Annotated in this window: 163 protein-coding genes, 1 tRNA gene, 1 other RNA gene and 3 pseudogenes; 92 read left to right on the top strand and 76 right to left on the bottom strand. The window is 41.0% G+C overall.

Going from position 1 to position 230,686, the window contains the following annotated elements; translation table 11 throughout:
• Positions 1-94: pseudogene (locus V7K98_RS20245) on the top strand (photosystem II protein D1); the annotation flags it as partial.
• 56 nt (positions 95-150) lie between these two features.
• On the opposite strand, the gene V7K98_RS20250 reads toward V7K98_RS20245, so the two are convergent.
• Positions 151-831, bottom strand: a complete 681-nt coding sequence (locus V7K98_RS20250) for a RibD family protein (RefSeq protein WP_335025007.1) — start codon at positions 829-831, stop codon at positions 151-153.
• Positions 832-1,012: 181 nt separating this feature from the next.
• Here V7K98_RS20250 and V7K98_RS20255 point away from each other — a divergent pair, with 181 nt between their 5' ends.
• The gene (locus V7K98_RS20255; protein WP_335025009.1) at positions 1,013-2,386 is read left to right on the top strand and encodes a DUF2252 domain-containing protein; all 1,374 of its coding nucleotides are present in this window, start codon (positions 1,013-1,015) and stop codon (positions 2,384-2,386) included.
• A gap of 245 nt (positions 2,387-2,631) precedes the next feature.
• Entirely contained in the window at positions 2,632-3,879 is a 1,248-nt protein-coding gene (locus V7K98_RS20260; RefSeq protein WP_335025011.1) for a phosphotransferase, read from the top strand.
• Here V7K98_RS20260 and V7K98_RS20265 read toward each other — a convergent pair whose 3' ends face one another.
• Both V7K98_RS20265 and V7K98_RS20270 read right to left on the bottom strand, forming a co-directional pair.
• Positions 3,880-4,761 carry a succinate--CoA ligase subunit alpha gene (locus V7K98_RS20265; protein ID WP_335025013.1) on the bottom strand — a complete coding sequence of 294 codons (882 nt, stop codon included), beginning with the start codon at positions 4,759-4,761 and terminating at the stop codon, positions 3,880-3,882.
• Between the two features lie 167 nt (positions 4,762-4,928).
• Complete coding sequence (locus V7K98_RS20270; protein ID WP_335025015.1) at positions 4,929-6,158, bottom strand: succinate--CoA ligase subunit beta; 1,230 nt, start codon at positions 6,156-6,158, stop codon at positions 4,929-4,931.
• A gap of 648 nt (positions 6,159-6,806) precedes the next feature.
• Between V7K98_RS20270 and V7K98_RS20275 the strand changes: the two genes are divergently transcribed.
• The 3 genes from V7K98_RS20275 to V7K98_RS20285 all read left to right on the top strand — a co-directional run bounded on the left by V7K98_RS20275 (position 6,807) and on the right by V7K98_RS20285 (position 12,181).
• Complete coding sequence (locus tag V7K98_RS20275) at positions 6,807-8,555, top strand: hypothetical protein (protein WP_335025017.1); 1,749 nt, start codon at positions 6,807-6,809, stop codon at positions 8,553-8,555.
• Positions 8,556-8,660: 105 nt separating this feature from the next.
• Complete coding sequence (locus V7K98_RS20280; RefSeq protein ID WP_335025019.1) at positions 8,661-8,879, top strand: hypothetical protein; 219 nt, start codon at positions 8,661-8,663, stop codon at positions 8,877-8,879.
• Positions 8,880-9,271: 392 nt separating this feature from the next.
• Positions 9,272-12,181: a two-partner secretion domain-containing protein gene (locus tag V7K98_RS20285; RefSeq protein WP_335025021.1), complete on the top strand. Its 2,910-nt coding sequence runs from the start codon at positions 9,272-9,274 to the stop codon at positions 12,179-12,181.
• A 366-nt stretch (positions 12,182-12,547) separates the two neighbouring features.
• Here the strand turns inward: V7K98_RS20285 and V7K98_RS20290 are convergent, their stop codons facing one another.
• Positions 12,548-13,321: an ABC transporter permease gene (locus V7K98_RS20290; protein ID WP_335025023.1), complete on the bottom strand. Its 774-nt coding sequence runs from the start codon at positions 13,319-13,321 to the stop codon at positions 12,548-12,550.
• A 414-nt stretch (positions 13,322-13,735) separates the two neighbouring features.
• Between V7K98_RS20290 and V7K98_RS20295 the strand changes: the two genes are divergently transcribed.
• A complete protein-coding gene (locus tag V7K98_RS20295) occupies positions 13,736-14,884 on the top strand; it encodes a DegT/DnrJ/EryC1/StrS family aminotransferase (protein ID WP_335025025.1) in 1,149 nt (382 codons plus the stop codon).
• Positions 14,885-14,968: 84 nt separating this feature from the next.
• On the opposite strand, the gene V7K98_RS20300 is transcribed toward V7K98_RS20295, so the two are convergent.
• Positions 14,969-15,712, bottom strand: coding sequence for a DUF561 domain-containing protein (locus tag V7K98_RS20300; RefSeq protein ID WP_335025027.1), 744 nt, complete (start codon positions 15,710-15,712; stop codon positions 14,969-14,971).
• Positions 15,713-16,118: 406 nt separating this feature from the next.
• Here V7K98_RS20300 and V7K98_RS20305 point away from each other — a divergent pair, with 406 nt between their 5' ends.
• Positions 16,119-16,913, top strand: coding sequence for a class I SAM-dependent methyltransferase (locus V7K98_RS20305; protein ID WP_335025030.1), 795 nt, complete (start codon positions 16,119-16,121; stop codon positions 16,911-16,913).
• A gap of 139 nt (positions 16,914-17,052) precedes the next feature.
• On the opposite strand, the gene V7K98_RS20310 is transcribed toward V7K98_RS20305, so the two are convergent.
• A complete protein-coding gene (locus V7K98_RS20310) occupies positions 17,053-17,595 on the bottom strand; it encodes a Uma2 family endonuclease (protein WP_335025032.1) in 543 nt (180 codons plus the stop codon).
• Between the two features lie 317 nt (positions 17,596-17,912).
• Complete coding sequence (locus V7K98_RS20315; protein WP_335025034.1) at positions 17,913-18,809, bottom strand: hypothetical protein; 897 nt, start codon at positions 18,807-18,809, stop codon at positions 17,913-17,915.
• A gap of 294 nt (positions 18,810-19,103) precedes the next feature.
• Between V7K98_RS20315 and mnmA the strand changes: the two genes are divergently transcribed.
• A complete protein-coding gene (gene mnmA / locus V7K98_RS20320) occupies positions 19,104-20,159 on the top strand; it encodes a tRNA 2-thiouridine(34) synthase MnmA (RefSeq protein WP_335025036.1) in 1,056 nt (351 codons plus the stop codon).
• Between the two features lie 194 nt (positions 20,160-20,353).
• On the opposite strand, the gene V7K98_RS20325 is transcribed toward mnmA, so the two are convergent.
• Positions 20,354-20,623 (bottom strand): type II toxin-antitoxin system ParD family antitoxin, encoded by a 270-nt coding sequence (locus tag V7K98_RS20325; protein WP_335025038.1) that lies wholly within the window; start codon positions 20,621-20,623, stop codon positions 20,354-20,356.
• 582 nt (positions 20,624-21,205) lie between these two features.
• Here V7K98_RS20325 and sat point away from each other — a divergent pair.
• Positions 21,206-22,384, top strand: a complete 1,179-nt coding sequence (gene sat, locus V7K98_RS20330; RefSeq protein WP_335025040.1) for a sulfate adenylyltransferase — start codon at positions 21,206-21,208, stop codon at positions 22,382-22,384.
• Between the two features lie 146 nt (positions 22,385-22,530).
• Positions 22,531-24,753, top strand: a complete 2,223-nt coding sequence (locus V7K98_RS20335; RefSeq protein WP_335025042.1) for a caspase family protein — start codon at positions 22,531-22,533, stop codon at positions 24,751-24,753.
• Between the two features lie 231 nt (positions 24,754-24,984).
• Here the strand turns inward: V7K98_RS20335 and V7K98_RS20340 are convergent, their stop codons facing one another.
• Complete coding sequence (locus V7K98_RS20340; protein WP_335025045.1) at positions 24,985-29,808, bottom strand: non-ribosomal peptide synthetase; 4,824 nt, start codon at positions 29,806-29,808, stop codon at positions 24,985-24,987.
• 477 nt (positions 29,809-30,285) lie between these two features.
• On the opposite strand from V7K98_RS20340, the gene V7K98_RS20345 reads away from it, so the two are divergent.
• Positions 30,286-31,095, top strand: a complete 810-nt coding sequence (locus V7K98_RS20345) for a DUF2382 domain-containing protein (protein ID WP_335025047.1) — start codon at positions 30,286-30,288, stop codon at positions 31,093-31,095.
• A 50-nt stretch (positions 31,096-31,145) separates the two neighbouring features.
• Here V7K98_RS20345 and V7K98_RS20350 read toward each other — a convergent pair whose 3' ends face one another.
• A complete protein-coding gene (locus tag V7K98_RS20350; protein WP_335025049.1) occupies positions 31,146-31,400 on the bottom strand; it encodes a hypothetical protein in 255 nt (84 codons plus the stop codon).
• A gap of 267 nt (positions 31,401-31,667) precedes the next feature.
• Here V7K98_RS20350 and V7K98_RS20355 point away from each other — a divergent pair, with 267 nt between their 5' ends.
• The 3 genes from V7K98_RS20355 to V7K98_RS20365 all read left to right on the top strand — a co-directional run bounded on the left by V7K98_RS20355 (position 31,668) and on the right by V7K98_RS20365 (position 34,904).
• Positions 31,668-32,552, top strand: coding sequence for a DUF2382 domain-containing protein (locus V7K98_RS20355; protein ID WP_335025051.1), 885 nt, complete (start codon positions 31,668-31,670; stop codon positions 32,550-32,552).
• 240 nt (positions 32,553-32,792) lie between these two features.
• Positions 32,793-33,728, top strand: coding sequence for a YsnF/AvaK domain-containing protein (locus tag V7K98_RS20360; protein ID WP_335025053.1), 936 nt, complete (start codon positions 32,793-32,795; stop codon positions 33,726-33,728).
• Between the two features lie 246 nt (positions 33,729-33,974).
• Positions 33,975-34,904: an ion channel gene (locus V7K98_RS20365; protein WP_335025055.1), complete on the top strand. Its 930-nt coding sequence runs from the start codon at positions 33,975-33,977 to the stop codon at positions 34,902-34,904.
• A 13-nt stretch (positions 34,905-34,917) separates the two neighbouring features.
• Here V7K98_RS20365 and V7K98_RS20370 read toward each other — a convergent pair whose 3' ends face one another.
• Complete coding sequence (locus tag V7K98_RS20370) at positions 34,918-35,112, bottom strand: hypothetical protein (protein WP_335025057.1); 195 nt, start codon at positions 35,110-35,112, stop codon at positions 34,918-34,920.
• 204 nt (positions 35,113-35,316) lie between these two features.
• Between V7K98_RS20370 and V7K98_RS20375 the strand changes: the two genes are divergently transcribed.
• Together V7K98_RS20375 and V7K98_RS20380 are read left to right on the top strand one after the other, a co-directional pair.
• A complete protein-coding gene (locus tag V7K98_RS20375) occupies positions 35,317-37,041 on the top strand; it encodes an alpha/beta hydrolase (protein WP_335025059.1) in 1,725 nt (574 codons plus the stop codon).
• Between the two features lie 1,068 nt (positions 37,042-38,109).
• Positions 38,110-38,982, top strand: a complete 873-nt coding sequence (locus V7K98_RS20380; protein WP_335025061.1) for an SDR family NAD(P)-dependent oxidoreductase — start codon at positions 38,110-38,112, stop codon at positions 38,980-38,982.
• Positions 38,983-39,132: 150 nt separating this feature from the next.
• Here V7K98_RS20380 and V7K98_RS20385 read toward each other — a convergent pair.
• Together V7K98_RS20385 and V7K98_RS20390 are read right to left on the bottom strand one after the other, a co-directional pair.
• Positions 39,133-39,258 (bottom strand): annotated as a pseudogene (locus V7K98_RS20385) (PepSY-associated TM helix domain-containing protein); the annotation flags it as partial.
• A complete protein-coding gene (locus V7K98_RS20390; RefSeq protein ID WP_335025063.1) occupies positions 39,222-39,404 on the bottom strand; it encodes a hypothetical protein in 183 nt (60 codons plus the stop codon). The pseudogene V7K98_RS20385 and the gene V7K98_RS20390, both read right to left, overlap by 37 nt.
• Positions 39,405-39,406: 2 nt before the next feature.
• On the opposite strand from V7K98_RS20390, the gene V7K98_RS20395 reads away from it, so the two are divergent.
• The 3 genes from V7K98_RS20395 (at position 39,407) to V7K98_RS20405 (ending at position 43,646) form a co-directional block, all read left to right on the top strand.
• On the top strand, positions 39,407-40,891 hold the full coding sequence (locus V7K98_RS20395) for a glycosyl hydrolase family 57 (RefSeq protein ID WP_335025065.1): 1,485 nt from the start codon (positions 39,407-39,409) through the stop codon (positions 40,889-40,891).
• A gap of 373 nt (positions 40,892-41,264) precedes the next feature.
• Entirely contained in the window at positions 41,265-42,422 is a 1,158-nt protein-coding gene (locus V7K98_RS20400; protein ID WP_335025067.1) for an FIST signal transduction protein, read from the top strand.
• A 144-nt stretch (positions 42,423-42,566) separates the two neighbouring features.
• On the top strand, positions 42,567-43,646 hold the full coding sequence (locus tag V7K98_RS20405) for a sensor histidine kinase (protein WP_335025069.1): 1,080 nt from the start codon (positions 42,567-42,569) through the stop codon (positions 43,644-43,646).
• A gap of 39 nt (positions 43,647-43,685) precedes the next feature.
• On the opposite strand, the gene V7K98_RS20410 is transcribed toward V7K98_RS20405, so the two are convergent.
• Positions 43,686-45,044: a sensor histidine kinase gene (locus V7K98_RS20410; RefSeq protein WP_335025071.1), complete on the bottom strand. Its 1,359-nt coding sequence runs from the start codon at positions 45,042-45,044 to the stop codon at positions 43,686-43,688.
• 264 nt (positions 45,045-45,308) lie between these two features.
• Between V7K98_RS20410 and V7K98_RS20415 the strand changes: the two genes are divergently transcribed.
• Complete coding sequence (locus tag V7K98_RS20415) at positions 45,309-46,073, top strand: Uma2 family endonuclease (RefSeq protein WP_335025073.1); 765 nt, start codon at positions 45,309-45,311, stop codon at positions 46,071-46,073.
• A gap of 81 nt (positions 46,074-46,154) precedes the next feature.
• Positions 46,155-47,300: an S-layer homology domain-containing protein gene (locus V7K98_RS20420; protein ID WP_335025075.1), complete on the top strand. Its 1,146-nt coding sequence runs from the start codon at positions 46,155-46,157 to the stop codon at positions 47,298-47,300.
• Positions 47,301-47,504: 204 nt separating this feature from the next.
• Here the strand turns inward: V7K98_RS20420 and V7K98_RS20425 are convergent, their stop codons facing one another.
• Positions 47,505-47,942, bottom strand: a complete 438-nt coding sequence (locus V7K98_RS20425) for a CAAD domain-containing protein (protein WP_335025077.1) — start codon at positions 47,940-47,942, stop codon at positions 47,505-47,507.
• 954 nt (positions 47,943-48,896) lie between these two features.
• Here V7K98_RS20425 and V7K98_RS20430 point away from each other — a divergent pair.
• Positions 48,897-50,621 (top strand): sensor histidine kinase, encoded by a 1,725-nt coding sequence (locus V7K98_RS20430; RefSeq protein WP_335025079.1) that lies wholly within the window; start codon positions 48,897-48,899, stop codon positions 50,619-50,621.
• Positions 50,622-50,748: 127 nt separating this feature from the next.
• On the opposite strand, the gene V7K98_RS20435 is transcribed toward V7K98_RS20430, so the two are convergent.
• The 3 genes from V7K98_RS20435 to V7K98_RS20445 are packed head-to-tail and all read right to left on the bottom strand — an operon-like array spanning position 50,749 to position 52,763.
• A complete protein-coding gene (locus V7K98_RS20435; RefSeq protein WP_335025081.1) occupies positions 50,749-51,462 on the bottom strand; it encodes a carbonic anhydrase in 714 nt (237 codons plus the stop codon).
• 16 nt (positions 51,463-51,478) lie between these two features.
• The gene (locus V7K98_RS20440; RefSeq protein ID WP_335025083.1) at positions 51,479-51,790 is read right to left on the bottom strand and encodes a P-II family nitrogen regulator; all 312 of its coding nucleotides are present in this window, start codon (positions 51,788-51,790) and stop codon (positions 51,479-51,481) included.
• Positions 51,791-51,794: 4 nt separating this feature from the next.
• The gene (locus V7K98_RS20445; RefSeq protein WP_335025085.1) at positions 51,795-52,763 is read right to left on the bottom strand and encodes a sodium-dependent bicarbonate transport family permease; all 969 of its coding nucleotides are present in this window, start codon (positions 52,761-52,763) and stop codon (positions 51,795-51,797) included.
• Positions 52,764-53,590: 827 nt separating this feature from the next.
• Between V7K98_RS20445 and pcrA the strand changes: the two genes are divergently transcribed.
• Positions 53,591-55,912, top strand: coding sequence for a DNA helicase PcrA (gene pcrA, locus V7K98_RS20450; RefSeq protein WP_335025087.1), 2,322 nt, complete (start codon positions 53,591-53,593; stop codon positions 55,910-55,912).
• Between the two features lie 52 nt (positions 55,913-55,964).
• On the opposite strand, the gene V7K98_RS20455 is transcribed toward pcrA, so the two are convergent.
• Both V7K98_RS20455 and arsB read right to left on the bottom strand, forming a co-directional pair.
• Positions 55,965-56,258 (bottom strand): antibiotic biosynthesis monooxygenase family protein, encoded by a 294-nt coding sequence (locus V7K98_RS20455; protein WP_335025089.1) that lies wholly within the window; start codon positions 56,256-56,258, stop codon positions 55,965-55,967.
• 87 nt (positions 56,259-56,345) lie between these two features.
• On the bottom strand, positions 56,346-57,407 hold the full coding sequence (gene arsB, locus V7K98_RS20460; RefSeq protein WP_335025091.1) for an ACR3 family arsenite efflux transporter: 1,062 nt from the start codon (positions 57,405-57,407) through the stop codon (positions 56,346-56,348).
• A gap of 316 nt (positions 57,408-57,723) precedes the next feature.
• Here arsB and V7K98_RS20465 point away from each other — a divergent pair, with 316 nt between their 5' ends.
• The gene (locus tag V7K98_RS20465; RefSeq protein WP_335025093.1) at positions 57,724-59,208 is read left to right on the top strand and encodes a CIA30 family protein; all 1,485 of its coding nucleotides are present in this window, start codon (positions 57,724-57,726) and stop codon (positions 59,206-59,208) included.
• Between the two features lie 128 nt (positions 59,209-59,336).
• On the opposite strand, the gene V7K98_RS20470 is transcribed toward V7K98_RS20465, so the two are convergent.
• From V7K98_RS20470 to lipA, 3 genes are all read right to left on the bottom strand, one after another.
• Positions 59,337-60,149 (bottom strand): alpha/beta fold hydrolase, encoded by an 813-nt coding sequence (locus V7K98_RS20470; RefSeq protein ID WP_335025095.1) that lies wholly within the window; start codon positions 60,147-60,149, stop codon positions 59,337-59,339.
• A 470-nt stretch (positions 60,150-60,619) separates the two neighbouring features.
• Complete coding sequence (locus V7K98_RS20475) at positions 60,620-61,546, bottom strand: NAD(P)H-dependent glycerol-3-phosphate dehydrogenase (protein WP_335025097.1); 927 nt, start codon at positions 61,544-61,546, stop codon at positions 60,620-60,622.
• Positions 61,547-61,600: 54 nt separating this feature from the next.
• Positions 61,601-62,479: a lipoyl synthase gene (lipA, locus tag V7K98_RS20480; protein ID WP_335025099.1), complete on the bottom strand. Its 879-nt coding sequence runs from the start codon at positions 62,477-62,479 to the stop codon at positions 61,601-61,603.
• A gap of 136 nt (positions 62,480-62,615) precedes the next feature.
• On the opposite strand from lipA, the gene V7K98_RS20485 reads away from it, so the two are divergent.
• Positions 62,616-62,689 (top strand) — tRNA-Pro (locus V7K98_RS20485).
• A 273-nt stretch (positions 62,690-62,962) separates the two neighbouring features.
• Here the strand turns inward: V7K98_RS20485 and V7K98_RS20490 are convergent.
• Together V7K98_RS20490 and V7K98_RS20495 are read right to left on the bottom strand one after the other, a co-directional pair.
• On the bottom strand, positions 62,963-63,796 hold the full coding sequence (locus V7K98_RS20490; protein ID WP_335025101.1) for an ATP-grasp domain-containing protein: 834 nt from the start codon (positions 63,794-63,796) through the stop codon (positions 62,963-62,965).
• Between the two features lie 102 nt (positions 63,797-63,898).
• Positions 63,899-64,768, bottom strand: coding sequence for a hypothetical protein (locus V7K98_RS20495; RefSeq protein WP_335025103.1), 870 nt, complete (start codon positions 64,766-64,768; stop codon positions 63,899-63,901).
• Positions 64,769-64,903: 135 nt separating this feature from the next.
• Here V7K98_RS20495 and V7K98_RS20500 point away from each other — a divergent pair, with 135 nt between their 5' ends.
• From V7K98_RS20500 to V7K98_RS20565, 14 genes are all read left to right on the top strand, one after another.
• Positions 64,904-65,827, top strand: a complete 924-nt coding sequence (locus V7K98_RS20500) for a metallophosphoesterase family protein (RefSeq protein ID WP_335025105.1) — start codon at positions 64,904-64,906, stop codon at positions 65,825-65,827.
• A 757-nt stretch (positions 65,828-66,584) separates the two neighbouring features.
• On the top strand, positions 66,585-68,807 hold the full coding sequence (locus V7K98_RS20505; protein ID WP_335025107.1) for a patatin-like phospholipase family protein: 2,223 nt from the start codon (positions 66,585-66,587) through the stop codon (positions 68,805-68,807).
• 24 nt (positions 68,808-68,831) lie between these two features.
• Entirely contained in the window at positions 68,832-70,010 is a 1,179-nt protein-coding gene (locus tag V7K98_RS20510) for a 2-isopropylmalate synthase (protein ID WP_335025110.1), read from the top strand.
• Positions 69,994-71,076, top strand: a complete 1,083-nt coding sequence (gene leuB, locus V7K98_RS20515) for a 3-isopropylmalate dehydrogenase (protein ID WP_335025112.1) — start codon at positions 69,994-69,996, stop codon at positions 71,074-71,076. Before V7K98_RS20510 ends, leuB begins: the two co-directional genes overlap by 17 nt.
• Entirely contained in the window at positions 71,073-72,782 is a 1,710-nt protein-coding gene (locus V7K98_RS20520) for an aconitase/3-isopropylmalate dehydratase large subunit family protein (RefSeq protein ID WP_335025114.1), read from the top strand. The genes leuB and V7K98_RS20520 overlap by 4 nt, the downstream gene beginning before the upstream one ends.
• 173 nt (positions 72,783-72,955) lie before the next feature.
• Positions 72,956-73,348, top strand: a complete 393-nt coding sequence (locus tag V7K98_RS20525) for a hypothetical protein (RefSeq protein ID WP_335025116.1) — start codon at positions 72,956-72,958, stop codon at positions 73,346-73,348.
• A 370-nt stretch (positions 73,349-73,718) separates the two neighbouring features.
• Entirely contained in the window at positions 73,719-80,513 is a 6,795-nt protein-coding gene (locus V7K98_RS20530; protein ID WP_335025118.1) for an amino acid adenylation domain-containing protein, read from the top strand.
• 157 nt (positions 80,514-80,670) lie between these two features.
• Entirely contained in the window at positions 80,671-84,063 is a 3,393-nt protein-coding gene (locus V7K98_RS20535; protein WP_335025349.1) for a non-ribosomal peptide synthetase, read from the top strand.
• Between the two features lie 203 nt (positions 84,064-84,266).
• Positions 84,267-91,988: an amino acid adenylation domain-containing protein gene (locus V7K98_RS20540; protein ID WP_335025121.1), complete on the top strand. Its 7,722-nt coding sequence runs from the start codon at positions 84,267-84,269 to the stop codon at positions 91,986-91,988.
• Positions 91,989-92,041: 53 nt separating this feature from the next.
• Entirely contained in the window at positions 92,042-92,638 is a 597-nt protein-coding gene (locus V7K98_RS20545) for a Uma2 family endonuclease (protein ID WP_335025123.1), read from the top strand.
• Positions 92,639-92,919: 281 nt separating this feature from the next.
• Positions 92,920-97,272 (top strand): non-ribosomal peptide synthetase, encoded by a 4,353-nt coding sequence (locus V7K98_RS20550; protein WP_335025125.1) that lies wholly within the window; start codon positions 92,920-92,922, stop codon positions 97,270-97,272.
• A gap of 174 nt (positions 97,273-97,446) precedes the next feature.
• On the top strand, positions 97,447-99,480 hold the full coding sequence (locus V7K98_RS20555; protein WP_335025127.1) for an ABC transporter ATP-binding protein/permease: 2,034 nt from the start codon (positions 97,447-97,449) through the stop codon (positions 99,478-99,480).
• A gap of 30 nt (positions 99,481-99,510) precedes the next feature.
• A complete protein-coding gene (locus V7K98_RS20560) occupies positions 99,511-101,196 on the top strand; it encodes a GUN4 domain-containing protein (protein WP_335025129.1) in 1,686 nt (561 codons plus the stop codon).
• On the top strand, positions 101,169-101,606 hold the full coding sequence (locus tag V7K98_RS20565; RefSeq protein WP_335025131.1) for a hypothetical protein: 438 nt from the start codon (positions 101,169-101,171) through the stop codon (positions 101,604-101,606). Before V7K98_RS20560 ends, V7K98_RS20565 begins: the two co-directional genes overlap by 28 nt.
• Positions 101,607-101,648: 42 nt before the next feature.
• Here V7K98_RS20565 and V7K98_RS20570 read toward each other — a convergent pair whose 3' ends face one another.
• Together V7K98_RS20570 and psbQ are read right to left on the bottom strand one after the other, a co-directional pair.
• Positions 101,649-102,764 (bottom strand): NAD(P)/FAD-dependent oxidoreductase, encoded by a 1,116-nt coding sequence (locus V7K98_RS20570; protein ID WP_335025133.1) that lies wholly within the window; start codon positions 102,762-102,764, stop codon positions 101,649-101,651.
• A 109-nt stretch (positions 102,765-102,873) separates the two neighbouring features.
• Positions 102,874-103,335, bottom strand: a complete 462-nt coding sequence (gene psbQ / locus V7K98_RS20575) for a photosystem II protein PsbQ (RefSeq protein ID WP_335025136.1) — start codon at positions 103,333-103,335, stop codon at positions 102,874-102,876.
• Positions 103,336-103,687: 352 nt separating this feature from the next.
• On the opposite strand from psbQ, the gene V7K98_RS20580 reads away from it, so the two are divergent.
• Complete coding sequence (locus V7K98_RS20580) at positions 103,688-104,116, top strand: hypothetical protein (RefSeq protein WP_335025137.1); 429 nt, start codon at positions 103,688-103,690, stop codon at positions 104,114-104,116.
• Between the two features lie 259 nt (positions 104,117-104,375).
• Here V7K98_RS20580 and V7K98_RS20585 read toward each other — a convergent pair whose 3' ends face one another.
• The 9 genes from V7K98_RS20585 to V7K98_RS20625 all read right to left on the bottom strand — a co-directional run bounded on the left by V7K98_RS20585 (position 104,376) and on the right by V7K98_RS20625 (position 114,107).
• Complete coding sequence (locus V7K98_RS20585; protein ID WP_335025139.1) at positions 104,376-104,789, bottom strand: type II toxin-antitoxin system VapC family toxin; 414 nt, start codon at positions 104,787-104,789, stop codon at positions 104,376-104,378.
• Positions 104,786-104,995 carry a hypothetical protein gene (locus V7K98_RS20590; protein ID WP_335025141.1) on the bottom strand — a complete coding sequence of 70 codons (210 nt, stop codon included), beginning with the start codon at positions 104,993-104,995 and terminating at the stop codon, positions 104,786-104,788. The genes V7K98_RS20585 and V7K98_RS20590 overlap by 4 nt, the downstream gene beginning before the upstream one ends.
• A gap of 88 nt (positions 104,996-105,083) precedes the next feature.
• The gene (locus V7K98_RS20595) at positions 105,084-106,577 is read right to left on the bottom strand and encodes a catalase (RefSeq protein WP_335025143.1); all 1,494 of its coding nucleotides are present in this window, start codon (positions 106,575-106,577) and stop codon (positions 105,084-105,086) included.
• Between the two features lie 656 nt (positions 106,578-107,233).
• Complete coding sequence (locus V7K98_RS20600; protein ID WP_335025145.1) at positions 107,234-108,610, bottom strand: alkaline phosphatase family protein; 1,377 nt, start codon at positions 108,608-108,610, stop codon at positions 107,234-107,236.
• Positions 108,611-108,626: 16 nt separating this feature from the next.
• Positions 108,627-109,853 carry a metabolite traffic protein EboE gene (gene eboE / locus V7K98_RS20605; RefSeq protein ID WP_335025147.1) on the bottom strand — a complete coding sequence of 409 codons (1,227 nt, stop codon included), beginning with the start codon at positions 109,851-109,853 and terminating at the stop codon, positions 108,627-108,629.
• 124 nt (positions 109,854-109,977) lie between these two features.
• Positions 109,978-110,910 (bottom strand): UbiA-like protein EboC, encoded by a 933-nt coding sequence (gene eboC / locus V7K98_RS20610; protein ID WP_442940429.1) that lies wholly within the window; start codon positions 110,908-110,910, stop codon positions 109,978-109,980.
• A 68-nt stretch (positions 110,911-110,978) separates the two neighbouring features.
• A complete protein-coding gene (locus V7K98_RS20615; RefSeq protein ID WP_335025149.1) occupies positions 110,979-111,980 on the bottom strand; it encodes a TatD family hydrolase in 1,002 nt (333 codons plus the stop codon).
• 40 nt (positions 111,981-112,020) lie between these two features.
• Positions 112,021-112,884 carry an EboA family metabolite traffic protein gene (locus V7K98_RS20620; protein ID WP_335025151.1) on the bottom strand — a complete coding sequence of 288 codons (864 nt, stop codon included), beginning with the start codon at positions 112,882-112,884 and terminating at the stop codon, positions 112,021-112,023.
• A gap of 524 nt (positions 112,885-113,408) precedes the next feature.
• Complete coding sequence (locus V7K98_RS20625) at positions 113,409-114,107, bottom strand: YdcF family protein (protein ID WP_335025153.1); 699 nt, start codon at positions 114,105-114,107, stop codon at positions 113,409-113,411.
• Positions 114,108-114,417: 310 nt separating this feature from the next.
• Between V7K98_RS20625 and ctpB the strand changes: the two genes are divergently transcribed.
• The gene (gene ctpB / locus V7K98_RS20630) at positions 114,418-115,758 is read left to right on the top strand and encodes a carboxyl-terminal processing protease CtpB (protein WP_335025155.1); all 1,341 of its coding nucleotides are present in this window, start codon (positions 114,418-114,420) and stop codon (positions 115,756-115,758) included.
• 114 nt (positions 115,759-115,872) lie between these two features.
• Entirely contained in the window at positions 115,873-116,841 is a 969-nt protein-coding gene (locus tag V7K98_RS20635; protein WP_335025157.1) for a glycosyltransferase, read from the top strand.
• Between the two features lie 111 nt (positions 116,842-116,952).
• Here the strand turns inward: V7K98_RS20635 and V7K98_RS20640 are convergent, their stop codons facing one another.
• Complete coding sequence (locus V7K98_RS20640; protein ID WP_335025159.1) at positions 116,953-119,148, bottom strand: lytic transglycosylase domain-containing protein; 2,196 nt, start codon at positions 119,146-119,148, stop codon at positions 116,953-116,955.
• A 121-nt stretch (positions 119,149-119,269) separates the two neighbouring features.
• Between V7K98_RS20640 and V7K98_RS20645 the strand changes: the two genes are divergently transcribed.
• Both V7K98_RS20645 and V7K98_RS20650 read left to right on the top strand, forming a co-directional pair.
• Complete coding sequence (locus V7K98_RS20645; RefSeq protein ID WP_335025161.1) at positions 119,270-119,473, top strand: hypothetical protein; 204 nt, start codon at positions 119,270-119,272, stop codon at positions 119,471-119,473.
• Between the two features lie 79 nt (positions 119,474-119,552).
• Complete coding sequence (locus V7K98_RS20650) at positions 119,553-120,167, top strand: Uma2 family endonuclease (RefSeq protein WP_335025163.1); 615 nt, start codon at positions 119,553-119,555, stop codon at positions 120,165-120,167.
• 122 nt (positions 120,168-120,289) lie between these two features.
• Here the strand turns inward: V7K98_RS20650 and V7K98_RS20655 are convergent, their stop codons facing one another.
• Positions 120,290-121,543: an FAD-dependent hydroxylase gene (locus V7K98_RS20655; RefSeq protein WP_335025165.1), complete on the bottom strand. Its 1,254-nt coding sequence runs from the start codon at positions 121,541-121,543 to the stop codon at positions 120,290-120,292.
• Between the two features lie 332 nt (positions 121,544-121,875).
• Between V7K98_RS20655 and V7K98_RS20660 the strand changes: the two genes are divergently transcribed.
• A complete protein-coding gene (locus V7K98_RS20660) occupies positions 121,876-122,568 on the top strand; it encodes a PEP-CTERM sorting domain-containing protein (RefSeq protein ID WP_335025167.1) in 693 nt (230 codons plus the stop codon).
• Positions 122,569-122,891: 323 nt separating this feature from the next.
• Here V7K98_RS20660 and V7K98_RS20665 read toward each other — a convergent pair whose 3' ends face one another.
• From V7K98_RS20665 to V7K98_RS20675, 3 genes are all read right to left on the bottom strand, one after another.
• The gene (locus tag V7K98_RS20665) at positions 122,892-123,074 is read right to left on the bottom strand and encodes a hypothetical protein (RefSeq protein ID WP_335025170.1); all 183 of its coding nucleotides are present in this window, start codon (positions 123,072-123,074) and stop codon (positions 122,892-122,894) included.
• A 241-nt stretch (positions 123,075-123,315) separates the two neighbouring features.
• Positions 123,316-124,071 (bottom strand): YebC/PmpR family DNA-binding transcriptional regulator, encoded by a 756-nt coding sequence (locus V7K98_RS20670; RefSeq protein ID WP_335025172.1) that lies wholly within the window; start codon positions 124,069-124,071, stop codon positions 123,316-123,318.
• A gap of 232 nt (positions 124,072-124,303) precedes the next feature.
• A complete protein-coding gene (locus V7K98_RS20675; RefSeq protein WP_335025353.1) occupies positions 124,304-125,875 on the bottom strand; it encodes a metallophosphoesterase family protein in 1,572 nt (523 codons plus the stop codon).
• A 68-nt stretch (positions 125,876-125,943) separates the two neighbouring features.
• Between V7K98_RS20675 and V7K98_RS20680 the strand changes: the two genes are divergently transcribed.
• Complete coding sequence (locus tag V7K98_RS20680) at positions 125,944-126,117, top strand: hypothetical protein (protein ID WP_335025174.1); 174 nt, start codon at positions 125,944-125,946, stop codon at positions 126,115-126,117.
• Here V7K98_RS20680 and V7K98_RS20685 read toward each other — a convergent pair.
• A complete protein-coding gene (locus tag V7K98_RS20685) occupies positions 126,114-126,539 on the bottom strand; it encodes a type II toxin-antitoxin system VapC family toxin (protein ID WP_229462944.1) in 426 nt (141 codons plus the stop codon). The genes V7K98_RS20680 and V7K98_RS20685 overlap by 4 nt on opposite strands.
• 7 nt (positions 126,540-126,546) lie before the next feature.
• Positions 126,547-126,762 (bottom strand): hypothetical protein, encoded by a 216-nt coding sequence (locus V7K98_RS20690; protein WP_334861487.1) that lies wholly within the window; start codon positions 126,760-126,762, stop codon positions 126,547-126,549.
• Between the two features lie 647 nt (positions 126,763-127,409).
• Here V7K98_RS20690 and V7K98_RS20695 point away from each other — a divergent pair.
• The 9 genes from V7K98_RS20695 to recJ all read left to right on the top strand — a co-directional run bounded on the left by V7K98_RS20695 (position 127,410) and on the right by recJ (position 135,911).
• On the top strand, positions 127,410-128,567 hold the full coding sequence (locus V7K98_RS20695; protein WP_335025176.1) for a sulfate ABC transporter substrate-binding protein: 1,158 nt from the start codon (positions 127,410-127,412) through the stop codon (positions 128,565-128,567).
• Between the two features lie 70 nt (positions 128,568-128,637).
• Positions 128,638-129,639 carry a PstS family phosphate ABC transporter substrate-binding protein gene (locus V7K98_RS20700; protein ID WP_335025178.1) on the top strand — a complete coding sequence of 334 codons (1,002 nt, stop codon included), beginning with the start codon at positions 128,638-128,640 and terminating at the stop codon, positions 129,637-129,639.
• A 49-nt stretch (positions 129,640-129,688) separates the two neighbouring features.
• Positions 129,689-130,630, top strand: a complete 942-nt coding sequence (pstC, locus tag V7K98_RS20705) for a phosphate ABC transporter permease subunit PstC (RefSeq protein WP_335025180.1) — start codon at positions 129,689-129,691, stop codon at positions 130,628-130,630.
• Between the two features lie 7 nt (positions 130,631-130,637).
• Entirely contained in the window at positions 130,638-131,537 is a 900-nt protein-coding gene (gene pstA / locus V7K98_RS20710; RefSeq protein WP_335025182.1) for a phosphate ABC transporter permease PstA, read from the top strand.
• A gap of 51 nt (positions 131,538-131,588) precedes the next feature.
• On the top strand, positions 131,589-132,416 hold the full coding sequence (gene pstB, locus V7K98_RS20715; protein WP_104899097.1) for a phosphate ABC transporter ATP-binding protein PstB: 828 nt from the start codon (positions 131,589-131,591) through the stop codon (positions 132,414-132,416).
• 304 nt (positions 132,417-132,720) lie between these two features.
• Positions 132,721-132,861, top strand: coding sequence for a hypothetical protein (locus tag V7K98_RS20720; RefSeq protein ID WP_335025184.1), 141 nt, complete (start codon positions 132,721-132,723; stop codon positions 132,859-132,861).
• Between the two features lie 11 nt (positions 132,862-132,872).
• Entirely contained in the window at positions 132,873-133,061 is a 189-nt protein-coding gene (locus V7K98_RS20725; protein WP_335025186.1) for a hypothetical protein, read from the top strand.
• 263 nt (positions 133,062-133,324) lie between these two features.
• Positions 133,325-133,750: a hypothetical protein gene (locus V7K98_RS20730; RefSeq protein WP_335025188.1), complete on the top strand. Its 426-nt coding sequence runs from the start codon at positions 133,325-133,327 to the stop codon at positions 133,748-133,750.
• A gap of 73 nt (positions 133,751-133,823) precedes the next feature.
• Positions 133,824-135,911, top strand: a complete 2,088-nt coding sequence (recJ, locus tag V7K98_RS20735; protein WP_335025190.1) for a single-stranded-DNA-specific exonuclease RecJ — start codon at positions 133,824-133,826, stop codon at positions 135,909-135,911.
• Positions 135,912-136,000: 89 nt separating this feature from the next.
• Here recJ and psb30 read toward each other — a convergent pair whose 3' ends face one another.
• Positions 136,001-136,144: a photosystem II reaction center protein Ycf12/Psb30 gene (gene psb30 / locus V7K98_RS20740; RefSeq protein WP_335025192.1), complete on the bottom strand. Its 144-nt coding sequence runs from the start codon at positions 136,142-136,144 to the stop codon at positions 136,001-136,003.
• A gap of 232 nt (positions 136,145-136,376) precedes the next feature.
• Between psb30 and V7K98_RS20745 the strand changes: the two genes are divergently transcribed.
• The 3 genes from V7K98_RS20745 to V7K98_RS20755 all read left to right on the top strand — a co-directional run bounded on the left by V7K98_RS20745 (position 136,377) and on the right by V7K98_RS20755 (position 137,640).
• Complete coding sequence (locus V7K98_RS20745; protein ID WP_335025355.1) at positions 136,377-136,727, top strand: YkgJ family cysteine cluster protein; 351 nt, start codon at positions 136,377-136,379, stop codon at positions 136,725-136,727.
• A 110-nt stretch (positions 136,728-136,837) separates the two neighbouring features.
• Positions 136,838-137,266, top strand: coding sequence for a TMEM165/GDT1 family protein (locus tag V7K98_RS20750; protein WP_335025194.1), 429 nt, complete (start codon positions 136,838-136,840; stop codon positions 137,264-137,266).
• A 71-nt stretch (positions 137,267-137,337) separates the two neighbouring features.
• The gene (locus V7K98_RS20755; RefSeq protein WP_335025196.1) at positions 137,338-137,640 is read left to right on the top strand and encodes a TMEM165/GDT1 family protein; all 303 of its coding nucleotides are present in this window, start codon (positions 137,338-137,340) and stop codon (positions 137,638-137,640) included.
• Positions 137,641-137,835: 195 nt separating this feature from the next.
• Here V7K98_RS20755 and V7K98_RS20760 read toward each other — a convergent pair whose 3' ends face one another.
• On the bottom strand, positions 137,836-138,762 hold the full coding sequence (locus V7K98_RS20760; protein WP_335025199.1) for a cobalamin-binding protein: 927 nt from the start codon (positions 138,760-138,762) through the stop codon (positions 137,836-137,838).
• Between the two features lie 526 nt (positions 138,763-139,288).
• On the opposite strand from V7K98_RS20760, the gene V7K98_RS20765 reads away from it, so the two are divergent.
• Positions 139,289-141,073 carry a GAF domain-containing sensor histidine kinase gene (locus tag V7K98_RS20765; protein WP_335025201.1) on the top strand — a complete coding sequence of 595 codons (1,785 nt, stop codon included), beginning with the start codon at positions 139,289-139,291 and terminating at the stop codon, positions 141,071-141,073.
• Between the two features lie 132 nt (positions 141,074-141,205).
• On the opposite strand, the gene pruA is transcribed toward V7K98_RS20765, so the two are convergent.
• Complete coding sequence (pruA, locus tag V7K98_RS20770; protein ID WP_335025203.1) at positions 141,206-144,178, bottom strand: L-glutamate gamma-semialdehyde dehydrogenase; 2,973 nt, start codon at positions 144,176-144,178, stop codon at positions 141,206-141,208.
• 290 nt (positions 144,179-144,468) lie between these two features.
• On the opposite strand from pruA, the gene V7K98_RS20775 reads away from it, so the two are divergent.
• The 5 genes from V7K98_RS20775 to V7K98_RS20800 all read left to right on the top strand — a co-directional run bounded on the left by V7K98_RS20775 (position 144,469) and on the right by V7K98_RS20800 (position 152,108).
• Positions 144,469-146,193, top strand: a complete 1,725-nt coding sequence (locus tag V7K98_RS20775; RefSeq protein WP_335025205.1) for an ABC transporter ATP-binding protein — start codon at positions 144,469-144,471, stop codon at positions 146,191-146,193.
• A gap of 938 nt (positions 146,194-147,131) precedes the next feature.
• On the top strand, positions 147,132-147,257 hold the full coding sequence (locus V7K98_RS20785) for a hypothetical protein (protein WP_335025207.1): 126 nt from the start codon (positions 147,132-147,134) through the stop codon (positions 147,255-147,257).
• A 35-nt stretch (positions 147,258-147,292) separates the two neighbouring features.
• The gene (locus tag V7K98_RS20790) at positions 147,293-149,206 is read left to right on the top strand and encodes an alkaline phosphatase family protein (RefSeq protein ID WP_335025209.1); all 1,914 of its coding nucleotides are present in this window, start codon (positions 147,293-147,295) and stop codon (positions 149,204-149,206) included.
• 276 nt (positions 149,207-149,482) lie between these two features.
• Positions 149,483-150,802: an acetyl ornithine aminotransferase family protein gene (locus V7K98_RS20795; protein ID WP_335025210.1), complete on the top strand. Its 1,320-nt coding sequence runs from the start codon at positions 149,483-149,485 to the stop codon at positions 150,800-150,802.
• Between the two features lie 391 nt (positions 150,803-151,193).
• Complete coding sequence (locus V7K98_RS20800) at positions 151,194-152,108, top strand: DUF1338 domain-containing protein (protein WP_335025357.1); 915 nt, start codon at positions 151,194-151,196, stop codon at positions 152,106-152,108.
• Between the two features lie 175 nt (positions 152,109-152,283).
• Here V7K98_RS20800 and V7K98_RS20805 read toward each other — a convergent pair whose 3' ends face one another.
• The 7 genes from V7K98_RS20805 to V7K98_RS20835 form a co-directional block, all read right to left on the bottom strand.
• Complete coding sequence (locus V7K98_RS20805; RefSeq protein ID WP_335025212.1) at positions 152,284-152,934, bottom strand: hypothetical protein; 651 nt, start codon at positions 152,932-152,934, stop codon at positions 152,284-152,286.
• 201 nt (positions 152,935-153,135) lie between these two features.
• Positions 153,136-154,236 (bottom strand): D-alanine--D-alanine ligase family protein, encoded by a 1,101-nt coding sequence (locus tag V7K98_RS20810; protein WP_335025214.1) that lies wholly within the window; start codon positions 154,234-154,236, stop codon positions 153,136-153,138.
• A 177-nt stretch (positions 154,237-154,413) separates the two neighbouring features.
• Positions 154,414-154,827 (bottom strand): preQ(1) synthase, encoded by a 414-nt coding sequence (queF, locus tag V7K98_RS20815; RefSeq protein WP_335025216.1) that lies wholly within the window; start codon positions 154,825-154,827, stop codon positions 154,414-154,416.
• 76 nt (positions 154,828-154,903) lie between these two features.
• Positions 154,904-155,302 carry a hypothetical protein gene (locus V7K98_RS20820; RefSeq protein WP_335025218.1) on the bottom strand — a complete coding sequence of 133 codons (399 nt, stop codon included), beginning with the start codon at positions 155,300-155,302 and terminating at the stop codon, positions 154,904-154,906.
• A 156-nt stretch (positions 155,303-155,458) separates the two neighbouring features.
• Positions 155,459-155,845 carry a phasin family protein gene (locus V7K98_RS20825; RefSeq protein ID WP_335025220.1) on the bottom strand — a complete coding sequence of 129 codons (387 nt, stop codon included), beginning with the start codon at positions 155,843-155,845 and terminating at the stop codon, positions 155,459-155,461.
• A 25-nt stretch (positions 155,846-155,870) separates the two neighbouring features.
• Positions 155,871-155,967: signal recognition particle sRNA small type (gene ffs, locus V7K98_RS20830), an RNA gene on the bottom strand.
• Between the two features lie 37 nt (positions 155,968-156,004).
• Positions 156,005-156,271 (bottom strand): YciI family protein, encoded by a 267-nt coding sequence (locus V7K98_RS20835; protein ID WP_335025222.1) that lies wholly within the window; start codon positions 156,269-156,271, stop codon positions 156,005-156,007.
• 257 nt (positions 156,272-156,528) lie between these two features.
• On the opposite strand from V7K98_RS20835, the gene V7K98_RS20840 reads away from it, so the two are divergent.
• Positions 156,529-156,936: a hypothetical protein gene (locus tag V7K98_RS20840; protein ID WP_335025359.1), complete on the top strand. Its 408-nt coding sequence runs from the start codon at positions 156,529-156,531 to the stop codon at positions 156,934-156,936.
• A 97-nt stretch (positions 156,937-157,033) separates the two neighbouring features.
• Positions 157,034-157,807, top strand: a complete 774-nt coding sequence (locus tag V7K98_RS20845) for a hypothetical protein (protein WP_335025224.1) — start codon at positions 157,034-157,036, stop codon at positions 157,805-157,807.
• Between the two features lie 86 nt (positions 157,808-157,893).
• Here the strand turns inward: V7K98_RS20845 and V7K98_RS20850 are convergent, their stop codons facing one another.
• Together V7K98_RS20850 and V7K98_RS20855 are read right to left on the bottom strand one after the other, a co-directional pair.
• Complete coding sequence (locus V7K98_RS20850; protein ID WP_335025226.1) at positions 157,894-161,022, bottom strand: efflux RND transporter permease subunit; 3,129 nt, start codon at positions 161,020-161,022, stop codon at positions 157,894-157,896.
• A gap of 95 nt (positions 161,023-161,117) precedes the next feature.
• On the bottom strand, positions 161,118-162,575 hold the full coding sequence (locus tag V7K98_RS20855) for an efflux RND transporter periplasmic adaptor subunit (protein WP_335025228.1): 1,458 nt from the start codon (positions 162,573-162,575) through the stop codon (positions 161,118-161,120).
• A gap of 660 nt (positions 162,576-163,235) precedes the next feature.
• Here V7K98_RS20855 and V7K98_RS20860 point away from each other — a divergent pair.
• Both V7K98_RS20860 and V7K98_RS20865 read left to right on the top strand, forming a co-directional pair.
• Complete coding sequence (locus V7K98_RS20860) at positions 163,236-164,117, top strand: Npun_R2479 family HD domain-containing metalloprotein (protein ID WP_335025230.1); 882 nt, start codon at positions 163,236-163,238, stop codon at positions 164,115-164,117.
• A 150-nt stretch (positions 164,118-164,267) separates the two neighbouring features.
• The gene (locus V7K98_RS20865) at positions 164,268-165,383 is read left to right on the top strand and encodes an ABC transporter permease (RefSeq protein WP_335025232.1); all 1,116 of its coding nucleotides are present in this window, start codon (positions 164,268-164,270) and stop codon (positions 165,381-165,383) included.
• A 469-nt stretch (positions 165,384-165,852) separates the two neighbouring features.
• Here the strand turns inward: V7K98_RS20865 and V7K98_RS20870 are convergent, their stop codons facing one another.
• Positions 165,853-166,830, bottom strand: a complete 978-nt coding sequence (locus V7K98_RS20870) for an aldo/keto reductase (protein ID WP_335025234.1) — start codon at positions 166,828-166,830, stop codon at positions 165,853-165,855.
• Positions 166,831-166,909: 79 nt separating this feature from the next.
• Here V7K98_RS20870 and V7K98_RS20875 point away from each other — a divergent pair, with 79 nt between their 5' ends.
• The gene (locus V7K98_RS20875) at positions 166,910-167,536 is read left to right on the top strand and encodes a DUF1802 family protein (RefSeq protein ID WP_335025236.1); all 627 of its coding nucleotides are present in this window, start codon (positions 166,910-166,912) and stop codon (positions 167,534-167,536) included.
• 313 nt (positions 167,537-167,849) lie between these two features.
• The gene (locus V7K98_RS20880) at positions 167,850-169,295 is read left to right on the top strand and encodes a RecQ family ATP-dependent DNA helicase (protein ID WP_335025238.1); all 1,446 of its coding nucleotides are present in this window, start codon (positions 167,850-167,852) and stop codon (positions 169,293-169,295) included.
• Between the two features lie 156 nt (positions 169,296-169,451).
• Here the strand turns inward: V7K98_RS20880 and V7K98_RS20885 are convergent, their stop codons facing one another.
• Positions 169,452-173,411, bottom strand: coding sequence for a DUF2157 domain-containing protein (locus V7K98_RS20885; RefSeq protein WP_335025240.1), 3,960 nt, complete (start codon positions 173,409-173,411; stop codon positions 169,452-169,454).
• A 256-nt stretch (positions 173,412-173,667) separates the two neighbouring features.
• On the bottom strand, positions 173,668-175,296 hold the full coding sequence (locus V7K98_RS20890; RefSeq protein WP_335025242.1) for a glycosyltransferase family 39 protein: 1,629 nt from the start codon (positions 175,294-175,296) through the stop codon (positions 173,668-173,670).
• Between the two features lie 1,105 nt (positions 175,297-176,401).
• Between V7K98_RS20890 and argZ the strand changes: the two genes are divergently transcribed.
• Positions 176,402-178,513 (top strand): bifunctional arginine dihydrolase/ornithine cyclodeaminase, encoded by a 2,112-nt coding sequence (gene argZ / locus V7K98_RS20895; protein WP_335025243.1) that lies wholly within the window; start codon positions 176,402-176,404, stop codon positions 178,511-178,513.
• A gap of 42 nt (positions 178,514-178,555) precedes the next feature.
• On the top strand, positions 178,556-179,092 hold the full coding sequence (locus V7K98_RS20900) for a DUF2085 domain-containing protein (protein WP_335025245.1): 537 nt from the start codon (positions 178,556-178,558) through the stop codon (positions 179,090-179,092).
• Here V7K98_RS20900 and V7K98_RS20905 read toward each other — a convergent pair.
• The 9 genes from V7K98_RS20905 to V7K98_RS20945 all read right to left on the bottom strand — a co-directional run bounded on the left by V7K98_RS20905 (position 179,079) and on the right by V7K98_RS20945 (position 188,230).
• Complete coding sequence (locus tag V7K98_RS20905; protein WP_335025247.1) at positions 179,079-179,456, bottom strand: type II toxin-antitoxin system VapC family toxin; 378 nt, start codon at positions 179,454-179,456, stop codon at positions 179,079-179,081. The genes V7K98_RS20900 and V7K98_RS20905 overlap by 14 nt on opposite strands.
• Complete coding sequence (locus tag V7K98_RS20910; RefSeq protein WP_335025249.1) at positions 179,446-179,670, bottom strand: hypothetical protein; 225 nt, start codon at positions 179,668-179,670, stop codon at positions 179,446-179,448. Before V7K98_RS20910 ends, V7K98_RS20905 begins: the two co-directional genes overlap by 11 nt.
• A gap of 204 nt (positions 179,671-179,874) precedes the next feature.
• Positions 179,875-181,149 carry a glycosyltransferase gene (locus V7K98_RS20915; RefSeq protein WP_335025251.1) on the bottom strand — a complete coding sequence of 425 codons (1,275 nt, stop codon included), beginning with the start codon at positions 181,147-181,149 and terminating at the stop codon, positions 179,875-179,877.
• Between the two features lie 406 nt (positions 181,150-181,555).
• Positions 181,556-182,815, bottom strand: coding sequence for a glycosyltransferase (locus V7K98_RS20920; protein ID WP_335025361.1), 1,260 nt, complete (start codon positions 182,813-182,815; stop codon positions 181,556-181,558).
• A 147-nt stretch (positions 182,816-182,962) separates the two neighbouring features.
• Entirely contained in the window at positions 182,963-183,430 is a 468-nt protein-coding gene (locus V7K98_RS20925) for a DUF2141 domain-containing protein (protein ID WP_335025253.1), read from the bottom strand.
• Positions 183,431-183,509: 79 nt separating this feature from the next.
• Positions 183,510-184,493 (bottom strand): glycosyltransferase family 2 protein, encoded by a 984-nt coding sequence (locus V7K98_RS20930; RefSeq protein WP_335025255.1) that lies wholly within the window; start codon positions 184,491-184,493, stop codon positions 183,510-183,512.
• A gap of 100 nt (positions 184,494-184,593) precedes the next feature.
• A complete protein-coding gene (locus V7K98_RS20935; RefSeq protein WP_335025257.1) occupies positions 184,594-185,598 on the bottom strand; it encodes an NAD-dependent epimerase/dehydratase family protein in 1,005 nt (334 codons plus the stop codon).
• A gap of 170 nt (positions 185,599-185,768) precedes the next feature.
• Positions 185,769-186,947: an ABC transporter permease DevC gene (gene devC / locus V7K98_RS20940; RefSeq protein ID WP_335025363.1), complete on the bottom strand. Its 1,179-nt coding sequence runs from the start codon at positions 186,945-186,947 to the stop codon at positions 185,769-185,771.
• 74 nt (positions 186,948-187,021) lie between these two features.
• Positions 187,022-188,230, bottom strand: coding sequence for an ABC exporter membrane fusion protein (locus V7K98_RS20945; RefSeq protein ID WP_335025259.1), 1,209 nt, complete (start codon positions 188,228-188,230; stop codon positions 187,022-187,024).
• Positions 188,231-189,703: 1,473 nt separating this feature from the next.
• Here V7K98_RS20945 and V7K98_RS20950 point away from each other — a divergent pair.
• The 7 genes and pseudogenes from V7K98_RS20950 (at position 189,704) to V7K98_RS20980 (ending at position 207,254) form a co-directional block, all read left to right on the top strand.
• A pseudogene (locus V7K98_RS20950) lies at positions 189,704-189,966 on the top strand (hypothetical protein).
• A gap of 183 nt (positions 189,967-190,149) precedes the next feature.
• Entirely contained in the window at positions 190,150-195,477 is a 5,328-nt protein-coding gene (locus V7K98_RS20955; protein WP_335025261.1) for a beta-ketoacyl synthase N-terminal-like domain-containing protein, read from the top strand.
• A 207-nt stretch (positions 195,478-195,684) separates the two neighbouring features.
• Positions 195,685-197,403: an SDR family NAD(P)-dependent oxidoreductase gene (locus tag V7K98_RS20960; protein ID WP_335025263.1), complete on the top strand. Its 1,719-nt coding sequence runs from the start codon at positions 195,685-195,687 to the stop codon at positions 197,401-197,403.
• A gap of 276 nt (positions 197,404-197,679) precedes the next feature.
• Positions 197,680-202,431, top strand: a complete 4,752-nt coding sequence (locus tag V7K98_RS20965; protein WP_335025265.1) for a PfaB family protein — start codon at positions 197,680-197,682, stop codon at positions 202,429-202,431.
• Positions 202,432-202,699: 268 nt separating this feature from the next.
• Complete coding sequence (locus V7K98_RS20970) at positions 202,700-204,376, top strand: PfaD family polyunsaturated fatty acid/polyketide biosynthesis protein (protein WP_335025267.1); 1,677 nt, start codon at positions 202,700-202,702, stop codon at positions 204,374-204,376.
• A 2-nt stretch (positions 204,377-204,378) separates the two neighbouring features.
• Entirely contained in the window at positions 204,379-205,893 is a 1,515-nt protein-coding gene (locus tag V7K98_RS20975) for a thioester reductase domain-containing protein (RefSeq protein ID WP_335025269.1), read from the top strand.
• 557 nt (positions 205,894-206,450) lie between these two features.
• Positions 206,451-207,254 (top strand): SDR family NAD(P)-dependent oxidoreductase, encoded by an 804-nt coding sequence (locus V7K98_RS20980; RefSeq protein ID WP_335025271.1) that lies wholly within the window; start codon positions 206,451-206,453, stop codon positions 207,252-207,254.
• 60 nt (positions 207,255-207,314) lie between these two features.
• Here the strand turns inward: V7K98_RS20980 and hetI are convergent, their stop codons facing one another.
• Positions 207,315-208,022, bottom strand: coding sequence for a 4'-phosphopantetheinyl transferase HetI (gene hetI, locus V7K98_RS20985; RefSeq protein WP_335025273.1), 708 nt, complete (start codon positions 208,020-208,022; stop codon positions 207,315-207,317).
• Between the two features lie 91 nt (positions 208,023-208,113).
• Here hetI and V7K98_RS20990 point away from each other — a divergent pair, with 91 nt between their 5' ends.
• Positions 208,114-208,311, top strand: a complete 198-nt coding sequence (locus V7K98_RS20990) for a DUF433 domain-containing protein (protein ID WP_335025275.1) — start codon at positions 208,114-208,116, stop codon at positions 208,309-208,311.
• Positions 208,312-208,353: 42 nt separating this feature from the next.
• Here the strand turns inward: V7K98_RS20990 and V7K98_RS20995 are convergent, their stop codons facing one another.
• Complete coding sequence (locus tag V7K98_RS20995) at positions 208,354-209,418, bottom strand: YheT family hydrolase (RefSeq protein ID WP_335025277.1); 1,065 nt, start codon at positions 209,416-209,418, stop codon at positions 208,354-208,356.
• Positions 209,419-209,575: 157 nt separating this feature from the next.
• Here V7K98_RS20995 and V7K98_RS21000 point away from each other — a divergent pair, with 157 nt between their 5' ends.
• Positions 209,576-210,319, top strand: a complete 744-nt coding sequence (locus tag V7K98_RS21000; protein ID WP_335025279.1) for a response regulator transcription factor — start codon at positions 209,576-209,578, stop codon at positions 210,317-210,319.
• 166 nt (positions 210,320-210,485) lie between these two features.
• On the opposite strand, the gene V7K98_RS21005 is transcribed toward V7K98_RS21000, so the two are convergent.
• On the bottom strand, positions 210,486-211,580 hold the full coding sequence (locus V7K98_RS21005; RefSeq protein ID WP_335025281.1) for a hybrid sensor histidine kinase/response regulator: 1,095 nt from the start codon (positions 211,578-211,580) through the stop codon (positions 210,486-210,488).
• 535 nt (positions 211,581-212,115) lie between these two features.
• Between V7K98_RS21005 and V7K98_RS21010 the strand changes: the two genes are divergently transcribed.
• The 5 genes from V7K98_RS21010 (at position 212,116) to V7K98_RS21030 (ending at position 218,163) form a co-directional block, all read left to right on the top strand.
• The gene (locus V7K98_RS21010; protein WP_335025283.1) at positions 212,116-212,835 is read left to right on the top strand and encodes a response regulator transcription factor; all 720 of its coding nucleotides are present in this window, start codon (positions 212,116-212,118) and stop codon (positions 212,833-212,835) included.
• A 126-nt stretch (positions 212,836-212,961) separates the two neighbouring features.
• A complete protein-coding gene (locus V7K98_RS21015; protein WP_335025285.1) occupies positions 212,962-214,650 on the top strand; it encodes an NAD(P)H-quinone oxidoreductase subunit 4 in 1,689 nt (562 codons plus the stop codon).
• A gap of 162 nt (positions 214,651-214,812) precedes the next feature.
• The gene (gene thrB, locus V7K98_RS21020) at positions 214,813-215,724 is read left to right on the top strand and encodes a homoserine kinase (protein WP_335025287.1); all 912 of its coding nucleotides are present in this window, start codon (positions 214,813-214,815) and stop codon (positions 215,722-215,724) included.
• Between the two features lie 11 nt (positions 215,725-215,735).
• Positions 215,736-216,245: a hypothetical protein gene (locus V7K98_RS21025; protein WP_335025289.1), complete on the top strand. Its 510-nt coding sequence runs from the start codon at positions 215,736-215,738 to the stop codon at positions 216,243-216,245.
• A 304-nt stretch (positions 216,246-216,549) separates the two neighbouring features.
• Positions 216,550-218,163, top strand: coding sequence for an NAD(P)H-quinone oxidoreductase subunit 4 (locus V7K98_RS21030; protein ID WP_335025291.1), 1,614 nt, complete (start codon positions 216,550-216,552; stop codon positions 218,161-218,163).
• 237 nt (positions 218,164-218,400) lie between these two features.
• On the opposite strand, the gene V7K98_RS21035 is transcribed toward V7K98_RS21030, so the two are convergent.
• A complete protein-coding gene (locus tag V7K98_RS21035) occupies positions 218,401-218,949 on the bottom strand; it encodes an antibiotic biosynthesis monooxygenase (protein WP_335025293.1) in 549 nt (182 codons plus the stop codon).
• A 195-nt stretch (positions 218,950-219,144) separates the two neighbouring features.
• Positions 219,145-220,083 carry an SMP-30/gluconolactonase/LRE family protein gene (locus V7K98_RS21040; RefSeq protein ID WP_335025295.1) on the bottom strand — a complete coding sequence of 313 codons (939 nt, stop codon included), beginning with the start codon at positions 220,081-220,083 and terminating at the stop codon, positions 219,145-219,147.
• Positions 220,084-220,688: 605 nt separating this feature from the next.
• On the opposite strand from V7K98_RS21040, the gene V7K98_RS21050 reads away from it, so the two are divergent.
• The 4 genes from V7K98_RS21050 (at position 220,689) to V7K98_RS21065 (ending at position 224,495) form a co-directional block, all read left to right on the top strand.
• The gene (locus V7K98_RS21050) at positions 220,689-221,321 is read left to right on the top strand and encodes a retropepsin-like domain-containing protein (protein ID WP_335025297.1); all 633 of its coding nucleotides are present in this window, start codon (positions 220,689-220,691) and stop codon (positions 221,319-221,321) included.
• Complete coding sequence (locus V7K98_RS21055; protein ID WP_335025299.1) at positions 221,318-221,509, top strand: hypothetical protein; 192 nt, start codon at positions 221,318-221,320, stop codon at positions 221,507-221,509. The genes V7K98_RS21050 and V7K98_RS21055 overlap by 4 nt, the downstream gene beginning before the upstream one ends.
• A gap of 700 nt (positions 221,510-222,209) precedes the next feature.
• The gene (locus V7K98_RS21060; protein WP_335025302.1) at positions 222,210-223,349 is read left to right on the top strand and encodes a mechanosensitive ion channel family protein; all 1,140 of its coding nucleotides are present in this window, start codon (positions 222,210-222,212) and stop codon (positions 223,347-223,349) included.
• 9 nt (positions 223,350-223,358) lie between these two features.
• A complete protein-coding gene (locus tag V7K98_RS21065; protein WP_335025304.1) occupies positions 223,359-224,495 on the top strand; it encodes a mechanosensitive ion channel family protein in 1,137 nt (378 codons plus the stop codon).
• Positions 224,496-224,762: 267 nt separating this feature from the next.
• On the opposite strand, the gene V7K98_RS21070 is transcribed toward V7K98_RS21065, so the two are convergent.
• Positions 224,763-225,104, bottom strand: a complete 342-nt coding sequence (locus tag V7K98_RS21070) for a hypothetical protein (protein WP_335025306.1) — start codon at positions 225,102-225,104, stop codon at positions 224,763-224,765.
• A 306-nt stretch (positions 225,105-225,410) separates the two neighbouring features.
• Here V7K98_RS21070 and V7K98_RS21075 point away from each other — a divergent pair, with 306 nt between their 5' ends.
• Positions 225,411-227,957: a DEAD/DEAH box helicase family protein gene (locus V7K98_RS21075; RefSeq protein ID WP_335025308.1), complete on the top strand. Its 2,547-nt coding sequence runs from the start codon at positions 225,411-225,413 to the stop codon at positions 227,955-227,957.
• A gap of 145 nt (positions 227,958-228,102) precedes the next feature.
• On the opposite strand, the gene V7K98_RS21080 is transcribed toward V7K98_RS21075, so the two are convergent.
• From V7K98_RS21080 to V7K98_RS21090, 3 genes are all read right to left on the bottom strand, one after another.
• A complete protein-coding gene (locus V7K98_RS21080; protein WP_012407317.1) occupies positions 228,103-228,453 on the bottom strand; it encodes a DUF1257 domain-containing protein in 351 nt (116 codons plus the stop codon).
• A 142-nt stretch (positions 228,454-228,595) separates the two neighbouring features.
• Positions 228,596-230,107, bottom strand: coding sequence for a stress-responsive protein Ycf46 (gene ycf46 / locus V7K98_RS21085; protein ID WP_196526233.1), 1,512 nt, complete (start codon positions 230,105-230,107; stop codon positions 228,596-228,598).
• A gap of 96 nt (positions 230,108-230,203) precedes the next feature.
• Positions 230,204-230,557: a hypothetical protein gene (locus tag V7K98_RS21090; protein ID WP_335025310.1), complete on the bottom strand. Its 354-nt coding sequence runs from the start codon at positions 230,555-230,557 to the stop codon at positions 230,204-230,206.
• Positions 230,558-230,686 lie beyond the last annotated feature (129 nt).

A 230,686-nucleotide genomic window follows, 5' to 3' on the forward strand; every position in this document is an offset into this window, starting at 1 on the left:
AATGCACGAGCGCAATGCTCACAACTTCCCTCTAGATTTGGCTGCTGGTGATTTTGCTCCTGTAGCTCTAACCGCTCCTGCTATCAACGGTTAATTCTGAAGTTTAGCTAAATAAAAAGCGCTCTCCCACATTGGGAGGGCGCTTTTTTGTTATTTGAGTGTGCGGTAGTGTAAAAACAACTCACTTCCAACCTGACGAGTTTCGATGAGTTGCAGATGGGGAGCAACATTGGGAAGAAAACCCTCTCCCTCAACTGGGCTAGGGGCATTCTTTCCTCCATAAATGACAGGCCAAATTGTCAACCACCAATCGTCAATTTTCCCAGCCTTTGCTAGAGCAGCTGTTAAAGAACCGCCTCCCAAAGCTACGATCTTGTGAATACCCCGCTCTGCCATCAAGCTGTAAGCCCGATCCCAGTCTAGGTTTGTATCTCCCAAATCAATTAATTCAGCCAGTTTTTGCAAGGTTGTTGCATCAGAATTGCGCTCTAAACCAGTTTGTGTTGTAAATATCCACCGCTCAATATCTTGACTTAAAAAAGGTAAGTCCGGCGAGAGGTCAAGGGAACCAGAGACAATGCAGGTAATCGGCTGGGGAGACTGACCGCGAACCTTACGTGCTGCTAACAGTTCGGGATTGCGAATTGTAAAGCTTACTCCTTCAGCCCGAATCGTCCCTGCTCCTACCAGAATTAGATCGGCAAGTGAGACTTGATACTCCACGTGTTCTTGATCGGCTGCATCTGAATCACGGGGTGCTTTAGGATCTACGGCGCTGATCTTTCCATCGGCCGTCATTGCAAGAACCACAGTTGTTTGGATAGCTGACATGATTACGTTCTGACGGTTCTTTATAATTTTACCTTTTTGAATCCTTTTCCATGAACAGTTATTGCATTGTGCTTTAAGTCACTTTTCAAGCTATTGCTTAAGGTGGTAAAAGAATTGTTGTTGGATGATTGCCTCTACACAAGAGTCTAGCAAGAGTCATTTTCACCTTTAAGAGACTGTCATGCCCAAACACATATCTGCAATTGTAGTTATCTTAATTTTAATTTTGGGGTTTATATCTCAAGTTAAAGCTGCAACTCCCCGTTCAAGTTGGGTGGAGAATGAAATTTACCAATACAACCATCCCTTTGCTTCTCAATTGCCTCAAGAACTGGCAACAAAAATGCAAAAGATGACAGTTAGCGCCTTCGCCTTTTATCGGGGAACAGATCACATTTTTTATCGTGATATGCAGACCTTGCCAAGCTCAGGTTTTGTAAATTCTTCAACCTCAGCCATTTGGTTAGAAGGAGATATGCATCTGCAAAATCTTGGGGGGATGAGAGATAGCAATGACAACAACATTTTTGACACCACTGATTTTGATGAAGGCTATCTTGGCCCTTACGTTTGGGACTTGCGACGGATGGCAGTCTCCATTCTCTTGGCTGCTAAAGAGAATGGTCTTAGCTCAAGTGATGCTCAAGATATTGTGCGGAATTTCTTGGATGCTTATCTGAATAAGATGAGCGACTTTAAGGGAACCAATGATGAACTATCATATCGTTTGGAATCCAGCAATACCAACGGTGTAGTCAAAGATTTGATTCAAAGTGCATCAGGTAAGAGCCGTTCTAGCTTACTAACTAAATACACTCAGCTAAATAACAGTAACAATCGAGTCTTTCAGACAACCTCGGAACTCCAGCCTGTATCCAGCAGCACCTATTCAGATATTGCTGGAGCTATGAGCAGTTATATCGCCTCAATTCCTAGCAGTAAGCGCTACAACAATAGTTACTACACCCTCAAAGATATTCGCCTCAAATTAGGTTCAGGTACTGGTAGTCTTGGTAAGTATCGATATTACTTGCTGATTGAAGGCCCAAGTTCAGCAACCGACGACGATCGCATTTTGGAGATGAAGCAGGAAGGTAGTAGCGCAGTTGCGATCGCAGTTCCAGGTCTGCTGCCAACTTCAGTTTACGGAAACCAAGAAGGGGCGAGGGTGACAATCGCTATGAAAGCAATGCTCTCCAATACCGATCCCTTAGTTGGCTACACTACGGTCAATAGCATCCCCTTTATGCTGCACGAAAAATCACCCTACCAAGTGGATTTTGACTATACATTGCTAACCACTAAGTCAAAGTTCATGGATGCAATGGGATATGCAGGGAAGGTAGTTGCCAAAAATCATGCCATCTCTGATAAAGACTACGATGCTGCGATCGTTTCTGTAAGTGCGGACAAAGAAGTGACTGATGTTGTGGGCAGTAACAAGTCTGTATTCAAAGACGAAATTGTTAACTTTGCGGTAGACTATGCAACTCAAGTCGAGTATGACTATACAAGTTTTGTCAATGCTTATAACCAAGGAGTGACACTTTACTAGTAGCCTGTCAAACCCATTTTGACGGTTGTAGAGACGGCGATTTATCGCCGTCTCTACAGAAGATTTACTCGCCAATTACAGCGTATTGCAAGTAAATGAATTACACGGGTAGGGGCACAACATGTTGTGCCCCTACGATGATCTGTACCTCACGCCTGTTGCAATCTGCTGTATTTCTTGACAGACTACTAGAACATCGATTCAGTATTGAAAAATTATTTTCATGGGTAAGACAAGGGAAAAATTTGTTCAATAATTCTCCTTTGTCCTATCCCCAGTCAGACGTTGAAATTTTAGAAAGTATCGATCCAATGAATTCACCTGCCGCACATCCGCTAATTGATGAGGTGACATTAACAAACGTTGTCCGTCGTATACTCGACAGTAAAACTGCCATTTTGGGGCAATGGCACGCTGAAGCGATCGCTCACCACATTATTAATAACGTCACAGCCGGTTTGCAGCGTATCACTGGTATTGCTAGCGATCGCAGCAAACAATTCTCTTGGTCAGTTATTCTGAAGATTTTGCACCTGCAACCAGAGAATGCTGGCTCTATTTTCAATTCCTCGCAAGACCCCACACACTGGAATTACTGGCAGCGCGAGGCATTGATATATACATCAGGAATCCTAGATAATTTGACTGGCAACTTAGTAGCCCCCCGTTGTTTCGCTATTACAGAACCATCTGCTAATATTCTCTGGCTGTGGCTGGAGGATATTCAGGGCAGCCCCGGCAGCACTTGGTCTCTGGAACGTTTCGGGGTAGCAGCCCATCACCTTGGCTATTTGCAAGGAAGCTATGTAATGGCACGATCGTTGCCTTCTCAGGCTTGGCTAAGTCGTGACTGGCATCGAGCATGGGTATCCAATATCGATAGTACGGCTTTAGAAGCGTGGCGAGAACCGACTGTATGGCAGCACCCACTACTAAAAGAGATATTTTCCCCAGATGTAGGCGATCGCGTGATGGACTTGTGGAGCGATCGCCACATCCTCCTCGACGCTGTAGACAAAGCACCCTCTACACTCTGCCACTTTGATATTACGCCTAACAACTTGTTTTCTCGGCCTAACGCTTATGGCGATGACCAAACTGTTCTGATCGATTGGTCTTTTGTTGGCTATGGTGTTCTGGGAGAAGACATCATAAATTTGGTGCTGGATAGCATTTTTTTACTGTTCGTCGATGGTTCATCACTGATCCCCTTAGAAAAACTTGTGCTTGAGGGTTATTTAGCAGGGTTGCGTTCTGCTGGCTGGAATGGCGATGAGCGTGTGGTGCGCTTTAATTATGCTGCTGTTGCGGCACTTCATTTTGGTCTAATAGCAGGGAGATTATTATATCTAGTACGCAACGAATCTCGTTACAACTGGCTAGAGCAGCGCTTTGGACGAACTTTTGACGAAATTATCAGATCGAGAGCGATCGCCATTAGTCATGCATTAGAACTAGCAGACGAAGCCCGATTATTGCTTCGCTATTTGTAATTATTTAATCTCCTTTCTCAATAATTCTGGAATCTGAGAAGGGCGTTCAGCTACTGGAACTTGCGCTTCTTTTAAAGCAGCTAATTTACTCTGGGCTGTGCCAAAATTAGGATCGCGTCCGATAACAGTTGCTAAAGTTCCAGTTTGCTGCCAACTCTTTCCAGGTGGCGCAAGTCTTCCTGCAATGTAGGCAATTACCGGTTTATCAATTGCCTCAGCAATGTATCGGGCTGCTGCTTCTTCACTACCACCACCAGGTTGACCGACTAAAACGATCGCCTCTGTAGTTTCATCCTCATCCAGAATTTGCAACCATTGGAGAAATGAGGAACCGACGATCGCATCACTACCAATACTGACACTAATTGACTGACCCAAATCGGCTTTTGTTAATTCAGAAGCAACTTCATAAGTGAGTGTGCTGCTACGACTAACGATCCCCACTGGCCCAGGAGTATAAAACTCGCTAGGTTGAGTACCCAAAAGAATTTTTCCCGGCACAATGATCCCCGGACTGTTGGGCCCGATTATCAAAGTTTCACAGGCTTCAGCTTTGCGGAGTAATTGCACCATATCTAAAGGTGGTACGCCAGCAGTGATAATAATAATCTGGCTAATATGAGATGCGATCGCTTCTAATGCCGCATCTAGCACGTCGTAAGGATCTACACAGATAATTGTTGTGTCAATTACCCCAAATTTTTCTATTACTTCCTCTACTAAGTCAAATACAGGCAATCCATGCAGTTCCTGTCCGCCACATCCCGGATTGACACCAGCTACCAAATTCGTGCCATAAGCTTGCATTTGAGCAACATGAGTGCCTGATATAAATTCACAAAAGCCTTGAATTAATACTTTACTTTCTGGCGTTAGCTTCATAAAAAATTACCGTAAGTTTGACAACCACTAGAGACGCGATTAATCACGTCTGTACAAGATAGACAAGAGAGACGCGATGAATCGCGTCTGTACAAGAGTTTGGAGTTATAAGAATTTTTCTGCCATGCCCCATGCCCCATGCCCCATGCCCCATGCCCAATTAACAATCACAACTTTTTATTAGCAGTTGGTTTAGCAAGACGAACTGCTGCCGCCACTGCCTCATCTAAATTTTCTACCACCAGTAACGCATCGCTATGAGTTTTGAGTGTTGCTAAATGTTTTCTAGGAGTATTAAATTCAGAACCAGCAAGACGGACAACTAAGGGTTTAAAATTCCGCACTTGCCGACTTTTGCTGCCATTAGAACGTACAACCGGTGATTCAATTTCACTATTTTCTTGCTGTACAACTTTGGCTATAACTTCAATTACTTCCTCAGTTTGAGGAATGCTACCCAGAAAGTTAATTAGGATTACTTGAATACTTTTGTCAGCCTCCAGGATTTTCAGACCTGTTTCTAGGCGATCGCGGAAGGTAGTTGGTGTAGTATCGGTGAGGAAAGCATGACGTAGATTTAAACAAACACCCGGATTGCCACCAGCATTGGCAACTAAATCCAAAGTTGCCATTACTGAACCAGTACCATTACCTAAAATACCAATTTTACCATGCATTTTTACACCATCCCAGTCACCTAAAATACCGTTGATTTCAGTACTGGTATGACGGCTAATAATTTTTGCTGCGATCTCCGCTAGATCGGGATGACGCTTGATTGCCCGTTCGTTGATCCTGACTTTACCATTAAGCGCCATAACTTGACCATTAGCACTGACTGCTAAGGGATTTATTTCGACTAAATCCAGGTCTTTTTGCAGAAATAAATGATACATCTTTTCCAAAACGCTGCTTACCGACTGCATCAGCGTCCCCTGTAAACCCATTTTTAAAGCCAATCTTCGCGCATAAAATGGCGAAAATTCCTGTTCCACCACAACATGGTGCATTTTTTCCCCAGCCGATTCCCAATCGATATCTGCTTCTTTGCAACCTAAAAGTACTGGTCGGCAAACAGCAGTATCTAAAACCACTGCGAGATAAAATTCCTGGTTCGCGTCGTATTGAGATTCTGCCAGCACAACTTCTGGCAATTCGCCCCATATTGGTAGACTAAAGATATTTTGCGCTGCTGCGATCGCATCAATTGTCGTTTCGGCAAACCTGACTCCACCAGCTTTTGCCCGTTCTGCTCCATGTACTTGAGATTTCAGTACAATTGGAAAGCGAATTTTTAAACGTTTCAAATCTGTAGGATGGTCAATCCGTTGGGAGGGCAATACCGGAATGCCTATCTTCCCAAACCATTCTTTAACTTGATACTCTAATAAATCCATTGATACACCTTATATTGACACTTTCCAAGCTTTTGGTGAGTGCTGTCTTAATATTTTGCAGCACTTTTATTTCAAAGTTAAGCTTTCGGCAGCTATAAAAATTTATTTTTCATTGATAGATTTTATCGAATTCAGCAAATAAGACACATTAATTTTGATAGCTAACCTGTTTAGGACAGAGCCACAACACTTAATTAATCTCCTCAGTAAGTTTCCTAGCATAGAAGATAACTACCGTTTCTGTCAAAACCCTCTAACCTAGTATCATTTCCTTAACCTTTGGATAATTTTTTCACAACTGTTTTGCAAAATCATAGTTGCAGAGCAGTCGTTACTGTGAATCTAATTGTTGCAAAATAATGCCGTGAAAATACCCAAAAGGTTTATTATTCCCATTTCTATTTGTAATTTATATCTGAAGACAGATTATTTAATTTTGTATCTAGCGCTGTGAAAATGTAGCAGTGCGAACAATAACTGCTTTTTAAATTTTTGGTGAAAAGTCAGAATTTGTGTTAGAAAGTTGGTCGTTCAGATTTTCAGGCTGTGGTTGGTTAAACTGTGCATTCGCATTCAACAAAACTAAAAAGTTCATTTCATCCTCTTAAAAATAATCAAAACAATATAGAAGTTGAGCGGGAAAGCTCTATGAAAGTAGTAGTCCAGCAGGAAGATTTACAGCTTTTAGCCAAAACTTTGCAGGAACAATTGCTTGTAGAAGTTTCATCAGCTGAAGTCTTCGAGGTTAAGTGCGCCGTCACTAAAGACGGATTAATGATTTTAACGCAACATGAATCAGATGTAAGAGTTGACACTCAAATAATCTTTACAGTAATTGAGGAAGCACTTCAGTCTCTAACACCCCACAGAGAGCAGCAAGTACAATGTTTCCTCAGAATTTTTGGTGAACAACTCCCTTATGCCAAATGTTTCTTGACTCTGAAGCAAACGGAGGTATTTGGGGGTGGGGAAGTAGAGGAACCAGAGGAGGAATACTTTTCTCCCATTTCATCCTCGCTTCTAACTTATTCTCCATCACTTGATGAGACTGGGGAAGAGGAACCGTTTGACCCGTTTGCAGATGCGCCGAATTTACCAACTGCAAAGCGAACATTTCAAATCAAACCCATATTTCTGGGTGCAGCTTTGATGGGGATTATGGTTTTAGGTGGTGGTGCTTACTTATTGACTCGCCCTTGTGTGATGTCTGAGTGTAAAGAAATACAAAATGCCCAGCAATTAAAAACAAAATCTCCGCAATTGATGCGTCGCGCCAAGTCTGAAAAAGAATTAGTTGATGTACAACAGCAACTTGCTACAGCTAGTGCAGCCCTGAATGTAATTCCTAGTTGGTCGCCCCGTCACCAGCAGTCGGAAGAACTAAAAACAAGTTTCTCTGGAAGGTCAGAAAAAATCAACCAGGTGGTCAAGGCTTTGCAGACGGCATCTTTGGCGACACAAAAAGTTCAAACTCCTGCATCTAGCCTAGAGGAATTACAAGCTAGGCAACACATCTGGCGACAGGCTATAGCGCCACTAGAAACTATAAGTCCCGATAGTGAACTTTATGGGCTAGTGCAAGGTAAATTGCTTAATTATCGTGTCCGTTTGCACGCCGTAAATCAGCAAATATTTATTGAGGAAAAATGGCTAAAAAAACTCACAGCAGCAAAAGCTGTGGCTAGTTCAGCCGTGAAGCGAGAAGCTACTGCTAAATCTTTGAATGACTGGCAAAAGGTTCAGTCTAATTGGTTGGTGGCGATTAATGCTTTGAATAGCATTCCCCTAACTAGTGCTGGATACCAAGAAGCCCAAAAGTTACTGGTAGATTATAAACCTAAGTTTGTAGTAGCACGCGATCGCGCTACTAAAGAACAATTAGCTCTTAAAACCTACCAACAAGCCAGTATCACCGCCAACCAAGCCAAACTATATCAGCAACAAAACCAATGGCAAGCAGCAGCAACATACTGGGATCAGGCTTTGCAAACTGCTAAAAAAGTTCCCCAAGATAGCTTGTACTACACTCAGGCTCAGTCTCTCATCGAACCCTATTCAGCAGCCCTAAAACAAGCACAAGAAAAAGTACAAGTTGTTAGTAGTTTCGAGCAAACCCGCTCTGACTTGGATAAAACCTGTATTAATGGAATTCGGATTTGCACGTTTAGCATAGACAATACAGGAATTATTGTCCGGCTAACCCCTGAGTATGACCAAGTACGGCAAAATAACTTAGCTAATCCTTATTCTGAAAATTCTAGTACTAGTATTGACGTTACCAATCACTTGCAAATCTTAAGGGAAGCCTTAGCTGTAATTGCTGAAAATGCCAACCTGTCCCTTTCCCTCTACGATTCTAAAAACCAGGTAATTTATACCCGGACTTTGGGCGGGTAAGTATACAAGTAGAACAATATAAAGTTTTGTTAAACAATGCGTAATTCTCACAAATCAACCTGAAACACTCATTGACAGTAACTTTTTTAACTGAAGGGAAAAGTCATGAATGGAAATATCGATATTGATCTTACTAAGGTAAAACAATCTTCTCTACAAGAAGAGATAACAGAACCTAATGATAGTGAAACAGATGAAACTACCCTGATTGAGTCAGAAAATGACCTCATGCAGAAAGACAGGACAGTACGACTTGCTGGCGCAACGATAAAACCACCCCCAATTAAACAAGAGATATTTACTGAACCTAAGATAATTGTCTAGTTTTAGATATTGCTTTTGCTAATCAGCAAGACGAGAGTATTAGGGTGTCCGCCAAGATATGTGCAAAAGTCTGATTCGTTGTAAATCATTGTAGTCTTAATGATTAAAACTTTTGCTATATCTTGGTTTAAGTCTTCAGTTTTAGTCTTTCGTCCAGATAAAGATATTACTAAAAAAGCTCATTTATTTATGGGCAACTGCAAAGGATTATTGGGGCGAAAGCTTGGTTTTTCAGTGCTAAATTTTGATTAGCTCTCTATCATTTTTGGGCAAGCTAGTAATCAAGAAAGTATTGCAATTTACAGGTATCTCGGCGGACACCCTATTACTTTCTTTGCACTTCCTCAATATTTCATATTCCAGCTAACTCGAAATTTTTTTGTAATTTGTTTATGAAACAGCGCTTTTATATGTTGTGGAGTGCTTGCGGTATCTCCCTGTATTTAGCAACTGCGACCACAACTATTGTCCAGGCTCAATCTATTCAAATAGATGGAACTACCCCAACCACACCAGACACATGTACTGGAACTTGCAATATTGGAGGTGGGCTTCAACGTGGGAGCAATCTTTTTCACAGTTTTTCTCAATTTAATGTGGATGCAGGAGCAACAGTTCTATTCCTCGATCCGGGAGTAAGGAACATTTTGACTAGAGTAACAGGGAATGCCCCCTCCAACATTCTCGGAACATTAGGTGTATCAGGGGGTAATGCCAACCTATTTTTGATAAATCCCAATGGGATTATCTTTGGAGAGAACGCCAAGCTGCAAGTTGGGGGGTCATTTGTCGGAACTACAGCTAATGCTATTCAATTTGGCAATCAGGGCTTTTTTAGAGCTTCTGCTTCCGAGGTTCCATTATTGACAGTCAATCCTTCAGCCTTGTTTTATCAGAGTGCTAACGGAGCAATCCAAAACAAATCAAGTGTATTAGTAGGAAAAGATTCAACAGGCTTAGATGTATATGGACTGAGGGTTCCTGATGGACGGAGTTTGTTACTAGTTGGTGGAGAGGTGAACTTAAACGGAGGAAGATTAAACGCTTTTGGCGGTCGAATAGAATTAGGAGGATTAGCTGAAGCAGGAGTAATAGGGTTAGATGTTGATAATAACAATTTGCGCTTAAGTTTTCCTGAAAATACTGCATTAGCAGATGTATCATTTAGCAATGGAGCTAAAGCTGATGTAACTGTTAATGATGGCGGTAGTATCACCGTCAATGCAGGAAATATAAATATTTCAGGAGATACAACTAGGCTTTTTAGCGGCATAAGGGTAGGAAGAGTTGGCGCTCAAGCTGGAGATATTACACTCAATGCCACGGGAGCAGTGACCGTTACAGACGGGAGTAGAATTCTTAACAGAGTGCTATCTGGAGCGCAAGGCAATAGTGGCAACATCAATATTAATGCTGGCTCGCTCTCTTTAAGCAACGGTGGTCAAGTGCAATCCGCAACTTTTGGTGAAGGAAACGCTGGAAATGTGAACATTGATGTCGGTAATGGTGCTGTTACAGTTGTTGGTAATGGGGCTGCTACCATTCCTGGTAATGAGTCTCGTATCGATAGCAGTGTGCAAGAAGCAGGAATAGGTAACAGTGGCAACATCAAAATCACGGCGAGGGATCTTTCTATAAGGGATGGGGGTTTTGTGAATACCGGAACCTATGGACAGGGAAATGCTGGAAACATATTAGTGCAGGTTTGGGATCTTGTCTCTCTTGAATCATTTATAGAGAGTGGAATTTTTAGTATTGTGTCGGACGGAGCAATAGGTAATGGTGGTGAAATTAACATCACGACTCGAACACTTTCTTTAAATGGCGGATCTCAAATAGGTGCTTCTGTTCTCAGTGAAAGGGAAGGAAGCCTTGGAGGGAAAGGCAATGGGGGAAATATCATAGTCAATGCATCAGATTCTGTGACTATTTCAGGCAGTAGTGCTGAAACAGATTTTTCTAGTGGCTTACTTACAGCTACCGAGACAGGTGCTGAAGGTTTAGCAGGCAATATTACCGTTAATACAAGGCATTTTCGGATAACAGATGGTGGCATTGTAAATAGTCAAACTTTCAATCAAAGTAATGCAGGTAACATTACTATTAATGCGACTACCTTTGAAGCCATTAATGGTGGACAAGTTATCACTGCTACTAGCAGTTCTGGGCAAGCAGGGAATATTACCGTTAATGCTACTGACAGCATTACACTTTCTGGAAGTGACCCCACCTTCGCTCAAAGAAAGACTAACGCCGACATTAATTTTCCGGGAGAGAATAGAGTTGGAAATGAAGGAGCTACCAGTGGGCTGTTTGCTAGTACCCGAACTAACTCTACAGGTTCAGGAGGCGACATAGCGATCGCAACTCAAAAATTGGTTGTCCAAGATGAAGCTCAAGTAAGCGTTAGTAGCAAGGGAACAGGAGATGCAGGCAATCTTGATATAAATGCACATAGCATCAGTTTGGACAACCAAGTAAAACTCACTTCTGAAACCTCATCAGGTAAAGGTGGAGATATTTCTCTACAAGTGCGGGACTTATTACTCATGCGTCGCAACAGCCAAATATCCACTGATGCCGCGAATGATGGAGATGGCGGAAATATCACCATCAATGCACCTAATGGCTTCATTGTCGCCCCTCCCTTCGGAAATAGCGATATTACCGCCAATGCCTACTTTGGCTCTGGTGGAAAAATTAAAATTACTACTAAAAACATCTTTGGATTTGTGCGGCGCACAGGTGCAGATATAGCAAAGCTCGATCCAACAGGCGAAAATAAACCGAGTAATCTACAAACAAATGATATTACGGCGTTTTCTCAACAGAACCCTTCATTAGATGGCACTGTCCAAATAAACTCACCAGATGCTAATCCCAGTAAAGGATTAGTGGAATTGCCCCTAAATCTGGTTGATACTTCCCAGCAAATTGTTGCTGATTGCAGTTCTGGTGGAAAAACAGGAAGGAGTTCCTTGATTGCTACTGGGCGTGGAGGACTCGTAGACGATCCTACGCAGCCATTGATAGCTGATGATGCGGTGCTGGTAGATTGGATTGCACTCTCTCCAGAAATCAAGAATCGTGCTAACGGTATTCAGAAAAGAGCGGTTGTTCACAAGCAGCAAAACACAGAAGAAAAATTACAGAAGGTTAATTCTGTCAACGAACCTACTCAAATTGTGGAAGCTCAAGGTTGGGTAATCGATGCCGATGGTAACGTGGTTTTGGTTGCTCAAGTACCCACTGCAATGCCTCATAACTTTTCACTCACCTCTAAATCTTGCCCTGCTAATTAGATGATACTAAAAATCACGTCTGTCGTAGGGGCACTAAAATGCGGATCTATTTACCATTAAAAAATAATTATTGAAGAAGAATTCAGAAATCAGAATTCAGGAGTTTAGTAATCTGTCAGGCTAGTAATGAAAAGTTTGTAGTATAGCAGTTCCCATTCAGATGCGGTACAAGATTAACCGCGAAGTGTAAGGGCACGGCACTGCCGTGCCCCTACGGGTGTACCTCACTCGACCGAGAACCGCTATAAGCACTTTAGTGCTTAGAAAATAAGGACTGAAGTCCTTACTACGAACTTTCTTACCCGACTATTAGCACAGATCAACGATAATTCGGTCAATTAGTGTACCTTATAACTTCGGGAAGTGCTATATTAACTGCGCGGCAGAATTAAAAAACTGACGACACAACCCCCTAGTAAGCAAAATTGTTGTCAGTAGGTTAGCGAAAGCAACCATGAAAATAATTAAAATTTCGTAAGATACAGCATCCAAGGGTTTTACACCAGCTAACAATTGTCCGGTGGTAATGCCTGGTATTGCCACCATCCCAATGAGGATCATTTGATTGAGAGTCGGAATCAATCCGGCTCTGATAGCGTCTTTGCGATATAGGCTAACTGCTTGTTGGGGCGTTGCACCTAAGCTCAAGTGGGTTTCTATTTCGAGATGGCTGGAATTAATTGTGCTGACAAGACGTTCGCCTGCGATCGCAGCTGCATTGGTAGCATTACCCAAAACTATCCCTACTAAGGGGATTATATACTGTGCTTGGTACCATCTTTCTGGTTGAATAATCAAGAAGTTGGTGTAAAACACTGTCAGGGCAGTACTAATAAAAATTGCACCCCACACCAAAGGCAACAAATGAGGAATTTTTTGGCTGATGCGATTTCGTGCGACAATCGCCGTAATTGTCAGCATTATTGCTAATAGCGCTAAAACTGCCCAAGCATTGTCTAAAGCCAAGATGAAATCTAAAATGTATCCCAATACAAGAAGTTGTAAGATGGTTCTCCCAGTCGCAAGGGCTAGGTTTAACTCTAATCCTAATTTTTCCCAGGCAGATAAACCAATGGCGATCGCCATCAATCCCACAGCAATAGCTAAATCGACGAAATCCAGCTTGATCATATCCTGCATGGGTTCTCTATCTCCTAGTATTTTCTTCTCAAAGCAGCCCACACACCTGGAACTTTGATCCGATGTGTTGGATCTTGGTTGATATATATCACCTTCATCAATTCAAAATTCCAATTCTTAAAAAAGCAATCTCTGAAGCTTTTGCCCAAGGGATAGAGGGGATTGTAGTTTCCCCAGTGAAGGTTAAACTTCCAAACTAGTAATCTGGACATTTGTCTATATTATTAGCAACTATGTGTACTATCTGTAAATTAAATGTGCGGTAATCTACCGCCCGACAATTTAAGTAAAAACCCTAACAGATGCGTATCTTGGGCGATAGTCTTTTAGTAGCTCCTTTTTGATTAACAATTCAATCAGCAAAAATTGACTCTCGAAGTGCATCCTTTGTATCTTCCGATAAAATTAGAACTCATGATCCAAAGTGTAAATCCCATCCCTGCTTTTGATATCAAGCAGCAATACACCACCATCGAAGCAGAAGTAAGTGCAGCCGTCTTAGAAGTTCTGGCTTCTGGGCGCTATATTGGCGGCCCCTTAGTCGAAGGCTTTGAGCAACAATTTGCTGCTTACAATACTGTTACTCAATGTGTAGCTTGTAATTCTGGTACTGATGCGCTCTACTTAGCGTTACGAGTCTTAGAAATTGGTGCAGGCGATGAAGTGATTACAACGCCTTTCACCTTTATTGCGACATCTGAAGTAATTAGCGCCGTGGGTGCAAAGCCTGTTTTCGTTGACATTGATGCTACTACGTTTAATTTGGATGTGGAGCAAGTAGCGGCAGCGATTACACCCAAAACTAAAGCGATTATCCCGGTTCACCTATTTGGACAACCTGTGGATATGACATCATTAATGGCGATCGCTCAGTCTCACAATTTGTCAATAATTGAAGATTGCGCTCAGTCTACAGGTGCAAAGTGGGCTGATGAAAGAGTCGGAAGTATTGGACATATTGGTTGCTTTAGTTTCTACCCTACCAAAAATCTTGGCGGTTGCGGCGATGGCGGAGCAATCACGACTAACGATCCTGCGATCGCTACTAAACTGCGAATACTACGGGATCATGGTAGTAAAGTTCGATATTTACACGAGGAAATCGGTGTAAATAGCCGCTTAGATGCTCTCCAAGCAGCCATCTTGCAGATTAAGCTGCGTTATTTAGATACTTGGAACAATCGCCGTCGAGATATCGCCAATTATTACTATCACTTCCTGAGCCAAATTCCGGGAATCGTCCCACCTCAAGAATTACCCGGAGGTATTGGAGTATGGAATCAATACACTATTCGCATTTCAGGCGAAGGGCGAAATGGTTCTAGCGCCAAATATCGAGATTGGGTACGTAGTCAATTACAAGAACAGGGCGTAAGTTCAATGATTTACTACCCATACCCTTTACATTTGCAGCCAGTTTATCAAAATCTGGGTTATCAAATTGGGGACTTACCAATAGCAGAGCAAGCTTGCCATGAAGTCATATCTTTGCCCATGTTCCCAGAATTGACACAACAGCAGCAAGATCAGGTTATTTATGGGTTGAAAGAAGTTATGAGTTAGATGTTAGAGGTTAGAAGTTTGGAATGAATAAGTTTCTTCAAATCATCACTCCTAACTCCTAACTCCTAACTCCTAACTCCTAACTTATTTCATTACTGCATTTGCAGTCGCCAAGGCTTCTACCAAGCCACGTACAGCCGCAATCATGGCTATTTCGCTATTGAGTTGGTTGATGGCGGAACCAACACCCACACCGGCTGCACCAGATGCGATCGCTAATGGTGCTGTAACGTTAGAAATACCAGAAGCACACAATACTGGTACTGACACCACACGGGATATTTCAAAAGCTGCTGCCAAGGTGGGAGCAGCTTTTTCAATTAATCCTAAAGTTCCAGGGTGAACTGGGTTACTGCTAGTACCGCCTTCGGTTTGGATAATATCTGCTCCAGCTTTCACCAGTTCTTCGGCTAACTGTACCTGTTGATCTAGTTCCAAAATGTGGGGAACTGTGACAGATAAGGTGATTTCTGGGAAGATAGCGCGGGTTTGCTTAGTCAACGCTAGCACTTCCAAAGCCTCAAAGCGGCGACCTTGAGCATAGAAGGAATCGAAATTCCCGATTTCAATTAAATCAGCGCCAGCTTCCACAGCTTGCACAAATTTTTCTGGTTCGACTGCCGATACACAAATTGGCAATTTTGTCAAACTTTTAGCTAATTGTACCAAAGCGCGATCGGCGGCAATATCGACAAAAGTAGCACCGCCAAATTCAGCGGCTTTGACAGTAGCAGCAACGTTAGCAGCGTCGAAGTTATTCAAGCCGCTAATCACTTTCAGAACGCGGCGGTTATTAAATGCACGTTGGAGTGTAGGATGCATCGTCATGGTTAGGCTTTTGAAGCTATGAGAATTATAAATTAGGTATATTCTACCGTTACTCAGTTGATGAGGAACTAAATAACTATGGCAGTCACCAAATTTTGATTTTGGTAAGCTGCACCCAGAGCGATCGCGTAAACTTAGTCTGAATACCTATTAAAAATTTACTCTCCCAATTCAGCTAAGTATTAAATGCAGCACAATAAGCTGAAAATACTTTAATTTGCATCCTCAAAAAAATAAATCTCTTGTGGGGTGGGCATCTTGCCCGCCTTAGCTGTGGAAATTAAATGCACGACAGCTTACTACCGTAAAGCGGTAGGGGCAATTCATGAATTGCCCCTACCTAAAAATCGGAGTTTTGGCTATGTTTTCGTAAATCCTGTTAAATTATTCTTTCCAAAAGGAAGATATGACTGAAGAAATCATGGCAAATTTTGACGATAAAGAAATACTTGAACTCTGGGATAATAGAGCTAGAGACTGGGATATTCAAGTTGGCGATGGTGGTGACAGCAATCGAATTCTGAACTCAGATCCAGTACTATGGAGTTTCGCTGGTAACGTTGCGGGATTGTCTGTCCTTGATGCTGGTTGTGGCACAGGATATCTGACACGTCAGCTTTGCCTTAAAGGGGCCAATGTAACTGGTATAGATTTTTCTCCTCAGATGATAGAAATTGCCCAATTCAGAGCTAGCCAAAATAATCTAGATATAGATTTTCATTTGGATTCATGTACTGAACTGAAGTCACTTCCAGATGAGAAATTTGATATGATCGTCTCAAATTACGTTCTCATGGATTTGCTCGATCTCGAAGGAGCAATAAAAGCATTCAATCGTGTTCTCAAGCCTAATGGTATTGCAATCCTTGTGTTTTCACATCCTTGCTTTTCCCAAGGCAACACGATTACTGTAAATGAGGATGGGACGGTTTTTTATGGTTGGACTTCTTCTTACTTTGAAAGGACACAACGCAACGAGCAACCTTGGAAGCATTTTACAACACCATTTATCTGGTTTCACCGTCCTCTTTCCGATTACTGGAAAGTTTTCAAAGCAGCAGGTTTTTCTGTAGACGAATTTGAAGAGCCAAGAATTACCCCAGAGCGATATCATCTTGCAGAAAACGACCGGAAGCTCTTCAATTACAAAACACGTCCCTATTCGGTAGTTTTTAAACTCCTGAAGGTTAAAGGATTATAATAGCAACCCATAAACTTCTAGTACAGCACGACTTAAATAAACCACCATTATGAAATATCTAAAATCCCACTTGCCATAATTACGAATTACGTTAGGAGTCATCGAGCATCATTACGAATTACTCTCTTTTACCAGTATCCTAGTCAAACTCTAGAGGCCACAAATCTGCAATTGGTACTTCCCATCCTGGGAGCAAATCGGGAACTGTTAAAATATCGCCATCACGAAGTATTATTGCTTCTTTTTCAAAGTTATAAACTTCAACAATCCGCTCATCTGGATTTAGCAAAATTCCTACTTTAGTTCCCAAACTCAGAAATTCTTGAATTTTGGCTCTCAGATCCTCTAAATTATCACTAGGAGACTTCACCTCTACAGTCAAATCGGGAGCCAATTGAGCAAAAGACTTGGGACTGCGACGCAAGCGTTCGGCTAAAACAAATGAAGCATCTGGTGTGCGTAAATCTGAATTGGGCAATCTGAAACCAGCGCTAGAAGCTGCTATTCGTCCCAGTTTGCGCGGTTTAACCCAGTTACGTAATTCGGCAATCATCGCTGCTGCAACTTCATCTGATTCGTATCCTGATGGACTCATAAAAATAATATTACCCTTAACTAGTTCCATGCGATAGTCAGGGTGCTGTTGCTGCATTTTTTCAAAGTCTTCAAGGGTTAGGGACATAAAAACCTCTGATCATCACACGCCCTGTATCTATATTAATTATGGAATTATGGAGACAACAGACCTCTCTAGGGTAGGTTCGCTCCATTAATTCGCCAGTCATCGCCAAACTATCACTCCAAATAAGTAAGTAAGTGGGCGTAAATAATTAAAGGTTTGTAGTAAGGGCTTTAGCCCTGAGAATAGGGCTAAAGCCCTTACTAAGAGCGAATTTAATTATTTTTACATTGCGTAACATAGTTTGATTTCTTCTTGCCCACCTACTTAGGTGAAAAAACAGGACTAAGCAGTAAAATCGAATGAATATTATTTGTTATTCATTTACCGTAATAAACCCTGGCATTCCGGTAGCCTATATTTCGCAGATATTTATTCCACTCTTCAGCTTGAAATCGATTAGAAAAAGGCCCTATTGCTACGTGTGGCCCTCGTGGTTGCGTCCTTTCGATAACTCCGCCAGATTGTCCTAAATCTTGACTAAATCGGGCTAGATTCTGCCTAATTTGCGATCCGGTTGCAGATAACTGTTCTTGAGTGGTGGGAATAGCGACATAATATCTAGAGGCTTGCTTGGGAGGATTTATGTTATTGCGATCGCTGCCTACAAAGCCTCTATTTCCTGCCTCTATTTCCTGTCCATTAGCAAAGCTGAGAATTCGGGCGTTATATATGCCCCGTGACTGTAACTCATTTACCCGTTGTTGGGCGTTAGATACTCTGTTAAAAACACCTGACTGAATTACATTCCTTCCTTGATATTGGCGAATGTAAGCACTGGGTTCAATCCGACGGATTGCTTGTAGCGTCTGGAAATCACTAGCATCTACGTAAACTAAGTAACGCTCAAAGTTCTGGTTATATTGACTAAACTGTGAAGGTTGAGAGGGTTGGAAATTCTGGTCAAACTGATTGTTTTGTACTGATTGAGAGGGCTGAAAATCCTGCCCAAACTGATTATTTGGCAATGGTTGGGAGGGCTGAAAATCCTGCTCAAACTGATTATCCTGTGCTGGTTGTAACTGCGGTGATGGCTGTTGACCAAAGGGAATTATTGGCGGTGACGGTAAAATTTCACCTGTTTGAGCCAATAGGAAGTTGTTGGGGATTTGTGTTTGTGCTGGGCTAGAGTCGGGAATCAGCACTAACCATCCCCCCACTAGCAGGGGAAGAAGTCTGATAGTGGGCTTCCAACCTTTAGAACTTCTGCGCAGCATCTGAAATGGGGTAAGTTTACTTGATATTCCTCTCAACATAGTAGTTAGATAGTCAAAATATTTTTAGGGAATCTCTGTCAGGAACTTTAGTTTACCGTTGTAGCAACTATATAGCATCACCTGTAAAATTAGCTCATCTGCGGGGCAAAAAATTCATCTTTCAGAGGGAACAGGGAATAGCGAACAGGGAACAAGAGAAACCCACGGCTGAAAAACCAAAGTGCTTTGGTAGCAAGGCTTTGAAGAGTATGTGCTACAATTGAACAGCCACGCAGCTATCGTGTCGTGTTTTGTATGAAAAAAGTCGTCGTTGGTCTTTCTGGTGGCGTTGACAGTTCCACCGCCGCAGCTATCCTGCACCATCAGGGCTATGAAGTGATTGGTTTGACTCTTTGGCTAATGAAAGGCAAAGGTCAGTGTTGCTCTGAAGGTATGATCGACGCGGCTGATCTTTGTGAACAATTGGGTGTTCCCCATCAAATTGTAGATATTCGCGATCTCTTTCAAACCCATATTATCGATTATTTGGTAACTGGATACAGTGCTGGAATCACGCCTTTACCTTGCTCTCAGTGCAATAAAACGGTGAAGTTTGGGCCAATGGTGCAGTATGCCCGTGAAGAATTGGGATGCGATCGCATCGCCACCGGTCATTATGCCCGAATTAGCCATGACGAAACAACTGGACGTTACCAATTATTAAGGGCTGTTGATCGCAACAAAGACCAGTCATACTTCCTCTATGATTTGTCTCAAGATTTACTTGCAGCAACTATATTTCCTCTCGGCGAACTAGAAAAAACTGAGACACGCCGCATTGCGGCTGAGTACGGACTGAAAACTGCTGATAAGCCAGAAAGTCAAGACTTATGCTTAGTGGAAAGTAACGGTTCCATGCGGGCATTTTTAGATAAATATTTAGCTCCCAAAACAGGCGATATTGTCGATGTCACAGGCAAAATTTTGGGACAGCATGATGGTGTCCATCACTACACCATTGGCCAGCGCAAGGGTTTGGGGATTGCGGCTGCCGAACCGTTGTATGTGATTGAATTAGATGCGGAAAATAATAAAGTAGTAGTAGGCGATCGCACTAAGGTAACTCAGCCAGAATGCACTGTAAATCGGGTAAATTGGGTTTCTATTGCTGAACCATCGACCCCAATTCATGCCGAAGTGCAGATTCGCTATCGTTCAACCGCTACACCAGTAACGGTGATTCCGTTGGAAAACTCTCGCGTGCGTTTGGTGTTTGATGAACCCCAAATCAGCATCACCCCCGGACAAGCGGCGGTGTGGTATGACGGCGAAAAAGTCTTAGGTGGCGGAATAATTGAACAATTTAGTTGAATCTTACCCCAATTTTGGTATAAGACAAAACTCCCCCTCCTTTTAACTTCAGATAAGCAAAAGCCGCCCTGAGTTTTGGAGGGGTATTTTTATGCTTCAATTATTCAATAAAAAATTATATTAGAACGCTAGATTACTTGTGGTTACTGCTGTTGGAATATTTACAGTTTCAGAGTGACTAAAATCATTACTAATTAACCTTGGTTTGACCCTTTATACTTGCCGATTCTTTCGCGCACAGCTTGGCGAATGTCTTCCCAATCGTCAGGAGTCATCTCAGTTGCATTTCCAGAATTTAGACCTTCTAAAAGCATCGCTTCCAAACGTTCAGCAGCTTGACGCTTTTGATCTTGGCGCACTAACTCGCGGAAATATTCACTGACACTGCTGTAGCCACCAGTCGCCACTTTCTCTTCTATATAAGTCCGCATCGCATCAGGGAGAGATATATTTATACTTTTCACTGGCACTACTTCCCTAATTTTTCCTTCATAATATTATTTTATGGCAATTTATGCCATTTATTGCCATACCAGGAGCAATTAGCAAAAGCAATACCTGCGGGGGCTACATATACTTACTCTTTTTGAACCTCGCATTGACGTAAAGTCACGCGATTCCTGCTTCATAGATCCCTGCCTAAATTACTCTAGGTCTTATGGGTTCTCCACAGGCGTTTTGATGAGTCTCCGACGCACCGGCGGCGACTTTTGAACAACTACCTTAAAAGTATGTTCAACCTCAGTACCTTAAAGATTTTACCTACTACAAGGATGCGGCACAATGTACCCATTTCTCAGTAAAACCCCATATCTTTAGTTCTCGTGGTTCTGTTAGCTTGGTTTTCGCTATGTATATAGTGTATCAGAATATGGATTGCTTAACTCATGACTGGAAGTCACGAGTGTGCAGCTTGCAGAAATCAAAAACTACTTCTATCTAATACCCCTTTCCCTAAACTCTTTTTTTTCTCAGTACCAGCATTTTGATAAGTTAGTACATACATAATCTGAAACAATAACAGCTAATACAAAGAGGGGATTACGTTGAGTCAAAATCCAGATGCCATAGCCCCGCACGGTGGACAGTTAGTTAACCGTATCGCCACACCACAACAAAGAGCAGAGTTTCTCTCAAAAGCTGACTTTTTGCCGCGAGTGCAACTTGACGATCGCGCCGTCTCGGATGTAGAAATGATTGCGATCGGTGCTTTTAGTCCACTCACGGGTTTTATGAACCAAGAAGACTACGATCGCACTGTTACCGAAATGCGACTAGCTAATGGTCTTGTGTGGTCAATCCCGATTACATTATCGGTAAGCGAAGAAGTAGCTTCTCCCTTGCAAGAAGGCGGCTTAATCCGTCTAGATAACTCTAGAGGCGAATTTATTGCAGTTTTGCAACTCACGCAAAAATATAACTACGACAAAACCCGCGAAGCAATAAAAGTCTACCGCACTGATGATGTCAAGCATCCCGGTGTGCAGGTACTCTATAACCAAGGTACTGTAAATCTGGCGGGTGATATTTGGCTGTTGCAACGCGAACCTCATCCCCAGTTTCCCACTTACCAAATCGATCCAGCCGCCTCACGGCAACTATTTAAAGACAAGGGTTGGAAAACCATCGTCGGCTTTCAAACTCGCAACCCCATCCACCGCGCCCATGAATATATTCAAAAGTGCGCTTTAGAAATCGTTGATGGTCTATTTTTACACCCATTAGTGGGGGCAACAAAAGAAGATGATATCGCCGCCGATGTGCGGATGCGTTGCTATGAAATTTTGCTGGAACACTACTACCCCTTAGACAGGGTGGCTTTGGCAATCAATCCCGCCGCAATGCGCTACGCTGGGCCTCGTGAGGCAATATTCCACGCTTTAGTCCGCAAAAACTACGGCTGTACTCACTTTATCGTCGGACGGGATCATGCTGGCGTTGGTGACTATTACGGTACTTACGATGCTCAATATATCTTTAATGAATTTGCCCCAGGTGAATTAGGCATTGTGCCGATGATGTTTGAACACGCTTTCTACTGTATGCGTACTAAGCAGATGGCAACATCTAAAACCAGTCCCAGCAAGCCAGAAGAACGCATTCATTTATCGGGAACAAAAGTCCGGGAAATGCTGCGACGGGGTGAGTTACCTCCACCAGAATTTTCTCGTCCAGAGGTGGCGGCTGAATTGGCGCGGGCGATGCAGATAGAAGTACCTGTTTAGGGCATTGGGCATTGGGCATTGGGCATGGGGCATTGGTTCTTCTCCCCCACTCCCCATACTTTGCAAACAGTATTGAGTGTAACTTTACAATAGAGAGTTCAGCCCTGTAAGCTGCTAGCTAATGGGCTTAGGGCTGATAGCTAATTATGAAACGCCGCACGTTTTTACATAGAATTGGCTCAATACTCGCGGTATTGGGGATAACTGAAGCTGAGTGGTTGACTTTGGGAAATCGCTATTATCAGGCTTTGGCACAGCCCAGTCCGCGTAAGTTGGCATTATTGATAGGTATTAACCAATACCCAAAAAAATCAGCCCTCAGTGGTTGCCTCACGGATGTAGAACTACAAAGGGAACTTTTGATTAACCGCTTTGGTTTTCAAGGGTCGGATATTTTAACCTTAACTGATGAACAAGCTAGCCGGGAATTCATTGAGGCGGCTTTTTTAGATCATCTGGGCAAACAAGCTAAACCTGGTGATGCGATCGTTTTTCACTTTAGCGGTTATGGCAGTCGTGTCAAATTAGAAACATCGGCAGATATAATTCAAAATGCTCTAGTACCAGCAAATGTAAGTTTTAATTCACAAGATACAAAAATAGTCAACTATATATTAGAAGAAACTCTACTGCTATTATTGCGATCGCTCCCCACAGACAGAGTAACGGCAGTATTGGATACTAGCTATGATGCTCCTAGCACAGTCATCGGATTAAAAATTCGCGCCCTTCAGGAATCGGTAGCAAAGCTAGCAACAGAAGAACTCGACTTTCTCAAACAACTTAAAACTCAAAATTTATCCAACACTCCGATTGTTTTAGCACCTACCTCAGAACCCAAGCAGCCAGCCAGGGAAGGACTATTTTCTGGTTTCAGTGCTGGGTTATTTACCTACGCCTTGACACAGTATTTGTGGGAATTCACCCCAGCTACCAAAATTCAAATCGCCCTTTCCGATGTGGAAAGTATTTTACACAAATTGGGCAGCAAACAACAGCCAGGATTATTAAGTAGTCAGGAAAACCTCTCTCCAAACCTCTCCCCTAAAAGGGGAGAGGCTTTGAATTCTCCCCCTTCCCTATTAGGGAAGGGGGCTGGGGGGTTAGGTTCTTTTACACATGACCTGAATTACCAGCTACTCCCAGACAGTACTATTGGTGCAGAAGGCGTGATAAGTGCTATTGAAGAAGACGGTAAAACAGTCCATCTGTGGTTAGCAGGATTACCTGCACAAGTGCTGCTATACTACGGAGTTAATTCTCGATTTAGTTTAGCAACAACAGAGCAATTAATATTGCGATCGCGCACTGGGTTAACAGCAAAAGCGCAAATTGCCAAAATTGAAGGTGCAAATCCCTTACAAGTTGGGCAACTCGTCCAAGAAGCAGTCCGAGTTTTACCCCGAAATATTAATTTAATAATAGCTTTGGATACTGGATTAGAAAGAATTGAGCGGGTAGACGCTACAAGTGCCTTTGCTGGATTTGCCCATGTATCCACCGTAGTTGCAGGAGAAAAACCAGCTGATTATATATTCGCCAAGCTACAAGAAACTCCCACTCGTTATGGTCTATTTTCTCTTGGTGGCGAGCTAATTCCCAATACCACCGGAGAAGTAGGAGAAGCAGTAAAATCAACAGTGCAAAGGTTAGCGCCAAAATTATCAACCTTGCTAGCAGCCAAGTTATGGCGACTCACAGAAAATGCAGGTTCTTCTCGCTTGGCTCTCAAGGCAACTTTAGAAATAATCAGTGGGATATCGCCTCGCGTCGTTATGCAGCGCGAAACGGTGCGAACTTTCAAAACTGAAACTTCGATTAAAAAATCAGTACAGACGCGATTTATAGCGCCTCCCGTTGTACCTATCGGTAGTCGAATGCAATATCGAGTGGAAAACCAGAGCGATCGCCCAGTATATTTAATCTTGCTGGGATTAAACAATAATCATACAGCAGTGACCTTCTATTCTTGGGAAACTCCCCAAGAACTAAACACTACCGACACCAAGCCTATCCTGAAAGAAGTCGTCATCGCCCCAGGTGAAAGCCTCACCCTACCCCAAACTAATGCTGCTTCCCAATGGGTGATTTCAGGGCCAGCTTCTGAGTGCGAACAACAACTTATTTTTAGTCCTTTCCCCTTTAGCGGAACTTTCGCCGCCTTAAGTACTGCTAAGTATTCCACAGCCGAACAACAGCCGACTGGCTCATTATTGAATCCCTTAGATGTTGCACAAGCCTTGCTACAAGACTTGCATAACGCCAGCGCCAGCGCCCTCAAAACGGAGATGAACGGCACAGCAGCCGACTCATATATCTGGGATGTGAATAATTGGGCAAGTCTTAGCTTTAGTTTTCAAGTAATATAATGAGCTTAATATAATTTGGTTAACTTTGCTCCTTTGAGTGAGTTATAACGCAATACGGTTCAGTTAGCGCCAAAAACCTTGACCTGCGTAGGTTGGATTGAGGAACGAAACCCAACATTTCCAGGGTTTTGTTGGGTTTCGCAAAGCCTCAACCCAACCTACTATTCTCCTTAACTGAACCGTATTGAGTTAGAACGAGGAATATTAAGCTCAAAATTACCGCATGAATGGTTAACCCTGTCTTGAAGGTGGTGAATTTAAGAAACCACTACTAATGAAATATGAGAAGTATTTATCCAGCATTTTAGCATCCATTGCTGGACAAACAATTGTAGAATCTGCCAATCCATTGAGGGTATTTTGGTAGTCATAATCAACTGTATTTTGATACAACTCCATCACTGTCAAAGAATTTTGATAGACTTTTTCAGACATCATCGGTAAAAGCGGATGTAAAACATTTTCCTGAGAGTTCCTGAAAGTTGCAATTAGCTCATCTTTCCACTGAGTATATGGTAACTTCCTGAGTTGATAACCATAAGAACAAATAAACTCAAAAAGCTCGATGATGCTAATGTTTTGATCCTGCGGTGGTACGATATGGAAAGTTTTCCCTAGAGATTCTTGCTTTTTGGATAAATGGACAATTGCTTTAGTGGCGTAATCTACAGGAAGCAATTCTTCTTTTTGATCTATGAGTTCGGGAAAACTACCAAGCTGTATGCATCCTTTAATAACTCTAGGCACAAAAGCATCTTTTGTATGAGCAATGCCTGTACTGCTATGTCCCATAAGAAATCCTGTTCTGAAGATACTAACAGGTATTCCCCTAGACCTGGCAATCAATACAAGATTTTCGGCTACCCATTTGGTTTGAGCATAGCCAATATCCATAGCAACATAGTCTTGAGAAAACTCAATGTTGTCATCTTCATAAACTACTTTTTGCCCTGTAAAATGCTTGATCGCACCAAAAACAGCAATGGTAGAAATGTAATTCATTGGTTTGATTTTGCCCAGACAAGCTAATCTAAGAACTTCTTGGGTTCCCAGAACATTGGGTGCTTTGATTGCAGAGTATGGTTTAGCAAAATTGACTTGGGCAGCACTATGATAAATAACATCAATTTGCAGAGCCAGTTTTTCAAACTGTTCGCTAGAAAGACCCAAATATGGCTGTTCTAAGTCTCCCGGAATTGGAATCATCCGAGAGCTAAAATTTGGGTGATGAAGGGAATATTTTTCTAGATTTTGTTGAATCTTTTTCAATCCTTCATGCTCGTTTTGGGAGCGCACCAGGCAGTATATTTTTGCTTGAGTTTGCTGTAGCAGTTCATCAAGTAAAAAAGCCCCCAAATAGCCTGTAGCTCCGGTGAGAAAAATATGACGCACTTCATTAACCTGAGCAACAGCCTTTCCTTGGGCATCAATTGCGGGATCGAGTAGTACCTCAGATTTTAAATCGATCGCACTGGTTAAAGAAGAAACGCCATCTCGACGCACTTTCTCTATTACCTGAGCCAGCGCTTCTATAGTGGATTTCTCAAACAGGCTTTTTAGCGGTAAATCTACTTGAAAGGTTTCTCTGACAAAAAAAATCAACTGAGATGCTAGCAGAGAATTACCACCAAGATCAAAGAAATTATCATGAATCCCAACTTCTGCGATCGCTAGAATTCGGTTCCAAATTTCAGCCATTTGTTTCTCAATCGGGGTACGAGGTGCGACAAATGCTGCTTCCAAATCGCTTCTATCCATTTCCGGTTCTGGTAGATCGCTAAGATTTACATTGCCGTTGGATATATGCTGAGTTTGGCGATCGCCAGGGACTGTTAACATGGATAATTTAGAAATTGTCTGGTCTGGGTTAGAGACAATATTCTGTAATAAAGTAGAAAAATGTTCCACCATCAGAGCGATCGTCTCAGCTTTAAATAGGTCAGTACTATATTCCAAGTTGCCCGATATCCCTACTGCTGTCTCGCGCAGTTCAAGGTATAGATCGAACTTAGATGTCCCGTTGTCAATTCCCAAACGGTTCATTGTCAATCCGGGAACGGTCAATTTAGGCATTGGGGTATTTTGAAGATGAAACATCGCTGAAATCAGGGGATTTTGTTTCAAGTCCCGTTTGATCTCTAGAGCATCAACTAGTTTCTCAAACGGTAAGTCTTGGTAGGTATAACCCGATAAAGCTACTTCCCTGACTCGCCCTAACAACTGACGGAAACTTGGGGAGCCAGACAAGTTGGTTCGCAATACCAAAGTATTGAGCAAAAACCCAATTAGTCCTTCTAACTCAGAACGGTGGCGGTTGGTAATAGGCGCACCTACTAAAATGTCTTCTTGCCCTGTGTAGTGATATAGGAGTGTTTGGAATGCTGCTAACAAGGTCATAAACAAAGTAGTTCCCTCTTGGCGCGAGAGAACATTGAGGGCATCTGTTAAGGATTTGGGGATAACGACCGATTGACGTGCGCCCTGATATCTTGGTTCTAATGGCCGTGGATAATCGGTGGGCAATTCTAACGTGGGTAGACTACCACTCAAATTTTGCTGCCAATAGGCAAGCTTATTATCTAAAATTTCACCTTGCAGCGACTGCCGTTGCCAAGCTGCAAAATCCGCATACTGAATAGCTAAGTCAGGAAGGGGAGAGGGCTTTCCAGTAGATAAAGCTTGATAGAGCGCTGACAGTTCCTCGAACAAAACACTTAAAGACCAATCATCACAAAGAATGTGGTGCTGGTTGAGGAGGAATATATGCTCCTCTGAACTCAATTGCAGCAATGTTGTTCGCAGCAATGGCCCTTTAACTAAATCGAAAGGACGTTGGGCTTCTTCAAGGATGATCTGGCGGACTTGAGATTCCCGATCATCTGGAGACAGCCCTTGGAGGTTCACCACTAAGAGTTTGATGGGAAAAGTTGAGTGAATCACCTGTATGGGTTGTCCATTCACACTCGCATAGGTAGTTCGCAGGACTTCGTGACGGTTGATAATTTCATTCAAGCTCTGCTCTAATATGGTGGCGTTGAGTACACCTCTGAGGCGAAAGGCTTCGGGAACATTGTAAAAAGCATGGTTGGGTACTAACTGGTCAATAAACCACAACCGTTCTTGCCCAAAGGAAAGTGGTAAATTGCGATCGCAACGCCCAATAGATTGTATTGGCAAAAGTATAGATCCTTTGTCTTCCTGTTGCGCTTTTCCAATGCTTTCAGCCATTTCAGCGATGGTGGCGGCTTCAAAGAAATGCCGCATTGGTAACTCAACTTGAAAGATATCGCGGATGCGGCAGAGGATCTGAAAGGCTAGTAAGGAGTGTCCTCCCAACGCTAAGAAATTGTCATGAACACCAATGTTTTTTATACCCAATACTGTAGACCAAATTTCTGCTACTCGTTTCTCAATAGGGGTGCGAGGAGCAACAAACTTATCACTTGCATTCAAGGTTTGAGCGGGTGCTGGGAGTGCCTGACGATCGACTTTTCCGTTAGCTGTTAAGGGTAAAGCACTCAATTGCACAAAGCGAGAAGGGATCGTGTGATCGGGCAATTTCTGTTTGAGAAAACGCCGTAAATTACCAACATTCGTGTCTGCTGATTCGGGCTTGGGAACTACGTAAGCTACTAAGCGTTGGTCGCCAGGGGCAAATTCTCTAGCAATCACCACAGCTTCTTGCACATCAGGATGTTGCCACAGCGCAGTTTCAATTTCTCCTAGCTCAATACGAAAGCCACGAATCTTGACTTGTTGGTCAATGCGCCCAATATACTCAATATTGCCATCTGGTAAGTAGCGAACTAAGTCGCCTGTTTTATATAATTTTGAATTTTTAACTTTTAATTTTGAATTGTTGAATGGGTTGGGGATGAATCGCTGATCTGTCAGTTCTGGGCGGTTCAAATAGCCTCTAGCTAGTCCCTCACCAGCAATGTAAAGTTCCCCCTCAACACCTATGGGTACTGGCTGCATCTGTTCGTCCAAGATAAAACAGATGGTGTTGGCGATCGCTCGTCCGATAGTTACGATACTGTCACCTTTCTTCACCAGGGTAAATGTCGAATAGGTCGTATCTTCTGTAGGGCCATATAGATTGAAGACTTTTTGAATATTGTCCAACTCATATATCTGCTGCACCAAACGATTCTGGAGGGGTTCACCGGCTAAGTTAACGGTGCGTACAGAAGTGGGTATACCATTAATTCTGAGTAACTCTGCGATCGCAGATGGCACTGTATTGATCAGGGTGACTTGTTGAGCAGCAAGTAAGCGAGGTAAATACAAGGCATTTTCTGCCAAAATTACCTTACCACCCCAACAGAGGGGAACAAATATCTCGAAAACTGAGAGATCGAAGCAAATAGATGTTGCGGCTAGAACTCCAGCTAGATCCTCGGTTGTAAAAACTTCTTTTGCCCAATGCAACAGAGCTACCGCGCTGTGATGTTCGATAGCTACCCCCTTGGGTTTACCAGTCGAACCGGAGGTGTAAATGACATAGGACAGGTTTTCATCTGTCACTAGGCTGGTTAAATTCTCTTGGCTTTGTTGAGTAATTGCGTCGCGATCGCTATCTAGACAAACTATATGGGCTTGATGCTTTGGAAGCTTTGAAAGGAGATTTTGTTGGGTTAATAGTATTGGTAACTGTGAGTCCTCTAACATCAAGGCTAGGCGCTCTGAGGGATAGGCTGGATCTAGGGGGACATAAGCTCCACCCACTTTAAGAATGGCTAATAGTCCCACGATCATTTCTAGCGATCGCTCCACGCAAATACCAACTAGAATCTCAGGTTTGGCATTCAGAGTCTGTAGATAGTGCGCTAGTTGATTAGCTCGCTGGTTAAGTTCTTGGTAAGAAATCTGCTTGTCTTCAAAAATGACCGCAATTCGCTCAGGTGTCTTTTCTACTTGGTATTCAAACAACTGATGGATACATATATTACTTACGTAATTGGCTGGATTTTCATTCCATTCCAGAAGCTGCTGCTCAACTTCTGTCTGGGATAGACTCAGGTCTTGTTGAGAACGTTCAGTAGGATTTTTCATTAGAAGTAAGTATTCTTTATGACTATAATCTTAGCTTCTAATACTTAAAGTGGCTAGTCAGAGTGGAAAGTGTACAGTGACCAATTATTCGTGGTTATGATAAATTTTTATTGCCAGAAAAGCCTGTACAGCAAGGATTTTAAAACTTAAGCTCCTCAATCCAGTATTTTTGATAATGACAAAATAAAGTCATTTACCGTATCAATGACTAAATAGCTGTCGCCACATAAAAATTTGATATCAATTAGGTACAACGACACTAATCCGTCATCAATAACAAATTGCTAGGTTTTTACGACTTTAGTTATACTCCTATTGATTACCTAAGTATTAAAATTGACCATTTCACTCATAAACTATGAGTTGTAAACCATAAAATATCTCAACTGAACCAACTGAATTCAGTCGCCAGCAGGATGAAACTCAACACAATATTTTTTACACTAATAAAAGTTACAAACAACCTGGAAACAGTGTATGCCTCTTCATAAACTTGAAAATTTTGATCCAAACTATCGAGAAACTTTTGGCGCAGACGATGTTAAAACACTGGAAGTTTATACTGAGGGAGGAGACAGAGTTGGCTCAGTAGCTGATGTTTTAGTTGATGATGACGGTCATTTTCGGTATTTAGTTATTGACACAAGCATAGATTTTTTTGGCAAGAAAATATTACTACCAATTGGCCTATCTAGGATTGATTATGCTGCAAAACGTGTCTATGTTGATGGGTTAAGTAGACAGCAAGTAGAAGGTTTAGTTGAGTACAAAGAAGACACAATCTTCGATCGCAATTACGAAGAAAAAGTACGTAGTGGATTTCGTTCTCCAACTAGCGGTGTAACTTACGATAGCGATACATATAATTACCAGACAGAACCAGCTTTATACGGATTGAATGAGCAATCTCATCAAACTTTCAGACTTTATGAAGAACGATTGATAGCAAACAAACACCGCATCAAAACCGGAGAAGTAACGGTTGGTAAGCACATTGAAACAGACACTGCAACTGTTACAGTACCTATTCAAAAAGAACGAGTTATAATTGAGCGAGTTGCGCCAACAGAAGCAGGAAACGTTGTAGATGCTACTGAACTTAAGTTTCAAGAAGGCGAAGTTGCACGCATAGAAGTATACGAAGAAACGCCTGATATACGAAAAGAAGCCTTTGTACGTGAAGAAATTCGAGTTAAGAAAGTAGTAGAACATGACATTGTAGAAACACAAGAAACCATTCGTCGAGAAGAGTTAGATGTTGATACTACGGGGAATTTAAACGTGTAGGAACATGGTACTACTACACATGAATCTATTTAATTAGCCAATCGGTAAATTTATTTGTTAAATTTATCTAAAATAATCAAGCAGGCAAAGCTAATTTTTATCTCTGCCTGTATTTTTTTATTCAACAACAAGATTCCAAATTCCTCTAAGAGGATGTTTGAAAAGTACTTTGCTATAATTTTAATCACATTATTACCCCCCTTAGTCCCCCCTTGTAAAGGGGGGAAATAAGAAAAATCCGGTTCCCTCCCCTTTATAAGGGGAGGGTTAGGGTGGGGTAAAAAAATATTTGATACATCAATCATGACTTTTCAAATATCCTCTAAAAACCCGACAATCTAAACTTTAGAAAAATTTATATCTTGAGAAAGGATTTAAAAAAGTAAAATCGCACTTCATATTGCAATGCTTTCGCGTCCTTACTCAATTCTTTGCTCTACTATTAAAAACTAACTATAACTTTTGATTATTGAACTTTTGAAAAAGTTCATTCGCCAGAAGGAGGCAAACAAGTAATTAAATCGATAACTTAGTTATTAAGAGATGGGAAGAAAATTTTTGAGGATAATATAATGGTTCTTTACAAATTACAAGATTTTGAGCCTAACTATCGTGATACATTGGAAGGTCAAGACATTAATGGGCTTGGAGTTTATACACAAGGAACTGACGAAAAGATTGGTACTGTCAGCGAGGTTTTAGTGGATGAGGAAGGTCATTTTCGCTATCTAGTTGTTGACTTAGGCTTCTGGATTTTTGGTAAAAAAGTATTACTACCAATTGGTCGCGCCCGTGTTGACTATAATGTTGATCGTGTCTACACAATTGGCTTGACTAGAGAGCAAGCAGAAGATTTACCTGAGTTCAATGAACGTCAAACCCTTGATTACGACTACGAAGAACGGGTACGTGGCGTATATCGTCAACCCACAGGCTCCACCCTTCCTTTAGAAGCATCAGCACCTGTAGATGCAACCTATCAACAACCGGTGGCTACCCCAATGCCAACTTATAATCGTGATAGCTACAATTACGAACATGAGCCTTCTTTATTTGGGTTAAATGAGCAAGATCATCAAACTCTGAGATTATATGAAGAACGGCTGATTGCCAATAAACGCCGCCAAAAAACTGGAGAAGTATCCATTGGCAAGCGTGTTGAGACTGAGACTGCACGGGTTGCAGTGCCAATAGAAAGAGAGCGAGTTGTGATTGAACGTGTAACTCCAGCAGATGCAGGTACTGCCGTTTCTGGGCGCGAAGCAGATTTCAAAGAAGGTGAAGTTGCTCGCTTAGAAATCCATGAAGAAACTGCTGATATTCGTAAAGAAGCATTTTTGCGTGAAGAAGTCAGAGTTAGAAAAGTGGTCGATCAAGAAACAGTTGAAACCCAAGAAACTGTGCGTCGTGAAGAATTAGATGTGAATTCTGGTAATCTTCCCATTGAAGAACGCTAACTAAGAGAGTGATTAGTTAGTAACTAATGACTAATAATCAATTCGACACAGTACAGGTGAGGCTGTAGAATTAGCTTTGCCTGTGCTTGTAATATCTAATGCCACTTTAGCTTTTGGATTGCGAATATCGATTTGAATATGAGTTGGATAAATACATTTCCCATAATGGTATTCAGACGATCGATCAATACATTTAATTTAGCTAAGTAAAAAGCAGTTCATAAACATTAACTTTGCATTATGAATAGCCAACCGATGACAAAAAACATTGGACAGGCAAACTCTGACTCTCCCACTAGCACCTCCATAGCAGATTTAAGAAAGAAGGTAAACAATTTTACGGTGTTCGATCGGCAAGGTCAGCTAGTAGGAGTAGTTCATGATTTAATTGTGGATGCTAATCGCCGATTAAACCTAGTTATATCTAATCATGTGAGTCAAGAGACTCTAGAATATGGTCAGCAGTTAGCCAATAAACATCCTTCTTTATTTAGATTGCAGAGCCAAAGAATAAAAAAAATCGACAAGCCGACTAAATCTGTTTTCATAGACTTAAACAAATCAGAAATCGAATATATGCCTGAATATTTAGAAACAGAAACACCAGGCGATTCCTATGGGCAACCTGCTCCCTATGTACCCCGATTATCAGAGAACTCAACTGAGCAACTAGTCAAGGATCAAACTACAAATAGCTCACTTGAGGGAATAAATTTAGAAGAAGTTAGCGAAGAACAGATTATTCGTCTACTAGAAGAACGTTTATTAGTTAAAAGCAGTAAGCGGAAAGTTGGTGAGGTGATTGTTCGCAAAGTAATAGAAACCCGGATGGTACAAGTTCCTGTCCGGCGTGAGAAGCTGATTGTGGAACAAATTAGCCCAGAACGCAAACAACTCGCAGAAATTGATTTAGGTCAAGAGGAAATTTCTGGCATTGACTTGACTGGAGTAGAAGGACTTGAAGTGACACATTTTGATAGTGGTTTAACGGTAAGCGGCGAATTTAGCTCACCGAAAACTGCTAGTTTATTATTGAATGCGATCGCACTAGAGCAAAATCACGGTTGCAATCGGGTGCGTATTACCATAGGTGTTGAAGATGAGTCACATCAGCAAAAATACCAGGAGTGGTTTGACCGTTGTTCTAAAGAGCGATCGCCAAAGCCTGAAAAATAAGGGACTTCCAAATAAAAAAATATCCCAAATTTTCTTGTGGGATGGGCATCTTGCCCGTCCCCAATATTAGGACGGGCAAGATGCCCATCCCACAAATGGATAATTTATTTCTTGGAAAGCCCTAAGTTTCTAGCAGATAAATTAGTAGGGTGGGCATTGCCTACCCTATTTTTTTTGCTGATTTAATAACTTCAGCCCGGAGAGTGTCAAAATACTAAGCAGTTGCCGTTCTTTTGGCTACTTGCAATGAAATTTCGACTGAAGAGACTTTCACGGAAGAAAGAACAGCGCCAGCGTCTGATCCCACCTATTCAGATTCAAGTTAAAGATGGAAAATTGGAGATTATCGGTATGGGTGTATGGCATTCCTACTGGCGCGATCCCTACCATTTACTGTTAACAATTCCCTGGACTGGCTTTCTGCTGCTGATTTGTACTTTCTATGTAACTATTAATGCTCTATTTGCCATAGCTTACTTAATAGGCGGAGATTGTATTGCCAATGCCCGGCCCGGCTCTTTTTTAGATGTCTTTTTCTTTAGCGTCCAAACCCTAGCATCCATCGGCTATGGGGCAATGTATCCTAAAACAACTTACGCCAACATTATTGTCACCATTGAAGCAATGATCGGTTTGATGGGAATTGCTGTGATGACAGGACTAGCGTTTGCTCGATTCTCTCGACCTACAGCCCGTGTGGTTTTTAGCCGTGTTGCAGTAATTACACCTCATAATGCAATGCCGACTCTCATATTTCGCAGCGCTAATAAGCGTCGCAATATAATTCTGGAGGCGCAGATGCGAGTCTACTTAATGCGTGACGAAATAACCCTAGAAGGGCAGTTCATCCGTCGATTCTACGATCTCAAACTGCTAACGAACCAAACACCTAGCTTCACCTTAAGCTGGTCAGTGATGCATGTCATTGATGAGTTTAGTCCTCTATATGGGATGACACCAGAATCTTTAACCCAGACAAATACTATTCTGATCGTCTCTTTGAGTGGCATTGATGAAACGGTTGCACAGGTCGTCCATGCCCGTCATACTTATGGTGCTAATGAGATTTTGTGGAACAATCAATTTGTCGATATCTTCCACCACACACCTGATGGACATCGCTACATTGATTACAACCGCTTCCACGATGTCTTACCTTTAGATGAACAGAGTTGAAATGCTCTGAAACTTACTCGGAAGTCTGATTTTGTCGGGGTTGTAAGGGTTTAACTACGACTCGACCATTTTCAACTACAGTGTGATTTTTAACCATACTCTTGCTATGGTTAATTTGTGCATCCTGGCACTGGTTTTGGTGTGAGATATTTTGCTCCTGTTGTTGGTTGAGGACAACAGCACAACAGGCGCAGGAGGAAAAGGACATATAAAGTATTTTGATCTCTATATCTATTATCGCGCTAGTGATGCTATTTGGCTGAAAAATTTGCTCCTGATATGTTTTGATTGTTTAGGACAATCAGCAGAAGTCCTAATCTAAACCAATTAAATAGGAAAGCATTTATAGATCCTGCCCCGCTTTCCTCTCTGTCCAAAATTGTTTGCCAGGGTTAGACAGTAGGTTTTTCTAATGAAAAAATTTTTGAGATACCTGGGTTTAGGTTTGCTATCTACCTTCTTGACTTCTACTCCCGGATTGGCAGCTGAACGCATTAGCTTTTTTTATCCTCCCTTTGGCGAATTCTCGTTATCGGTAGACTCGCTGGAAACTTTTGCCAAAGTTGGCAAAATCGATCGAGATTTTTCATTTTATGCTAGCCGTGCTACGCCCCAACAACTTGCTCAACTGCGGGATCTACTCCAGCAAAGGTTTAATGTCACTCCTACTTTGGTGTCTCAGGTGACTTACTCACCTATAGGCGAGCAAGTAATGGAACAATTGGGAAAATTACTCCTTACTGAATCTCGAAAGAATGGCTTATATGCCATACGTGCCTCTTTGATTTTGGCTGCTGCTGACAAGCAAGAGGGTTTAACGGTTGTGAATTTGCTGCGGAAATTTCCTAGCACTACTGTGCGGGTGAATTTCACGGAGGGGTTAAGGATAGTTGATGAGTTGTCACAATTGCTCAAGAAAAAGGATCAAGTTTTTGCTTCTCTTCAAAAAGAAGCGATCGCCCAAGCCGCCAATTCAACCGTTGACTTCTCGAAACAAGCAGATTTGCGATCGCCAGGAAAATTTCTCTGGCAGAAAAAAAGTCTAGAGCTAAATGACATTTCTCGCTCGCGCCGTCTACCGATAGATATCTATTTACCTACAACTCAAAACTCAGAACTGGCTAAAGACCCCGCTAACACAAATCAAAGTTCTCTGTCTTCTCCCTTTCCCCTGATTGTAATTTCTCATGGCATCGCCTCAGACCGCTCTACCTTTGTCTATCTGGCTGAACATCTAGCATCTTATGGTTTTGCTGTTGCTGTTCTAGAACACCCTGGGAGTAATGCTAAACGCTTTCAGGAATACTTTGCGGGTTTGGCAAGACCACCAGAACCAGCAGAATTTATCAACCGATCTTTGGATATCAAGTATCTACTCGACGAACTCCAGCGTCTAGACAAATCTGATCCCAGCCTCCAGGGAAAACTTAATTTTCAGCAAGTTGGGGCGATTGGTCAATCTTTTGGCGGTTATACTATTTTGACTCTAGCAGGAGCAGAGATTAACTTTGAGCAACTGCGCCAAGATTGTAATCCCAATTATTCATCCTTTAATTTGTCGCTCTTATTGCAGTGTGAAGCAATTAAGTTACCTCCAAAAAATTATGAACTCAAAGACGATCGCATCAAGGCAGTCATGGCGATTAATCCCATTGACAGTTCAGTTTTGGGTCAGAGCAGCCTGAGTCAAATTAAAATACCTGTAATGCTGGTAGCAGGTAGTCAGGATATTTTCGCTCCACCTGTATTTGAGCAAATTCGCCCCTTCACCTGGCTGCCTGAATCCAATAAGTACCTGGCTTTGATTGAAAACGCCACCCACTTTTCAGCGATGGCTAAACCTACTCCTGAAAATGATGTCTTACCTGTGCCACCTACCTTACTGGGCCCCGATCGGGATGCTGTCTATTCCTATCTCAAGACCCTCAGCGTCGCTTTTATGGAAACTCATCTCCTCAATCGCCCTGAATACCGTTCCTATTTGCAGCCATCTTATGGCACTTTTATTAGTAAAGAGCCGCTTAATCTCAGTATTTTACAGTCGTTATCGGTAGCTCAACTTAATCAAATATCCAGTGAGTCAACTCCCCAGTCAGTCAAAGTATCAAATCCTCAACCTACCCCTACCCCGCGTTAGTTATAAGCTGAAAAACATCTAAGTTGGATATTTTTTTATTTTGAAGTTCCTTAAATTCTTTCTCCCTCCTACCTTCTTAAGTAAATATACGTAGTACGGTAGAAGGCAGAATATTATAACTTACAGCAAGATTCTCGGTTTCTCTAAGGAGTTGGGGATCTTCCTATTCAGCAGTGATTTAAGTTTGTGATGCTACAAGTCTCAAAGATTACTCTGATAAACTCAAAGCTAAACCCAAACAAATTACTATTTACACTAAAGTTTCAGCAGATAAAACGCTGTTGTAATTTGCATTAATAATGATGCCATAGCCCTATCCTATTATTTAAAAACATCAAAGCTCAGAAACCTTTATTATCAAAAAATCAGTAAATATGCTGATATAAATCTGCCGATAAATCAGTAAGTCTAACTATTGCAAGCATCAACCAAAATCCTATACGCTTTTTTTGTTCGTAAAGGATGAATTATATGATGTCCGCCAAATCAACGAGCAGTTTGTAGTGGGGACTTCAGTCCCAAAAACCAGGACTAAAGTCCTGACTACGAGCAAATATTTTTTATTCAGTTGGATTAATCGGACATGATATTTAGATATAGAAATTACCTAAAACAAGGCTATTTGTCAGGAAAATGAGATATTCATACTTAGGGATTTATAAAAACTTATTTAATAAAATCTTTTGTATATATATGCTTGTCGTTAAGAAGTATTAAGAAATTCTTATTAAAGAATATTGCAACACCTTGATTTAATTGCTAACGTGTGTATGAAGACGATGCTGATGAACGCTCTGAACTAGGAGAAATAAAATCTATGAGCTATACCGATTCAGCCAAATATGTTGGGCTTTGACGGGTTAAAAACGAGAAATTTCTGCCTCGTATAGACAATTATGAGGGATTGCAGATTAACCAAGAAATATCTCGTTGCTATTAGTTTCAGTTTGATTTTAATTGCGATTAATTATTTGTCTTACCTTGTGCCGACAAGCAAGTAGCCCTTAATTGTATTTATCGGCAATAACGAAGAGGTTGGTAAGACTTAGATTTTGGAGGATAAAACCAATGGAGATTCAAGGTAAAGTTGCCCTAATTACAGGGGCTTCGCGTGGGATTGGACGAGCGATCGCTCTCGAACTAGCGCAACAAGGCATCAAACGACTGATATTGGTAGCACGCGATCGCCAAAAGTTAGTTGAGGTAGCTAACGAAATCGAAGCGATGGGAACAGAAACTGCGATCGTGGCATTAGATTTGACTCAGACAATTGAAGTAAATATCGCTGTTGCCCAACTGTGGCGTAATTTCGGACAGATTCACCTGCTAGTTAATTGTGCGGGAGTCGCGTACCAAAGCTCGTTTTTGCAATCTAAAATGCCCCAAGTTCAAGAAGAACTCTCTGTGAACTTGTTAGGAATGTACAACCTCACGAGTCTGATCGCTCGACGCATGGCCAGCCAAAGACAAGGGACAATTGTCAATGTATCGAGCCTCATGGGGAAAGTTGCTGCACCGACGATGGCGACTTACTCAGCCACCAAATTTGCCATTTTAGGATTTACCCAAGCTTTGCGCCAAGAACTAGCTGAACATAATATCCGCGTCATTGCATTACTACCTTCTCTCACAGACACAGACATGGTGCGCGACTTAAAATTATTTCGCTGGGTGATCCCCATGACTCCCCAGGAAGTGGCGAAAGCACTCGTCACCGGAATGCAAAATGATTCACCAGAAATTTTAGTCGGATGGCAAAGTCATTTAGCCGTATTGTGTCAACGCCTTGCACCTTGGTTGTTAGAGTTAATTTTACGAATCGCCACTCCGCCAAAATCAAGAAAACAACAGCCTGCTGAAAGACTCAAGAAGCTGATCCCGAAACTGAATTTTTTGACGAGAATCCATCGTTTCGGTGATTTGTTCTTGTCAAGAACATGATTTATCGCGTGTCTGCACATAAATCCTGATTGTGGCATCAACGCCAGCCAGGATTTGAGGTATTGCCTAGAAAGTGGGTGGTTGAGCAAACTTTTAAACGGGAGTAAGCTTATACCACTGCATGTATGCCAACAAATCTTAACTCCTACTTTAATGCTCAACCATTTTCATCATCTGGTCTTTAAGTTTTTTCCCTTTGTAACGATACCACCACATCACAAAGCTAGTGATAAACAAAATTAGCGGTGCAAGTCCCACAAATACGTAGAAAATACGGGTGGGTAAGCCACCAAAAGTACCGTAGTGTAGGGGAACAAAGGAGTTGAGGACGCGATCGCAGTTTGGTTAAATGGATCTAGTTGCAACTGAGAAATTGCTGCGGCGATCGCATAATTAGACATACCTTGTTTCGGAGCAACCAAAAATGCTTTCCTTCCCCACAACTCTCACCCCATTGCCCGAAATCATTGATGGCTTGCCGAATATTTCTGGTTGGGAAACAGAGGTTCTCTCTGTAGTTAACCACGATAAGCCAGTATTTTTACCAACAACGAATATCCGCTTAGAAGACGTAAAAGCTGTATTTGCGATCGCCTTACACATGCACCAGCCAACTATACCTGCTGGAAATGGCGGTACACTCATCAGCAATCTGCAATATATGTTTGAACATCCCAACGAGGGGGATAACCATAATGCAGATCCTTTTGCCCATTGTTACAGTCGCATGGGAGACTTGATCCCCGAACTTGTCAATCAAGGTTGCAATCCCCGTGTGATGTTGGATTACTCAGGTAATCTGTTGTGGGGACTGCGGCAGATGGGACGCGGTGATGTTCTCGATAGTCTGAAACGGATTACTTGCGATCGCACCTACCAACCTTATGTAGAATGGCTGGGTACAATGTGGGGCCATGCAGTTATTCCTTCTACACCGATAGCAGATATTAAATTGCATATCATTGCATGGCAACATCACTTTGCCGCAATTTTTGGTTGGGAAGCACTAGCGCGAGTCAAAGGATTTTCGCCTCCAGAAATGCACCTACCAAATCACCCCGACGCTCTCTTTGAATTTGTAAAAGCGCTAAAAGAATGTGGATATCAGTGGCTACTCGTTCAAGAACATTCTGTAGAAACAATTAGCGGACAATCTCTTACCCACAAACATTTACCACATCGTCTGATAGCCCGGAATTCTCAAGGTGAAACTATTAGCATTACAGCCTTAATTAAAACCCAAGGTTCGGATACTAAATTAGTGGCACAAATGCAGCCTTATTATGAAGCCAAAACATTATCTAAACAACAAATTGGCAGTGTATTTGTACCACCAATAGTTAGCCAAATTGGAGATGGTGAAAATGGCGGTGTGATGATGAATGAATTCCCAAGCGCTTTTAAACAAGCTTGGTGGGATATGGTCAATAACGGAGGAGGAAAATCAGGTGTTGTTGGAATATGCGGTACAGAATATTTAGAATTAATCCAAGCTGCTGGATGCAAACCTGAAGATTATCCAACTTGTCAACCAGTGGGACAACATCAGATTTGGGAGAGAGTTTCACCAGATAATACCCAACCGGAAGCTGTAGAAAATGCAATTCAAGAATTGAAGCAAATAAACTCTAATTTTCATCTGGATGGAGCCTCATGGACAAATCATATCAGTTGGGTAAAAGGATATGAAAATGTCTTATCCCCAATGTATCAATTAAGCAGTTTATTCCATCAGAAATTTGATTCGCTACAGCAAATTGATTCAGCAGAACCTATTACGAGACAATCTCACTACCGTAATGTTCTTCTACATAATCTTTTGCTACAAACCAGTTGTTTTCGTTATTGGGGACAAGGTTCTTGGACTGATTACGCACGGGAAATTTATCAACGTGGCGAAAATTTATAGCGGTTCTCAATTGCACGAAATACAGACCTAACCCCCAGCCCCTTCCCTACAAGGGAAGGGGAGTAAGATTCAAAGCCTCTCCCCTTGTAGGGGAGAGGTTTGGAGAGAGGTCAAAGTGTATTGCTTCCATTCGAGAAGCGCTATATTGCAGATGAATTGAACTGACGATTGGGGACTGGGGAGTTAATTATTGTAGAAAATGCTCCCCAAGTTTTTTATGGAGTTTTTAGGAATCGTTAGATGAGACGGACAATAAAAAGTCAGGTGAATTGAGATTTAATTCAAATAAGTGGGAAATCTAATTGTAGGTTTATAGGTGCTGCCATCGGAATGTTGTTAGCACACTGGTGTTAAAACTTACAATGAGGTAGTTGTGTTTCGAGTTGTTGTTGGTCATAGTGACGATCCTGATTCTCAAAATGCGATCGCAGAAGTTCTTCAAGAATGTAGCCGTTCCCTTGCTGGCTTACTTCCTCAAGCTGGAATTCTATTCACTGCTATAGATTTTGACCATGCGTTAATTTTGCAACGCATCCAGGATGCTTTTCCCGGAATTGAATTAATTGGTGGAACTACAAATGGAGAAATCTCTTCAATTCTGGAGTTTCAGCAAGATTCTCTAACCTTAATGCTGTTTGCTAGCGATGAAGTGGAAATTCACTCAGGTATTGGCCGAGGAGCATCTAAAAATCCAGCCCTTGCAACTCAAGAAGCGATCGCTCAAGCAAAGTCCAAGAGTGCATCACTACCACAATTATGCCTCACCTTTCCCGATAGCCTCACAAGCAACGGGGTCTTAATTTTAGAGGGTTTAAAACAAAGCCTCGGTCAGCATATTCCCATCATTGGGGGCATGACTGCTGATGACTATACCTTTGACAAAACCTACCAATTCTTCCAAGGTGAAGTGTTAAGTGATTCAGTGCCAGTGCTGCTGTTCTCTGGACAACTATTATTTTCTCACGGAGTTGCAAGTGGTTGGACTCCCATCAGTCAACGTAGGCGTGTAACTAAAGTGGATGGCAACGTAGTCTATGAAATTGATGGACAGCGTGCCTTAGATTTCTATCAGTACTATCTTGGTGAAGAAAGATTTGCGTCCAACTATGCCATCCACGCCCTAGCAGTTTTTGAGGATCAAGATCATTTCTATTTGCGGGCACCTAATGGCTACGATCAACAGTCTGGTAGCGTTACATTCTTTTCTGATATTGCTGAACAGGCTCTTGTACAAATCACTGATACAACTCGTGACAATATTCTGTTAGCTTCGGAGACATCCTTGAAGAATGCTCTAGCTGATTATCCTGGTGTGGAGCCAACAGCAGCGTTACTTATTTCCTGTGCAGCTCGTCGGCGAATTCTCGGAACTATGACTGCAAAGGAGTATCAGTTTGTCAAAACTCATTTACCTGAAGGATTGCCTTGCTGTGGTTTCTACGGTTACGGTGAGATTACTCCTTTGGTAAAGGGAGGGCAAACGCAATTTCATAACAAAACTTTTGTCACATTACTAATGGGGACAAAATAAATGAGTAATGAGTAATGAGTAAATACCCATTACTTATTACTTCAAAATTAAAGACAGTTCGAGTCGGGGATTTAAACCCCAACTCAACTGATACTACGTATAGACGTAGGGGTCTTAAACCCTTGATTTGGTGATAAATAGTGCATGGATAACCAAGACAATTCCATACAAATCCAAGAATTGGAAAAGACAAACCGTATCTTGCGGAAAAAGCTGGAACGCTGCGAATCTGAACGCCGCCAGCTAGAAACTGACATTGCAACAAAAGAGTTTTTACTGAAGAAAGTCATTTGTGAGTTAGAAGACTCTCAGACAGATTTGCAGCACAGAGGCCAGGAGTTAGAAAATACTTTAGATAGTTTGCATAAAATGCAAGCTCAAATGATTCAAAGCGAAAAGATGTCTGCCCTGGGTCAAATGGTGGCAGGTATTGCTCATGAAATCAACAATCCTGTTAGCTTTATTTACGGAAATCTCAGCTATATTAGTCAATATACTAATGACTTACTAAGACTGGTAAAGCTTTATCACCATCATTTCCCTCACCCACCTGCTGAAATTCAAACCGAACGCAAAACCATCGATTTAGAGTTTCTAGAAAAAGACGCAATTATGGTATTGAACTCAATAAATATCGGGACAGAGCGTATCCGAGATATTGTGCTATCGCTACGTAACTTCTCGCGCCTAGATGAAGGTGAGTTTAAAGTGGTGGATATTCATGAAGGCATCGACAATACTTTGATGATTTTGCAGCACCGCCTTAAAGCTAGTGACAAAAGCCCAGCAATTCAGATTATCAAAGACTACGGCAATTTATCTCATGTAGAATGCTGCGCCGGACAGATTAACCAGGTGTTTATGAATATTCTCGTAAATGCGCTAGATGCTCTAGAAGAATTCAATACCAAACGAACTTATCAAGAAATCCGCAATAATCCCAGTTCGATCGCGATTCGCACCTCTGTCATTGATTCGCAGTGGGTAAAAATTGCGATCGCTGACAATGGCTCTGGAATTCCTGAATCGATTCAAAAACAGATTTTCAATCCCTTCTTTACAACAAAACCTCTCGGTAAGGGCACGGGCATGGGAATGGCTATCAGTTATCAAATTATCACTGAAAAACATGGCGGTAAGTTAGAATTCTTTTCGACAGAGGGAAAAGGAACGGAGTTTGTAGTTCAATTTCCTATCCACCACCGAGGTTCGGAAGTAATTTAACAATTTGGGAATTGGGCATTGGGCATAATTCTGCATCAATTAAACTAAAGGTAATAAAATTTCAAATTTTGTACCTATACCAATCTGTGAATGAAAATTTAATTTTCCGCCATGTCTGACGGTGATAATTCGATAACTTACTGCTAGACTAGTATTTTTACTATTCTTTGTTTCCAAAGAAAAAGAGTCCATAATTTGCTGTTGCAATTCTTGAGACATTCCAGGGCCATTGTCAGCAATGCGAACTAAGATCCAACGAGAATCTGGTGCATTTGGGTTGCTTGCTTCTTGCGAAATAACTTCTGTGGTAATCTCAATTCGAGGTTTTTGAACAGTCTTTGTCTCTTCTGAATGCAACTGCTGTCGCACTCCTTCATTAAGTAAAGTATCTACAACTTCGCTGAAAATATTCATCAAAACCTGGTTTACCTGCCCCATAAAGCAATAAACTGGAGGCAATTGACCATAGTATTTGACTATTTCAATTTCTCCTTGAAGACGACTATTAATTAATAATATAATACTATCTATGCAAGCGTGTAAATCTACTGGTTTGGGATAAAGCTCATCAATATGGCAGAAATTTTGTAAACTAGTAACGAGTTTTTTTAATCTTTCTGCTCCGGTGCGGATACTAGCAAGCGATCGCGACAAATCTTGTTCTAAAAAATCAAATTCAATCTCTTCTTTAATCTGATTAATTGCCTGAGAATCTGATTGTAATTCTTGCTCGTAAACAGCTATCAGCTTAAGTAAATCTTGGCTGTAATTTGAAACATAAGTGATATTACCCCAAATAAAACCCACTGGGTCTAAAATTTCGTGTGCTACGCCGTCTACCAAACGTCCCAGATTTGCCATTTTATCATTTTGGATCATTTGGGCTTGGCTGCGTTCATACCGTACCAGATTGTCCATTCCTCGAATTTGCCAAGAAATAACATTCAATTCTTGGACATCTAACAATCTATAATTACCAGATTCTGTCTCTACTACAATTGGTTCGGCTAATAATTCTGGCGATCGCTTTAAGTTAAGTTGCATCGCAGTTAAAATCGATGTCGTATCAGCAAGCACCAACATCGTTATCCGCGCATAGCTGTAGAGAACAGCTAATGGTTCCTGAACTAACAACTCTTGTCCGAATGGGCGAATAAAAAATTCTAGCAATCGCCGCCGCGAAATCATCCCAATGAACTTTCCTTGTTCTACCAAAATTACTCCTGGTAGCAGGGGGTATCTTTCCAAAAAACTAGCTACTTCCATACCAGTGTGATTTGTTTCCACTGGAAAGTTATACATTGGTAGTTCTTGGAGGGTTGACTCTAAACTGAGTTCGCGATCGCTACCAAGAGACAAAAATGGCGGTGAGATTTGGCTACTGAATTCTTCTGACACTAGACACCCTGATTTTTACAACGAATTGGGTAAACAATAAGTTAATATTTTACATTCCGCCACCCTCGAAATACGGTTTTGGTTTCGGTATCTAGCAAGACTAGTGGTATGCCAGGGTAAAAATCTTTTTCAAGTGACTAGAAGTAATTGGCGGGCAATTTATAATCTGTGTGGAGAATATTTAGAGCGCGATGTCTACGACGGGCTACGCCTACGCAAGCTAAACTTAAAAATAACCTTTACAAAGAGTGCAAAGGTAGCGTTATGACCTCTCTAACCAATCCACCCACCGCTCTCATTCCTTTCCCCGATCATACCCAGCTTCCTGACTCTGACGGCAAATTTGTGAAAAATTGGCAAGAGCATCCCCAAAGCCTGCTACTAACTGACTCCATTACACCTGTCATCAAGAAATTAAATCCTGGAGATCAATATTGTATTGGGCAGGACTTAGGCATTTACTGGCGCTTGACTGATCCCCCTGAAAAAGGCGCAGAAGCACCAGATTGGTTTTATGCACCAAATGTACCGTTTTTGCTAAATGGGCAAACGCGACGTTCTTATGTATTGTGGCAAGAGTCTATTGCCCCGTTGATTGTCCTGGAATTTGTCTCTGGGGACGGTAGTGAAGAACGAGACAAAACTCCTTGGAAGGGTAAATTTTGGGTTTATGAGCAGGTAATTCGTCCTCCCTTCTACGGCATTTATGAAGTGAGCAAAGCCAGTATAGAAGTTTATCATCTGATTGAAGGACAGTATCAGATGTTACCAGCAAAGGAACGAGGACATTATCCTATCGTTCCTTTGGGTGTTGAATTAGGCTTATGGCAGGGAGTTTATCAGAATGTGGAATTACCCTGGTTGCGTTGGTGGGATTTACAAGGTAATTTGTTGTTGAGTGGCGATGAAAGAGCCGAACAGGAATCCCAAAGGGCTGAACAGGAATGCCAAAGGGCTGAACAGGAACGCCAAAGGGCCGATCGCCTAACTGCCCAATTGCGATCGCTCGGTATTGAACCAGAAGCCTGAAATTCTACTACGAATTACGTTAGCGTAGCCCATTACGAATTTTGTTTAGACACATATTTTATTGCTATCAGGGTAATCACGATGACAAATAGACCTCCTTCCGAACCGGAGTCATCCCAAAAAACTGCCCTTGGCTTTGATGAATTTATAGCCATTCTGGTTGCCTTCACCACCATTGGAGCGATTCTTTTTTGGTCATTGTCTCGCAGGGATTCTAGCTGGAACTTCAACGGGCTACTGTCGGCTTCTTCCACTCCGTCGGCTAGTGTTCAATCAAATCAAGTATTGCCCTCTACTTCCAAGGTAGAACCGAATGTAGTCCCCAACAAAATTTTGCCCTATTCTCCACCAGAGGCTGTTGTTGAACCCAAGACACCTTCATTGCCAACTAACAGCACCACTTCTTTGGGCCCAGTACCATCTGCTCAGGTAATCCCGACTCAACCCCCACAGACACCTGTACCCTCTTCAGCAGTACTTGACTCATCAATTAAAGCATCAGCATTGCCTTTAGTAACTCCGGCAAAACAAAAATCTATTATTCCACCGCCAATTGCATTTAACGATGTGCCAACTAGCTTTTGGGGTCGGCGTTTTATAGATGTTCTTTCTTCCCGTAGTATTCTCAAGGGGTTTCCTGATTATTCTTTTAGACCAAATCAGCCCGTAAACCGTGCTGAATTTGCTGCTATAGTGCAAAAAGCTTTTGATCAAGAACCGTCTAAGACTGCGATCGCATTTCAAGATGTACCAACAAAATTCTGGGCAACTCCAGCAATTGACCAAGCCATTAGTGATGGATTTCTCACAGGCTACCCGAAAAAAACCTTCAAACCACAAGAAAATATTTCACGAGTGCAAGTTTTAGTTGCTCTTGTCAGTGGGTTGAATCTGAAAGCACCCACTTCTCCAAACAAGATTTTAAGTGTCTATAAAGATGCTAAAGATATTCCACCTTATGCTATTGGCAAAATAGCTACTGCTACAACCAATGGTCTGGTAGTTAATTATCCAAATCCACAAATCCTTGCTCCCAACAAAGTAGCTAGTCGGGCTGAAGTGGCAGCAATGATTCATCAAGCTTTAGTAAAGCGGGGCAAGTTGCAGGCAATTTCATCTCCAAATATAGTGCGTAGACGTAGCCCAGCACAAGCATCGCCCAGCACCTCTCCAGAAATTTCGCGCACTCCAAAGGTTAAAGTATCCCCAAGGTCATCGTCTCAATAATAATTCGTAATAGAGCCTCCGACACGCTCCGCGTTAAGCGAAGCTATGCCGCAGGCTTTACGTAATTCGCAATTCGTAATTACAGCAGTTCGCAATTTTGAAAGAAGTCTGAACGCTGACTTCCGGCGTTCAGACTTCGGCTATTTAGAATTAGATCGTACTACTATCTAGGAGTACGTTTGGTAGAGAAGCGATAATTAGATATTAAGCTTCTGGAATTTGTTTCCCAACCACTTGTGATTTCAGAGTGGTGATTTCACTAGTTAACTCTTTCCTGGTTGAGGCTTTGAGTAAATAGCGGTAAACAAACCAGGCAGAGTAACCAATACCAATCAACTCAAAAGTAGGCGCTACCAAGGGAATGTCATTCAAAGCATCTAATATTGCCAAGAGTACTTTAACCCCAACAATTGATCCCACAATTAAACCAACTGTTACCAGAGGTTGCTTATATTGATTAAAGAAGCTTCCCAGATATTCTGGCAATGTTGCTAAAAACGTAGAAACTTGCTCCCCGTACTTTAGCCATTCGTCTTGAGACTGTGCGGGAGGCTGAAGTTTAGTGATGGTTCCCGTTTGGGCGTTGATCTCTGCCACTATAGTCTCTTTGGATGCGGTTTCAGTAAATTCTTGTTCTGGCATTTTCACTCCCATTAATTTGACAGTTGAGTTTTTCTAATCTGGATAATTACAACCAAAAAGTTGTTGATTAGGTAATGCACAAGTGCATCAGTACAATTTGGTTAAAGGTCACAAAAAGGGTTTAGCGTCCTATAACTATAATTGCCGCCTAATATCTACTGCATCAACTACAAGGTAGACAGTCAGTAGGAGGATAGAATTAAGAAGGCAGCAGGATGTATTATAATCGGCCTTCTAAGTTCTTTTCTGAATCAACTGGAATCCTCTGGTTGTGATTATCCCATTCCGTGTCATTTGCTCATAATCGTACTAAATCTAAGTACAAATCAGGCAAAAATCAGCCCACCTCTCATTTATATAAGCGTAAAAGCCGATTTTAGCTGATATTAAAACTATCTTAAGCCGCGTTCGTCAATTAACGCATTCGTCTTGATATTAATACGTAACAAAAGTTTTTGTCTGTTCATAAAGACTTGACTTTTATGTTGTCTTACGATAAGGATGTTTTGGCGTTGGAGATGAGGAAGAAATAACCAATGCCCAATGCTCAATGCCCCACAATCAAACCTTTTGTTTTTTCCTGATTGTATTAATTTTAGAAGGAAGCAGTAAGGTAGACTAGTGGCGTACCTGATGCCAAAAACTCGTTGCTATCAACTGTGTATCGAGGAAGGTGATGTGGGAAATAGAAGACAGTCTGAGGCTGGTTTTTAGTGCAGGAAATTATTCATTGCTGCTGCTGAAAACAGTGAATTCTATTTTTATCAGTAATTATACTTAGTAGAATTGCTATCAAAATAACTCATCCTATATGAGGTTGTGCTAATTGTTTAGTAAGCAATGATTTGGTATTGCTATAAAAAAAGATAATGTAAATGTTAATCAGCAATTAAACTGTTTATACAAGCTAAAGTGATTTGGTAATTTTTGCGGGAAGGCAAGGAGGTTTGAGAAATGCCAACTCAAAAGCCAACCCCTATCGACAGCAGTTCAGAAAGCAAAAAAGTGTCAGCCGAAGAGCCATCGACAGATGAACTACCGACCATAGAATTTCCCTCACGAGGGAAGCTCAAAGCCAGTTCTTGGCGTATCCATCAAAAAATTGGCTATGGGTACTTTGTAGCTATAGGAATTGGGTTTTTTGGCTCACTAACTGGGTTAGTGATTGCCAACTACTACCGGGGAAGGGAAGTAAGACAATTTAATCAAGCTTATGCACAAGGACAGCTACTGAGTAATTATAAAGATGCAGTAGTAGGGGCACAATTACATAGTTCTAATCTGGTTGCTGTATTAGAAAATTCACAACAGTTGCAAAGGAAAAAAGCTGATTTTCTAAAGAATGTTGAAAAAGCCAAACAATTAGAGTCAGAAATTTCTGGATTTATCGACAGTAAACCTAAAAGACTAGCAGCAACAAGTTCAACCTTACAAACCTTATTGCTGGATTACAAGAATAATTTAAAAGCTTACGTTGACCAAATCGAGGCCATCTTAGAGAAAATTAACTCCCAAAAAGTGCAGCCTCAGCAGATTTCTGCTGCCCGATCGCAGTTATTGACAATTATGCGTGGTGAAACAGCCATGCGGCTAGACCAACTTTCGCAAAACTTGGCTAACATCTTGCAAACTGCTGAAATTCAAGAGCAAGAAAGGCAAAAAGCAGTTGAGGAGGCAAAAGTAGTTGAGCGCTTCATCGTGATTTTGAGTATGCTCGTTTCGGTTGCGATCGCAGCCATTGTAGCTTGGCGTACCAGTCGCGCGATCGCAGAACCAGTCATCATTGTCACCCAAGTAGCTGAACAAGTGGCGCGGAAACATAATTTTGATTTACGAGCGCCTGTCACCACTGAAGATGAAATTGGCCTACTCGCCAAATCTCTAAATCGTCTGATTGAGCGTGTATCTGAGCGAACCAAAGAACTGCAACAAGCTAAAGAATTAGCTGAAGCTGCTAGCAAGGCAAAAAGCGTATTTTTAGCCAATGTCAGCCACGAATTACGCACACCACTAAATGCTGTCATTGGCTTAAGCCAACTTCTAGAAGATGATGCCACCGATCTTGGTTTATCGGCAGACTTTATTACAGACTTAGAAACAATTAACGCTGCGGGGAAGCATTTACTGCACTTGATTAACGAAATTCTCGACTTGTCAAAAATTGAAGCGGGGAAAATGACCCTCTATCCAGAGACATTCGAGATTGCAAATCTGATTCATAACGTCGTCCTCACAGTCAAACCAGCGATAGAAAAAAATGCCAATGTTTTAGAAGTGGATTTTGATCAGCAACTTGGCACCATGTACGCCGATCAAACTAGGATGCGCCAGGTATTATTAAACTTGTTGAGCAACGCCAGTAAGTTCACTACAAACGGCAAGGTAACGCTGACAATCAACAGAGAAAAGGATGAAGTACGACTTGATGCTCCTCTGGGGATGATTACTTTTACCGTTACCGACACAGGTATAGGTATGTCTGACCATCAACAACAGCAGTTATTTCAACCTTTTACACAAGGAGATACTTCGACTACGAAAAAATATGGAGGTACGGGACTGGGGTTAGCAATTAGCCGCCATTTCTGTCAAATGATGGGTGGCGAGATTATTGTTAAAAGTCAGCCGGGGATTGGCTCTACTTTTACTATCCGTCTACCAATGACTGTGCAGGATTGAAGGGAATTGGGAATTGGGAATTGGGAATTGGGCATGGGGCATGGGGCATGGGGCATGGGGCATGGGAAAGAAACAAGTAAAAAACTTGTTAAATAATTCCCCCCATCTCCCTCATCTCCCAGTCAAATCAAGTAATAATACTTACTTTTCCTGTATCCAAGTCGTAACGACCGCCCACGATTTTCAATTTACCTGACTTCACCTGCTCAGTTAAAAGCTTTGATTTTTGCAACCGTTCAATTTGATATTGCACATTTGCCACCACAGCATTCTCAACCGCGTCACCTGGTAGATTCTTGACCTTTTTCAGGGCTGGCTTAATTGCCCGAACAAAAGTACTAATATCACCTGGTAATGATTCTTTTTTTACAGCAGCCGTTACAGCCCCACAACGCTCATGTCCCATCACCATCAGCAGTGGAGAACCTAACAAGACAACGGCATATTCAATACTACCGATCGCTTCATGTGTGGCAATATTTCCGGCAATCCGAACATCAAAGATATCTCCGATGCCCTGATCGAAAACAATTTCTGCGGGAACTCGTGAATCAGCACAACTAAGAATAGTTGCAAATGGATGTTGAGCTTGAGCAACTTCTTTCAACCGCAGCGCAGATTGATCGGGGTATTGGGGGTGATGATCGACAAATCGCTGATTTCCCTCCATCAGCTTTTGAAGCGCTGTATCGGGATTCAGAGATTCAGGGAGGTTTGGAGGGTTTTCGTCAGCTTTAGCTTGTTCCACCCGCCAGAGTAAATCACTGGCAGTTACTGCCATTCCAAATGCCCCAGTGATTCCCAATTTTAAAAAGTCACGACGTTCTATGAAATGCTTCATTGAATTTATAACTCTCTTACATTGACGCGACACATCTAACGGAGCGAATTTCCATCACATCGGTAACGTAGCAAGTACCACCGAATTTGTTGAGAAGTGGTTTGATATTTTCGACAACACGCTTGAGTTGTTCTGGCATACAAAACGCAATTATATAAACATTATCAAGCATGGTCATGTCTAAATCTTCTGTCGTTCCTTGTAATCCTTTACCAGCAACATTGCGGATTACGGCATGGTTATGTACACCTGACTTGTCTAAATTATCTAAAATTTTGGCAAGTTCAAAGGAATTGGCAATAATTTCTATCTTTTTAACTACGTGCATATTATTACCTCCAAAATAGGTTAATTCCGTAGAGATATAACGGAATTCCCACAATAATATTGAACGGGAAAGTCACCGCTAGAGCGGTAGAAACATACAGACTGGGATTTGCTTCTGGAACAGTCATCCGCATAGCTGCTGGGACAGCAATGTAAGAAGCACTGGCACACAATACAGCGAACAAAAGCGAATCTCCGCGAGGCATACCGATGAATTTGGCGATCGCTAACCCAATGGCTGCATTAAGTATTGGGATTAGTATGGCAAATAAAATTAGGAAAACTCCGGTTTTTTGCAAGTCTTTAATTCTTCTAGCAGCCACCAATCCCATGTCAAGTAAAAAGAAGGTGAGAACCCCATAAAATAACCCTTGAGTAAAGGGTTCTAATACTTTCCAACCCCGTTCTCCTGTTAAGACACCTATAAATAGACTACCGACTAATAGAAAGACTGAACTATTAAGAAATGCTTCTTGCAAAACTTCCGGCCACGAAAACTCTCGCTTGCCATCGGCGGTGAATATATTCACCAAAATTAGACCAACTATAATTGCTGGAGATTCCATCAGGGCAAGGGCTGCCACCATGTAACCATCAAAAGCAATGCCAAGCTCAGTTAAAAAAGCGCTAGCTGTGATGAAGGTGACAGCACTGATAGAACCGTAGGTTGCTGCGATCGCAGCCGCATCGTAAGTATCCAATTTCCACTTTAGGATAAAAAAGGTGTAAATTGGAACAACACAAGCCATCATCATTGCTGCCGCCAGTGTTAGAACTACTTCCTGAGTTACACCGCTTTTGATTAGTTCTACCCCTCCTTTAAAACCAATGGCAAACAGCAGATACAACGAAAAGAGTTTGGGTATTGGTGCAGGAATTTCTAGATCGGACTTGACAAAAACAGCAGTCATGCCTAAAAAGAAAAACAGGATTGGCGGATTCAAAATATTGGATACAATTAAGCTCAGATCCATATCCACCTCTCCTTGTATTGGTTAAACCTGAAATTAAAGAAATTTTTCATCTTTAAAAACTTAACGGTTGAATCGTGATGTATTGTGTATCGCTACCCCATGTCAATTGGCTACTCAAGGAGTGAATCGTCCTATTAGTAACAATACTTATTGGTTAGGTGTTAAACAGCGCTGAAACAGAAAAAGTGAGAGCTTGCCCAACATTTTTTGATGTTAGATTCCCCGTCGCTGATCTTACGACAGAAAGTGTCAGAAGAACTCGTGATCAACCTATTTAGCGTATAAAAAATTAACGTATTATAGAAGCAATACATGAATTGCCCCTACATAAACCTTGCTTAAATCTCAGTATTTTTTGATTTATAAAAGTTAAGAAGGGCAATCCAGGCAGCTGTGAAGACAAAAACTTTCGTCAAGGTTATGATTCTCGCTTTGGTATTCCATAAAGATAATGGTCATACTGGTGTGCTAAGTCGCCAATATCTGTATCAACTGCACAATTTTTAATCAGTTACCTCAGTTTATTCCAATCTGAGTCTTTTGGGATTGTTGGCACAGGTGTGCTATTTTATTCGACAAACACGATTATGACTGACTGTCCCTCATGCCCTTCAATTGGTTCGTTAGGATGAACCACACCGTTTTGGAATGTGCCTTTAACTGAAAGCATAGCTTTTTCTTGGTTCTACATAAATCATGATAGAGTACCATTCTGGTTAAGAATATTGCCGCACAATCTTTATTGACCAACTTTCGTTAGGATATTGTAACCTGGGCAATAGCGACTCTCTATTGATGTGACACCAGGCGAGCGCTTTTTCACATCTATGACAACAACCATTGACTTTCTCAGTCACCTTAACCCTAGTCAACGTCAAGCTGTAGAACATTACTGCGGCCCGTTGCTAGTTGTTGCTGGCGCAGGCTCCGGCAAAACACGAGCGCTGACTTCTCGCATTGCAAATCTGATTCTGAAACACCGTGTTGATCCAGAAAATATCCTGGCGGTTACTTTTACCAACAAAGCCGCACGGGAAATGAAAGAACGGATTCAACGGCTGTTTGCTGAAGACTTGGCAATGAAAGAACACGGTAAGCAGTTGGATTTGTTGACAGAATATCAACAAATGGAATTGCGTTCAAAAGTTTATAAAAATAAGATAAAATTGTTGTGGTGTAACACTTTCCACAGCTTATGTTCTCGTATTCTGCGCTCTGAACTTGGGAAATATCAAGATGAGAAAGGGCGGCGTTGGAATAATAATTTCTCCATTTTTGATGAATCTGATGTTCAAAGCCTGATAAAAGAAATTGTTACTAAAGACTTAAACCTAGATGATAAAAAATTTGATGCCCGTTCTGTCCGCTACGCTATTAGTAATGCTAAAAACCAAGGTTTATCGCCCCAAGAATTTGAGCAAGATCAACCAAATTATCGCGGAAGGGTAATTGCTGATGTCTATAATCGTTATCAAGATAAATTAGCACAAAACAATGCTCTCGATTTTGATGATTTGATTCTAGTTACTACAAGATTATTTCAGCAAAACGAGCAAGTTTTGGGTTACTGGCATCGCCAATTTCGCCATATCCTTGTAGATGAATATCAAGATACTAATCGTACTCAATATCAACTCATCCACTTATTAGTAACTAACGGCGAAACTAAAAAGAGCGAATGGGAATGGGAAAATCGCTCAGTTTTCGTTGTCGGTGATGCAGATCAATCGATTTATAGCTTTCGGATGGCAGATTTCACCATTTTGATGGGATTTCAGGAAGACTTTGGCGATGGTTTGGTAGATGATGACACCCGAACGATGGTTAAGTTGGAAGAAAACTATCGTTCTTGTGAAAATATTTTACAAGCGGCTAATGAACTAATTGAAAATAACACCCAACGGATTGATAAAATCCTGAAACCTACGCGGGGGCCGGGTGAGCAAATTACTTGTCACAAAGCCGATGAAGAACTTGCAGAAGCGGCATTTGTCATTAATCAAATTAGCACTTTAGAAAACCAAAATCCAGAGTTAGACTGGGGTAGTTTTGCTATACTTTATCGGACAAACGCTCAATCTCGTCCTTTTGAACAATTATTAGTAGAAAAACAAATTCCTTACGTGATTGTAGGGGGAATGAGATTTTACGATCGCAAAGAAATCAAAGATGTCATCGCATACTTAAGAGCGATCGCTAACCCATCTGATACAGTCAGTTTATTACGAGTTATCAATACTCCCCGGCGGGGAGTTGGCAAAACCACTATTGATGCTTTAATGAACGCCTCCCAACAACTAGGGACAACTCTGTGGGAAATACTCAGCGACGAAACATCAGTTAATACCTTAGCTGGAAGGGCGACAAAAGCTGTAAATAACTTTGCCGCAATGATTAGTCGTTGGCAAGCACAAATCGGTACGCTTCCCGTGACTGAGGTTTTGCAAGGAATATTAGAAGATTCTGGTTACGTTCAAGACTTGATGAGTCAAGGCACAGATGAAGCCACAGATCGGGTACAAAACGTCCAGGAACTTTACAACGCCGCACTGCAATTTCAAGAAGAAAACGAAGAGGTTTCACTGCGAGACTTTTTGAGTAGTGCTGCCCTTAGTTCCGATTTGGATAATTTAAAAGAAGGACAGACAGCCGTTTCTTTGATGACTTTGCACGCATCCAAAGGTTTGGAATTTCCCGTAGTATTTTTGGTGGGATTAGAACAAGGGCTATTTCCCGGCTACCGTTCGCTGGGCGATCCGGCATCTTTGGAAGAAGAACGCCGCCTGTGTTATGTGGGAATTACTCGCGCCCAAGAAAGGTTATTTTTATCACACGCGCGGGAACGGCGTTTGTATGGTTCGCGGGAACCTGCGATGCGATCGCAATTTCTCGACGAATTACCAGAAGAATTGTTATCTACCAAACGCGCGAGTCGTCAAAGTTATACCAAAAGTGCCTCTAGTTCTAATGGTAAACAAGACTCAACGCAGAATTGGCAAGTAGGCGATCGGGTATTGCATAAAACTTTTGGACTTGGTGAAATTACTCATGTTTTCGGAACAGGTAGTAAAATGTCTGTAGCAATTAAATTTGCCAGCTTGGGACAAAAAATTGTTGATCCAAGAGTAGCGCAGTTGCAAAAAGTTTGAACACAAAGCCACAGATCCCCGACTTCTTAAAGAAGTCGGGGATCTTAATTTTTCATATTTCAATTTCTTCAAAGTGTTCAACAGTGGGAAATGGTTCATAAAAATGATGTAGAAGTTTTTTCCACTCTTGATACTCAACAGAATTTCTAAATCCGATAGTATGAGATTCTAAACTTTCCCATCTGACAAGTAACAAATATTTACCTTGGACTTCTATACATCTATGCAGTTCATGAGATAAATATCCGTCCATTGAGGAAATAATTTTAGAAGCTTCTTTAAAAGCAGCTTCAAAATCGGATTCTAGACCAGGTTTAACAGGAAGTATCACTGCTTCAAGAATCATAAAGTTTTGCGGTGAATAATTAGGTTAACAACACTCAGGGCTGAGTGCTGAGTTGTTCCATTTGTTTGAGCATTAGTCCAAAATTTATCAGATTCTCGATTCAGGTGTTGTGAAATAACGTTTTTCAAGCCAGAAGGCAACATTAACTAGACCAATCAATACAGGCACTTCTACTAAAGGCCCGACAACGGCCGCAAAAGCAACACCCGAATTAATGCCAAACACAGCAATTGCCACTGCGATCGCAAGTTCAAAATTATTTCCTGCCGATGTAAACGCTACACTTGCGGCTCTAGAATAGTCTGTCTTAACACGCCAAGCCATGTAAAAGCTGACCAGAAACATGATGATGAAGTAGACAATCAACGGAATTGCAATCTTCACCACATCTAAGGGTATCTGAACGATCAACTTCCCTTTCAAGCTGAACATGACCACGATTGTAAATAACAGAGCAATCAGCGTAATCGGACTAATTTTAGGTACAAATTCCTCGTGATACCACTGCTTGCTTTTCACTTTCACTAAGAAGTAACGAGTGAAAAATCCAGCTAAAAAGGGAATACCGAGATAGATAAATACACTTTTGGCAATCTCGGCAATGCTGACGTTCACGACACTACCTTGTAACCCAAATAGTGGCGGCAATACAGTAATAAAGAACCAGGCATAAGGACTATAAAAGATAACTTGAAAGATACTATTAAAGGCAACCAATCCAGCTGTGTACTCTGTATTGCCTCGTGCCAAGTCACTCCACACAACTACCATTGCAATACAACGGGCTAATCCAATCAGAATCAATCCCGTCATGTATTCTGGATAACTGTGTAAAAAGGTAGCCGCCAGAGCAAACATCAAAATTGGCCCAATGACCCAATTCTGAATTAGTGAAACACCAAGAATTTTTCCGTTGCGAAATACATCCCCTAACTCTTCATACCGCACCTTAGCAAGAGGCGGGTACATCATTAGAATTAACCCGATGGCAATTGGTATATTAGTTGCTCCCACCTGGAACTGGTTGATAAATGCTTCTATTCCAGGAAAGAAATAGCCTAAACCAACACCAAAAGCCATTGCCAAAAAAATCCATAAGGTCAGGAAGCGGTCAATAAAGGAGAGGCGTTTTGAAGTTTTTTTGCTCATTACGGAGTTCATACAGCTTACATAATTTAAAGTTTCATTACATGTATATCATTTCAAGAAAACTTGATGTGTCAATATAAAGCATAACATTAGGAATTAAAATTCATCAAAAAAAATTGATGGATAGCAATTTTCCTTTATTCTTTATGCTGTTCAAAACCTTTTGTGTATCGATGTGGCGTAGTTTACCGCCATAGGCATCGCTCTCAACCGACACTTAGACCGAATTTATACAGAAATTATTTGTAGGTACTGGCTTAAAAACAACATAACTAGCTCATTGGGCTAAACTGAAGAAAGTTATGAGGACGCAAATATGACTGACAAAAATCGTTCTCAATGGGACTTAGGCAGGTTTATCGAAACCCTGACTTACTTTGAGGTAATTCCTTTCCTTAACTGGGTACAGCAGTTAATCCAAGGTCGTCCTAATGATAATCAAGATAGACCCAATGGAGGCAGAAACGTGGGTGTAATATTAGTAGCAGGTGCAACAGGTGGTGTAGGTAAACGAGTGGTACAGCGATCGCTCCAACGAGGTTATAAAGTTCGCGCCCTAGTTCGAGATATTGACAAAGCGCGGTCAATTCTTGGTAATGATATAGACTTAGTAGTTGCGGATATCACTCAACCAGAAACTTTAACTTCTTTAGTTATGGCTGATATCCAAGCTGTAGTTTGTTGCACAGCAGTGCGCGTACAACCAGTAGAAGGAGACACAGCAGATAGAGAAAAATATTATCAAGGTGTTAAATTTTACCAGCCCGAAATTGTTGGCGACACTCCAGAAAATGTTGAATATCAAGGTGTCAAAAACTTAGTCCAAGCAGCTGCAAAATATCTACCCCAAGCAAATGAAAAAGTAATATTTGATTTCACCAAACCATCAGCAGAATTAAAAGATTACTGGGGGGCGCTGGATGATGTCGTTATGGGTGGCGTGAGTGCGAGTAATATCCAATTAGTAGAAAATGCAGCTTTGTTTGCTGGTAATGTCTCCACAGCCAACTCTGGTGGATTTGCTTCTATCAGAACTAAGAATTTTGATCCACCCTTCAACTTATCCGGTTATGAAGGTGTAAAATTGCGCGTCAAAGGTGACGGTCAACGTTATAAAATATTTTTACGGACAGATGCAAAATGGGATGGCATTGGGTATAGCTATTCTTTCGATACTGTAGCTAATACCTGGATAGATGTTCATATTCCCTTTGCAGATTTGATTCCCGTCTTTCGGGCAAAAACTGTCAAAGATGCGCCGCCACTTGAGCATAATAGAATTTCTTCATTCCAACTGATGTTGAGCAAATTTGAACACGATGGTGCTTTAAATCCCAAATTTTTCCCCGGTGGTTTTACTTTGGAGTTGGAATCAATTAAAGCTTATGGCGGGACAACTTTACCACAATTTGTTTTAGTCAGTTCAGCAGGCGTAACTCGTCCCGGCCGCCCTGGTATTAATTTAGATGAAGAACCGCCAGCAGTGAAATTAAATGACCAATTGGGAGGAATTTTAACTTGGAAGTTAAAGGGAGAAGATAGTTTAAGAGAAAGCAAAATTCCTTATACAATTATTAGACCTTGTGCTTTAACTGAAGAATCAGGTGGTAAGGAATTAATATTCGAGCAAGGTGATAATATTAAGGGCAAAATCAGCCGTGAGGATGTGGCAGAACTTTGTGTACAAGCGTTAAAATTAGCGAAAGCTTCTAATGTTACTTTTGAGGTAAAACAGGCAGACAATACTGTTAGCTCTATCGATTGGCAGGAGCTATTTTCTAATTTAATAAAGGATAAGTAGGTAGGCGTAATTAAATATAAGATCGAACCTCACTCTCAATCCCTCTCCTTAGTAAGGAGAGGGAAGCCGGAGGCAGTTATAGTCTGTAGCCATACTAATAAATATATCTATAAAAGCAGTTTTATTGATTACATAATGTAAGCTGGCTTCAACTTTCGTAGGAAGTTAAGCATGGCTGAAATCACAGTATCTGGCGACTCAACTAAGAAGCCATGACCGCCACTGTCAAGGACTACAAGTTCAGCGTTGGGAATGCCTTGAGCAAGTTGCTGGGAAAACTTTAGCGGGGTAAGAATGTCTTGTTTACCAACTAGAACTAGGGTAGGACAATGAATTTGTTGGAGGCGATCTGTTGTGTCAAAGTCAAGCATGGCTTGGCTGTGATGATGAAGTGAATGAGTTGCTGGTGGGAAAGGATATCTGATTGCAAATTCGATTAGACCTTCAATCATTCCAGGAATCGAGTAGAAGGTATCTGTAAATATCCAGGGTAAGACGACTTTTTCATAAAGTTTCAAGTCTACATTAGCGCAGAGTTCGCCCCAAGTCTCAATGATGCTGTTAAATAATCTATCACCCTTTGCCAACGATGAAAGTAGCATCAGACTTTTTACTTTTTCGGGATGTGCTAACACTAACTCTTGCGCTATTTGACCACCCATTGAATGACCTGCTAGATGTACCTTATCGATCGCAAGATGGTCGAGCAATGCTGCAACGTCATTAGCCATCTGTTTCAGACTATAGGGGGTTTCGGGAGCAGAACTTCGTCCCATACCTCGGTTGTCTAAGCGAATCACTTGATATTGCGAAACCAGCGATGGCATGAGCAATGACCAATAGGCATGATCGCAAAGGAAGCCAGATATTAATAGTAAAGGCTCACCTGTTCCCTTAATGTCGTAAAACAAATCAATCCCGTTAATCTGAATCTTTGGCATAGTCAATAATTTTGCTGAACCCGATCTGAACGGATGGATAAGGCTACACTACTATGTCTTCACTCTCTCATTCACCGGAATTTGATAGCCGTTGGCGAGGTGATTGATCGTGTTGGCAGTGGCTGCGATCGCCATTAGTTCCCCGAATATCCTATCATTCATGCTTATCAGTACTCTGGGTACGTGCCGATGGTGTGTGCAAGTCGGATAATCTTTGTACTTGTTCAACTGTGCGGTGGGGCATCCCGTGCAGTCTAAACAAAGCGTAAGTTTTTGTCCGACGGGATACCGGGAGTCGCACAGATGCCTACACTGTATTGCTTGCAATCAGTGTAAGAGATGTCACTAGGGCTTTCCAAGAAATAAATTATCCATTTGTGGGATGGGCATCTTGCCCGTCCTAATATTGGGGACGGGCAAGATGCCCATCCCACAAGAAAATTTGGGATATTTTTTTATTTGGAAGTCCCCTAGTTGTATTCTGGTTTTATATCTCGCAGCATCAGTTTATCAAGTGCTTGTTGGGGTGTGACTTCACCCTGAAGTAACCGATAAACTTGCTCAGTAATTGGAACCGGAATGTTTTGTTGCTTGGCTCGTTGCATCAAAACCTGGCAAGTGTTCACTCCTTCAGCAGTTCCTGGTAAATTTGCAAGAGTTTCTTGAAGTGTTTTGCCACCAGCTAACTGGTAGCCGACTTGATAATTGCGACTTAAAGGACTGTTGCAGGTTGCTAACAAGTCTCCAAGACCCGATAATCCATAAAATGTTTCCGTTTTTGCACCCCAGTCGTTACCGATGCGAACCATTTCTGTAAGTCCACGGGTGACTAAAGCAGCTTTGGCATTTGTTCCCAGATGTAAACCATCGCATACACCAGCTGCGATCGCAATCACATTTTTCAGTGTGCCCCCCAGTTCCACCCCCAAGGGATCGGGATTGGTATATACCCGAAAACGATGAGAAGAAAATACTAACTGCACTACTTCCGCAGCCGTGGGGATATTACTGGCTACTACCGTTGCTGCTGGTAACTCTAGTTGAATTTCTTTAGATAAATTCGGCCCAGACAAAACAACCACTGCATGGTTAGGAAATAGTGTTTGCCAAATTTGCGACGGCATACAGATGGTTTGGGGATCTAAGCCTTTCGTTGCCGTCACAAAAATTGCCTCTGGAGAAAGGGGGAAAGACTGAACTTGAGAAGCAACATCTCTCACACCAATCATTGAGATAGCGGACAAGATTATTTGGGCATCTTCTAACACTGCTTGGAGAGTTGGGGAACCTTGACGCGACCACACGCGCACCTGATGACCGTTTGCTGTGGCGAGATTTGCCAGAGATGCACCCCAAGCACCCGCACCCAGAATTGCTACAGATTTTGAATTAGTCATTAATTAACATTCTCCCCATCACCCAATCACCCCATTCTCTTGGCAATTTAAAATCTAAAATTGACTGCGGGGATAACGTTCCATTAATTCCCTGACTTGTTCTGCATGATATGAGCTTCTTGTCAATGGTGAAGAGACAATTTGTAAAAATCCGATTTCTTCGCCGAATTCCTTCCAAGCAGCAAATTGTTCTGGGTTGATAAATTCATTTACTTGTAAATGTTTTTGACTGGGTTGGAGATATTGCCCAATTGTCAAAATATCACAATCTACGGTTCGTAAGTCTTGCATGACTTGGCGAATTTCGGTATCAGTTTCACCGAGTCCAACCATGATCCCGGATTTGGTGTATGTGCTGGGAGAAAGTTGGCGCGATCGCTGCAATAATTCTAATGTGCGATCGTAATTTCCTTGGGGACGCACTCGGCGATATAGGCGTGGAACAGTTTCGGTATTGTGGTTTAATACTTCTGGTGCCGCTTGTAAAATAAACTCTAGAGCATTCCAATTACCGCACAAGTCAGGAATTAGCACCTCAATTGTGGTGTTAGGTGAAACAGAGCGAACCGCATCAATACAGGCCACAAACTGAGATGCGCCACCATCAAACAAGTCATCTCGATTTACAGAAGTGATTACCAGATGATTAAGTTTCATGCGGCGAACAGCTTCTGCCAGTCGTGTAGGTTCCGTGGGATCTAGTGGTTTGGGTTTTTTCTCAAAATCGATATCGCAGTAGGGACAAGCGCGTGTACAAGCCGGGCCCATAATCAAAAACGTGGCAGTCCCAGCGCTGAAGCATTCACCAATATTCGGACAGGACGCTTCCTCACAAACTGTATTGAGAGATAAATCCCGCAAAATGTCTTTAACGTTACCGACGCGCTCACGCCCAGGTGCTTTTACCCGCAACCAGTCTGGTTTTACAGTCACAATCCGCTTTTACCACTAGAGTTATACAAATTTAATCGTAGCAAGCAAAGTCTTGGATGAAGCGATCATATATAGATGTAACTCTCTGATTTGGCATGGGTTATGATATTCTTAATTTATAATGCCATTTTTGTGGCGGGATGTGGCGCAGCTTGGTAGCGCACTTCGTTCGGGACGAAGGGGCCGCTGGTTCGAATCCAGTCATCCCGATTTTCTTGTGTCAAATAACACTTTATTTGTCGTCGTCAAAAGATTAATGTCGTTATAGCCAAGAATTCTACTATTGGATTCCTGATTTTTTTATTGAAAGCGACGGGAAACTCAATCTCTTTGTGGGTAGAGAGGGAATAGTCGCCCCGTCTCTTGGGGCATTGGGCATTGGGCATTGGGCATGGGGCATTGGGCATTGGTAACTTCTTCCCCATGCCCCATGCCCTGTTCCCCATGCCCAAAAACTCCATCCCGCAAGTGGCGTGTAGTTTTTCATTTTGAGGCTAGACTAACGAGCATTTTTTCAAAAATTCTCAACACAGGTTCCTCTCCATTGTCTCTAGTGAAAATACTGTAATTAGGGTGAGAATTTATTTCAATTAACCAATATTGGTTATCTCGATCTAGGACGATATCTAAACCGCCATAATCAATATCTAATTCTTCAAAAATTGGTTTAGCGAAATTAGCAATCTCTAACAATATTTGCGGATCGTTGATATGCTTTGCTTTCGCACCATCCCAGTGGAGAGGGCTGAGATTACCTGCAAATTTTGCATTAGTTATATCTTTTTCATAGAGCAAAACTAACTCTTTATTTAAAAAAACGGCTCTATACTCAGATTTTATGTGAATAAACTCTTGAGCGATCGCAACGTAATCATACTTTTTATTATTGATATTAAAAATCTCTTTTAAAGCAGTTTTAACTTCATCTGTATTCTGACATAAAAAAACGTTATGTCCACTTGAGCCAGAATTACGTTTAACAATTACGGGCGTTTCAAAGTTGTTTTTGATTTCTAATATAATATCTTCAAAGCTGGGAAATTTTAAGTAAATCTTATATTGGAGATCACAAAAAGGAGAAAGAAAACCTACAGTTTTAGGAAGTTTAACTTTTTTCTTTAAAATATGGTAGGTATATTCCTTATCTTTGATAATTTGTGCTAATGCCTGATTTATTATGGGAGTACTATAATTACAAAAATAATGTTGTTTATTATTCAGTTTTATTTTTACTAAGTTTTCAGTCGGATGAATAATTTCATAGTTAATGTTTAAGTTTTCACAAGCTTTGAGCAATAGCGAAAGGTTGTCTAACATAAATATTTGAAATATTTGAAATATTTGAAATTAAGTTTTGACAAAAATCAATTTGTGGATATCAAATCAACGCTTTTTATAATATACTCCCCAAGTTACGAATTACGAAGTTGTTTGCCGTTTAAAAATCACCATCTCATTACCAACAACTGGGTTACGTGCTATCAGCTTATCTTGGGAGTCGATAATTTCTAAATGAGTAAAATCAAGTTCTTGAGAGCGTTGTAATATCTCCGCAGCTAGATTATCCTGCTGAGATTCTTTGAGAGTATACCAATCGTCACTAATTTTGATAGTTAAATTACTGGTGCGAAAGTTGGCTTTAATTGACTTTATCAGACCAGAGGCAATGCGATCGCTAGTTTCAGCCACCTGATTTTCAATAGCCGCAATCAAGGCTTGTTCTGGTGTCAATTCTATGACTGGTGTCGGCGTGGGAATTGGTTCTATTACCGGTTTGATTACCGGTTTGATTACCGGTTCTGGCGGCGGCGTAATTTCCTCTGGTGGCTGTGGCGGCTGCGGTTCTGGTACGACTGACTCCGGTGGACTAGTTATCATTGGTGTTGGTGCAGGAACCTCTTCAACAGGTGGAACTGTGGCTACTTCAGTAGGTTTACCAGTCAATACAGTAGTAGTTGTCCATAAGAAAATTACAGCAATTCCAGTCACAATTCCCGTCAAAGCTGTATCTGATAACTTTGTTGACAAATTTGATGGAAAAAATAAGCGGATTGTCCTTAACAACCCACCCCATCGCAACTGAAGTTGCTGGAAAAAACTGGGTGTTTCCTCAGTACCCGGTGGGGGTGCTGTCTCCAGTTTGTCCACTGTTGTTTCTAAAACCCCAATCGTCCCTCGGAGAAGTTGGATAATTTTAGCCTTCCAAATTGGCTGAACTCTCTGGTAAGGTTTTTGGGGAGGTTGAGTTACCGGCTTATCCGTCGGTTTTGACTGATTGTCTTGTGACATGGAACTTTCACCAAAAGCAGCGAATCAAAGACAAACAACGTACATTATTACTGATGCTGCCTCTTTTGCATTAATCTATCATTTCATTGCACATTCCTTGTGCGAAAACTGACTATTTATTAAATTTGGTGAGTTATGAACCTAAAACGCCGTCAATTTTTATTTTTAAGCAGTCTCAGTACCATTGGTGCAGGATTTTTAGGCTGGATGTTAGTTCGTCAAAATAATCAAAGTGCTGATATTACCGATTCAACAACAGCTATAGCCGCCAACCCACCGAAAAAAGACTTGTTATTACGTTTTGTATCTGTGGCTGATACAGGGACTGGGGCTAAAGGACAGTATGCTGTAGCTGGGGCAATGAATGCCTATCACAAACAAAATCCTTATGATTTAGTAGTTTTAGCTGGAGACAATATTTACAATAACGGTGAAATTGAGAAAATCGGCGAAGTTTTTGAGCGTCCCTATAAGGCTTTGCTAAAACAAGGTGTGAAATTTCAGGCTTGTTTAGGTAATCATGATATTCGTACTGCCAATGGTGAGCCACAAGTCAAGTATGCTGGCTTTAATATGAAGGGACGTTATTATACATTTCGCCGTGCAACTGTGCAATTTTTTGCTTTAGATACTAACAGTAATGCTGATTGGAAAAACCAGCTAACTTGGTTAGAAAAAGAATTAAGTCTTAGTAACGCCCCTTGGAAAGTAGTGTTTGGCCATCATCCGATTTATTCATCGGGTCAGTATGGGAGTAATCCAGATTTTATTAAAACTTTCACTCCTCTATTTCAAAAATACGGTGTTCAGCTTTATATCAATGGTCATGAACATAATTATGAACGCACCCGTGCTATTAATGGGACAACTTATTTAATTTGTGGTGCAGGTGCTGGCAATCGTCCTGTAGGGCGTTCTGGGTGGACAGAGTATTCTACCAGTGATTTAAGTTTTGCCTCTTATGAGGTGTATAAAGATAGAATAGAAATAAGTGCGATCGCTACTAATAATCGCGTTTTTGATTTCTGCAAGCTGCACACTCGTGACTTCCAGTCATGAGTTAAGCAATCCATATTCTGATACAATATATACATAGCGAAAACCAAGCTCATAGAACCACGACAACTAAAGATATGGGGTTCTACTGAGAAATGGGTACATTGTGCCGATGTGTAGGTTGGGTTGAGGAACGAAACTCAACATTTTTCGGGGTTTGTTGGGTAACGCATTGCCTCAACCCAACCTACGAATATTCAAAACCTACGCAGTATTGAGAGTTCATGGGTTGATCAGAAAAGAACGCTGCATTACACAATTCAAATGTCTACGTTTAAAATCAAATAGCTCTGCTGTAAAGGTTTGGAGTTTTAAACCGGGAAGTAGTTCAAACTCCAGTCATAAAAAAAATTGCCGAACTTAGCTGCAAAAAATTTACAGATTCTCATTATTATTTCTTAACTCTTTTAAATATTTTAATAACCGTCTTAACTGTCTTAACTGTCTTAACTGTCTTAACTTTTAACTATCTTAACCGTCTTAACTGTCTTAACTGTCTTAACTGTCTACTTAATTATTAAATTACCTGGTTTTAGCTGCTATTGCATTTTTTTGATAAATCTGAGACTATTTGTAAGGCTAGTTTATATACTTTAAGTAAAAAAAGCTAATTAATTTAACTCCTCGAAGTTTTAAAAATTAAAATCATTAGTTTATAAGCTTAAACAATTTACAATCTAAAATAGTAAAAACTAATATTGATTGTATTATTAGTATTTTCAAAAATTAGATTTAATTAATTTGTGGAGATTAAAATATTGTGGCAAATGATGTATATAGTCAATCAGTAATTACATTTGATGGCAAAGATGATTACATAGATTTTGGTAAAAATGATTTTGGTGGTGTCTTTGCTGAGGGAAGTTCAGCTTTTACGATTTCGGGATGGGTAAATCCTCATCAGCTAACAAATAAAGCTACTACTTATGGGACACGGAATGTTTTTTTTGCGCGTTCTTCAGATAGATATAGTGATAATTTTGAGTTCGGTATTAGTGAATTAGGAAACCTAGATATATACATTGATGAGAAAATTGACAATGTTATCAAAACCTTTGGAAATGGAGAATTAACTGTTGAAAAATGGCACTTTTTTGCCATTGTTTTTAACAAAGGTCAATTGAGCGTATATCTTGATGAGCATGAGTATTTTGGCTATCTTACAGGTGATTCTCTAAATAAAGCAACTAGTTCTGTAACTCTGGGCGCGACTTTACACAATCACATATATTTCACAGGTCAATTAGCTAACATTAGCGTCTGGAATTACCCCTGTCCTCCAGTGGAAATCAAAAAGCATCGCTATCAGCCTCTAGTTGGGAATGAACCAGGATTGATAGCTTATTGGAGATTAAATGAAAGACAGGGGCCGACTATACAAGATCAGACAGTAAATGCCCATAATGGAACCTTGCGTGGTAGTCCTCGCTGGGATTTAGTAGAAATTCCATTGGGAACTCCACAATTATCCAATAGTGAAACAACTAGTAGTTTAGAAGCAACAAGTCAGTCGGTTACAGAAGTTGTTCCTGTTGAAGTAGAAGCAACAACTCAGTCCGTTACAGAAGTTGTTCCTGTTGAAGTAGAAGCAACAACTCAGTCGGTTACAGAAGTTGTTCCTGTTGAAGTAGAAGCAACAACTCAGTCCGTTACAGAAGTTGTTTCTGTTGAAGCAATTGCTAATTCAGTATCCCTTGAGCTTCCTGCTGTAGAAGTTAGCGCAGTGTCTCCAGTGGAAGAAAGAAAAGCAAAAAAAGGTACAAAGAAACAAAGCGAAAAATCTACCAATATTTCATCCCCAATAGTCCCCTTAATAGCACAGAAAAAAGCCGAAACAGACCAAACAGGGGAAAGCGAAGTTGCAGTCAATATTCAACAACAACCACAAACATCAACTCAGGAGCGATCGCAAAAAACTATGAATACTAAAGCCAATCCCAAATATAAAATACTTGCCATTGATGGAGGCGGTATTCGCGGCATTATCCCCACAATGATCCTGGCAGAAATTGAAAAGCGGACACAAAAGCCGATTTTTAGTTTGTTCGATTTAATCTCTGGAACTTCTAGCGGCGGAATTCTGGCACTCGGGTTAACTAAACCAAAATTAAATTTAGACGTACCTGATAGCCCACCCACCGCCCAATATAGTGCAGAGGATCTCCTGCAAATATATCTTGAGTATGGGGCTGAAATATTTTACGAGCCATTCTGGGAAAAAGTACTCGGTCAGATAGAAGATATATTCGTTCAACCGAAATATTCTTCGGAGGGAAGAGAAGAAATTATTAGGCAATATTTTGGTGATAGTCCTCTAGAAAATAATCTCAAAGAAGTTTTTGTCACTAGCTACGATATCGAGCAGCGAATTCCGATATTCTTTACCAACAAGCTAGAAAAACAACAGACCGAATCGAAAAAGTTTCGCAAGTTATGCTTAGGCTTTACCCTCACCGATGCGGCATTGGCAACTACTGCAACTCCGACTTATTTTGCTCCCTATCGTGTTTCTAGCTCCCATAATCCCAACGGCTTCTATACTTTAGTTGATGGCGGAGTAATCGCCAATAATCCAGCTAACTTGGCTATTTTAGAAGCGCAAATTAGTAAACAAGAAAACAAACAGGTTCTGAATATAGAGGATATCTTATTAGTATCATTGGGTGCTGGTTCTCTAACAAGTGTTTATCCCTATGACGAAGTGAAAAAATGGGGACTATTACAATGGGCAAACCCACTCTTAAATATTGTGCTTGATGGTGGAAGTGAAGTAGTCGCAGGAGAATTAGAAAGATTGTTTGAGTCTAGCAACAAAGGTAATAAATCTTCTTATTATCGATTCCAAACATTCTTAAAAAGTGAACTCGAAGCAATAGATAATGCCAAGCTAGAAAATCTGCGGCAGTTACAACTTTTAGGTAATATCCTGATTCAAGAAAAAAATCAAGAAATCGATGAGTTATGTGAGATTTTATCAAAATAAATCTTAATATCAGAAAGTAAAAAAATGGAAGCCCTCCCCATCAAAATTTACGACGACACATTGCGAGATGGAGAACAACAAGCAGGTCTATTTTTCTCTTACCCAAACAAACAAAAACTTGCCCATTTAATTGCCCAAACGGGAGTTCATGGAATCGACACTATGCCCTGTGTCTGTGAACAAGAAGCTGAACTGGTTAAAACATTAGTATTAGAGGGATTGGATAGTCAGATTTTGTCGGCTACCTTAATGAACAAACAGTTTATTGATTTAGCCAAAGACTGCGGAGTGAAGCGGATCATCCTTTTCCATGCCGTTTCCGATCGACTACTGTTTTTACGAGATCCTCAAATCCGGCAGGTGAAAGAGTTTAAAGGGAAAACCATTGATGACAATATCCCCGCTCATGTCATCGATCAAATTCGTCAAAATGCTATCGATTTAATTATCGAAAACTTGCATTATGCAACTGCGATCGCAGGACTTAGAGTAGACTTTGCAGCAGAAGATGCTTCTAGAGCCGATTTTGACTTTTTAGTGCAATGTATCCGCTCATGCAGCCCTTATATTGAAAACTTCATTCTCTGTGATACGGTGGGGATTCTCAGTCCAGAAAAGAGCTATATCTGGGTTAGCGACCTGCTCCAATCCACGACAGGGGTAGCTTTCGGGGTACACTACCACAATGATATGGGCATGGCTCTCGAAAATACCCTCCAATCTCTCATGGCTGGAGCGACTTTAGTATCGGGTACGTTTTGCGGCATTGGGGAACGTGCGGGAAATATTCCCATCGAGCAGGTATTGAATGGGTTACGAGTTCGATTTGGAATTGAAGTCCAGGGTATAAACTATGATGCGATCGCTCCTGTGACAGATTTCATTGAAAAATTAGGAGTTCGCCCAGCCCCGCCTTACTCTCAAACTTCTCAATGGCATGAAACGGGGACTCATGTCAATTGTTTATTTTCAGACCCCAAAAGTTTTGCAATTTTTCCTCACGGTAGTGTAAACGTTGTATTTGGTAAATGGAGTGGAGTTAGTAATTTCCAATATCTGTTTGAAAAGCAAATGCAAAATCCTCAACCCAGAACGCAATACGAGAAAATGCGCTCAGTAATCAAATCTCTTGCTGTTGAGCAAGAACGCTATTTTACAGCCAATGAAGTATTGGAGTTATGGGAAAATGGGGTCTTTAACTAAGCCATCCTATCGGATTGTTGGTATTCCAGGGGAAGGAATTGGGCCAGAAGTTGTGGAAGCTTCCTTAAAAATTCTCCAACATGTCGCTCAACTTGAGGGATTTACCTTACAGCTAGATTATGGTTGGCTTGGTGCAACTGCCTTAGAGCAGTTTGGTAGTTACTTCCCCCAAGCCACCGCTCAACTATGCGATGGAGCCGATGGGATTGTCTTTGGTGCTATTAGTCAAGGCGGATTACTAGAACTACGAAAACACTTCGACTTTTTTTGCAATCTTCGCCCCATCCGTAGCGTTAAAAGTCTGTTGCATAAATCTAGCCTCCGACCAGAGAAAGTTCAAGGACTCGATATCTTGATCGTTCGAGAACTAGTTAGTGGCATCTATTTTGGGCCATCTGGACGAGCTTTAGATAATCGGGGAACTTACGGATATCATACGATGCGCTATTACGATGAAGAAATTCGTCGGATTGCTCGTAAAGCACTACAGCAAGCCCAAAATCGCCGAGGATTACTCACCGTAGCCCACAAAGAAAATGCCTTACCCCATTTACCTTGGACTCGTCTAGTACAAGAAGAAGCCGGACAGTTTCCCGATGTTGTTATTCAACCAATGTTGGTGGATAACTTAGCTATGCTTATGGTTTTGAATCCACAACAGTTTGATGTGATTTTGGCGGGGAATCTATTTGGAGATATTCTTAGCGATATTGGCGGTGCATTAGTTGGTTCCATCGGCTTATTAGGATCGGCCAGTCTGAACGCTGACGGATTTGGTCTGTATGAAGCCATTCATGGTACAGCCCCAGACATTGCAGGTTTAGGAATTGCTAATCCTTTGGGAACTCTCGGAGCCTGTGTTTTAATGCTTCAACAATGGGGAGAAGTGCAGGCTGCACAACGGATTATTCAAGCACAAGACCGAATTTTAGCCAAAGGATACCGCACAGCCGATTTATCTCCTCAAGGAGAAGAAATTTTAGTCAACACTGAAACCTTAGTTGACCTTTTATTAGAAGAACTTTCGGTTGGGCAATATTCGGAATTAGGAGCTATCTATGCATGAATAACGCAAATAAAGTTTTGCAATTGGGAGATGATATTAATACTGATGATATTATTCCCGCCAATCGCGCTACAACAGATGACCCTGAATATTTAAAACAGTATGCTTTAGAACACCTGATTGGCGAAGGTGAACTTTTAAAATACGATGCGATTGAAGCCGGAGAAAACTTTGGCTGTGGTTCAAGTCGAGAAGTTGCCCCCATTGCCATCCAAGCTGCGGGAGTTAAGAAGATTCGGGCGCGATCGTTTGCAGAGATTTTTTATCGGAATAGTATCAACATTGGACTTTCCCTAGAAATTTTTGGGGAAAAAGAGCAAAATCCAGTAGTTGATGCGATCGCAGCAGCAGGCGGACTAATGGCTTTTAATCAGATGCGTCGTCATGGTCAGATTACCATTCCTCCCAGCCTGACATCTACTAGACCCATGACTTTAGTAGAAAAACTCTTAGCGAAAGCCTCCGGTAATTCCTACGTCAAACCGGGAGAGGTGGTTTTTGCCCAAATCGATTTAGCTTTATCCCATGATGCTGTAGCCGGCCCTGTAGCTAAAACATTTTATAAACACTTTGGAGAAGGGGCAAAGTTATGGGACTCCCAACGGGTGGTTTTGGTAGCAGATCACTTTATCCAAGTTAACGACATTCGTGCAGATAACAAAGCCCATCTGATGTACGAACAGATGATTAAGTTTGCTCAAGACCAAGGATGCCATTTATTTGATATGGTTTCCCCAGGTGAAGCAGCAGGTATTTGCCACGTTTTACTCCCAGAAAAAGGATTTGTCCGGCCGGGAATGGTGATTGCTGGTACAGATTCTCATACCTGCACCTACGGGGCATTAGGAGCCTTTTCTACGGGCGTAGGTACGACAGATATGGCAAATATTTATGCCACTGGAGATATGTGGATTCGCGTTCCCCAAACCTTAGTATTTGAGTTGTCTGGAACCTTACCTTCTCAAATCAGTGCCAAGGATATTATCCTATTTATCTTGGGACAAATCGGTTGTGCTGGCGCTACTAGTAAGGTAATGGAATTTAGAGGCTCAATCCTCACCCAACTACCATTTGATGAACGGTTGACTCTCGCTAATATGGCAGTTGAGTGTGGGGCAATATGTGGCTTAATTGTTCCTGATGAGGTGACACGTGAATATGTAAAAAACCGTAGTTCTCAAGAATTTGAAGAGATTAGTGGGGATGCTGATGCTGAGTATGAAAAGATTTATCAATTTGATCTCAGCGATTTAGAACCGCAAGTTGCACGTCCCCCGAAACCCGATCAGGTAGTGGGCATTAGTCAATTAGAGGATATTCCCATTACCAAAGCCTTTATTGGTTCTTGTACTGGTGGAAAACTCTATGATTTAGCTCAGGCTGCGGAAGTTTTGAACGGTCGCCAACTGGCAGACGGTGTAAGCTTGTTTATTGTACCTGCAACCATTGAAATTAGAGAACAAGCCCAACTCTTGGGCTATCTCGACATTTTTGAACAAGCAGGAGCGCAAATTCTCAAGACAGGTTGTGGAGCTTGTATCAATTCTGGATTGGGAGTTTTGGCAAAAGAAGAAACAGGTATTTATGCAACCAATCGCAATTTTAAAGGACGCAGTGGCGATCCTACGGGCAAAAATTATTTAGCCTCACCTAGAACAGTGGCTATATCTGCTGTTAATGGGAAAATTAGCGATCGCTTGAATTAAAGAGTGAACTTTGAGATCGGGGTAAATTCAAAAAATATTAACCCAATGCGATCGCCAATGACTCTTATCTAGCTTAGTCTAGATTCTGAGATAGGTTTCTTTATTTACAAAGACTCTATCTCGTACCCTTAGCAATTTATTAACCAACAGTATAAGGATTTTAGGTAATTACAATGGACGAAATCGTTAAAAAGTTGGCTGGTCTGGGTCTTCCTGGTATCATTCTCGTGGTTCTAACAGTTTCATCAGGAGGTAGTTCTGCGGCTGTTGCAGCTGCCATCACAGCTTTAGGAGGGCCTTTTGGCATCGTCGGAGGTATAGGATTGCTTGGTCTAATAACCGTTCTGGGAGATACTGTAGCGGGATATGGAATTGAAGCTGTTCTTAAGGCTATTTATGCAGAACGGAGCAAAACCGAATCAGTGAGATACCTTCTCAAAGAAATTAAAGATTTACCCATTTCAGAGGAGCTAAAACTGAAGTTGAAAAATCAACTTAGCCCAGAGGTCATTATTGATACCGAAGAGTATAATCAACCAAAAACAGTTGAAATTGTGGATGAATAAGTTCACTATTACATTCGCAGGACTTACGCAAAACTACACGCAGTAGGTACTGATCTTGAGTTCACTCACTTCGGATTAAGATCCATCGTAGGGGCAATTCATGAATTGCCCCTACGATTTATCTGGTTTTTCCAATCATCTATACTTGGTCTTTCCTGTCAATGCGTAAGTCCTATATAGGACTAGTATTTGATTTCTGAAAATATCCGTAGGATGTGTTAGCGACAGCGTAACGCATCAAACCCTTGATAATAGTGCGTTACGAACTCCGTTCTAACACACGCTACAATACCTAATTTTGTTCAAAAATTAAATATGATTCCTATATTTAGATGATCAGAGGAATATTGCAATTTATATACTAAAGTTTATGGAAGATATTATCATCAACTCTACTCAGTCTATTAATAATAATTCTGCTTTAACTGAGCAGGAACTACACAAAATATTAGTTGAATGGAATGATACTAAAACAGATTACTCCAAACATCTGTGTATACATGAATTATTTGAAGCGCAGGTAGAAAAAACTCCAGAGAATATTGCTGTTGTTTTCAAAGAGCAACAACTAACTTACCAAGAGTTGAACCACCGAGCTAACAAAATAGCACATTATCTACAAAGTTTGGGTGTAGGGACAGATGTACTGGTTGGGATTTGCGTTGAGCGTTCGTCGGAGACGTTGCCGGAGGCATCGCTAGAAACGATCGCAGGAATGTTGGGCATCCTCAAGGCGGGTGGAGCTTATGTACCACTAGATCCAACATATCCCAAAGAACGGCTATCGTTCATGCTCTCAGATTCGCAAGTTCAGGTGGTGTTAACTCAAGAAAAATTCGTTGAAGGGTTGACTGCAAGCGGGACGAAGTTGGTTTGTCTGGATAGTGACTGGGAATTAATTAACTGCCAAAGTCAAGAAAATCTTACTAGCAACACCACGGCTGAAAATCTGGCTTATGTCATCTACACCTCCGGTTCTACAGGAACACCAAAAGGAGTAGCTGTAACGCATCGGGCTGTCAATCGGCTAGTATGCAACACCAATTACGTGAACTTTGTGCCTAGTAATCGCGTTGCTCAAGCCTCAAATACTTCATTTGACGCAGCTACATTTGAAATCTGGGGTTCTCTCCTGCACGGGGCTAGGCTGGTGATAATTCCTCAAGATGTTGTGCTTTCGCCGCAGAACTTTGCAACATACATCTGTGAACAAGGGATTAGCGTATTATTCTTGACAACAGCCTTATTTAATCAGTTAGCTAGCGTTGTCCCGCAGGCATTTAAAAACCTACAACACTTACTATTTGGAGGTGAGGCTGTAGATCCAAAGTCAGTGAAAGCGGTTTTAAAAAATGGAGCGCCACAGCGATTACTGCACGTTTACGGGCCGACTGAAAGCACAACATTTGCTTGTTTTTATTTAGTGCAAGATATTCAAGAAGGGGCTACAAATGTACCGATTGGCCGCCCAATTTCCAATACACAAATCTATATACTAGACTCTAAACTTCAACCAATTCCAGTTGGTAATCCTGGTGAATTGTATATTGGCGGTGACGGTTTGGCACGAGGCTACGTAAACCGTCCAGAATTAACCGAGGAAAAATTTATCCCTAATCCGTTTGAGGAGGAAGGAAGCAGCAGGTTATACAAGACTGGCGATTTAGCCCGCTTCTTACCAGATGGCAATATTGAGTTTATTGGGCGAGTCGATAATCAGGTGAAGATTCGCGGCTTCCGCATTGAACTTGGAGAAATTGAGGCGCTTTTGAGTCAACATTCGGATGTACAACAGGCTGTGGTAATTGCCCGTGAAGACATCCCTGGCGATAAGCGTCTTGTTGCTTATATTGTTCCTAACCAAAAAGTTGATTTGAGCGTCATTACCATAAAACGCTTTCTTCAAGAAAAACTGCCCAGCTACATGATGCCAGCAGCCTTTGTGATTCTCGACTCCTTGCCCCTTACTGTTAATGGTAAAGTTGATCGGCAGAATCTTCCAGCTTGCGATCGCACTCGCCCCGATCTTGAAGAACCCTTTGTTGCACCTCGTAACCCAATTGAAGAAAAGTTAGCTGCGATTTGGGCTGAATTACTCAGGCTTGATCTTATTGGAGTCAATGATAATTTTTTCTACCTGGGTGGACATTCGCTAATTGCAACTCAGATGATTTCTCGTGTGCGCGAAGTTTTCCCAGTTGAGTTATCTTTTGGGCAAATCTTTGAAAACCCCGCGATCGCAAGTTTAGCTCAACTTCTCACCCAAGGCAACACAGAACAACAGAGGCAACGTCTAGCCATAGAACGAATTCCCCATGAAGGATTATTGCCAGTTTCCTTTGCTCAAGAGCGAGTGTACTTCATCCAGCAATTAGCGCCGGAAAATAGTGCTTACCAATTCCAGGCAAAGATCGAATTTCGAGGTTGGCTTGATGTTACAGTTTTACACCAATGCCTCGATCAGATTGTGCAGCGTCATGAAATCTTCCGCACGACTTATCCGGCAATAAATGGTAGGCTATTTCAGGTTGTTAACCCACACCAACCAATTAGTTTTAGAGTAATTGACCTCCAGGCATTCCCGGAATCTGAGCAAGAAGCCGAGGCTCAAAAGCTATGTGAGGCAGAATTGCAGCAACCCTTCGATATGAATCAATTACCCCTGGTGAGGTGGGTTTTATTGAAGTTGAGCGAACAAGAACATCAATTGATCCATATTGAGCATCATATAGCTCATGATGGTTGGTCATTCAATGTGTTTTTGGGTGAGTTGATGGAACTTTATCCAGCCTTCTGTGCAGGTAAACCTTCCCCACTAACTGAACCATCCCTGCAGTTTGCAGACTTCGCCCATTGGCAGCGTCAATGGGTGAATACCTCAGAAGCTCAAGCCCAATTAACCTATTGGCAACAAAAATTGTCAGGTAGTTCGCCTCTATTGGAATTACCTTATGATCGCCCACGACCGATAGAGCAAACTTACAATGGCGATCACGTTAGAATGGAACTCCCTAGCGATTTGTGCGAATCCCTGAGAGTTCTGAGTCGTCAAGCTGGTGCAACTTTATTTATGACGATGCTGGGAGCTTTTCAGGTTATCTTGCACAGATACACCCAACAAGACGATATTAGCATCGGGACTGCGGTTGCCAATCGCCGGATGCATGAGATCGAAAAGTTAATTGGTATGATTGTCAATAACTTGGTGTTACGCACCGATTTGTCAGGTAATCCCACATTTCGGGAATTACTCAACCGGGTGCGGCAAGTGACACTTGAAGCTTACGCTAATGAGGACTTACCCTTTGATAAAGTTGTAGATGTTCTCAAGCCAATACGCAGCTTGAGTTACAATCCTTTATTTCAAGTGATGTTCAGCTTCCATGATTCTGCTATGCCAGATTTGAGTCTCCCAGGTTTGGATATCAGCTTGCATGAACCGCTTAGTAATAAATCTGCAAAGTTTGATCTAGATTTTCTCGTCATACCGCGTTTTGAACAAAGTGTACAGAACGGTGCTAGAAGGGGAGCAAAAGGAATCACCCTAGTTTTAGAATACAATAGCGATCTTTTTGATGCTGCTACAATCCAACAAATGCTAGAGCAGTATCAAATATTACTAAAAGGAATTGTGGCGAATCCAGAGCAGCGAATTTCTGAATTACCACTGTTAACGCAGACTCAGCAGCAATTATTGGTGGAATGGAATCAAACTCACAGGGAGTATTCTTCAATCAAATGTGTGCATGAGTTATTTGCAGCCCAAGTGGAGTTAACGCCCGATGCTGTAGCGATTCAGCAAGCAGGTCAACAATTAACTTACCGCCAATTGAGCGATCGCGCCAATCAATTAGCCCACTATCTCCAAAGTTTGGGAGTCACAGCAGAAACGCTGGTAGGTATCTGCGTTGAACGTTCACTAGAGATGATTGTCGGTTTACTTGCCATTCTCAAAGCCGGAGGTGCTTATGTTCCCCTCGATCCTGCCTATCCCAAAGAACGATTAGCTGATATTTTAGAAGATACGCAATTGGGTATTTTGCTGACTCAAGAAAGATTTCAGGATAAATTAGCAGATTATGCCGGAAAAACGATTTGTTTAGATAGTGACTGGGGAATAATTGCTCAACAAAATACAAGCAATCCAATTTGTGAGGTTCAACTTGATAACCTCGCCTACATTATTTATACCTCTGGCTCTACGGGAAAACCCAAGGGCGTGATGGTTGAACAGCGATCGCTAATAAATTTCGTCATCACCGCCACTCATGAATATGGAATTAACGCAGACGATAATATTCTCCAATTTGCGTCTATTTGCTTTGATACATCCATCGAAGAAATCTTTCCTTGTCTTTTGATCGGTGCAACATTAGTACTACGTACCGAACAGATATTGCACTCCAGCGATGAGTTTTGGCGGTGTTGCCGAGAATGGCAGTTGACTGTTTTGGATCTTCCTACAGCGTACTGGCATCAATTAGTAGCGGAACTTACCCATCAAGACTCCCGAATTCCTGAAAGTCTCAGGGTTGTGATTATTGGGGGAGAAGAAGCTCAACTAGAAAAAGTGAAGCATTGGCACAGTAGTATTGCTCATTTACCCCAACCACCGCAATTATTTAATAGTTACGGGCCAACAGAAGCAACAATTGTAACCACTTTACACCGCTTAAACTCTTCAGATCCTGACTGGGTTGCGATCGGACAACCCATCAGCAATGCTCAGGTTTATGTTTTAGATCAATATCTGCAACCAGTGCCTATCGGAGTTCCCGGAGAACTGCACATTGGCGGAGCCGGTTTAGCTAGAGGATATTGGCAACGCCCGCAACTCACATCTGAGAAATTTATTGAGAATCCGTTTTACAATCCAAAATCCGAAGTCCAAAATCCAAAATTATATAAAACTGGCGACATAGCACGATTTCGCGCAGATGGCAACCTAGAATATCTCGGTAGAGTTGACGATCAGGTAAAGATTCGTGGCTTCCGCATCGAGTTAGGAGAAATTGAGACAGTGTTACGCCAACATCCACAGGTGTTTCAGACTATCGTGACTGCCCGTGAAGACATCCCTGGACAAAAGCGCCTTGTGGCTTATATTGTACCCCACCAGCCGCCAGCAACAAACGATGAAAAACACCACCCACAAGGGGATGAAGTTTTTGGGCATGGGGAACAGGGCATGGGGCATAGGGAAGAGTCTCTCATGCCCAATGCCCCATTCCCCATGCCCCAAGTGGCGGGGCGGCTATCCCTCTCCACCCACAAGGGGATGGAGTTTCCCGCCGCTTTTAATGAACTGCGCCATTTCCTCAAGCAAAAACTGCCAAATTATATGGTTCCTTCGGCTTTCGTGCTGCTAGAGGCGCTGCCGATGACACCCAACCGCAAAATAGACTACCGCGCCCTACCAGCCCCCGATCTTTCTCGGAATGCAGAAGATAACTTTGTTGCTCCCCAAACCTTGATAGAACAGAGATTAGCGGCGATTTGGTCAGAAATTTTGCGACTAGAGCAAGTTGGCATCCATGATAACTTCTTTGAACTGGGTGGAGATTCGATTCTCAGCATTCAGGTAATTTCTCGTGCCCAGCAAGCAGGAATTCAAATTGCTCCCAAACAGCTATTTAAATACCAAACTATTGCTGAGTTAGCTGCTGTGGCGGGTATGACTCGTCAAGTTACAGCTGAACAAGGATTAGTCACTGGTAAGGTAGCGCTGACACCAATCCAACAGTGGTTTTTCGAGCAGAAATTGCCGGAACCTGATTACTTTAACCAATCAGTGTTGCTGGAAGTGTCGCCAAACTTGCAACCAGGGTTATTACAGAAAGTTGTGCAACAATTATTACTGCATCATGATGCTTTGCGTTCGTGCTTTGCACGTCTCCCCTTGGGAGAATCGCGCTTTGTGCAAAAAGGGGAAAACTGGCAGCAGTTTAACGCCGTTCCCCAGGAAATAGTGCCGTTTAGCGTGATCAATTTGTCGCACCTGTCGGCAGCAGAACAACAAACGGCAATGAAAACTGCCGATACTGAACTCCAAGCTAGCCTGAATTTATCTACCGGAGCGATCGCACAAGTAACGCTATTTCAATTAGGTAACAATCGACCTAATTGCTTACTATTCATCATCCATCATTTAGCAGTAGATGGTATTTCGTGGCGGATTTTGCTAGAAGATTTAGCTACAGCTTACCAACAAATCAGCCGTGGTGAAGCGATTAAATTACCAGCCAAGACAACTTCATTTCAATATTGGAGCGATCGCTTGGTAGAATATGCTGAATCAGATGCGATCGCAGGTGAGTTAGATTACTGGCTGGGTGAGTCTAGTTTTCAAGTTACTCCACTACCAGAAGACAAGCCTGTATTTGATGACAACACAATCGCTTCAGCCGCTTCTGTATCCCTTTGTTTAACTGAAGAACAAACCCGCGCCCTTTTGCAGGATGTCCCCTCTGCCTACAACACTCAAATTAATGATGTGTTGCTGACAGCTTTAGTGCAAAGCTTTGCCCAATGGACAGGAGAAAATTCACTACTGATTGACTTAGAAGGTCATGGAAGGGAAGATTTATTTGAGGATGTGGATTTATCGCGTACCGTTGGCTGGTTTACCACTTTATTCCCAGTTCGGTTACAGCTAGAAGAAATTGACAATCCTGGAGAGACTTTAAAGTTAGTCAAAGAACAACTGCGGCGCATTCCCAATCGAGGTATTGGTTATGGAGTTTTGCGTTACTTGCGGCGGGATAATGTGAAATTACAAGCGCTACCTCAAGCACAAGTTAGTTTTAACTACCTTGGGCAGTTTGATCAGGTTCTGAAAGCTTCCGAGGTGTTGGGTTTGGTTAAAGAAATGAAAGCGCAACAAAGTGCAATTGGCAAGCGCAGCCATCTGTTAGGCATAAGCGGATTCATTCGCGGCGGTAAGCTGGAGATGACTTGGGCTTACAGCGATCGAGTTTATCAAAAAGCCACCATTGAAGGCTTGGGTTTTTGGTTTATTGAAGCATTAAAAAATCTGATTGTTCATTGTCAATTAAAAGAGGCTAAAGGGTATACACCTTCGGACTTTTCGGCTGCTAAACTCAATCAGAAACAGCTTGATAAATTCTTGGCTAAAGTTAATAAGAATAAAAGTAATAAGTCGTGATTAAGGCTTGTTTTTTAGCTCATTAATTGTGTCAAATTATATGAGGAACGAACCGCAAAGGACGCAAAGGGCACGAAGGAAGAAAGAAGAAAGTAAGAAAATTGGGTGCAGTCTCACTAATAAAGGGCATCGGGATTTAGTATTTAGAGGTGGTTTGATGGAAAATATTGAGGATCTTTATGAACTTTCGCCTATGCAGCAGGGGATGCTGTTTCATACGCTTTATGCGCCAGAATCGGAAGTTTATTTTGAGCAGTTGGTTTGTACTCTCTCTGGAGAGTTAAATTTTTCTGCTTTTGGGGAAGCTTGGAATCAGGTGGTGGCGAGACATCCAGTTTTACGCAGTTCTTTTTATTGGGAAGAGATAGAAAAGCCCTTGCAAATGGTGAGTAAGCAAGTGGATCTTTCTTGGGAAGTACTGGATTGGCGCAATTTCACAGCCGATGAACAACAACAGCATCTAGCGGATTTTCTGAAATGCGATCGCAAAAAAGGATTGGATCTTGCTGAATCTCCCTTGATGCGCTTCACTCTAATTTCTCTAGGGAAACAAACCTATCAATTTATTTGGAGTCATCATCATATCCTTTTTGATGGCTGGTCAATGCAGATTATCTTGAAAGAAGTTTTAGCTTTTTATGAGGCTGATCATCAAGGCGAATCTTTACGCCTTAAACCTTCTCGTCCTTATCGAGATTATATTCATTGGTTGCAACAACAGGATATTGCTCAAGCAAAAAACTTTTGGCAACAAACTCTTCAGGGGTTTGAGGTTCCTATCTTAATTGGAAATAGTGAACAGGGAATAGAGAATAGGGGACAGCAAACATATAATGAGCAAACTTTCCAATTATCGCAAACGGTAACTGAAAAGTTGCAATATGTTGCACGACAACACCATTTAACTTTGAATAATTTGGTGCAAGGTGCTTATGCATTATTGCTTTCCCGCTACAGTAGAGAAAGTGATGTGGTATTTGGTGCAACTGTATCCGGTCGTCCAGCGACTTTTGAGAATGTAGACTCTATGGTGGGGTTATTTATAAACACTCTTCCCATCCGGTTACAAGTTGATGGAAAAACAGAACTATTATCCTGGCTGAAGGATTTACAAACTCAACAATTTGAACAGGAACAGTACGCTTATTTTTCTCTAGCAGAAATTCAAAAAATAAGTGATGTTGCTGCGGGAATGCCATTGTTTGAGAGTATTCTAGTATTTGAAAATTATCCAATAGATTCTGCTGAACAAAAAACGAAAAAAGCTTTAGAAACTAGTGATATCTGCTGTTTTGAACGCACAAATTATCCTCTGACGGTGGTAATTAATCCTCAATCACAATTGTCTGGAAGGATTGTTTATGATACCAAGCATTTTGAGCAACAGACAATTGCCCGCATGATTGGACATTTCCAAACACTGTTAGCAGGGATGGCAGCTAATTTACAACAACATATTTCTCAATTATCCTTGCTTAGTGCAGCCGAAGAGAAAGAATTAGTGCTGCAAGAAAATCATCAAAATATAGATTCTATTGAATATAAATGTATTCATATTTTATTTGAAGAACAGGTAGAAAAAAAACCTGATGCAGTCGCAGTTGTATATGAAAAACTCCACCCACAAGGGGATGGAGTTTTTGGGTATGGGGAATGGGGCATGGGGCATGGGGAAGAGTCTCTCATGCCCAATGCCCAATGCCCAATGCCCCAAGTGGCGGGGCGGCTATCCCTCTCCACCCACAAGGGAATGGAGTTTCCCGCCGCTTTTAATGAAAAAGAACATTTAACTTATCGGGAGTTAAATAACCGCGCCAATCAATTAGCGCATTATTTACAAACCCTGGGAGTTAAACAAGAAGTACGGGTGGGAATTTGTGTCGAGCGATCGCCTTTAATGGTGATAGGGATACTAGCTATCCTCAAGGCGGGTGGGGCTTATGTACCGCTAGATCCTGCTTATCCTTCAGAAAGATTGGCGTTCATGATGGCAGATGTGCAGACAACCATCTTACTGACACAGAATCATTTACAACATAGACTCCCAATCCATAACCAAATTGTGGTTAATCTAGACTCGGATTGGCCAGTAATTTCTACTCACAGAGAAGATAATTTGTCAAGTCAAGTTAATCCAGAAAACTTAGCTTATATAATTTATACCTCTGGCTCGACAGGCACACCAAAAGGAACAGAAGTTCCTCATCGTAGCTTCATTGGTTTTATGTTTGGGGTTGATTATATTCACCTTGATGCACAGCAAATTTGGCTGCAACATTCATCAATTTCATGGGATGCATTAACTCTAGAACTTTGGCCGCCTTTGCTTTATGGTGGGCGTTGTGTGCTTTACCCAGACAAAATCCCTACACCTGAGAAATTAAGCAAAATTATTCAAGAACAAAAGGTTAACATCCTGTTTCTAACTACCGCCCTTTTCAATCTGATGATTGACACCATCCCAGAAGGATTGTTAGGAGTTAAACAACTGCTGTTCGGGGGAGAGTCTGTTTCTGTACCTCATGTTCGTCGCGCCTTAGAATTATTACCAGAAACACAAATTATTCATGCTTATGGCCCTTCAGAATGTACAGTATTTACCTCTTGTTATCCGATTCCTAAACAACTTGATCAAAATGTCCATTCAATTCCCATTGGTAAACCTATCGGCGATAGAACAGTTTACTTACTAGATGGAGATTTGCACCGGGTTCCGATTGGGGTTCCTGGAGAACTTTATGTAGGTGGGGCGAGTGTTGCTAGAGGTTACTTAAATCAACCAATATTAACTAGTGAAAAATTTATTGCTAATCCTTTTATTGAGGGAGATACACTTTATAAAACCGGAGATTTAGTCCGCCGTCTCCCTGATGGGAATCTAGAATTTTTGGGACGAATTGATACACAGGTAAAAATTCGCGGTTTTCGCATTGAATTAGCAGAAATTGAAGCAGTTTTAAATCAACATTCTGACATTAAACAAGCCGTTGTCATGATGCGGGAAGATGAACCGGGTAAAAAGTATTTAGTAGCTTATCTCGTTACCAATCATAATCAACTAACGCCTAGTACTCTGCGAAACTTCCTCAAGAAAAAGCTGCCCGATTACATGATTCCCGCCGCTTTCGTATTTGTGGAAGCATTACCTTTAACGCCTAATGCTAAAATAAATCGCCGTGCTTTACCTGTTCCAGATACTTCCCAAAGAAGTGTAGAAGTTGATTTTGTTGCTCCTTCTACACCAACAGAACAAGAATTAGCGACGATTTGGGCTGAAATTCTGCGATTAAAACAAATTGGGATTTATGATAACTTCTTCGAGTTGGGAGGACATTCTTTACTGGCGACTCAAGTTATTTCCCGATTAAGAGAAGCCTTTTCTCTAGATTTTCCTCTGCGTTATTTGTTTGAAAATCCTACCATTGCTGAACTATCTCAGAAAGTGATTGTTCAACAAATTGAACAAGCAGAGAATGATGCTTTAGCAGATATTTTGGCGGAAGTGGAAGAATTATCAGAGGTAGAAGTGAGGCGGCAATTAGTGTTATGAGTATTTTTTAAACGCAAAGGTACGCTGAGGGAACGCAAAGGTACGCAGAGTATTTATATAGAGAATTAACGAGAGATTAATGAAATATTCTACTTCTTATCTCTCTGTGTTCTCTGCGCGACAGTCGCTCATGGGGGAAACCCCCAAGACCGCGCTGTCTTGTCTCTATGGTTCGATTTCAATAATTTTTAACAACAAGTATTATGAGCGATATCCTAAAACGTCTTGAAACCCTTTCACCTGAAAAGCGAGAATTAATCTTACAAAAGCTGAAAAAACAATCTATAGAAAATAACAACAGCTTAATTTCTGTTTCGCGCCAACAAGCGCTTCCCCTCTCTTTTGCTCAACAAAGATTATGGTTTATCGATCAACTAGAAGGCGAAAATTGTGTCTACAATGTCCCGTTTTTCTGGCAAATTAGCGGGTGTCTTGAAATAGCAGCTTTAGAACAAGCTATTACAGCAATTATTCAACGTCATGAAGTATTACGTTCTACCTTTTCAGTTGTCGATGCTTTGCCAATACAGGTAATTCATGCCAATCCCCAGTTGATGATGCAACTGATAGATTGGCGACAATTGACGGAAGCAGAACAGTTAGAAAAAGCGCAACAGTTAGCGATAGAAGAATTACAACAACCCTTTAATTTATCAAACCCACCTTTGCTGCGGGTAAAGTTGTTGCAACTGAGTAGCCAATCTCATCTACTGTTGCTCATTATTCATCATATCGTTTGTGATGGCTGGTCAATGCAGATATTCCACCGGGAATTATTCACGCTTTATAACGCCTTCTGTGCTGGTAAATCTTCTCCTTTACCAGAATTATCACTGCAATATGCCGATTTTGCTCACTGGCAAAGACAATGGTTACAGGGAGAGGTACTTCAAAAGCAACTCAATTACTGGCAAAAACAATTAGCCGGAATCCCGCCACTGTTAGAATTACCCACAAACCAACCGCGCCCGTCAACTCAAACCTATCGGGGGCGTAGCGAGTTTGGCACACTCAATCAGGATTTAACTCAAAAGTTAAAGCGTTTGAGTCAGGAGTCGGGAACAACTCTGTTTATGACCTTACTGACAGCATTTACGCTGTTACTTTCGCGCTACAGTGGACAGGAGGATATTGTTGTTGGTTCTGCGATCGCAAACCGCAACCGTCGAGAAACTGAGTCATTAATTGGCTTTTTTGTCAATACCCTAGCATTACGTACCAACTTACAAGGCAATCCAACCTTCTTAGAATTGCTTGAACGGGTGAGGCAAGTAACCCTAGATGCCTACGAACATCAGGATTTACCCTTTGAAAAACTAGTTGATGAATTGGGTTTAGAGCGATCGCTCTCCTATCATCCCCTATTTCAAGTAGCTTTTGGCTTGCAAAATGAAACGCAAGAGACGCTAGAAATCCCTGGATTAACCCTGAATCCCTTTAAATGGGAAAACACAACAACGCTGTTTGACTTGTCGCTAATGGTTCGGGAAACTCCTCAAGGGTTAACAGGAGAATGGGAATATGCCACCGATTTGTTTGCATCTACAACTATTCAACGGATGGTAGGAAATTTTGCAGTTTTGATTCAAGGAATTGTCGATAATCCTCAACAACCAATTAATACTCTACCGTTGCTCACAGAAATTGAATGTCAACAACTACAACAGTGGAATCAAACGGAAACTGATTATCCTCACAATCAAACTCTAGTTAAAATATTTGAACAACAAGTTACGAAAAATCCTAATAATATCGCTTTGGTGTTTGAATCTCAAAGCCTAACTTATCAACAACTTAATCAAAAAGCTAACCAACTTGCTCATTATCTAATTCAAAATTACCAAATTAAACCAGACACTTTAATTGGTATCTGTGTTGAACGCTCTTTAGAAATGGTTATTGGCGTACTCGGTATCCTCAAAGCGGGTGCTGCTTATGTACCGATTGACCCAAATTATCCACAAGAGCGGATTGAGTTAATGATACAAGATTGTGAAACATCATTATTGCTCACCCAAAGTTTTATTAAAGATAAATTACCTCTAGCTGAACTGGAACATCAGGTAATTTGTTTAGATGAGGAAACTTTTAGTTCGGCGTTAATAGATAATCCTAATATTCAAATTCTGCCTGATAATTTAGCTTATATAATTTACACCTCTGGCTCAACAGGACGACCCAAAGGGGTGATGATTGAGCATAGGGGGATTATTAATCTAGCCTTAACTTGGGCGAAAACTTTTCAAGTTCAATCTCAAAGTCGTTGGCTTCAGTTTGGTTCTTTTAGTTTTGATTTGTCTATTGGTGAAATTGCTACTGCATTGTCCACAGGTGCTTCTTTATATTTAGCGCAGAAAGAAACTTTATTACCTAGTCAAGCCTTAATTGACTTGTTAGCTGATTGTAAAATTTCCCATTTTGCGTTACCTCCTTCCGCCTTATCTGTATTACCGCAAGCGAACTTACCTGATTTGCAAGCTATAATCCTTGGTGGTGAGTCTTGTGCAGCCGGATTGGTGACACAATGGGGAAGGGAACGAAATTTTTTCAATTGCTATGGGCCAACGGAATCGACAGTTATTGCTACTATCGCTAGTTGTGAACCCAATGGGAAAAAACCTTCTATTGGACAACCATTATCTAATATTCGCATCTACATTTTAGATGCGAATAATCAACCATTACCCCCAGGAATTCCGGGGGAATTGTGCATTGCAGGAGTAGGTTTAGCACGAGGCTATTTGAATCGTCCTGATTTAACCGCCGAAAAGTTTATTCAAGTTAATTTATTCGGTAAAACTGAGCGAATTTACAAAACTGGCGATTTAGCAAGATGGAATGATGATGGTAATCTTGAGTATCTAGATCGGATTGATGCTCAGGTTAAATTACGGGGATTCCGTATTGAATTGGGTGAAATTGAATCGTTACTATTGCAACATACTTCAGTTAAAGAAGCAGTTGTTATTTTATGTCAAACTGATAGTAACTCTAAGCTAGTAGCATATATCACGGCGACGGAAAAATCTAGTATTTTAGCTAGTCAACTCAAAGATTATCTGAAAAATCGCCTGCCAAATTATATGCTTCCTAGCCAGATTATGGTTTTGGATCATCTGCCACTTACCCCTAACGGTAAACTAGATCGGAAAGCATTACCAGCACCAGAAACAACTGCTTACGATAACTTTGAAATACTTGTTACGCCAACAGAAGAACTTCTTGCTATTTTATGGCAGAGTCTTTTAAAAGTTAAGTTAGTTGGTCGTCGAGACAACTTTTTTGAACTGGGTGGACATTCTTTATTAGCGACTCAATTAGTTACCCGCATTCGTGATAGTTTTGGGGTGGAAATACCTGTCCGTAAGATATTTGAGCAAAGCATTTTGTCTGAGTTGGCAATAGAAATTGACAAAGCATCTTCAGGAATCGCTTTACCTCCTATTACACCACAACCTGAAAATGTTCCCAAAACTCTTTCTTTTGCTCAATCAAGACTCTGGTTTTTAGCCCAACTTGAAGGTACTGGAACCTCGACTACTTATAATATGTCAACGGCTTTGCAACTTGATGGCAAGTTAAATATAGAGGCGTTGCGGGCAAGTTTTAATTATCTCCTCAATCGCCATGCCATTCTCCATACTTATTTTCCAGCTTTGGAGGGAGAAGCGCAAGTAGTTGTCCAAAATTTAGAAGATATTGAAGTACTGGAAATCACAGATTTACAAAAACTCGATTCCCAGACTCAAGCAGAAACCGTACAAAGGTTATCAAATAACCACGCTCAAGAACCCTTTGACTTAAATACTGGCCCTCTGTTCAAAGCGAAACTACTGCAATTAAGTGAACATAAAAATGTGTTGCTGCTGAATATGCACCATATTATTAGTGATGGCTGGTCGATGGGGGTATTTAAACGCGAATGGGAACAGGCTTATCCGGCTTTTGCTGCGGGGGATGCTCCAAAATTGTCACCATTGCCGATTCAATATAGTGATTATGCAGCTTGGCAACGCAGTTGGTTACAAGGGGAGATTTTAGAAAGTCAGGAAAATTACTGGAAACAACAATTAGGTGATGCTCCCCAATTACTAGATTTACCTACCGATTATCCTCGTCCAGTGCAACAAAGTTATCAAGGTGGGCGTGAAGAATATCGTTTGAGTCATGAACTGACTCAGGAACTCAAAATCTTGAGTCAAAAATACGGAGTTAGTTTGTTCATGACCTTGTTAACGGCTTTTAATATCTTGCTATCGCGTTACAGCCGTCAAGAAGATTTATGTGTTGGTTCTGCGATCGCTAACCGCACCCATAGCTATACAGAATCACTAATTGGCTTTTTTGTCAATACCTTAGTATTACGGAGTAAAATCAAGCCAGAGCAAGAATTTAACCAGTTACTCCAACAAACACGCCAAACTTGCTTAGATGCATACTCCCATCAAGATATTCCCTTTGAGTATTTGGTAGAACAGTTACAACCAGAACGCAGCCTCAGCTATAACCCTTTATTCCAAGTGATGATAGTGTTGCAAAACACCGAAGGGGCGGGGACAAATGTCAATCTACCAGGGCTTGATATTAAATGGTTGGATCAAAGTTATCCTTATGCCAAGTTTGATTTAACACTCGATCTTTGTGAAAGGGACGAGCAACTACATTGTATGTGGGAATATGCCACCGATTTATTTGAGGCAGAAACTATTCAACGGATGGCGGGACACTTTGAAGTCTTACTTGGTGCGATTATCGAAAATCCTCAACAGCCGATTAGTAAACTGCCCTTGATGACAACAGCAGAGATTCAACAACTGCGAGTTTGGAATCAAACTAACATTGATTATCCTCAAGAACAGACCCTCGTAACTCTGTTTGAACAACAAGTTACACAAACCCCCGATAATATTGCCGTGGTGTTTGAAGATTCCAGCCTGAGTTATCAAGAACTGAATCAAAAAGCTAATCAACTGGCGTATTCGCTATTAGAACTCAAAAAAGAGCATGATAATCCATTGATAGCGATTTGTGTGGAGCGATCGCTAGAGATGGTCATTGGTTTGTTTGGTATTCTCAAAATGGGCGGGGCTTATGTGCCAATTGACCCCAACTACCCACAAGAACGGATTCGTTTTATGCTGGAAGACTGTGGGGCAAGGGTTTTACTAACTCATAGTCAACTTAAAGATAGATTAGCGATTAAAGAATGGGATCGGCAATACCAAATAATATGTATAGATAAAGATAACTTTGCAAATCAATCTACAGATAACCCACCTTGCCAAAATCAAGATGATTTAGCTTATGTAATTTACACATCAGGTTCTACCGGACAACCAAAAGGTGTAGAAATACTGCACCGTGGTTTAAGTAACTATTTGCACTGGGCAAAAGACTTCTATGCGGTAGCCCAAGGGCAAGGGACACCTGTACAGTCTTCCCTAAGCTTTGATGCAACCATTACCTCCCTTTTTCTACCTCTAATTTGTGGGCGTACCACCACCTTGGTGAAAGAAAAACAAGAAATTGAAGCTTTAGCAAACATCGTCAAAGAGAACAAACATCTTTCCCTTGTCAAAATCACACCGTCTCATCTGGAAATCTTAAATCAGCAACTCAGCCCTGATGCTATGCCAAATCGAGTTAATGCCTTTGTTTTAGGTGGTGAAGCATTACACGCTAACCAAATAATTCCGTGGCTGACTCATGCCCCTGATACTCGCTTAATTAACGAATATGGGCCTACAGAAGCAGTTGTGGGGTGTTGTGTTTACGAAGCAACTGGAAAAACGGATGTAGTAGGCGATTTATTAATTGGACAACCAATTGCCAATGCACGAATTTACATTTTAGACAACCAAAATCAACCGCTACCTCCAGGAATTCCTGGCGAACTTTGTATTGCTGGTGCTGGTTTAGCCCGTGGATATCTAAATCGTGCCGAACTCACAGCAGAAAAATTTATCGAACTAGAATTATTTGGTAAACGAGAACGAGTTTATAAAACTGGGGATTTAGCAAGATGGTTGCGAGACGGTAACTTAGAATATTTGGGGCGGATTGATAACCAAGTCAAACTGCGGGGCTTTCGGATTGAATTGGGTGAAATTGAAGCTTTATTAGCTCAACACCCCAAAATTGGACAAGCAGTTGTGATTTTAGCAGGAGAAACTGCGATCGCGCAACGCTTGCTAGCTTACATTGTACCCACACCGACAAATAACAACCTAGAAGATAAAAGTCTGCAAGTTGAACAGGTTGAATTATGGCAGCAAGTTTTCAATGATAGCTACTCTCAGCAACAAACCCCAACCGATAATCCAACCCTGAATCTAGCGGGCTGGAATGATAGCTACACAGGAAAACCCATTCCCCAAGCGGCGATGGAGGAATGGCGAGATACAACAGTAGCCCAAATTCTGGAATTGCAACCGCAACGGATTTGGGAAATTGGTTGTGGGACAGGGCTGTTATTATTTAAAATTGCGCCTCATTGTCAGCAATACTTAGGTACTGATCTTTCACCTGAAGCATTGCACTATATTGAACGACATCTCAAACAGCAATCTCTCCAAGACAAAGTTAGCTTAAAAGCCAGTGCAGCGAACCAGTTTGATCACATTGAAACAAATTCTTATGACTTGGTAATCATGAATTCAGTAATCCAGTATTTTCCCTCCTTAGATTACCTTTTGTCAGTATTGGATGGGGCTATGAAAGCTATAACAACTCAGGGAAAAATCTTTATTGGGGATGTGCGAAATCTGAATCTCTTGGAAGCTTTCCATACCGCAGTCGAGTTTCATCGCGCCCCCGACGAGTTATTAATTAAGGACTTGCGTCAACAGATTCAAAAAAGCATTGAAACTGAAGGTGAATTACTGATTGATCCTGATTTCTTTATTGCCTTAAAACAACGATTTCCGCGAATTAGCCATCTACAAATTCAATTGCAACGGGGTTATGCCCAAACGGAAATGAGCCGTTTTCGTTATAACGTTATTTTACATTTGGATCAAACAGAGACTCCCGTTGCGTCACCTAAATGGTTAGATTGGCAAGGTGAAGAACTGAATTTGGAAACAATCGAGAAAATTTTAACGATTCAGCAACCAGATTTGTTAGGTATCAAGAATATTCCTAATGCTCGTCTGACTTCAGAAATAATGCTATTAGAAGAAATTGCTCAATTAGATGGTAATGTTGCAGATTTAAAAGCGGTAATTGCTCAAACTAAATTAGACATAGAACCCGAAGCATTCAGAACTTTAGCAGTAAATTTGTCTTATACACCTTTTATCCAATATAATCCTACAGAATTTTCTAATTACGATGTTGTTTTTCAACGTAATATTTCTGGAGAAGTGACATTACCACGATTTACGCAAGGGGAGAATTTACAACTGAAACCTTGGCAAGATTATGCAAACCAACCGTTAGAATATCACACCAATCAAGTTGATTCAATTTTGTTAGCTGAATGGCGAGATTTTCTGGGCAAAACTCTCCCTGATTATATGATTCCTAGCCATTTCACTATTTTAGAGCAACTGCCATTAACACCGAATGGTAAAGTAGACTATAAAGCCTTACCTACCCCAAATACAGGAGTTGCAGCAACAGATATTGAATTACCTGTAACTTCGACAGAAAAATTGCTTGCCGAATTGTGGGCGAAGCTGCTTAAATATGACACAATCGCCCGGCATGATGACTTCTTCAACTTAGGGGGACATTCATTATTAGCAACCCAACTCATTGCCCGCATCCGTGATAAATTCAAGGTGGAACTGCCTTTGCGGAAGGTATTTGAATTCCCTATCCTCAGTGAATTAGCTGATTATCTTGATACCTTGATTTGGGTTAATTCCACTAACAAAAGTATGCAGCCTCTCAACTCAGACGAAGAGGAAATAGAATTTTAAAGTACCACGGCTGAAAACACGTCTTCAAGTAAAATTTATCTTTACCTTAACCTATGATTGCCCTATCTGATTCCATTTTTCTAACTCCCGAAACATACCTACAGCTAGAAGAGAAAAGCAACATCAAACACGAATATATCGATGGTCAAGTTTATGCAATGGCAGGAACAACTGACATCCATAACACCATTACCGGAAACCTATTTCTTCTGATTCGTAATCACTTTCGAGGATCAGGCTGTCGAGTTTACTTTGCAGATATTAAAGCCCGGATTGAAAAACGTAACCGCTTTTATTATCCTGATATTATCGTAACCTGTGATCCTAAAGACCGAGAAACACCGACTTATAAACGTTTTCCTAAACTTATTATCGAAGTTTTATCCGAGTCTACCGAAGGCTTTGATCGAGGTGACAAATTCAACGACTATCAAACCCTTGATAGCCTAGAAGAATATGTTTTAGTTAACACCAAACACCAACGATTTGAAACCTTCCGCCGTAATGAGCAAGGCTTATGGGTGCTACAAACCTATACACCTGACGACCAAACATTTGAACTCAAAAGCATTAACCTGACCGCTACTTTTACCGACCTTTACGACAATGTAGAATTGGAGGCAATTGTACAGAAACCAGAACTAATTTAAAAGGGTAAGTTCGTAGTAAGGACTTTAGTCCTTATATTCTAAGCACTAAAGTGCTTACTACAAACCATGAAAATAGTTTAAAAAGTCCTATAGGACTCATATTTAATTTTTGAACAAAATTATGTATGTAGGGTGTGTTAGAACGAAGTTCGTAACGCACCATTATCAAGGGTTTGGTGCGTTACGCTGTCGCTAACGCACCCTACGTATCTTTTCAGAAATCAAACCGGATTCCTATATTTACTGTTAATAATAAATTTTGATTGCGTCCGACTAAAGTTATGATTAAAAATGAGCAAATTGTTGGTTTAATGCTGCGTTTACAGAATATAGGATGCCGAATTTGGGCTGAAGATGATAAACTCCGAATTCGGACTAGTAAAAACACCCTCACTTCTGAACTAAAGCAAGAGATTCAAACCAATAAGGCAGATATATTAGCATTTTTAAATTCTGCCAAAGCTACAACAGTCATAGCAGAGGAAATCCCGGTATTACCAGATGATGCCCCAAAGTTTCTTTCATTTGCTCAACAACGCCTCTGGCTTTTAGCGCAACTCCAAGGGCCGTCAGCTAGTTACAATATGCCGATGGTTTTACAACTAGACGGCAACCTCAATATTGATGCCCTGCGCTCTAGTTTTGCTTATCTGCTTAACCGTCATGCCAGTCTACGGATGTATTTTCCCACAGTGGCGGGAAATCCCCAAATTGCGATGTCTGCGGCGGTAAACTACACAAATTTAGGCGAAATCGAAGCTTTAACGATACAAGACTGCCGTAAACTTGATGAATATCCCCAATCCTCAACCATTCAACATTTTATCGATGCTCATGTTCGAGAACTATTTGACTTAAATACTGGCCCTTTATTTAAAGCCAAACTGCTGCAAATCAAAGAGCAAAAACATGTGTTGCTGATTAATATGCACCACATTGTCAGTGATGGCTGGTCAATGGGAGTGTTTGTCCGTGAGTTCAGGCAAGCTTATACGGCTTTTGCCCAAAATCAAATACCAAGCCTTGCACCATTACCCATTCAATACAGCGACTACGCAAACTGGCAACGAAACTGGCTACAGGGTGAAGTATTAGAAACTCAAATTAACTACTGGAAACATCAACTTCAGAATGCTCCCCCATTACTGGAGTTACCTACCGATTATCCCCGTCCAGCATTGCAAAGCTACCGAGGCGCACGTTATCTCTATTCCCTCACCCCGGAATTAAGCGCTGGTATTAAAGCTTTAAGTCAAGAACAAGGCACAAGCCTATTTATGACTTTGTTGGCAGCTTTGAATGTTCTACTTTCTCGTTACAGTCGCCAAGAAGATTTATGTATTGGTTCTCCCATTGCTAACCGCACCCATAGTCAGACAGAATCACTAATTGGCTTTTTTGTCAATACTTTGGTACTGCGTAACCAAATCAAACCTGAGCAAAGCTTTATTGAATTCCTCCAACAAACTCGCCAAACTTGTTTAGATGCATACTCTCATCAAGATATTCCCTTTGAGTTTCTGGTAGAAAAGTTACAACCAGAACGCAGCATGAGTCATAATCCTTTATTCCAGGTAATGTTAACTCTGGAAAATAATGAAAGTCCCGACTTGAGTTTGCCAGGATTAGAGATTCAATGGCTTGATTTCTATTGTCCCTTTGCTAAGTTTGACCTCACACTTATGGTCATAGAATCTGACAACCAGTTAAATTGTTTTTGGGAATACGCTACCGATCTTTTTGAGAAAAGCACCATCGAACGGATGGCGGAACAGTTTGAAGTTTTGCTTAAGGGAATTGTTGATAAACCTCAGCAACCTATCAAAACTCTGCCTTTGATGACAGCCGCCGAAGCTCTACAATTACAATGCTGGAATCGAATAGAAACTAATTATCCACATGATAAAACTCTAGTCGATTTATTTGAACAACAAGTTGCGAAAAATCCTAATAATCTCGCTTTGGTGTTTGAATCCCAAAGCCTAACTTACCAACAACTTAATCAAAAAACTAACCAACTCGCTCATTACCTAATTCAAAATTACCAAATTCAGCCTGACACCTTAATTGGTATCTGCGTTGAACGGTCTTTAGATATGATTATTGGTTTACTCGCTATCCTCAAAGCGGGTGGCGCGTATGTACCGATTGACCCCAATTATCCTCAAGATCGGATTAGGTTCATGTTAGAAGATTCTGGGATATCAGTCTTACTAACCCAAAGTTTTCTCAAAGACAAATTACCACTAGCTGAACTAGAAAATCCTTGTCAGGTAATTTGTTTGGATGAAGAAAATCTTGGTGAGGTATTAAATGATGATGCCGTGTGCAACTTTCTCTCAAACCTAACCCCCAACCCCTTCCGTTGTAGGGAAGGGGAGCAAGAATCAACACCTCTCTCCCTGTGGGGGAGAGATTTGGAGAGGGGTTCTAAGAATAAGTTGCACATCGCGTCAGATAATCCCAATCCCCAAAGTACGCCTCATGATTTAGCTTATGTCATCTATACTTCTGGTTCGACGGGACGACCGAAAGGGGTGATGATTGAGCATCAAGGAATTGTTAATCTAGCTTTAAATTGGGCGAAAACTTTTCAAGTTAAATCCCAAAGTCGTTGGCTTCAATTTGGTTCTTTTAGTTTTGATTTATCTATTGGTGAAATTGCCACTGCTTTGGGAGCAGGTGCTTGTTTGTATTTAGCCCAGAAAGAAACTTTGTTACCAAATCAAGCCTTAATTGACTTGTTAGCTAATTGCAAAATTTCCCATTTTGCATTACCTCCTTCCGCCTTATCTGTATTACCTCCAGCCACCTTACCTGATTTGCAAGCCATAATCGTTGGTGGTGAGGCTTGCCCAGCCGAATTGGTGACACAATGGGGAACAGGAAGACATTTTTTCAATTGCTACGGCCCAACGGAATCGACAGTTATTGCCACCATCGCTAGTTGTAAACCAAATAAGAAAAAACCTTCCATCGGGCAACCATTATCTAATATCCGCATCTACATTTTAGATGCTCACAACCAAGCATTGCCCCCAGCAATGTCAGGGGAATTGTGCATTGCGGGAGTGGGTTTAGCACGAGGCTATTTGAATCGCCCTGATTTAACCTCTGAAAAGTTTATTCAAGTTAACTTATTCGGTAAAACTGAGCGAATTTACAAAACTGGTGATTTAGCAAAATGGAATGATGATGGTAATCTTGAGTACCTGGGTCGCATTGACGATCAGATTAAATTACGAGGATTTCGGATTGAACTCGGTGAAATTGAATCAATTTTATTGCAACATCCCTTAGTTAAGGAAGCAATTGTAACTCTATATAAAACTGAGAACAACCAGAGTTTGATTGCATATCTAACAGGAATTACTAGTGATTTATCTACCCAATTAAAAAACGATCTTAAATCCCGTCTGCCAGATTACATGATACCTGCTCAGATTATTGTTCTAGATAAGTTACCTTTAACTCCCAATGGCAAAATTGACCGAAAAGCTTTACCCGCTCCCAATGGTGAGATTGAAGGCTTATATGAAGCCCCACGCAACGAAGTTGAACAACAGCTAGCGCAAGTGTGGTCTGTTGTTCTCGAACGTCAAGAAATTGGAATTCATGATAACTTCTTTGACTTGGGAGGACATTCTTTACTAGCGGTAAAATTGCTAAATAATATTCAACAGGTATTTGAGCAACAACTTTCTTTAAGTAGTTTATTTCAGAATCCTACTATTGCTCAACTGGCACAACAACTAACTAATAATGAGGTTCAACAGTCAAATTCTGATTTACTTGTACTTCAACCTCTAGGAGATGCAACCCCTCTATTTTGTCTTCCTGGTGCAAATGGACACAGCTTCTATTTTCGAGATTTAGCAATCAATTTCACAAATGAACGGCCAGTGTATGGACTCGAAACTCCAGGAAGAAATGGTTCTACCGCGCTCCCTGAATCGGTTGAGCTTCATGCTAGTCAGATGATTGAGCAATTACGTCAACAGCAACCCAACAGTCCATACATACTGGCAGGATATTCTTCAGGTGGTGCCGTTGCTTTTGAAATGGCTTCTCAACTCGAACAGCAAGGTGAAACGGTGAATTTACTGGCTATCTTTGATGCCGGACTAGTTTCTCGCCCTGAGTGTATTACTGATAGAACAGACCTTGATTGGATTTGGCAAACGATTCAGCGAATTGAAGCCTTGAAGGGAATCTCTTTAGGTCTGCAATATGATGATTTAGCCGCTCAAACTGATGATCGAGCCAGATGGGAACTGACGGCAGAATATTTGTACCGTCATAATGTTCTACCGGAACACTCAACCCTCTCCTTACTGAAAACAAATCTGCAAATAATGAAAGTACTGACGCTCAATTATGCTAAATATCAGCCTAATCATCCAATTTCTGCACCCATTGTTTTATTCCGCGCTCAAGAAGTTCAGGAGATTCTTTTACAAGAACTACAAGCTTTTTCCGATTGCGATCTACCCCATTGGGGATGGCAAACCTATAGTCAAAAGCCTGTCAGGGCGATCGAAGTACCTGGAAACCACGGTCGAATGCTTTATGAACCCAATGTAAAAATCTTAGCCAGACAATTACAGCTTGCGATCGCAGATAACGCACAGTAGAGATTAACTATTTCATAGCTTCTTTCTTTCTTTGTGCCCTTTGCGTCCTTTGCGGTTCGTTTCTCTTGATTATATTTCATATCCAACTTATTAATAAAACTAGGCAAGTCTTTTATTCTCTTACCCAACTAAACAACAACTCGCCCCTTTAATTGCCTCAAACAGGAATACAAAATGCAATCTACGACCTTTCGCAATCAACCCTTAAAAAAAGATTCTTTTATTTCAACTTTTACTCAATTTTGGGAAAATATTAAAGCTATCACAGGGCCTTACTGGTATCCTACAGAAGCACAGGGAAGAGTTTTCTCAAGTGTGATTCGCGCCTGGGGAATGTTGATTATCCTAATATTATTAATAATTGCGCTCGTAGGTGTAACTGCTTTTAATAGCTTCGTTAGTCGCTATTTGGTCGATGCGATCATTCAAGAGAAAGATTTTAATAAATTTTTTGATACAGTATTGGTTTACGGTGCTGCTCTTGTCTGTGTAACACTTCTAGTAGGATTTACGAAGTTTATCAGAAAAAAAATTGCTCTAGATTGGTATGAATGGCTAAATAATCACACATTAGAAAAATATTTTAGAAAGCGTGCTTATTATAAAATCAACTTTAAATCTGATATTGATAACCCAGACCAACGTCTATCCCAAGAAATCGAACCTATTACCAGAAGCGCTCTCAATTTTTCAGCTACTCTACTAGAAAAAACGCTAGAAATGATTACTTTTTTAGTCATTCTCTGGTCAATTTCCCAATTTGTTGCAATTGCTTTAGTTGTTTATACCATCATAGGCAATGTGATTGCTGTTTACTTGACTCAAGAATTGAATAAGATTAATCAAGAAGAACTCGAATTTAAAGCTGACTACGCTTATGCTTTAACCCATGTTAGGAATCACGCTGAATCGATAGCTTTTTTTCAGGGAGAAAAACAAGAAGTTAATATAATTCAGCGCCGATTTAGTAATCTGATAAAAAGTGCTACACGCAAGATTAATTGGGAAAGAAATAAGGATATTTTTAGTAGAGGATATCAGGCTGTTATCCAAATTTTTCCATTTATAGTACTTGGGCCTTTATATATTAGAGACGAAATTGATTTTGGACAAGTTGGCCAAGCTAGTTTAGCTTGCAATCTGTTTGCTACTGCTATGGCAGAAGTAATCAATGAATTTGGAACTTCTGGAAGATTTTCTAGTTACGTTGATCGTTTAAGTGAGTTGTCAGATGCGTTAAAAGCTGTCACCAAAGAACCAGAGAATGTAAGTACGATTAAAACTATAGAAGAAAATCGTCTTGCTTTCGAGCATGTCACCTTACAAACACCAAACTATGAACAGGTAATCGTCGAAGACTTATCACTTTCTGTTCAGCCTGGAGAAGGTTTATTGATTGTTGGTCCGAGTGGTAGAGGTAAAAGTTCTCTGTTGAGAGCGATCGCTAGTTTGTGGAATGCTGGAACTGGCCGTCTGGTGCGACCTCCTTTAGAACAAGTATTGTTTTTGCCCCAACGTCCTTATATAATTTTGGGAACTTTGCGCGAACAGTTACTCTATCCTCAAACAAATCGTAAAATGACCGATGGAGAACTAGAAGAAATTTTGCGACGAGTTAACTTGCAAAACTTGCTGAGTCGAGTAGATGGTTTTGATACTGAAGTTCCTTGGGAAAATATACTCTCATTGGGTGAACAACAGCGTCTTGCATTCGCACGATTATTAATTACTCATCCTAGCTTTACTATATTAGATGAAGCAACAGGCGCTTTAGATTTGGACAATGAAGGAAAATTATATGAGCAGTTACAATCAACTAAGACAACTTTTATCAGTGTTGGACACAGAGAAAGTTTGTTTAATTATCATCAATGGGTTTTAGAATTATCACAAGATTCTAGTTGGCAACTTGTAACTGTGGAAGATTATCGCCTTCAAAAAGCACAGCAAATTGTCAATTATTACCCAAAAAGTGCTGAGACAGCAATAAATATATTAGCAAATAATCAATCTCTAACTCAACCAGAGATATCGATTGAGGTAGACACAATTGCAAGGCTTTCTCATCAGGAAATGCAAACATTAACAGACTCTCCTATTAATACTATTCGTAGCAAGGCTAGCCTGGGAAAATCCATTACTACTAAAGATGGCTTTACCTACCACTACGACAAAGACCCGAAGGTATTGAAATGGGTAAGAGCTTAAGAAGTATTGATAGTTTTAAAAATGAAGGATATGCTAACTAAACAACAAAGACAATTAATTGCTTACGAAAATATTTCCATTTACGAACAAACTTATCAATTGCCTATCCTCAAAAATAATGGTGTAAAAATAGTTCAAAAAAAAATTAGAGAACGTCAAAGACTAATTAAAGAAGGTATTCGATATAATCATCAGTTTGGAGGGATAATTAAGTGGAAAGAAGAAGTTAGTCAGGGAGAGATTTTTGAGGAGATCCAACTTTTCATTAAGGATTACATTGATATTATTAATTTACTAGAAAACTATAAGAATAGTTATCATAATTTTTTGTTAAAACTTACGGATGACTTAAAGAAGTTATTCAAACAAAAATATCTAGAAATAAAAAATTTAGAAGATGAAAGAATACAATTAGAGATAAAAAATAAAAATAATCTAAAAATAATTGAAGATTTGAGATGGGAAAAGCAAGAAAACTTTAAATCAGTTTTACTATTAACCAATGCCTATTTTATGATGTTAGAAAAGATAAAATTGCTTGGTAATGGAATTAAAAAACTGACAGAAGATACCAAAAAACAAGAAGAAATCGTTCAGCAAATAGTCAAAGATATAGAAGTATATCAAGAGATTTATAAATATCAAATAAAAGCCAATAAAATACGTAAAGAAATAGCTAAAATTGCTCAGGCTGCAATCAATTTTGAAAATTCTTTGCAAGATTATTTTAGTCCTTTCCAAACTTTAATAGATGAAGTTGTCAAAGTAGATGAATATTTCTACGCAACTGTTGGAGATATTAAGATTTTAGGGGACAATATTTTGAAACATAAATCTAATTTATTAAACATTGGAGAAACTGAGACAATTTCTGAAACTTTTCTTGATTTTATGGTGACAAGTTATGATAAAAAAGCTCGATTAAAAGATGCTTTTATTGAATCTCAATTATTTGATTGGCAAATCGATAATTTAGACTTGGGTGAAAATGATGTCTTTTTAGACAAGGGAATTGATTTAATATCTAATTACATATCTAAGCAACTCACCGATCAAAGAAAAGTATTAGACATAGCAGAAGTAAATTTTGTCTCTACAACACCTGTTGAAAAAATAAGATTTATAGAACTGACAAATAACAATGTTACGTTCCCAAGCAATAGAAATATCGATTATACACAACTGCGGAATCTGCTGGGTGAGCATAAATGGAAAGAAGCTGATCTTGAAACTACTAAATTAATCCTACAAGTCATGAAGAAGGATTATTGGAATGAAGTTTATAAGGAAGATATTGATAACTTTTCTTGTCAAGACCTCCATATCATCGATCAACTTTGGGAACAATACAGTTATGGTTATTTTGGCTTCAGTGTTCAGGAAAGTATTTGGAGCGAAATGGGTGGTCAAGTAGATTATGAAGCAGAAAAGAGACTTGGCGATCGCCTTGGTTGGCGAAAAGAAGGAAACTGGTTAGACTATGAGCAACTAACTTTTAAATTGTCCCCGATGACACCGATGGGACATCTACCGGCTAAATGGTTACACTATGACCAAAAAACCTTTGATTTATCCTCAAACTCATGTACAAAAGACCTGTCAATGGCAGCCTGGCGGGTTGGGCCTTGGTTAATTTGGCAGATGCACTTATTTTTTTCTCGAACAAAAATTTGTAACCGAACATCAATATGGATAATATTAATCTTTCTGATATAGAAATAGAAGTTTTGCTTTTTGGAAAATGGCGTTTTGATACAGCTTGGGAAAAAATATCTATTATCTTTAAAGATGATATGACTTACGAACAAACTAGGGTTCAAACATTTATTCTACATAAACCTAAAGAACTAATAACAGGAAATAAATTTAATGGTGTATGGTACGTAACCGATCGCAAACTGCATCTAAATATTAAAAGTATTCCCAAATCATTTTTAAATTTACAAATACCCCTAGCTTTTAAAATTTCTGTTGCAGATATTGTAGCTACTTTGGGTTCTTTATTTACAGCCGAAAAGTATGAAGTCGTTAAAATTAATAGTTCTAAATTTTTACTAAAGGATGGAGAACAATCAATTATTGGTACAAAAATAAGTATCCCATCGGGAATGCGGGGTAACACTTAACAATTAAAAATTCAAAAATAATCAAATTAGAGACAGCTAAGTTTACCTACTTCCGACTGCCCGATCGCTAATCATCTCTCGAATTGCATAAGCTGTGGCGGGTGCTAGTAAAACGCCGTTGCGATAGTGTCCGGTAGCTAGGAGAATATTACTAAACCCTGGTAATTTACCAATAACTGGGGCTGGACGACCTTCAGGACGGGGACGTAACCCCGACCAAGTGCGGAGAATTGTTGCTGTGGCTAACTCTGGGCAAAATGCGATCGCTTGTTCTCTAACAGATTCCAATAGTTTTTGATTTGGCGGTATCTCATTTCCATTGCTGGGAAACTCCACTGTCGCGCCTACCCAGTAATCTCCACCACCTACAGGAACAATATGCACATCGTTACCCGTTATCGCTGGCTGAAAATCAGGATTGCCTAATGGATGCCCTACACGCATTTGCAACGCTTGTCCCAGTACGGGGCGGATATCAATTATCTGATTTAATTTTGCCGTCAGTGGTGTTGAACCTAGCCCTGCTGCGACTATAAACCAATCTCCGCCTATTTTTCCTTCTGTAGTCTCAAGTTGATGGCAAAATTGGGGGGAAGATTCAGGTGATGAGGTTTGAGCATCCAAAACAGTCACACCAAATTTGAAAGTTACGCCGTTTTCTTGGGCAGCCTCAACTAAAGCTAATGTGAGAGCAGTAGGATCAAGTTGACGATCTTGAGGAGAATAGACAGCGCCAGTAATTTTTTCGCAATCAACTTGAGGACAGATATTCTGGAGTTTAGTTGTGTCCCATATTTCTAAATGCCAGCCTTGAGAGTGGCGAATTTCTACAAGTTTTTCCCATGCTGCTAAATTCTCCTCTTCCAAACCCAGACTGAGAATTCCTTGACGGTTAAAAGGGATTTTGCGACCTGTTAAAGCTTCTAATTCGGGAATCAAGGTTTCATAGCGTTGGATGCTAGTTTGTCGCATCTGCCAAGCTTTGCCCTTAATTTTTTGACTGATTGCGCCCATCAAAACGCCAAGTGCAGCGCCCGTGGAAGCTTGGGCTGGTGGTTGGCGATCGCAAACTGTGATTTTGAGTCCTTGTACTAGACTCAGTTCATAAGCGATCGCAGCCCCAACTACACCACAACCGATAATAATTACATGACTCATTACTGTTTTGAAGCGGAGTAGGGGGAGATGAGGGAGTAGGGGGAGATGAGGGAGCAAGTAAACAATTTATTACTCTCCCTCATCTCCCTCATCCCATCTTACCTTGCGCTTAACTTGCCTCTGTGCTGGTCTTAGGAAGCAGATTGAGGAATTTGTCAATATCTGCGAAAGCAGCCTGGGATTGATTCAAAGCAACTAGAGAATTGCTTGCACTAGTAGCTTTATCAAGCTTAACTAGGTCGTTAAAGAAATCTCGCGTTACTTGACGGGCTGTAGGTTGGTCTTTGGGTAGAAGGTTAGGAGTCACATAAGTCAAGTTCAGCCTTGCTTCTGTTATGGGGCCATGTATAAAGTTACGCACATTGATCCAATCACCTTTTTTAATCAGGGTTGTCAACTCATCTGAGCGATCGCGCACAGCCTGAATTTCAGGAACGTATTCTTGAATTCTTTCAAGTTGTACTGCTGTGTAAGTTGGAGGTGCGATCGCAACACCAGGGCCGCCACAACTCATGAGGAATGTGGCCAATAATACTAAAACAAGTGAAAAAATCGAGCGTTGACGCGCCATACAATGAACTTAATTGCTTTTTGTTTACCGATTAACAGTGTCATTTTAGATCGTCGCTAGTGCAATTTATCGTTATTGTCTGCTAAGGATTTTGCAGAAAATCTTGATATTTTCCCAAAGGGCACAGTCTCATCTGCTTTTTAGGAATTTTTAAGTACAATTACTTAATAGGTGTTACCCAGTCCCAACAAGAAGCGATTTTTGGTAACGAGAATTGTTAGGGAAGTATGATTTAGAGTTGCTAAATATCAAAGCTCTTGATAAGCTGAAACACCAATATATATAAGCCTTCTGGCGGTTTTTTATCTTCACATCCCCGAAGATGCCGACGCAATTATAGGAGTGTTTTTTAGTGAACGCAGCTGAACAGGCAACGAACCTTGAACTCGCCAGCAACATTGCTACGGTAGTTAATTTGTTCAAATTCGAGTTTCCTGATGCCAAATCCGATCTCAAACCCTGGAAAAATGACCCGGAAACTAGGGAGTTAGTCGATCCAGATTCTATAGATATTGGTTTTCACTTTCCTGGTATCAGCAAATCTTGGCGAAGTCGTAGTGTTTTAATTCAAATCCGATTTTATCAAGATCCCATCAATAATTCCCGCCGGGCGATCGGTGTGGAGGTAGCTGGATTCGATCATCGCGGTGAGGCGTGGCGACTTTCGACGGTGGAGAACTGGAGTATTGTCGGCACATCTTCGCCTTCTAGTGAAATCGAGGATAAGCTCAAACAGATTTGCCGACAGATTTTAGAAATTTTCAATAAACTAAGTCAATGAAATCAACTTGTCTCAGAGAAAGTAGTGAGGAATAATACATCAGCAATTTAGGTAATCTGCATCGGTTGCATTACCCACATGGGATTCAAATCTCACTCTAATAAGTAGCCAAGATAATTAATTACATAATGGGATCGTAATGGCTAGAATTGCTTCTGTAGGATATGCTTTGCCAATGGTGCGATCGCAATGACTGTAAATACTTTTGTTTATCTACTTAATAAGCCTCTGAACTCCGTCAACGAGCCTCTGAACTCATTTATGATGGTAAAATTTGAAATCCAGCTTGATAAAAATGATTATCTAAGCTTAAAGCTGTAACAATCTCTCGTTCTTGCATAACGATAAATGATAAACAATCAGTGAGAGAATAAGATTTGTCTTTATACTTTTGAAAATATTCCCATCCCTGATTAAATAAATTTCGATCAATTTCGATTAATTCTATATCATGACTTTCCAATAACCGATTACCAACTTCAACTGCTTTATAATGAAGGTTTCGACTATTAAAAAAAGTAACCACTTCATCAAAAATGTATGTTGTTGTCATTAAAACAGGTTTGGACTTTATTAAAGTAGCCCAATTTTGTAATACTTTTTGATGAGCATCTTCATTTTTGATTTCTAGAGCTAAAATATAGCTGGTATCTAAAAAGTAGATACTTCTCATAGGTTATAGAGATAGCGATCGTGGTTAGTTGCACCATCTTTTACATCACATTCCACAGGATTTGAACCTAAATCCCAAATAGAAGATGTTTGTTTGATGCTAGTAATTATAATTTTTCCATCTTGTTGAATAATCTCAAATTCTTGGTTTTCTCCTAATAGTTCTTTAGGGATTAATAAGCCTTTTTCTGTTGCTGTTAATTTCATGTTTAATTACCTCGATTGATTTTGTAAGTTAATCAAATGAATTTGCTTGAAGGCGGGCAAGATGCCCACCCCACAAAATTGGATAAGGCTACGAGTTACCTACAGATTGAGCAGTGGCAGAAAACATTGAGGGATCGATTGAAATTCCTAAGCCTTCAGCGACACGACGACCATAAGAAACATCCGCCCGGAAGAAGTGGCAAAGTTGGCGCATTTGGATGTCCTGTCTCGCTTGGCTAAGACTACCGACGATATTATGAGCAAGACGCTCTTGCTGCTCAGGAGTTAGTAACCGATACAAATTCCCTGCTTGGGTATAATCGTCGTTTCCTTCACGATGACTGTAACGATCGACTGTGACATCGCCCAAATGACTAGGTGGTTCTGCGTAAGCTGGATTTTCTTTAGGCGTACCCTCAGCACTATTGGGTTCATAGTTAGGAGCGCTACCACTGTTGTTCCCCGGTGCCATAAAGCCATCTCGCTGATAATGCATCACTGGACATTTGGGTTGGTTAACAGGTAGTTGCTGATAGTTACCACCCAAGCGATACCGTTGAGCATCTGGGTAAGAAAAGATACGAGCTTGAAGCATTTTGTCTGGAGAGAAACTAATGCCCGGAACCACTGCACTAGGGCTAAAAGCAGCTTGCTCAACTTCGGCGAAATAATTCTCTGGGTTACGATTTAACTCTAATATCCCGACTTCAATTAAAGGATATTCTCCTTGTTTCCAAACTTTGGTCAAGTCAAAGGGATTATCTGGATGTTTTTCTGCTTGCTCCTCGGTCATCACCTGAATGCACATCCGCCACTTAGGATAATCTTTTTTAGCGATCGCTTCAAACAAATCGTGAGTCGCATGATCGGGATCTTCGCCCTTAATCTTGGCTGATTCTTCTTCAGTCAAGGTTTGATGCCCTTGCAGAGTCTTAAAGTGAAATTTACACCAAACGCGATCGCCTTCAGCATTAATTAAACTGAAGGTGTGGCTACCGAAGCCATCCATGTTTCGATGGGTTTTCGGAATTCCCCGATCTGAAAACAAAATCGTTACTTGGTGAAGCGATTCTGGGCTGAGTGACCAAAAATCCCACTTTGCATTCTGGTCTTTGCAATTGGTTTGAGGATTGCGCTTTTGGGTATGGATAAAATCAGGAAACTTGAGAGGGTCGCGGATGAAGAAAATAGGGGTATTATTGCCGACAAGATCCCAGTTACCCTCTTCAGTATAAAACTTGAGGGAAAAACCTCTAGGGTCGCGCTCGGCATCTGCTGAACCCTTTTCTCCCCCAACTGTAGAAAAGCGTAGGAGAAGTTCCGTTTTTTTGCCAATTTCAGAAAAAAGTTTGGCTTTACTGTAGCGGGTGATGTCATTGGTAATAGTCAAAGTACCATGAGCAGCCGCACCTTTAGCGTGGACAACTCTTTCAGGAATACGTTCTCTGTTGAAATGAGCCAGCTTTTCTATGAGGTGGAAATCCTGGATTAATAAAGGGCCACGCGCTCCGGCTGTGAGTGAGTTCTGATTATCGCCAACTGGAATACCGTCAGCAGTTGTCAAGTTTTGGGGTTCAGTCATGCTCAAGAAGCTCTCCGTTAAGTTACTGGAATTGAAAAAGTAAATTTTAGTCATTAGATAGATACCCATTGATGGATCTATCTAATTCATATTCATAACGAGTTCATATATAAATCATACTCGATATGATTATGAATTACCATGAGGTTCTTTTGTATTTTTGGGATTTTCTAGAATCCACATTTATGCATTTTTGTCAACCAAGAGCCAGTGCAAAGTTCATTCGCGGCTATCCAAACTCTCGTCAGCGTACACAGAATAAGAGGCTTAAGCCTCTTGCCTGGAAACCGATCGGGTGAGTAAAGTTTTGTGTAGATGCGGTTTCTGGTTGCCCTTTTTACTAAGTAAGTGGGTCAAATTAAATATAAAACCTCACCGAACAAGGCAAAAGTAAAAAGTAAAAAGGCACTCATAAAGAAAAAGAGCAGTGGTTTTAAGCCCCTAAATTTATTTATGGAACGAAATAAAAACATTTATTTCGAGACGCATAGCGCAAGAAATAATAAGTCCTTAATCATTTCCCCTGAATTTATTTATGGGGATTATCTTTTTACTTTTTACTTTTTACTTCTTAACCTGCCTCCGGCTTCCCTCTCCTTACTAAGAAGAGGGATTGAGGGTGAGGTTTGATCTTATATTTAATTACGCCTACGTACTTAATCATTATTTACATGTTTGAGAATCAACGAGCAAACATCTGTCGCTTCAATTTGATGTTTATCAACTAGGTGAGTTTGATGGGTGATAAATAGAGGCCCTTCATCTGGAGTACTGGTAACATTACCGTGAGAGCCACGTACTAGAGAAGCATCTAAAGGAATAACATCCATCAGGTAGCGAAAGCCTAGTTGTTTCTTAAGTAACTTGAGAGCAATTTTTCCTTGAGGAAATTTAATCTGTGGATCGAGGAAAAGTTCTACAGGATCGTAACCAGGTTTGCGGTGGATATCTACAGTTCTAGCAAAATCAGGAGCTTTTGCATCATCAAGCCAATAATAATAGGTAAACCAAGCGTCAGATTGTGCGATCGCTATCAACTCCCCCGATCTAGGATGATCGAGGTGGTAGGCTTGTTTACCCTCTTCATCCAATACCTGCGCTACGCCTTCAGTCGCTTCTAAGAGCGATCGCACTTTCGGGATATATGCGTGATCGTTCACATATACATGAGCGATTTGATGATCGGCGACAGCAAAGGCAATGCTAGCCCCAAAATCGAGCAGTTCTCGCCCTAATTCTTCTCGTATAGCAATTAGACCATTTTCTCGTAGTACGCGGTTTAAATCCACAGCTTTAGAAACTGGGGTAATGCCATACTCAGAAAGAATAATTACCTGAGTATTGCGTGCTTGATAATATTCAATCAAATCGCCACAAACAGCATCAATTTCTCGTAAATCAGCTTGAATCTGTGTTTGATTGTTACCAAATTTTTGTAGACAGTAATCTAAATGTGGTAGATAAACTAGTGATAAGGTGGGGCTGTAGCGTTCCTCAATCCATTTTGCAGAATTGGCAATCCATTGGCTAGAACTAATGGAAGTTTTTGGCCCCCAAAAATCGAACAGAGGGAAATTTCCTAAATCAGATTGAATTTGCGATCGCACATCACTTGGATGGGTATAAATATCAGGCAATTTTCTGCCATCTGCGGGATACATTGGGCGCGGCGTAATCGCATAATCTGCTGTAGAGTACATGTTGTACCACCAAAAAAGGTTAGCACAAGTAAAAGTTGGATCGATTGATTTAGCTATTTCCCAAATTTTGGGAGCCTGTACTAACTTATTAGATTGTCGCCAAAACTTCACTTCACATTCATCGCGGAAGTACCAACCATTAGCGACAATTCCATGTTCATCAGGCAATTTTCCTGTTAAATAAGTAGCTTGAACCGAACAAGTCACCGCAGGTAAGACTTTTCCAATGGAAGCTAACTGCCCTTTTGCAGCCCAAGAAGATAAAAACGGTGTGTTTTCTCCTAATAAACTGGGCGTTAATCCCACGACATTTATAACAACAGTTTTCTGCATAAAAATTAATTTCCTCTTAATTTGCGGCAAGTTCTTTTAATACCCATTCATACTCACGCTGAATAGAAGTTATTAAATCTATCTTCATTTCTGATGGCAATACATCCCAAGTGTAAGTCTCAATTTCTAAATGCGAGCAAACATTATTTGTTTGAATTAGATGCAAAACAGTAGCGATATCATCTTGCGTAGATTGCAAAATTTGATAATCATGAATAAAAATTGGGACGTGAAAATGAATCCGCCATTCTTCAGCTAAAGATTGCTCTAGATGTGGTAATGCAGTTATTAAGTCAGAATAGTTATGGAGTGTACCATCACTGCGACGTTCGATTACCTGGTGAAGATAAGTAGATTCGGCAAAAGGATGTAAACGTTTAACTATTAAACTACGCTTTTCTATATCAGCAGGTATTTTTACTTGAATTGCAGCACTGATTTGAATTTTGCCAATCTTAATTTTTGCCGATTGTAAACGTGCAAATACAGATTGTGGTTCCTCATATTCAACTGAAAAATGGCAGGTATCATAACAAACCCGGACGTGTTCTAGCAATTTTGTCTCAGCTAAACTCTGTTCAATATTTAATTTTTCTGATAGATAATTACCACCAACGGGCAATAACAAATTTTGATAGAAATCAATTACTTCTGATGTATTTTCAATTAAACCATCAGGTTCAGGTTCTAAATCAATATGTAATATCTTTCCTGTTTCCTCGTGGATGCGAATCATCTCTATAACAACTGATGCTATGTTCAAACAACTCTGTTTCAGAACTATTTCAAAAGTTATATGGTCTTTTATCCACCAAGGTTTATAGGATAATGGCAGTGTAGAAATTCCGCCATCTAGTCCTTTTGGTAACAGAACAGCTAAAATTGTTGCTAAGTTTAAGGTATAATTAACACGTTCTTGTGTAGACCAATCTGGTGCATAAACTTGGTCTTTTACAACCTGCCGATGGAAGCCACCATAAGGAAATCCATTTAAGGTAAAAACATATAAATTATGCTGAATTAGCCATGCTTGGAATTGAGCTAAATTATTACTTTCTAAAAGTTCTTTTGCGGCAATATCTGCTAATCTCAAGCCAATACCGAAAGGTTCTGTAGGTGATAAACGTGACTTGAGTTCAAGAATATACTTTTCTAAATTGGTGAAAACCTCTAGCCAACTTTCACCAGGATGAATGTTGCTGCAATAAGTTAAATGAAAGTTGCTATCTTTTGTAATTTTCATTATATATACTAATGCTCTGTTGTCTTTGGCTTATAAAAGTTCACAAAATATCTGTCAGACATTCATGGAGATAGGCGCATAGATATGCGCCCCTACAGACTATTCATGGTATGTACATTCAAACTTAAGTTACGGCAAATATTTTTGCTAGTTTCATGGAAATTGGCAGCAAAATTAGAACTAAAAAACCGTAATACAAACCAGCAAAACCAGAGGCAACAGTTGCATCTAAAACTATTAGAGATAAAACCCCTATTTTTACAGCATTTCTGATGTTTTCAGCTATTGGTTCACGCGCGGCTTTGATAAAGTTAGGCAAGACTCTAATCGCTAATAAAACTGCAAATGGTAGTGCTGCGATCGCTGTATACTCTCCTAATACTCCTAAAGCTAAAACTGCCGTCAAAACTATTGCAATTAACAGTAGTGCAACTACTCCCGTAATCTTCTTACCTCCATGAACTTCACCCTGGCTAATTGCGGTGATAGCAGCAATATAAATAATAGGAATTAGTGCTAAATACCAACGTTCTTCTATTATTGCTGGTACAGCACTCACACCTAATAATAAGTTACTGCCACGACACAAACCCATATTAAGCGGGCCAAAAAAAGGATGATGCTTGGCGAATGAATCGTACAGGAGACAAGAAAGAGTGATGAATATAGCGATCGCAGCACTCAAGGCAGATACTTGAAAAGCAGCTATAATCCCTATTGCAAACAGTATACTCCCCAATAAAGCAGCATTTTGACGAGATACGCGACCACTAGGAATTGCTCTATTTGGTCGCTCTTTTGCATCTAATTCCGCATCGAAAACATCATTAAAAACTATACCGCCGCCGTATAAACCAGTTGTAGCTAATAACAACCAAGCTAATGGGATTAAGATGACAAAACTTGCTTCTCCATTGATTAATTGAGCAAAAATCATCCCAGAGCCAGATGCCGCAAAACCAACAAGAATATCTGCCCAAGCAGTAACAATATTAGCAGGACGCATCAATTCCAGATAACCCCGCCAGCTTTGCAAATTTAAGCTTGCAACATTCACTTCTCTCCCTCCGTACCTACTAAATTTATCAAAATAAGATGAAAATCTCTCTTACAATGCCCAAATCTCTACTCAATCAATACATAATCTGAAACTGATTTGATTCCTGGTTCTTGTCCCCGCAACACAGAATTGCCATTGAACATTTGACGCTGATCTATAGATTGAGGATTGAGCCAGTCTGACTCTTTCATCTGCCCAGTTTGACTGTAAGCAGCTAGAGCATTTTCATAACAAACTGCTTGCACATGTTCTTCAGGAATACCTCTATCTAACATCAACTGAGCCGTTTTCGGGACTGCCAAAGGATCGCTGATACCCCAATCAGCACTACTATCCACAATGATGCGATCGCATCCATACTTACGGACAACTTCTACCATTCTGGCGTTACCCATCTTGGTTTGTGGATAAATTGTGAAAGCCGCCCAAAAACCTCTTCCTAATACTTCTTCAACGGTTTCCTCGTTGTTATGGTCAATAATTACTTGTGATGGGTCTAAGCCATATTCAATACAGCGCTCCATACTCTGAATAGCACCCGCTTTCTTATTCCGGTGGGGAGTATGAATTAGTACTAACATATCGAGTTCTTTGGCTAATGCTAACTGTTGACAAAAGTACTTATCTTCTGCTTCTGTCATGTCGTCGTAGCCAATTTCGCCAATTGCCACAACACCTTCTTTACATGCATAAAGTGGTAGCAGTTCTATCACTTCTGCTGCTAGTGCTTCGTTATTAGCTTCTTTCGGATTTAGACCGATTGTACAGTAGTGTTGAATGCCAAACTGACTAGCACGAAAACGTTCCCAACCCACAAGACTACTGAAATAGTCTTTAAATGTGCCAGCGTTGGTTCGAGGTTGTCCTAACCAAAATGCTGGTTCAATAACGGCGACAATGCCATATTCCCGCATTACTAAATAATCATAAGTAGTACGAGAACACATGTGAATGTGAGGATCTATAAACATCATGGTGTGGTTTAATAATTGGGAATTGGGAATTGGGAATTGGGAATTGGGAATTGGGAATTGGGCATTGGGCATTGGGCATTGGGCATTGGACATTGGGAATTATTTATTACCTACTCCCTACTCCCTACTCCCTTCATTTACGGCTAAAAATGTTCCAAGTCAGATTACCTTGTTGAATAGATGACTGTAAATCTGGATAACGGGAAAGTAATGCTTGTGCTTGGGGTAAAAGAGACTCAGAACAAGCTAATGCTGCTGCTTGTTGCTCGTCTGTATCTCCATTAGCTAGTACTTTTTCCAAATCTGTGATGATTGCGCTATCTGCAAACCGCCCTACAGGTCGCCAAAGTTCTGGCGTAACTGAGCGTTTAGCTGCCCAACGTTCATGGGCATAGTCTGCTAACATCCTCGCCAATTCTGGGTTAGCACGTCGGTCTAGTCCCCAAATTAAATGCAACGGACTACCGACAAACACAGCCTTCAGCACCATCTGATTCCAAGCAGCATCATCCAAATAGTTTGCTGGATAAGGATTACGTAGTGCTATAGCTTGGAATACATTACTCATATTGCTGCGAATTCCCTCAGCAGTACGGTGGCGATGTAACTCTGGATGTGGTAATAAAGGTAAACTTTGATAAACGGCGACTAGCTCTCCCATATCGGCAGTGGAAATAACTCGATCGAGTGTTGGCAAATAGCCCTCAATATCATCGTGGGGCAAGGCTAAAAGCAAGAGTGTGCGACCTGCTTGATCTACACTCCAATTACCAGGATACCAACCTGGAATCTTATCCTGTGCGGCTTCCAAGTCCTGGAATGTTAGCTGCAAATCATCTTTACCTAGATAACGCGGGACAGAACTAAATGCCGTGAAAAAAACTTTTTCAGCAGCGCCGTTAGCAATCTGTGCCTGTTTATGCTCTAGCCAAGCCAAGGCGGGATCAGAAACAGACTTTAACAGCCAGTTATGCAATAAATTGTTTACTTTACTCATGATGAATTTCAGGAGAAGTTGTGCAACTTTTTGTAACAACTAAGTATAAAACCTACCACTAAACTTGATAATTTGTGTTCAAAGCAGCTGAATAACATGCTACTAATATTAGAACTTTACTGAATCTATAAAAATATCCAATTTTAAAGAAGATATTGTAAAGATATCGTTTTGATTAGATAAATTTAAAATTATTTATCTTATCGAAAATTTTTAATTTTAGAATTTTTATGCAAAATAATATTTATTAATAACATTAAAAAATCCAAATTATACACATAAATTAAATTGCCAATTGTCAACTAATGTGATTTTGAAAATTATTTATTAGGGTAAAATTAATTAATAAAAAATACATTTTTTAATTCTAATATTTACTTAAAAACTTATCATTTAGATACATGTTGTAATTGCTACACTATGGGAACGCTAAAGGCTTTTGATTCACCATAGCGATCGCTCTCATCCAACAAGTCATACAACCACTGTCTACTGTATAGTAATCTGGTAGACTGCTATCTACCTCATCTCCTCAATCCGCCTTGGTGTTCACAATGAAAACCTTTATGCTCCCAAGCTTGCATATCTACTTCAGTAAGCCTTGTCACATTTGAACATTCTGGTTGAATAATTTGACTTAAAATCGCCCACAGTAGGCTGCGTGTTAAATCTAATCCAGTTTTCGCCCAAGATTCATTATTCCCAGGAATACCCAATTCTTCAACAATCTCTGGCTGAACCCAAATACCATGAGCGCCTAAGAGAATCTGTGCCATCCATAAGGCTCTGGGTAAGTGACTTGGCGAAGTAATCAACATGACTTTATGCACTCCCCAACGCCGGAGAATTGGAATACCATAATAAAAATTTTCAAAGGTAGAATTCGCGCACTTTTCTAACCAAACGTTTTGTAACTCTTCTAACTCCGGCTGAAAAATTAACCATATACAGGGGTCTGGGGAACCATGAGAAATTAAAATTGGGGTTTGCGGGTATTGCTTTGCTTGTTGAGCAACATAAGTTTCTCGACTAATACTGCCACCAAGCACCAAGAAGGCATCTACTGGCTGTGAAGAAGCAAAAACTAAGGTTATAGTAGTAAAAATCAGCCAAGTGCCTAAAACAAAGTACAATACACCAGTTAGTTTTTGTAACAATTGCCACAGATTAGCGAAATTATTTTTAATAGAAATTAACGATTTGTTGGTAAATTTACGTTTCATGACTTCGGTAAGAAAACCTAATTTAATAGCTGTCTAACAAGGCTGCAATTAAGCGATTGAAGTGCTATCTTATAAAAGTAATGAATCATTACAAACATGACGCTAATCAAAGTGTCACATCTTCAGTATAGCCTTCCGGAGATGGCTAACAAACTGAGAAATGGTTGTTAATAATGCAGTATTTTCGGCATCATTACAACGATATAAATGATGAAGAAAGCATAGCTTAGTTTGGGGTATAAAAACTTAAAAACTTCTGGAAAGCCTGATTGCTAAACTGTCAACAACACAATTATTCCAGTTAATATACATGAACCAATCTGCGAAAAGTTACTCACCGCTCCAAGTAGCCTTGATTGGTGGAGCGATCGCCACTACTGCTACAATGTCCGTTTTCGGCCCTGCTTGGACTCGTGCTGTCCGTGCCTCTCTAGCCCTACAAGACAGCCCAAAAGTGATAGTTGACCAGGTGTGGCAACTGGTGAATCATGAATATGTTGATGGTAAATTTAATCAACAAGATTGGCAAGCAACCAGACAAACCCTGTTGAGCAAAGACTATTCTTCTAGGGAAGAAGCATACACTGCCATCCGCGAAGCTTTACAAAAGTTGGGAGATCCTTACACTCGATTCATGGATCCCAAACAGTTTGAAGCCTTGACTAGCCAAACATCTGGAGAAGTCTCTGGTATTGGGGTTCGGATGGAAGTAAACCAAAAAACTCAGCGCCTCACTGTCGTCGAAGCCATAGAAAATTCTCCAGCATTGAAAGCTGGGATCAAAGCAGGCGATGAAATTTTGGCAATTGATGGCAAATCTACCCTCAAAATGAAAGTAGATGACGCTTCTAAGTTAATTCGTGGCAAAGCGGGTAGTCCCATCAAACTACGGCTGGGACGAGCAGGACAAAATGCCTTTGATTTGAAGCTAACCAGAGCAAGTATTGAAGTGCCAACAGTACGGTATACCCTCAGACAAGAAGGGAATCGCCGCGTTGGTTATATCCGTTTGCGGGAATTTAGCGCCCATGCCGCAGACCAAATGCAACGAGCTATCCGCGATTTGAACACTAAGAAAGTTGATTCTTATGTTTTAGATTTGCGGGGAAATCCTGGCGGGTTGTTGCAAGCTAGTATTGAAATTGCTCGGATGTGGTACAATGACGGCGGAATTGTCAAGACAGTAGACCGTGTGGGCGGCACTGAAGAAACTAAAGCTAATCGCACTGCCCTAACAAATCGTCCCTTGGCAGTATTAGTGGATGGTAATTCAGCTAGTGCTAGCGAAATCCTCACCGGGGCGCTTAAGGATAATAAGCGGGCAGTAGTTGTAGGTGGTCAAACCTTTGGTAAAGCCCTAGTGCAGTCAGTTCATGAACTTGCAGATGGTTCCGGCTTGGCTGTCACCATTGCCCATTACTACACTCCGGCAGGAACAGATATTAACCATAAAGGGATTGCCCCAGATATCAAGTTAGACTTGACAGAGGCGCAAGAGCGGCAGTTAGCTTCTAATCCCGATTTAATTGGAACTAAGAGCGATCCCCAATATGCTCGAGCGATCGCAATTTTATCAAATAACAACTTTGCCCAACCTCCAGCAAATCAGCCCACTCGACCCATGAGCCGCGCCGATAGCCTGAAATTTTAGATAGTAGTATTCCCAAATCCAGATTTTTGGAGTTACGAAAACTGCTTAATGTACCATTCTAGGATTTTGGTTTGGGAATACTAACTAGTAATCCTAAACCAAAATTTCAGATTTATGAATCATCAGTCAGTTGATGCAACCACCGCCACCGCCCTTTTACCAATGGTTTCGGTGGTTATTCCTATTTATAACGGTGAGGCGGATTTACCAGAATTAATCAATTGTCTGTTGTCTCAAACTTACCCAAAAGAACGGGTAGAATACTTGTTGGTGGACAACAATAGTAGCGATCGCACTCTCACCATCCTCAAAACATCTGCCGAAAACTGCCTAATTACAATTTGCCCCTTGAGCGAAAACCAAATTCAAAGCTCATACTCTGCTCGGAATACAGGGATTCGCGCTGCTGTGGGGGAAATTATAGTTTTTACCGATGCTGATTGCCGTCCCCAACCGCAATGGTTAGATGCATTAATTCAGCCTTTTGTCAATCAAGAAGTGGTAATTGTCGCTGGAGAGATTTTGGCATTACCAGGCACAACTCTGCTAGAACAACATGCAGATCGTGAAGAAACTTTGTCGCAAAAGCACACCCTTAAGCATTCTTTTCGTCCTTATGGACAAACTGCTAATTTGGCGATTCGACGCATTGCCTTAGAAAAAGCAGGTTTATTTCGTCCCTATCTTACCACTGGTGGCGATGCCGATATTTGCTGGCGAATTTTGGGAGAAAACATCGGGCGTTTAGAATTTGCCCCAAATGCGATCGTTCAGCACCGTCATCGCGCCACACTTAAGGAATTGCAAAGTCAATGGCGACGCTACGGGCGCTCAAATCGCTATCTGCACGAACTACACGGTGTAGATTTGATGCGAGAGATGACACCTAAAGAATACGGCTATCGTTTGGTGCGTTGGTTATTGAAGGAAATACCAAGAGATATTAAAAAAGCGATTGCGGGTCAAGCCACCCTTGTAGATTTATTAAATACTCCCATTGGTTTGTTCACAGCGAGGGCGCGTACTGCTGGGCAAAAACACTCCGAGTTACCAGAAAATGCCAAGATAATTGATCGCTTATAAAAACCTCTTGTCTACTAAGTCAAGTAACCTTGTTTTGATCGATGAGGGTAGGAGGAAAACTGAGTCGCCCACAAGGGGCGAGGCTTTAAACTTTTAACGTATCGCGTCAAATCACTGTGTTGGTAATTTTGGGTGTGTATTCGAGTACTTTCCTACAATTCCAGAAATCTCAGGGTTGTAAAGTCTCAAATAATTCCAGTAATTACCAAATACTTGACGCACATAATTTTTGGTTTCATCAAAGGGAATTTGTTCAACAAACTCATCTGGATCTTTTGTAGTTAGAGTTTGCAGCCATTTGGAGACATTACCGGGGCCAGCATTGTAACTAGCGATCGCTAACACTGAGTTATTGTTATATTGGTCATGGGTATGACCCAAATACCATGTACCCAGCATAATGTTATCGTTGGGATTTTCTAGATTTATTGTTTTGAAATCCACCTTAATTTGTGGTGCAATCCATTTAGCTGTACTCGGTAACAACTGCATTAAACCAGTAGCATCAGCGACGGATTTGATTTTTGGCTCAAACCGTGACTCTTGACGCATCAAAGCGGTGACTAGCAAAGGATTGAGTTTACGCTCAATAGACCACTTTTCAATCTCTCGGAGGTAAGGAAATGGATAACGCGCTTGCCAGTAGGTAATCTGTTTGCTCAGAGTCTTATATTGGGTAAGTTCAGCTGGTATTTCTCGATCTTCCAATTTAGAAATTTTGTCAATACCGATGAGGTTTTCTCCCCTTGCCATCCGCACTAACCCTTCAGTAAATTGCTCTGCTACCGTTGGCTGAATTTTATTCTGAAATTCTGTCTGCCATTGTAACCAGGCATCGCGATCTTGACCCAGCAGATACAATTCTTTGAAAGTCTCAGAACCAGCAGGCGGTAATGAACGCTGGGGTGTGATGACTTCCGGGTTCATGACGCGCACGTTGTCAAAATTGCCAACATTTAGCCCCAGCATAGTTGCCGCTCGCCATGCATAGTAAGAGTAGGGAAACTGGCTAACCACATATTGATAAGCAGTTTGAGATTCCTGCTGTTTGCCTAGCGAAGCTGCCCATTTACCTACCCAAAAGCCTGCTCTGGGAGCCAAAATACTATTGGGATTGTTGGTGACAATTGGCTCTGCCCATTGCCAAGCACCGACGTAATCTTTGACTTTCGCTTTATCTTGGGCGATTTTCCAACGATACTCTGCCGCTTCATCTGAATTGGCGTATTTGGCTATGAGTAATTGCCACGCCGCGCTAGCTGACTTTTGATCTTTGAGGGTTTGGAGAGTTTTGGCTTTTTGTACCAGTGCAGTAGCTGCTTGTTTAGGGAATTTACTAATTACCTGGTCAAGATAAGGTAAACCATCTTTACCTGTTTTTGCGCTTTCTGCTAATCGTAGTAGTGCAGTTCCAGCTTCCTCGGTATTGGGAAATTGCTGCACCAATTGTTTATAAGTAGCGATCGCTATTTCTTTATCTTTGCCCCCTACCTGTAAGCCCCGTGCAGTCCGGTAGAGATTGCGCGATGTTTTGGGTGCTTTGGCATAAGCATCCGCCGCTTTCAGAAATTGACTATTTTCCCAATAGCTTGTACCAATTAGTTCCCAGTCTTCGGGTTTGAGGGCAGGCTGTTTTACTAACTGATCCAAAACGCCTACTATGCCTGGTTGATCGTAAGCATAAGTAGCCAAAATCAATTGTAATTTTGGCTGATTGGGATTTTCTTGTAAGCGTTTACGAATAATTTCCCAAGTCAGGGGGTTGGAAGGAAATTGAGCGATCGCTATTTCTTGTTGCTTCGGTAGGGCAATTAGATATATTGCTTTTACTGTAGCCGCTTCTTTGGGATACTGTTTCAGCACCTTTTGTCTGAGATCCGAAGCTTTGCCGTCTTCGCCCAGCATATCCTCTGCCTGCGCCTGTTTCAGCAAAATATAGGGCGCGAGGAGCGGATAGTCTTTCTCTAGTCCTTGGAGTAAAGCCAGGGCTTTTTGGGCTTGGGTTCTTTCAATGTAATCACTCGCCAAAAGATAACGAGCGCGATTTCGATCTGGCGAAGGCGATTGCCCTGCTATTTCTGCTAGTTTTGCCGCCCGTTCTGGCAGAGATTGTGATATCAGTGGAAAGACGGCTGATTGGGCAATACTACTATCAGATGTTTGCTCTGCCTGATTCTTACCCACTTTGAGCCATTGCCCAACGGTTTTACCAATCTGAGGTGCTGATACCATCGCCCCAGCTAAGAAAGCAAAGAGTGCCGCACCTGCAATGATCGAAATTTGCTTTTTCTGTAGTTTCTTCAGCATGAATACTCGCTGAAAATTTCCGATGAATTTCTTGAAACTCTAACACTCCTAGCCATCACTATTACCAATTTTTAATTTTAGATTATTAATTTTATGTAGAAAAATCTTAATTTTCAATCCTATGCTGCCAGTAATGAGTGTAAAACATATTTTAAATGCTATTGCATCTATCTTTGGTATTATCTTTCAGGAGCGATCGCCCAATCTTGTAGGATGCGTTAGCGCCAGCGTAACGCATCCTACAAAACTTCGTATAGTAATATCTCCATTCTTTGGGCAGCCAATTCGTGAGCGTTTATTTCCAGCTACAGCGATCGCACCCTAAAAGCTTAGGCTAATTTGCAAGCAGTGCGATCGCGGAATTAGAGATAATATTTCTATGATTCAGTAATTCTCTATCATCTATGACTAAAGCCATACCCAAGCTAGTAACCTTTGAGGAATTCGTCGATTGGCTACCCGAAAATCGACGATTACGCTATGAACTGCATAATAGAGACATTGTTGAGATGGCACAACCAGAAGGGAAACACGAAGAAGTTAAAGGATTTCTAGGTATCGAAATTTCTGTTGAAATCAAACGTCTAGGATTGCCCTACTTCATGCCCAACCAAGCTATAGTTAGACCTCCTGAAAAAGATTTTGGTTACTTCCCAGATGTGTTGGTGCTAAACCGCGCAAATCTGGAAAATGAACCATTATGGAAAAAACAATCTATCGTAAGTTTGGGTGCATCAATACCTTTGGCAATTGAGGTTATATCAACCAACTGGCGGGACGATTACTATTTAAAATATGCCGAGTATGAAGAGATGGGTATCCCAGAATACTGGATTGTCGATTATGCCGCCTTGGGTGGACGTAATTTTATCGGTAATCCCAAACAACCTACAATCACCGTTTGTAACTTGGTTGATGGCGAATATCAGATAAGTAAGTTTCGAGATAATGCGATTATTATCTCCCAAACCTTTCCCGAATTGAATCTCACCCCAAACCAGATTTTTCAAGCTGGTTAGGAATTACGCAAGAACTCTCTAAAACTCTTATTCCTCTGTGTCCTCTGCGTCCTCTGTGGTTCGATATTAAAACTATCCCTTCATAGCTAGAGTATGCTGAATTCTGAATTCTGACTCCTGTTTTATCGTTTTGCCAATTCTGGAGTTCGCCCTTTCAAACCAATCATCAACTTCAGCATAAACACTTTTAAAACGGGTACTCGCTGCAAAAACCATAAACCCAGGCGACGAACTACCACCACAGGTAAGAAGTTATTAGAAAACATCCGATCTAACAAATCGGTGAAACCTAAAATTGTTAAATTCTCTAGCTTGCGCCAGCGTTCATAACCTTTAAGAATTTGAATGTCGCCAATATCTTTACCCGCTTGGTGCGCTGTTTGGAGAACTTGCGCCAAAGCTGCTGCATCCCGAATCCCCAGATTTAAACCTTGTCCGCCCACTGGATGACAATTGTGTGCCGCATCACCAATTAACGCTAGTCGGGGGAGAACATAGCGATCGCTTTGCATGAGTTGTACCTGAAAGACAAAGCGATCGCCTAGTAATTCCAATTTCCCCATCTGATCGCCGTAACGACGGGTGAGTTCTCTTAAAAATTGCTCATCATCTAAAGCACATAAAGCTTTTGCTTCTTCATGGGGGGCTGTCCACACAATGCGGCAACGGTTCCCCGGTAAAGGTAAAATTGCAAATGGCCCGCTAGACCAAAATCTTTCGTAAGCGGTGTTATTGTGCGGTTTTTCTGGTTTGACAAATGCCACAATGCAAGACTGCCAATATTTCCAGCCAGAGGTTTTGATGCCAGCAGCTTGACGAATTGGCGATCGCGCCCCATCTGCTGCTATAAGTAGTTTGCTGCGAACTGTTCGCAACTGATCGGCAACTTTAATATCTATCGCTACTATATCCTGCTGGTACTGCGTGTTTACTACCTCAGCCGGACACAGATAAGTCACATTTGGACAATTTTGGACAAACTCTTGCAAAGGCTGCAACAGCGCTTGGTGTTCCGCCACATAACCCAACTCTGCTGTATTTATATCATCTGTAGTGAATTCCACCACATTGGGATAATCGGCATCAGAAAGACGAACTCGGCAATATTTGGCGATTTGAGGCAATATTTTATCCCAAACTCCAATTCCTTGGTAAATTAGCGCCGAAAGTTTATGAACTGCATAGGCTTGTCCCTTCGCTACCGCAGATGAAGCCACTTTCGCTTCAATCAGCAAGATACTCAAGCCAGAATCTTTTAAAGCAGAGGCTAGAGTTAACCCAATAATTCCACCGCCGACAATTACCAAATCATATTCATATCCCCGCAAGTCTGGCGGTGTTGGTTGAGGGGAAAGAGTTTGCTCAAGCAGGGTCATTGTTAAGTTAGGTTACAGCGTCTTAACTCTTATTTTGACGCGATCGCGCCTCTTTGAGCAAGTTAGAAAAGCAAACATTGAAAAATCTCGTTGCTGACTTCAAGGAAAGATTATGAAAGTTAAGCAGACTTTTTATGCCAAAATCCAATGACTTGAATCGCTTTGCCAGCAAGGAGCATCAGTACTATTACTTATAAAGAATTCAGGATGTGCTGTAAAATCTACTACTAATTTTATGAATCAAGACAGTTTTCTCACTGTGTCTTTACCAAAACATTGGCTACTGAAACTTATATTTGAGAGGTACTGAAACCCCTAATACCTCGGCGAACATGAAAAACATTAACAAATTGGCTTTGGTAACTATTGGATCTGTAGGCCTGTCTTTGGGTATTGTTGGAAATGCACAAGAAGCTAACGCTTCAGGCTTAATTAATGGTGGTTTTGAAGCTACTGTTGTTCGTAGTGATCGGTCATGGGACTCCATAGACGCATCTCTTATTCCTGGGTGGAAGACTACAGCTACAGATAATAAAATTGAAATTCAAACTCCTAGACTGTTCCATGCTGGAGCATTAGGTACAAATCAATATGCTGAACTTAATGCTAATCAGGTATCTAGCTTATATCAAGATGTAGATACTACAGCTGGTTCAACCATGTTTTGGAGATTTTTCCATGAAGGTCGTCAAGGTGTAGATACGATGCGTTTGTCTATTATTGACCTTGCTACTAACAATACTCTCTTCAGCCAACTATACAGTACTGGGAACACAGCTTGGGTAGAATATCAAGGCACGACCATTGCCACTGGCGGTAAAACACGCTGGCAGTTTGACTCAGTATCTGCTGCTGGTGGTAATCCCACAATCGGAAACTTTTTGGATGAAGTTTACTTTGCAGAAAAACCACCAGAAGGTTTCAAAACAGTTCCTGAACCAGCTTCTGTACTTGGTCTTTTAGCAATGGGTGCATTTGGCATTGTTTCCACCCGGAAGCGTAAACAGTTAAATATTGGGAATTAACGACGGTTTGTAACAAGTCTTTGTGGTTCTGCTAACTTCTTTTATGCTTATCAATCCAAGTGAAAGAACTACAAAAAGTTCCTTTCGTGGTACTTGAACAGCATTTTGCATAAGAGGTATGGTAGAACCATTTTTTTTGTTGATTTAATATTAAATCTTAACTTTTACTTTGACCGGATCGTGTACTCATAAGCAAATCAATAAAAAAAAACCCGTTGATTGGTAGGGATTTCAACGGGGTTAAATAATAGAATTGTTTTTTCAGAGAAACCAATACTAAGCTTAATTACATAGCTACTAGAGACTTTTGCACATAATAGGAACTATTTATGAGTTTTAGGAGCTAGATTTTTAGTATGATGCTTGTAATGTCTGTGATGTTTAACTTTGCCATATTTTACGCTAGCAACATGGGAGCTAGTTTTAGCTTGAGCTTGAGATGCAAAAACGGTTGCAGGTGCAGCAAAGATTAAAGCCAAAAGCAAAACTTTAGCGAATTTATTCACTTGAAAATCCTCATCAACTAATCAACAATCTAACTATCCAGTAGGTATATGTCATAAGTTTGTAATTGATATGAATCTTTCGTGTCTATTTTTACAACCGTAAAATATTGGAATTACAGGGAATACTTGGCTAAAAAATACTCGTAGCCATAAGAGTTACTAGCATTTCAAGGTTAGATGTAACGTTTTCGACATTATCTTAATAAGCACTATTTCACTATCGGATATGTGTCAATTTTGATTAAGAAAAGCTGAAAACCATCAATTCTTCTGCTACTTCAAAGTTAGCTGTGACATTTTGCACGTCATCTAAGCCTTCTAGAGTATCAATTAACTTGAAAAGCGATCGCGCCTGATCTGGATCGGTAACTTCTACACTATTGCTAGGAATCCAGCGAAATTCTGCATCAGTCACCTTAAAGCCTTGATTTTTGAGTGTCTGACTAAGGGTTTCTAAATTTCCGATGTCAGTAAAAACCTCAGCCATCTCATCTTCAGTCATCTCATAAGACTCAGCGCCACCTTCAAGAGATGCTTCTAAAAGCCGTTCTTCGTCAATCGCATGTACTACACAAACGCCTTTTTGATCGAACATCCAGCTAACGCAACCTGTTTCACCAAGATTGCCACCATTTTTACTAAAAGCTACGCGCAAGTCAGCAGCAGTGCGATTGCGATTATCTGTGAGGGCTTCAATTAATATCGCTACACCACCAGGGCCATATCCTTCGTAGCGAATCGCTTCAAAAATAGCGTTATCACCCCCAAAAGTACCTGCACCTTTAGCGATCGCTCGTTCAATATTATCATTGGGGATACTCGCTGCCTTTGCCTTGTCAATTGCCGTGCGAAGTTGAAAATTCAGCGCCGGATCTGGTACGCCGCTTCTAGCGGCAACAATAATCGCCCGCGATAATTGAGTGAAGGTTTTTCCCTTTTTTGCATCTACTACCGCTTTTTGGCGCTTAATATTTGCCCATTTACTATGTCCTGCCATAATCTGAAATTATCAAAACTCTATTCAACATTAGGATATAAACGCTGGCAATAACCATGACTTTAGATAATGTGAGTTCGACAAATCTTTTTTGACCTCTCCCCCAGCCTCTCTCCGATGCGGAGAGGGAAGCAAAAAGCCTAATTTTTCATACTCCTCCCTCTCTATTTCGGAGAGGTTCATCGAACTCACATTTAGATAATTGTGCAAGGCTAGATCAGGAGGTTTTTTGTTAAATCATAAATGGTTCAAGTTCGCGGTTACACCACTCATTTTCTACCCGTTCAGCAATCAGTGGTCTGATGATAAACTTGGGTGGACTACCATCCAAAACATCAATCCGCACACATGAGTAAGGTAGGCGGTTCTGAGAATTGTAATCATGACGACCAACAAAAAGCTTTGAATCGGCAACTTTCCGAGTAGGCTTATCTGCTATTTCCGTAAAAGTCTCCATCAATTCAGTTCCCTGTCGCCGTTGATAGCGGGGACGATGACCACTACCACCAGAGATAATACAGTTAATGTGAGAGTCAGCAAATCCGGTATCAGTTGTGCAAAGATGCTCCAAACAGTGAGCGTGACCATTTAAAATCAAATCGACTATGGGACGTTCTTTAATTAGAGAACCAAGAGTTTCTGCCACTCGTTCAAACACCCAGCGCAAGCGGTGGCGAACCGCCAAGGTTTGTGCCTGATTCCATTTAGTAGCCTCAGTGACATAAGGCGGATGGTGAAAAAAGATTACACGTCCGCGTACTTCGGAGGTGTTCCAAGATTCAATAAGTCTGCTTCGCAACCATTCAAGTTGTTCAAAATCGATCTCAGGCATTTTCTGAGATGCCAATTGTTTTTCAATATCGATTTTGATCTCGTCTATTTGATCTAATTTGGCGGTAAGTTCATCAAGTTGTTCAGCTTCGGTGGGTTTATCTGGGTTCAGTCCATCGCACATTTTCAAAATCTGCAATTCTTCTCGATCTATTTCCTGGCGACGCTTTTGCAATTCCTGGCGATAAATTTCCCCCTCTTGAGTTGCAGGTAAAGGTGATGGTGTATTAAAGGTATTAGAATCCAGTGCGAAAAAGTCAATCCCGCCATAACGAAAGGTGTAATAGCGATTGGGTAAACGGGTAAACTGTCCAGGTTCGTAACGCAAACACCGCCCTGTATTAGTCTTAGCAGTATAGTGTTTATCTAAATGACGTTCTAATTCTTGTGGGGAAGCGATCGCTTGGGTATAATCCATAAATGCTCGTGCATAAGCATTCCCTTGATACGATCCATGCCAGCCAATCTCGATATCTTTGTAGCGGAACAGGCGACGTAATGAAGATGTTGTTCCAGTAAATAAACGGTACATCAAGGGTACATCGTAGTAGTCATGATTACCAGGTACTGGCAAGAACGGCAGATTAAACACCATGCGATCGTAAGGAATGCTGTTCGGGTTATTACCACCAACAAGAAATTCCCGGTAAGGCTCAATAAAGTTTGTTGAATAAAATTCTTGGGAACCCACCACATAGATTACATCACCTGTGTGCAACACAAAGCTGCAATCATCGCGGTGAGTCAGCATCAATTCGGCAACTTTTCGTTGGGGGTGGTGTCGATAATGGGATTGAGTACCAGAATCACCAATAACCATAAAGGAAAATTCTGGACTATCTTCCCTGCCATCGTCAATAACCATAGTGGTTTGGTCAATTCCCCGTTGCACAAAACTTGGATGCATCCACCGCACCCGTTCCTTCATTTTTTGAATTTTTACAGGAATCGGTGGATCGGAAATCAATTTCATGGCTGATAACTCTTGAATGCCTAATGCACAAGCTGATTGTAACGAAATATTTAATATGTAATTGGGCATTGGGCATTGGTCATTGGGCATTGGGCATTGGGCATTGGAAGAAGGGACAAGGGGGTCTGACTCAAGTATCCTTTTGTCTCCTACTCCCTACTCCCTACTCCCTACTACCTGCCCCATGCCCCATGCCCCATGCCCCATGCCCCATGCCCAATTCCCAAATTCCCAATCCTTAAGGCAAATTTTCCCGTAGTAATGCTCGAAAACCTGCTTGCTGAAAATGCTCATCAGCAGTTAGGGCTTCAGTGATTCCGCTATATTGCATGACAATAAAAGATACGCAATCCACAAATCCCCATTCTTTCTCAGTTTGTTCCCGATATAGCTCGAAAGCACGTTCGTAGAGTTCCTGGGAGAGGGGGACAATTTCTACTTTGGAGTCTGCTACTAGAGAATTTAATAATATGATTGCCGCCTGACGATAAGGTTGTTGGGATAAGGCATTGCCAATTTCTAACATTACCGCCTGTGTTGTCACTAAACGAGTTTCTGCCGCTTGTAACATTTTAGCCAGATGTAAGGCTCGGTCATGCAAGCGATCGCTCGGTGCAGATAAAGCAATGGCAAATGATGTATCAAGGAAGACTTCAGAATGCATGGAAAGTTTACTTACTATACAAGTATTTATCTATATTGGTAGACCAATCAGGTGGCCCATCCAAGTTTAGCGATCGCGCCGTTTGCAGAAATGATACCGTTTCGTGTTCGCTTGGCGGTAAAATTTCGATACTAATTCGCACACGGGTATTGATTGGCAGTGCGATCGGTTCAGCCGGATAGAACACTTTGCCATTAAACAAAGCTGTGATTTTTTCTACCATCTTTTACAAAAAGTACTTTTAGTCTATCCTAAGCTGGCTGTAGCAATACAGGTAGAGTAGACGAGATAATAACTAGTGAAGATACTTATATCAATCTTACGAATTATATCGATTTTTTAGAATTGCCTCAACCACTACCTGAATTAAATATTACGGGAGTGCGACGAACTTCTTTAAAATTTAATTCTCTCCCTCTCCGACTGGGCTACACTGTACACACAAGTCATCGAATTACCCAAAAGAAAAATCTCACCCTGTCCTCTCCTTAATCCCTCTCCTTAATAAGGAGAGGGACAGATTTTACTACGTAAAATCAGGGTGAGGTTTCTCCGTGGCTCCGAGACTTAACCGTAAATTGCCTCACCAAAAACTTGTGTGTACACTGTCACTCCGACTCGGAGAGGGACATGTTTTACTACGTAAAACCAGGGAGAGGTCTTTTCTGGACAAAATAGAGAAACTTTTTTGGACTTTTCCCAATTCTTAGCGATAAATTATTGAGTTTAGCAGACCCCAGAGTTTAAAGCCTACTTTTGCTACTTGTAAAAAAAAATTGAATCCAAATGATAAATATTATTCTATATACCCTATAATCTTTTTAATTACGGTATCCGCGCATAAATACCGTAGATTTAGGGGTGATTCTGATGAGCCAGTCGCAACAATCGACACATTTAAACAAATTACTAATTAAAAGAATGCAATCTTATGCCATGAAAGCTTGGCAGACCATACAATTCTCATATCAACACACAATTAGAAATTGGTTTAATAGACACACTGTGCAAAGCTATGTGAGCCTGTTTCTAATAAGTGCCTTCTTAAGTATAACAGTTGCCTCCTGCTCTGGAAGCAGTTTAGCAAGCAAAAATGATGTTAAGCTGACACTTGTATCTTTTTCTGTCACTAAAGCGGCTCATGACCAGATAATTCCTAAATTTATAGAAAAGTGGAAGCAAGAACATAACCAAAATGTGACATTTGAACAAAGTTATGGTGGTTCCGTAGCTCAAGCTGCGGCTGTGATTGCTGGTTCACAAGAAGCAGATATAGTACATTTAGCACTTCCTCTTGATGTCAACAAAATTGCTCTTGCAGGTTTAATTAAAACGGGTTGGGAAACCAAAGCTCCGAGAAGTGGTATTGTCAGTAGATCCGTTGCTGCGATCGTTACCCGCGAAGGCAATCCCAAAGGCATCAATACTTGGGCAGACTTGGCAAAAGATGGCGTGAAAGTGATTGCTGCGAACCCAAAAACCTCTGGTATTGCTATATGGGAATTCTTGGCTTTTTGGGGTTCCGTTAGTCTAACCGGAGGTGACGAAGCGACAGCGTTAGATTATGTCACCAAAGTTTATAAAAATACTCCTATTCTGACGAAAGATGCTCGTGAAGCTAGCGATTTATTCTTTCAAAAAAATCAGGGTGATGTCTTAATAAACTACGAGAATGAGGTAATTTTAGCAGGTAAAAATGGGAATAATTTACCTTATGTTGTACCTCAAGTCAATATTTCTATAGATAATCCGGTAGCTGTAGTTGATAAAAACGTTGATAAACACGGGACAAGGGAAGTTGCACAAGCATTTGTTGATTTTCTTTACTCTACAGAAGCTCAACGAGAATTTGCTAAATTACAATATCGTCCTGTTAACCCCACTGTCACCCAAGAAGTAGCATCACAACATCCGCCAATTAAAACTTTATTCACATCTCAAGATTTAGGTGGCTGGGATATTATCCAGAAAAAGTTTTTTGGAGATGGGGCAATTTTTGACAAAGTTCAAGCTGCAAGCAAAGCATGATATCTAGATTATCTACTAGCAGATAACCAAGTCTAAGTAATTCTCAGTCACTTTACTCAATTCATAATTTATGATCTTTCGTAGCAGATTTAAGGATAGCTTTCTCCTCATATTTTTAATGATTGTTGCCAGCAGTACCACTGCTTGTAGCAGCAGCGAGGAAAAGAAAAGTCAGGTAAGTATTGATGGTGCAGCTGTAGGTTTTCCTATTTCATTAGCAGTTGCAGAAGAATACGGTAAAGTCAAACCTGAAGCGAAAGTAAGCGTCGCCTCAAGTGGTACTGGTGGTGGTTTCAGTAAATTTTGTAATGGCGATATTGATATTGCTGGTGCTTCTCGCACTATTAGAGATGAAGAAATCAAAAAATGTCAAAGTAAGAATATTAAATTTGTCGAGTTGCCTGTAGCTTTAGATGGTATTGCCGTGATTGCTAACCGCAAAAATAACTTTGCTAAATGTCTAACTATTAAGGAACTAGGTAAGATTTGGGGCGGAAAATCAGATGGTAAAATCTTGAGATGGAATCAAGTTAATTCCAAGTTTCCTAACGAAAATCTAAAATTGTATGCTCCATCTTCGGATACGGGAACATTCGATTATATGACTCAAGCGGTAACTGGCAAAGCCAAGAACGGCCGTACAGACTACACTGCCACTCAAAATCAAAACCTTCTCGTACAAGGAGTGTCTGGTGATGCGACAGCTTTAGGTTATGTAGGGATATCTTACTATATTCAAAATCAAGAAAAACTGAATCTAGTAGCTGTAGAAAGTCCTACAGGAAAGTGTGAAAAACCAGTTCCAGTAGATAATGTGATTAAAAATATCTATACACCTTTATCTCGTCCTCTCTTCATCTATGTCAGTAAAAAGTCATTAGATACTAAGCCAGCAGTCAAAGAATTTGTAGATTTTTATCTAGAAAATTCCTGGAAGTGGGTAGATAGTGTTGGTTATGTGGCACTACCTGATGAAGCTTATGTCAAAGTAAAACGAAAATTTGCTACTGGTGAAACTGGGACAAAGTTTAAAAAAGCAAAACCGGGTGAACCAATCACAAACTTTATTTAAATAAAGTCTGAGTCATTGTAGTCTTGTTGTAGTTGAAAAATAACTGTTTATGCAAAATACTAATTATCAAGACGATCCTTATCTATTATCCAGACAATCACTGGATAAAAATGCTTCTGAAGATATATCAGAAAAGATTGTTGCAGCAATTTTATTTGCTTGTGCTTTAGTTTCAGTTTTGACTACCTTTGGTATTGTCCTAATTATTTTTCAGGAGACATTCAGCTTTTTCCAAGAAGTCTCTTTTGCCCAATTCTTTCTTGATACTAAATGGACACCTCTATTTGCTAATAAACATTTTGGCGTTTGGCCTTTGATTAATGGCACTTTATTGACTACAGCTATTGCTATGGCAGTTGCTATTCCTTTAGGTTTATCTTCTGCCATTTATTTAAGTGAATATGCTCAACCCAAGGTGGCGGCAATTTTACGTCCAGCAGTGGAACTTTTGGCAGGAATACCAACAGTCGTATATGGTTACTTTGCGCTGTTGTTCCTTACACCATTGTTGCGGAATCTTATGCCTCTGGAAATATTCAACGCTTTGAGTGCAGGGTTAATGATGGGGATAATGATTACTCCTACTGTTGGTTCTATCAGCTTAGATGCTATTAAAGCAGTTCCAGCTTCTTTGCGAGAGGGATCTTATGCTTTAGGTATCACTAAACTAGAAAGCATTTTTAAAGTAGTTCTACCAGCCGCACTTTCTGGAATCATCGCCTCGATTATTTTGGGTATTTCTCGCGCTGTGGGTGAAACAATGACTGTCCTCATCGCCGCCGGACAACAACCAAGATTAACTGTTAACTTCATGGAATCAGTAGAAACCATGACAGCTTACATGGCGCAAATTTCTGGTGGAGATAGTCCGCGTGGTAGTTTGAATTTCAAGACATTATATGCTGTAGGCGCTGTTCTATTTATACTTACCCTAGCTTTAAATATTGTTAGTTATTGGGTTGCTAATCGCTTTAAAGAAAAATACGACTAATATAGATATGACTACAAGTTATCAACAAGATGATTCTCTAGATTCGACGGCGGAATTTACCGATAATGTTGAGAGTAGGGAGACATTAGGGAAAGTTTTTGAAGTACTTTTTTTGTTAGGATTGCTGATTGGTTTATTTGTCCTAGCATTGCTACTTTTTGATATTTTTCGAGACGGATTAGGTAGATTTTTATCACCAGGCTTTCTCACGGATACTCCTTCTCGTTTTCCTGACCAAGGTGGTATTCGCCCTGCAATTATCAGCAGCGTTCTTTTAGGATTTGTTGTGATTTTCGTGACTGTGCCTATTGGTGTTGGAGCAGCTTTATATCTAGAAGAGTATGCACCTAAAGCTTGGTGGACAGTGATTATTGAGATTAATATCAGTAATCTTGCGGGAGTACCTTCTATTGTCTATGGATTGCTGGGTTTAGGAGTTTTCAATTATTTGCTTGGGTTTGGCCCCGCTTTGATTTCTGGTGCATTGACTTTATCTTTATTGTCTTTACCAGTAATTATTGTGACAGCTAGAGAAGCAATTCGCGCTGTCCCAGATTCTCTAAGAAATGCTTCTTACGGATTAGGTGTTACTAAATGGAAAACTATCAGCAGTCACGTTTTACCATACGCTGTCCCTGGTATTTTGACAGGGGTGATTATCTCTGTATCCCGTGCGATTGGTGATGCAGCTTCTTTAATTGTTGTTGGTGCTGTGGGTTTTCTCACTTTTGATCCTGGCTTGTTTCAGAGATTTATGGCATTACCCATTCAAATCTATAGTTATATCACTCGTCCTGAACCGGGTTTTGCTAGTGCAGCAGCAGCCACAATTATTGCGTTGTTAGTCTTGATTTTAGCTTTAAATGGTGTAGCAATTTATATCAGGCAACGCTTCTCAATACGTTAGGTAATTAAATATCTAATTGGATAAATTCACGAATATTAGGAGAACAGCTAAATGACTTATAGCAATCATAGAAGTCAATCAGATAGTGCCACAATTGATCAAGAGAAGAGTGTCTTCAATGTTGAAGGTGTGAAGGTTTTTTATGGAGGATTTCTGGCACTTTTAGATGTCTATCTAAAGATTCCTAATAAACAAATTATTGCTTTTATTGGCCCTTCAGGATGTGGTAAAAGTACTTTACTACGCTGCTTCAACCGAATGAATGATTTAATTCCTGGGGCTAAAGTTGAGGGTAGACTTAATTATCGCGATCGCAACATCTACGATCCTAAGATAAATTCTGTCAAATTACGCCGCCAAGTTGGAATGGTTTTTCAAAGACCGAATCCTTTCCCCAAGTCAATATACGAAAATATTGCCTTTGGCCCGCGTTCTAACGGTTACAAAGGTAACATTGATGAATTGGTAGAAGATTCCCTCAGACGCGCTGCTATCTGGGATGAAGTCAAAGACAAACTCAAAGAGAAGGGAACTGCATTATCTGGCGGACAACAGCAACGACTTTGCATAGCTCGTGCGATCGCAATGAAGCCAGATGTATTATTGATGGATGAACCATGTTCTGCTCTCGACCCCATTTCTAGCCGCCAAGTAGAAGAACTCTGCTTAGAACTCAAGCAGCAATACACCATCATTATGGTGACACACAATATGCAGCAAGCTTCCAGAGTGGCAGATTTCACAGCTTTCTTCAATACAGAAATTGACGAGTATGGCAAACGTCGCGGAAAATTAGTTGAGTTTAATCCTACGGCGCAAATGTTCAGTTCTCCTCAAACTAAAGAAGCTGAAGACTATATCAGTGGACGCTTCGGGTAAAGAGTTTGTTCTAAGTATTTAGGATAGTCCAACTTTGTGATGGGCTACCTACACCCTACGTTAACAGCGATCACAACACTGCAAAAAACTTGTTGGTGTGCCGGGGTGGGGTGTGGTTCTCATCTTTTATGCTTTTCTAAAGAAAATATAAAAAATATTAATGTATAAGTTGACTTTTATATTGACCAATGATAGTTTTAGTTTCTATGCTCATTAGTATATTTATACTCAAGTGACAAACAGGTACGAGATTACTGAATACAAAGGATATTCAATACAAATCAAACAAACTCCAGAAGACAAAATGACTGGGGAGAAATATTGGACTTTTAGTTTTGGAAAAAATGGGCAGCCTCTTTTACCTGTAGGTAAAACGTATGGGGGATATGAAGTAGCGTTAGCTGAAGCTAAAAAGTTAATTGACAGGCAGATTACAAATCAATAAAAAATTAAATCATGTCTAACCATATTCCTTTATTGCCAAATAAACTGTACAAAATCACTACTACGGCAGGTGAATCATTAGGAGATTGGTTTTACTTTAATGAAACTACTGAATCTCATATTTTTCATTGTGCTGCTGTTCACGGAATAGAAATGAAAATTCAAAAAGAAGCAATGTCAGGATTGGAGATTACTAACTGATTTTTGATTGGTAGGTTGGCGATCGTAATCTGGGTGCATTTTTCGATGTGCTGCGAACTAGCGAAGAGAAAATATATAAAACCCTCTTGATATCTGTTCCTTTTTCCTATGTATTGTTTGCAGAGAATTCAGAGCGTGAGATTGGCTTTTCCAAGAATGATGATCTGATGTTGCTTTGCATTAGCTTAATTCTGGAAAATATACTGAGGCTTGATAGTACTAAATTGAAGTAATATTTCAGTCTAGTATTTATATTGTGTATTATGTTTAAGCCTCTATCATTTGCTTTAGTTGCAGCTACCGTTTTAGTAGCATCAATCAATAATCCCAGCAATACTTTAGCTCGAACTTGTGCTTCTAAGTGTGGTTCACACCCAATTCAGTTTACACCTGGGCAACATATCCGGGTTGAAGTTGTAAATAGCACGCCTAACCTGATTAAAATCCAAAAACCCTCCGGGACTGACGCAATTTCTTTGAGTCCAGGGCAGAAATTAAGCTTAGAACAAATAGAGGGTACGGAGCCAAATACATCTCTGATATTTTGGAGCGAAAAGGGTTTATCACTACAAGCAATTGTCTCGAAACCTAACTTTGGCACATTGCGGCTGGAACTTCGTCCAACTTGGCGCTCTCCAGGCGATCGCTCTTTGTATATTATGGATGATGGTAGAATAAATGTGCTTTAGATAGCAAATTAATGTTATTAGTTATGAGTTAAGAAATAACTTTAAATTCAACACTCATAACTAAAAAGTTCTAGTGCTAGACCGACCTGTATCTGAATTCTCAAAACCTACCAGGTGCTTACCTAATCAGCGCTGGCAAATTTATCCACAAAAACCAGAATTTGCCCAAAAACTGGCGGCTTTGATTAATGTTTCACCGATTATTAGCCAGTTGTTGATTAATCGGGGGATCGAAACACCAGAACAGGCACAAGCATTTTTAAATCCAGAGTCTTTAGTCTTACCTTCGCCTTTAGAAGATTTCCCAGACTTGGCGATTAGTTTGGAGTTGTTGCAAAATGCGATCGCCTCTCAAACAAAAATTGCTATTTGTGGTGACTACGATGCTGATGGGATGACCAGCACTGCTCTACTTTTGCGTAGTCTCCGCACTTTGGGCGCACTGGTAGATTATGCTATTCCTAGCCGGATGCATGAAGGTTACGGTATCAACAAACGCATAGTTGAAGAATTCCACAGCGAAGGTGTAGGATTAATTCTCACTGTTGATAATGGCATCTCTGCGTTTGAACCAGTCGCCAGAGCTAGAGAACTTGGTTTAGCAGTGATTATCACCGATCACCACGATATCCCCCAAAAATTACCGCCAGCTAATGCTATCCTCAACCCTAAGCTAATAGCAGAATCTTCACCTTATCGGGGTGTTGCTGGTGTTGGTGTTGCCTACATTTTGGCGGTGTCTCTCGCACAACAGCTAGGGGAGACTAAAGGCTTAATCCAGCCGATGCTAGCACTGTTTACGCTGGGAACGATCGCAGATTTAGCCCCCTTAACTGGTGTAAATCGTCGTTGGGTAAAGCGCGGGTTACAGCATTTACCCAAATCTAATTTAGCTGGAATACAAGCGTTAATTCAGGTAGGTGGCGTGCAAGCGAGGGGAGAGGGAGCAGGGGAGGAAATTTCTAATCCAAAATCCAAAATCCAAAATCCAAAATCGTTAAAGCCTGAAGATATTGGGTTTCGCCTGGGGCCGCGAATTAATGCTATCGGTCGAATTGGTAATCCCCAAACTGTGATTGAACTGCTGACTACAGATGATATGGGGGTGGCGCTGGAAAGGGCAATGCAATGCGAACAAATCAACGCTTCTCGCCAGGAGATGTGTCAGCAAATTGAACAAGAAGCGATCGCTTATGTAGAAGCAGAATTTGTTACATCTCTACAACAAGACCGTGTATTAATTGTTGTTCAACCCAATTGGCATCACGGTGTTATTGGGATTGTCGCCTCCCGCCTGGTGGAACGCTACGGTGTTCCCGTGTTTATCGGTACTTATGAGGATGACGAACATATACGCGGTTCAGCACGCTCAATTCCAGAGTTTAATGTATTTGAAGCTTTGGAATATTGTCACGATTTACTAGGCAAATTTGGCGGACACAAAGCCGCCGGGGGATTCTCTCTACCAGCAGAAAATTTACAGGTGTTGCGATCGCGTTTGATTGAGTTTGCTAACCAGTGTCTTGAACCCCAGCATCTCAAACCTCTGCTCAAAATTGATGCCGAAGTCAACCTCGATCAGATCAATCAGGAGCTTTACCAACAGCTTAACGCTCTACACCCCTGCGGTATGGATAACCCAGATCCAGTTTTTTGGACACCTAATGTTCAAGTGGTTGAGCAAAAAATCGTTGGTAAGGGTCACATTAAACTGACAATTGCCCAGACTATTGATAATCAGGATTATAGAATTAAAGCGATCGCTTGGCGTTGGGGCGACTACTTCCGCTTACCGCCGCGAGTGGATGTAGCTTACAAACTGCGAGAAAATTATTTTAACGGTAAAACCACCATTGAACTAGAGTTAATCGGTGTCAGATTACCAATTCAGATTCAACAATTTTTTGCATCGCCACCTATTCCATCAAGCACCACCTTTGAGTACAATCAACGACACTATACTTGTGGTTTCTATAAAAATGGTATTGAAGCAGAATTAAGAATTAAAAACCCTGAAGGCAATGTGTTAGTCATGCAACCAGGACATATAATCGGTTTACTAGGCATTAATCGTCAAAATGCTAAAGAGGTTGATATTTCTCAGCCACAGTATGACACTATTATTCAAGCTGCACTTCAGGCGTTATCAGTTAGGAGTTAACTTATAACTATGAGTGCTGATTTATGAGTTATGAGTTGAGAATAAAATTTAATTCCTCACTCCTAACTCTCAATCAGCACTCATAAATCTTATAGGTTGCCGTTGCGAAATGCCAACAAAAAGATTACTACTGGCCCAGCAATTACAATTAGCGCTATGGACAGCAATTGGAAAATAACTTCCCAATTGATACTGGTAAAAGCGTTAAACAAGTCAGATACAGCGTCAAACATTTTTCCCTTTCTCCTCCCAATTGTCTTAAAAAAATTCAATAACTTAATTACAAAACCCGCAATCGATCATATCTGGCTATGGTCTACTGGATTTAATTTACTTAACAAAATTATAAGAAAAGACATAAAAAAGTAAAATAGGGAATTGGGCATTGGTTATTAATTCTTCTTACCCATGCCCAATTCCCCATACCCAATGCCCCATGCCCAATTCCCAATTCCCAAATTAAAAATGTCAACTTGGCAATGTATAAAGCAATGTGGAGCCTGCTGTAATCTCGATCCAGCAGATCGTCCAGATTTGGATGAGTATCTCTCTCCGCCAGAACTAGAACTCTACCTCAGCATGGTAGGCGAAGGGGGATGGTGCGTTAATTTTGACCATACCACGCGAGAATGTCGCATCTACTCAGATCGTCCTCGTTTCTGCCGCGTCGAATCAGAAGTTTTTCAAGATATGTATGGGGTTGAACCCGAAGAAGTCAACGATTTTGCTATTGATTGCTGTCGCCAGCAAATAGAAGGAGTATACGGCGATCGCAGCTTAGAAATATTACGCTTCGATAAAGCTATTGGGTTGTGAGGAGGATGCAAGTAAATTTTTTGTATCTACTTATGTAGTTGCAATTTATTACAACAATCTGAGAATATGATAGAAATATGAAAGAAATTTAGTAACCCAAACTACCGCTTGTGAAACTTGACTCTGCACCTTTGGAGATTTCTGGCATAGCTCAGACTGACATCGAGCTAGAACTGGAAGATAGCACTGATTTTAACTTAACTCCTGCGATCGCCCAGCCAGTTCAGCCTGTAGTTGCCGATAGTCCTCAAAAGCAGCAATCAGTATTAGTAGTTTTTGGTACAACTTTTGTAACCATTTTTCTAGCAGAAATTGGGGATAAGACTCAGTTATCCACCTTGTTAATGAGTGCAGAATCTCATTCGCCTTGGGTGGTATTTGTCGGCTCGGCGGCAGCTTTGATAACCACCAGCTTATTAGGCGTACTTTTAGGTAGTTGGATAGCTAGCCGACTCAGCCCAAAAACTATAGAAAAATCAGCCGGTGTGATGTTGTTAGTGATTTCTCTAATGCTCTTTTGGGATGTATTTAAAGGTTAGAGACACGATTCATCGCGTCTGTACAATTTATTCTCCCTCATCTCCCCCACTCCCCACTCCCCCTTAATAATATGGATTGGCATCTTTTAGGACTGAGCTTTATCACAGTTTTTTTATCAGAATTGGGTGACAAAAGTCAGCTAGCAGCGATCGCACTTTCAGGGCGTTCTAATTCTCCACGCGCAGTATTTTTTGGTGCAGCAGGCGCATTGCTGTTGACAAGCCTGTTGGGGGCATTAGCAGGGGGAGCAGTAGCCGAATTATTACCTACACGTTTGTTAAAAGCGATCGCTGCTATTGGATTTGCCATCCTCGCTGCACGTCTACTGTTATTTAACAATGAACCATCGACGGATTCTGAACAAACACCATAACAAGACTTACGCAAAAAATAACCTAACCGCTTATTCTCAGGTAGGGGCAATTCATGAATTGCCCCTACCGCATTTAGTTTTGCGTAAGTCCTACATAAAATAAGTCAGAATACTCCATCCATGAAGGGATCGAATTATAACGCTATCTAACTCCAATTCATACTGAATTCTGACTCCTGACTCCTGAATTCTTCTTCACAAAACTTCCCAACCAGTTCCTTTGTAGCCGTATTGAAAAATTTCTGGATGTAAAATTTCTGCCAAGATTTCTAGAGAATCTACCAGTCTCGGCCCTGGACGATTAAAATAAGAATTGCCATCAGTAATGTACACCCTACCAGCTTGGTTAGCGTGCAGTTTTTCCCACTCTGGACGTTGAGTTAACAAATTCGCTTCTTTGCGAGTGCGATTTAAATCAAAGCCACAAGGCATAAAAACAATTACATCTGGATTAGTTATTAATAGTGTTTCCCACGGCAAGATAGGAGAAGGCTGACCTGTAGAACAAAATAAAGAATGTCCTCCTGCCAAGTTAACTAATTCAGGAATCCAATTAGCAGCGACCATCAAAGGATCAGTCCACTCAATACAGGCGACAGTAGGCTGTTCGTGTAAAGAAAGTCCTTGGATTCTATGCTGACAAATTTTTACACGAGCTTCTAAATTTTCTAAGACTTTTACCGAGTCTACCTTGAAGGTATTACCAACTCGCTCAATATCAGCCCAAACATCTTTAAGAATATTGGGTTGTAAAGAAATAATCTGGGGTTTACTGTCAATGAGTGTAGCAACTGCCTTTTCAACTTCGTGTAAGCTGACAGCACAAACATCGCACTGGTCTTGAGTGAGAATGTGGGTAGGCTGCAACTGATCTAAAACATCTGTTTTGATTTCGTAAATACTGAGAGCAGATTGCAATAAATTGTTCACATCATTGTGAATTTGGCCGCTGGAGGCATCGGAATTTAAACGTGCTTGGGTACAAATGGGGCGATTGAGGATTTCTGGAGGGTAATCGCATTCGTGCGATCGCCCCACAATAGCATTAACTAAACCTAGTGACGCTAAAATCTCTGTTCCACCGGGAATTAGAGAAACAATTCTCACATTACTATCGGTCATCGCTCCACCTCCATAAAAGCTCGCGTTACCTTAATATTCGCAAAATTTGAATCATTAAGTATCTTTCTCTAGGAGAATCAACAGTATTTTGGTAGTCATACTTATTATCTGTGAGATGACTCCAGAACTTGAGGTTAAACCAAGTCAGAATAAGTTTGATTTTGTGCGAGCTTGATGGTATAATTACGTAGTAAGAAAATTATTTCAAATGCTAATTATCCCCTAGCAAAAATCACTAAATTGAAGTATTAGAAGTTATGATAGCAATCCTATTTGATTTATGAGGCTTGAAAGTCACAGAACCTTTATTTTTCAAAGAAGTCCGGCATCTTTCCGAAAGGAAAGATTTAGTATTGCTATAGCAAAATCTAGTTTAGAACTCATTATTCAGAATGAAAATATTTGATTGTAAAGAATAAACTTTCCGGTTATGAAAAGCACCATGTAGTAATTGTAGTTATACAAAGATACTTCTACTTTTTACGTAGAACTGTAAAGCAAAATTATTTCTTCTTGAGGTCAAGTAATGCAGGTGGTGTCAGCTAGAGATATTACAGAGCAAAAGCAGTCCCAAAAGGCTTTACAAATCAGAGAAAATAGTCGGCGAAAACAAAGCCAGACGCTAGTACGGTTGGCCAGAAGCAAGACATTTCAACAAGGTAATCTCAATGCAGTATTAAGAGAGATTGCAGAAACTGCTGCTCAGACACTCTTAGTAAAGCGAGTTGGGGTGTGGTTATATAATCAAGAACGTTCAAAAATTGAATGTATCAATTTATATGATACAAGTACCAAGGAGCATAGCTTTGGTAACTCGCTTTCACAAGAAAATTATCCAGCTTATTTCCAGGCTTTAGAAGAGGAACGCACCATTGCCGTAGATGATGCCAGAAACGATATAAGAACCCAAGAATTATCCGAGTCTTATCTTTCTGTTTTGGGCATCACATCCGTGCTGGATGCACCGATTTGGCTTGAGGGTCGTTTAGTAGGTGTTGTGTGTCACGAACACATTGGTGATATTCGCCAATGGACTTTAGAAGAAGAAACTTTTGCTGGCTCAATTGCAGATTTTGTTACCCTGGCTATAGAAGCAAACGAGCGAAATATCGTGCAGGAAGCACTGCGACAAAGTGAGGCGCAATTCCGAGCGATTTTTGAGCGTTCTTCTATCGGTATTGGACTTATAGATATGAAAGCAAAGATAGTCGATGCCAATCCGGTACTATGCGATATTTTAGGATATGACCGAGAAGAACTATATGACAAGACCTTTACAGATTACATTTCGATAGAAAAGGGAGATTTAAAACTTTACAAACAACTGGTGTCAGGAATTCGTACAAATCTAGGGACAACTTCAAGGTTTGGATTCCAACTCTCCAAACATCAGGAACAGTTTGTGGAAAGGCATCGCATTGAAATGGAAAGACGCTGCCTACACCAAAGTGGTAGTTTAGTTTGGACTCACATCTCTGTTTCTGTTATACCAGACAGCAATGGTGAACCTGAGTTTTTTCTAGCGATGATTGAGGATATTACTGAACGCAAGGAAACAGAGTTGAAACTGCGTGCTTCTCAAGAAGCAGCAGAAGCTGCTAGTCGGGCAAAAAGTGAATTTTTAACAACTATGAGTCACGAACTGCGAACGCCTCTAAATGCGATTATGGGTTTGTCACAGTTGCTGCAACAAGAAATAGTTGGCTCTCTCAATGAAAAGCAGAATGAATATGTAAGTTGTATATATAGTAGTGGTGAGCATTTGTTGGCACTGATTAACGATATTCTTGATTTATCTAAGGTAGAAGCAGGTAAAGAGGAATTATTCTTGTCACCTTTGCCAGTGGTAGATTTATGTAATTATGCCATCTGGACAGTGCGCGATCGCGCCTCAGAAAAGGGTTTACAACTCACCTGTAAAATTGATCTACAAGAGAATATTTGTATTGTTGATGAGCGGCGCATCAAGCAAATGTTACTCAATCTGCTTATCAACGCCATTAAATTTACCCCAGCCGGGAACGTATCCCTAATAGTGAAAAAAGTACCGCAAGGAATAACTTTCACAGTTTCAGATACTGGAATTGGTATAGACTCAAGTCAGTTTCAATTTCTATTTCAACCGTTTAAACAGCTTGACAGTCGCTTAAATCGGCAGTATGAAGGCACTGGTTTGGGGTTAGCTTTAACACGCAAATTAGCACGTTTGCATGGTGGAGATGTGACTTTTACATCGACTTTGGGAAAGGGTAGTCAGTTCACTATTTTTCTACCAAATCCAGTCCTCTCCTCAGTAGGGGAGGATGAATGAGATGATTAAGCTTCCCCGCATTTAACTTGCATAAACTGGGCGGGCAAGATGCCCACCCCACAAGAGTTTGATTTAATTTGATTATGCGACTTAAATGTTTTTCAGTTTATAATCCCTACTAACTCTTGTAGTTTAATCTGCCCCTTCAATTGGTGCAAAACCTTGGCGCTGAATATTTTCTGTTACCGCGCGTGGTTCTAGGAATTGCAGGAGGTAATCAGGGCCTCCGGCTTTAGAACCCACTCCAGAAAGTTTGAATCCACCAAAGGGTTGCCGCCCAACGATCGCTCCGGTAATATTGCGATTGATGTACAAATTCCCAACTTCAAATTCTGTCTGCGCCTGCTGAATGTGCGAAGGTGTTCTAGAATAAAGTCCTCCAGTTAAGGCGTAGTTTGTCCCGTTGGCGACTGCTAAGGCTTCCTGGAAATCTTTTACTCGAATTACCGCCAGCACAGGGCCAAAAATTTCTTGCTGGGAAATTACCGCATTTGGTGAGACTTCACTAAAAATTACAGGGCCGATAAAATATCCTTGTTCAGGTGCTGGTAACTCTAAAGCTAATTGTGCTTCTGCCTTACCCTTCTCAATATACTCGCGGATGCGATCGCGGGCATTAGCATCAATCACTGGCCCAACTTGGGTACTAGGTAACTCTGCTTCCCCAATGTTCAAGGATTTTGTCGCTTCTACCAACCGTTGCACAAAGGCTTCATAAATCGGTTCCAGCACAATCACCCTAGAAGCAGCAGAACATTTTTGTCCGCTATAACCAAATGCTGATTGCACTACCCCAACAACAGCTTGGTCTAAATCAGCACTTTCATCGACAATAATCGCATTCTTGCCACCCATTTCAGCAATCACCCGTTTCAGATGCTTTTGCCCAGGTTTCAATATTGCCGCTTCTGCGTAAATTCGACAGCCAACTTCTTGAGAACCTGTAAAAGCAATTACATGAGTATCTGGATGATTTACCAAATAAGCGCCAACTTGTGAACCCCTACCCGGTACGTATTGAAATACACCTTTGGGAAAACCAGCTTCTATCAAGATTTCTGTGAGTTTTGCTGTAATTACAGAAGATGTTTCAGCAGGTTTAAGGAGAGTGCAATTGCCTGAAACTAAAGCTGCAACAGTCATTCCACAAGCGATCGCTAGCGGAAAATTCCAGGGAGAAATTACTACAACAATTCCCCGTGGATAGTAGATATAACGATTAGTTTCTCCAGCTAGGTCATAATTGACACCTTTATCTAGCCGTTCTATCTCATCAGCGTAGTATCGGCAAAAGTCTATCGCTTCCGAAACCTCTCCATCAGCTTCCTTAACTGGTTTCCCAACTTCCAAAACTATCCAAGCTGAAAGTTCGGCGCGGCGTTCTTCCATCAAATTACCCGCTTTCCGCAAAATATCAGCGCGTTGTTTCGCGGGTGTTTTCCTCCACCCAGGAAACGCTGCTTTGGCTGCTTGCATCGCCTGTTCAGCTTGTTCAACACTAATCAACCCAACTTTACCAACTACCTCACTAAAATTAGAAGGGTTGAGAGAATCAACAAATTCCGGCGGATTCACATATTCCCCATTAATCAACGGCAAATAAGTTTTACCCAATTGTTGACGAACCCTTTGGAAAGCTTTCGCCGCTTTCGTTCTTATCTCTTCCACCGCATAATCTGTATCAGCAGCACCAAGGAAATGAGAGTCAATAGTTAAAGATTTCTTCTCTTCTTTGACAATTGGCGGTGCTAATAACTCTTCAATTGGTCGATTTTCGAGATTTTGGCGTAAAAAAGAACTATTAGCTGTATTTTCCAACAAACGGCGAATTAAATACGCCATCCCCGGCAACAATTCACCGTAGGGACAGTAAACTCTAACTCGATAACCCTTGTCAACCAAAGCTTTTGCAACTTTATCACCCATACCATAGAGGACTTGTAATTCAAAGCGACGGCGGGGGACATTTAAACTTTCAGCTATGGCAATGGCGCGAGAGTGCGATCGCACATTATGGCTACCAATGGCAGAATACACATATTGGTGATTTTCTAGCAATAACTGAGTGATGGTTTCAAAGTTAGCATCAGTTGCCGCTTTGTCGTTATAAACTGGCTGTTGCCAATGCTTCTGGGCTGCCTTGATAGTTTCTTGATCCCAATATGCGCCTTTCACCAAGCGGATTGTCAAAGGATAACCACGTTCTTTCAACCAAGAAATTACGTTTTTAGCATCTTGCTCACTATCACGCAGATATGCTTGAATTGTCATGCCAATATCTGTGCGTTGCCGAAATTCTGCTTCTAGTAAGAGTTTTTTCAGGATGCTGAGAGTTATATCCTTATAAGCATACTGTTCCATATCAAAATGCACAGCTGCGCCCAACTCTTTAGCACGACGTAAAAGAGTACGAATGCGATCGCTAACTCGCTCTTCACTACCCTTAGCATCTAAGGGATCAAATTGGGAATAAAACGCCGTTAATTTAACAGAAACCTGAACTTTTGGGATTGCTTCGCCATCAGCCTCATCAATAGCCGGGATAGTTGCCCAATTCTTCGATGCTTCCACCAATTGTTGCATTAATTCTAGATAGCGTTCTAGATAAGACTGCGCTTCGGGTTCGGTAATCACCGCTTCACCAAGTAAATCAATGGTGAAAGCCATTTTTTCTTTTCGCAGTCGTTCAACTGTTTTGATGACTTGTTTAATATTTTCCCCAGAAATATATTTATGGGCAAGAGTCTCAACCGCAGTACCAACGGTTGTAGCAGCAACTTGTCCGGGCATAGAGTCGGGGTTAGCAAAATTTAGCATTCCCTTCAAAGCTGCCGGTAATTCTACAGACTCATCGCCTAAATATTCTTGTAAATGTGAGGCAATTTCTGATTTACTGTGTAAAGCAGGTAGTGTATCTATAAAGCGAAATAGTTGCACCCGCAAGCCAGGATTACTCATTGCCCAAGCTAGTAATTTATCATCCCAGCGCATTTGATCCCGTAGGGAAGACAAAAACGAACGATTTTCCTGGGTTGCTGCTAGAAGTTGTTTAGCAATTTCTTGGGTTTTAGCTTCGTAGGTGCTTGTTTGTACTTGTAATACCACTGATAATAAACTCCATTAATCTAGGCAAGGCTTTTTGTATAAAGCCTGTGTCTTCTATTTTGACTCTTTCATTTGGCTGTCACCAGGATGCTGAATTGTTAATTTGTAATTTATTTGTTGTGGATTTTGCGTAGGCGTAGCCCGCCCCACAATTTCAATCATAAAAGAACACCGGGAAACTCTACGATAAATGCTAAAACAGTTTGTAACTAATTGGTTCACCGTTCAGAAACTCACCAAAAACTGCTAGCGTCAAACAAAGGATAAAATATCGTTGTGGACTTTCGAGCTTGAAAACCCGTTCTAATTACTGGCAACTACTGCCTTATATCCGCCTCCAGTGGAAAACCATTGCCAAGGGACTTATTGGGATCTTGGGATATGTGCTGGCGACATTAGTATTGATAAATCTTGCCGGGAAATTGGCAATTCCCTTTGCACAAGGTAATGTAGTAGCGATCGCTCAAATAACTGGTAGTTGTGCTTTAGTCTTTCTTGTAAGAGGCTTGTTTCAGTCTATACAAGATATGTACATGGCGAAAGCTTCTTTGAGAGTTGCTTTTTATCTCCGCCAGCAAGTCTACGCCCATCTTCAAAAGCTAAATCTCAGCTTTTTTGAAACCGCAAAAGCAGGTGATTTATCTTACCGCCTCACCGAAGATGTTGACCGGGTTGGCGAAGTGGTAAATAAAGGATTTCACGACTTTATCCCCTGCATTTTGCAGTTGTTGGCAATTCCGATTTACATGATTTACCTGAATTGGCAACTGACATTAGCAACAATCATAGTTGCGCCCCTGATGGGTATTTTAGTTGGCTGGTTTGGCGAACGGTTACGCAAGTATTCCTTAAAAAGTCAAAATCGCGTGTCGGGTTTATCAGCCATCCTCGCGGAAGTTTTCAACGGTATCCGGTTGGTACAAGCTTTTGCTGCCGAAAATTACGAAATCGCCCGCTTTGGCTATGAAGCAGAACGCAGTCTCAATGCCAAATACTCAGCCGAACGCCTGAAAGCAATTCAAATTCCAATTGTGGGATTTCTGGAAGCCTTAAGTGCGTTATCGTTATTGATTGTGGGAGCGTGGCAAATTTCCCAAAATAACTTGACAGTGGCGAATTTTTTCAGTTATTTGGCGGCGGCGGCGCTGTTAATCGATCCTATTGGTCATACTACTAATAATTACAACGAATTTAAGCAGGGTGAAGCATCAGTTGACCGCGTTTTTGAATTGATGGCAATTCAGCCGACGGTAATCGAAAAGATAAATGCGATCGCTCTGCCTCCAGTCAATGGCAAGGTAGAATATCGCCATATTTCCTTTGCCTATAAGCCAGGTGAACCCGTATTAAAAGATATCAGTTTATTGGTATCGCCAGGTGAAGCGATCGCTCTTGTGGGTGCTTCTGGTGCTGGTAAAACCACCTTTGTCAACCTTCTCCCCCGTTTTTACGACCCCGAAGTTGGTCAAATATTTATTGACGATGTTGATATTCGGGATGTGAAACTGCATAGTCTGCGGCGACAAATTGGGATTGTTCCTCAAGAAACCATCATGTTTTCGGGGACAATTGCCCAAAATATCGCCTTTGGACAAAAAGTTTTTGACATGGAAGTAGTGAAAGAGGCGGCGAAAATTGCTAATGCCCATCAGTTTATTAGCCAACTGCCAGATGGTTATCAGACTTGGGTGGGCGAACGTGGAGTAAACTTATCAGGAGGACAAAGACAAAGAATTGCGATCGCTCGTGCTGTTCTCCTCAATCCCCAAATCTTGATTCTTGACGAGGCGACATCAGCATTAGATTCCGAATCAGAAGCACTGGTACAGGAAGCGCTAGAAAGACTAATGCAAAAACGCACAGTATTTATTATTGCCCATCGTTTATCAACCGTGAGAAGGTGCGATCGGATTTTAGTTCTCGAACAGGGACAAATTGTCGAATCGGGAACCCATGAAGAATTATTAGCCCTACAACATCGCTACGCGCGGTTTTATGCCCAGCAATTTAGTTAGAAGTAGAGAAGACACAGAGGGTTAAGGAAAAGTAGAACTGAAAACTTATCAATACCTAAACTTAATAATTTGAAAATTTTGTATCAGAATTATTCCTCTTTCCTCTCTCTGCATCCTACTGGCGTGACAAGCCTAAATTGGTGCAATAGAAAATTTTTATAATTACTCTTTAGCAATGAATAAACTAGAAATCTAATGCACTATTTTAAGCTTGACACGCCACTACGGTGTACACACAAATAATTTAATTACCCCAAACCCCATTTTGTAGGGTGTGTTATGCCGAAGGCTAACGCACCATCCTAGTACTAGTCTGTCAAGAAAGAATTTAGGGATAAAGGCGCTTCAATGTGATTCGTGCATCTACGGTAGTAAATTGCCAATCAACAGTGCGTGACAAATTATTTCTGCGTTTTTCCCAAGCTACAATCTCAGTTTTTAAACTAGCTTGATCAGGAATTTTGCCAAGCTTACTTCTTTAGGACGTATTCATCCCGTTTCTACAGGCATTGAACCCTCCGAAATTGGCTGAGGTATTGATAATCTTGACGTTTTTCCTATTCGTACAACAACGCCATTTTTGATTGCATTATCAGATTATTTAAACATTAATAAAACCTTAACTTTACTAATACTTAAAAAAACTATGCAGAAAATTATTACCTAAAGTTGAAATTCCCTAACTCGGAAAGCCTTGTAAAAATAAGAATTAACAATTATTGATAATCTGTGTGATTGCTCAAACGGGGTAAAATCCTTCTGAATTTATTTTTGCGACATCAGAAGTGATTATAAAGATTTGGTGAAGCAAGATTCAATCTACTTGCGTTGCTTACGCTGTTATTGATTTAATCAAACTCATGCTTCCGAATAATCGGCAAAATCACGTAAGACCCACTGTAAGCATTTCCTATCGTGCATATTTGTAATCAATACCTGTGAATGGATTTCGCTTCTATCTCTTCAATGCTCTCAGTGGGGTGATTCTGGGAGTCTTTAATGCTTGGCGAGAGCCATTGGCAAAAGAAGTAGCCCTTGAATTCCGGGTTTTTACAGGTTTTTGAAATCATAAGCCATTTTTCCAATTTAGTTACACACAATGAAGAAAACGCTTTCTGGGGTGTTAACCGCGACGATTGTTAGCAACACCCTGATTCCTGGTGTCCAAGCAATCAGTCCCGGAAATACAACTGCCCGCTTTAGTCATGTTCTGATTATTTCGATTGATGGATTGCACAACTCGGATCTATCAGTTTCTAATCTGCAATCTTCTTTGAAAAATATCAAGCGTTTGCAGAGAGTTGGTGTAACATACACCAATGCTTTTGCTTCTGCACCATCAGATTCCTTTCCTGGGGAGCTAAACTATATCACTGGTGCTAACCCCGGCACGACAGGGGTATTTTATGATAAATCCTACAGTCGCGCCTTGTATGCCCCAGGCACTACTGCTGCCCAAATCACCGCAGGCACTGCCAAACCCGGTACTGTCATAGAATTTGCTGAAAACGTTGATGCATCTTGGAATAATGGTAAGGGTGGTACCTTAGATGGCGGTCAGGGATTTGATCAAACCCAATTGCCAGTTGATAGCAATGGCAACCCTGTTTACCCCAACCAGTACCTGAAAGTAAATACCATTTTTGACGTAGCTAGTGCGGCTGGACTACGTACTGCTTGGTCTGACAAGCATCCCGCAGCTTACACCATCCTCGCTGGAAATACACAAGACCCAACGAAGTTTAATTTCGCAACGGGTCAAGTCGGTAGCATTAGTGATTACTCTTCACTAGAAATTAACGCGGCAGTGGCAATTGATCCAACTAAGCCAGGACTTCTCCCAAGCACCCTTGGGGCTTTAGTCGATCAATCAACAGGTACTCCTTACTCCAACACCAATTCTCAAATCACGTCTACTTTCTTTAATGATGGGACAAAGGGTAATCCGGCTCTGTTTAAAACTCCACCTGCTGGTTTTAGCGCCAACCAGTTCACAAGTGTAGCAACAACCTCAGCCTACGACGATCTCAAGGTTAAGCAGATATTAAACGAGATTGATGGATTGAACGATTCTGGTACGATAAAAGTAGGTACTCCGGCAATTTTTGGCTTGAATTTCCAAGCTGTGAGCGTCGGCGAGAAAGAGACTGCCTCTCAATTTAATGGTGGCGGGATTGACTTTAACGGTAATGCCCGTCCTGATCTGGTAAGTGCAGTAGCCCATACTGATGCGAGCATCGGTCTGATTTTGAATGAACTGAAAAAGAAAAGATTAGACAGTTCAACTTTGGTGATTTTAACCGCCAAGCACGGGCAAAATCCTGTTCAAGATCCGACTGTTGGTTTGAGTAGTACGTTTGATAGTGTTACTGGCGTTGCTGGTGGCGATGGAAACCTGACTGCTTTTGCTGCTCTGTTAGTAAAAAACGGCATCCAGATTGCTTCTGAGGTAGGTCAAGATACTTCATCGCTGATCTTTTTGAAAAATCCATCTGATGTCCGAAAAGCAGTAGCCTTGCTGAAATCCAAAAATTACTCATTTGATACTGCTGCTGATCAAGTAAGCGATCCTACAGGAAATACTTTATTTTCAACTGAGGATGCAGCTGCTCAGGGAAAGGTATTGTATGGTCAGAGCATCATCAATGCCGGATTGGGAGATCCAAGGACAAGCGATCGCACCCCTGACATTATTGTTCCACTCAAAACTGGCTATTTCTTTGGTAATGCTACCAAGAAGCGTGCAGAGCATGGTGGATTTACTGATGCTGACACCCACGTAGCCCTAATTGTCGGTAGCACTGGATTTTCCCGTAATTTCCAAGGTACAACTATCACTCAAACCGTTTCTACCACCCAAATTGCTCCAACTACATTACAGGTTCTGGGTTTAAATCCTCAACAACTTCAAGGTGTTCAGATTGATAGAACCCAGACTTTACCACTGGACTGTAGGAACTTGCAAATAGAAAAATACCGAATAGATAAAGACCGTAGGGAGTACGAGGAATAAAAAAAACCAAATGAATAAACTGATGTGTTAAATACCACATCAGTTTCTAGTAATTCCTGCGCTTAGAGCGAATCGGTGTAGCGCAAAGATAACAAAACTTGTATCTTCTCTGAAGTTGTGTTATGAAAACTCGCAAAGTCTTACAAAATACAAAAATCTTTACTATGAAGCTTGTCGTTAAATGCGTAATTTCTACATCAATAGCATCAAATGCTACTGTCGGAAATCAATCTTTAGCGTTTAATCATCAGTAATCTTTAAAAAATAGAAAAAATAATGTTAAGTATCCCTATTAAATTAAATTTACCTCGTATACCCAATTTAATAACTTCCTTACCTGGGCCTCGCGCTCAAGCGATTGTACAACGCGATCGCGCCGTCACTTCTCCTTCTTATACCCGCGATTACCCGTTAGTTGTATCTCGCGGTCAGGGCTGTATGGTAGAAGATGTGGATGGCAATGTATTTCTGGATATGACCGCAGGTATAGCCGTTACTGCCACCGGACACGCCCACCCGGAAGTAGTCAAAGCGATTAAAGAACAGTCGGCGCGGCTGCTGCACATGTCAGGGACAGATTTTTATTATGAACCGATGGTGGAATTAGCCGAACAATTAGCGATTCGCGCCCCTTTTCCTCAACCACAGAGTAACAATGCATTTCCGGCAAAAATATTTTTCACCAATTCCGGGGCAGAATCTAACGAAGGAGCGATTAAACTAGCTCGATATTACACTAAGCGATCGCTAATTGTGGCTTTCTTAGGTGCATTTCACGGACGCACTTATGGCGCAATGTCTCTCACGGGTTCCAAAGCAGTGCAGCGAGAGAATTTTGGCCCTTTAGTTCCTGGGGTAACTCATATTCCCTACGGCACTCACGCCAGCTTAGATTATTTAGAACAACAGTTATTTGGGACAATTTTACCACCGCAAGAAGTAGCTGCGATCGTAGTTGAGCCGATTCAGGGAGAGGGTGGATATATCGTACCAGAGGATGGTTTTTTAAAACGGATTCGGGAGATTTGCGATCGCCACGGTATTCTGATGGTAGTGGATGAAGTACAAGCGGGAATGGGGCGGACTGGTCGCTTATTTGCGATCGAGCATTGGGGTGTGATGCCTGATATTATTACCACTGCTAAAGGTATCGCCAGTGGTCTACCATTAGGAGCGATACTTGCCAGACCAGAGTTAATGACATGGCCTCCAGGTTCTCACGCTACCACATTTGGCGGTAATCCCGTTGCTTGTGCTGCCGGTATTGCCACACTGCGACTGCTAGAAAGTGGTTTGATGGCTAATGCTACCCAGATGGGAGAATTCTTACAAGCTAGTCTTACCCAGTTGCATCAAAAATTTCCCAGAGTATCGTTACCACGAGGTAAAGGTTTGATGGTTGCGGTGGATTTATTAGATCAACAAGGTAATCTAGATCGTGAATTACGCGATCGCATTATCCAAGAAGCATTTTTACGCGGTTTATTATTACTAGGTTGCGGTAAAGCAGCAATTCGTTTCTGTCCCCCTCTAGTTATCGACAGCGACCAAATTCAGATAGCCCTTCAGATTATTAGCGAAATTTTAAGTTCTTAAAAGATGAGATTAAAAAGTAAAAAGATAATCCCCATAAATAAATCTAGGGGATTTAAAAAGGATGCATAAACAAGTAAAAAGATAAAAGTAAAAAGAAAGATAAATTCAATATTTCTTTTGCCTTTCTACTTTTTACTTTTGCCTTGTACGGATGCCTTGTTTCACAGCATGTCGTGTCGCACTTCGTGCCGCTACGCTAACGAAACAAATCTTTATTTCCTTTTCCATAAATAAATTCCGGGGCTTCAAACCGATTTTATTCCTCTTTCTTTTTACTTTTTACTTTTTATTTTTGCCTTGTTCGGTGAGGGAAGAGAATTAATAACCAATGCCCAATGTCCAATGCCCAATGCCCAATGCCCCATGCCCTATGCCCAACTCCCAACACTTTATGAAACCCGACATAGCCCTTAATTTATGGAAATTACTTTGGCAAGATTACATCACCAGAGTAAATTATGCTAGTACCTACCAGCAAATGATTACTGCTGTGGGTGGAACTGTTGCAAACGACCACATCGCCTTTCGGTCTTTGCGTTTATTAGTAGATAGTCCGCAGGGTGAAGTTAACTTAGGAATTGACCATCTCGCACAACTTGCAGAAGCTTTAGGTTATGTGGCGGCTGGAGAGTATAATTTTTCTCAAACTCATCTCTATGCTCGTCATTATCATCATCCGCAGCAAGAGGAATTTAACTTACCCAAACTCTTTATCAGCGAATTAATTGTTGATGAATTGCCTACTAATATTGCCCAACTCATCTCTAAAACAGTATCTGCAATCCCAGAGAAACTAACCTTACCTCTTACTCTTCTACAAAAAGACGCGAATATTGAAACCATCGCCAAACAACTCCAGCAAGTCTTTAATCGTCCTTGGCTACCTCCCCAACGTTCTGTTGTCGAAGAAGTGAATCAGGTTACTCAGTATGGGGCTTGGGTGTTACTGCACGGATATGCTGTCAACCACTTTACGGGCTACGTCAACAGACAGAACAGCGCAGAATATCCAGATATTGATACTACCGCTAATGGTTTGACTAATCTGGGTGTACCAATGAAAGCAGAGATAGAGGGTAATATTGCTTGTGGTTTGCGGCAAACTGCAACTCAAGCAGTAACAGAAATGGTGACAGTATTAGATGATAACAGTGACGCAGAAATTCAGATCCCTTGGACTTACGCTTATTATGAAATTGCCCAGCGTTATCTAGTAGAAGTGGAATCTGGAAAGCAGGTACTTTTCGATGCTTTTTTAGGAAGCAATGCCCAGCAATTGTTTGAAATGACTCGTCTAGCTAAATAGGCCAGAATAATGCATTTTACTGCATAATTAACTTTACAATACTTTGGCAACCGATTGCATCAATTGTCAAAGTATTGTGAACCGATAAGGGACTTCCAAATAAAAAAGGCACGGTATAACCGTGCCCTAATTTGCAAAAAGTATTATTTTGAAAGGTTTTTGCTTTACAAAAAATTTAATACTGGCGTAAAATTGCAGACAATGAACTATCTTTACGAAGATCCATCAAGTCTGCCAGAGAGTCTGTGCGCGTATCCAAGTGGTGCTTGTGTTCTGCTGGCAGAACCGTCACCAAATGTTTTGCTTTGGGTTGCATCTGCATCATCGGCATCAATTGAGCCTGTGGCACAAAAATTGGCTGGTTCTTGGGAGGGCGTGGTTCCAATTTTTGGTAATTGCTTTGTGCCAAGCGTGCTTGATGGCGGTTAACTTGTTTTTGGACTTTTTGTGGTTGCGTTTTCCAGTTGAGCATTTTGAAAATGAGCAAGGAACCACCACCACAACTGAGGACGATCGCAGCCACTAACCATAAAGGCGTAGGATTACTATTCTCAGAGGGCACACTAATTGGTTCTTCAACAATAACAGGGATTGTTTCTGGTTCTTCTTGTGCTACCTGTCCAGCATTACCTAAGCTATACAGGGCAAAAGCACCACCTCCTAAAAACATGGCTAAACACCCGGTTAACAATAGCCAAGGATGATGTGCAACCAGATAGATCAGAACATTCGAGCTTTGTTTCAATCTCGATTTCTTCTTTGTCAGCTGTGGAGTAGCCCTTCTGAGTTGGGTTGGCTCGCGCTGTACACTCTGACTTTTTTCCATGATTACTTTCAGATTTGTACCCCTCTAGTCAATAAATTGTACTGGAGGAGTCAAGCATCAGGTATCCGTAACAAAATTTCAGATTTCAGTAGCTTTTTTGTAAAACATAAGCTACCAAATCCGACTAACTTTTGTCAAAATTGTGTATTTATTGTGACTTCTTACCGTAATGTTCTGAAATCAGTTCGCTTATTTTTTCTGTCAGTTAGGAGAATACCTTTCTAGAGCGAGTTGAATTAATTGATCTACCAATTCAGGAAAAGAGACTCCACTATGGGCCCAGAGTTGGGGATACATACTCGTTGCAGTAAAGCCTGGTAAGGTATTGATTTCGTTAATAAAAACTTCTTTTGTCGCTTCCACATAGAAGAAATCTACCCTTGCTAAACCCGCAGCATCAACAGCTGTAAAGGCTTGCAAAGCCATGTCCTGAATTTGACGAGCGATCGCATCTGGAATCGATGCCGGAATCAGTAAATCTGCTCGACCCTCTGTATACTTAGTTTCATAATCATAAAAATCGCTATCATAACTAATCTCTCCAACGACAGAGGCTTTTGGTTGATCGTTTCCTAAAACGGCACACTCGACTTCTCTGGCAACCACACCAGCTTCTACAACTAGCCTTCGATCGTAACTGGCGGCATTATCTAAGGCGGCTTCTAATTCTTGGCGCGATCGCACTTTGGCAATACCCACTGATGAACCCAAATTAGCCGGCTTGACAAAAGCAGGATAACCTAATGCTGCCTCAATGTCATCACACAATTTCGGAAATACGCAAGGATTAGACCAAACTTGCGCTCTAGTTATCGCTTTGTATTTTACCTGTGGTAGTCCAGCTTGCTCAAAAGCAATTTTCATCGCAATTTTATCCATCCCCATTGCCGAACCTAACACTCCAGAACCAACAAAGGGGACTTGCATCAAAGTTAGCAACCCTTGAATTGTCCCGTCTTCACCGTTGGGGCCGTGGAGAATGGGAAACCAAACATCCACTTGGGCAACTTGGGAGGGAGATTGCCACTTGCTGAAGGTTTGGGCTTGAGGATTGGATATCAGATTTCCCTCAGAAGTTGATTGTTCGGCTTCCAGAAGCGGACTGCCGGTTTCTAAAACCTTTTGGGGCGCTTCTCCCGCTAGCCAGCGTCCATCTTTTTGAATGTAAAAAGGGAGTATTTCGTACTTATTAGCATTTTCCTCTGCATTTAAAGCTTTAGCGATCGCCCGTGCTGATTTAATTGAAACTTCATGTTCTCCCGAACGACCGCCAAACAGCAATCCCACGCGCAGCTTAGTCATTTTCGGTTCCTCGACACTTCTCAAGGAGATAGCGTATCATAACCTACAAAAGTTGCCATGTTTTTCTATATTATTTTTTTGGCTATTCAAATCCTGGCTAGAAAAAATCGCGATCGCATCTAACACACGGAGGTGGGTTTTGCCTGTGTATTCGCCGTTTATAACCGCCCTTTTAAGCTACTTCTGATGCCGCACTTCAACTACAGTATGTACATTACCGCGAGGCGTGAAATCTGCTTTGACAGTCACTTCTAAAGGATCGCAAGCAGCCACAAAATCATCCAAAATTTGATTTGCAGATTCTTCGTGGGAAATATAGCGATCGCGGTAACTGTTAATGTAAAGCTTAAGCCCCTTCAATTCCACTACCCGTTCGTCAGGAATATAGGAAACGTAAATTGTCGCAAAGTCAGGATAGCCAGAAAATGGACATTTACAAGTAAATTCCGGCAAAGTAATACTAATATCATATCGTCTCCCAACACGCGGATTCGGAAAGGTAATTAATTTACCTTCTGCAATGTCGCGTTCGCCATACTTCATTTCTTCGCTCGTTGGGGATACACTTTCAGCTAATTTGTCAGTTGTCATGTGTCATTTGTCATTAGTTATTGTACTTATCTTTACATCCTTTTAGTAATTTTATTCCCCATTCCCCATTCCCCATTCAATATTCTTCCTTCTCCCAGTCTGGACAATTCTCGTCTTCACAACCGTGGGGATGCATGGCACAAACTAACAAATTACCACTATAAACTTGACCATGATAGTGAGTACAACCAATGCAAGCAGGATTTTTCTCAGCCGTAGGTTCAACTGAATAAGGAAAACCTGGATCTACATCTGCCGACATGTCTTCCAGTTCCCAGTAAGCCTCAAATATTGGTTCAGCAAAATCCTGTAAATACTGATCGACTTCAGTAACAATGTTAGGAACTTGCTCAGTGATTTCTTCGGTTAGCTCAAAAAAAGCGTCCACCATTTCACTCATTCCCAGGAACAAACGCTCTACTTCATCAGCCACTGTTTCAACGATTTCTGCTAAATCTTTTTGCCACTGTTCCATAAACTTGACACCTTTGCAGGCTATAAACAGGACGCTTTGTGTTATCTGGGTCAAAGCACTAGAATACACACTAGGCAATGTATCTTATCAAGTTTCTATACGAAGTGCCATGCTAAAGTGCCACTTCTTCTGATTATCTCAATCAAAAAATACTTTTTATCGATCGCGTTGCAATCGTTTTAACTCGTTTTGCAAGTCTATAACTTCTTGGCGCAATTTATCGACATTCTCACCAGATGATTCCTCTTTCACCGTTGGTTCTTCATCTTCCTCTAAAATCTCAATGCGACGAGGTTCAGAAGGGGGTGTTTTTTCCGAGGTTTCAGTAGATGCTTGAGCTTGTTGGGCTTGCTTCATCATATCTTCAACGAAGCGGCGGGCTTCTTCTGTGTTCATTTCGCCCTTCGCCACCATTTCATCTGCCAGTTTTTGGACTTGCGATCGCACTTGGGCTAATTTTCCCCCTGCTTTCTCACCTGCGTAAGAAGCTAGTCCAACACCGAGGTAAAAAGCTTTTTGAACAATATCTCCAAAACCAGCCATTGTTGCTGACCGCTCCTAAAAATAGGGCGACCCGGAGACTACGCCTATCACAAGCCTCCCGTGTTGCTGCTACCTTCCGGTTCTGACAAGATTTGGGTGTTGCGATCGCATAGATCCAGGTCTTCTAAAAGAATAACATGAAAAACCAGTAAGTGTGTGTTATTCCATAACAATTCGCCATTCGTAAAGCTGATAGTTGACGCAGCCGTGTTGTACCAAGGGATCATCAGCGACAATTGCTTCTGCTTCTTCCTTTGATGTTGCCTCAAACAGCAACATCCCCCCTCTTTGCTCTGCCCAATAACCTGTTCGGGCTTTATGTCCTTTTGCAATCAAGTCCTGGATGTAGGCTTTATGAGCAGGTACATATTGGTCAAAGGTAGGTTTATCAACTTTGCCCTCTTCAATTTTTACAAACCACGGCATCTGTTTGCATCCTCATAATTTGGGATTTTGGAGTGGGAATAATATCAAGTTCGGATAATTAATTATAGTAAGGTGCAATCGTTGCAGTGCATCTATCTGAGTCTCATACTGAAACAGATTGCAATGCCTACAGAGGGCTACGCCTACACTAACCACTTCTTTCTTTGTGAAGCTGCCATATATTTACCCCCCTTGTGAAGCTACGGTGTATGGTTAAACTGATAAGGAAGAAAGTAGCAGATTAGGCAGTGAATAACATAGTGCGGTTAGTTTTGACAGCAATATTGCTAGTGCTAGTTACAGCTTGTGGCAGTATTGGACTGCTACCGACTAGCGAGTTAGTGCAAAAAGCGATCGCACTTGGGCTAGAGCAAACTCAACAAAAACTTAGCCAACAATTGGATCTAGATTTTCAAGGATTTGAAATCAAGGGGCTATCAATTACCCAGGAACAACCCCTAACTATTGAAAATTTACCAGCTTTCCGCGTTCGGGGAACCTACGATTTGATTCTCAAGCTACCAAAACGGCGCTTGACACAACCAAAACAACCCTTTGATATTTACCTTCAAATTCAGCAAGAAGGTAAAACTTGGCGATCGCTAATTCCAGAAAAAAGTAGTAAAAATACTCAACCAACTTGGCGTAGTTATCTCATCCAATAGCTGTGTGTGCAAATAGAAAAACCATCACAACCATTTCCGTATAACTGCTGCGTCATAGTCATGATCGAGGTAATAGTTTCATCGGGGAAAGGGCAAGATGTATATTAACTTTTTCATCAGTTCCATTGCTGGAATTGTGGTTGTGGTGCTAGCAGCTTTTGGCTTACTCCAATGGTTGCACATTCCTGCTGGTAATTTTCTGGATTGGGTGATTGGTGGTGCAAGTTTTTGGTGGCTGTTGGTAATTGTTACCGTACCCTGGAATGTCCATTTTCAAGCGAAAGAAGTCTTAGCAGAAGCAGCACAATCAACTGAGAAAGGAATTCCAGTCGATGAGAAGCAAGTGAAGTATGTCACATTGTTGGCAAAGCGATCGCTCTGGGTTGCCCTTGCTTTACACTTGTTCTCAGCCGTTGGTCTTTATACTCTTGCTGTCACTGGTATTAGTACGGTGGGATATATAAGTTCTGGTGCAGCTTTGTTATTAACGATTCTGCGTCCAGCGATTCGAGCTTACGAGTATTTATATGCCAGGTTAGCAATGATTCGCCAAGAATGGAAGTATCCGCGTGAAGATATTGTTGAACTGCGCGATCGCTTCTCGATATTGGAACAAAAAATCCAGTCGTTGGAAGATCAACTTAATCCAGAACAGCCTTATTCCTTACCCGCAACTCAACAACGCTTTGCTGAGGAGACTCGCAGAGATTTAGCCCGGATTGCGGCTAATTTTGAAGAATTACGGGCGACAAATCAAACTGAACATGAACGTTTGGCAAGAGAAGCCCGAACTGCGATCGCACAGCTTTCCACTGACGGGCAATTTCTCGATCATGTCCGCGAAATCATTCGATTTTTTAAGACTGCTTAGTTATTGTGATGATTCCCACTGATAAATGCGATCGCACAAATTGGGTACGAGGCGGAAGACGCGATAAATCGCCGTCTCTACAATAATTATGGGCGCTGTGGTTTCTTACCAAATCCATAACTAAATTTATGCTTAATCCAAGTTTGGAAGTTGTCAATGTAACTAAATATAACTGGTACTACCAGTAGTGTTAGCAGGGTGGAAGTTGTAAAACCGCCCATGATGGCAATTCCCATTGGTTGACGAACTTCAGAACCGGCACCAATTCCTAATGCTAAAGGTAGAGTCCCTGCGATCGTTGCGAGAGAAGTCATCATAATTGGACGCAGACGTGACACGCCCGATTCTATGAGTGCCTGACGCTGAGTTTTGCCTTGCTGCATATTTATGATTGTGTAGTCAACTAGCAGAATCGAGTTTTTGGTGACAATTCCCAACAGCAGGATGATACCAATTAGGGCATAAAGTCCCAGAGGTTTTTGAGCAACCATCAACGTTACCAGTGCGCCACCTAAACAAAAGGGCAAGGCAGCCATAATCGATAATGGATGAAGAAAGTTGTTATACAGCAACACCAGAATTGCATAGATACACATTAATGCCAGCCCTAATGCACCACCAAAGCGTCCGAAAATTTCTTGCATAATTTTGGCGCTACCGGAGGGTTGCTGTACTACCCCTGGCGGCAAGTTTTGCATCACAGGTAGTTTGTTGATTGTTTCTACAGCCTCTCCCAAAGAAATCCCTTGTAAATTGCCTTCTACGGCAACTTGACGGGCGCGATCGTAGCGATTGATGGTAGCAGGGCCACTACCAAAACGGATGTCTGCAACCGCTACCAGAGGAATCAATCTGCCATTTTGACTGGGAACTTGGAGGTTGGTAATTGTGTTGATGTCAGCCCGCGCTTTCGGATCGATTTGGACACGAATGGGGATTTGGCGATCGCTTAAATTAAATTTTGCCAAGTTTGCATCATTGTCACCAATAGTACCAAGGGAAGCAGTTCGAGCGATCGCTTGTACTGTCACTCCCAAATCTGCTGCCCGTTGCGGGTTAGGAATTACTAAAATCTCTGGTTTCACCAAACTCGCAGTCGAAGACACTTCTACTAATCCGGGTAGCGATCGCATCTGCTTTTCTAAAGCATCAGCAGCTTGATTCAATGCTTGGGGATTTTCACTCCTAAGAACAATTGATAAAGCTTTGCCACTGTCACCTGGTGACTGACTTTGAAAACTAATTCTAGCTCCTGGTATTTGTTCAAAGGAAGGGCGTACTTGTTCCTCAAACTGTTTTTGGGAAATATTTCGTTCTTCTCTGGGTTTGAGATTAATGGTAAGGGTTGCAGAATTGATCTCTTCTGTTGCTAGTACACGTTCAACTACTGAGTTTTGCCGGATGATGTCAGTTGCTTGTGTGACTACTTTGTTAACGTCTTGTAGTGTCGAACCAGGAGGTAGTTGTATAGATACGTTAGAAATTCCGAAGTCGCCATCATCAACGAAACCTTTGGGAATCAAAGGAACCAGCATCAGACTGGCAATGAAGAAGGCTAAAGCGATCGCCATTGTTGTCAATCTATGGCGTAATGCCCACTGTAGCAGCGATTTATAAGGTTGAAAGCCAGGACGCTTTTCAGTTCTATTTTTTCTACTCCCGTTATTACTACCTGGAAGTGTAAATTTGAAATTCAAAAATTTTATTACTTTCTCTGTTTTCCCACTCCCCTCTTTATCCTGTAAAAGATACGCCCCCATCATCGGCGTAACCATCCGTGCGACAAGAGTTGAAAAAATTGTGGAAACGGCAACGGTAACACCAAATGGTTGGAAAAACTGCCCCGGAATTCCACCCATAAAGGCAACAGGCAGAAACACGGCAATAATCGTCGCTGAACTTGCTATTACCGCTAACCCTACTTCGTCAGAAGAGTCAAAAGCGGCTTTCCAAGCTGACTTACCCATAGCCATGTGCCGTTCCATGTTTTCAATTTCCACAACGGCATCATCTACCAAGTTGCCCACCGCCAACGCTAATGCCAACAAAGTCATGTTGTTGAGGGTGTAACCAAGGGCTTGCTGCACTGCAAAGGTGGGAATTATTGACAAAGGTAAGGCAACAGCCGTAATTAATGTTGCCCGCCAATCCCGCAAAAATACTAAAATAACGATGACAGCCAGCACCGAAGCTTGAATTAATTCATCAATGGTGCTTTGGTAAGATTGGCGGACAACATCGGCTCTAGTAAAAATTAAATCCAGCTTGACATCTGGGGGAAGTGTTTTTTCTAGTTCTTTTACTGCCGCTTTTACTCCTTGTTCCACTGTCACCAGAACGCTGCCAGTACTACGCAACACTTGGAAAGCTACCACGGGTTGATTATTTAAGGTGGCAGATTGGCGGACATCACCAAATTTATCTTCTATAGAACCCAAACTAGATAAGGGTACAGAACCCCCTTGTGGTAAGAGGATTTCGTAGGTTTTCAATATATCCACACTGGCGGCACTGCCTAATGTGCGGATACTTTGTTCGCTACCGCCGACTTCGGCCCGTCCACCAGGTAAGTTAATGTTTAAATTGCGAATTTGGTCGTTTACTTGGGTGGCGGTGATACCTAGAGATTGTAAACGGTTTGGATTCAGGTTAATACGAATTTCTCGGTCAACCCCACCTACACGCTTAATTTGGGCGACACCACGAACTCCTAATAAGGCGCGGCTAATGGTTTGATCGACAAGATTGCTTAATTCTTCTACAGAACGCCGATCTGATTTAACTGCATAAGTAATCACCGGGCCACCAGCAAAATCTAGACGTTCCACAACTGGATCGTTGATTTCTTGGGGTAAATCTTGGCGAATTTGAGCGATCGCATTGCGGACATCATTGGTGGCGCGATCGCTATCTGTCCCTAAAACAAAATTGATTGTCGTTTTAGAATTCCCATCGGTGACGGTGGAAATCATAAAATCGATATTGCCCAACCCCGCGACAGCATCTTCAACTTTCTTAGTCACTTGAGATTCGAGTTCTGCCGGCCCCGCACCCGGTTGAGTGACTTTGATCGAGACTGTTGGTACATCGATATTTGGGTTAATATCAATCCCCAAGGATATAAAGGAAAACCAACCCACCACCGTCAAAATTAAAAATAAAACTATCGTCGGAACAGGTTTATTGATCGACCAAGCTGAGATATTAAAAGACATCAGGAAATTTTATATTTTGTCATTGGTCATTTGTCATTTGTCATTTGTCATTAGTTATTTCTCACCATTCCCAATTCCCAATTCCCCATTCCCCTTTACTTTGCAACTCGAACCTTGTCGCCATCTTTGAGATAACCTGCACCATCAACTACGACGCGATCGCCTAATTGCAACCCACTCTTGATTTCTACTTTGTCACCATTAACAGGATCTCCTAACTCTACTTTCTGGGTGTGGACTATATCTCCACTTGATAAGGTGAAGACAATTACACTTGAGTCTGCTTGAGACTGGACTGCTTTTTGGGGCACTACCATCGTCATTCCTGAGTTGGTAGTAATTGCAGCATTAGCAAACATCCCTGGTTTTAGTAGAGTTGTTGGCGGTAAGTCAATCTTTACTGTAGCCTCACGCCTTTGATCGTTTATCTGTGGTTGGATATCTCTGACTCGTCCCTGCGATCGCACGCGCTGATCGGCATCTGATGTAATTTGCACAGATGCGCCAAGTTTCACCTGATTTAATTGAATTTCAGGAACCTTCGCCTGAAGTTCTAGTTTTTCATCTCGGATAATCGAAAATAGCTTTTGTGTGCCACCAATCACAGTTCCCATCTGAGTTTGCGGCGGTATACCAGTCACATCACCAACTCTGGCCAGTTTTTCAGCAATTACTCCTGCAACCGGCGCACGCACCACAGTTTGTCCCAACTGAGTTTGGAGTTGTTGCACCTTAGCAACACTGCTTTTGACATCGGCTTTGGCTTTGTTGATAATAGCTTGGGCATTATTAATATTAGCCTGAGCGCTGCCGATATTGGCCTCGGCACTACGCAGATTTTCTTTGGATAAATTCACAACTTCTATAGCAGTTTTCACAGCATAAGAACGAGTATCAAGTTCTTGCTTACTAATGGTTCCAGAGTCAGCCAATTGTTTATAGCGTTGATAATTCTTGGTTGCTTCTTCTAGCTTTGCCTTAACTTGAGCTAAATCTGCTTGTTTTTGCTGGACTATAGCTTTATTTGATGTCAAATCTGCTTGCTTGGATGCCAAATCTGCTTGTTTCGATTCTACATCTGCTTGTTTTGATTCCACATCTGCCTTAGCTTGGCTAATTTGGTTTTGTAGTATGGAACCATCTAACACTGCCAAAACTTGACCTTTTTTGACAAAAGCCCCTTCTTTAACATCTTCCGGGATGCTTTTGATTTGTAAGCCATTCGTCTGTGGTAGTACCGGAATTAAATCACTCGCTGCTACAGTTCCAGTAGTTTTAAGGGTACGGATAACACGGTTAGTTTCTACCCTGGCGATCGTGACTGTCATCGCTGCGTTAACTTTTTTATCCGCCACTGCGCTTTGTTGACGGGATGGAAGACGACTTAATATACCCATTCCAACAAAGGCGATCGCAATTCCTAAACCAGTACCTAAGAATAATGGTTTCAACCACGCCCTAGTTGATTTTTGCTCTGGTTTGCTTAAAAACTTAGCATCTTCAAAGGTTACAGGTTCTTCCACCTCGATTTTTGAAAAACTTTCATCGCTCACAGAGTGTTACCCCCACTTTTTTTATACATACCAACTTTAGTATTTTCTTAAGAAAACTTGAAATTTATTTACTTCCTATTAACTATGGCGCATTTTATAGCTGATGTCTTTGCTCAATGAAAGTATATACTAAAACTTTGATACTAAGGGTAATTACTAGGACTACATGGTTAATAGTTTTATATAGATATTAGGATACAAAAATTATCATATCTTATTTAGCTACTCTAGGTCACACAATATAGGCATTTAGATCACTGTCAACCAACGCTTAAATATGAAAGACTGATAGAACTAATCTAGATTTATTTAATTAAAACTTGAGCAATAAATGTACTTTATTAGACTAAGAAATTGCCTAATTTACGCAAATTATAATTACTCTAAAGCCTTAGTGTTATTAGAAAGCCATGTATCTAGGACTTACGCAAAACTACACGCGGCAGGGGCAATTCATGAATTGCCCCTACCGGAAACTCAAAGTTTGGGCTATTTTTTGCGTAAGTCCTGCTATCCAACCATAGATAAAGCTAGCGTTCATAGCTACACGTGAGTTACAAAGGAGCAAACTCCATAATTCCAGCCGGGGTGGCCCTGATGATGGAATTTTGAAATCAATGCAAAACAATAAATAATTGGTATTTACCAGAGTAAGCCGATATGTTCAATGCAACTGAAATTTTAATTGATGCCTTTGTAGATGAAATACGAGAAGGCTACCGTCGCACTTATGGCTGCTTCAAAAATGATTATCAGGACATTATTGCCTGGGCTGGTAACATGGCCTTAGAAAACATTGCCAATAGTGATGCCCTTTATCATAATGTTGAACACACTGTTCTTGTTACCCTTGTGGGGCAAGAAATCTTACGTGGCAAACACATCAGAGAGGGTGGTGTTTCCAGTGAAGACTGGTTGCATTGTATCATTTCTTTGGTTAGTCATGATATTGGCTACGTTAAGGGAGTTTGCCGACAAGATCAAGAAGCAGCAGGTTTATATTCCACAGGTAAAAATGGCAGAATGGTTTCTGTAGCTCCTGGCGCTTCTGATGCTAGTCTCACGCCGTATCATGTTGATAGAGCCAAGCTTTTTATTGATGAACGTTTTGGAGGTCACAAGTTAATAGATGCTGAGGCAATTAAGAGCAATATTGAATTGACTCGCTTTCCTGTACCTGCGGCAGAAGATCATCAAGATACAAAATGCTTTGCTGGGTTAGTTCGGGCGGCTGATTTGATTGGTCAACTAAGCGATCCGCGTTATCTGAAGAAAATTACTTCATTATTTTACGAGTTTGAAGAAACTGGTGTAAATAAAGTTTTGGGCTATAATACCCCTGCCGATTTACGGAATAACTACGCTAAGTTTTACTGGAATGGTGTCTATCCCTATATCCAAGAAGGACTGCATTACCTATCATTGACACAACAGGGCAAACAAATTCTGGCTAATCTCTACTCAAACGTATTTGTTGTAGAACACGAAAAACAACAGCAAGAACAGCAGCGTTATTTAGAGGAATTAGCATTGAAGAGTTGAGATTTGGGAGACGCGATTAATCGCGTCTGTACAAGATTTGGGACTAGAGACGCGAAAAATCTTTGTCTGTTGAGAATTATTGATCATGAGTTATGAATTAAGATGAAACTTTAAGAACTCATAACTCATAATTTATAACTCCTAACTACTATGGATTGGTGGCGACGACTAAAGAAAAATCCTTTGGCACAATTTGGGGCAATTTTGCTGTTAATTTTTTACATAGCAGTAATTGCAGCAGATTTTGTGGCTCCTTATGACCCTTACGCTTCACAACCTAATGGTTCACTGCTGCCACCAACTCAGATACACTGGGTTTCTGAGTCAGGGCAGTTTATCGGGCCCCATGTGTATCCCACGACTCAGGGAGACACAAATTTAGAAACAGGCGATCGCAAACTCATTGTAGACTTCAAAAAACCCTCACCTTTGCGTCTATTTGTCTCTGGCCCAGAATACCGATTGTTGCAGATGAGTTTGCCACTACCTCCTAAGTGGGATGAAGTTACAATCTTTCCTGGTATTCCTTTAAATTGGCATTTATTTGGCACAACAACTGGCGCAAAAATTAACATCTTGGGTACTGATGACCAAGGACGCGATCAATTCAGCCGCCTGCTGCATGGCGGTCGCATCAGTATGTTTATCGGTATTTTTGGTATCATCATTACCTATCCCCTGGGTTTGCTCATCGGTGGAATTTCCGGTTATATCGGCGGTGTGACTGATAGCGTCATTATGCGTTTAGCAGAAGTGCTAATGACTTTCCCTAGTATTTATCTTTTGGTGACTTTAGGGGCAGTCTTACCGACTGGTTTAAGCAGTACCCAGCGTTTTTTACTGATTGTAGTGATTACTTCGGTTATTAGCTGGGCTGGTTTAGCACGGGTCATTCGCGGACAGGTACTATCAATTAAAGAGCGAGAATTTGTCCAAGCGGCACGCGCGATGGGCGGAAACCCACTTTATATTATTCTCCGCCACGTTTTGCCGCAAACGGCTAGTTATGTAGTTATCTCTGCTACTCTTGCAATTCCCAGCTTTATTGGTGCAGAAGCGATATTAAGTCTCATCGGCTTGGGAATTCAACAACCAGACCCCTCTTGGGGAAATATGCTTTCTCTGGCTAGCAATGCCTCAATTTTGGTGTTACAACCTTGGTTAATCTGGCCGCCGGCTGTGCTGATTATCCTCACAGTGTTAGCATTCAATTTACTCGGTGATGGACTAAGAGATGCTCTTGACCCACGTAGTCTAAGAAGATAAGGCTTATTTTTACATCACAATAAAAAGCACAAAACCTGGTGGAGGTTGACCAGGTTTTATCGGGTTCACAGGTTTCAAATTGTTAAACTGAATTAAGTAATTGGAAGTTAATAACTAAGGTGGACTTAAAACTAACAAATCCAGCATTCTTGCGTTTTTCCGCTTTGGGATTTGGCTTTGCCTTCTACATTAGGCTTTCACCACTGCTATAAATTGATATGCTGAAATTTGCTTGGGTTGATGACAGGTGACACTAAGCCATTTACCCTCTTTGTTTGGTTGAGTTCTATTTTGTGTCCTACTATTTAACTTATCACTTAGATTTGTGAGTTGCAATCCTTCGTTTACTAAAATTGATGTTTTGTTAGGTTTTGCAATCTAGTTCTAGAGATTTGATCCCCGACTATCTTTTTAAGAGAGTTAAGGGGATCTTCCAGAGTTAAGTATGGATAACCAAGCTACATTGTCATCATTCCCACATAATCTGACTGTTGTCGAGATGGTCGGTAACAATACGTCCAATAACATCGATTTCTGCTAATTCGTCGGCAGAAAGCTTAATTTGAGTAGCTAGTGCGTTGTCTAGTGCTTGTTCGGGATAACGCGCTCCAGCGATCGCATTTGTTTGGGGTTGAGCAATTAACCAGGCCAAAGCTAACTGAGCAAGGGTACAATTATGAAGAAAGGCTATCGGACGCAATTTTTCTAATGCTTCTTGAGCATGTTCAAAATTTTCGCCTTGAAACAGTTTATTTTTAGCACGGTTATCTGCTGGGTCAAATTTATGACCAAGACCAAATTTTCCTGTTAATAGTCCCTGAGCTAAAGGCGAATAAGCAAGGATAGAAATGTTGTTTTCAATACAATAAGGGAATGCATCTTGTTCTACCTGCCTCCAGAATAAAGAATAGGGTGGTTGTAAACTATCAATACGTCCATAAGTTGCTGCTTCTGCTAACTGGGCGTAGGAAAAATTGGAAACGCCAATGGCGCGAATTTTACCTTGCTCTTTGAGCAGGTTTAGAGCGCTCATAGTTTCCTCAATAGGTACGATTTCACTATTGAAAGCACCAGAGGGCCAATGTATTTGGTAAAGATCGATGTAATCAGTTTTCAGATTTGTTAAGGAGCGATCGCAAGCTTCAATGACTTGTTGATACTTTAGATGGTTGGCAAAAACTTTTGTGGCATACTCCACGTGAGAGCGTACATCAGATAAAGCTTCGGCAACAATTCGCTCAGAGTGTCCCTCACCATAAACTTCAGCAGTATCAATTGTAGTGATACCAGCTTCATAAGCGGCTCGGATGGTTTTAATCGAGTCAGCATCCTCAATTCCTACCCACATTCTTTTACCAGCTTGCCAAGTTCCCATCAGGATGGGTGTAATTTGCACATCAGAAGTACCTAGCGTAGGCGTAGCCCGTCGTAGACATCGCTTTTCCATAACCACTTCCTAATTCATTTCCCTGGATAGTTTCGCACTTTATCGGTCTTAGCTTGAAATAAAATTAGAGTTACACTACATGCTGATGGAATTGACTACAACCTTTCATGCTCTCAAAGAATGGGCAGTCGCCGTAAATACCTTGGAAAGTGGCAAAACAATTATGTTGCTCCGCAAAGGCGGTATCCATGAACGAAATGGACATTTCCAAGTCGCCCACAAGGAAATTTTGCTTTATCCTACTTATGAACATCAACAAGCTTTCATGCTGAAAGCGGAGTATGCTAATCGCGTCTATCCAGTAACATCCGGCTGGCATCCTGAAACAGTTCGTATCGGTAGTTGGGCTGAAATTACCGATATTTTGCCTGTTAGTGACGAATTTCTTGTCAACGCCTTGCTTCCCTTCCATATTTGGAAGGATAATTTTATTAGCGATCGCCTCAAATGGAAAGCACGCCAACCCCTTTATATTCTCCTTCTGCGGACATATAAACTACCCCAAGATCGAGAAATTCCTTATTATCCTAAATACGGGGGTTGCAAGTCATGGATTGATTTAGATCAACCAATTCATTTGCAAGGTGCAACACCTGTTTTGTCTGACTTTGCATATAGTCAATTAGTAGAGACAATTCGTAGCATTGTCGGGGACAAAATGGAGAGGAAGATTGATATGCTCAATCACAACTCAATCTTTGGTTAAATCTTGGTTGTATTTTTGTCAACTTCATTCTACGCAGTAGGGGCAATTCATGAATTGCCCCTACTGCGTAAGTTTTAAGTTTAATACATTTAGGACTTATGCAAGAGTTACGGAATAACGAACCGCAGAGGCGCAGAGGACACGGAGAAATCAGAGTTTGAGATATATTTTGCGTAAGTCCTAACATTTACCTGCAATACGCTGTAATTAAAATTCCTGTTTGTAATGTCAGATGATGAAATTACTGAACCATTAACTAGATAACAGAGGCTATATTCAGTATTCAATAATATGGGTGCGTCTACTGTTGATTATGAATCAGCCTCTAACAAAATCTTGGCAAGAAGTTCGCGCAGCTTTTCAGAAAATTTGGGGTTATGAAGATTTTCGTCCGCCACAGGGAGAAATTGTCAGCAGTTTATTAGCACAAAAAGATGCGCTGATTATTATGCCCACAGGTGGCGGAAAGTCGATTTGTTTTCAACTTCCGGCACTCCTACAAACCGGATTAACTTTAGTAGTTTCGCCCTTGGTGGCGCTAATGGAAAATCAAGTACAGGAACTACGAGAAAGCAACCAAAAAGCTGCACTTTTGCATAGTGAATTATCTTCATCTCAACGCCGTGCAACTCTGCAAGCTTTGGAACGTCAACAGCTAAGATTACTTTATTTATCGCCAGAAACTTTGCTAAGTGCGCCAGTGTGGGAAAAATTATGTCAACCACAATTGCAAATTAATGGCTTAATTTTAGATGAAGCCCATTGTTTAGTTCAGTGGGGTGATACTTTTCGCCCAGCTTATCGCAGATTAGGGGCGGTGCGTCCGGCATTGCTAAAATCAAAACCACTAGGAACAAAAATCAGTATTGCTGCTTTTACTGCGACTGCCGATCCTTTAGCCCAAAAGACTATTCAAACAGTTTTACAATTACAGCAACCAGAGATTTTTCGCTTGAATCCTTACCGTTCTAATTTGCATCCTAGTGTTCGCATTGCTTGGACACCAAGGGGTAGGAAACAACAATTATTAAAGTTTATTCAAAATAGACCACAACAATCGGGATTAGTTTATGTTCGCACTAGGAGAGATAGTGAGGATTTAGCTGAATGGTTAGCAGAGATGGGTTATGCCACAGCTAGTTATCATGCGGGATTGGGGGCAACTGAACGCCGTGCAGTGGAGGCAAGTTGGTTAAGTGGTGAAATTCCCTTTGTGGTGTGTACTTGTGCATTTGGCATGGGGATTAATAAAAGTAATGTCCGGTGGGTTGCCCATTTTCATGCGCCACATCTGCTATCTGAATATGTGCAAGAAATCGGCCGGGCTGGAAGGGATGGGAAACCGGCAGAAGCGTTAACATTGGTGAGTGAACCTACGGGGTGGTTAGATGCAGAGGATAAGCAAAGACAGCAGTTTTTTCACGAACAAATGCGATCGCAACAACAAATAGCGCAACAACTTGTGAAAAAATTACCAAAACAGGGAGAAGTGAACGCAGTAACCCGACAATTTCCTGATGGTGCTACGGCGCTGGCTTTACTTCACAGCAATGGACAGTTAAACTGGCTCGATCCTTTCCATTACAGTATTGCTCAAAAAGCGGGAAATCAGCCACCGACGCAATTACACGCTGCAAAACAAATGCATCAATATTTGACTACAAAGCAGTGTCGTTGGCAATTCTTGTTAAATGCTTTTGGTTTTGATAAAGACGCTGCTAACTGGCGTTGCGGACATTGCGATAATTGCCGTCAATAAATCCTCACGAATAATTTAGGAATGCTATATCTTTAGGGACTTCCAACAAATAATTTATCCCATCTTGTGGGGTGGGCATCTTGCCCGCCCACTTCAATAGGGCGGGCAAGATGCCCACCCCACAATAAGTAGTTGAGTATTTTTTTTGGCAGTCCCTTATTCCCATGATTGAAATTCATCAATGGCGCTACGAATTAAGGTAGTTATTTGAGCGCGACGGGTTTCAAAGTTGGCGGCGATGTAAATCAGTAAAATACCAACTAGCAAGCCAACAATCCATTTTAAAAAGGAGTACTGCAAACTGAAAATTACGGATTGATAGATTGTAGTGATTAAAAAAGTGGCTGTACCAATGTAGAGAAAAGCCCTCACTCGTAAAGCTAATCCGGCAAAAATAGCGATGAGGCTGAAAATTCCAGGTATCCAGGCTGTATTTTGATTAAATAAAATTGCCCACCCACAAATTAAACCACTACCTAGCAATCTCAGAATATGGCGAGATCGTTTGTACTCTGGTAGCTTCAGTTGGGTATCTACTTGAGCAATATAAAGCAGTGATAACCCAATTGGCGTTACATACCATAAAATATCAGTCAGGCGTAAGGAATCAAACCAACGGTAAAGTGCCCAATCAATCAACGCCACACTAATATAGGTAAAACGAATGTTTTCACCTATCTTTGCCAGGAAGATGTAAAATCCAGCTGCGAGTACTAAGGTAATGGGGTAAGTTTGCAGTCTGGTTTCCCATAAAATTATCAGTGGAATGATGCAGGCGGCTTGCTGCCAAGGTTTTTTAGACCAACCCCAGCTTTCCCAAGGTAGGATGTACAGAAAATAGGCTACCACACAAGCGATCGCACCGTTCCAAGGAAGTAATGGCCCAGCCCAAAATTTTCCCACTGCTGTCTCGCGCCAATAAATCCTCATGCCGGCTACCTCTAATAAGCCAAGGTAAACCCACATTTCGCCGATTGTGATTCCTCTCAAGATAGTGGGGGAAGTGCGCGAATTTCTTCCCTGAAAGATGGCATAGCGAATCAAAAATACCCCTGTTGCTAATCCCACTAAACGGTTAACCGAAATGGGGAGAGGAATGGCAGCCATTAATAAGCAGCTACTCCAAGCCCAATGAATATGAGCAATTCCTTTTATTTCTTGAGGAGTTAGTCGTAAGTAGATGACAAGCCAAGGCGACAAAATGCGGTAAGCATACATGATACTGGCACCAAGGGCAGACATGGCAATCAATCCATCACCTAATGCTCCTCCTGAAGCTTGTGACATTTGATAGAACAAAAGTTCATAAGCAGAAATTGATACGCCAATTATTCCTAAGTACAGCAGGGGTTTAAAGTTCTCGCGCCGTCGCCCCACGCCAATGATGATTAAAGCTACACCCAAGGAATACAAACCAGTCCATTCGGTGAAGGTGTTCAAACGTAGGAATACGCTGAATGCAGCATAAATTAAGGGCAAAATATGAAAACTGCTAGGAACCCTTTCTAATTGGTATCGTCGTCGCCACCACTCTCCGAAAAGTTGAGCGATTAAACCTAAAGCAATATTTGCAATGGCAATTTTAACAGTTGAGTGTTCCCCAAATCCCAATACCTGGGCAGTCAACAATTCCAATGACCAACCAATGGCATAAAATGCCAAATTTGTCGGTTGTCGCAAACTGCGATAAACAATGGCTGCCAAGGTGATTGCAGTGGCAGCTATATACAAAAATCCTGAAGATAGAAACCCTGAGTAAATCAATATTGAGTGTAGCGTCAAAATAAACAACTCAAAACCACATAATGCGATCGCCCATTTATCACTGGCGGCTGCATAAATAAGGGCTAATTCGTTACCGCGTCGGTTCAAAACTGTCCGCGCTAACCATAAACTTAGGGTTGCGATCGCGCCTACGAGAAACCAACCTGCTAGGATGAGGCGAGGTAAACCAGGTACACCCATCCACAGCAATGCCACGATGAAACTCAGAGCAAATCCTTCTGTAATTAGGGCAGATATTTGGTTTCGTAAATAGCGCGTATTTACAAACATAAGCCCCGCACCTACCCCCAAACCGATTAATCTGGTTTCTGGTAACTGTAAAGTCAGTAGCTGGGCAACTCCCACAGCCAAAATACTCAAGTAACGGGTAGTAGTGCGACGTTCTGTAGTTGTGCAATTGGCAACACCCGTGAGAGCTATCGGCGTAACTAGCCATAAGGTTCCCCAATAAGCTCTGCTATCAGCGACACCATACCAAGATGATTCTGCATTCATCCACAATAGGAAAAAACTAACGGCGGCTAGTGCCAAACCAATATCCCATGCACTACTTCGCCATAGTCCTTGTTTGACGCTAAATCGCCATTCTGCAACCATCAGAGCTAATAATATACTTGCCCAGACTTGCTGACTCAGAGTTGGAGCCAGCCAATTAATGGTAGAGCAAAATGTCAACACTCCCATGATGTGAGTTAGATATACCAGGGGAAGGGATGAGGGGGAACGGCGTTGAGTGACGAATGTCAGAGTGATGGTAGAAAATAGCAGATTTAGCGATCGCAATACCGGATTTACAATAGCGATCGTTGTTAAAAAAGCTCCAAGTAAGAGGGTGAGCAGTTCGCCAAATTTCGCTAATTCTCGCTTTTCGGTGCGGTGTAGGCTATCTGTAAGCGCCACCATCAAAATTATGTAGGGAAATAAAGCTATAGCCAGCAATGCCCAAGGTTCATTTTGAGAATTTGTGAGTTGGGTGCTAGTTGCGATCGCTAATTTCTGGAAGCTATCAGGTACTAATCGCCAACCTAGCCAAATCGTCTGTAAGCCGATCAAGAAAACCGCAGCGAAGTCTAACTTTAAACTATACCGCCACAAGCGATTTCCCACAAACCACAAACCCAAACCACTGACAGCTATGGCTTGCCAAGGATAATTTATTACCGAAACCAGCCAACCGAGGAAGAGGAGAATACTACCGAGTTTTTCCCAAAGGAAGAGAAATGAGGGAGATGAGGGAGATGGGGGGAATATTACAGTTACTTCCTCTGCTCCCCTGCTCCCCTGCTCCCCTGCTCCCCTGCCCCCTGCCCTCTGTTGTGCTAACCAAGTTACTAGCCAGCCGCAAATGCCGATCGCTAAACCTAATTGCGTTACATCTACCCTAGCGACAAAAATTGCCCGCACTAGCAGCACTATCAAAGCGTAAATAATCACAGCAGCAGGCAAGCTAATACTTAACTTACTGCGTAGGCGTAGCCCGTCGTAGACATCGCTTCTATCTTCTTGACTTTGGTAAAGATTGTGATAAATGGTAATGACAGTTGTGCCAATCATTGCCAGATAAACGGCAATTAAGGGGAATCCTCTTAATTGCCAACCCCAATGCAGATAACTCAGCCCTAGAATATTGGCTAAAGGTAATTTTTCGGTACGTAAATTTGGAAAAATAGTCCGATTTTTGAAGAGTAAGACAGTTATAGCAGTGAGGATAGGCCAGGCGATCGCAACTACAATCAAATCCACAGGATTTTGCCACAACTTAAAGCTATCCATTGCCCAAAAATTCATTGGGACTAACAAAAGGGTGGCAATCAGCAGAGTTTGAGCCGTCAATATGAGGTTGTTTTGCCTAGTCGCCCAAAAGCTTAACCCCCAAAAACTCAAAGTATAAGCAAATAAAACTCCATACTGTCCAGAAGCAGGAAACTTTTCCCACTGACTCGCAGCTAGTACCCCGGAGGATACCACTACCAGGAATACCCCTAGAAAAAGTAGCCAGCGTACACTCAGTTCTGCCCCCAAAGACTGCAACATTGTACTGACAAAGCTGGGTTCGGCTGTTTTTGGTTGCGGTTGTCTACGGCTACGAGATTGTAAAGCTGCTAAGGGTAACTCTTCGGGTTCATCAGTTAAAAAAGTTACCTTTTTTTGAGTTTCAGGTTGCGATCGCAACGCTACCGTACACACCAGAAACTCTCGGCATAACTCCTTAACTTCGGTATCGGATATCAAACCTAAACGCAGCCATATATCTAGTCCTTCTAGTAACTGAGGATGTGACGATGGGAGTCTAATTTCAAACTTTAGCGGGCGCTCAAGGGGCGATGACATAAGCGGCGGCAGTATCAGTATATACTTTAAGTAGATATCAATTAAAGTATATTTTGGCTTTAATTATGCCACTTATTAGGCTAGCTGATGTTAATTTTTAAGTTCCAACTGACGATTTTTGCTGAGGTTAAGGAGGCAGTTCTTGCTGGATAAATCCCCATACACAAATTTAGGCGTTCCGTGAGCGTCAGCCGGACGGGGACTTAATAATGACTAAGTAAAAATCCCAACAGCTAGATGCGATGTATCCTTTGGTTTACGTGGATTTTGTTACTTTCCATAGAACCTTATTGATCTGCTGTAACTTTGAGTTGTAAACTTTTTCAACACCAGCTTTTAAGAAATCAGATGGTTCGACCAAGAACAAAAATATATCAGTAAAGCCATTAGCTATCTTTGGTAACTGATTTTTTCCTACAATTTGATATTGTACTTTTGGATCTAGCAAATAACTAAGTACTTGTACTGACGACATTATATTGTCAGTGCTACTTATTAATAGTGGTTTATTACCTTGACTAACAATGTTAGCAATTTTCGGAAAATCTTCGTATTTTTCAGGTAATTTGTTCCACCACATCTGGGCTTGAGAGTTGAGTATACAAGATACAATTCCGCTCATAATCAACATAAACGTTACAAGCGACCAGAGTTTGTTTTGCCAAGCTTTAGTATTAATGGACGCTATCTTAGTCGTCAATAGGTAAGCAATCGCTAACTCTATACCTAAAACTGAGGAAAGTGTATATCGACTAGTAGCATATCGTTTTTGAAAGATGAAATCTGCTATCAGTAGAGGAATCCCTACCGATCCAATCAAGGTTAAGACAAATAACCAAACTTTTTTAGGGGTTCTTCGACAAAGAAAATAAATTGAGTAAATAGTTAAAGTTAAAATAATTAAAATAAAAGGAATTAAGGCGATCTTAACTATTCCTGGAGCATCAGGACTAATACCTAAATCAAGAAATGGACGACTATAAAGCCCTGCCCACCTCATAGCTGATGCAAAGAATGTTTGTTTGGCGTTTGCCCAACTTACTGATTCTGGCTGAGGGTTGGTAATAATAATCCAAATCCAAGGTACAAAACTCATCACCCCTGCAAGTGATGAAATCAGGTAATAAATCGATGTTTTACTCAATCGGAAGCGTTCGATTGCTATTAGATAAATTCCTTGTCCAAAGGCAACCAAGGTAAAAAATAGATGAGTATAAAATCCTAATGATAATGTTATTGCATAAATACCCCAACTAACTTTTGTTTTCAGGCGTATGGCTCGCAACAGTGCTACGCTCGACATTAAGATGGTTACTATCCATAAACTGTATGCTCTTACTTCTTGTGCATACACGAGATGAATGGGTGAAACGGCTATCAACGCGATCGCCATCCACCCTACTAGTGAAGACTCAAATAATTCTAGACATAGCAAATAAAGAAGAGGAAAGGTAAACAGACTAATAAATACCGAAAAACTTCTCGCCACTGCTATAGAATCGCCAAACCACTCCAGCCAAAACCGGGTGATTAAAATATATAGGGGCAGAATCTGTGAGTCCTCTACAGCAATCCCTTTAATTGTGTCACCTGCGTCTTTTTCTGCATTAGGATACTGGTATTTATGCAAATCTTCTATAGTGAACACCCGGCCATCACTTAACTGCTTATTCATTTCTGACTGCAAATAGCCAGATATGCGTAATGATGAAAAAGCTTCATCCCCCCAGTACACTTTTTTATCAAGATTGGCAAAGCGAAAAAATACACCTATTACTAATAGGATGATAATTAAAAAACGTAACCCAGACTTAGAAATATTCCAGTTCTGTAACGATTGGTTTTCCATACAGTTTAGAAAATTATTAGGAACATTAGAAAACAATATCAGCAAAACTTAAAAACAGTTTTTATGGTAGCTTCTTTAAATATTTAGATTTAACATATCAGTTGTGAGCTAGTAAGTAAGTGTCTAATTAAATTACCTCAGATTAACACTTAATTTAGAATCAAAATTCTATTAGGACTTACGCAAAACTACACGCAGTAGGGGCAACTAATGAATTCCCCCTACCGGAAACTCAAGGTTTGGGCTATTTTTTACGTAAGTCCTGTCTCTATAAAAATACTTGGGCTAAAGGTATCCTATTTACAAAAAATGAGAATCAGAAAGTTTGTAGATTTACGGAAATAAAATACCATACCGAATGTAATTTTCACTTGAAATGATACAGTATAAATTGATCTAAATGTAAAATAATTGTGTTAAAAACAAAAAGATTTGATAAACTTTATGCAAAGATACCATAAATACGGATTCGGGTAGGATTGTAGCTAAAAGTCCGTTAAGGCTTATAAATCTCTCAGTAAGCCTAAAACTCAGTGTCTTCAGACCTGAGAGTGTCAATGAGTAGTCTGAGCGATCGCACATAAGCTGAAAATACTTTAATTTGCATCCTCAAAAAAATAAATCTCTTGTGGCGTGGGCATCTTGCCCGCCCTAGCTGTGCAAATAAAATGCACGACAGCTTACCAATTAAATGAGTAATGAGAAAATACCCATTACTTCTTACTCATTACTCATAACTTCAAAAATAAAGACAGTTGGAGTCGGGGATTTAAACCCCAACTCAACTGAGCGCAAAGTGGCGAAAGTGACCACCGGGGAGTATCCCCGTGGCGAGCTTTGCGGTGCGTCACGGTTTCCGTGCGCCCAACTTTGTAAGAATACTAAGTGTTTTGGTTAGGGTCTTAAACCCTTGAATTTACGATAATGTGTCTTTTTTAGCTTCTCGCTCCCTGCCATGTATGTGGATCATTTTGTAACCTTCTCCACTGATTGCCATCTTGCAGTAATATAGAACTCCTATTTGATTTTTGAAAAAACTCGGTACACCTTAATCTTCTAGAATCCTTTTGCCTCTAGTTAGTAAATCAAAAATCTGTATCTAAAATGGGCTTGTAGCATATAAAACGGTTGTAAGATTTTTATGACTTCCCGTATTCGCTTTTTGATGTGTCCTCCTGACCACTACGATGTAGACTATGTGATTAATCCCTGGATGGAAGGGAACATTCATAAATCATCGCGCGATCGCGCCGTGCAACAGTGGCAGGGATTACACCAGATTCTTAAAGAACACGCCATTGTAGATTTAGTAACACCCCAAAAAGGTTGGCCTGATTTGGTTTTTACCGCCAACGCTGGCTTAGTACTGGGGGATAATGTTGTCCTCAGTCGCTTTTTGCACAAAGAACGTCAGGGAGAAGAACCTTACTTCAAACAATGGTTTGAGGAAAATGGTTATACAGTTAATGAACTTCCCAAAGATTTGCCCTTTGAAGGCGCAGGAGATGCACTGCTAGATCGGGAAGGACGCTGGTTATGGGCGGGATACGGTTTCCGATCGGAATTAGATTCTCACCCTTATCTAGCTAAATGGCTGGATATTGAGGTTCTCTCTTTACGACTCATAGACGAACGTTTCTATCACCTGGATACCTGTTTTTGTCCCTTAACAAATGGCTATTTACTGTACTATCCAGGCGCTTTTGATTCTTACTCCAACCGCTTAATTGAAATACGAGTCGCACCAGAAAAGCGAATCGCAATTGCTGAAGCCGATGCAGTCAACTTCGCTTGTAATACGGTGAATGTAGACAGCATTGTAATCATGAACAAAGCGAGTGATGCTTTGAAAACCCGTCTTGCAGATGTGGGTTTCCAAGTGCTGGAAACACCGTTAACTGAGTTTCTCAAAGCTGGTGGTGCAGCTAAATGTTTAACCTTGCGGGTAACAGAACCAGTTAGAGATGAAATTCATGCCAATATCTCGGTAGAAAGCCGGATCATTCGCATGGAAGGACACTTACTTGATGCTGGCTTAATTAACCGCGCCTTGGATTTGATTATAGATGCTGGGGGAAGTTTCCAAGTTCTGAATTTCAACTTGGGAGAACAACGGCAAAGTACCTCCGCCGCCGAGGTGAAGGTATCAGCACCATCTCATGAGGTGATGGAAGAAATCATTTCAATGTTGATTGATTTGGGTGCAGTAAATTTACCCCATGATGAGCGAGATGCCATCTTGGAACCTGTGATCCAAGATGGTGTAGCGCCTGATGATTTCTACGTCAGTACAATTTATCCTACCGAAGTCCGAATTGATGGACAGTGGGTGAAGGTAGAAAATCAACGGATGGATGGTGCGATCGCAATTACTCAAACTCCCACTGGCGTAGTAGCTAGGTGTAAAATACTCCGCGATTTAAAAGTTGGCGAACAGGTAATTGTAGATGTGTTAGGTATCCGTACCATTCGCAAAACAGAATCGCGCGAACTCCGCAACACCCAAGAATTCAGCTTCATGTCGGCGGGCGTTTCCAGCGAACGGCGCGTGGAATTGGTGGTTGAACAAGTAGCTTGGGAATTACGGAAAATCCGCGATGCTGGCGGTAAAGTAGTTGTCACGGCTGGGCCTGTGGTAATTCACACTGGTGGCGGCGAACACCTGGCGCAACTGATTCGGGAAGGATATGTACAGGCATTGCTGGGTGGAAATGCGATCGCAGTTCATGACATCGAACAAAATATCATGGGCACTTCCTTGGGTGTAGACATGAAGCGGGGTGTCGCCGTTCGTGGTGGACACCGCCATCACTTGAAGGTAATTAATAGTATCCGTAGATACGGCAGCATTCATAAAGCTGTGGAGGTAGGGGCAATTAAGAGTGGCGTAATGTATGAATGCGTCCACAATAATATACCTTTTGTGCTTGCGGGATCGATTCGGGATGACGGGCCTTTACCTGATACCCAAATGGATTTGATTCAAGCACAGGAGGATTATGCCAAACACCTGGAAGGTGCGGAGATGATTTTGATGCTGTCATCGATGCTGCACTCCATTGGCGTAGGGAATATGACTCCGGCGGGGGTGAAAATGGTGTGTGTGGATATTAATCCAGCTGTGGTGACTAAGTTAAGCGATCGCGGTTCTGTAGAATCTGTTGGGGTGGTGACGGATGTGGGATTATTCCTTAGTCTGTTGATTCAACAGTTGGATACGTTGACAAGTCCTTATGTGAATAAGGTAGGTTAGGAGAACGAACCGCAGAGGCGCAGAGGACGCAGAGAGAGGGAGATGATAAGAGTAGCTTTTAGTGAGGAGTTGCAGGTTAATTGGATCAGTTTGATTGCTGATTTTATGCTGGTGGGGATGGTTTTTGGCCCGCCTATCGCTCCCTTTTTGGCTGCGTCTGGGGTGTCTTTGCTTCCTGGGATTGCGGACATCATTTATTTCATGGGTAATCATGTATGTCCGCAACCAAACACGGGGTTAGATTTAGCACCACCGTTTATTATGGCTGTGTGTATGCGCTGCTACGGCACTGTCACGGGTTTGTTGATTACTCGTCTGCTATATGGGGTAACTGGTGGTAAGGGATTTTACTGGTTAAGTCAGTATGGCTGGAGTGGTGTGGCGATCGCCAGTGTGCTGATGATGGCTTATCCTTTGGAATTGGCAGCACAAGTTTTAGGTTTGTGGAGTTTTAATAATTATGTGGTTACGCCTTTTGGGTTAATTACGGGTTTGGCGTGGGGATTGTTTACAATGCCGATTTTACACGGGTGGCGGGGTGCTAAAGAAGATAAAAGAGCGATCGCTACCAACCAATAACTGCTAAAGTTGATACTCTTGCAAATTCTTGATCCGCCGTTACTAGGTTCGCAGTTGCCTGAAGCGCCATCGCTGCAATGATTGCATCGGGTAGTTTCAGCCGATATTGTTGACGAAGTTGGATAATTTGCTCAATTAACACTGTATCATCACTCATTAAACTAACAACTTCAACTCGTTGGATAAATTGCTGAAAGACTTGGCGATCTCCCTGACTCAACGCAGAAAATGCTAGAAATTCAATTTGACTAATAATTGAAATTCCGATCCAATCAGCATTTTGCAACAGTTGCAGTAGTTGTGAATTACCTTGTAACAGTGCCACGATCGCATTTGTATCCAACAAGTAGCGACTACCATTCATCCCGTAGTACCCTTTGCATCGCTAGTCCATCTCCCTCCCAGAGCAACTTTCCCGCAAGATCGGAAAAATCATAATCAGATTTTTGTGTTCTATCTAATGCAACCGGATTCAGAACAACTACGATATTCACCTGTCCAGGCGCTAACTCTGTTGGAATGTCAAGATGCAAATGCCCCGATGCATCAATAGTTGTCGTCAGTTGAAAAATTTCCATTGTTATCCCAGCTATTGAACCCTGGTTTAATTTTAATGCGATGTCTAGGACAGGCTATGCCTACGCACCATTGCACTAACAGCCTTGGTTATCGTTAACCTAAGTTCCTCAACCATTCGTAATTACGAATTATAATCTATCCCTCTCCGAGTCGGAGAGGGACGGTTTTACATAGTAAAACCAGGGAGAGGTCTTTCTTTATCCTTATCGTCTCACCCTAATACCTACCTTCACCCTCTGAGATCCTTCAACAATCTGGTAAAGTTTGTCTTCAAGCTTTTGCATACATGCCGACCAATCAAATTCAAGTATAGAGGGGCGAGCCTGCCGAGTCATATCTGCTTTCAAATCGGGATTTTCTAAAATTGCAATCACCTTTTGAGCAAAGTCTGTAGGGTTGTTAGGTTGAGCAAGAAAGCCGTTCTGACCAGGAGATACCTGTTCTGAAGTTGAGGGTGCAACAACCGCAACTAGAGGGGTTCCAGATGCTAGCGCTTCGTTATTTGTAGTGCAGAAGTTTTCGGTAACGGAGGGATTCACAAAAATATCCGCTCTAGCAAACCAGCCTAAAAGTTCTGTACCATGAGACTCACCCCAGATAGTAATACCCGATCCAAACTTTTTAGCACGCTCACGAATCTCTTCATCCAACGGGCCACTACCAACAATCACTAGATGAACATCAGGAATTTTAGCAGCTATGAGTGGAAATATATCAAGCAGCTGATTAACATTCTTTTCGGGGGTAATGCGTCCGACAAACAAAAGAGTTGGTCGGTTGTCGTTAGGAATGGGATTATAACAAATGTTGCGCGGATGGAATTTTTCGCAATCAATGCCTTGATAAGGGACATATTCAGCACGTTGGCATTTCAGTTCTTCGTATTTAGTGAGTTGTTCTCTAGAAGAAAAGTAATTGAAGTCATAAGACTCACTAAATTGCTTGACTAAAACGGGAACAATCGGGCGAACAAAGTTAAAGAACTTATCTCCAAAATAATATTTGATATACGCAACGATATCAGTATGGAAAAGTGATATTATTGGCGTACCTGTTCGTTTCGCGTATTCGACACCAATCGGACGACCATAACCTTGCAAGAAAAATGAGTATAAACCTCTCATTTGCGCGGCTTCTTCAACCAAGATAATATCAGGCTTAAATTTCTCCAGCAACTTGGTATCACTCCAATGCCGATGATTTAATGGTTGAGGAAGAGACTTATAGAATAATAGCGGTTCCGTGGGAAATGCGTAAGCAGAGAAATTGGGGAAAGACTGAATTTCCTCCAAACCTACCATCGGGCGATCGCCAACATTTTTGGGGTAGCGATCGTTGATTTGTGGATGAACTAGAAAAACCTCATGTCCTTGCTCTAGCAACCAACGAACTCGTTGGTGAACTGCGACTGAAACACCAGTCAAGAAAGGAGCATACAATCCTGTAAATAGTGCAATGCGAAGTTTTTGTTTAGTCATAATAAAGGGGAATATTTCACAAAAATGCTGGTTTTGAATTCAGGATTTACGCAGCTTATGTTTCATAAACATCCTGATTATCTAGCTAGTAAATTCCTATGAATTCGGTTGTAGTAAGAATTTACAGATTTTCAAATAGCCGAAATTTTCGATTGTAAAGTAGATGTTTATAAACCGGGATTGAAACTATCAAAACATCGAAAATACTAAGTCAAAATCCCCCTTAATATATTTGTCTAAACCCTTGCCATTAATGCAAATACATTTTGACAATCAACAATACAAAATGTGTATTCTGACAAGAGTTATAGCTAATATAGTTGTACTAAATATAATATAATTTGAAGACTAGGGAATGTTTAGTGTAATAACTTTCATGCCCTAGTTTATATTTTAGCGATTTAATTCAAAGAGAAACTTTGCTATCAATAGGCTGATCTAACCATTGATAAGGGCGATATTCTACTAACCGGACATTCCAAGGCCCTTGAATTCGATAAGAGACACCGCGCCAGGTGACTGTTGAGATCCAAATGGATGATAGCATCGCTAACCCATAAACCCACTGTGTTAGGGGAATCCCAATTAACATTTTGATGATTGTAGCACCTGATAATTTTGCGATCGCCTGGTCATTAGAGCGAACCACTCGCTGAACCTCTAATTCCAACACAAGCATTATTAAGAGTAGTGCTACAGTATAGACACAATAACAGCCTAATAAGATAACCGCAGCTTCCCATTTTGCCTGCAAGAAGGACTCTAGAATTAAGATGATGAGTGCAGTCGGAAACAAAATGCTAGAAATAGCTTCACTGACTAAAGCTAACCAACGTGGGTGATACAGTCGAGAATAAAGTATCAAGCGCTTGAGATAGTCGATTAAGTTGGATAAATCAGTCTCTTCACGATTGACAATTAGCAGCGAAGGCACAAACTTTACCTGAAATCCATGTTTCTTGAGGATGTCGTGCATCATAAAATCTTCGCCTAAAGCTTGTCCCCACTTATCTAGGAGTTCTGTTTGGCGAAGCACTTCTGTTTTCACAGCCAAACTTCCACCCCAAGGAATCTGGAAGATAAACATTTGCACTACTGTGGATACATTACCGATGTACCGCACTAAAGATCCCCAATACCTACCTGTAGGTACATACCAACGATTACCTGTTGTCGCCCCTACTTTAGCATCACCTAAAGGACTGACCAATTCTCGCAGCCAATTCACATGAACTATGGTATCAGCATCTACTAAGGCAACCACCTTGTAGGAATCATCCAACTCACGCACAGCTTGGACTAAGGAACTACATTTTAGACTACAATTGTTGCGTACTATTCTCAAAGGGCTAATTTGAACGTTGGTTGCTTCTTGCTCTGTGATGGTTTCACTGGCAATTTTCCAAGCGGGATCTTCGTGACTATCAACGATCAATTTTAAATCATACTGGGGATAGTTTTGGTTCAGCAGCGATCGCAAACATCTAGGCAAAAACGGATCGGCTCCGCGTAAGCAAAGAATCACTGCTGTTTTGGGTAACTGATCATCTGGTAATAAGTTTTTTTTAGATGAGCGCAGATACCATATAAAGACAAGCGTAAAACACACCTGAATAACCAACCAACCCATCAAAGACTTAGACAAAAATATCGCCAAATCTTCCATTAAATTTTTAATCTCCGATAGGATTAGGGGTTGGAAATTGGGCATGGGGCATGGGGCATAGGGCATTGGGCATAGGGCATAGATTATTAATTTTTCTCCATTCCCCATTCCCCATTTCCCATTCCCAATTCCCAATTCCCACTAGCTTTATGAATCCAGCGAATACTTCATCATGATGTTCACAGTTGTATTTTTGTTGACAACAAAACTGGCATCACGAAACTTTGGTGTACCTGTTTGTATAGACACAGTTGGATTTTTAGAAATCCCAAAACCTTCTGTGGGAATACCAAAAAAGTCTTTATGGAGTTTGCGATCGCCATTTTGATCGTCAAGTACGCTAACAGCATAAGTTCCAGGCTTCAAACCGGAGAATTCTTTTTTTACAGAAGTGCCAGTAATTTTAGTGCAGCCACCTTGAGATCCCTTAGAATTACTCGTGGGAAATCCTTGTTCAGTTGCGTAAACTCTGAAGCAAATCTCACCTTTTTTGTGTTGTATGCCATTGACTACAATACTAAGTGTTGCAGTTGGTTCTGCATTAACTGTTTTAGCAAAGCTGAGGCTTACTAAAGTAGCAAGTAAAACATGAGAGATATGAGATAGTTTCAGCATAATTTTGTGGTGATGAATAGGTAATTTTGCAACTGGGTAAAAGCTAGTAAGTACAGCTTTTATTTTTGAACTGATTCGTTCAATTTATGACTTGATGTTTTTTAATTGATGCTAGTTGCCAACGTTTCCAAAGTACTTGCAGCACCCTTAGTAAATCTTTCAGCAAAAGATATTCTGCCCCTTTTAACTGCTGATATAAACTTATATGACAATACAGCCGCTCATTCAAACTCAGAGGGCTACGCCATATAGATAGTAGATACTCCCAAATTATTCTCCAATGTGGCAATAAAATTTTTCCTTGCTTTGCTGAATCAAACCACACTGTATAGGCATAAAAATCAGGTAGCATACTCATTGACGGTTTTTTATTGTTGTTAGCAAACAACAAATAATTAGGGAAATACATACTCATTGATTGTTGCGGATGGCTTCTGGCAAAAAACAGGTATTCAGGGATTTCATAAAATCTACCAAGAATGCCAAGTCTTAACAAAAGAATTCCATCTGCATTACCATAACCACCCATCTGCGGTATTCTTCTCAAGGCACTGGCACGAATTACTCCGTAACATTGATAACATAAATGTTTCGTCAGTAATTCGTGAAAACGGTCGTGTGGTTTTAGCGCATCTGCCTTAAGTTTGATATCGTAATTTTGGAGAAAATTATCCTGTTCATCAATGAAATATGTCTGGGAGTGACACAAGATTATGCTAGGGTCTTGGTCAAGTACCTCAACACACTTTTTGATAAAATCTGGAGCATGTAGATCGTCATAAGCTGCCCACTTAAAGTACTCACCTGAAGACAATTTAAAGACACGATTAAAGTTACGAGCGCAACCTATATTATTGTCATTGCGGTAGTAACAAATACGTTGGTCTTTCTCAGCATAAGCTCTACAAATTTCCTCAGTTTTATCTGTAGATGCATTATCTGAAATAATTAGTTCAAAATCTTCAAAGGTTTGATCCAAGAGTGAATCTATAGCTTTTTTGAGAAATTTTTCACCATTGTATACAGGTAATCCGATGCTCAATCGTGGCTGATTGTTACTCATAATAAGTATTCGGAAAATCTGTGAATTATTTTATGCTCAATTGCAGATAATTGTGGTATCTAGATTCCCGACTTATTTAACAAGTCGGGAATCTAGAGGACTATTTAATCAAGTTTTGGATATCTGTTTTTTGCAGCCATTCATGTGTTCGCTGCATTCCTTCTTCTAAGTCAATTGTTGGTTTATAATTTAACAAGCTTTGTGCTTTGACAATAGAACAAGCATAAGGACGAGTCATAAAATCTATAGACTCTGGTAAAATATCAACTTTTTTCCTAAAAAGTTTTTGTCCTTGAACACGTAGCTTTAGAAACAACTTGATTTCATCTTTCGATAATGAAAGAGGTGCTTGTAAGCCTTCCATTGCTGCTAAACGCATAAAATACTCTTTCCAGGAAGTTTCTTGTCCATCAGTGATATTAAATATTTCACCGTAGGTTTCTTTTTCTATCGCTAGAAAGATGCCAGCAATCAGGTTATCTATATATACGTGATTGATTACTCCTTTAGCATCATTGGCACAGGCAAATAATTTTTGACGCATCATCAAAATTGGTCTGACTATCCAAGGTATACTTCCTGGCCCGTAAACATCTCCAGATCGAATAACGATGATGCCAAAATCTGGAGGATTATTCAGTTCTAAAACTGCTGTTTCGGCTTCTATTTTTGTTTCACAGTAAGGATTATTTGCGCCGGAAAGTGGCCCGGATTCTGTAACACCATTAGGATAGTTGAAGCCGTAAACCATCACACTGGAAAGATGCACAAATGTTTTGACACCAGCTTGTTTAGCAGCTTTAGCCATGTTGACAGTACCGCCAACATTCACATCACGAAAATTCTTAATTGCGCCAGCTTCTTCGGCAAGTTGATCTGTATGTAAAACAATATCTACTCCCTGACAAGCCTTTTGAGCAATAGTAGAATCGGTGATACTACCAATAATTATCTCAACACCTAAATTCTGTAATTGTTTATTCTGTTCTTTAGAACTTTGCAGTCCACGAACCTTCATCCCTTGATCTATGGCTAACTCGGCTGCACGCAAACCGACAAATTCATCAATACCAGTAATTAGCAGGGTTTTGTCTTTGAGGTTCATATAGTTGGGGTATACCAATTTTGGATTTTAGATTTTGGATTCAAACAAAAGCGCTAGCTTTCATGGTTTGTAGTAAGCACTTCAGTGCTTAGAAAATAATGACTAAAGTCCTGATTTCAAAATTGATTTATCCATCAATTTCAATATTTATTAAAAGCAAATTGTCTTGCTTAGAAAATATCTCCAGGGTCTGCGGAGCGGAGTTTGTTGATAGCAAGCGCTCCTGATGTTATACACATTAAAACTGTTGAAGTTAAAACTATCAATGCATTATTAGTGGTCATAACTATTGGTAGTTTAGTTGCTTCTGCCGCAAAACTATATAACAAGATAGAAGTAAGAAATCCAGGGATATAACCTAAGATTGCCAAAATGAAAGCCTGCTGAAATACTACATTCAACAAATAGCTATTGGCATATCCGATGGCTTTTAAAGTGGCATAAGCAACGAACTGGGTAGCAATATTGCTGTAAAGAATTTGATAAACAATAACTACACCAACCACCGCAGCCATTGTCAACATTAAGTTAAGAATAAAACCAATGGGGGTTCTGACTGCCCAGTATTTTTTTTCAAAATCAATGAAGCCTTGGCGGGTAAAAACTTGGACATCATTAGGCAAACTTGCTTGCAAATTTTTCAGTACTTTTTCGGCATTAGTACCAGGTTTGAGGGAAATCAAACCGATATCTATCATATCCGCCGGACGGCTATTAGGATTTATCCTCAAGAAAGTTGAGTCACTAACAAGTAAATTTCCGTCTACCCCAAAGGAAGGCCCTAAGCTGAATAAGCCACCAATTCTGACTCTATAGCCAATTAATGAATTGTAGGGAAATATTTCAATTGTCTGTGCAGTATCTCCCGCATCAAATTTTTCAGCTATTGGGCCAAACTCTGGGCGAGAACCCCGATCAAAAAGCACAACATCAGGAATTTTGAGTTTATCTAAATTTTTCTCCACTTCTGGGAGATTCATTACCGGTCTACCTGGATCGAAACCAATAACATATATTGAATATTTCTCACTAGTTGCCGGATTTTTCAGTTTAGCAAATTGCAAATACATGGGGCTAACTGACTCAACGCCATCAAAGCCCAGAGATTGGTACAAACGAGTCCGCGAAAAACTCTGATTTGAAGTCAAAGATTTATATTGCGAACTGACTACAAATAAATCTCCCTTGAGATTCTGATGTACAGCAGTTGCACTAGAATAGAGGGCATCTTGGAAACCAAGTTGCACAAACATTAGCAACACAATAAAACCAATCCCGGCTACAGCTACTAGTAAACGAACTTTTTGTTGCGCTAGCTGTAGCCATCCTAAAGGAATTTTGAAATTCATGGATTTATTTGTCATTTGTCATTGGTCATTTATCATTGGTCATTTGTCATTTGTGAATGACTTATGCCAATTGACTAAATATGAATGGCTACATCCACTTGTAAGTTAGTTAAACGAGCGACCTTTTCACTATCTGCGGAATTATCGATGGAGATTTTAACTTCAACTATTCTGCGGTCTGTATCTGAACCAGGGTTAAGGCTGAAGATGTTTTGCTTGTCAACTTGCCAACCAATCTCTTTTACAGTTCCTTTTATTGTTCCAGTAAATGCAGTGCTGGTAATTGTGGCTTTTTGTCCTACACGCACTTTTTGAACATCGGTTTGATACACCTCTGCAATCACATACATTTGAGATGTTTTACCGACTTCAGCAAATCCTTTGTTGGTGCTGATTACTTCTCCGGTTTTGGCATGAATTTTTAAAATTTTGCCATCTATGGGAGATTTAATGTAACTTAAATCCAAGTCGGCTTTTGCTTGTTGAACGGAAGTTGTGGCACTGTTGACTTGAGTTTGTGCCACCTGAACATCTACGCTACGCACTTCGCTAATACTGGTGAGTTGTGCTTGTGCTTGTTTGCGTTGTGCTTGGTATGTGTCTTGAGTCCGCTTGAGGGTGGCTTGGGCTTCTGTTAGCTGCTGTTGCGTAGTTTTGAGTTGCAAAGCTTTGGTATCTGCTACGGAAGCCGCGATCGCACCTTGTTTATATAATTGCTGATAGCGATTGTTCTCGGCTTGAGCGTTGTCTACTTCCGCCTGGATGCGGGCGATTGTTGCCTGTTGAGTAGCAACGTCTCCTTTATATTGTGGCTCTAAACGTGCGATCGCAGCCTTTTGAGCATCAACATCTGCCGTTTTACCTCCAGATTTAACCTGCGCTAATTTAGCTTTGGCAACTTGCAACTGGTCTAAAGCCTGTTGCAATGCACTTCTAGAACGACCATAATTTTCTAGATAGGCCAGTAATTGCCCTGCTTTAACCGCATCTCCTTCTTTTACTAACAGTCTATCTACTCGCACCCCATTATTAGAAGCAGGAGCAGTCAAAGAAGTAACTTCGCCTTCTGGTTCCAAACGTCCCAAGGCTGTCACAGCAACCTTTGCAGGCGTAGCAGCTTTTGGCGGATTCGCTGCTGGTGTCACAACTTTAGGTTTAGACCAAAATGGTACCAAACTATAAAAAGCTATTAATCCGGCCGCTAGAGTGAGAGAAGCTGCTAAAATTATTTGCGATCGCCCTACCGGTTTTGTGAATAATCGGCTTTCTTTATTTACTGCCATCTTTTCATTCCAATTCTGTTTTCTAGGGGATAGCCTGGTTATATTTAGTCGATTAGATATAGACTCATCTGCAAATTACCAAGAGGATTTTTCCTCTAGAGTTTCTACCTTAATAAACTGGATGGGTCTAAATTGGTTTTATATGAATTGTTGTACGCTTTTACCGCCCAAACTAACTATTGTGGCGTGAAAATTAATTGTGGTGTTACTTCAAAGCTTCCTAAGTTATATCCTAATTTGACATCTAGTCCAGTAGCGTAAAATACAATAGCGCTAACCAGAAAACTTAACTCTCAAGAACAACGAAGCGCTAATAAAAATCAAATTAAAACTTGGATAAACTTGTCATTAAGTATGGCGTAAAAATGCAATTTTGTCAATCGATTTAATTTGTATAAGTCTTGATTCTCTCACTAAAATATTTCATCATAGTAAAATTTTACTCATCACTAATACTTCGTCTGCTAATTGAATACCAACAGATGGTTCGTTATTAAGCAGATTTGATATTACTAACAGATTATTATTAGCAAGGTTGTGTACTATAAGACATTATTATTGCTTTTGCTCATAGTAATTAAAGGCCGGTTAGAAACCGCGTCTACAGAGGCACAATGCACCTTGATCGCTGATTTAACGGATTTAAGGATTTCACGGCATGAAGGATTTTTTCGGTTTAAGATCCCAAGCATTACACGTAGCCCTACTTTCAGTCGGGGTTTAAATCCCTCTCTGAACGCGAAGAGGGTGCCGTAGGTAAACTGTTTTATCACTGATTTAATAATCCGTAAAGGCGGACTTTGTTTGTGTAGCCGCAGATTTAATTCGCTTTTTAACTGCCTTTTTGACTAATGCAATCATGATTATGTTTATCACCGAACATACTAAAAATTAACATTTGCTTTATAAATAACCGCTTTGCTTCTTAAGTTGACTTATATTGAAAAATAACCCAAAACTTTGACTCAATTATGATGCTTCTCTGAAAAAACATACTTATGGTTGTTAAGTTTATCTATGTATTCATTGAATTGTTACTTACTAGACAACAGATTTGTATTGTTAACTTAATTCAGCACAAATTTATCGTTAATGCGTAGATAACAAAATGTCTGACACATTTATAGAGTTATAAATTATACTTTTTTGCTTAATTTTATTCAAATTAACATCAGTAATTGGGGATGTTTATTTATAAAATAACTTTAAAGAAATGATTTAGTTTCTGTAAAGTATGTTAATATTTTTATTAATTCAATGTTTTAAAGTGGTTAGACAAACTAGTTCTTTAATTGAAATTTTGAAATTAAAAATAACTAAAGATAACTGCTTTTCCATCACCGTCTGCTCGTTTAATTACTTTTTCAGCTTGCATAAATTCGGATTAAAGGTGGTGTCTTTTGTGTAACGAACTTGTCAACTTTGCTGGTTCAAATAGCATAAAATATATTATCCCGAAGGTTGAAATTGGCTATGACATTGATCGAGATACAGAATATTGTCATTAACAACAGCTATGTTGCTGTGGTTAGGCTAGATAATCAAAAGCTTTCGGGTGAAAAAACGTTTCTGTTCTCTTAGCTACTCCTCAGTTTCCATCACTCCAGTAGGATACCATTACTCAAAATCTCTACCATTACAAATGGATTAAATTCACTGGTCAAGCAGCTATTACACTCCAAGACTATTTTACCAGTTTTAACAACGTCTTTGACTTATTGCCACAATTTAAATAGTCTAGCGTTGGATAACAATTTTTCGTGATTGCAGTGTGCCAAAGTCGCATATCCGCAGAATTCGTAATTACTTTTGCGCCAGGATTTCAGACATGCTAACTGCTTACAGAACAAGAGTTTTTGATTATTAGTAGGCAACAGAAATTACTGTATCTACACAATCCACAGTACTCACTATGCCCTATGTCTGCTTATTCAATTGATATTGCCTTAGCGGAGTTAGAAAGCCTTGTCAATAATTGTGAACAGGCTGTAATTAAGTCTATCGAAGGAAAAAAAATGAAGTCAGATAAACCAGTGTCAATCAACAAAATTAACAGACAATTACAACACAATCCTATTGCTATCGTTGGGATGGCTTCTCTATTGCCTAAAGCCAGAAATTTACGGGAATATTGGCAAAATATAGTAAATAAAATTGACTGTATTACTGACGTTCCTTCTACTCATTGGAGTGTCGAAGATTATTACGATCCGAATCCGAGAACTACTGAAGATAAAACTTACTGTAAAAGAGGTGGGTTTCTTCCAGAGGTTGATTTTAACCCGATGGAATTCGGGATACCACCCAGCATTTTGGAAGTCACAGATGTATCGCAACTATTAAGTTTGGTGGTTGCGAAAGAGGCGATGGAAGATGCAGGTTATGGCGAAAAACGTGAGTTTAGCCGCGAAACTGTTGGGGTAATCTTAGGCGTGGCTATGGCCAAGCAATTAGGAATGCCACTTTCTGCCAGATTGGAATATCCTATTTGGGAAAAAGTTCTCAAAAGCAGTGGTTTATCTGACGAAGATACCAAAAAAATCGTTGATAAAATCAAAAGCGCTTATGTGAAGTGGGATGAGAACGCTTTCCCTGGAATGTTAGCGAATGTAGTCGCCGGACGAATTGCTAATCGCCTAAATTTTGGCGGGATGAATTGCGTAGTTGATGCCGCTTGCGCTAGTTCCTTCGGTGCTTTGAAAATGGCAATTAGTGAGCTAGTTGAGCATCGTTCCGACATGATGCTGACTGGTGGTGTTGATACCGATAACACCATCATGGCTTACATCTCGTTCAGCAAAACACCGGCGGTTTCTCCTAGTGAAAATGTCAAACCTTTCGATGCTAAATCTGATGGGATGATGCTGGGTGAAGGTATCGGGATGATTGTCCTGAAACGGTTAGAAGATGCTGAACGGGACAATGATAAAATATATGCCGTAATTAAAGGTATTGGTACTTCCAGCGATGGGCGTTATAAGAGCATTTATGCTCCGCGCAAAGAAGGCCAAGTCAAAGCCTTAGAACGTGCTTATGAAGATGCCGGTTTTTCTCCCGCTACTGTTGGTTTGATGGAAGCACATGGCACCGGCACAATGGCTGGAGATCCGACAGAATTCGGATCTTTAAAAGACTACTTTGATCTACATGATGACAAAAAGCAGCACATCGCTTTGGGTAGTGTGAAATCGCAAATTGGACACACAAAAGCGGCTGCGGGTGCGGCGAGTTTGATTAAAACTGCTTTGGCTTTACATCACAAAGTATTACCGCCGACAATTAACATCACTGAGCCAAACCCCAAACTCAACATTAAAACTTCATCCTTTTATTTGAATACCGAAACCAGACCTTGGATTCGGGCTGAGGGTGAAGCGCCAAGACGTGCGGGTGTAAGTTCTTTCGGATTTGGTGGTACTAACTATCACGTTGTTTTAGAAGAATATGAAGCCGATCAAAACAACGCTTATCGCTTACATAGTGGTGCTAGTGAAATACTGTTGTTTGCTCCCACGGTAGAGCAATTGTTGAGCAAATCGGAAGAGATTTTAGGTAAGTTGCGATCGCCTGAAGCACCTACACATTACGCCCAATTAGTCAAGGAATGCAAATCACCACAGATTCCCCTCTCTGCTCCCCGATTTGGGTTTGTCGCGGAAAATCTCGAAGAAGCTTGCAAGTTTCTGCAAACTAGCATTGACTGGCTGAAACTCAAAGGAACAGCAGCATCTTGGGAACATCCCCAAGGGATTTATTACCGCGCTTCTGGTATGGAATTGGGCGGAAAAGTTGTCTCCCTATTTTCTGGTCAAGGTTCGCAATACTTGGAGATGGGACGCGAACTGGTGATGAATTTCCCTTTGATGCGCCGTCTTCATGGCTATATGGATAGCTTGTTAATCAAAGATAATTTGCAGCCGCTATCAGAAATTGTTTTTCCTCATCCGGTGTTTGAGGAAGCAGAAAAAAATGTCCAAATTGCTGCTTTACAACGCACAGAATACGCTCAACCAGCCATCGGGGTGTTGAGTGCAGGGATGTACAGCATACTGCAACAAGCTGGGTTTAAGTCAGATTTTGTTGCCGGTCATAGCTTCGGCGAACTCACAGCGCTATGGGCTGCGGGTGTTTTGAGTACGGAAGATTACTTGTTTCTGGTGAAAGCTAGGGGTCAAGCAATGGCTGCACCAGAAGACCCGGATCATGATGCGGGTAGTATGTTGGCTGTCAAAGAAGATATCAGCAAAGTGGAAGCTGTGCTGAGACATTTTCCCCAAGTTGCGATCGCAAATCAAAATTCCCCAACTCAATTTGTCTTGGCTGGGCCAACCGCAGAAATAGCGAGAATCAGAGAAGCTTTACACGAGAAAGGATATACAGCCGTATTGTTACCTGTTTCCGCAGCGTTCCATACACCGCTAATCGCCTTTGCTCAAAAATCATTTGCGATCGCCACTAAGTCTGTCAAATTCCAAACTCCCAAAATCCCTGTTTACAGCAACGTCACCAGTAAGCAGTATCCCAAAGAAGCGCAAAATATTCAAAAAATCCTGGAAACGCACCTTTCCAACTCAGTGCTGTTTAAGCAGGAAATTGAAAATATCTATGCGGCGGGTGGGACTTGCTTTGTGGAATTTGGGCCGAGGAGAATTCTGAGCAACTTGGTGAAAGAGATTCTTGGCGATCGCCCCCATCTTACCGTATCTTTAAACCCCAGCACTCAAAAGAATAGCGATCGCTCTTTGCGAGAAGCAGTTGTGCAGTTGCGGGTGATTGGTTTGGCTTTGAATAACCTCGATCCTTACCAACTTCCCCAAACTATTCCCCCAGTTGAGACGAAGAAGACATTAAATGTGCGTTTAAATGGTATCAACTACAGATCCGAAAAAACGAAAAATGCCTTCGCTTTAGCTTTGCAGGATGGGCATAAAGTCACATTACCCGCCCCTGAATATTCTGAAACTGCGGCTCCTTTGTTTAGCAGCCCAGGTCTAACTCCACCTGTAGCAGTGATAGAAACTAACGGGCATAAAAAATCCACCCCAGCAATGAACGTTGTGACTGCTAATATCATCACCCAAACAGAGCAACAGATGAATCCTGTCACCCTGTCGCAACCAGCCCAGGAATCGAAGATGCAACCAACGCCAGAAAAACTTACCAATTACGAACAACTTTTAGCAAGTTTAGAATACCTCCTGACACAGTTCCAGGAAAATCAAGCCGAGAATTTACAAGTTCACGGTACTTATCTCAACCATCAAATGGAATATGCTAAAGCGTTTTTCCAACTGATGCAGCAGCAGAATTCCTTGTTGAGTGAAAGTAAGTCAACAGCCGAAACTGCCAAAATGAAGCTTGTTGTCATGGAAAGCTTAGAGCGCAGCATGATGCAGTTTCATTCCCAACAAGGTGAAACTCTACGCATCCATGAACAATATCTACAAGAGCAGTTGGAATATACTAAGAGCTTTTTCCAACTCATCCAACAAGAGTATTCTCAAATTATCTCTGGTGAGGGTGTAACTCAATTAACAGAGAAATTAAGCAATTTCACTCCGTTCACCGCAGAAACAACTGTTACTGATGCACCTACCAAGTTAGTAGAAAGCCAACCTTTGCCCGTAGCTTTTACCCAAGAACCTCTCCCGGTTCTTGTAGAGCCAATACAGACACGAGCGATCGCGTCTCTACCAACTCCGCACTTCGCCACTGTTGAAACAATAGAGCCTGTAGTCGCGCCACCTGTAGCAGTTGTAGAACCTCAAGCTGAGGTTGTAGTCAAAATTAGCGCACCTCCAGTTAACGAAGTTGTTGCATTCACTCCAGAACCAGCATCTGTATCTAATGCAACCATCGATATTGTTGACTTGGATAAAAACCTCTTAGCCATCACCAGCGACAAAACCGGCTATCCAGTCGAAATGCTGGAAATGGACATGGATATGGAGGCTGATTTAGGGATTGACTCTATCAAACGGGTGGAAATTTTAGGGGCGCTACAAGAAATGTACCCCAGCCTACCCAAGCCCAATTTAGAAGAACTGTCAGAAAAACGCACCATCGGTCAAGTTGTAGAGTATCTGCAATCCCACGCTTCTAAAACTGTTTCTGTAGAAATTGCAGTTCACGAAGTACAACAAGTAACTGAGGTTCCAGTAGAGACTGCACCCGTAGTTGAGGTAATTGTCGCATTCACTCCAGAACCAGAACCCGCTATCAGTGATGAATTTGCAAACTTAGGTGAAACCCTGTTAGCCATCACCAGCGATAAAACCGGGTATCCAGTGGAGATGCTGGAACTGGACATGGACATGGAAGCCGACTTAGGGATTGATTCCATCAAACGGGTGGAAATCTTGGGGGCGATGCAAGAAACGTACCCCAACCTACCCAAACCGAATATTGAAGAACTCGGCGATCTCCGCACCATCGGTCAAATAGTTGATTACCTACAGCAGTTGGCTGGAGGTGAAAAAAAAAAGTCTGAACCTGAGTTTGTCCAACAGCAGCCACCCCAATTAGAGCATAATATCCAGCGCCATCTCGTCAAACTCAGAAGTCTACCACAGCCAGATTATTTGGATTTCACGTTACCAGAGGGACACATCGGTTTAATCACCGATGATGGTTCCCTCACCACCTATAAATTAGCTGAATCCTTAATTGAGAAAGGCTGGAAAGTAGTAGTTATCAGCTTCCCCCAATCGCTCATCGCTCAACAAGCGCCCTTACCCACAGGAGTAACCCGCGTCACCTTAGCAAACTTGAGTGAAGAACATCTCCAACAGCAATTGCAAGCGATCGCATCTCACTGCGGCGCGATCGGGGCTTTCATCCATCTACACCCAATGTTTGTAGGAAATCACACCGGGAGTATTTCTTATAACGAATCAGAAAAGGCGATCGTCAAGCACGTATTTTTGATGGCGAAACACCTCAAGCCTTCCCTCAACGAAGCTGCAAAGCATGGACGTAGTTGTTTTTGCACAGTTGCTCACCTTGATGGAGCCTTCGGTTTAGAGTATAAAGTCAACTTCGGTGCGATCGGCGCTGGTTTATTTGGATTAACCAAAACTCTCAGATGGGAATGGCCAAAAGTATTTACTCGTGCGATCGATTTAAGTCCCAGACTTGATGCTAAACAGTCAGTGCAAAACATCATAGCTGAACTTCACGATCCCAATCTTTATATCAGTGAGGTTGGGTATGGTTCACAGGGACGAGTTACTATTATTGCCGATTAAAAGGGTGATGTAGCAGTCTTATTTGAGTTGTGAAAAATACTGTTTTAACGAACCGCCAAGGACGCCAAGAGCGCCAAGAAAAGAAATAGACAGAGAATTTCACAAATCTTTTAGGGCTGCTATTAGTATTTTATTTCTCTTCCTTTGCGTCCTTGGCGCTCTTGGCGGTTCGTATATCAAAAAATATGCAGGTATTCACGAGAATTTATGATACAAACAGCCCCATCATCAGTTTTTGTCGTAAGCGGCGGTGCAAAAGGAATTACGGCTGAGTGTACTATCAGATTAGCCCAGCAGCAACCCTGTAAATTCATCCTCCTCGGCCGCTCCGAACTATTAGAAACCGAGCCAGCTTTTGCTCAAAATGCCGATGACTCCGCATTGAAAAAATCCATCATGGAAAATCTTCTTTCGCAAGGAGAGAAGCCCACACCCATGAATGTGCAAAAAATATATAACAAAATTACCTCTAGCCGTGAAATTAAAAAGACTCTAACAGCAATTGAAAAAACGGGAGCTAAAGCAGAATATATCAGCGTCGATGTTACAGATACGCCAGCTTTACAAGAAAAACTTGCCACTGCTGTGCAACACCTTGGCCCAATTACGGGAATCATCCACGGTGCGGGAAACTTAGCTGATAAGTTAATTGAGAAGAAAACAGAAGAGGATTTTGAAAAAGTTTACACCGCTAAAGTTCAAGGCTTAGAAAACCTGCTAGCTTGTGTCAACCCAACTCAACTTCAGCATCTAGTTTTGTTTTCTTCCGTAACAGGCTTTTACGGAAATCCTGGACAATCTGATTATGCGATCGCAAATGAAATTCTCAACAAATCAGCCCATATTTTCAAGCAAAGTTATCCTTCATGTCATGTAGTCGCTATAAACTGGGGCGCTTGGGATAGTGGGATGGTGACAGCAGAATTAAAGAAGATTTTTCAAGAGCGAAAAATTGATATAATTCCCATTGCAGTTGGGGCGCAAATGCTTGTGAAAGAAATGGATAATACCAATCATGCAACCGCACAAGTTGTTATTGGTAGCCCACTCGTTCCAATGGCGGTGGAATTAGATTCAGAACTACGAAGCTATCGTATCCGTCGCCAAATGACATTGGAGGCTAATCCATTTTTGCACGATCATACTATTGCTGGTTCTCCAGTTTTACCAGCAACTTGTGCGATGACCTGGATTATCAATGCTTCTGAACAATTATATCCTGGTTATCGATTGTTTTATTACCAAGATTTCAAAGTTTTGAAGGGGATTACTTTTAATGAAACATTAGCGAAGGAACATATTTTAGAGATAGAAGAAATTTCTAAAGTAAACCTTGAAAGCATCGACCTTAAAGCCAAAATTTCGAGTAGAAACCCCGAAGGAAAAATCCATTTTCATTTTAGCGCTCAACTCCATCTTCAGCGTGAAATCCCAGATGCACCCATCTATGAATCTCTCAATCTCGAACCAGATAACATCATCACTGCTACCGGAAAAGCTTTTTACCAAAATGGTGGGGCTACATTATTTCACGGCCCCGGTTTTCAAGAAGTTAAGAGAGTTTTAAACATCAGTCCCGAAAAAATCACTACAGAATGTTTGTGGCCAGAACTCAGCGTACAGCAACAAGGACAATTCCCTGTGCAATGGGTAAATCCTTACACAACTGACTTGAGTATGCACGCCTTATGGATTTGGACACAACACTTTCATGAAGAAGGTTGTTTACCTGGAAAAGTAGAAAAATTTGAACAATTTGGAATGGTACCACATAACGAAACATTTTACGTTTCTTGTGAAGTACTAGCTAAGACACCAAGTAGTGCGATCGCTAACTTCATCATACACGACCGTCAAGGAAAAATATACTCAAGAATGCTCGGCGCTCATGCCATTATTTGGTCAATGAAAATACTCAGAAGCTAGTAATATGTGAAATTAAAAGTTTGTAGTAAGGACTTTAGTCCGTGAAATCGTGGCGAATTGAGGGTTTAAATTTAAACGCAAAGGTTCGCAAAGGGAAACGCAAAGGTTCGCAGAGAATTTGCTAAGAATTCAACTCTAATGTTTTTACTGCAAACTATCAAAGCTAGCTTAATCTTAGGATTGCTATAACTTGCCTCGTTTAAAGTTTGGGGAACAGCGTAAATCCTGCCTGTTAATTATCTCTTGCTAAATACCCAAACTCGGAGCATATAAATCGTGGAAAAAATAGCCATCATCGCATTATCATGCCTATTCCCCGATGCTAAAAATCCTGATGAATTCTGGCAAAACATCCTTAATCAAAAAGATTCGACATCCTCTGCAACCGTCGAAGAAATCGGAGTAGATCCGACAATATTTCATAATCCAGTTAAAGGTACACCAGACAAAACCTATTCTCTCAAAGGCGGATACATCCGCAACTTCGAGTTTAATCCATCTGAATACAATCTACCATTAGAATTTGTTGCTGGTTTAGATAACACCTTCAAATGGTCATTGTATGCCGCTAAACAAGCAATTGAACAAAGTGGTTATTGGGGTAATCAAAATGTCCTGGCAAAATGCGGCGTAATTCTAGGTAATTTGTCATTTCCGACAAAATTATCTAATCAATTATTCTCTCCAATTTACCAGAAAGCTATTACCCCTGCTGTCAGAGAACTTTTGCAGTATGAAGATTTTGATTTAGCTGCTTTAGCAAGTGCAACTAAAGCGTCTTTATACAATGCGATGATATCTGGTTTACCAGCATCTATAGTTGCTCAAGCCTTCTCTTTATCCCAGATTAATTTATGTCTGGATGCTGCTTGTTCGTCATCATTTTATGCCATTAAACTAGCATCTCATTACTTATGGTCACACAAAGCTGATGTCATGTTAGCTGGAGCCATCAGTTGTGCAGATTCTCTATTTGTTCGGATGTTATTTTCTGGTGTTCAAGGGTATGCAGAAAACGGCATCAGCCGACCCTTAGATAAGAATTCTAGAGGGCTAATTCCTGCCGATGGTGTTGGGATGGTGATGCTGAAGAGATATTCTGATGCCGTTAGAGATGGTGATAATATTCTCGCCACTATCTGCGGTAATGGACTCTCGAATGATGGCAAAGGTAAGCACTTACTGAGTCCGAATCCTAAAGGACAAGTCTTAGCTTTTGAACGAGCATATAATGAGGCGAATTTTAGTCCCAAAAGCATCGATTATCTAGAGTGTCACGCTACCGGCACATTACTAGGAGATACAACCGAATTCAACTCCATTGAAACATTCTTTGGTCAAAATCAAGCTGCGCCTCTGGTGGGTTCTGCTAAGGCAAATACTGGTCACTTGTTAACTGCTGCTGGCATGGTTGGCTTGACTAAAGTGATTTTGAGTATGTCTCATGGTGTAATTCCAGCAACCATGAATGTTTCGGAACCTTTAACATCAGAAAAAGGTACAATTTCCGCCGATAAAATTGTTAGAACAGCTACAGCATGGCCTAATAATAATACACCAATTAAACGGGCAGCTATTAGCGCTTTTGGATTTGGCGGTACTAATTCTCATCTGATTTTAGAACAAGGAACTACAACAGAATCAGTTGAATCAACTCCGCCTGTTCCACCTACCAAAGTTGCTATTGTCGGTATGGATGCCTTTTTTGGTAACTGCAATGGCTTAGATGCTTTTGAACGCAGTATTTATGATGGAACACAGCATTTTACTTCTCTACCGCCTCAAAGATGGCACGGGATAGAAAATCAAGAAAGTGTCCTGAAAGAGTACGGTTTAACAGAGGGGAAAGCACCAGTAGGGGCATATATCAAGGATTTTGAAATCGATACTTTATCGTGCAAAATCCCACCGAATGAAATAGAGAAGTTAAACCCACAACAATTGTTGCTTCTGAAGGTTAGCGATCGCGCCGTAAAAGATGCGAAACTACAGGAAGGCGGCAATGTAGCGGTTATAGTCGCCGCCGAGACAGAATTTTCCGTACATCAGCTACAGCAAAGATGGAATCTATCTTGGCAAGTTAAAGACGGCTTACTCAACCAAGGAATTTCTCTACCTGCTGAACACCTTTCCCAACTGGAAACCATTGTTAAAGATAGCATTCACCAACCAGTAGAAATCGGTGAATATGTAAGTCACATCGCCAACATCATGGCGAGTCGGATTTCAGCTTTGTGGAACTTCACTGGCCCCGCATTCACCATCAGCGCCGGCGAAAATTCTGCCCTCAAAGCCTTGGAAGTTGCCCAAATGCTACTCGCTACGGGAGAAGTTGATGCAGTTGTTGTGGGTGCAGTAGATTTAGCCGGCGGTGTGGAAAATGTCTTATTCCGCAGCCAATTTGCACCAATTAATACGGGTGTAAATACGTTGGGTTACGACCAACAAGCAAATGGCTGGACGGTTGGCGAAGGTGCTGGTGCTGTCGTCCTCAAGCGCTACGAAGCAGCTAAGGAAGATAATGAACGCATCTATGCAGTAATTGATGCGATGAGTTTCGCACAAGGTAATTCTACTTTGAGTGAGGCTCCGGTAAAACCTGATGCTACAGCTATCAGTGATGTCTGCAAACAAGCTTTCCAGATGGCGGAGATTCAACCCACAGAAGTTAACTATGTGGAAGTCTTTGGTAGTGGCGTTCCCCAAGAGGATGAAGCCGAAATCACAGGTTTACTGCAAGCTTATCCGAAAGTGGGCAATGGTTTGCACTGTGCATTGGGCAGCGTTAAATCCAATATCGGCCACACCTATACAGCATCGGGAATTGCTAGCTTAATCAAAACCGCTCTCTGTCTTTATTACAGGTATATTCCTGCCACATCAAAATGGTCTGGTGTCAAAACACCGCAAGTATGGGAAGGTAGCCCTTTCTATGTGGCAATGGAATCAAGACCTTGGTTTGTCGATAAAGGCGGCACACGCAGAATAGCGGCAATTAATAGCATGGGTATAGATGGCAGTTACGCCCATTTAATCTTATCGGAGGAACCCAGCCAAGAGGAACGGGACAACAGATATTTGCAGCAAATGCCTTTTCATCTGTTTCCGATAGCAGTTAGCGATCGCACCACCATCTCCGATCTTCTCAACAATCTCCAACATACCATAGAAGCGAGTTCTTCTTTATCAGCTACCGCCAGCGAAACATTTGCTACTTTTCAACAGCATTCTAATCCAAAATACGTCTTATCAATTACAGGACGTAACACAAAAGATTTACTCAAAGAAATTGAATCTGCCCGTAAAGGTGTAAATAATGCCTTTGAAAACGGCACAGATTGGCAAACACCACTAGGTAGTTATTTCACAGCGAAACCATTGGGTAAAACGGGAGCAGTTGCTTATGTTTACCCCGCAGCAGTCAATTCTTATATTGGCATTGGTCGCAGTGTCTTCCGGTTATTTCCGAAAGTCTTCGAGGATTTAAAAAGTAACAATCTCTACAATCGGGCTGCCGATGTTGAAAAACTAGTTTATCCCAGAAGCTTACCTAAATTGACAACTAGGCAACTAGAAACTCTCGAAAAGCAGTTGTTAGATGATTCCCTAGCAATGTTTGAAAGTGAAATCGCCTTTGCTAGATACATGACAGCAATTTTCCGAGATGATTTTAAAGTCAAGCCGCAATCTGTATTTGGGTATAGCTTGGGTGAAACTAGCATGATGGTTGCCCAAGGAGTTTGGAGTGATTTTGAGGGCGGAAGTAACACCTTAAACTCATCCCCTTTATTTGGCGATAAGCTATCTGGCCCGAAAAATGCTGTGCGTGAATATTGGGGATTAACAGATTCACCAAACAACAATTTTTGGAATACTTATGTTCTCATGGCGACTCCATCGCAAGTTAGAGAATGCCTCAAACAAGAGAATCACGTCTACTTAACTCAAATCAACACACCAGAAGAAGTATTAATTGCTGGTGATGATGCAGCCTGTAAGCGAGTGATTGCAACTTTAGGTTGTAATGCCTTCCCCGCACCCTTCGATCATGTGATACATTGTGAAGCGATGCGATCGCAGTACGAGGAAATCAAGAAGGTAAACACCTTACCATCACAAAATCTTCCCGGTATCGTTTTTTACTCAGCCGCCGACTATCAACCGATTGTACTTGATAGTGATGCGATCGCCCACAACATCGCCAAAGGATTGTGCCAAGAACTTGATTTTCCGCAATTAGTTAATCGTGTCTACGGCGATGGAGTCAAAATATTTCTAGAAGCAGGTGCAGGTAATGTCTGTTCGCGATGGATTGACAAAATTCTCGGCAACCAAGAACATATCACAGTCTCTCTAAATCGTAGAGGGATGGATGACCATGCTGCAATGGTCAAAGCATTAGCAAAATTACTCAGTCATCAAGTGAACGTGGATTTATCACCACTGTACAACAAAGCTCAAGGAACCGCTAATTCAAATAAAGCAACATTGAGAACAGTTACCTTGGGTGGAAAAGCGATTGCTGCTACAATTTTGAGCGACGAAAATCGTAAACTTGTTGAAGATTTCGCTGGGGAGCTTAGGAGCGAACGCTTCAAAATACAGCATCCAGATATACCTAATATCCAACAATTTGAAATCACAGATTTTCTTAACACTTCCAACCACATAACCCAACAAGAAAGTCATTCCCCTAACATCTTGCCTCAGCCAGAAAAAGTAAAACCGAAAAATATCATTGATAACGTTTTTGAACCCAGAGAACAATTACAATCTTCTGAGTCAATCGCAATTAAACAGCCAAATCCTGTTTCATCCCCACCCGTCAGAACTAAAAAAATTACTAGCATCATCAGCATGTTCGATTTAAATAAGACCCAGTATCAAAAGCTCAATGCTAATAATTCAAAGATAACTAAAGCACACACAGCCTTCTTACAAGCTAGACAAGATTACAGTCAGCAAATGAGCGAAATAATTCAATTGCAACTAGCTTGCGCCCAAAACTTGCTTAACGAAGAATCCTAATAAATCATACCAATTCTCTTTGCTTGCACCAACTAACTCTTAACTCACCTCTTCCTTGGCGTCCTTGGCGTCTTGGCGGTTCGTTAAAAAATTATTACGTGCATCTTCGCAGAGAATTGATATGAAAATCTAGACTTTTATAGCAATCCTATCTAAATTTTGAAAATTGACGAACCGCCAAGAGCGCCAAGAAAATAGGATTGCTATATAAAAAGTCTACACCCTTCACTTTTATCATCCATTGTTTGTAATCCGAGGGATAACTACCGTGACAACCGTAGATACGGTACTAAGTAAACACGATAATGGTCTTAACTTCTCCGCTTGGTCATATAACAAAAACCAAGTTTGGAAAGGTTCTTTAGAAACTGTATCTTTTGAGAAACAAACCATCAAAGATAAATTGATGGTGTTAAACAAACCCTGCTACATCGTGAAAGTTGCCGGAAAAATCGGTGTCACGAATGAGGGGTATTTATCCCCAGGTGATAATGGCACAACAGCACAAGTAGAACTGCTAACATTTGCAGCCCCAATCCGCATTCAACAGTTTGGAGACCCCAATTTTCTCTCCTCTCATGGAGTAAAATATGCTTACGTTACCGGCGCAATGGCTGGCGGAATTGCTTCCGAAGAAATGGTCATTGCACTAGGAAAAGAGCAAATTTTGAGTTCATTTGGTGCAGGTGGTTTAACTCCAGAACGTTTGGAAGCAGCCATAAATCGTATTCAACAAGCTTTGCCTCAAGGGCCTTATGCATTTAATTTAATCCACAGCCCTAATGAACCAGCGATTGAACGCCGGGCTGTGGATTTATACCTCAAATATCAAGTGAGAACAGTAGAAGCATCTGCATTTCTCGACTTGACTCCCAACATTGTTTATTACCGTGTTGCTGGATTGAGCTTAAATAGCAGCAATCAAATCGAAATCAAAAATAAAGTCATTGCTAAAATTTCTCGCCGAGAAGTTGCGACTAAATTTTTGCAACCAGCACCAGCCAGAATCATCAAAGAACTTCTTCAACAAGGGTTAATTACCGAGTTACAAGCAACCCTTGCAGCGAAAGTTCCAATGGCTGATGATATTACCGTCGAAGCTGATTCTGGAGGTCATACAGATAACCGTCCCTTGGTTTGTGTGTTACCTTCTATTATTGCCTTGCGGGATGAAATTCAAGCACAATATCATTATCAAATACCCATTAGAATTGGAGTAGCAGGAGGAATTGGTACTCCACAATCAGCATTAGCAGCCTTTATGATGGGCGCTGCTTATGTAATGACTGGTTCCATTAATCAGTCATGCATTGAATCTGGGGCTTGTGAACATACCAAAAAGTTATTAGCCCAAGCAGAAATGGCTGATATGATAATGGCTCCAGCAGCAGATATGTTTGAAATGGGAGTCAAATTACAAGTTCTCAAACGGGGTACAATGTTCCCCATGCGAGCGCAGAAATTATTTGAACTCTATCGCGCTTATGATTCCATTGAAAGCATCCCTATTGCAGAAAGAGAGAAATTAGAAAAACAAGTTTTTCGCAAAACTATTGCTGAAGTATGGGAAGGAACTGCGGCTTATTTGTCCCAAAAGAATCCTGAGAAACTTGGGAAAGCAGTCAATAATCCTAAACTAAAAATGGCGTTGATTTTCCGTTGGTATCTAGGATTATCTTCCCGTTGGTCGAGTTCTGGTGAGAAAGGTAGAGAAGTAGATTATCAAATTTGGTGTGGCCCGGCAATGGGCGGTTTCAATGACTGGGTACGCGGTTCTTACCTCTCTGAACCAAATAATCGTGGTGTAGTTGATGTTGCTAATCAAATTATGACTGGTGCAGCCTTTTTGTATCGTGTCCAAAATTTGAAAATTCAAGGGCTACAAACTTCCGATTATTACAGTCAATATCACCCTGTTCGTTCTACATCATTGTTGGAGATTTAAAAATGACTATAAAACAGTCTTTCACAGCAGACGATATTCAAATATTTTTGATATCTAACTTAGCTAAGTTGCTAGGAGTTGCAACTGATGAAATCGATGTCAAAGAACATTTAGAAAACTATGGTTTGGATTCAGCCCAAGCAATGATTCTAGTCAGTAACTTAGAAAAGTTGCTCGGATTTCAACCATCTCCGTTGCTATTGTGGCATTACCCAAATATTGAAGCTCTTTCACAGCGTTTAGCTGAAGAAGTGCAAGATGGTTCACAGATTCAAGATACAAAGGTAGTAGCCTCTAATGCCAACGCTGCACCCTCTGTTCTAAATTTAGGTGCTGAGGCTGTTCTTGACCCCACCATCCATCCCGGTGCTGCATCTAATGTACTTGTGGGTGAACCCAAGAACATCTTTTTAACTGGAGGAACTGGCTTTTTAGGAGCTTTTATCATCCGGGAATTACTACAAGAAACTAATGCCGATATCTATTGCTTAGTGCGTGCTGCTAATGCCGAAGAAGGCAAAAGTAAACTTCAAAAAAATCTGGAACAGTATGCAATTTGGCAAGAAGAATTTAAGTCTAGAATTATTCCAGTTGTCGGCGATTTATCTCAGCCTTTGTTAGGTATTGGTTCAGAACAATTTCAAGTTTTAGCTGCCGATATTGATACTATTTATCATAGTGCTGCTTTGTTGAATTATGTTTTCCCATACTCAGCACTGAAAGCAGCCAATGTTTTAGGAACGCAGGAAGTTTTGAGATTGGCTTGTCAAATTAAAGTCAAGCCTGTACATTACGTTTCTAGCGTTGCTGTTTTTGAATCAACTGCTTATGCTGGTAAGGTTGTCAAAGAACAGGATGAATTCAATCATTGGGAAGGTATTTATCTTGGTTACTCACAAACTAAATGGGTAGCTGAAAAGTTAGTAAAAATTGCTCGTGACCGAGGGCTTCCTGTAACTATCCACAGACCACCACTGATTTCTGGTGATAGCAAAACAGGCATTTGTAACACACATGACTTTATCAATTTGATGACTAAGGGCTGTCTACAAATGGGATATTTCCCTGATGTAGATTATATGTTGGATATGTCACCTGTAGACTATGTAAGTAAAGCGATCGTTTACTTATCAAGACAGAAAGAATCTATAGGTAAAGCTTTCAATTTACAACATCCCCAACCCGCCGCTTTGAAAATGCTCGTTGAGTGGATACGCTCTTTTGGTTATTCAGTTGAGATGATTCCTTACGAAAAATGGCAATCTGAGTTAATCAATAATGTCACTTCTGCTGATAATCCTTTATACACTCTGCGACCATTTTTACTGGAACGTTGGTCTGATGAACAACTGACTATTCCTGATTTGTATTTACAAGCTAGAAGACCACATATTAGCTGCCAAGATACTCTTCATGCATTGGCTGGTAGTTCCATTGCTTGTCCGCCAATTGATTCTCAATTGTTTATGACTTATACCGCCTACTTGATTCAAAGTGGTTTCTTGAATCTCGCTTAGGAATTTCAACTTCCGTAGGATGTGTTAGGAATGTAACGTATTATCCCTGATACTTCGGTGTGTTACGGAAGCCGTAACGCACCCTACAAAAATTTTGTTTAGTCCATGTTTTTTAAAACTCAGTACTGCTAAATAGCTAATATTTCAGATGCCAGCAACAACTAATACTCCAACAGTGGCAATATAATTGCCCTGTTTTTTTATGCCCAATAATGTAAATTTTTAGTATTCACCTCTTGACATCAGCAATTAAGGATAGAATGGTTAGTGTCGGGCATGAAAGTTTGATTTTAGCTGCTGGCTTTGGTGAGTAATCAAAAGCCAGTAGTAATAGTTTGAAATAACCAAACTTCTTTAATGCCTTACTTATTCGATGCATAAGTCCTAAATTTGCGTTTGGACAGCTACATCTATCCAAGACATCATACAAGCGTTTCAAAGGGTAATAACTCAAGACATTTATTGTCGGTTCAGATATTACGCGTACTTAATTGTAGAACGAGAACCACTGTAAATGCAACGCAGCTTCATCAAGTTGAATTCACCAATATTCTTACATGAACAAAACACATCAATACCGGAGTAAAAAAACTGCTCTTATTACTGGGGCAGCCGGTGGAATTGGCTACGAATTAGCCTATCTTTTTGCTGCTCATGATTACAATCTGGTATTAGTAGACAGAAACGGATTAAAGCTTGTAGAAATTGCAGCTAAATTCCAAGAAAAATTTGGAAATCTTGTCAAAATTATTGTTAAGGATTTATCTATATCAACCGCTCCTGAAGAAATTTTCACGGAGTTGCAACTCGCCGATATTAATGTTGATGTGCTAGTAAATAATGCTGGATTTGGTATCTATGGATTATTTCACGAAACAGACCTAGCTACTGAACTGGAAATGCTACAGGTAAATTTGGTGTGTCTCACCCATTTAACCAAGCTATTCGTGAAGCACATGGTAAACCAAGGTGATGGCAAAATATTAAATGTCGCCTCGGCTGCTGCTTTTCAACCAGGGCCTTTGATGGCGGTTTATTTTGCTACTAAGGCTTACATCTTATCTTTTTCTGAAGCGATCGCTAATGAATTAGAAGGTACAGGTGTCACTGTGACAGTTCTTTGCCCAGGTTCAACCGCATCTGGCTTTCATGAACGTACTGGCATGGCTGACTCTAAGTTGCTCAAGGGTAAGAGGATGATGGATGCACGAACAGTAGCTGAAGTTGGTTTTCGTGCCTTAATGAAGGGTCAAACCATTGTCATTCCTGGTTTACTCAATGCAATACTTGCAAAAAGCGTCAGATTTGTACCTAGAAACTTAGTGACAAAAATTGTGAGAAATATGCAGGAAGATAAGTAGGGGCATTGGGAATTGGGCATGGGGCATGGGGCATTAGGGAAGAATAACTAATGACTAGTATTAATATTGCCAACATTTTAAATTCCAGCCGCAATTTGGTACGGCAACAGCAGCAAGATAATTTTTAGCAGGTACTAATTCAAAAAGACTCCAGTCTTCAGTTATCTGTAACTTGGCTGGTTCTGTGGGAGTGAGCGACACTTCAATTTGCTCTAACTGGGATAGTCCGTCTCCAGTTGCTTTTAAATAAGCTTCCTTACAAGTCCAGTAACGGAAAAATACCTCTTGCTGTTGGTTGGGAGATAGCGATCGCAACATATCATATTCTCTCGGCAAAAAGAAGCGTTTGGCAAGAGCTTCAATATCAGACATCGGGCGAATATATTCTAAATCTACACCTATTGGGCGGGTGCAATTCACCGCACACAAACCCAAGTCTTGAGAATGAGACAAGTTAAACTCTAGTCCCCTATCGGCAAATGTATCTGCTAATACCGGTTTGCCACGCTGTTGATAATTAAACTGCACTTGTGACGGCTGGATACCCAAATAGCGACCTAATATAGTTCGGAGAATACCACGACCAGCGATGAAACGCTGCCGATGTTCCTGAAAATAGAACCGTTCAGCACGAGCCGTTTCGTCACTGGAAAGAGTTGCGGCTAAATTTTGCAACTGTGTTTCTGGTTGGTCAAGTTCTATGCGCCAGACATGAATCTCATCTGTTGATAAAGTTAAATCTGTCGGTGCAGGTAGCCAGAGATTCATGATAATTCGTAATTCGTAATATTTCGACTTCGCTTAGTACAAGTTAGTTAAAATCTTAATTATTACCTTTGCTATCAAAAATATAGTGATTATGGACTGGCGACAATACATTCATTCTGACCAAAAAATATTATTAGGTAAACCAACGGTAAAAGGTACAAGGTTATCTGTTGAATTTATACTTGGTTTATTTGCTAATGGTTGGACAGTACAGCAAGTTTTAGATAATTATCCAACTTTAACACCACAAGCTCTGCAAGCTGTATTACTCAGGCAATCGCTAGCGTAAATACACATACCATTTCGACAAATCGGACTACGGATCTTAAAATTACGAATTACGCTGTTGCTCCAACCATTGTAAAACCCGATTCCATGCCCACCAAGGATCAGAATCCTTTACTTGACGCTGGCACTCTTTACTACTCAAATAGCCAACATGGCCGCCGTATTGAGTGAGCAATAAATCTATTGCAGAATTGCGATCGCACGCTTGTTGTAATTCCGGTATGATAGCTGGGTCAAAAAGTGGATCGTCAGCAGCATATAAAATCAAAGTTGGTTTCGAGATTTGCGGCAATATTTGTAAAGCACTACTCGCTTGATAATATGCCTCCACCGAAGGAAAACCTAGTCGGTTAATTACCAATTCATTGTCAAAACCCCAAATACTATTCGCCCGTTCAATGGCTTCTGGTTCAATGCTTCCAGGATGAGCATCATGGATTCGCCATGCCAGTTTTTTTAAATTCTGGGCAATCCCCGCCTCCAAATATCTACCAAAGGGCTTTGTAACTAGATAAGATAGCGATCGCTCCGAATCTAAACTCGGACAAATCACCATACCACCACCAATATCACTATCTTCTAGCCCTAAATCTTCGTTTTCCCTAATCACCTCACCAGCTACCTTCACCGCCCATAGTGCTAATTGCCCTCCTAAAGAATATCCTGTAAACCAAAATTTACCGGGACATCCCATTTCCTTAGCCGCCGCCGCAATCCGAACAAAATCTTCTCCCTCATACAAACCATCAGAAGTTAGAGTCGGAGACAAAACGGCCGTTTTGCCGTGGGCCCGCCAATCAAATAACACCACAGCATATCCTTGAGCATAAGCTTTACGCGCTAGCACTCTCAAATACCATTCTGTTTCTAACTCTCCAGTAATGCCATAAGTACCGATAATCGTGCTGTGGGCATTTTCCGGTATGGCAACCAAGCCAAAAATTGGCACACCTTGGCCACCAACAAAAATTTTTTCGTGATAAGACGGTTCTGGGTCTTTAGCAGTACTTTCCCAGTGACGCTTTCCCCATAAAGCGGTGTATACAGTCATCATCACACCGTTTTGTAAAAACCAAGACGGATTGTAGGGGGGAGTATAACACATCATAGACTATAAGATTTCGTGTAGTTGAGTCTTGATTTCACAGTCATTTAATCTTAATATTTATGTAAGATTTAAAAACTTTTTTAGAATCGATTCAAAAATCTTTGTATCTATACAAAGATTGTTAATTATCCCTAATAAGTAGTAGTAATTTTTAAGAATGCCGAGGATTCTTGTTATAGACGATGACCCAGCGATTTCAGAACTAGTTGCCGTCAACTTGGAAATGGCTGGCTACGATGTTAGTCAAGCTGAAGACGGCATCAAAGGTCAAGCGCTGGCTCTCCAGCTGCAACCAGACTTGATCATGCTCGATTTAATGTTGCCCAGGGTAGATGGGTTTACCGTTTGCCAACGCCTGCGCCGCGACGATCGCACTTCTGAGATTCCCGTATTAATGTTGACGGCTTTGAGCCAAACTCAGAACAAGGTAGAAGGCTTCAATGCTGGCGCAGATGACTACCTCACCAAGCCTTTTGAAGTTGAAGAACTGCTAGCGCGGGTGCGGGCGCTTTTGCGACGGACTGATCGCATTCCTCAAGCAGCAAAGCATAGTGAGATTTTAAACTATGGCTCACTCACCCTAGTTCCCGAAAGATTTGAGGCAATATGGTTCAATGACACAGTGAAATTGACTCACTTAGAATTTGAGTTACTTCACTGCTTACTACAACGCCACGGTCAAACAGTTTCTCCCAGCGAAATCCTCAGAGAAGTTTGGGGCTACGATCCTGATGATGACATAGAAACGATTCGAGTCCATATTCGCCACTTGAGAACGAAGCTAGAACCAGATCCCCGCCATCCCCGCTATATCAAAACAGTATATGGTGCTGGATACTGTCTTGAGTTACCCGGTATTCCTCCAGCAAGTGAAGGAGTTTCCACAACACTGGTTCAATAAAATTACGCTGAATTCCCTTAACTAAGCCATGAATTAGGCAAGAAATCTCCGCAACTCTTATTCCTTACCGTTTAGTTAAGGTTAGTGTGATTTACTGGTGTGTAGAGAAGTTACCTTGCAACTTCTCTACAAGAATGCATAATATTGCCAAAAAACATTCCCACTTTTAGTTTTCCCCTGCTACGGGTAGACGGATAGTGAATCTACTACCTTGCCCTGGCTCAGATGTTACATCAATTGTGCCTTGATGTGCTTCAACAATGTAGCGAGATAGATATAGTCCCAAACCACTACCAGAACGTTGGTGTTTCCCTTGACGAAATCGCTCAAATAGTCTTGCTTGATCTGGTTTAGAAATTCCTGGCCCCGTATCTTGGATATCAATAGTCACATCTGCCGAAGTGAGGTAGCAGTGAATATCTACAGAACCTTCGTCTGTAAATTTGATAGCATTGCCGATGAGATTTGTCAATACTCGTCGCAGTTCTACGCGATCGCCCATGATGGTGCTTGCAACTTCACCTCGATCGATATTTACAGCCAATCCTTTTTCTTCAGCTAAGGGAGTTAATTCTTGGGTAACTTCACTAACTAATTCCTCAATATTGCAGGGAGAAATCTTTAAGGTTTTACAGCCTGCTTCGTGACGATAAACTTCTAGCAAGGTGTTTACCATTTCTAGCAGGTCTTGGTTACTGCCAATCATGGTATTAATTATTTCTTGCAATTGTGGCGAAACATCGCAAAACCTACCTTCCAGTAATAATTTTAAGACGCGGTTGGAGGCTACTAGCGGTATACGTAGATCGTGAGTAAAACGCGAGACAAAATCTGCCCGCAGGTTAGCCATCTGATCTCGTTCGTCGATGCTATGTTTAAGGCGCAAGAGCGATCGCACTCGTGCATGTAGTTCATCAGGATCGAATGGTTTACGAATAAAGTCATCTGCACCAGCATCAAGTCCTTCCACAACACTAGACTCATAGTGAGCCGTTAGCAGCAGAATCGGGATAAATGGCAACGCCGGATTTTTTCGGATGCGCCGAGTAAATTCATAGCCATCTATCTCCGGCATCATCACATCTAAGAGAATGATGTCTGGTGGTGACTCCTCAACCATAGCCAAAGCAATTTTGCTATCTTCCACCAAGCTAATTTCATAGCCCTCATCTTCTAGGACTGCTTCTAACACTAGTAGATTGTCAAAAACATCATCGACAGCGAGAATTTTATCTTTTTTGACAGTTTTAGTTAAAGACATGGCTGAATAAAAAAAAGAAGTGCTTGGCTATCCCTAGCAAATCTAGTAATAGCTTACTTTACCAGCACTGAGATTATTAAGGATTCACATTTTCCTTTAAAGTTTATGAAATTAAGTATTTTATCTTATGGTTAAGGTATAAAAATATTTTTTGATTGAATATTGTTATAGGACTTACGCATTGACAGGAAAGACCAAGTATAGATGATTTGAAAAACCAGATCCGTCGTAGGGGCAATTCATAAATTGCCCCTACGACGTGGGTTTATTTACCATCAATGAATGATTAATAAAAACCTGAAACGGCGTATTTACGTTGACGCACAACATGATTATTTCGTACAGTGCGTAAGTCATATCTTATGTCAAAACTCTTGCTTGAGAAAAACTTACCAGATAAGGCTATTTATGTCTAACGGTAGATGAACTTCAGGAAACAATACCAAATGTATTGCTTTTTGTATAAGATACCGAATAGAAGAACGAGATTATTTTAATCTGTACTTTCGATAGATAACAGTAAAGTTAAGTAAATATGAGTGAAATCAAGATCCTTCTGATTGAAGATCATAACCTAACGAGAATTGGCTTACGGTCTGCCTTACAAACCCAGCCAGAGTTTAACATTGTTGGTGAAGCTGCTAATGCAGCTGACGGCATCAAGCTTCTGAAAAGTCTCAAGCCTGATGTTGCGACTATTGATATCGGTTTGCCTGACATGGATGGGATTGAGCTAACACGCACATTTAGGCAATATCAATCAGAAAACGAAGATTATACAACAAAGCTGCTCATTTTAACGATGCAAAATAGCGAACAGGCTGTTTTAGCAGCATTTGCAGCAGGTGCAGATTCTTATTGCATGAAGGATATCGAAACAGAGAGACTAGTAGAGGCTGTGGAAACGACTCATGGAGGTAGTTCATGGATCGATCCAGCGATCGCAGACCTTGTACTACAACAAATACGTCAAGATTTCCCCGACGGCAGCAGAGGCGCATCTGGAAAAAGAGTCTTGATTGAAGGTATTGACCCAGATACTGAGAAAAGTATAGTCAGCTATCCTTTAACTCACCGAGAGATGGATGTTTTAGAGTTGATTGTTGCCGGGTGTGACAATGCAGAAATCGCTAAAAGACTATATCTAACAGTCGGTACTGTCAAAACTCATGTTCGAGGTATTCTCAATAAACTTTGTGTTGCTGACCGGACACAGGCTGCTGTTCGTGCTTTGCGGGCTGGATTAGTACCGTAAATATGCTTATTATATAGTTATGTCTTGGTCAAAACCATTACCTGCAAAAAGATTTGTGAAGAAATTGTTACACACTTTAGTAAAATGACATAATTGACAAACAAATAAGTATTTTTCCTCATATACATGATAGCGGATCAATTTCCCTGGCTTACCGCGATTGTCTTGCTGCCACTCATTGCTTCCCTGCTTATTCCTGTGCTGCCTGATAAAGATGGCAAGCGCGTGCGGTGGTATGCACTGGGTGTAGGTATCGCAGACTTTGCATTGATGTGCTACGCCTTTTGGAAACATTATGATGCCAGCAGTGCTAGTTTTCAAATGGTTGAAAATTATGCCTGGATGCCTCAGTTAGGTTTAAACTGGGCGGTATCAGTTGATGGACTTTCAGCGCCACTTGTGCTTCTAGCAGGATTTGTCACCACACTCTCGATTTTTTCAGCTTGGCAAGTTAATCACCGCCCCCGTCTCTTCTATTTTTTAATGCTGGTGCTGTATTCTGCACAGGTAGGAGTGTTCGTTGCCCAAGACTTGCTGCTATTTTTCATTATGTGGGAAGTAGAACTGATTCCCGTCTACTTACTAGTCTGCATTTGGGGTGGACAAAGACGACGTTACGCGGCGACAAAATTTTTGTTGTATACCGCAGCCGCTTCTATCTTTATTTTGGTCGCAGCCCTGGCAATGGGGCTATACGGCGGCGGTGATATGACATTTGATATCACTGCCCTCGCCAATAAGGAATATCCCCTTAGTCTACAACTACTACTTTATGCAGGGTTATTAATTGCATTTGGTGTCAAACTTGCTGTTTTCCCGATGCATACCTGGTTGCCTGATGCCCACGGCGAAGCATCCTCTCCTGTATCGATGATTTTGGCTGGTGTGTTGCTAAAGATGGGCGGATATGGACTAATTCGCCTGAATCTTGAACTACTCCCCGATGCACACATTTACTTTGCGCCGGTTCTAGCCATTCTCGGTGTTGTCAACATTATCTATGGTGCATTAAACTCCTTTGCTCAGACGAATATGAAGCGGCGTTTGGCTTATTCGTCGATTTCTCACATGGGGTTTGTACTGCTTGGGATTGCCTCATTCACTGATTTGGGAATCAACGGCGCGATGTTGCAAATGATCTCGCATGGTTTGATTGCATCGGTGCTATTCTTCTTAGCCGGCGTTACTTACGATCGCACCCACACAATGGTAATGAAAGATATGGGCGGTATTGGTCAAGCCATGCCCAAAGTCTTTGCCCTATTTACAATCTCCGCAATGGCATCCCTGGCACTTCCCGGTATGAGCGGCTTTGCTGGCGAACTCTCGGTATTTGTTGGGATGACAAGCAGTGATGTTTACAGTTCGACTTTCTGCACCGTAACTGTTTTTCTCGCCGCAGTTGGAGTTATCCTCACACCTATCTATTTACTTTCAATGCTGCGAGAGGTATTTTATGGTGACGGTGCAGCGCTCATCTGCGACATTAATAATGCAGGCTCAGAAAATCAAGAAGATGACGGAACAGTTTGTTTTGGTACAGACTGCTTCGTACCAGAAGATGCAGTGTACGACGATGCTAGACCGCGTGAGGTGTTTATTGCTGCCTGTTTTCTGCTGATGATTATTGGTATTGGTTTTTATCCTAAGATGGCCATGCAGATGTATGACGTGAAGACTGTCGCAGTCAATGCTAATCTTCGCCAGTCTTATGCCATAATCTCGCAAACAAATCCCCAGATTTTTGCTAATCGATTATTGGTTCCGCAAGTTTCAGAGGTTGAGCTAGCACCAGTTTTGGAAACTTTGAAGTAAGCTTTTTAACCAATATACTTGTCGAAAAAAGCGATCGCTAACTTGGAGAACTTCTATATAAGTGATTAGATCCCCGACTTCTTAAAGAAGTCGGGGATCTGGACACCGCGAAAAATCAACCACTTACATGAGATGCTGGTTAATGATTAGTGAGTTTTACCAATGTCTGTTGTTTCTGCCATCACTGTTACCGTTCCCGCCACAACTGCGAATTTGGGGCCTGGTTTTGATTGCATCGGTGCAGCATTAAAGCTGTACAACGAGTTCAAGTTCACTCGCCAAGAGGGTGGATTAAGTATTCATGTTACTGGTACGGAAGCTGAACGAGTCCAAACTGATGAAAGCAATCTACTTTACCAAGCGTTTGTCAAATTTTATCAACATATAGAGCAAACGCCGCCGAGTGTGAAAATAGAGATTAAGTTAGGTGTCCCAATGGCGAGGGGTTTGGGTAGTTCGGCGACAGCAATTGTTGGCGGGTTAGTTGCTGCTAATCAACTTGAGGGTGCAACTCTGTCTCAGTCGCAAGTGATGGAGTTAGCGATCGCAATGGAAGGACATCCTGATAATGTAGTTCCAGCTTTGTTGGGAGGATGTCGTCTCGCTGCTACCAGTGGCGCAGCTTGGGAAATTTGTGATGTTCCCTGGCATAAAGATGTTGTACCAGTTGTCGCTATTCCTAATTTTGAACTTTCCACTTCCGAGGCGCGGAGTGTTCTCCCGACTGAGGTGAGTCGCGCCGATGCGATTTTCAATACAGCACATTTGGGGTTACTATTGCGCGGCTTAGAAACTGGCAACGGACAATGGTTAAAGACAGCTTTGCAAGATAAGTTGCATCAGCCCTATCGTAAAGCTTTGATTCCTGGGTACGATGCTGTTAACATAGCAGCCGTTAGTGCTGGTGCTTATGGTATGGTGATTAGTGGTGCGGGGCCGACACTGTTAGCTTTGGCGGATAAACTAAACTCGAAAGCTGTGGAGGCGGCGATGTTAGCTGCTTGGCAAGAAGAAGGAATTACAGCCGAAGTGCGATCGCTAACTCTCGATACCCAAGGCGCAAAAAGCTTTTAATATTTGATTTTATGGAGCAAATTCAGGCTGAAATGGCGGCGCTTAACTCTCAAATTCAGATTCTTCTAGAAGAACGCGCTGCACTCACTATTAATAATGTCATCTCTGGCGAGAATGATTCACCCCAGGCAATGGTTGAAGCGTATCGCCGTCAAGCTAGAGAAAACGCCCAATTATCAGTTGAACTCCAGGGTATTGATGCTGCGATCGCTGCTTTAGAAGTCCAGATCAAACAAAAAAAAGGTAAGTTAGTGCGATCGCAAGTTGCATCAAAAGAACTTATTCTACAGCAAGAGCTAGAAGAAGCGAAAGAAGTGGCACAGGTTCATGCTCAACGCATTAATGAACTTGCTGGGGAATTGGCGGCAGAAGTCCGCCTCCTTAAACGTTGTGCTAATGAATTGAGTCCAATGTATTGGCAGATTTATTACAAACCCTTCATTACTGGGTTTAAGACAATCTCCGTTCCTTATGTCCGTTCTGATTTAGAAGTGTGGACAATTGTCAACCGGATTGTTTAATGTATTCGCCATCCATGTAGAGACGCAAAATTTTGCGTCTCTACACACCTAAAATCACCGCTACCATATTGAGTCCACTCGTAGGGGCACAGCAATGCTGTGCCCTTTATGTTGCTTTACATTTAAAATTAAATCCGACAAGTATTTATTCTTATTTATCCTGAAAAATTAACATTCGATGAGTATATATTCTTGTCAAGAAGCAAAAATTTAATCTTTTAGACTTCATTAAAGGTTACAAAAGTCAAAATCACTTAATATAATGTAACTAAAAGTAAAAAGGCAATATTGGTTGTCAGAAGTGATGAATGCTATTGAATTTCCCTGGTTAACAGCCATAATCCTCTTACCCTTGGTGGCAGCCTTAGCCATCCCCTTGATCCCAGACAAAGAAGGTAGAACTGTGCGGTGGTATGGTCTGGGAGTTGCGATCGCTGACTTTGCACTGATGATTTATGCCTTTTGGTATAAGTACGACTTTCAGAATTCAACACTGCAACTTGTAGAAAACTATCCTTGGATACCACAGTTAGGTTTGCATTGGGCTGTGGGGGTTGATGGTTTATCGATGCCCTTACTGGTTCTAACAGGCTTAATAAATACCCTCGCAATCTTCGCGGCTTGGAAAGTTACCACCAAGCCGCGATTATTTTATGGTTTGATGCTAGCGATGTACAGCGCCCAGCTTGGCGTATTTCTCGCCCAGGATTTGTTATTGTTCTTCCTAATGTGGGAAATCGAGTTAGTGCCGGTTTACCTGCTGATTTCCATCTGGGGAGGACAAAACCGCCGTTATGCAGCTACCAAATTCATTCTTTACACAGCCGCCGCATCAATATTTATCTTGATTGCCGGTTTTGCAATGGCATTCTCTGGAGATACCATCACCTTCGACATGGCGACTCTGGGAATGAAAGAATACCCCAAAACCTTGGAATTATTGGTTTATGCAGGTTTCTTGATTGCCTTTGGTGTGAAGTTACCAATTTTCCCCTTACACACTTGGCTACCTGATGCCCACGGTGAAGCATCAGCACCCGGTTCAATGATTTTGGCTGGTGTGTTGTTAAAAATGGGTGGTTATGCCCTCATCCGCTTCAATGTGGAAATGTTGCCCAATGCCCATGTGACTTTTGCCCCAGTACTGGCAATTTTGGGTGTAGTTAATATTGTCTACGGTGCTTGCTGCGCCTTCGCTCAAACCAATCTAAAACGCCGCTTGGCTTACTCTTCAATTGCCCACATGGGATTTGTGCTGATTGGGATTGCCTCTTACACAGAACTGGGTATGAGTGGTGCAGTGCTACAGATGGTTTCCCACGGCTTGATTGCTGCTAGCTTATTCTTCCTGTCTGGCGTGACTTACGATCGCACTCACACCTTGATGATGGATAAAATGGGCGGAATGGCCAAGGTAATGCCCAAAACCTTTGCTCTGTTTACCATTGGTTCAATGGCTTCTCTCGCCTTACCCGGAATGAGTGGTTTTGTAGGTGAGTTGATGGTATTTCTCGGTATCGCCACCAGTGATGTTTACAGTTCCAGCTTCAAAATTGTAGTTGTGCTGCTGTCAGCAGTTGGCGTGATTTTGACACCGATTTATTTACTGTCGATGCTGCGTCAAGTGTTCTACGGTGAGCAAAGTGAAGAGTTACACTTGGATGCTGTAATATCTGATGTCAAACCCCGCGAAATATTTATTACCGCTTGTTTATTGCTGCCAATCATCGGAATTGGTTTCTATCCCAAATTAGCAACGCAGACTTATGATGTGAAGGCAGTAGAATTAGCCGCCCATGCTCGTCAAGTTTTACCAGTTGTTGCCCATCAGCAACCATCAAGTCTGTACTCGCGGATTTTCTCTGCACCAACATTGGCTAATTCTCAAGTTGAAAGTTCGATTAACATTTCTGAGTAAATTAACTTCCCATTAAGGGATCTGCAAGTAAATTCTAAATATTAGGGGAATAAAGGGGTGGTTTTATAACTACCCCTAAACTTTTTGTATTATTGAATTTGAGTCAATTTTTAGGTAGGGGAAATTCTTAAATAATTTGTAATACTTCTCTACGAGACGCTGCGCGAACGACTTCGCTTACAAGTTCGTAATTCGTAATGACCCTCTCTACGAGACACTACACAAAGGGTAATTTCCCTATTTAGGATATAGCCACCAACTAAAAAAACGGCTGACTCTGGGCATAACAACGTAGGTCAAAAGTAGAACCATAATAATAGTAACGATCAGCGAAACAATCAAATGTGGTAAACCGCGAAGCAGAGGGACTAGAAACGTACTCAAAATATTAATCAACACATATACCGATCCCCAAGTTAGTAATGCTATTTTATAGCGTGGGGGAGTTTTTAGTGGTTGACCAGGAAGAGAAAACCAAGCTTCTAATCCACAGATTTCTTGAACATAAGGGTCAGATTCAACCAAATGCTTACCTTCATTAAGCCAGTATTCGCGATCGCGCGATGTCATCCACACCTTTAAATTTTCATAACCATCAAACCGGAAGATGATTGCATATTCATTTCGCACTCCAAGTTGAGGGCGAATCACATTTGTTCCCAGATGACCCGTATAGGTTCTGGAAACCCTGGTAATATCTTTTAACCAAGCTTCATAAGCAGCTTCACATCCTGGTTTGACAACTTGTGTAATGACCACTGTTACAGATTTATCGTCCTGTTCCATCTCCATCAATTTTGGATTTTAGGTTTTAGATTTTACATTGATCCGATGAATATAGCGGTTCTCGGTTGAGTGAGATACACCCGTAGGGGCACGGCACTGCCGTGCCCTTACACCTCGCTTGTTGCTCTCAAACAGTGTTAAATTTTGGATTTGAAATTGTTAATCCAAAATCCAAAATTTAAAATTGCATCATTCTCAAGCCAAGGGATATCCAGTTTTTCCAACCTCAAGCCGAACAACATTAGCAGGAACTACCCCTGTAGGCGGAGGTAAAAACATTCCCCCATTAGTCACAACATAAATTGCTGTGCGATCGCCATCACCTTGACCAAAAGCCACTGCTGTGCAACCGATTACACCTGACTCAGCTTGAGCAATGATACTTGTACTGCGATCGGGCGCAATTCTTACCACACTGTTATAAATATGCGTTGCTCCATAAAGGTTGCCTTCCACATCAAAAGCAAAGTCATCAATATTAGTCTGCTCAACAAAAATTTCCGGCTCACCTGGTTTATTAGTGCTATCAACGGGAATCCGCAACAGCAACATTTTTTCTGTATTTGAAACGTACAGGAAATCACCAAAACGTTTCAAGCCATTTGCAGCCGGAATCACGTTCTCCGAATTGCTACGAGCTAACATTGGATGTTCTAGCCAAATTGATCCACTGGGTTGAACAATATCAATTAGCCAGATTGCACCGCGATAGGAATCTGCTGTTAAATACTGAGTGTCGGAAAGTGGAGTGATGCCATTGAGAAATATAGCGTCTGGTAGTGTCAGCAAGGTTTCCACCGTGCCATCACTTTTAACTAGAGAAACCACGGGTATAGAATCAGCATTCCAGCCTGTTGTCACCAGATCGCCGTTGGTGGTGAAAGCAAGACCACTTACCTTACCTTCAACACTGGCATGAATTTGCTGATTGCCATCTGGACTAATGCGAACAATCTTGCCAACTTCGTGATTACTTACAAAGATTGTGCCATCTGGTGCGTAGGTGTAGCCCGCCGCAGCGATCGCTAGATTTTCCAAAAAAGTATTGACTGGGAACGAGGTAAGAATTTTAGCAGGTGCTAATTCAATCCGCGTATCTACGTAAATAGGGGGTAAACCTGGTGAATTTTCCATATTGACCTAGCACACTTCCTCAAAATTTTCACAAAGAGATATCGTGAAGACAGGTAAAATCCCCGAAAAGCGATTATGACCACCAACTTATTTGTAGCCACAGAAATTATACCAATCGTTTTGCAATTGCAACCTGCGATGTCTACGACGGTCTACGCCTATGCACGGTGTAGGGTTTGGTTCCAGTGGTGGGTTTACTTTGCCTAATGGTGCGGTGCGTTCTCCTGATGCAGCGTGGATAAAGTGCGATCGCTGAGAAGCTATACCAGTGGTTGGTTAATTGATAGAAAACAACGCCAAGCTTTTATTTATCGTCCTAATACTACGATTGAGGTATTAGACAACCCTAAAAGACTTTGCGATGAAGCCTTAAGTAAGTAGGTCAAATTAAATATAAAACCTCACTCTGCCTCCGGCTTCCCTCTCCAAAGTATCGGAGAGGGATTGAGGGTGAAGTTTGATCTTATATTTAATTACGCCTACCTACTTGCTACCTGGTTTTGTTTTAGATTTAAGTCAGGTTTCCTAGCTCACATCTTGCACCACACAATTAAAAATAGTGCCAGAGGTATTTCTATTTCACATCCACAGAAAACATTAAATAAATGAACATCACACTCTCTAAAAAAGAAAGAGATGAAATACTCAAGTGGTTGAATCGTAACCGCCAGATGTTATTAGATTTATATAAAAATCAATATGTCGCTTACAATGCAAATGGGATAATTGCTCATAGCGAAAATTTACGCGAAGTTTTAGCATTAGCTAATGCTGCAAAACAGCCTTTTTTGATTTATCTAGTTCCCCGTCGCACTGCTTCTGTAGAAATTTTACCAATTCGCTTCCGCACCGTCGCCCGCCATGATTGGCAACCAAATTATAGCGTTATTTTAAAACACAGAGATATAGAATCTAATACAACAATGTTAGTAGATTCTGGTGCTGAATTAAGTTTAATTTCATTGAAAGTTGGTCAAGATTTAGGCTATGCTTTGGCTGATTCAGAATCAACTTTGTTGGCAGAAACTATAGGCGGCAGGGTTGAGTACGTTTTACGTAATGTTGAAATGACAATTGACGGACATAATTTAATTATTCCTGTAGCATGGTTGCAAACCAATACAGGCGGAGAACAATTGCTTTTAGGGCGAGAAGTTGTATTTGATAAATTTAATATTGAATTTAGGCAAGCTGAGGAGCAAATTATTTTTACATGGCGTGAAGAGTTAAAGCCTTGAAGAAGAATTCAGAAGTCAGAATTCAGGAGTCAGAATCAATCAGTCGGGGATTCAGATCCGCCACTGAATTGTTGCACCACCAAATTTTCAATTTGGTGGGTGGTCTTAAACCCAGCTATTCATCCGCCACTCGTACAGAATTCATTCTGTTAGCGGATAGCTATGGTTTAGCCCATTCTGACTGCTGACTCCTTACTCCTGAATTCTGATTGATAAATTCAAGAATTTACTAGTATTTAACAGTTAAATACTAGTAATTTTACTCAAACTTTAGTAGGTAGATGCTAGCCAGCAGAAACCCAAATTTGCCTAACAAGGTTCCTAACTCTCAGCAATTTTCCGAATTTTTTCTTGAAATCTAGCGAAAACTTACGCGAAGTTTTAGAATTCTTGCCCCTCTCCTATCATAGCTTTCAGCTTTGAGGATGTACCTAATAGCCAGCGTAAGTGCTGGATTTAAGAAACACTAAGTAGAAAATACAGTTATTTAATTTACTAAGTACTTGATTAAAGCTTGACATAATAAGTCCAGTAGCATTTTCGTATGAATTAGACAACACAAATTCTTTCATATTATGCTGTCATTTGCTGGCTAGCAAACTAATTTAATTTGCGTTACCTCATCTGAAAATATTCAACCAACATTATTAACTGTCCTAACTGTCCTAACTGTCCTTGCAATTTTATGAAAATGATGAAATACTATGGAATCCTAAACAAAATTCAAATGACAACCTAAGTGATGTCGAATAAGCCATCGTAGACATCACTTTGCTTTGAGTCTTGGAAAAAAAACCAAACGAAAAATAAATATTTTTCGTTAGTTACTAGCATTAGTTACGATAAAAAGTAATTGAGATGACTTTGGCTTGAGGAGTTAGCTGTATTGTGGATATTTTCAAATCTGAAATTATTGAAGGTAATCTGAATTCACTCTCTCAAATAATTCAAGATAATCTCAATTTTATCATCATCACTGCCTTAATAATAGCTATAGCAGTCAGTCTTTTATTTTTTTTATTTGCATCGGCTTTTTTCTTGAATAAAATGAACGAATTACTCAAAGTTCGCTTTGTATCTCCAGAAGTAAAAAAAGTCTATAATTTAGTTTTTCATCCATACGAAAACTGGTTAAGAAAATCTATTTATTTAATAATAATTGACATAGTTTGGATAATTCTACCTCTCCCCAATTTCCTCAAATACCTAGAAATTATTCTCGGCTTATCAACAGCGATTACAGTTGGCTGGTTATGTTCGCGCTTGTTTGAAAAGTTTCTTATATTTTACTTGGCAGAATCGACCCTAAAGCAAAAAATTAATGGTGAACTGTTAGTTGTCGCTAATATTCTAGGTGACGCAGTTATTTTTCTGATAATCATCTTTATTTTTGCCCAGACTCACCATATCAATGTGGTGGGTTTAGTGACCAGTTTGGGAATTGGGGGGATAGCCATTGCCTTTGCTGCTAAAGGGCTTTTAGAGCAGTTATTAGGTGGAATAGTTATTTATCTCGACCGACCTTTTGTGATTGATGATTATATTGGCTTGCCTGATGGCACATTTGGCAGAGTTGAATCAATTGGTTTACGTTCTACTAAAATTCGTAATTCTGGAAAAGGGACTTTAACTATAGTTCCTAATAATTCCCTCACCGAATTAAGTATCGAAAACTTTACAGGAGGCAAAAAAATTGTTTCTTTAATTTATTTAACTTTATATCGTGTACTTTCCGAAAATGAAAGAGCTTTAATTAGTCAAGTTATTTTAGAAAGTACCAACGATCTATTTGGAATTGATTCTCGCAATACGGAGGTTAATTTTAAAGATTTTGTTCAAAATGGAACTCAGATGACCCAGGCTCAACTTAACTTTTTTATTCTGGGTTCTGGTGAAATGGGAATGGATATGCGCCGTCAGTTGCTAGATGTGGCGAAAGAAAACATTACGATAAAACTTTCTGAATATGGTATTGATTTTGATCTGGAAGAAAAACCAGTTAATATTGATGCACCCATTAATATTTAAATAATTAAAATGAACGTCCTCTTTAAGAATATACAAAAATGGTTGCTCGTTGACGAAGCAACACGCAACTTTTTAATCTCATTAGGGATTAGTCTCGGTATTTTTTTGTTCTGTGTTTTTCTCTCAATTCTTATTGGTAAATATACTCCTTTATTATTAAAAAAAGTTATTCAGAGAATTTCCCCAGTAGGAATATCAAAAATTTATGCAAGCTTAATTGACCCGTTAGAAAGTACACTTAAAATTGCCGGAACCCTAATCCTAATCTCTGTATGTTTAAATTTTTTAGAAAAATATACAGGATTTTATTATTTTTTGAAATTTTTCTTAAATTTAGGGGTAATCGTGAGTTTGGGAGTGCTGTCATCTAACTTATTCCGCCAATTATTACGGGTATATGGCATTGTTTTACTCCGCAAGATAGGACTAGAAATTGATGAATTACTGTTGGTTTTTGAAACTCTTGCTAATGTGATGATTGGTTTTATTTCGGCTCTGGCATTTGCTCAAAGTCAGAATATTAATTTAATTGGTCTACTTGCTGGTTTAGGTATTGGGGGACTTGCGGTTGCTTTTGCCGCTCAAAAAACCTTAGAACAGATTCTTGGAACAATAGTCTTGTATCTAGATCGTCCTTTCTCTCCTGGAGAATATATTCGGGTAAATTTAAGTTCTCAGGGTATATTATTTGCCCGTGTCGAAGCTATTGGTTTGCGTTCGACCAGACTACGAACTGCTGGTAAAAACACCCTTGTGATTGTTCCAAACTCAACATTGGCAAATACAGATATTGAAAATATTACTAGAGGTAAAAAGGTGATGGTTATGCTCTATCTTGATTTTACGCGTAGCTTAGAAAAAGCTGAACAAGCATTAGTCGAAAAAGTTGTTAAGGAGAGTACTAATACTTTATTTGGGATCGATCCAGGCAGTACAAAAATTAACATATTTAATCGAGAAGGAAACTCGGGAGTTCGTGCAAGGGTGAGTTTCTTTATACTAGGTTCAAATGAAAATTCAATTGATTTCCGCAAGCGTTTACTGGAATTAGCCAATCAAGCTATATCGAGAAAGCTCAGTGGTTACGGTATAGAGTTCACCATACAAGAATCGACACTTTATGTCGAGTCACACATAACAATTTAATGATATCCAGAATGGTCAGTATGACTTCCATTATCAAATAAACTTTTATTTCAAGATATACTTCGCTTTTAATACCTAAGTTGGATATTTTCTAATTCCACTTTTTAACTAATGATTTATGTTTAATCCTGATATCATGTCAGCTTGATTACTTGTTAAACTCGAAGAACCCCACCCCGCCAAAGCTGCGCTAACAACTTCGCCATCAGTACTGATTATTTGCCTGTATTCGGATCTGCGCACGGACTTGTTCAGGAATCTGGCTCACTAGCTTAAGGGTTCAATCAACCCACGTTTGACGGCTTCGCTCAACGCAGTGGCTTTTCTTAAAAGTCCTTCTTGATAGACTTGCATCAGGATTTGTAACTCTGAGCGATCGCCTTCAGCAAGAGTGGCTGCTTGCTGGCGATGTCTACGACGGGCTTCGCCTACGAGCAGTTCGCTTAACCGAGCATCTTGTTCTAATTCCATTTGCAGTTCGATTAGCATCAGGACTTGTTCATCAGAAAGGACAGAGACAGGCTGAAGATCGGTAATGTCTCCACTGACGGGCGGAATTGAAAGTTGAATGGTATTTACTAAAATGCTGGCGACATCACAATTTGCCAACCGTGCAAGCGTTCTGCACGTTGGTAAATTTCGTCTGGCAGGTTAATGATGATTGGGGTACTCATGGGTGTTGTAAATACTCCTCTCTATTCTCACTTGCAATTAGTAATTATGTGTTTCAGGGTAATAAAAACTGAAAGATGTAATTTAAGATACTTCCCGGTTTAGCTTTATTATTTGGGTTTGTTTTAGATTTAAGTCAAGTTTGGTAGAGAAAAATTTCAATGCATGAGAGTTTGAAGCATAGATTATGGGCAAACTAACCTAGTGGTCAAATAATCTCTATATCACTAGGAAAATACTATAATGCACGAACCCATCAATTACAAATCTATCAATCTTAATCAATTAAGAGATCAATCTGCTAACCACCACTCTAAAATACCCTTCCAGCATCAAATTGAGGCATTTGAAGCCCTGAGTAAAACATTTAAATTTGGTAGTGAAAAACCTGGTAGTGGAATTTTAGTACTTCCTACAGGTGCTGGCAAGACATTTACGGCTGTCAGATGGTTATCTGACCATGTAATCCCTAAAAATATTAAAATCCTTTGGTTAGCTCCTTCATTTTACCTTTTGGATCAAGCATACGATACCTTTGAAAAAGGTGCTAAGGATATTCCAGAGCCGAAGAAAACGTTAAATATTCGGTGCATTTCTAGTAATCCTTCTCATGCAAAAGCCTCATCTATACAACTGACTGATGATATTGTCATTATGACAATACAAACAGCTATCAATAATTTACATACTGATGCTGTAGATAAGATGGGTAATCAATTTGAGACAGCTTTCAGAAAATTCATTGATAGTTGTAAAGAAACAGGACTTTTTGTAATAGTTGATGAAGCTCATCACTCACCCGCCTATGGTTGCAGAAACTTATTAATTGGTGAAAAAGATTCTGCTTTAGGACTTCGAGGGTTATTTCCAAAATTAAATCTGCTTGGTCTAACAGCTACACCAACGTATAACGATCAGGCTAGGAGAGGTTGGCTTTGGAAAATATTTGAGAATGAAATTATTTATGAAGCTAAAAAAGAAAGTTTAATATCACAAGGAGTTTTGGCTAGACCTAACTATATTGAAGTGGCAACTGGGAAAGAATTAGAAGTTGATGACAAATTATACGATCGGCTAGTTAAGCAACATCAAGACCTCCCAGAATCAATTATTGAAAAACTTGCAAGTGATAACCAGAGAAACAATTTTATAGTACACACTTATGTATCAAATAAAGATACTTATGGTAAAACAATTATCTTTGCTGATCGTTGGTTTCAATGTGTCTATATAAAAGAAAAGCTTCTCGAAAAGGGTATTAAAGTAGACGCAATTTATTCACAGATAGATGCTGATCCCGGGTCTGCTGAAGCACGAAACAAACGTACTCAAAGTGATAATCAAAGGATTTTGGCTGAATTTAAGAATGGTAAGCTTGATGTTTTAATCAATGTACGAATGTTAACAGAAGGCGCTGATGTTCCTAGCGTTCAGACTGTATTTATTACTCGCCAAACAACAAGCTCTATTTTGATGAATCAAATGATTGGTAGAGCATTACGGGGCGAAAAAGTAGGAGGTAGTGCTGAGGCAAATGTTGTTCTATTCTTCGATGAATGGAAACGTTTACTTGATTGGGCTAACCCAAAAGATGGCGATACTATAGATAAACCAAAACTCTCTGTAAAAGGATATCATCCATTTGAATATATTTCTATTCGTCTAGTTGAGGAATTATCAAAGTCAATTGAGAGTGGTGGAGATTATCAAATAGTATTCTCAAAAATATGCCCTATTGGTTGGTATAAAACTGAAATTGTGTATGCTGACGCTGACAATAAACATGAATCAATGGAATCATTTACTGAATTTGTCATGGTATATGAACATACAAAATCAAAATTTGATTCATTTATTCTCTTTATTAGTTCTACAAACTTATTAGATGAATGGTCTAAAGAATATCTTGATGATAAATGGATGCAGCCTCAAGTCCAACAATGGATAAGTGAGAGGTTTGAACGCAAAACTGACAATATTGCTGAAAAGCTTGATTCAGATTTAATTAAGATTGTTCGCCACATTGCTCAAAATCAATCCGCACCTATATACCATCCATTTGAGGAAAGAGAACTGTATGACTTAGATAAAATTGCTTATAAAGTAATTGATTTTCCTCCTCGCTTTAAACATGAATATTTAGACAAAGAGTTTTCCAAACCTGATACATTGTGGAAAGTTTTTTATAAAAGCTTAATTCGATTTGAAACAGCAGTTGACGCAGCGATTATAAACATTATTTATCAGCCTACACCTCAATCTCCTCAACCTCTCATTAATCCATTAAAAACAGAAGATAGAGAATTAAGCGAAGTAGAAAAAGTTAAAGTTAAAGAAAGAGATGGTTATGCTTGTCTATGTTGTGGAGTCAATACCAAAAGTAAATTACAAATAGATCATATTAAACCGTTTTCTATGGGTGGTAAAACTTCTCTAGAAAACTCACAAACCTTGTGTATTATGTGCAATAGATGTAAAGGCAAGAATGAAATTGATTTTCGGTGTAATACAACAAAATTGAGTATTCCTAACAATCTGGATTTATCATTTAGAACAGAAAGTCAAAATGCTATAAGGACTCTAACAAGAATAGTTAATTTATTTTACCATTGCAAAGCAGTTTCCAAAGTTGATTGGGAGGCACGCACTTCCGGGTACAACATATATTTATACCCTGGCAACAATCCTGAATGGTTACTTAAACATAAAATGGAACTTCTCAAGTACATTCAACAAAGGCTTGGTCGTAATGCTTACAATGTTCAGGTTACTACACAAGATAAAAGCTAAATTCAGATTTAGCATTCATTCAATAACTTCCTATAAACCATTAAAAATCGGGACTGAGAAATAAATCTCAGTCCCGATAAAAAAGCGGGCTAACCGCTATTTATATGGTTAACCCGTGCAGCTTTGGGAACGCGCAGAGAAATTGTTATTGCAATACCAACTTCACGTTAGCGTTTTGCAGACCGCGTTGTTTTACTTCAGCCAAAGTTTTGTTAACGGCATACTTTTGGTTGATTGAGTTGATCAACTCGGTTTGGTTGTGCTTCTTAGCAACTCCCCACAAGTCAGCGATTAGGTCAAAAGAACCATCACTGTTGCGAGACCAGCCGAGGTCATATTCGCCATCTAACATAGCTACGATGTCAGAACGGACGCGCTGACCGTTATAACCACGGACATCAGCTTCAGTCTTTACGCTGATACCGAGGTCGCGCAAAGAAGCTTTGAGGATTTCGGCATCGGTGATCTTGGTACGCAGGGTGCTAAAGTGAGACATTTGGGTTTCCTCCAATGAGAAGATTGAGAAAAACGACAACGGTTTGTTTCGGGCGAAGCCGCTCTTAGCAGGATGCGGCTTTTTCTTATAACTGCTAGCATTGGGAGCTAGCCTTTCCCCCTGGGATGGCAGAGGAAAGCTTTTAAAACTCCATTCGCTGATATTCAGCTACGGAGGATGCTGCGGGGCGTGCGCGCTGTCTGGCCCAATCTCTCAGAGCCGTTACTTGTTCTTGCATCGTTCGAGACAGCGGCAATGTTGCCTTCAGTGCAGCAATGATATCTAGTTGGGTGAACTCCCGATCTTGGGCAAAAGCTTCATACATTGCCGCAACGATCGCTTGCTCAACTTCTGCCCCAGAAAATCCGTCAGACATCTTGGCTAGTTGCTCAAGATCGAATCTAGAGATGTCTTCACGGCGTTTGGTCAGATGAATATTAAAAATGTGTTGCCGTTCTTCCGGTGTTGGCAGATCGACAAAGAAAATTTCATCAAAGCGTCCTTTCCTCAAGAATTCGCCAGGTAAGCGTTCTACTCTGTTGGCTGTTGCCATCACGAACACTGGTGATTTCTTATCTTGCATCCATGTGAGGAAAGAGCCGAAGATTCTGCTTGAAGTCCCCCCATCAGAATCAGAAGAACCTCCACTACCAGCAAAGGATTTATCCAATTCATCGATAAACAAAATCGCTGGGGAAATAGATTCTGCTGTCTTCAGGGCGTTTCGCAAGTTTGCTTCACTTCGTCCCACCATTGAGCCGTCGTAAACTCGCCCCATATCCAACCGCAGCAGGGGTAAACCCCACAGTCGGGAAGTAGTTTTGGCTATCAATGACTTACCACAACCGGGAACTCCGAGAATTAACATCCCCTTTGGTTGAGGCAAACCATACTCTCTCGCTCTTTCTGTGAAAGCGTTAGAGCGTTGCTTGAGCCATCTTTTTAACTCTTCTAAGCCACCTACTGCATCAATGGTTTCATCTTCTTCCATGTATTCTAAGATGCCATTGCGCCGAATTAGTTGCTTTTTCTCAGATAAAACGATATCTACTTCATCTTCCGTCAAACGCCCTGTAGTTACCTGCGCCTTTCGGTAGACTTTCTCAGCTTCATCTTTAGTTAGACCTAAAGCTGCTCTGAGAAGCTTTTCTCTAGCCTCTGTTGTCAACCGCCGACCACGATTTTGGTCTACGTGCTGAGTCAGTACTTTATTCAACTCTGCCATATCTGGCAGTGTAAAATCTATAACAACAACTTCTTTTTCTAACTCTATTGGTACTTGTTGCATTGGGGACATCAAAATGATGTTCTTTTGCGTACCTTTAAAGCTAGCGATCGCATCTCGTAACGATCTGTTTGTTGCTGGCGCATCAATAAAGGGGTGTAAATCTTTAAGAATAAATATACTTGGCTCTTTCTGCCGGATGATCCACTCAATGGCCGCCTCTGGAGATACGGTATTATGTTGGGTAACATTCCGGGGTTGACCATACTCCACAATCCCGTGTGTTACTGTCCAAATAAATACTCGGCGCTGGGGCTTTAACAACTGGGCGATGGTGGAAACGGCTTGCTCGGCCCGCTCTTCCTCGGAGGTCACAAGGTAGATTAAAGGGTATTGAGCTTGAATTAGGATATTGAGCTCTTCTTTCATACTTCGACCTACTTGAGACCTTATAGAGACAGTAGAGACATTGCTTCTGGTAAAGACAACCGAATCATGAATGAATAATCCATAATTCCTATCTATTTAGCAAGGAACTAACTCTTCCTCGCCCTTGGAATTGGTTTCATCTTTATCCATTTCATTAATGGAAAGATGGTCTTGACCAACTACTCCTGGTTGATTGCCCAAAGTAACCAGTTCCCCATCACGTAAGACTAATGAGCTATCGCAAGTTGGGCATGAATAAACTCTATGAGTCCGCCCAAAAGAAGAATCTTCTAACTCGTCAACCAATTCTGAATGAGACAGGTAAAAACCAAGGGCACGTTCGGCAAGTTCTGACATTGGTTCAGAATCTACTGCTGAACGAATCTTCAGTTTTCTGTGCAACTCTGGCGATAAATACAAAGTGACCTTTTGCTTTGTTTGCGTTTGCATATAACTCTTTAACGGTCTTACCCGGGTATGTATATCAACTTATCGGTTCTTTTCTTGGTTGTCAAGACAGCAAAACGTTTTAACGCCACTTTTGTTACATTTGTTTACAGTCGTGGCTGAAATGCTGTT

This window comes from Nostoc sp. (assembly GCF_036917435.1).
GTDB lineage: Bacteria > Cyanobacteriota > Cyanobacteriia > Cyanobacteriales > Nostocaceae > Nostoc.

Bases quoted from the DNA above. Each gene is read 5' to 3' on its own strand.
- V7K98_RS20270 (WP_335025015.1), bottom strand. From the start codon at position 6,158: ATGGATTTATTAGAGTATCAAGTTAAAGAATGGTTTGGGAAGATAGGC.
- V7K98_RS20395 (WP_335025065.1), top strand. From the start codon at position 39,407: ATGCTTTCCTTCCCCACAACTCTCACCCCATTGCCCGAAATCATTGAT.
- V7K98_RS20625 (WP_335025153.1), bottom strand. From the start codon at position 114,107: ATGAAACGTAAATTTACCAACAAATCGTTAATTTCTATTAAAAATAAT.
- V7K98_RS20650 (WP_335025163.1), top strand. From the start codon at position 119,553: ATGACTAAAGCCATACCCAAGCTAGTAACCTTTGAGGAATTCGTCGAT.
- V7K98_RS21065 (WP_335025304.1), top strand. From the start codon at position 223,359: ATGAACGTCCTCTTTAAGAATATACAAAAATGGTTGCTCGTTGACGAA.
- V7K98_RS20490 (WP_335025101.1), bottom strand. From the start codon at position 63,796: ATGTTAGACAACCTTTCGCTATTGCTCAAAGCTTGTGAAAACTTAAAC.
- V7K98_RS20655 (WP_335025165.1), bottom strand. From the start codon at position 121,543: ATGACCCTGCTTGAGCAAACTCTTTCCCCTCAACCAACACCGCCAGAC.
- V7K98_RS20990 (WP_335025275.1), top strand. From the start codon at position 208,114: ATGGACTGGCGACAATACATTCATTCTGACCAAAAAATATTATTAGGT.
- V7K98_RS20730 (WP_335025188.1), top strand. From the start codon at position 133,325: ATGTTTAAGCCTCTATCATTTGCTTTAGTTGCAGCTACCGTTTTAGTA.
- V7K98_RS20645 (WP_335025161.1), top strand. From the start codon at position 119,270: ATGCTGCCAGTAATGAGTGTAAAACATATTTTAAATGCTATTGCATCT.
- V7K98_RS21090 (WP_335025310.1), bottom strand. From the start codon at position 230,557: ATGCAAACGCAAACAAAGCAAAAGGTCACTTTGTATTTATCGCCAGAG.
- V7K98_RS20455 (WP_335025089.1), bottom strand. From the start codon at position 56,258: ATGATTCTTGAAGCAGTGATACTTCCTGTTAAACCTGGTCTAGAATCC.
- V7K98_RS20960 (WP_335025263.1), top strand. From the start codon at position 195,685: ATGATACAAACAGCCCCATCATCAGTTTTTGTCGTAAGCGGCGGTGCA.
- V7K98_RS20615 (WP_335025149.1), bottom strand. From the start codon at position 111,980: ATGTCCAATGCCCAATGCCCAATGCCCAATGCCCAATTCCCAATTCCC.
- V7K98_RS21035 (WP_335025293.1), bottom strand. From the start codon at position 218,949: ATGGAACAGGACGATAAATCTGTAACAGTGGTCATTACACAAGTTGTC.
- V7K98_RS21075 (WP_335025308.1), top strand. From the start codon at position 225,411: ATGCACGAACCCATCAATTACAAATCTATCAATCTTAATCAATTAAGA.
- V7K98_RS20955 (WP_335025261.1), top strand. From the start codon at position 190,150: ATGTCTGCTTATTCAATTGATATTGCCTTAGCGGAGTTAGAAAGCCTT.
- V7K98_RS20350 (WP_335025049.1), bottom strand. From the start codon at position 31,400: ATGATTGATGTATCAAATATTTTTTTACCCCACCCTAACCCTCCCCTT.
- V7K98_RS21005 (WP_335025281.1), bottom strand. From the start codon at position 211,580: ATGTCTTTAACTAAAACTGTCAAAAAAGATAAAATTCTCGCTGTCGAT.
- V7K98_RS20430 (WP_335025079.1), top strand. From the start codon at position 48,897: ATGCCAACTCAAAAGCCAACCCCTATCGACAGCAGTTCAGAAAGCAAA.
- V7K98_RS20725 (WP_335025186.1), top strand. From the start codon at position 132,873: ATGTCTAACCATATTCCTTTATTGCCAAATAAACTGTACAAAATCACT.
- V7K98_RS21050 (WP_335025297.1), top strand. From the start codon at position 220,689: ATGAACATCACACTCTCTAAAAAAGAAAGAGATGAAATACTCAAGTGG.
- V7K98_RS20880 (WP_335025238.1), top strand. From the start codon at position 167,850: ATGAATCAGCCTCTAACAAAATCTTGGCAAGAAGTTCGCGCAGCTTTT.
- V7K98_RS20930 (WP_335025255.1), bottom strand. From the start codon at position 184,493: ATGAGTAACAATCAGCCACGATTGAGCATCGGATTACCTGTATACAAT.
- V7K98_RS20875 (WP_335025236.1), top strand. From the start codon at position 166,910: ATGCTGATGGAATTGACTACAACCTTTCATGCTCTCAAAGAATGGGCA.
- V7K98_RS20570 (WP_335025133.1), bottom strand. From the start codon at position 102,764: ATGAGTCATGTAATTATTATCGGTTGTGGTGTAGTTGGGGCTGCGATC.
- queF (WP_335025216.1), bottom strand. From the start codon at position 154,827: ATGACAACTGACAAATTAGCTGAAAGTGTATCCCCAACGAGCGAAGAA.
- V7K98_RS20445 (WP_335025085.1), bottom strand. From the start codon at position 52,763: ATGGATCTGAGCTTAATTGTATCCAATATTTTGAATCCGCCAATCCTG.
- V7K98_RS20355 (WP_335025051.1), top strand. From the start codon at position 31,668: ATGGTTCTTTACAAATTACAAGATTTTGAGCCTAACTATCGTGATACA.
- V7K98_RS20980 (WP_335025271.1), top strand. From the start codon at position 206,451: ATGAACAAAACACATCAATACCGGAGTAAAAAAACTGCTCTTATTACT.
- V7K98_RS20565 (WP_335025131.1), top strand. From the start codon at position 101,169: ATGGATAATATTAATCTTTCTGATATAGAAATAGAAGTTTTGCTTTTT.
- V7K98_RS20285 (WP_335025021.1), top strand. From the start codon at position 9,272: ATGAAACAGCGCTTTTATATGTTGTGGAGTGCTTGCGGTATCTCCCTG.
- V7K98_RS20335 (WP_335025042.1), top strand. From the start codon at position 22,531: ATGAAACGCCGCACGTTTTTACATAGAATTGGCTCAATACTCGCGGTA.
- thrB (WP_335025287.1), top strand. From the start codon at position 214,813: ATGTCTGTTGTTTCTGCCATCACTGTTACCGTTCCCGCCACAACTGCG.
- V7K98_RS20765 (WP_335025201.1), top strand. From the start codon at position 139,289: ATGCAGGTGGTGTCAGCTAGAGATATTACAGAGCAAAAGCAGTCCCAA.
- V7K98_RS20935 (WP_335025257.1), bottom strand. From the start codon at position 185,598: ATGAACCTCAAAGACAAAACCCTGCTAATTACTGGTATTGATGAATTT.
- V7K98_RS20800 (WP_335025357.1), top strand. From the start codon at position 151,194: ATGAAACCCGACATAGCCCTTAATTTATGGAAATTACTTTGGCAAGAT.
- pstB (WP_104899097.1), top strand. From the start codon at position 131,589: ATGACTTATAGCAATCATAGAAGTCAATCAGATAGTGCCACAATTGAT.
- V7K98_RS20365 (WP_335025055.1), top strand. From the start codon at position 33,975: ATGAAATTTCGACTGAAGAGACTTTCACGGAAGAAAGAACAGCGCCAG.
- hetI (WP_335025273.1), bottom strand. From the start codon at position 208,022: ATGAATCTCTGGCTACCTGCACCGACAGATTTAACTTTATCAACAGAT.
- V7K98_RS20805 (WP_335025212.1), bottom strand. From the start codon at position 152,934: ATGGAAAAAAGTCAGAGTGTACAGCGCGAGCCAACCCAACTCAGAAGG.
- ycf46 (WP_196526233.1), bottom strand. From the start codon at position 230,107: ATGAAAGAAGAGCTCAATATCCTAATTCAAGCTCAATACCCTTTAATC.
- V7K98_RS20250 (WP_335025007.1), bottom strand. From the start codon at position 831: ATGTCAGCTATCCAAACAACTGTGGTTCTTGCAATGACGGCCGATGGA.
- V7K98_RS20670 (WP_335025172.1), bottom strand. From the start codon at position 124,071: ATGGCAGGACATAGTAAATGGGCAAATATTAAGCGCCAAAAAGCGGTA.
- V7K98_RS20975 (WP_335025269.1), top strand. From the start codon at position 204,379: ATGACTATAAAACAGTCTTTCACAGCAGACGATATTCAAATATTTTTG.
- leuB (WP_335025112.1), top strand. From the start codon at position 69,994: ATGGGGTCTTTAACTAAGCCATCCTATCGGATTGTTGGTATTCCAGGG.
- V7K98_RS20370 (WP_335025057.1), bottom strand. From the start codon at position 35,112: ATGTCCTTTTCCTCCTGCGCCTGTTGTGCTGTTGTCCTCAACCAACAA.
- mnmA (WP_335025036.1), top strand. From the start codon at position 19,104: ATGAAAAAAGTCGTCGTTGGTCTTTCTGGTGGCGTTGACAGTTCCACC.
- V7K98_RS20380 (WP_335025061.1), top strand. From the start codon at position 38,110: ATGGAGATTCAAGGTAAAGTTGCCCTAATTACAGGGGCTTCGCGTGGG.
- V7K98_RS20275 (WP_335025017.1), top strand. From the start codon at position 6,807: ATGAAAGTAGTAGTCCAGCAGGAAGATTTACAGCTTTTAGCCAAAACT.
- V7K98_RS20620 (WP_335025151.1), bottom strand. From the start codon at position 112,884: ATGAGTAAAGTAAACAATTTATTGCATAACTGGCTGTTAAAGTCTGTT.
- V7K98_RS20825 (WP_335025220.1), bottom strand. From the start codon at position 155,845: ATGGCTGGTTTTGGAGATATTGTTCAAAAAGCTTTTTACCTCGGTGTT.
- V7K98_RS20550 (WP_335025125.1), top strand. From the start codon at position 92,920: ATGATTAAAAATGAGCAAATTGTTGGTTTAATGCTGCGTTTACAGAAT.
- V7K98_RS20560 (WP_335025129.1), top strand. From the start codon at position 99,511: ATGCTAACTAAACAACAAAGACAATTAATTGCTTACGAAAATATTTCC.
- V7K98_RS20600 (WP_335025145.1), bottom strand. From the start codon at position 108,610: ATGCAGAAAACTGTTGTTATAAATGTCGTGGGATTAACGCCCAGTTTA.
- V7K98_RS20415 (WP_335025073.1), top strand. From the start codon at position 45,309: ATGACCTCTCTAACCAATCCACCCACCGCTCTCATTCCTTTCCCCGAT.
- V7K98_RS20525 (WP_335025116.1), top strand. From the start codon at position 72,956: ATGGACGAAATCGTTAAAAAGTTGGCTGGTCTGGGTCTTCCTGGTATC.
- V7K98_RS20885 (WP_335025240.1), bottom strand. From the start codon at position 173,411: ATGTCATCGCCCCTTGAGCGCCCGCTAAAGTTTGAAATTAGACTCCCA.
- V7K98_RS20695 (WP_335025176.1), top strand. From the start codon at position 127,410: ATGAGCCAGTCGCAACAATCGACACATTTAAACAAATTACTAATTAAA.
- V7K98_RS20850 (WP_335025226.1), bottom strand. From the start codon at position 161,022: ATGTCTTTTAATATCTCAGCTTGGTCGATCAATAAACCTGTTCCGACG.
- V7K98_RS20405 (WP_335025069.1), top strand. From the start codon at position 42,567: ATGGATAACCAAGACAATTCCATACAAATCCAAGAATTGGAAAAGACA.
- devC (WP_335025363.1), bottom strand. From the start codon at position 186,947: ATGAATTTCAAAATTCCTTTAGGATGGCTACAGCTAGCGCAACAAAAA.
- V7K98_RS20720 (WP_335025184.1), top strand. From the start codon at position 132,721: ATGACTGGGGAGAAATATTGGACTTTTAGTTTTGGAAAAAATGGGCAG.
- V7K98_RS20790 (WP_335025209.1), top strand. From the start codon at position 147,293: ATGAAGAAAACGCTTTCTGGGGTGTTAACCGCGACGATTGTTAGCAAC.
- V7K98_RS20915 (WP_335025251.1), bottom strand. From the start codon at position 181,149: ATGACTAAACAAAAACTTCGCATTGCACTATTTACAGGATTGTATGCT.
- V7K98_RS21025 (WP_335025289.1), top strand. From the start codon at position 215,736: ATGGAGCAAATTCAGGCTGAAATGGCGGCGCTTAACTCTCAAATTCAG.
- ctpB (WP_335025155.1), top strand. From the start codon at position 114,418: ATGAACCAATCTGCGAAAAGTTACTCACCGCTCCAAGTAGCCTTGATT.
- V7K98_RS20595 (WP_335025143.1), bottom strand. From the start codon at position 106,577: ATGACTGAACCCCAAAACTTGACAACTGCTGACGGTATTCCAGTTGGC.
- V7K98_RS21080 (WP_012407317.1), bottom strand. From the start codon at position 228,453: ATGTCTCACTTTAGCACCCTGCGTACCAAGATCACCGATGCCGAAATC.
- V7K98_RS20845 (WP_335025224.1), top strand. From the start codon at position 157,034: ATGTATATTAACTTTTTCATCAGTTCCATTGCTGGAATTGTGGTTGTG.
- V7K98_RS20835 (WP_335025222.1), bottom strand. From the start codon at position 156,271: ATGCCGTGGTTTGTAAAAATTGAAGAGGGCAAAGTTGATAAACCTACC.
- V7K98_RS20290 (WP_335025023.1), bottom strand. From the start codon at position 13,321: ATGCAGGATATGATCAAGCTGGATTTCGTCGATTTAGCTATTGCTGTG.
- V7K98_RS20585 (WP_335025139.1), bottom strand. From the start codon at position 104,789: ATGAGAAGTATCTACTTTTTAGATACCAGCTATATTTTAGCTCTAGAA.
- V7K98_RS20500 (WP_335025105.1), top strand. From the start codon at position 64,904: ATGAACCTAAAACGCCGTCAATTTTTATTTTTAAGCAGTCTCAGTACC.
- V7K98_RS20255 (WP_335025009.1), top strand. From the start codon at position 1,013: ATGCCCAAACACATATCTGCAATTGTAGTTATCTTAATTTTAATTTTG.
- V7K98_RS20470 (WP_335025095.1), bottom strand. From the start codon at position 60,149: ATGCCAAAGATTCAGATTAACGGGATTGATTTGTTTTACGACATTAAG.
- V7K98_RS20870 (WP_335025234.1), bottom strand. From the start codon at position 166,830: ATGGAAAAGCGATGTCTACGACGGGCTACGCCTACGCTAGGTACTTCT.
- V7K98_RS20925 (WP_335025253.1), bottom strand. From the start codon at position 183,430: ATGCTGAAACTATCTCATATCTCTCATGTTTTACTTGCTACTTTAGTA.
- V7K98_RS20420 (WP_335025075.1), top strand. From the start codon at position 46,155: ATGACAAATAGACCTCCTTCCGAACCGGAGTCATCCCAAAAAACTGCC.
- V7K98_RS20305 (WP_335025030.1), top strand. From the start codon at position 16,119: ATGACTGAAGAAATCATGGCAAATTTTGACGATAAAGAAATACTTGAA.
- V7K98_RS20465 (WP_335025093.1), top strand. From the start codon at position 57,724: ATGACTGACAAAAATCGTTCTCAATGGGACTTAGGCAGGTTTATCGAA.
- V7K98_RS20685 (WP_229462944.1), bottom strand. From the start codon at position 126,539: ATGCATTCTGAAGTCTTCCTTGATACATCATTTGCCATTGCTTTATCT.
- V7K98_RS20900 (WP_335025245.1), top strand. From the start codon at position 178,556: ATGATAAGAGTAGCTTTTAGTGAGGAGTTGCAGGTTAATTGGATCAGT.
- V7K98_RS20745 (WP_335025355.1), top strand. From the start codon at position 136,377: ATGTCAACTTGGCAATGTATAAAGCAATGTGGAGCCTGCTGTAATCTC.
- V7K98_RS20555 (WP_335025127.1), top strand. From the start codon at position 97,447: ATGCAATCTACGACCTTTCGCAATCAACCCTTAAAAAAAGATTCTTTT.
- psb30 (WP_335025192.1), bottom strand. From the start codon at position 136,144: ATGTTTGACGCTGTATCTGACTTGTTTAACGCTTTTACCAGTATCAAT.
- V7K98_RS20510 (WP_335025110.1), top strand. From the start codon at position 68,832: ATGGAAGCCCTCCCCATCAAAATTTACGACGACACATTGCGAGATGGA.
- V7K98_RS20755 (WP_335025196.1), top strand. From the start codon at position 137,338: ATGGATTGGCATCTTTTAGGACTGAGCTTTATCACAGTTTTTTTATCA.
- V7K98_RS20360 (WP_335025053.1), top strand. From the start codon at position 32,793: ATGAATAGCCAACCGATGACAAAAAACATTGGACAGGCAAACTCTGAC.
- V7K98_RS20295 (WP_335025025.1), top strand. From the start codon at position 13,736: ATGATCCAAAGTGTAAATCCCATCCCTGCTTTTGATATCAAGCAGCAA.
- V7K98_RS20810 (WP_335025214.1), bottom strand. From the start codon at position 154,236: ATGACTAAGCTGCGCGTGGGATTGCTGTTTGGCGGTCGTTCGGGAGAA.
- V7K98_RS20795 (WP_335025210.1), top strand. From the start codon at position 149,483: ATGTTAAGTATCCCTATTAAATTAAATTTACCTCGTATACCCAATTTA.
- V7K98_RS20280 (WP_335025019.1), top strand. From the start codon at position 8,661: ATGAATGGAAATATCGATATTGATCTTACTAAGGTAAAACAATCTTCT.
- V7K98_RS20635 (WP_335025157.1), top strand. From the start codon at position 115,873: ATGAATCATCAGTCAGTTGATGCAACCACCGCCACCGCCCTTTTACCA.
- pstC (WP_335025180.1), top strand. From the start codon at position 129,689: ATGCAAAATACTAATTATCAAGACGATCCTTATCTATTATCCAGACAA.
- V7K98_RS20865 (WP_335025232.1), top strand. From the start codon at position 164,268: ATGGATTGGTGGCGACGACTAAAGAAAAATCCTTTGGCACAATTTGGG.
- arsB (WP_335025091.1), bottom strand. From the start codon at position 57,407: ATGAGCAAAAAAACTTCAAAACGCCTCTCCTTTATTGACCGCTTCCTG.
- V7K98_RS20375 (WP_335025059.1), top strand. From the start codon at position 35,317: ATGAAAAAATTTTTGAGATACCTGGGTTTAGGTTTGCTATCTACCTTC.
- V7K98_RS20905 (WP_335025247.1), bottom strand. From the start codon at position 179,456: ATGAATGGTAGTCGCTACTTGTTGGATACAAATGCGATCGTGGCACTG.
- V7K98_RS21030 (WP_335025291.1), top strand. From the start codon at position 216,550: ATGAATGCTATTGAATTTCCCTGGTTAACAGCCATAATCCTCTTACCC.
- pcrA (WP_335025087.1), top strand. From the start codon at position 53,591: ATGACAACAACCATTGACTTTCTCAGTCACCTTAACCCTAGTCAACGT.
- V7K98_RS20910 (WP_335025249.1), bottom strand. From the start codon at position 179,670: ATGGAAATTTTTCAACTGACGACAACTATTGATGCATCGGGGCATTTG.
- V7K98_RS20700 (WP_335025178.1), top strand. From the start codon at position 128,638: ATGATCTTTCGTAGCAGATTTAAGGATAGCTTTCTCCTCATATTTTTA.
- V7K98_RS21015 (WP_335025285.1), top strand. From the start codon at position 212,962: ATGATAGCGGATCAATTTCCCTGGCTTACCGCGATTGTCTTGCTGCCA.
- V7K98_RS20435 (WP_335025081.1), bottom strand. From the start codon at position 51,462: ATGAAGCATTTCATAGAACGTCGTGACTTTTTAAAATTGGGAATCACT.
- V7K98_RS21000 (WP_335025279.1), top strand. From the start codon at position 209,576: ATGCCGAGGATTCTTGTTATAGACGATGACCCAGCGATTTCAGAACTA.
- pstA (WP_335025182.1), top strand. From the start codon at position 130,638: ATGACTACAAGTTATCAACAAGATGATTCTCTAGATTCGACGGCGGAA.
- V7K98_RS20530 (WP_335025118.1), top strand. From the start codon at position 73,719: ATGGAAGATATTATCATCAACTCTACTCAGTCTATTAATAATAATTCT.
- V7K98_RS20495 (WP_335025103.1), bottom strand. From the start codon at position 64,768: ATGTCACAAGACAATCAGTCAAAACCGACGGATAAGCCGGTAACTCAA.
- eboE (WP_335025147.1), bottom strand. From the start codon at position 109,853: ATGAAAATTACAAAAGATAGCAACTTTCATTTAACTTATTGCAGCAAC.
- V7K98_RS20860 (WP_335025230.1), top strand. From the start codon at position 163,236: ATGTTCAATGCAACTGAAATTTTAATTGATGCCTTTGTAGATGAAATA.
- V7K98_RS20535 (WP_335025349.1), top strand. From the start codon at position 80,671: ATGGAAAATATTGAGGATCTTTATGAACTTTCGCCTATGCAGCAGGGG.
- V7K98_RS20345 (WP_335025047.1), top strand. From the start codon at position 30,286: ATGCCTCTTCATAAACTTGAAAATTTTGATCCAAACTATCGAGAAACT.
- V7K98_RS20675 (WP_335025353.1), bottom strand. From the start codon at position 125,875: ATGAAATTGATTTCCGATCCACCGATTCCTGTAAAAATTCAAAAAATG.
- V7K98_RS20945 (WP_335025259.1), bottom strand. From the start codon at position 188,230: ATGGCAGTAAATAAAGAAAGCCGATTATTCACAAAACCGGTAGGGCGA.
- V7K98_RS20265 (WP_335025013.1), bottom strand. From the start codon at position 4,761: ATGAAGCTAACGCCAGAAAGTAAAGTATTAATTCAAGGCTTTTGTGAA.
- V7K98_RS20820 (WP_335025218.1), bottom strand. From the start codon at position 155,302: ATGGAACAGTGGCAAAAAGATTTAGCAGAAATCGTTGAAACAGTGGCT.
- V7K98_RS20340 (WP_335025045.1), bottom strand. From the start codon at position 29,808: ATGAAAAATCCTACTGAACGTTCTCAACAAGACCTGAGTCTATCCCAG.
- psbQ (WP_335025136.1), bottom strand. From the start codon at position 103,335: ATGGCGCGTCAACGCTCGATTTTTTCACTTGTTTTAGTATTATTGGCC.
- V7K98_RS20300 (WP_335025027.1), bottom strand. From the start codon at position 15,712: ATGACGATGCATCCTACACTCCAACGTGCATTTAATAACCGCCGCGTT.
- V7K98_RS20660 (WP_335025167.1), top strand. From the start codon at position 121,876: ATGAAAAACATTAACAAATTGGCTTTGGTAACTATTGGATCTGTAGGC.
- V7K98_RS20520 (WP_335025114.1), top strand. From the start codon at position 71,073: ATGAATAACGCAAATAAAGTTTTGCAATTGGGAGATGATATTAATACT.
- V7K98_RS21040 (WP_335025295.1), bottom strand. From the start codon at position 220,083: ATGGAAAATTCACCAGGTTTACCCCCTATTTACGTAGATACGCGGATT.
- V7K98_RS20475 (WP_335025097.1), bottom strand. From the start codon at position 61,546: ATGACTAATTCAAAATCTGTAGCAATTCTGGGTGCGGGTGCTTGGGGT.
- V7K98_RS21010 (WP_335025283.1), top strand. From the start codon at position 212,116: ATGAGTGAAATCAAGATCCTTCTGATTGAAGATCATAACCTAACGAGA.
- V7K98_RS20540 (WP_335025121.1), top strand. From the start codon at position 84,267: ATGAGCGATATCCTAAAACGTCTTGAAACCCTTTCACCTGAAAAGCGA.
- V7K98_RS20760 (WP_335025199.1), bottom strand. From the start codon at position 138,762: ATGACCGATAGTAATGTGAGAATTGTTTCTCTAATTCCCGGTGGAACA.
- V7K98_RS20640 (WP_335025159.1), bottom strand. From the start codon at position 119,148: ATGCTGAAGAAACTACAGAAAAAGCAAATTTCGATCATTGCAGGTGCG.
- argZ (WP_335025243.1), top strand. From the start codon at position 176,402: ATGACTTCCCGTATTCGCTTTTTGATGTGTCCTCCTGACCACTACGAT.
- V7K98_RS20315 (WP_335025034.1), bottom strand. From the start codon at position 18,809: ATGCTGCGCAGAAGTTCTAAAGGTTGGAAGCCCACTATCAGACTTCTT.
- V7K98_RS20920 (WP_335025361.1), bottom strand. From the start codon at position 182,815: ATGGAAGATTTGGCGATATTTTTGTCTAAGTCTTTGATGGGTTGGTTG.
- V7K98_RS20545 (WP_335025123.1), top strand. From the start codon at position 92,042: ATGATTGCCCTATCTGATTCCATTTTTCTAACTCCCGAAACATACCTA.
- V7K98_RS20425 (WP_335025077.1), bottom strand. From the start codon at position 47,942: ATGCCAGAACAAGAATTTACTGAAACCGCATCCAAAGAGACTATAGTG.
- V7K98_RS20310 (WP_335025032.1), bottom strand. From the start codon at position 17,595: ATGTCCCTAACCCTTGAAGACTTTGAAAAAATGCAGCAACAGCACCCT.
- V7K98_RS20690 (WP_334861487.1), bottom strand. From the start codon at position 126,762: ATGGTAGAAAAAATCACAGCTTTGTTTAATGGCAAAGTGTTCTATCCG.
- V7K98_RS20995 (WP_335025277.1), bottom strand. From the start codon at position 209,418: ATGATGTGTTATACTCCCCCCTACAATCCGTCTTGGTTTTTACAAAAC.
- V7K98_RS20590 (WP_335025141.1), bottom strand. From the start codon at position 104,995: ATGAAATTAACAGCAACAGAAAAAGGCTTATTAATCCCTAAAGAACTA.
- V7K98_RS20440 (WP_335025083.1), bottom strand. From the start codon at position 51,790: ATGCACGTAGTTAAAAAGATAGAAATTATTGCCAATTCCTTTGAACTT.